At 53.3% G+C, this 230,686-nt stretch carries 184 protein-coding genes, 9 tRNA genes and 2 pseudogenes; 84 read left to right on the forward strand and 111 right to left on the reverse strand.

Going from position 1 to position 230,686, the window contains the following annotated elements; all coding sequences use genetic code 11:
* Positions 1-213, forward strand: a 213-nt coding sequence (locus ACRRUX_RS02210) for a hypothetical protein (RefSeq protein ID WP_432526755.1), incomplete at its 5' end; no start/stop codon positions are given.
* 95 nt (positions 214-308) lie between these two features.
* On the opposite strand, the gene ACRRUX_RS02215 is transcribed toward ACRRUX_RS02210, so the two are convergent.
* Both ACRRUX_RS02215 and ACRRUX_RS02220 read right to left on the reverse strand, forming a co-directional pair.
* Positions 309-2,444, reverse strand: coding sequence for an FAD-dependent oxidoreductase (locus tag ACRRUX_RS02215; protein WP_432526757.1), 2,136 nt, complete (start codon positions 2,442-2,444; stop codon positions 309-311).
* Positions 2,445-2,453: 9 nt separating this feature from the next.
* Positions 2,454-3,296 (reverse strand): alpha/beta fold hydrolase, encoded by an 843-nt coding sequence (locus ACRRUX_RS02220; RefSeq protein WP_432526759.1) that lies wholly within the window; start codon positions 3,294-3,296, stop codon positions 2,454-2,456.
* A gap of 368 nt (positions 3,297-3,664) precedes the next feature.
* Between ACRRUX_RS02220 and ACRRUX_RS02225 the strand changes: the two genes are divergently transcribed.
* The 5 genes from ACRRUX_RS02225 (at position 3,665) to ACRRUX_RS02245 (ending at position 9,213) form a co-directional block, all read left to right on the forward strand.
* On the forward strand, positions 3,665-4,393 hold the full coding sequence (locus tag ACRRUX_RS02225) for an SDR family NAD(P)-dependent oxidoreductase (protein ID WP_432526761.1): 729 nt from the start codon (positions 3,665-3,667) through the stop codon (positions 4,391-4,393).
* Positions 4,394-4,418: 25 nt separating this feature from the next.
* Positions 4,419-5,051: a nuclear transport factor 2 family protein gene (locus ACRRUX_RS02230; protein ID WP_432526763.1), complete on the forward strand. Its 633-nt coding sequence runs from the start codon at positions 4,419-4,421 to the stop codon at positions 5,049-5,051.
* A gap of 73 nt (positions 5,052-5,124) precedes the next feature.
* A complete protein-coding gene (locus ACRRUX_RS02235; protein ID WP_432526765.1) occupies positions 5,125-7,059 on the forward strand; it encodes a long-chain-acyl-CoA synthetase in 1,935 nt (644 codons plus the stop codon).
* Between the two features lie 6 nt (positions 7,060-7,065).
* Positions 7,066-8,277 carry a thiolase family protein gene (locus ACRRUX_RS02240; protein WP_432526767.1) on the forward strand — a complete coding sequence of 404 codons (1,212 nt, stop codon included), beginning with the start codon at positions 7,066-7,068 and terminating at the stop codon, positions 8,275-8,277.
* Between the two features lie 3 nt (positions 8,278-8,280).
* The gene (locus ACRRUX_RS02245) at positions 8,281-9,213 is read left to right on the forward strand and encodes a MaoC/PaaZ C-terminal domain-containing protein (RefSeq protein ID WP_432526769.1); all 933 of its coding nucleotides are present in this window, start codon (positions 8,281-8,283) and stop codon (positions 9,211-9,213) included.
* Positions 9,214-9,299: 86 nt separating this feature from the next.
* On the opposite strand, the gene ACRRUX_RS02250 is transcribed toward ACRRUX_RS02245, so the two are convergent.
* Both ACRRUX_RS02250 and ACRRUX_RS02255 read right to left on the reverse strand, forming a co-directional pair.
* Positions 9,300-10,727: an amino acid permease gene (locus ACRRUX_RS02250; protein ID WP_432526771.1), complete on the reverse strand. Its 1,428-nt coding sequence runs from the start codon at positions 10,725-10,727 to the stop codon at positions 9,300-9,302.
* A gap of 48 nt (positions 10,728-10,775) precedes the next feature.
* A complete protein-coding gene (locus ACRRUX_RS02255; RefSeq protein WP_432526773.1) occupies positions 10,776-12,143 on the reverse strand; it encodes a glutamate decarboxylase in 1,368 nt (455 codons plus the stop codon).
* A gap of 349 nt (positions 12,144-12,492) precedes the next feature.
* Here ACRRUX_RS02255 and ACRRUX_RS02260 point away from each other — a divergent pair, with 349 nt between their 5' ends.
* The 4 genes from ACRRUX_RS02260 (at position 12,493) to ACRRUX_RS02275 (ending at position 17,207) form a co-directional block, all read left to right on the forward strand.
* Positions 12,493-13,779, forward strand: a complete 1,287-nt coding sequence (locus ACRRUX_RS02260; protein ID WP_432526775.1) for an NAD(P)/FAD-dependent oxidoreductase — start codon at positions 12,493-12,495, stop codon at positions 13,777-13,779.
* A 281-nt stretch (positions 13,780-14,060) separates the two neighbouring features.
* Positions 14,061-14,801: a glycosyltransferase family 2 protein gene (locus ACRRUX_RS02265; protein ID WP_432526777.1), complete on the forward strand. Its 741-nt coding sequence runs from the start codon at positions 14,061-14,063 to the stop codon at positions 14,799-14,801.
* Positions 14,801-15,457: a TVP38/TMEM64 family protein gene (locus tag ACRRUX_RS02270; protein WP_432526779.1), complete on the forward strand. Its 657-nt coding sequence runs from the start codon at positions 14,801-14,803 to the stop codon at positions 15,455-15,457. The genes ACRRUX_RS02265 and ACRRUX_RS02270 overlap by 1 nt, the downstream gene beginning before the upstream one ends.
* Before the next feature lie 10 nt (positions 15,458-15,467).
* Positions 15,468-17,207 (forward strand): ArnT family glycosyltransferase, encoded by a 1,740-nt coding sequence (locus ACRRUX_RS02275; protein ID WP_432526781.1) that lies wholly within the window; start codon positions 15,468-15,470, stop codon positions 17,205-17,207.
* Positions 17,208-17,385: 178 nt separating this feature from the next.
* On the opposite strand, the gene ACRRUX_RS02280 is transcribed toward ACRRUX_RS02275, so the two are convergent.
* The 3 genes from ACRRUX_RS02280 to ACRRUX_RS02290 all read right to left on the reverse strand — a co-directional run bounded on the left by ACRRUX_RS02280 (position 17,386) and on the right by ACRRUX_RS02290 (position 21,332).
* Positions 17,386-18,354, reverse strand: coding sequence for an NAD-dependent epimerase (locus tag ACRRUX_RS02280; protein ID WP_432526783.1), 969 nt, complete (start codon positions 18,352-18,354; stop codon positions 17,386-17,388).
* Between the two features lie 281 nt (positions 18,355-18,635).
* Complete coding sequence (locus ACRRUX_RS02285) at positions 18,636-20,687, reverse strand: PhoX family protein (RefSeq protein WP_432526785.1); 2,052 nt, start codon at positions 20,685-20,687, stop codon at positions 18,636-18,638.
* Positions 20,688-20,810: 123 nt separating this feature from the next.
* Positions 20,811-21,332, reverse strand: a complete 522-nt coding sequence (locus ACRRUX_RS02290) for a hypothetical protein (protein WP_432526787.1) — start codon at positions 21,330-21,332, stop codon at positions 20,811-20,813.
* Between the two features lie 540 nt (positions 21,333-21,872).
* On the opposite strand from ACRRUX_RS02290, the gene ACRRUX_RS02295 reads away from it, so the two are divergent.
* The 13 genes from ACRRUX_RS02295 (at position 21,873) to ACRRUX_RS02355 (ending at position 35,878) form a co-directional block, all read left to right on the forward strand.
* Positions 21,873-22,778 (forward strand): Tim44 domain-containing protein, encoded by a 906-nt coding sequence (locus ACRRUX_RS02295; RefSeq protein ID WP_432526789.1) that lies wholly within the window; start codon positions 21,873-21,875, stop codon positions 22,776-22,778.
* A 227-nt stretch (positions 22,779-23,005) separates the two neighbouring features.
* Positions 23,006-23,803 carry an arginine N-succinyltransferase gene (locus tag ACRRUX_RS02300; protein WP_432526791.1) on the forward strand — a complete coding sequence of 266 codons (798 nt, stop codon included), beginning with the start codon at positions 23,006-23,008 and terminating at the stop codon, positions 23,801-23,803.
* Positions 23,804-24,285: 482 nt separating this feature from the next.
* Entirely contained in the window at positions 24,286-25,182 is an 897-nt protein-coding gene (locus ACRRUX_RS02305; RefSeq protein WP_432526793.1) for a VOC family protein, read from the forward strand.
* Positions 25,179-26,054 (forward strand): CoA transferase subunit A, encoded by an 876-nt coding sequence (locus tag ACRRUX_RS02310; protein ID WP_432526795.1) that lies wholly within the window; start codon positions 25,179-25,181, stop codon positions 26,052-26,054. Before ACRRUX_RS02305 ends, ACRRUX_RS02310 begins: the two co-directional genes overlap by 4 nt.
* Before the next feature lie 11 nt (positions 26,055-26,065).
* A complete protein-coding gene (locus ACRRUX_RS02315) occupies positions 26,066-26,902 on the forward strand; it encodes a CoA-transferase subunit beta (protein ID WP_432526797.1) in 837 nt (278 codons plus the stop codon).
* Entirely contained in the window at positions 26,899-27,873 is a 975-nt protein-coding gene (locus tag ACRRUX_RS02320) for an enoyl-CoA hydratase (protein WP_432526799.1), read from the forward strand. Before ACRRUX_RS02315 ends, ACRRUX_RS02320 begins: the two co-directional genes overlap by 4 nt.
* Positions 27,870-29,018: an NAD(P)H-dependent flavin oxidoreductase gene (locus ACRRUX_RS02325; RefSeq protein WP_432526801.1), complete on the forward strand. Its 1,149-nt coding sequence runs from the start codon at positions 27,870-27,872 to the stop codon at positions 29,016-29,018. The genes ACRRUX_RS02320 and ACRRUX_RS02325 overlap by 4 nt, the downstream gene beginning before the upstream one ends.
* 1 nt (position 29,019) lies before the next feature.
* Positions 29,020-29,790 carry an enoyl-CoA hydratase family protein gene (locus tag ACRRUX_RS02330; protein ID WP_432526803.1) on the forward strand — a complete coding sequence of 257 codons (771 nt, stop codon included), beginning with the start codon at positions 29,020-29,022 and terminating at the stop codon, positions 29,788-29,790.
* Between the two features lie 21 nt (positions 29,791-29,811).
* Entirely contained in the window at positions 29,812-30,963 is a 1,152-nt protein-coding gene (locus ACRRUX_RS02335) for an acyl-CoA dehydrogenase family protein (protein WP_432526805.1), read from the forward strand.
* An 8-nt stretch (positions 30,964-30,971) separates the two neighbouring features.
* Complete coding sequence (locus tag ACRRUX_RS02340; protein WP_432526807.1) at positions 30,972-32,165, forward strand: acyl-CoA dehydrogenase family protein; 1,194 nt, start codon at positions 30,972-30,974, stop codon at positions 32,163-32,165.
* Positions 32,162-33,319: an acetyl-CoA C-acetyltransferase gene (locus tag ACRRUX_RS02345; RefSeq protein ID WP_432526809.1), complete on the forward strand. Its 1,158-nt coding sequence runs from the start codon at positions 32,162-32,164 to the stop codon at positions 33,317-33,319. The genes ACRRUX_RS02340 and ACRRUX_RS02345 overlap by 4 nt, the downstream gene beginning before the upstream one ends.
* Positions 33,320-33,399: 80 nt before the next feature.
* Positions 33,400-34,278, forward strand: coding sequence for an SDR family oxidoreductase (locus ACRRUX_RS02350; protein ID WP_432526811.1), 879 nt, complete (start codon positions 33,400-33,402; stop codon positions 34,276-34,278).
* A gap of 1 nt (position 34,279) precedes the next feature.
* A complete protein-coding gene (locus tag ACRRUX_RS02355) occupies positions 34,280-35,878 on the forward strand; it encodes an amidase (protein ID WP_432526813.1) in 1,599 nt (532 codons plus the stop codon).
* 178 nt (positions 35,879-36,056) lie between these two features.
* Here ACRRUX_RS02355 and ACRRUX_RS02360 read toward each other — a convergent pair whose 3' ends face one another.
* The 3 genes from ACRRUX_RS02360 to ACRRUX_RS02370 all read right to left on the reverse strand — a co-directional run bounded on the left by ACRRUX_RS02360 (position 36,057) and on the right by ACRRUX_RS02370 (position 39,902).
* Complete coding sequence (locus tag ACRRUX_RS02360; RefSeq protein WP_432526814.1) at positions 36,057-36,611, reverse strand: cytochrome P460 family protein; 555 nt, start codon at positions 36,609-36,611, stop codon at positions 36,057-36,059.
* A 359-nt stretch (positions 36,612-36,970) separates the two neighbouring features.
* On the reverse strand, positions 36,971-38,503 hold the full coding sequence (locus tag ACRRUX_RS02365; RefSeq protein ID WP_432526816.1) for a DUF1302 domain-containing protein: 1,533 nt from the start codon (positions 38,501-38,503) through the stop codon (positions 36,971-36,973).
* A 13-nt stretch (positions 38,504-38,516) separates the two neighbouring features.
* Positions 38,517-39,902, reverse strand: coding sequence for a DUF1329 domain-containing protein (locus ACRRUX_RS02370; protein ID WP_432526818.1), 1,386 nt, complete (start codon positions 39,900-39,902; stop codon positions 38,517-38,519).
* A gap of 424 nt (positions 39,903-40,326) precedes the next feature.
* On the opposite strand from ACRRUX_RS02370, the gene ACRRUX_RS02375 reads away from it, so the two are divergent.
* The 7 genes and pseudogenes from ACRRUX_RS02375 (at position 40,327) to ACRRUX_RS02405 (ending at position 45,406) form a co-directional block, all read left to right on the forward strand.
* Positions 40,327-41,112: an SDR family oxidoreductase gene (locus ACRRUX_RS02375; protein WP_432526820.1), complete on the forward strand. Its 786-nt coding sequence runs from the start codon at positions 40,327-40,329 to the stop codon at positions 41,110-41,112.
* Between the two features lie 47 nt (positions 41,113-41,159).
* Positions 41,160-41,642: a MaoC family dehydratase gene (locus tag ACRRUX_RS02380; protein ID WP_432526822.1), complete on the forward strand. Its 483-nt coding sequence runs from the start codon at positions 41,160-41,162 to the stop codon at positions 41,640-41,642.
* Positions 41,639-42,841: an acetyl-CoA C-acyltransferase gene (locus ACRRUX_RS02385; RefSeq protein ID WP_432526824.1), complete on the forward strand. Its 1,203-nt coding sequence runs from the start codon at positions 41,639-41,641 to the stop codon at positions 42,839-42,841. Before ACRRUX_RS02380 ends, ACRRUX_RS02385 begins: the two co-directional genes overlap by 4 nt.
* Before the next feature lie 11 nt (positions 42,842-42,852).
* A complete protein-coding gene (locus tag ACRRUX_RS02390; RefSeq protein WP_432526826.1) occupies positions 42,853-43,662 on the forward strand; it encodes an enoyl-CoA hydratase/isomerase family protein in 810 nt (269 codons plus the stop codon).
* 131 nt (positions 43,663-43,793) lie between these two features.
* A complete protein-coding gene (locus tag ACRRUX_RS02395) occupies positions 43,794-43,931 on the forward strand; it encodes a hypothetical protein (RefSeq protein WP_432526828.1) in 138 nt (45 codons plus the stop codon).
* Positions 43,925-44,222, forward strand: a pseudogene (locus tag ACRRUX_RS02400) (4Fe-4S dicluster domain-containing protein); the annotation flags it as partial. The gene ACRRUX_RS02395 and the pseudogene ACRRUX_RS02400, both read left to right, overlap by 7 nt.
* A 170-nt stretch (positions 44,223-44,392) precedes the next feature.
* A complete protein-coding gene (locus tag ACRRUX_RS02405) occupies positions 44,393-45,406 on the forward strand; it encodes a chemotaxis protein CheV (RefSeq protein WP_432526830.1) in 1,014 nt (337 codons plus the stop codon).
* A 105-nt stretch (positions 45,407-45,511) separates the two neighbouring features.
* On the opposite strand, the gene ACRRUX_RS02410 is transcribed toward ACRRUX_RS02405, so the two are convergent.
* The 6 genes from ACRRUX_RS02410 to punR form a co-directional block, all read right to left on the reverse strand.
* Positions 45,512-45,850: a TusE/DsrC/DsvC family sulfur relay protein gene (locus ACRRUX_RS02410; protein ID WP_432527307.1), complete on the reverse strand. Its 339-nt coding sequence runs from the start codon at positions 45,848-45,850 to the stop codon at positions 45,512-45,514.
* An 11-nt stretch (positions 45,851-45,861) separates the two neighbouring features.
* The gene (gene tusB / locus ACRRUX_RS02415) at positions 45,862-46,143 is read right to left on the reverse strand and encodes a sulfurtransferase complex subunit TusB (RefSeq protein ID WP_432526832.1); all 282 of its coding nucleotides are present in this window, start codon (positions 46,141-46,143) and stop codon (positions 45,862-45,864) included.
* Positions 46,143-46,499, reverse strand: coding sequence for a sulfurtransferase complex subunit TusC (gene tusC / locus ACRRUX_RS02420; protein WP_432526834.1), 357 nt, complete (start codon positions 46,497-46,499; stop codon positions 46,143-46,145). The genes tusB and tusC overlap by 1 nt, the downstream gene beginning before the upstream one ends.
* Before the next feature lie 12 nt (positions 46,500-46,511).
* The gene (gene tusD / locus ACRRUX_RS02425) at positions 46,512-46,901 is read right to left on the reverse strand and encodes a sulfurtransferase complex subunit TusD (RefSeq protein ID WP_432526836.1); all 390 of its coding nucleotides are present in this window, start codon (positions 46,899-46,901) and stop codon (positions 46,512-46,514) included.
* A 54-nt stretch (positions 46,902-46,955) separates the two neighbouring features.
* Positions 46,956-47,615: a Bax inhibitor-1/YccA family protein gene (locus tag ACRRUX_RS02430; RefSeq protein ID WP_432526838.1), complete on the reverse strand. Its 660-nt coding sequence runs from the start codon at positions 47,613-47,615 to the stop codon at positions 46,956-46,958.
* Positions 47,616-47,750: 135 nt separating this feature from the next.
* Entirely contained in the window at positions 47,751-48,653 is a 903-nt protein-coding gene (gene punR, locus ACRRUX_RS02435) for a DNA-binding transcriptional activator PunR (protein WP_432526840.1), read from the reverse strand.
* 119 nt (positions 48,654-48,772) lie between these two features.
* Here punR and punC point away from each other — a divergent pair, with 119 nt between their 5' ends.
* The 3 genes from punC (at position 48,773) to ACRRUX_RS02450 (ending at position 50,791) form a co-directional block, all read left to right on the forward strand.
* Entirely contained in the window at positions 48,773-50,014 is a 1,242-nt protein-coding gene (punC, locus tag ACRRUX_RS02440; protein WP_432526842.1) for a purine nucleoside transporter PunC, read from the forward strand.
* Positions 50,015-50,093: 79 nt separating this feature from the next.
* Positions 50,094-50,184: transfer RNA gene (locus tag ACRRUX_RS02445), tRNA-Ser, on the forward strand.
* Between the two features lie 424 nt (positions 50,185-50,608).
* On the forward strand, positions 50,609-50,791 hold the full coding sequence (locus ACRRUX_RS02450) for a hypothetical protein (RefSeq protein WP_432526844.1): 183 nt from the start codon (positions 50,609-50,611) through the stop codon (positions 50,789-50,791).
* Here the strand turns inward: ACRRUX_RS02450 and ACRRUX_RS02455 are convergent.
* The 3 genes from ACRRUX_RS02455 to ACRRUX_RS02465 form a co-directional block, all read right to left on the reverse strand.
* Positions 50,788-51,729 carry a YeiH family protein gene (locus ACRRUX_RS02455; RefSeq protein WP_432526846.1) on the reverse strand — a complete coding sequence of 314 codons (942 nt, stop codon included), beginning with the start codon at positions 51,727-51,729 and terminating at the stop codon, positions 50,788-50,790. The genes ACRRUX_RS02450 and ACRRUX_RS02455 overlap by 4 nt on opposite strands.
* A gap of 2,124 nt (positions 51,730-53,853) precedes the next feature.
* Complete coding sequence (locus ACRRUX_RS02460) at positions 53,854-56,046, reverse strand: S8 family serine peptidase (RefSeq protein WP_432526848.1); 2,193 nt, start codon at positions 56,044-56,046, stop codon at positions 53,854-53,856.
* Between the two features lie 488 nt (positions 56,047-56,534).
* Complete coding sequence (locus ACRRUX_RS02465; protein ID WP_432526850.1) at positions 56,535-57,824, reverse strand: tyrosine-type recombinase/integrase; 1,290 nt, start codon at positions 57,822-57,824, stop codon at positions 56,535-56,537.
* Positions 57,825-58,011: 187 nt separating this feature from the next.
* Between ACRRUX_RS02465 and ACRRUX_RS02470 the strand changes: the two genes are divergently transcribed.
* The gene (locus tag ACRRUX_RS02470; RefSeq protein ID WP_432526852.1) at positions 58,012-59,574 is read left to right on the forward strand and encodes a DUF3369 domain-containing protein; all 1,563 of its coding nucleotides are present in this window, start codon (positions 58,012-58,014) and stop codon (positions 59,572-59,574) included.
* Here ACRRUX_RS02470 and ACRRUX_RS02475 read toward each other — a convergent pair.
* Positions 59,556-61,184 carry a phosphoethanolamine transferase gene (locus ACRRUX_RS02475; protein ID WP_432526854.1) on the reverse strand — a complete coding sequence of 543 codons (1,629 nt, stop codon included), beginning with the start codon at positions 61,182-61,184 and terminating at the stop codon, positions 59,556-59,558. The two genes, ACRRUX_RS02470 and ACRRUX_RS02475, sit on opposite strands and share 19 nt — an antisense overlap.
* 262 nt (positions 61,185-61,446) lie before the next feature.
* Between ACRRUX_RS02475 and ACRRUX_RS02480 the strand changes: the two genes are divergently transcribed.
* Positions 61,447-62,133: a tRNA/rRNA methyltransferase gene (locus tag ACRRUX_RS02480; protein WP_432526856.1), complete on the forward strand. Its 687-nt coding sequence runs from the start codon at positions 61,447-61,449 to the stop codon at positions 62,131-62,133.
* A 10-nt stretch (positions 62,134-62,143) separates the two neighbouring features.
* Here the strand turns inward: ACRRUX_RS02480 and ACRRUX_RS02485 are convergent, their stop codons facing one another.
* Positions 62,144-62,419, reverse strand: coding sequence for a hypothetical protein (locus tag ACRRUX_RS02485; RefSeq protein ID WP_432526858.1), 276 nt, complete (start codon positions 62,417-62,419; stop codon positions 62,144-62,146).
* Between the two features lie 146 nt (positions 62,420-62,565).
* Here ACRRUX_RS02485 and ACRRUX_RS02490 point away from each other — a divergent pair, with 146 nt between their 5' ends.
* Positions 62,566-63,600: a DUF3080 family protein gene (locus ACRRUX_RS02490; protein ID WP_432526860.1), complete on the forward strand. Its 1,035-nt coding sequence runs from the start codon at positions 62,566-62,568 to the stop codon at positions 63,598-63,600.
* Positions 63,601-63,655: 55 nt separating this feature from the next.
* Here the strand turns inward: ACRRUX_RS02490 and ACRRUX_RS02495 are convergent, their stop codons facing one another.
* The 3 genes from ACRRUX_RS02495 to ACRRUX_RS02505 all read right to left on the reverse strand — a co-directional run bounded on the left by ACRRUX_RS02495 (position 63,656) and on the right by ACRRUX_RS02505 (position 67,117).
* Complete coding sequence (locus tag ACRRUX_RS02495; RefSeq protein WP_432527309.1) at positions 63,656-65,518, reverse strand: S8 family serine peptidase; 1,863 nt, start codon at positions 65,516-65,518, stop codon at positions 63,656-63,658.
* A 325-nt stretch (positions 65,519-65,843) separates the two neighbouring features.
* Positions 65,844-66,137 carry a hypothetical protein gene (locus tag ACRRUX_RS02500; protein ID WP_432526862.1) on the reverse strand — a complete coding sequence of 98 codons (294 nt, stop codon included), beginning with the start codon at positions 66,135-66,137 and terminating at the stop codon, positions 65,844-65,846.
* A 494-nt stretch (positions 66,138-66,631) separates the two neighbouring features.
* Complete coding sequence (locus ACRRUX_RS02505; protein ID WP_432526864.1) at positions 66,632-67,117, reverse strand: hypothetical protein; 486 nt, start codon at positions 67,115-67,117, stop codon at positions 66,632-66,634.
* Between the two features lie 1,339 nt (positions 67,118-68,456).
* Here ACRRUX_RS02505 and ACRRUX_RS02510 point away from each other — a divergent pair.
* From ACRRUX_RS02510 to ACRRUX_RS02525, 4 genes are all read left to right on the forward strand, one after another.
* A complete protein-coding gene (locus tag ACRRUX_RS02510; RefSeq protein ID WP_432527311.1) occupies positions 68,457-69,500 on the forward strand; it encodes a tyrosine-type recombinase/integrase in 1,044 nt (347 codons plus the stop codon).
* Positions 69,501-69,513: 13 nt separating this feature from the next.
* The gene (locus ACRRUX_RS02515) at positions 69,514-70,536 is read left to right on the forward strand and encodes a phosphotransferase (protein ID WP_432526866.1); all 1,023 of its coding nucleotides are present in this window, start codon (positions 69,514-69,516) and stop codon (positions 70,534-70,536) included.
* Positions 70,537-70,661: 125 nt separating this feature from the next.
* Positions 70,662-71,213 carry a hypothetical protein gene (locus ACRRUX_RS02520; RefSeq protein ID WP_432526868.1) on the forward strand — a complete coding sequence of 184 codons (552 nt, stop codon included), beginning with the start codon at positions 70,662-70,664 and terminating at the stop codon, positions 71,211-71,213.
* 103 nt (positions 71,214-71,316) lie between these two features.
* A complete protein-coding gene (locus tag ACRRUX_RS02525; RefSeq protein WP_432526870.1) occupies positions 71,317-73,380 on the forward strand; it encodes a tetratricopeptide repeat protein in 2,064 nt (687 codons plus the stop codon).
* Between the two features lie 85 nt (positions 73,381-73,465).
* Here ACRRUX_RS02525 and ACRRUX_RS02530 read toward each other — a convergent pair whose 3' ends face one another.
* Positions 73,466-73,930: a hypothetical protein gene (locus ACRRUX_RS02530; RefSeq protein ID WP_432526872.1), complete on the reverse strand. Its 465-nt coding sequence runs from the start codon at positions 73,928-73,930 to the stop codon at positions 73,466-73,468.
* A 314-nt stretch (positions 73,931-74,244) separates the two neighbouring features.
* Here ACRRUX_RS02530 and ACRRUX_RS02535 point away from each other — a divergent pair, with 314 nt between their 5' ends.
* Positions 74,245-75,516, forward strand: coding sequence for a cation:proton antiporter (locus tag ACRRUX_RS02535; protein WP_432526874.1), 1,272 nt, complete (start codon positions 74,245-74,247; stop codon positions 75,514-75,516).
* A gap of 76 nt (positions 75,517-75,592) precedes the next feature.
* Here ACRRUX_RS02535 and ACRRUX_RS02540 read toward each other — a convergent pair whose 3' ends face one another.
* Positions 75,593-76,633: a porin gene (locus tag ACRRUX_RS02540; RefSeq protein WP_432526876.1), complete on the reverse strand. Its 1,041-nt coding sequence runs from the start codon at positions 76,631-76,633 to the stop codon at positions 75,593-75,595.
* A 20-nt stretch (positions 76,634-76,653) separates the two neighbouring features.
* Positions 76,654-77,940, reverse strand: coding sequence for an FMN-binding protein (locus ACRRUX_RS02545; RefSeq protein WP_432526878.1), 1,287 nt, complete (start codon positions 77,938-77,940; stop codon positions 76,654-76,656).
* A 275-nt stretch (positions 77,941-78,215) separates the two neighbouring features.
* Here ACRRUX_RS02545 and ACRRUX_RS02550 point away from each other — a divergent pair, with 275 nt between their 5' ends.
* The 3 genes from ACRRUX_RS02550 (at position 78,216) to ACRRUX_RS02560 (ending at position 81,871) form a co-directional block, all read left to right on the forward strand.
* Complete coding sequence (locus ACRRUX_RS02550; RefSeq protein WP_432526880.1) at positions 78,216-79,337, forward strand: FAD:protein FMN transferase; 1,122 nt, start codon at positions 78,216-78,218, stop codon at positions 79,335-79,337.
* A 66-nt stretch (positions 79,338-79,403) separates the two neighbouring features.
* Entirely contained in the window at positions 79,404-81,260 is a 1,857-nt protein-coding gene (locus tag ACRRUX_RS02555; RefSeq protein ID WP_432526882.1) for a sensor histidine kinase, read from the forward strand.
* The gene (locus tag ACRRUX_RS02560; RefSeq protein WP_432526884.1) at positions 81,257-81,871 is read left to right on the forward strand and encodes a response regulator transcription factor; all 615 of its coding nucleotides are present in this window, start codon (positions 81,257-81,259) and stop codon (positions 81,869-81,871) included. Before ACRRUX_RS02555 ends, ACRRUX_RS02560 begins: the two co-directional genes overlap by 4 nt.
* Positions 81,872-81,902: 31 nt before the next feature.
* Here ACRRUX_RS02560 and ACRRUX_RS02565 read toward each other — a convergent pair whose 3' ends face one another.
* From ACRRUX_RS02565 to ACRRUX_RS02580, 4 genes are all read right to left on the reverse strand, one after another.
* Positions 81,903-82,724: a CLCA_X family protein gene (locus ACRRUX_RS02565; RefSeq protein ID WP_432526886.1), complete on the reverse strand. Its 822-nt coding sequence runs from the start codon at positions 82,722-82,724 to the stop codon at positions 81,903-81,905.
* A gap of 135 nt (positions 82,725-82,859) precedes the next feature.
* Complete coding sequence (locus ACRRUX_RS02570) at positions 82,860-85,097, reverse strand: acyl-CoA dehydrogenase (protein WP_432526888.1); 2,238 nt, start codon at positions 85,095-85,097, stop codon at positions 82,860-82,862.
* Positions 85,098-86,125: 1,028 nt separating this feature from the next.
* The gene (locus tag ACRRUX_RS02575) at positions 86,126-86,521 is read right to left on the reverse strand and encodes a DUF4156 domain-containing protein (protein WP_432526890.1); all 396 of its coding nucleotides are present in this window, start codon (positions 86,519-86,521) and stop codon (positions 86,126-86,128) included.
* A gap of 283 nt (positions 86,522-86,804) precedes the next feature.
* Positions 86,805-87,053 (reverse strand): GlsB/YeaQ/YmgE family stress response membrane protein, encoded by a 249-nt coding sequence (locus tag ACRRUX_RS02580; protein WP_432526892.1) that lies wholly within the window; start codon positions 87,051-87,053, stop codon positions 86,805-86,807.
* A gap of 345 nt (positions 87,054-87,398) precedes the next feature.
* Between ACRRUX_RS02580 and ACRRUX_RS02585 the strand changes: the two genes are divergently transcribed.
* Complete coding sequence (locus tag ACRRUX_RS02585; RefSeq protein WP_432526894.1) at positions 87,399-88,505, forward strand: linear amide C-N hydrolase; 1,107 nt, start codon at positions 87,399-87,401, stop codon at positions 88,503-88,505.
* Between the two features lie 166 nt (positions 88,506-88,671).
* Here the strand turns inward: ACRRUX_RS02585 and ACRRUX_RS02590 are convergent, their stop codons facing one another.
* From ACRRUX_RS02590 to ACRRUX_RS02640, 11 genes are all read right to left on the reverse strand, one after another.
* Positions 88,672-92,424: a S8 family serine peptidase gene (locus tag ACRRUX_RS02590; protein ID WP_432526896.1), complete on the reverse strand. Its 3,753-nt coding sequence runs from the start codon at positions 92,422-92,424 to the stop codon at positions 88,672-88,674.
* A gap of 769 nt (positions 92,425-93,193) precedes the next feature.
* The gene (locus tag ACRRUX_RS02595) at positions 93,194-93,562 is read right to left on the reverse strand and encodes a hypothetical protein (protein ID WP_432526898.1); all 369 of its coding nucleotides are present in this window, start codon (positions 93,560-93,562) and stop codon (positions 93,194-93,196) included.
* Between the two features lie 222 nt (positions 93,563-93,784).
* On the reverse strand, positions 93,785-94,705 hold the full coding sequence (locus ACRRUX_RS02600; RefSeq protein ID WP_432526900.1) for a manganese-dependent inorganic pyrophosphatase: 921 nt from the start codon (positions 94,703-94,705) through the stop codon (positions 93,785-93,787).
* Between the two features lie 277 nt (positions 94,706-94,982).
* The gene (locus ACRRUX_RS02605; protein WP_432526902.1) at positions 94,983-96,110 is read right to left on the reverse strand and encodes an acyl-CoA dehydrogenase family protein; all 1,128 of its coding nucleotides are present in this window, start codon (positions 96,108-96,110) and stop codon (positions 94,983-94,985) included.
* Positions 96,107-97,432 carry an acyl-CoA dehydrogenase family protein gene (locus ACRRUX_RS02610; protein WP_432526904.1) on the reverse strand — a complete coding sequence of 442 codons (1,326 nt, stop codon included), beginning with the start codon at positions 97,430-97,432 and terminating at the stop codon, positions 96,107-96,109. The genes ACRRUX_RS02605 and ACRRUX_RS02610 overlap by 4 nt, the downstream gene beginning before the upstream one ends.
* A 20-nt stretch (positions 97,433-97,452) precedes the next feature.
* Positions 97,453-98,619 (reverse strand): acyl-CoA dehydrogenase family protein, encoded by a 1,167-nt coding sequence (locus ACRRUX_RS02615; RefSeq protein ID WP_432526906.1) that lies wholly within the window; start codon positions 98,617-98,619, stop codon positions 97,453-97,455.
* 13 nt (positions 98,620-98,632) lie between these two features.
* The gene (locus ACRRUX_RS02620) at positions 98,633-99,832 is read right to left on the reverse strand and encodes a lipid-transfer protein (protein ID WP_432526908.1); all 1,200 of its coding nucleotides are present in this window, start codon (positions 99,830-99,832) and stop codon (positions 98,633-98,635) included.
* A gap of 14 nt (positions 99,833-99,846) precedes the next feature.
* Positions 99,847-100,260, reverse strand: coding sequence for a MaoC family dehydratase (locus ACRRUX_RS02625; protein ID WP_432526910.1), 414 nt, complete (start codon positions 100,258-100,260; stop codon positions 99,847-99,849).
* Entirely contained in the window at positions 100,247-101,359 is a 1,113-nt protein-coding gene (locus tag ACRRUX_RS02630) for an acyl-CoA dehydrogenase family protein (protein ID WP_432526912.1), read from the reverse strand. The genes ACRRUX_RS02625 and ACRRUX_RS02630 overlap by 14 nt, the downstream gene beginning before the upstream one ends.
* 9 nt (positions 101,360-101,368) lie before the next feature.
* Positions 101,369-102,373 carry an OB-fold domain-containing protein gene (locus ACRRUX_RS02635; RefSeq protein ID WP_432526914.1) on the reverse strand — a complete coding sequence of 335 codons (1,005 nt, stop codon included), beginning with the start codon at positions 102,371-102,373 and terminating at the stop codon, positions 101,369-101,371.
* Between the two features lie 58 nt (positions 102,374-102,431).
* Entirely contained in the window at positions 102,432-103,202 is a 771-nt protein-coding gene (locus tag ACRRUX_RS02640; protein WP_432526916.1) for an SDR family oxidoreductase, read from the reverse strand.
* A gap of 145 nt (positions 103,203-103,347) precedes the next feature.
* Here ACRRUX_RS02640 and ACRRUX_RS02645 point away from each other — a divergent pair, with 145 nt between their 5' ends.
* The gene (locus tag ACRRUX_RS02645) at positions 103,348-104,202 is read left to right on the forward strand and encodes an enoyl-CoA hydratase (RefSeq protein ID WP_432526918.1); all 855 of its coding nucleotides are present in this window, start codon (positions 103,348-103,350) and stop codon (positions 104,200-104,202) included.
* A 262-nt stretch (positions 104,203-104,464) separates the two neighbouring features.
* Here the strand turns inward: ACRRUX_RS02645 and ACRRUX_RS02650 are convergent, their stop codons facing one another.
* The 7 genes from ACRRUX_RS02650 to ACRRUX_RS02680 all read right to left on the reverse strand — a co-directional run bounded on the left by ACRRUX_RS02650 (position 104,465) and on the right by ACRRUX_RS02680 (position 111,832).
* The gene (locus ACRRUX_RS02650) at positions 104,465-105,637 is read right to left on the reverse strand and encodes a helix-turn-helix transcriptional regulator (RefSeq protein WP_432526920.1); all 1,173 of its coding nucleotides are present in this window, start codon (positions 105,635-105,637) and stop codon (positions 104,465-104,467) included.
* A gap of 78 nt (positions 105,638-105,715) precedes the next feature.
* A complete protein-coding gene (locus ACRRUX_RS02655; protein ID WP_432526922.1) occupies positions 105,716-106,669 on the reverse strand; it encodes an electron transfer flavoprotein subunit alpha/FixB family protein in 954 nt (317 codons plus the stop codon).
* A 45-nt stretch (positions 106,670-106,714) separates the two neighbouring features.
* Positions 106,715-107,464: an electron transfer flavoprotein subunit beta/FixA family protein gene (locus tag ACRRUX_RS02660; RefSeq protein WP_432526924.1), complete on the reverse strand. Its 750-nt coding sequence runs from the start codon at positions 107,462-107,464 to the stop codon at positions 106,715-106,717.
* A gap of 21 nt (positions 107,465-107,485) precedes the next feature.
* The gene (locus ACRRUX_RS02665) at positions 107,486-108,595 is read right to left on the reverse strand and encodes an alkene reductase (RefSeq protein ID WP_432526926.1); all 1,110 of its coding nucleotides are present in this window, start codon (positions 108,593-108,595) and stop codon (positions 107,486-107,488) included.
* Between the two features lie 28 nt (positions 108,596-108,623).
* Positions 108,624-109,406, reverse strand: coding sequence for an SDR family NAD(P)-dependent oxidoreductase (locus ACRRUX_RS02670; protein WP_432526928.1), 783 nt, complete (start codon positions 109,404-109,406; stop codon positions 108,624-108,626).
* 97 nt (positions 109,407-109,503) lie between these two features.
* A complete protein-coding gene (locus ACRRUX_RS02675; protein WP_432526930.1) occupies positions 109,504-110,592 on the reverse strand; it encodes a 2Fe-2S iron-sulfur cluster-binding protein in 1,089 nt (362 codons plus the stop codon).
* 19 nt (positions 110,593-110,611) lie between these two features.
* The gene (locus tag ACRRUX_RS02680) at positions 110,612-111,832 is read right to left on the reverse strand and encodes an acyl-CoA dehydrogenase family protein (RefSeq protein WP_432526932.1); all 1,221 of its coding nucleotides are present in this window, start codon (positions 111,830-111,832) and stop codon (positions 110,612-110,614) included.
* Positions 111,833-112,221: 389 nt separating this feature from the next.
* Between ACRRUX_RS02680 and ACRRUX_RS02685 the strand changes: the two genes are divergently transcribed.
* Both ACRRUX_RS02685 and ACRRUX_RS02690 read left to right on the forward strand, forming a co-directional pair.
* Positions 112,222-113,256, forward strand: a complete 1,035-nt coding sequence (locus tag ACRRUX_RS02685; protein WP_432526934.1) for a WD40/YVTN/BNR-like repeat-containing protein — start codon at positions 112,222-112,224, stop codon at positions 113,254-113,256.
* A gap of 1 nt (position 113,257) precedes the next feature.
* A complete protein-coding gene (locus ACRRUX_RS02690) occupies positions 113,258-115,690 on the forward strand; it encodes an efflux RND transporter permease subunit (RefSeq protein ID WP_432526936.1) in 2,433 nt (810 codons plus the stop codon).
* A 798-nt stretch (positions 115,691-116,488) separates the two neighbouring features.
* Here the strand turns inward: ACRRUX_RS02690 and ACRRUX_RS02695 are convergent.
* The 6 genes from ACRRUX_RS02695 to ACRRUX_RS02720 form a co-directional block, all read right to left on the reverse strand.
* Entirely contained in the window at positions 116,489-116,899 is a 411-nt protein-coding gene (locus tag ACRRUX_RS02695) for a VOC family protein (protein WP_432526938.1), read from the reverse strand.
* Positions 116,900-116,997: 98 nt separating this feature from the next.
* The gene (locus ACRRUX_RS02700; protein ID WP_432526939.1) at positions 116,998-118,614 is read right to left on the reverse strand and encodes a FadD3 family acyl-CoA ligase; all 1,617 of its coding nucleotides are present in this window, start codon (positions 118,612-118,614) and stop codon (positions 116,998-117,000) included.
* Positions 118,611-120,278 carry an FAD-binding protein gene (locus ACRRUX_RS02705; protein ID WP_432526941.1) on the reverse strand — a complete coding sequence of 556 codons (1,668 nt, stop codon included), beginning with the start codon at positions 120,276-120,278 and terminating at the stop codon, positions 118,611-118,613. Before ACRRUX_RS02705 ends, ACRRUX_RS02700 begins: the two co-directional genes overlap by 4 nt.
* A gap of 4 nt (positions 120,279-120,282) precedes the next feature.
* Positions 120,283-122,040, reverse strand: a complete 1,758-nt coding sequence (locus ACRRUX_RS02710; protein ID WP_432526943.1) for an FAD-binding protein — start codon at positions 122,038-122,040, stop codon at positions 120,283-120,285.
* Between the two features lie 213 nt (positions 122,041-122,253).
* Positions 122,254-123,936, reverse strand: coding sequence for a class I adenylate-forming enzyme family protein (locus tag ACRRUX_RS02715; RefSeq protein ID WP_432526945.1), 1,683 nt, complete (start codon positions 123,934-123,936; stop codon positions 122,254-122,256).
* 29 nt (positions 123,937-123,965) lie between these two features.
* The gene (locus ACRRUX_RS02720; RefSeq protein ID WP_432526947.1) at positions 123,966-125,033 is read right to left on the reverse strand and encodes an MBL fold metallo-hydrolase; all 1,068 of its coding nucleotides are present in this window, start codon (positions 125,031-125,033) and stop codon (positions 123,966-123,968) included.
* Positions 125,034-125,200: 167 nt separating this feature from the next.
* Here ACRRUX_RS02720 and ACRRUX_RS02725 point away from each other — a divergent pair, with 167 nt between their 5' ends.
* Together ACRRUX_RS02725 and ACRRUX_RS02730 are read left to right on the forward strand one after the other, a co-directional pair.
* Positions 125,201-126,562 (forward strand): spinster family MFS transporter, encoded by a 1,362-nt coding sequence (locus ACRRUX_RS02725; RefSeq protein ID WP_432526949.1) that lies wholly within the window; start codon positions 125,201-125,203, stop codon positions 126,560-126,562.
* A gap of 27 nt (positions 126,563-126,589) precedes the next feature.
* The gene (locus ACRRUX_RS02730) at positions 126,590-127,684 is read left to right on the forward strand and encodes a Rieske 2Fe-2S domain-containing protein (protein ID WP_432526951.1); all 1,095 of its coding nucleotides are present in this window, start codon (positions 126,590-126,592) and stop codon (positions 127,682-127,684) included.
* Between the two features lie 23 nt (positions 127,685-127,707).
* Here ACRRUX_RS02730 and ACRRUX_RS02735 read toward each other — a convergent pair whose 3' ends face one another.
* The 7 genes from ACRRUX_RS02735 to ACRRUX_RS02765 form a co-directional block, all read right to left on the reverse strand.
* Positions 127,708-130,866 carry an ATP-binding protein gene (locus ACRRUX_RS02735; protein ID WP_432526953.1) on the reverse strand — a complete coding sequence of 1,053 codons (3,159 nt, stop codon included), beginning with the start codon at positions 130,864-130,866 and terminating at the stop codon, positions 127,708-127,710.
* Between the two features lie 22 nt (positions 130,867-130,888).
* Positions 130,889-131,845, reverse strand: a complete 957-nt coding sequence (locus tag ACRRUX_RS02740) for an ABC transporter substrate-binding protein (RefSeq protein WP_432526955.1) — start codon at positions 131,843-131,845, stop codon at positions 130,889-130,891.
* A gap of 3 nt (positions 131,846-131,848) precedes the next feature.
* A complete protein-coding gene (locus ACRRUX_RS02745) occupies positions 131,849-132,766 on the reverse strand; it encodes a GGDEF domain-containing response regulator (RefSeq protein WP_432526957.1) in 918 nt (305 codons plus the stop codon).
* Between the two features lie 184 nt (positions 132,767-132,950).
* Positions 132,951-133,232, reverse strand: a complete 282-nt coding sequence (locus ACRRUX_RS02750) for a YeaC family protein (protein WP_432526959.1) — start codon at positions 133,230-133,232, stop codon at positions 132,951-132,953.
* Positions 133,229-133,546, reverse strand: coding sequence for a zinc ribbon domain-containing protein (locus ACRRUX_RS02755; protein ID WP_432526961.1), 318 nt, complete (start codon positions 133,544-133,546; stop codon positions 133,229-133,231). Before ACRRUX_RS02755 ends, ACRRUX_RS02750 begins: the two co-directional genes overlap by 4 nt.
* Positions 133,547-133,555: 9 nt before the next feature.
* On the reverse strand, positions 133,556-134,683 hold the full coding sequence (locus ACRRUX_RS02760) for a M14 family metallopeptidase (protein WP_432526963.1): 1,128 nt from the start codon (positions 134,681-134,683) through the stop codon (positions 133,556-133,558).
* A 148-nt stretch (positions 134,684-134,831) separates the two neighbouring features.
* On the reverse strand, positions 134,832-136,613 hold the full coding sequence (locus tag ACRRUX_RS02765; RefSeq protein ID WP_432526965.1) for a DUF885 domain-containing protein: 1,782 nt from the start codon (positions 136,611-136,613) through the stop codon (positions 134,832-134,834).
* 141 nt (positions 136,614-136,754) lie between these two features.
* Here ACRRUX_RS02765 and dgt point away from each other — a divergent pair, with 141 nt between their 5' ends.
* Positions 136,755-138,212, forward strand: a complete 1,458-nt coding sequence (gene dgt, locus ACRRUX_RS02770) for a dGTPase (RefSeq protein WP_432527313.1) — start codon at positions 136,755-136,757, stop codon at positions 138,210-138,212.
* Between the two features lie 155 nt (positions 138,213-138,367).
* Here the strand turns inward: dgt and ACRRUX_RS02775 are convergent, their stop codons facing one another.
* The gene (locus ACRRUX_RS02775; RefSeq protein ID WP_432526967.1) at positions 138,368-139,201 is read right to left on the reverse strand and encodes an endonuclease/exonuclease/phosphatase family protein; all 834 of its coding nucleotides are present in this window, start codon (positions 139,199-139,201) and stop codon (positions 138,368-138,370) included.
* A gap of 113 nt (positions 139,202-139,314) precedes the next feature.
* Between ACRRUX_RS02775 and cls the strand changes: the two genes are divergently transcribed.
* The gene (gene cls / locus ACRRUX_RS02780; RefSeq protein ID WP_432526969.1) at positions 139,315-140,772 is read left to right on the forward strand and encodes a cardiolipin synthase; all 1,458 of its coding nucleotides are present in this window, start codon (positions 139,315-139,317) and stop codon (positions 140,770-140,772) included.
* Between the two features lie 67 nt (positions 140,773-140,839).
* Here the strand turns inward: cls and ACRRUX_RS02785 are convergent, their stop codons facing one another.
* From ACRRUX_RS02785 to astE, 10 genes are all read right to left on the reverse strand, one after another.
* Positions 140,840-141,409 (reverse strand): type II secretion system protein, encoded by a 570-nt coding sequence (locus tag ACRRUX_RS02785; RefSeq protein WP_432526971.1) that lies wholly within the window; start codon positions 141,407-141,409, stop codon positions 140,840-140,842.
* 173 nt (positions 141,410-141,582) lie between these two features.
* Positions 141,583-141,670, reverse strand: a tRNA-Ser gene (locus ACRRUX_RS02790).
* A 99-nt stretch (positions 141,671-141,769) separates the two neighbouring features.
* Positions 141,770-141,857: transfer RNA gene (locus ACRRUX_RS02795), tRNA-Ser, on the reverse strand.
* A 78-nt stretch (positions 141,858-141,935) separates the two neighbouring features.
* Positions 141,936-142,023 (reverse strand) — tRNA-Ser (locus tag ACRRUX_RS02800).
* A 69-nt stretch (positions 142,024-142,092) separates the two neighbouring features.
* Positions 142,093-142,180 (reverse strand) — tRNA-Ser (locus ACRRUX_RS02805).
* Between the two features lie 207 nt (positions 142,181-142,387).
* Positions 142,388-143,455 carry a quinolinate synthase NadA gene (nadA, locus tag ACRRUX_RS02810; protein ID WP_432526973.1) on the reverse strand — a complete coding sequence of 356 codons (1,068 nt, stop codon included), beginning with the start codon at positions 143,453-143,455 and terminating at the stop codon, positions 142,388-142,390.
* Positions 143,456-143,649: 194 nt separating this feature from the next.
* A complete protein-coding gene (locus ACRRUX_RS02815) occupies positions 143,650-145,215 on the reverse strand; it encodes a dihydrolipoyllysine-residue acetyltransferase (RefSeq protein ID WP_432526975.1) in 1,566 nt (521 codons plus the stop codon).
* A gap of 11 nt (positions 145,216-145,226) precedes the next feature.
* Positions 145,227-146,204, reverse strand: a complete 978-nt coding sequence (locus ACRRUX_RS02820; RefSeq protein WP_432526977.1) for an alpha-ketoacid dehydrogenase subunit beta — start codon at positions 146,202-146,204, stop codon at positions 145,227-145,229.
* Between the two features lie 3 nt (positions 146,205-146,207).
* On the reverse strand, positions 146,208-147,395 hold the full coding sequence (locus ACRRUX_RS02825) for a thiamine pyrophosphate-dependent dehydrogenase E1 component subunit alpha (protein WP_432526979.1): 1,188 nt from the start codon (positions 147,393-147,395) through the stop codon (positions 146,208-146,210).
* A gap of 165 nt (positions 147,396-147,560) precedes the next feature.
* A complete protein-coding gene (astE, locus tag ACRRUX_RS02830; protein ID WP_432526981.1) occupies positions 147,561-148,607 on the reverse strand; it encodes a succinylglutamate desuccinylase in 1,047 nt (348 codons plus the stop codon).
* 218 nt (positions 148,608-148,825) lie between these two features.
* On the opposite strand from astE, the gene msrA reads away from it, so the two are divergent.
* Positions 148,826-149,308 carry a peptide-methionine (S)-S-oxide reductase MsrA gene (gene msrA / locus ACRRUX_RS02835; RefSeq protein ID WP_432526983.1) on the forward strand — a complete coding sequence of 161 codons (483 nt, stop codon included), beginning with the start codon at positions 148,826-148,828 and terminating at the stop codon, positions 149,306-149,308.
* Positions 149,309-149,436: 128 nt separating this feature from the next.
* On the opposite strand, the gene pgm is transcribed toward msrA, so the two are convergent.
* Together pgm and seqA are read right to left on the reverse strand one after the other, a co-directional pair.
* On the reverse strand, positions 149,437-151,104 hold the full coding sequence (pgm, locus tag ACRRUX_RS02840) for a phosphoglucomutase (alpha-D-glucose-1,6-bisphosphate-dependent) (RefSeq protein ID WP_432526985.1): 1,668 nt from the start codon (positions 151,102-151,104) through the stop codon (positions 149,437-149,439).
* 17 nt (positions 151,105-151,121) lie between these two features.
* Positions 151,122-151,667: a replication initiation negative regulator SeqA gene (gene seqA / locus ACRRUX_RS02845; RefSeq protein ID WP_432526987.1), complete on the reverse strand. Its 546-nt coding sequence runs from the start codon at positions 151,665-151,667 to the stop codon at positions 151,122-151,124.
* Positions 151,668-151,997: 330 nt separating this feature from the next.
* On the opposite strand from seqA, the gene ACRRUX_RS02850 reads away from it, so the two are divergent.
* The 10 genes from ACRRUX_RS02850 (at position 151,998) to ACRRUX_RS02895 (ending at position 162,121) form a co-directional block, all read left to right on the forward strand.
* Positions 151,998-152,777, forward strand: coding sequence for an alpha/beta fold hydrolase (locus tag ACRRUX_RS02850; RefSeq protein ID WP_432526989.1), 780 nt, complete (start codon positions 151,998-152,000; stop codon positions 152,775-152,777).
* Between the two features lie 81 nt (positions 152,778-152,858).
* Positions 152,859-153,080 (forward strand): DUF2788 domain-containing protein, encoded by a 222-nt coding sequence (locus ACRRUX_RS02855; RefSeq protein ID WP_432526991.1) that lies wholly within the window; start codon positions 152,859-152,861, stop codon positions 153,078-153,080.
* A gap of 11 nt (positions 153,081-153,091) precedes the next feature.
* Positions 153,092-153,364, forward strand: coding sequence for a LexA regulated protein (gene ybfE, locus ACRRUX_RS02860; RefSeq protein WP_432526993.1), 273 nt, complete (start codon positions 153,092-153,094; stop codon positions 153,362-153,364).
* A gap of 58 nt (positions 153,365-153,422) precedes the next feature.
* Positions 153,423-153,950, forward strand: a complete 528-nt coding sequence (fldA, locus tag ACRRUX_RS02865; protein WP_432526995.1) for a flavodoxin FldA — start codon at positions 153,423-153,425, stop codon at positions 153,948-153,950.
* 114 nt (positions 153,951-154,064) lie between these two features.
* Positions 154,065-155,225 (forward strand): elongation factor P maturation arginine rhamnosyltransferase EarP, encoded by a 1,161-nt coding sequence (earP, locus tag ACRRUX_RS02870; RefSeq protein WP_432527315.1) that lies wholly within the window; start codon positions 154,065-154,067, stop codon positions 155,223-155,225.
* A gap of 49 nt (positions 155,226-155,274) precedes the next feature.
* Entirely contained in the window at positions 155,275-155,838 is a 564-nt protein-coding gene (gene efp / locus ACRRUX_RS02875; RefSeq protein ID WP_432526997.1) for an elongation factor P, read from the forward strand.
* A gap of 385 nt (positions 155,839-156,223) precedes the next feature.
* Positions 156,224-157,606, forward strand: a complete 1,383-nt coding sequence (locus ACRRUX_RS02880; protein ID WP_432526999.1) for a hypothetical protein — start codon at positions 156,224-156,226, stop codon at positions 157,604-157,606.
* A complete protein-coding gene (locus ACRRUX_RS02885; RefSeq protein WP_432527001.1) occupies positions 157,599-158,927 on the forward strand; it encodes a glycosyltransferase family 2 protein in 1,329 nt (442 codons plus the stop codon). The genes ACRRUX_RS02880 and ACRRUX_RS02885 overlap by 8 nt, the downstream gene beginning before the upstream one ends.
* Positions 158,927-160,015, forward strand: a complete 1,089-nt coding sequence (locus ACRRUX_RS02890) for an HlyD family secretion protein (protein ID WP_432527003.1) — start codon at positions 158,927-158,929, stop codon at positions 160,013-160,015. Before ACRRUX_RS02885 ends, ACRRUX_RS02890 begins: the two co-directional genes overlap by 1 nt.
* 855 nt (positions 160,016-160,870) lie before the next feature.
* Positions 160,871-162,121, forward strand: a complete 1,251-nt coding sequence (locus ACRRUX_RS02895; protein WP_432527005.1) for an L-lactate MFS transporter — start codon at positions 160,871-160,873, stop codon at positions 162,119-162,121.
* Between the two features lie 371 nt (positions 162,122-162,492).
* Here the strand turns inward: ACRRUX_RS02895 and ACRRUX_RS02900 are convergent, their stop codons facing one another.
* Complete coding sequence (locus tag ACRRUX_RS02900) at positions 162,493-163,875, reverse strand: Na+/H+ antiporter NhaC family protein (protein ID WP_432527007.1); 1,383 nt, start codon at positions 163,873-163,875, stop codon at positions 162,493-162,495.
* A 549-nt stretch (positions 163,876-164,424) separates the two neighbouring features.
* On the opposite strand from ACRRUX_RS02900, the gene ACRRUX_RS02905 reads away from it, so the two are divergent.
* The 3 genes from ACRRUX_RS02905 to ACRRUX_RS02915 all read left to right on the forward strand — a co-directional run bounded on the left by ACRRUX_RS02905 (position 164,425) and on the right by ACRRUX_RS02915 (position 167,682).
* Positions 164,425-165,639 (forward strand): pyridoxal phosphate-dependent aminotransferase, encoded by a 1,215-nt coding sequence (locus ACRRUX_RS02905; protein ID WP_432527010.1) that lies wholly within the window; start codon positions 164,425-164,427, stop codon positions 165,637-165,639.
* A gap of 100 nt (positions 165,640-165,739) precedes the next feature.
* Positions 165,740-166,342 carry a 5'-deoxynucleotidase gene (gene yfbR, locus ACRRUX_RS02910; protein ID WP_432527012.1) on the forward strand — a complete coding sequence of 201 codons (603 nt, stop codon included), beginning with the start codon at positions 165,740-165,742 and terminating at the stop codon, positions 166,340-166,342.
* Positions 166,343-166,368: 26 nt separating this feature from the next.
* On the forward strand, positions 166,369-167,682 hold the full coding sequence (locus ACRRUX_RS02915) for an anti-phage deoxyguanosine triphosphatase (protein WP_432527317.1): 1,314 nt from the start codon (positions 166,369-166,371) through the stop codon (positions 167,680-167,682).
* A 66-nt stretch (positions 167,683-167,748) separates the two neighbouring features.
* Here ACRRUX_RS02915 and ACRRUX_RS02920 read toward each other — a convergent pair whose 3' ends face one another.
* Positions 167,749-168,381, reverse strand: coding sequence for a YchE family NAAT transporter (locus tag ACRRUX_RS02920; RefSeq protein ID WP_432527319.1), 633 nt, complete (start codon positions 168,379-168,381; stop codon positions 167,749-167,751).
* Between the two features lie 392 nt (positions 168,382-168,773).
* Between ACRRUX_RS02920 and adhE the strand changes: the two genes are divergently transcribed.
* Positions 168,774-171,371 (forward strand): bifunctional acetaldehyde-CoA/alcohol dehydrogenase, encoded by a 2,598-nt coding sequence (gene adhE, locus ACRRUX_RS02925; RefSeq protein WP_432527014.1) that lies wholly within the window; start codon positions 168,774-168,776, stop codon positions 171,369-171,371.
* A gap of 52 nt (positions 171,372-171,423) precedes the next feature.
* Here adhE and ACRRUX_RS02930 read toward each other — a convergent pair whose 3' ends face one another.
* The 4 genes from ACRRUX_RS02930 to ACRRUX_RS02945 form a co-directional block, all read right to left on the reverse strand.
* A complete protein-coding gene (locus ACRRUX_RS02930) occupies positions 171,424-172,470 on the reverse strand; it encodes a serine hydrolase domain-containing protein (RefSeq protein WP_432527016.1) in 1,047 nt (348 codons plus the stop codon).
* A gap of 99 nt (positions 172,471-172,569) precedes the next feature.
* On the reverse strand, positions 172,570-173,109 hold the full coding sequence (locus tag ACRRUX_RS02935) for a GNAT family N-acetyltransferase (protein ID WP_432527018.1): 540 nt from the start codon (positions 173,107-173,109) through the stop codon (positions 172,570-172,572).
* 130 nt (positions 173,110-173,239) lie between these two features.
* Complete coding sequence (locus ACRRUX_RS02940) at positions 173,240-175,294, reverse strand: prolyl oligopeptidase family serine peptidase (RefSeq protein ID WP_432527020.1); 2,055 nt, start codon at positions 175,292-175,294, stop codon at positions 173,240-173,242.
* Between the two features lie 202 nt (positions 175,295-175,496).
* Positions 175,497-177,035, reverse strand: coding sequence for a fumarate hydratase (locus tag ACRRUX_RS02945; RefSeq protein WP_432527022.1), 1,539 nt, complete (start codon positions 177,033-177,035; stop codon positions 175,497-175,499).
* Between the two features lie 228 nt (positions 177,036-177,263).
* Here ACRRUX_RS02945 and pabB point away from each other — a divergent pair, with 228 nt between their 5' ends.
* From pabB to asnS, 3 genes are all read left to right on the forward strand, one after another.
* A complete protein-coding gene (pabB, locus tag ACRRUX_RS02950) occupies positions 177,264-178,715 on the forward strand; it encodes an aminodeoxychorismate synthase component I (RefSeq protein WP_432527024.1) in 1,452 nt (483 codons plus the stop codon).
* A gap of 21 nt (positions 178,716-178,736) precedes the next feature.
* Positions 178,737-179,453, forward strand: a complete 717-nt coding sequence (locus ACRRUX_RS02955) for a CoA pyrophosphatase (protein ID WP_432527026.1) — start codon at positions 178,737-178,739, stop codon at positions 179,451-179,453.
* A 182-nt stretch (positions 179,454-179,635) separates the two neighbouring features.
* Positions 179,636-181,036, forward strand: coding sequence for an asparagine--tRNA ligase (gene asnS, locus ACRRUX_RS02960; RefSeq protein ID WP_432527028.1), 1,401 nt, complete (start codon positions 179,636-179,638; stop codon positions 181,034-181,036).
* Positions 181,037-181,155: 119 nt separating this feature from the next.
* Here asnS and ACRRUX_RS02965 read toward each other — a convergent pair whose 3' ends face one another.
* The 4 genes and pseudogenes from ACRRUX_RS02965 to ACRRUX_RS02980 all read right to left on the reverse strand — a co-directional run bounded on the left by ACRRUX_RS02965 (position 181,156) and on the right by ACRRUX_RS02980 (position 184,429).
* Positions 181,156-181,701: a tRNA-uridine aminocarboxypropyltransferase gene (locus ACRRUX_RS02965; protein WP_432527030.1), complete on the reverse strand. Its 546-nt coding sequence runs from the start codon at positions 181,699-181,701 to the stop codon at positions 181,156-181,158.
* Positions 181,702-181,892: 191 nt separating this feature from the next.
* Positions 181,893-182,121: pseudogene (locus ACRRUX_RS02970) on the reverse strand (YkgJ family cysteine cluster protein).
* A gap of 571 nt (positions 182,122-182,692) precedes the next feature.
* Positions 182,693-183,655, reverse strand: coding sequence for a hypothetical protein (locus ACRRUX_RS02975; RefSeq protein WP_432527032.1), 963 nt, complete (start codon positions 183,653-183,655; stop codon positions 182,693-182,695).
* A 138-nt stretch (positions 183,656-183,793) separates the two neighbouring features.
* Complete coding sequence (locus tag ACRRUX_RS02980) at positions 183,794-184,429, reverse strand: HNH endonuclease (RefSeq protein ID WP_432527034.1); 636 nt, start codon at positions 184,427-184,429, stop codon at positions 183,794-183,796.
* Positions 184,430-184,771: 342 nt separating this feature from the next.
* Between ACRRUX_RS02980 and ACRRUX_RS02985 the strand changes: the two genes are divergently transcribed.
* Positions 184,772-185,725: an integron integrase gene (locus ACRRUX_RS02985; protein WP_432527036.1), complete on the forward strand. Its 954-nt coding sequence runs from the start codon at positions 184,772-184,774 to the stop codon at positions 185,723-185,725.
* A 267-nt stretch (positions 185,726-185,992) separates the two neighbouring features.
* On the opposite strand, the gene ACRRUX_RS02990 is transcribed toward ACRRUX_RS02985, so the two are convergent.
* The 5 genes from ACRRUX_RS02990 to def form a co-directional block, all read right to left on the reverse strand.
* On the reverse strand, positions 185,993-189,208 hold the full coding sequence (locus ACRRUX_RS02990) for an error-prone DNA polymerase (protein WP_432527038.1): 3,216 nt from the start codon (positions 189,206-189,208) through the stop codon (positions 185,993-185,995).
* Entirely contained in the window at positions 189,208-191,088 is a 1,881-nt protein-coding gene (locus ACRRUX_RS02995; RefSeq protein ID WP_432527040.1) for a Y-family DNA polymerase, read from the reverse strand. The genes ACRRUX_RS02990 and ACRRUX_RS02995 overlap by 1 nt, the downstream gene beginning before the upstream one ends.
* A gap of 5 nt (positions 191,089-191,093) precedes the next feature.
* Positions 191,094-191,993, reverse strand: a complete 900-nt coding sequence (gene imuA / locus ACRRUX_RS03000) for a translesion DNA synthesis-associated protein ImuA (protein ID WP_432527042.1) — start codon at positions 191,991-191,993, stop codon at positions 191,094-191,096.
* 175 nt (positions 191,994-192,168) lie between these two features.
* On the reverse strand, positions 192,169-192,402 hold the full coding sequence (locus ACRRUX_RS03005) for a hypothetical protein (RefSeq protein WP_432527044.1): 234 nt from the start codon (positions 192,400-192,402) through the stop codon (positions 192,169-192,171).
* A 71-nt stretch (positions 192,403-192,473) separates the two neighbouring features.
* A complete protein-coding gene (gene def, locus ACRRUX_RS03010) occupies positions 192,474-192,965 on the reverse strand; it encodes a peptide deformylase (protein ID WP_432527046.1) in 492 nt (163 codons plus the stop codon).
* A gap of 104 nt (positions 192,966-193,069) precedes the next feature.
* On the opposite strand from def, the gene ACRRUX_RS03015 reads away from it, so the two are divergent.
* Positions 193,070-193,423 carry an MGMT family protein gene (locus tag ACRRUX_RS03015; protein WP_432527048.1) on the forward strand — a complete coding sequence of 118 codons (354 nt, stop codon included), beginning with the start codon at positions 193,070-193,072 and terminating at the stop codon, positions 193,421-193,423.
* A 45-nt stretch (positions 193,424-193,468) separates the two neighbouring features.
* Positions 193,469-194,230, forward strand: coding sequence for a DUF3108 domain-containing protein (locus ACRRUX_RS03020; RefSeq protein WP_432527321.1), 762 nt, complete (start codon positions 193,469-193,471; stop codon positions 194,228-194,230).
* Here the strand turns inward: ACRRUX_RS03020 and ACRRUX_RS03025 are convergent.
* Positions 194,195-194,974, reverse strand: coding sequence for a class II glutamine amidotransferase (locus tag ACRRUX_RS03025; protein ID WP_432527050.1), 780 nt, complete (start codon positions 194,972-194,974; stop codon positions 194,195-194,197). The genes ACRRUX_RS03020 and ACRRUX_RS03025 overlap by 36 nt on opposite strands.
* 252 nt (positions 194,975-195,226) lie before the next feature.
* Between ACRRUX_RS03025 and fadE the strand changes: the two genes are divergently transcribed.
* Together fadE and ACRRUX_RS03035 are read left to right on the forward strand one after the other, a co-directional pair.
* Entirely contained in the window at positions 195,227-197,674 is a 2,448-nt protein-coding gene (gene fadE, locus ACRRUX_RS03030; protein WP_432527052.1) for an acyl-CoA dehydrogenase FadE, read from the forward strand.
* A gap of 286 nt (positions 197,675-197,960) precedes the next feature.
* Positions 197,961-198,698, forward strand: a complete 738-nt coding sequence (locus ACRRUX_RS03035; protein WP_432527054.1) for a hypothetical protein — start codon at positions 197,961-197,963, stop codon at positions 198,696-198,698.
* Between the two features lie 91 nt (positions 198,699-198,789).
* Here ACRRUX_RS03035 and ACRRUX_RS03040 read toward each other — a convergent pair whose 3' ends face one another.
* Positions 198,790-200,625, reverse strand: coding sequence for a cation:proton antiporter (locus ACRRUX_RS03040; RefSeq protein ID WP_432527056.1), 1,836 nt, complete (start codon positions 200,623-200,625; stop codon positions 198,790-198,792).
* Positions 200,626-201,130: 505 nt separating this feature from the next.
* Here ACRRUX_RS03040 and ACRRUX_RS03045 point away from each other — a divergent pair.
* From ACRRUX_RS03045 to ACRRUX_RS03060, 4 genes are all read left to right on the forward strand, one after another.
* Positions 201,131-202,783 carry an HAL/PAL/TAL family ammonia-lyase gene (locus ACRRUX_RS03045; RefSeq protein WP_432527058.1) on the forward strand — a complete coding sequence of 551 codons (1,653 nt, stop codon included), beginning with the start codon at positions 201,131-201,133 and terminating at the stop codon, positions 202,781-202,783.
* Between the two features lie 74 nt (positions 202,784-202,857).
* A complete protein-coding gene (locus tag ACRRUX_RS03050) occupies positions 202,858-203,520 on the forward strand; it encodes a response regulator transcription factor (protein WP_432527060.1) in 663 nt (220 codons plus the stop codon).
* A 1-nt stretch (position 203,521) separates the two neighbouring features.
* Positions 203,522-204,751 (forward strand): sensor histidine kinase, encoded by a 1,230-nt coding sequence (locus tag ACRRUX_RS03055; RefSeq protein WP_432527062.1) that lies wholly within the window; start codon positions 203,522-203,524, stop codon positions 204,749-204,751.
* Positions 204,752-205,060: 309 nt separating this feature from the next.
* Complete coding sequence (locus ACRRUX_RS03060) at positions 205,061-206,818, forward strand: flavocytochrome c (protein ID WP_432527064.1); 1,758 nt, start codon at positions 205,061-205,063, stop codon at positions 206,816-206,818.
* A 260-nt stretch (positions 206,819-207,078) separates the two neighbouring features.
* Here the strand turns inward: ACRRUX_RS03060 and ACRRUX_RS03065 are convergent, their stop codons facing one another.
* From ACRRUX_RS03065 to dnaQ, 4 genes are all read right to left on the reverse strand, one after another.
* Complete coding sequence (locus ACRRUX_RS03065) at positions 207,079-207,924, reverse strand: SDR family NAD(P)-dependent oxidoreductase (RefSeq protein ID WP_432527066.1); 846 nt, start codon at positions 207,922-207,924, stop codon at positions 207,079-207,081.
* 668 nt (positions 207,925-208,592) lie between these two features.
* A tRNA-Asp gene (locus ACRRUX_RS03070) sits at positions 208,593-208,669 on the reverse strand.
* Between the two features lie 91 nt (positions 208,670-208,760).
* A complete protein-coding gene (locus ACRRUX_RS03075) occupies positions 208,761-210,101 on the reverse strand; it encodes a TIGR03503 family protein (RefSeq protein ID WP_432527068.1) in 1,341 nt (446 codons plus the stop codon).
* A gap of 9 nt (positions 210,102-210,110) precedes the next feature.
* Entirely contained in the window at positions 210,111-210,842 is a 732-nt protein-coding gene (dnaQ, locus tag ACRRUX_RS03080) for a DNA polymerase III subunit epsilon (protein ID WP_432527070.1), read from the reverse strand.
* Positions 210,843-211,070: 228 nt separating this feature from the next.
* Between dnaQ and rnhA the strand changes: the two genes are divergently transcribed.
* Both rnhA and ACRRUX_RS03090 read left to right on the forward strand, forming a co-directional pair.
* On the forward strand, positions 211,071-211,541 hold the full coding sequence (rnhA, locus tag ACRRUX_RS03085) for a ribonuclease HI (RefSeq protein ID WP_432527072.1): 471 nt from the start codon (positions 211,071-211,073) through the stop codon (positions 211,539-211,541).
* A 205-nt stretch (positions 211,542-211,746) separates the two neighbouring features.
* On the forward strand, positions 211,747-212,145 hold the full coding sequence (locus ACRRUX_RS03090) for a hypothetical protein (protein ID WP_432527074.1): 399 nt from the start codon (positions 211,747-211,749) through the stop codon (positions 212,143-212,145).
* 67 nt (positions 212,146-212,212) lie between these two features.
* Here ACRRUX_RS03090 and ACRRUX_RS03095 read toward each other — a convergent pair whose 3' ends face one another.
* The 9 genes from ACRRUX_RS03095 to ACRRUX_RS03135 all read right to left on the reverse strand — a co-directional run bounded on the left by ACRRUX_RS03095 (position 212,213) and on the right by ACRRUX_RS03135 (position 218,936).
* The gene (locus tag ACRRUX_RS03095; RefSeq protein WP_432527076.1) at positions 212,213-212,824 is read right to left on the reverse strand and encodes an SLATT domain-containing protein; all 612 of its coding nucleotides are present in this window, start codon (positions 212,822-212,824) and stop codon (positions 212,213-212,215) included.
* Positions 212,825-213,111: 287 nt separating this feature from the next.
* Complete coding sequence (locus ACRRUX_RS03100) at positions 213,112-213,255, reverse strand: hypothetical protein (protein ID WP_432527078.1); 144 nt, start codon at positions 213,253-213,255, stop codon at positions 213,112-213,114.
* 99 nt (positions 213,256-213,354) lie between these two features.
* Positions 213,355-214,410 (reverse strand): hypothetical protein, encoded by a 1,056-nt coding sequence (locus tag ACRRUX_RS03105; RefSeq protein WP_432527080.1) that lies wholly within the window; start codon positions 214,408-214,410, stop codon positions 213,355-213,357.
* On the reverse strand, positions 214,400-215,464 hold the full coding sequence (locus ACRRUX_RS03110) for a hypothetical protein (RefSeq protein ID WP_432527082.1): 1,065 nt from the start codon (positions 215,462-215,464) through the stop codon (positions 214,400-214,402). Before ACRRUX_RS03110 ends, ACRRUX_RS03105 begins: the two co-directional genes overlap by 11 nt.
* An 813-nt stretch (positions 215,465-216,277) precedes the next feature.
* Complete coding sequence (locus ACRRUX_RS03115; RefSeq protein WP_432527084.1) at positions 216,278-216,496, reverse strand: hypothetical protein; 219 nt, start codon at positions 216,494-216,496, stop codon at positions 216,278-216,280.
* Between the two features lie 379 nt (positions 216,497-216,875).
* Positions 216,876-216,962, reverse strand: a tRNA-Leu gene (locus ACRRUX_RS03120).
* A gap of 45 nt (positions 216,963-217,007) precedes the next feature.
* Positions 217,008-217,081 (reverse strand) — tRNA-Cys (locus ACRRUX_RS03125).
* Positions 217,082-217,092: 11 nt separating this feature from the next.
* A tRNA-Gly gene (locus ACRRUX_RS03130) sits at positions 217,093-217,168 on the reverse strand.
* 334 nt (positions 217,169-217,502) lie between these two features.
* Positions 217,503-218,936, reverse strand: coding sequence for a glyceraldehyde-3-phosphate dehydrogenase (locus tag ACRRUX_RS03135; protein ID WP_432527086.1), 1,434 nt, complete (start codon positions 218,934-218,936; stop codon positions 217,503-217,505).
* Between the two features lie 199 nt (positions 218,937-219,135).
* Here ACRRUX_RS03135 and ACRRUX_RS03140 point away from each other — a divergent pair, with 199 nt between their 5' ends.
* A complete protein-coding gene (locus tag ACRRUX_RS03140; protein WP_432527088.1) occupies positions 219,136-219,978 on the forward strand; it encodes a DUF2989 domain-containing protein in 843 nt (280 codons plus the stop codon).
* Positions 219,979-220,186: 208 nt separating this feature from the next.
* Positions 220,187-221,200, forward strand: coding sequence for a type I glyceraldehyde-3-phosphate dehydrogenase (gene gap / locus ACRRUX_RS03145; protein WP_432527090.1), 1,014 nt, complete (start codon positions 220,187-220,189; stop codon positions 221,198-221,200).
* A 54-nt stretch (positions 221,201-221,254) separates the two neighbouring features.
* Here gap and ACRRUX_RS03150 read toward each other — a convergent pair whose 3' ends face one another.
* The 6 genes from ACRRUX_RS03150 to zwf all read right to left on the reverse strand — a co-directional run bounded on the left by ACRRUX_RS03150 (position 221,255) and on the right by zwf (position 229,199).
* Positions 221,255-221,749, reverse strand: coding sequence for a cupin domain-containing protein (locus ACRRUX_RS03150; RefSeq protein WP_432527092.1), 495 nt, complete (start codon positions 221,747-221,749; stop codon positions 221,255-221,257).
* A 244-nt stretch (positions 221,750-221,993) separates the two neighbouring features.
* Positions 221,994-223,949 (reverse strand): HAMP domain-containing methyl-accepting chemotaxis protein, encoded by a 1,956-nt coding sequence (locus ACRRUX_RS03155; RefSeq protein WP_432527094.1) that lies wholly within the window; start codon positions 223,947-223,949, stop codon positions 221,994-221,996.
* A gap of 560 nt (positions 223,950-224,509) precedes the next feature.
* Positions 224,510-225,157, reverse strand: coding sequence for a bifunctional 4-hydroxy-2-oxoglutarate aldolase/2-dehydro-3-deoxy-phosphogluconate aldolase (locus ACRRUX_RS03160; protein ID WP_432527096.1), 648 nt, complete (start codon positions 225,155-225,157; stop codon positions 224,510-224,512).
* A gap of 20 nt (positions 225,158-225,177) precedes the next feature.
* Positions 225,178-227,004, reverse strand: coding sequence for a phosphogluconate dehydratase (gene edd, locus ACRRUX_RS03165; protein WP_432527098.1), 1,827 nt, complete (start codon positions 227,002-227,004; stop codon positions 225,178-225,180).
* 9 nt (positions 227,005-227,013) lie between these two features.
* Entirely contained in the window at positions 227,014-227,718 is a 705-nt protein-coding gene (pgl, locus tag ACRRUX_RS03170; RefSeq protein ID WP_432527100.1) for a 6-phosphogluconolactonase, read from the reverse strand.
* Between the two features lie 11 nt (positions 227,719-227,729).
* On the reverse strand, positions 227,730-229,199 hold the full coding sequence (gene zwf, locus ACRRUX_RS03175) for a glucose-6-phosphate dehydrogenase (RefSeq protein WP_432527102.1): 1,470 nt from the start codon (positions 229,197-229,199) through the stop codon (positions 227,730-227,732).
* A gap of 313 nt (positions 229,200-229,512) precedes the next feature.
* Between zwf and ACRRUX_RS03180 the strand changes: the two genes are divergently transcribed.
* Positions 229,513-230,370, forward strand: a complete 858-nt coding sequence (locus ACRRUX_RS03180) for a MurR/RpiR family transcriptional regulator (protein ID WP_432527104.1) — start codon at positions 229,513-229,515, stop codon at positions 230,368-230,370.
* Positions 230,371-230,686 lie beyond the last annotated feature (316 nt).

Here is a 230,686-nt window from a genome sequence, read left to right on the forward strand (position 1 = left end):
GTGGAGTGGTTGAAAAAATTCGCAATTAAAGTGAACAGTTGGCAAAGGTTTTCCGGCAAACCGGCTACCGATTTCACGCCTGTGTGGGTGACGCTGATATTTATCGCGTACACAGGCTGTCGCCGTATGGTTGCTGACATCGGCATCAACCATACGGGAATGTGGACTGTCACTGCGCAATCTGAACTATGGTGCGTGCTGGCTCGGGCCTGAACAGGCAGTTGAAAGACCGCTCGCCAGAGGCAGGGTATCGGTGACAAAGCGTTTGGCGTAAGTCATCAACACGCCTTTCCGTGGCGGGCGTCTGCTCAGATTGTCCGTGCAATCTTTGTTGCTGCGGCGATGGCTCCTTCGATATAACCCAGTTGCTCACAATCGCCCAGGGTGTGCACCTTGATATCCATTTGTTGCAGCATTTCAGCCAAAGGGCTGCCTGTCTGTGCACCCATGGCCAGTACCACACTGTCGGCCACAACGCTCTGGTGAGTGATGTCACCGTTTTTGCTGCTGTGGCTGAAGTGCACCTGATGCTCATCGATGGCGTTAACACTCACGCCCTTGTGCAGGGCGACATCGAGCTCATTGAGCTCATGCAATACCCGCCAGCGACGTACTATGCTCAGCTCTTTGCCCAGTGAATGCTCCTGCTCAAGCACAGTGACTGAGCGGCCACGGGCTGCCAGAAACTCCGCCAGCTCCAGTCCCACCAGACCGCCGCCAATAATACAAACCCGGTTGCCAAGGGGCATCCAGAGTTTGGATAGATGACGGGTGGCATCAATTGAGTCGGTCACGCCTATCATCTGCCCGGAGGACAGCAGGGCGCGCTGCATGACAGACAGCTTGTGTTTCGCAATTTCTTTGCCTTCGCCGGTCATTATTTGTCTCAGCTCATCGCCGGACCAGACGTGGCGACTGTCAGCACCGGCAATGGCGGGGCGTCCGCGGGTTGCCCCTGTGGCTATCAGCACTTCATCAGGCTTAAGTGACTGCACCAGTTCAGGAGTGGCACGGGTGCTGAGGCGCACTTGAATATTGGGATGATCCAGCGCCCGGATCTGCTGGTTAAGCAATTTGCCATTTTCCGGATAGGCCATGGAGGCAAAAAACAGGGTACCTCCCAGGCGCGCGCTTTGCTCCACCAGCGTGACCTGATGGCCGCGGCGGGCGGCAATGGCCGCGGCTTCCATACCGGCCGGGCCTGCACCAATCACCAGCAGTTTTTTGGGGTTGTCAGCAAGCGTCACGGGATATTCAGACTCGTGGCCCGTCATGGGGTTGACCGCACACTTGACCCGCTGATTAATGAAGATCTGACTGACGCACACATAGCAGTAAATACAGGGACGGATATCGGCGGCGCATCCTGCTTGCAGTTTGTTGGGCAGCTCAGGATCTGCCAGCAGTTTGCGGCCCATGGCTACAAAGCTGAAGTCCCCGGCGGCAATGGCTTTGTCGGCAACCTCCGGCTCAATCCGGCCAACGGCGGTGACCGGGATGCTCACCGCTCCGGCAACGGCGTTGGCCCAGTCGATAAAACCGCCGGGCTGATTGACCAAAGGCGCCTGGGTAAAGGCAGCACCTGAACTGGGGTTGGCATAGGCTGATACACTGATGGCATTCATGCCATGTTGCTCGGCGAGTTTGGCGGTCTGAATGCATTCATCAAGAGTGATGCCGGATTCGACCCTCAGCTCCATGGCATCGAGGCGCAGCCATACCGGAAAATCCGCGCCAACGCGCTTTCGCACCGCGGACATCACTTCCCTGAGCAGGCGGGTACGGTTCTCATAACTGCGGCCATATTCATCATCGCGGCGGTTGTAATAGGGAGACAGGAAACCGGCGATGATATAGCTGTGGGCGGCATGCAGTTCAATACCGTCAAAGCCTGCGCGCCTGGCTCTGTCAGCGGCATCGGCGAACCAGCTGACCATCTGGGCGATATCCTGTTTGTCCATCACCCGGTAACTGACCTGTCCACCTTTGGGGCGGATAAACGCGCCCAGCTCAGCCGGGGTGAGTGAGGCGAACATATCGCTCTGGCTGGCCGGTGGCACAGAGGGCACCCACAGCTCGCGGCCTTCGGCCATATCGCGGGCAGCGGTTTTTCCCGCGTGCTGCAGCTGAATGGCAATTTTGGCGCCATGACGCTGCACCCTTTGGGTCAGTTGGGTCAGACCCGGCAGGTATTTGTCATCGGAAATCGCCAGTTGATAAGGCTCGGCGGTACCCAAAGGGTAGGCAATCGACCCTACGCCTATGGTGATAAGTCCAGCGCCGCCTTTGGCGCGGGCTTCGTAAAACGCCTGCATCCGCTCGGTGCAGTGACCGTCCGCTTCGGCAAAGTTGTCGCCCATGGGCGCCATCACAATGCGGTTTTTCAGTTCAAGGGAGCCGATTTTGCCTGGAGTAAACAGGTGAGCATAGTGTTGATTGACCATATCGCCCCCTTAACCCTGCAGCAGAAAGTCGATACAGCTGCGGTTAAACAGCGACTGATGTTCAACCTGTACCCAGTGACCGCAGCGGTTGAGCATGATAAATCGGGCATTTGGGGCGTTATCCAGAATGCGGAACATACCTGAGGGCGGGTTGAACAGGTCATTGGTGCCCCAAAAGCCGAGGATGGGCACGCGGATTTCCCCAAGCCTGGCTGTCATATTGGGCACCATCATGGTGGAGAACAGATTGGCTGGTTGGGTAACGGCCACCGCAGCGCGCTCAATCAGGATGTCGTCAGTCAATTGGGAGGCATCATACAGCTGCAGGCTCATCACCTGACGCATCTGCTCCACGCCCATGGGGCCTGAGTTGTACAGCTCAACCATGCGCACTATGCCCGGCATCTGAAAGTAGGTTTCCCGCTCTTCAACCCCGCCCGGCGCCATCAGAATAAGCGACGCCACCCGCTCCGGGCATGCCAGAGTTAGCCCCAAAGCAATGGCGCCGCCCAGGGAGTTGCCCAGCAGCACGCATTTATCCAGCCCGAGCTTATCGATAAAGCCTTTCAGACAATCGATGAAAAAGGCCAGATCGTAACGGCCGGTATCCGGCTTGTCAGAGCGGCCAAACCCGGGCAAATCAAGCACCAGATTGCGGATACCACTGGCGGCAAACTGCGGATAGTTGCCTTTGAAATTGGAAAAACCTGACGCGCCCGGACCGCTGCCATGGAGCCAGATAACCGGAGGCAGGGTGGAGTCTTCGGGGCCTTCAGTCAGATAGTGGAGCGTAATGCCACTATCCAGCGTGACATAGTGCTGGCTGGGCAGGGGCAATTCTGGATGAGTCATGACATCTCCTGTGGGGCTTTGCCCGCATACGTGGAAGTGCTTTTTAATCTGTTAGCCAAAGGGCGCGGATTCATCGTCCGTTCAGACCAGCGTGCGCCCGACTAAGGCGTTACTTGGCGTTACTTCCTGTGCGCCAATCTCCTGTGTGAACCTCTCTGATTTTGTTGCTCAGCCTGTCCCTGCCTTAAGGGCGCATTGACAGCCAGGTTGGCGATGATTAAAGCCCTTCCAACAGCGCTTTGGCAGCGCATTAAACGCGTTAGTCCCGTTGGACGATGTGAGCACTGCCGCCAGACGACAAGCTGTGACCATCATTCGAGGCATGTCCGTCAGATTCAGCGACAGGCAACAAGCAAAAGGGTCACAGCATGAAACATGAGAACAAAGTGGTACTGGTTACCGGCGCAGGTCAGGGAATGGGTAAAGCCATGGCGTGCCGTTTCGCCCGTGAAGGCGCCAAAGTGGTGGCGGTGGATGTGAATCCGGATGCAGCCAGTGCCACAGCAGCCCAGTGCGGCAATGGCGCAATAGGCATTGGCTGTGATGTGTCCGACAGTGCTGCGGTTAAAGACGCCATAGCCCTTGCGGTCAATACCCTGGGCAGACTTGACGTGCTGGTAAATAACGCCGGTGTCGGCTCAGTGGATCAGTTGCTTGATACCCCGGATGAGCATTGGACGCGGGTCATTGGGGTGAACCTGACCGGGACTTTCTACTTTTGCCGTGAAGCGGCGCGCGTCATGCAGGGTAATGGCGGCTGCATCATCAATGTGTCCAGCACTGCCGTGGCCACCGGCGAAGGCCCGAGTCACTATGTGGCGTCCAAGGCCGGGGTGATGGGGCTGACCCGCAGTATTGCCCGTGAACTGGCGCCTCTGGGGATCCGGGTTAACACCCTGGTGCCGGGCCCGACCAATACCCCCATGATGGCCGGCATTCCCGATGAATGGACCCAGGCGATGATCAATGCCATTCCCCTCGGACGTATGGGGGAGCCGGAGGATATCGCCGCGGTTGCCTCGTTCCTGGCTTCAGCGGATGCGGGGTTTGTGACCGGACAGAATATCGCCGTCAACGGCGGCATGGCGTTCCTGTAAACAGTCAGCTAAGGGAGACCTGCCCATGACGACAAACACACTGGAAGCGCGGCTGGATCGGCTGGAATCCATCGAAGAGATCAGGCAACTGGCCGGCAAGTACTCCCTGTCGCTGGATATGCGGGATCTGGACGCCCATGTGGGGCTGTTTGCACCGGATATCCGGGTAGGCCGCGATAAAGTGGGCCGCGCGCATCTCAAGGCCTGGGTGGATGACACCCTAAGGCACCAGTTCACCGGCACCTCTCATCACCTGGGCCAGCATATCATTGAGTTTATCGATGCCGACCATGCCATAGGCGTGGTGTATTCCAAAAACGAGCATGAGACCGGCCCTGAGTGGGTCATTATGCAGATGCTGTATTGGGATGATTACGAGCGGATTGATGGCCGCTGGTATTTCCGCCGCCGCTTGCCCTGTTACTGGTACGCCTCGGATCTTAACCGGGTGCCGGTTGGCGATATGAAGATGCGCTGGCCCGGCAGGGAGCCTTATCGCGGCACCTTTCATGATCTGTTTCCCACCTGGGGACGATTCTGGCAGACCAAAGATCAGGCCGCTGACGCATTACCTGAGGTCGCCGAGCCGGCGCCGCTGGAGCAATTTTTACTGCAGATGCGTCAGGGCGCGCCGGACCCAAGGATCCGGGTGCGCTGACGGTTGACCACCCTGGTGCCTTTTGCAGGTTCCTTTTCAATGCCAATGCAACGCCAATGAACAGGATATGACAGTGACAGAACACACAAACTCAGCATTGCGGTCTGCCGCGCCCGGCGAGCCTGTGCCCAAGGAGGTTACTCAGGCACGACTGGATTTACGCTCGCGGGCGGCAGCACGTATCCACCCAAGCGAACACTACACCCTGGCTGATCGGCTCGAGCAACAGGCCAGCGTACAGGGAGAGAGGCCATTTCTGTATTATCGCGATATTTGCCTGACTTACGCTCAGGTGAATGCCCATGCCGATCGGGTAGCCCATGGGGCCAGTGCATTGGGGCTGAAAGCCGGCGATGTCTGCGCTATGGCGCTGGAAAACCGTCCGGCATTTTTCACTACCTGGTTTGGCCTGGCCAAACTGGGGGTCACAGTGGCCTTTATCAACACCCAGATAAGCGGCAAACCGCTGCTGCATGCGGTGCAAACCACAGCGGCCAAAGCTGTGATTGTCGGGCAGGAGTGTGCGCAGCTGTTCGCCGATACCCTGGCAAACTGGCCTGAGCTTGCCCGGGTGCCACTGTATTGGCTGGCCGATGATGAATGTGAGCAGGCTGAGCCTTTGCCGGGATTGTCCAATGAGTTTTCACTGCTGCTCTCATCTGAAGCGGGTGCTGCTCCCTTTGGCAGCGCAGCCCGCGCCGCGTTAAGCGCTGAGTCGCCCTCGCTGCTGATTTTTACCTCTGGCACCACAGGGCTGCCCAAAGCGGCGATTTACAGTCATATGCGCTGGTTGATGTCCGGTGATGTGATGCAGGTGACCACTGAGGCCACGGCGGATGATGTGTTTTATTGCTGTCTGCCTCTATATCACGGCGCGGCGGCCACCTCAGTGACCTCTACGGCGTTGGCCGCGGGTGCCGCCATTGTGGTGCGGCGCAAATTCAGCGTGCGTGAGTTCTGGCGCGATGTGCGCCACTACCGCATCAGTGTGGTGCAGTACATAGGTGAGATCTGCCGCTATCTGCTTAATCATGACGACAGTGCCAATGCAGGCCGCGGTCAGCGCGATCACTCAGTGCGCTGTATGCTTGGGGCCGGTCTGAGCGCCGAGTCCTGGCGGCGCTGGCTGGACAAGTTTGGCCCCATGGATATTTACGAAGGCTGGGGCTCAACCGAGTCCAATACCAATCTGATTAATCTGGATAACCGCATTGGCGCCTGTGGTCGGGTACCTGACTGGAGCAAAACCAATTTCCGGCTGGTGAAGTTTGATATGGAAACCGAAAGCCACGAAAAAGATGCTGCTGGCCGGTATCTTCAGTGCCAGCCGGGCGACGTCGGTGAAGGACTGGGGATGATTATCCACCATCCTGACTTTGGCGGCGGCCGCTTTGAAGGCTACACCTGCCGCGATGCCACCGAGCAAAAGATCCTGCGTAATGTGTTTGAGCCGGGCGATGCTTACTGGCGCTCCGGGGATCTGCTCAGATTTGATGAACAGGGTTACTGCTACTTTGTCGATCGGGTGGGCGATACCTTCCGCTGGAAGAGTGAAAATGTCTCGACTCAGGAGGTGGCGGCAGCGCTGGACGATTTTGACGGCGCCGAAACCATCAATATTTATGGTGTTCAGGTACCGGAGCAGGAAGGGCGCGCCGGCATGGCGGCGGTGGTGATGCAGGCCGGGCGGCAATTTGACCCGCAGGCGTTTTACTCCCTTACCAGTCAGCGGCTGCCATCATACGCCTGTCCGCAGTTTGTGCGCGTCAGTGCCAGTGCTGATATGACATCCACCTTCAAGCTGCGCAAAGTGGATTTACAAAAGCAGGGCTATGATCCCCAGCTGGTGGGTGATCCTTTGTATGTGCGCAACGATAAGGCCGGTACTTACCAGCCCTGGTCGGAGGCGGTATTGACTGAAACCGGTTTTGCGCGCTTTGGTTCGGGAAATGGCTCGGAAATTGGTTCAGGCACCAGTTCGGGAAATAATTCAGGCAACAAGGAGTAACGCCCCATGGGATTAACAGGCAAGGCCGCCATTGTCGGGACGGCCCAATATAAACCGGAAAAATACCAGAGCGCGCCGCAGATGTTTCATCTGGAGCAGGTGGCCGATCTTGCCAGACTGGCGCTTAAGGATGCCGGTCTTGGGATCCGCGATCTGGATGGTCTGGTGATCCACGGCCCCCAGTTCCATGAAGCCTCGATATTCGTGCCCGCCATGGCGGCTGAGTATCTGGGCATTGAGCTGAACTTTGCCGAAGTGGTGGATTTGGGCGGTTGCAGTTCGGTAGGGGCAATATGGCGCGCCGCCATGGCGATAGAGATGGGACTGTGCGAATCCGTGTTATGCGTGCTGCCGGCGCGTATGGCGCCTTTTGGCCCCAATGAAGACCCTCTGTGGATGGCGCAGGCCATGCGTTACGGCGGCCATTCCACCGCCTTTGGTGCACCCGAGGCGGAGTTTGATCTGCCTTATGGTCATCTGGGGCAGAATACCGGTTATGCGATGATCGCCCAGCGATACCGGGCCCAATATGGCTACGATCCTGAGGCGATGGCCAAGATTGCCGTGGATCAGCGGTTTAATGCTCAGGGCCATCCGGATGCCATCTTTCGCGGCAGTGAACTGACCATTGCGCAGGTGCTGGCCTCCAAAATGGTCGCCGATCCCTTACATGTGCTGGAAATTGTCATGCCGGTCGCCGGCGGCGCGGCGGTGATTGTCACCTCCAAAGAGAAAGCCGCCAAAACCCGCCATCGTCCGGCCTTTATCACGGGATTTGGCGAGCGTCTGTCCTACAAATCCCCCTCATATGCCCGGGATATGTGCCGCACACCACTGGCTGATGCCGCATCGCGCGCCTTTGCCATGGCCGGATTGACGCCCGCAGATATGGACGCAGCTCAAATCTATGACTGTTACACCATTACTGTGCTGCTGTCGCTGGAGGATGCGGGTTTCTGCGCCAAGGGCGAGGGGCTCAAATTTATCCGCGAACACAACCTGACCTACAAGGGCGATTTCCCGCTCAATACCCATGGTGGACAGCTGAGTTTTGGTCAGTCCGCCTCGGCGGGCGGCATGTCTCAGGCGATTGAAGCTTTTGATCAGATTGCCCACAGAGCGGGGGCGCGGCAGTTGTCCCGGGCAGACAATATGTTTGTCAGCGGCACAGGTGGCGTGATGAGTGAGCAGGGCGCACTGATTTTACAGGGAGGCTAACCCATGAATATCAAACCTATGCCGGTGGCGACCGGAATATCCCAACCTTTCTGGCAGGCGCTTAATGACGGTGAACTGCGCATTCAGCAATGTGATGACTGCGAGGGGTGGGTGTTTTATCCCAGACACCATTGCACCCATTGCATGAGTGATCGCCTCAGCTGGCGTCCGGTGTCGGGCAAGGCCAGTCTGTACACCTACACTCTGACGCGTATCCCAACCCTGCCTGAGCTGGCCGATGAGTTGCCGCAGGCACTGGCGGTAGTGGAATTGGCTGAAGGAGTACGGATCAACACTACCCTGACAGGCCTTAAAGAAGATGAAATTAAGGTGGGCATGGCACTCAAGCCGGTGTTTGATCGGGTGGACGCTGAGGGGAATACCCTGCTGCGCTTTACCGGCGCAGATAAACCGTTGACGCAGCTTGCCTTTGACAATCCGCTGGCCTCTTTGCCCCGTAATGATAGGGGCCAATGGCAGGTGCCGGTGAGCAATGCTTTGGCACTGGCTGCGCTGGCTGATGGCCAGTTTACTGAGTGGAGCGATGCCATCACTGTGGATCAAACGCTGATCAACGCCTTTGCCGATCTGTCCGGTGATGATTACTGGATCCATACTGATCCGGCCAAAGCCGCGAGTGACAGCCCGTTTGGCACCACCATCGCCCACGGCGCACTGGTGCAGGTATTGCAGTCACGTATGGCATTCCCGCTGCCCTTTGAAATTGTTGGTTTTAAAACCATGGTGAATTACGGCTCCAATCGCCTGCGCTTTCCCGCGCCTGTGCCGGTGGATTCGCAAATTCATGCCAGGGCCAGAGTCAAGTCGGTGGAGAGTTCCGTCAAAGGGGTGCAGCTGACGCTGGAGGTCAACATACATGTGGTGGGACAGGAGCGGCCGTCTGTGATTAACGATTTGGTGATCCTCTATCGGTGATGAGTATCTGTCCGCAACCTGAAAAACGCCCGGTCTGTGCCGGGCGTTGTTATCTTGATTGGACAGAGAGGTGCTCACCGGTTTTTTTATGTTGAACCCTGATGTTGGCCCTTGCGCATCACATGATAAATCACAAAGGGCAGACACAGGGTAATGAGGAAGCTCAGCACCAGAATGGTCAGATACTCGCTGGCGGCGTTGCCGCTGGACAGCTGCGCCGGCGGGATAAAGGAGATCCCCAGTGCCAGCACTGAAATCACCAGCCCTGACAATGCCACCAGCAACTTGGCAATATGACCGCCGGGGATTTCAAAGGCGCGGGGCAGATCCTGATGGCAGGTCACCATCTTAAAATAAGCCACAAAAAAGATGATGTAGCCTACGACATAGATCACCACAGTCAGCGAGATAGCGGTGAAAAACGACACATTGGCGCCGCTGCCACCAAAGGTGAGCACGGCAGCCCAGACACTGACGATAAGCCCCTGAACGATGAGGAAGTTAACCGGGACATCCGCGCTGTTGGTTTGCGCCAGTCTGGCTGGCAGCAGGCCATCCTTACCGGCTTCCAGCATGCCCCATGAGGGACCGACCACCCAGGCGGAGACTTCTGCGCAAACCCCAAAGGCAATGAGAATGGCGATGATACGTACTATCCAGCCTGTGTCCTGCCAGAAATGACCAAACAGGCCTTCAAATCCCTGGATAACCCCGGTTGAAAGCCCCAGCGAGGCCTCCGGCACGACAGCGCCGATGGCGATGCCGCCTATGGTATTGAGCGCAATTGCCAGCAGCACCAGCAGTATGATGGCGATGGGATAATCCCGTTTCACATTGGTCATTTCGTTGGCGTGGGACGCCGATGCTTCAATGCCTGCGTAGGCCAGAATAAAGGACACAAACACCACCAGGGTATTGAGCTGGGTAAAGTCGGGGAGCATGGCATCCATCGACAACTTCATATCACTGATACCGCCGGTGGCGAAAAACCCCAGTGTCAGCCCAAACAGAACAAGCGCCGGAATGGCGATACCCACTACAAACCCGAATTTGGAGATCACCGCCGTCATCCGGGTGCCGCCAAACTGCGACAGGGTTAATCCCCAGAAGATCACCATGACGCCGATGAACTTGACCAGCGGATCATTGTTCAGCGCCGGCCAATCGAGCACATAGGAAAGGGCGCCGAGGATGAAATAGATCATAGTCACGAAGCCCACTGTGATTTGAAACCACTGGAAGAAAATATTGGCAAAGCCCCATTTTTCCCCCAGTGATTTACCCGCCCAGGTATACACACCGCCTTTGTCCCAGCCCTCGATGGTGGCCATTTCTGCTGCGCACAGGGCGACTGGCAGGAACCAGAAAATCCCGGCGACCACCAGATAAAACACCAGTGAAATCCCGGAAGAGGCAAAGGTTGGATATTCATATACCGTCATCACCATGGTGGCGGTTAACGCGAAAAAGCCGAACAGACTCAGATGTTTTCCTGATGTGGCATTGGTCTTCATTGCAATACTCCCGGGAAACTTGAGGTTAGGTCAGACGCTCCCCGGGTTTCAGCCGTGGCTGAAACTGGGGCGTGATGCCGGCGTATGGCTGAAAAACGCCAGCGCACTTTTGATATCCCGGATAAGCAGTGAAGCCAGATCCCGGCTCAGTCCGTGACGCACCATAATTCGCTGGATCACAATTTGCTGCCGGTTTTCCGGCAGGGGATATGAGGCGATTTGCCAGCCGCGCATGCGCAGTCTGTCTGACAGATCATAAAGGCTGAAGCCGTGTTCCCCGGCCTTGAGGGTATAGCTCAGGGCCGGTAGGCCACCGTGGCCGTCATAGAAGAGTTCAAACGGTCCCATGGCAGCAATTTCACCGGCCATCCACTGGGCAGTATCCATACAGGCCTGATGGATTTTGCGATAGCCCTCAAAGCCAAGGCGGATCAGCAGGAAGTACTGCGCCACTATCTGCCCCCCTGGACGGGAAAAGTTCAGCGCGAAAGTGGGCATGTTGCCGCCCAGATAATCCACGGTAAAAATTAGCTCCTGCGGCAGATCTTCTTTTGAACGCCACACCACCCAGCCTACGCCCAGTGGCGCCAGACCAAACTTGTGGCCTGAGGCATTGATGGATTTGACCCGCTCCAGGCGAAAATCCCAGTCCAGTTCGCTCTGCACGAAAGGCGCCACGAAGCCACCTGAAGCGCCATCAACGTGAACGGGAATATTCCAGCCCTGTGTCTGCTCGATATGATCCAGCGCCTCGCAGATGGCCTTCACTGGTTCATACACGCAGGTGTAGGTCACGCCCAGAGTGGCGACCACGCCTATGGTGTTTTCATCGACGTACTGTTGCAACTTGTCCGGGTTCATGCCCACTTCATCGCCATCAAGCGGCACTTCTCTGAGCTCTACATCGAAATAGCGGGCAAACTTATGCCAGCAAATCTGTACCGGCCCGCACACCAGATTGGGCTTTTGTGCATCCAGTCCGGCGGCTTCCCGGGCTTTACGCCAGCGCCATTTCATCGCCAGTCCCCCCAGCATGGCGGCCTCGGAAGAACCTGTCGTTGAGCAGCCCAGCGTCGTGCCGGCGGCAGGGCTGTGCCACAGTGCGGCCAGCATATGCACACATCTGGCTTCCAGCTCGGCGGTCTGCGGATATTCATCTTTGTCGATCATGTTTTTGTCGATACACAGATCCATCAGCTGGTGGATCTCCGGCTCAAGCCAGGTAGAACAGAAAGTGGCAAAATTTTGTCTGGCATTGCCATCGAGCAGCAGCTCATCCCTGAGCAGCTGAGCAATGACGTCTGCCGGGGTACTGTTGACCGGCATGGTGAACTTGGACAGGCGGGTGGCGCTGGTCGGATCGTCATAGATATCTTCAGTGAGATCCTGACCGGGTTTAACGGAATGCAAAGCCATATTGAGCCTCCTGACGGTGTTGGATACTGTTGTGCCCCTCCCACCATAGGCCAAAAACCGGGCACAAGGTTAACAAAATGTAGCCACCGACAGTAATCCGTGCAGGCAATACCACCGCGCATTTTCCGGCATGCGGGTTAACCTTCTGATTACCGGGAAACTCTGGTTAATCTCATGGAGTATGTCCTACCTGTTGGCCGGATAACGCCGGCAGAGGTGTTGGCGGATAACGGACATGGGAGTTCAGAACTGTCGGTTGGCGGGACACAGTCCGGATTAGTCATTGACCGGTTTTGTTCAAAATGCTTAACATGTGTTTAATATGATAACCACTTGTTAAAGGTGTTACATGCTGCCGCGCTGCGCTTCTTACTACAATGCGACTATTTCCCGGGAAACTGACTTCCCCTCTCTGACGGATGACATTCACACCGATATTCTGGTGATTGGCGGCGGTTTTACCGGTGTCAATATTGCCCTGGAACTGGCCGAGCAGGGGCGCAGCGTGGTCTTGCTGGAAGCCAATAAAATCGGTTGGGGGGCAACCGGCCGCAATGGCGGGCAGGTGACAGGCTCGCTCTCCGGTGATGCCGCCATGACTAAACAGCTGCGACGGCGTATCGGGGAGCACGCGGAGGACTTTGTCTGGAATTTACGCTGGCGCGGCCATGACATCATAAAGGCAAGAGTTGAACAATATGACATTGATTGCGATCTCCGCTATGGCCATCTACACACTGCCTACAAACCCGCTCATATGCAGGAGTTGCAGTCGCTGCTGGAAGAAGGCCAGCGCAGGGGCATGGGAGAGGCACTGAGCCTGCTGGATAAGGCCAGGTTGGATGAGTATCTGGAAACCCCGCTGTACCATGGCGGGTTGCTCAATACCCGTAATATGCACCTGCATTCGGTCAATCTGTGTATCGGTGAGGCGCTAGCGGCTGCGGCGCGTGGCGTCAGGATATTTGAAGACACCAAGGTACTGGATCTGCTGCAGGGGGACACCATTACCGCGTTAACACCGAGCGGGTCGGTTAAGGCCAATCGGGTGGTAATTGCCGGTAACGCCTATCACAGGCTGGGACGACCCAAATTGCGGGGTATGTTGTTTCCGGCGTCTTTGGGCAATTGCGCCACAGTGCCCTTGTCAGAAGAGGTGGCCCGGGCCATCAATCCCCATAATGTGGCGGTTTATGACTGTCGCTTTGTGCTGGATTATTATCGCCTGACGGCAGACAACCGGCTGATGTTTGGGGGCGGCACCAATTACAGTGGCCGTGACTCCAAAGATGTGGCGGCTGAGCTGCGTCCTGCCATCGAGCGCACATTCCCCCGACTCAAAGGGGTCGAGATTGAATTTGCCTGGACCGGGATGGCTGGCATTGTCATCAACCGTATTCCTCAGTTGGGTAAAATTTCACCCAATCTGTATTACTGCCAGGGCTATTCCGGCCATGGCATAGCAACCAGTCACATCATGGCAGAGATGACGGCCAATGCGCTGATTGGCGATGAGCGGGAGTTTGACCTGTTTGCCGGCATGGATCACTGGCGTATTCCGCTCAATGAATGGTTTGGCAATCAGGCGCTGGCACTGGGGATGCTGTATTACAACCTCAAAGAAAAACTCAGCTGACAGGAATGACCCCGGGATTAACGACCGGAGTATCAGTAGGTTGCCTTGTGTACTGACGTAAAATCGCTGGCGCCGGACAGTGATATTTAGCGGTTCGTGCGATATCAACAGATTGTTACTGAAAGGGAAATTTGTCCTCAGCTTTACTTTAATATGCAACATTTTGCGTGTATGTTGACTGCTTGTGGTGCATCAGATTAGTGCTGTCGTCTGCAGCCGAAGAAGCTGCAACAGAATGGATGTTTTTGTATGCACAGGGATAATGTTGAGGGCTTGGTGTTATGTTGTCAGTGGTACTTCCAGCAAAAGACGAAAAGGGAAATATAGGGCTGCTCATCAGGGAGATAGCCGGGGTATTGGCCCCCAGCCAGCGTTTCGAAATTGTGGTGGTGGATGATGCCAGCACAGATGGCACAGGGCAGGAAGTGCTGGACGCGGCCAGGGACGTGAATTGTGAATGTAAATTGATCCGTCACTGTCAGAGTACCGGTCAGAGTACCGCGGTCACCACAGGCGTGCTCAATGCCGAAGGCGAGTGGATAGTGACACTGGATGCCGATGGCCAGAATGATCCCGCCGATATCCCCGCCATGCTTAAAGCCGCAGCCCGCCAGCAAAATCCTCATTTCTGTATTGCCGGTTACCGTAAAAATCGTAAAGACACCGCCTGGAAACGATTCCAGTCGCAGGTGGCCAACCGGATCCGCAATGCACTGCTGCATGATGGTGTACCGGATACCGGCTGTGGCCTGAAACTCTTCCCCCGTGAAACCTTTCTCAGATTGCCCTATTTCGATCATATGCACAGATACCTGCCGGCCTTGATAAAACGGCTGGGCGGCGAGGTGGCGATTGTTGAAGTCAATCACAGGGATCGCGCGGCCGGTGTGTCCAAATACAATGCCTGGAACCGCGCCTGGGTTGGCATAGTTGATCTGATGGGGGTGATTTGGCTGCGCCGGCGCTCGCGCATTGCCACTATCGAAACCGTCGAGAGCCACAGCGTCAGGCAGGCGTCCTGATGAACCGCTGGCTCAAAGCATTGGTGCTGGCCGGGCTGCTGCTGTTGCTGATGTGGGTGGTTAACGCCGGTTGGCTTGAGAATCTGTCCGATTCCAATTGGGTCGCGCGTTTTCTTGCTCAGGGGGGCGTGCAGGCCTGGTTGTCGCTGTTTGCTGCAGGCGCTGTATTTACTGCGCTGGGCGGCCCCAGGCAGATGCTGGCGTTTGTCTCGGGGTTTTCCATGGGAGGCGCGATAGGGGCCACTTTTGCGACTCTTGCAACCCTGATTGGTGCGCTTATGTGTTTTGCGCTGGCGCGTACCTTATTGCGAGCCAGACTCAAGCGCCGTTTTGCCCATCGCCTCATTAAAGTCGAAAAACTCTTATCCCACGATGCCTGGCTGAAAGTCATGATGATCCGTCTGATGCCGGTGGGCAGTAATCTGTTGACCAATCTGTTGCTGGGGACCACTCATGTGGGCGCCCTGAGCTTCAGTATCGGCAGCGTGCTGGGCTACTTACCGCAAATGTTGATTTTTGCTTTTGCCGGTGCCGGGCTTGGGATGGCCGATGAGTGGCAATTGGCGATAAGCCTGTCGTTACTGGTTATCAGCGCGTGTCTGGCCTTTTATCTGTATCACAGCCGGGTACGTCGCGAAGTAGAAGAAATTGCTTAAGGAATAGCAAATGCAAGCAACTAAAGGTTCTTGGTGGGACAGTGATGATTATTTCACTGTGCTGTGGATGCTTATCCTGTTCACTCTGGTAGTGATGGCCATTGGTATCGGATTTCGCTCTCCCTGGCCAGCCGATGAACCCAGATTTGTCGAAGTGGCCCGGGAAATGGTGGATTCCGGCCGTTGGTTGTTTCCCACCCGGGGTGGTGAGTTTTACCCTGATAAACCGCCTGTGTTCATGTGGTCCATCGCGCTGTTTTACAGCCTGACCGACAATCTCAAACTGGCCTTTCTGCTGCCTAATGCCCTGTGTGGGCTGCTGACCGTCGTGCTGACCTATGATCTGGGCGCTCGATTGTGGAATGTGCGCACCGGTCGCAACGCCGCGCTGCTGCTGATGCTGGTGCCGCAGTTTCTGATGCAGGCCAAAAATGCTCAGATAGATGCCATGGTAGCCTGCTGGATCATGCTGGGGATTTACGGCTTGCTGCGGCATTTTGCCCTTGGTCCCAACTGGCGCTGGTTTTTTATTGGCTGGGCGTTTATGGGGCTTGGGGTGATCACCAAAGGAGTGGGATTTCTGCCTGCGCTGATGTTACTGCCGCTGGGGTGGCTGGGCTGGCAGGCGCATAAGGGCAAGATAACCATACCGGCCCATACCTGGGGCTGGAAAGTCTGGCTTGGCCCGGTGGCAATGCTCGCGGTGATTGCCTGCTGGCTTGTCCCTATGGTGCTGGCAGTCACTGCTGATGGTTCACCTCAGGCGCAGGCTTATATGAACAATATCCTGTTTAAACAAACCGGCGAGCGTTACGTCAATGCCTGGCATCACCACAAACCCTGGTATTTTTTCGTGGTGGAGGTAGTTCCCTGGTTATGGTTCCCGGCGTCTTTGCTGCTTCTGGCTTATTGGCGTGAAATCGGCCAAAAGCTGAGACAGGATCCCTGGGTGTTGACTTTGCTGGTGTGGGTGGTGCTGGTCATCGTGTTTTTCAGCATCAGTCCGGGTAAGCGTAATGTGTACATATTACCGGCGCTGCCAGCCCTGTGTCTGGCGATCGCCGCAAGTATCAGCGGACTGCCGGTTAAAGCCTGGGTCGATAAGCTGATAGGTGGTTTGCTCTGGGCGCTGGGCGCCCTGGTTCTGCTGGCAGGAGTGCTGACCTGGTTTGAGTTGCCTGCCATTGTGCGCAAACTGGCTGACTACACCGAAGAGACTGCCCCGGTGGCGCTGCTGTTTATTACCCTGGGGCTTGTCTGGCTTGTGCTGCTCTGGCTGCTGCGTCAACAGGGCGCTTTGCTCAGGGCTGGCATGGTCAGTTTGCTTGCCTGGCTGCTGGTAGGCACCTGGGGCTATCTGCTGCTGGATACCATGCGCACCCCCAAGGCGCTGATGGCTCAGGTGGCTGAGCGCATTGGCCCGGATGGGCAGTTGGGGCTGGTGGATTTCAAGGAGCAGTTTATTTTGTTCTCGCCCATCGATATCACCCATTTCAGTTATCTGGCTCCCGTGGATGAGCAGGCCCGCAATGCCTGGCAGTGGATGCATGCCCCCCATCAGGGCGTGCGTTATATTCTGCTGCCGGAGAATGATAATTTGCCCTGTTTTGACATGAGTCAGGCGCAGGTTGTGGGGCAGGCGCACCGCCGCCTGTGGTTGCTGCTGCCGCAGCAGGCAATGCTGGCTGAATGTGACGCTCCCAAAACAGAAGCCGTATTCCACACCCGGATCAATGCGGTGGTGATGTAAGCCGAATACAAGGGCTTAGATAAACGGTTTTTGCCAAGCGGGCCTGGCGGGCCCGCTTACTGTTTGAACCAAATCATCCGATCCCATTTACCCACTCTACACTTGGTGTCAGATTTTCATCCGTTCTGGACTTTGTGATGCAGTAGGGGCATTTGGCCTGAGTGCAGACTGCCTGCACTCAGGCCTGATAGAATTGCCGATACCAGGCAACAAACCGCGCTATACCTTCAGAAAGTTCTACATCAGGGCGGTAACCGACTTTTTCAAACAAGGCCGAGGTGTCTGCCCAGGTGGTCATCACATCCCCGGGTTGCATCGGCTGCATGTTGATTATCGCGTTAACTTCCAGCGCGGATTCCAGTGCCCTGACAAAGTCCATCAATCGCACCGGCTGGCCCCGGCCTATGTTGTAAATTGCAGCGGGGATAGGCTCTGCTGAAGGCGCGTTCAGTAACCGGACAATGCCTTCCACTATGTCATCTATGTAAGTAAAGTCGCGGCTGAGCTCGCCATGGTTATAAATATCAATGGGCTCAGCTGCCAGTATCGCCTTGCAGAACTTGTAAATCGCCATATCCGGTCGCCCCCAAGGGCCGTAGACGGTAAAAAACCTCAGCCCGGTGCAGGGAATGCCATATAGCTGCGCGTATGAGAAGGCCATCAGTTCGTTGGCTTTTTTGGTGGCGGCATACAGGGAAACCGGGGAGTCAGTGATATCGGTTTCCTTAAATGGCACCTTATCGCTGTTGCCATACACGGACGATGAAGAGGCATAGATAAGATGTTGAATGCCGTGGTGACGGCAGGCCTCGAGGATATTCAGGTGACCGACCAGATTACTGTCGGCGTAGGACATGGGTTGTTGCAGAGAATATCGTACGCCGGCCTGCGCCCCCAGGTGGATCACCTGGTCGAATTTTTCATTGGTAAACAGTGCCTGGATGGTCTGGCTGTCTGCCAAATCAGCTTTAACAAAGCGAAATGCCGGAAATTGAGCCAGTTGTTGCAGTCGGGCCTGCTTGAGGGAGACATCATAGTAAGGACTGAGATTGTCCAGACCCACGACCTCTGCTCCCTGAGCAATTAACCGCGTGGCGGTATGATAGCCGATAAAGCCTGCTGCACCTGTGATAAGGATTTTTGTCATTGTAGTTCTCAATGTCTGGTTGTCAGCGCTGGGTTGTCCGTGTCGGGAAGTGGGTTTCTTCTGGACTATTGCGAGGCTAATCAAAGTCTTTGTCACACTCAAGCACAAAACCGCTGTTTTTTTGATTCATTTGTCCGCGGTTTTTTGTATCAAATATCCTCAACCCACAAACCTTTACAGAAAGGTGCTTTTGTACGGTAATAGATGCAAGTTTAGATTATTAGTGAAAAATATTGAAGGCCCGCATGTGCGGGCCTGTTTGAGTTGCAGGGGAAAATTCGTTAGATCCCCACTTCACCGCCATCGTTTTTGGTAAACACTACGGTGGCCGCTCTTGGGCGAACTGTCTGCCCGCCGGGAGTGGCTTCGGCAGCGTTGGCGGAATATGGCCAGTTGCCCGGATGCTGGATGTTGGCAAACATATTTTTGTAATCCGGCGTCATGGCAAAACCTGTGACTTCACAGCCGTTGGGGCCCACGAAGAACCGGCGCAGCTCGGTTTGGTTACCGGAGCTTATTACCTGTTGCTTGCCGTTGGCATCCATCAGCGTTGAGGGTACGACCGCCAGCATCTGGTCATTGGTGTAAGAAGTCACCTCATCAGCACCATTGTCGGTCAGCACCCACATAATGCCCCTTGCATCAAACGCCAGGCCGTCCGGGCTTGCGAACTGATTCAAATCCGTCAGCCCAGAGCGGTTGGTATCGCTGTCAGCATTGTCAGATGAGCCAAATACAAAGATATCCCAGCTGAATTCTCCGGCGTTTTCACCTTCATCCCAGCGAATGATATGACCGAAGTTGTTTTTCAGCCGTGGATTGGCTGGATTGGCTTCGGTGCGCTTGCTGTTGTTGGTCAGTGTCAGATAGGCACTGCCGGTAAAGGGATCGACCGCGCACCATTCAGGGCGATCCATTTCAGTCGCACCCAGCGCATCGGCGGCGCCTGCCGTGTTGAGAATGATGGCGGCCAGTGACGGGAAGCTGTCAGCCAGGGTTTTGCCATCCTTGGTGACTGAATCCAGGGTCAGCGGCAGCCATTGACCTGTGCCGTCGGCATTGAATTTCGCCACATACAGGGTGCCTTCATTCATGTACTTGTCACCGGTTGCCAGACGATTGGCTGGATTGGCGTCAGTCGGATCCCAGTTTGCCGCGGAGACGAATTTATACAGATATTCAAAGCGCGAGTCGTGACCCGAATAGAAAGTGATGGGTTTACCTGCTTCGAGTTTACCAAAGGTACAGCCTTCATGGCGAAAACGTCCAAGGGCAGTACGCTTTACCGCACGGGTATTGGGGTTGTATGGATCGATTTCGACGATATAACCATGACCATTGGCTTCATTGCGGTAGTCCTGAGCGGCGCTGCCGGCAAAAGGCGTGACATTAAAGCGGGTGAATTCATCCAGCGACTCATCGGCATGGCCGGCCAGGGTGTCCCAGCGATAGTTGGTATTGCTGGTGGATAACCCGATACGCGCCTGATCGTCGGTCAAATCGCCACGATTGACAAAGTAACCTGGCCAGTTCTCTTCACAGGTCAGGTAGGTTCCCCAGGGCGTGTAGCCGTTACCACAGTTATTGAAGGTACCACGGGACTGGCTGCCGTCGGGTGAGAAGCGGGTCTCCAGATAGGCAGAATACGCCAGCGGACCGGCAATATCGATACTGGAGGCGCCTGTAATGCGGCGATTGTGGGGATCATTTTTTACCACCTGCCATTGATTGCCGCTTTTGCGGATGCGCACTACGGACACGCCGTGTGCATAGATTTCCTTGCGCACTTCATCGACAATTGTACGTTTGCCACTTACTACCGTGGCGCCATTTGGATGCAGGGCTTTGAGATCCAGATACTCATGATTGATCACCAGCAGGCCATCCTCGCTGCTGCCATCTAGCGGGAAGTAATGCATGCCATCGTGGTGCATGCCGACCGCATTGGCCTGATCTTCTGCGGTATTGCTGCCATCTGATTGCCACTCTGCCGCTTTGTCATTGAGTGGTGTGCCCCAGGGCGCAAGTACCTGAGCACTGTATCCTGGAGGAATGGCGACCGCATCGGTCAGCGAACCTTCGATGGAATTAAACCCCAGTTTGACACTGGCCTGAGTTGGAGGTGGCACGGGTAAAGTGGGGGCCGGGCTGATGACAGTTTCGGTGCCTGAGTTGCAAGCGGTTAATCCCATGCCGGCAAAGGCGGTCATGGCACCAAGTCCCAATCCGCCTTTGACAAAATTGCGGCGCGAAAGATGCTGCTCCAGCACCTGATCAAACGTTTGGTTGTTGCTCTGGTTATAACATTTTGGATCGTGGGTGGCCTTACTCATTGTATAACTTCCTTAGGGGTTGATGCGTTCAGTGAAATAGTTAATTCAAAAAGACGCAAAACATACTGGAAGCCATAAATGACAATAACATGGGAATTTGATGACAGAATTGTTGTGTTCTGCTCAGCAGTTATCCAGATACAGCTGCGGCGCCAGGTGCAGCGGCGCACCGGATGCCTGTTCCACTTTGGTGTAAATCAACATACAGCCCTGCCACCATTGCTGTGGCTGCATCTCTGAGGGGTACAGAATAATCTGGGAATCCAGCCCTTCACCACTGACGCTCAGGGAAAGGTGGCTGGCAAGTTTGGTCACACAAATGGCATCAGTGGTTTTTTCAATGCTGCAATCCGGCAGTCCCATCAGTGTCAACATAGAGCGCGGTGACGGATAGCCGTTCAGCAGATTGACTTTTATGCCATCCATTTCAATTGTTTGTTGGTCCTCGGTTTTACCCTGTAATTTGGCTTCACCAACGGCGGCCTGATAAGTGGCCACAAATAGCTCCTGATATTCGAGCAGTAACGTGGCTCTGGATTTCTCCCGGGTGTCAGCCAGCAACAACCAGGCAAGAATACCCATCACCAGCATAATCATTAAATATCTGGCGAACATCATAGGTTGTGGAAACTTTGGCTGCTTCATGGGGATTCCTCAGAATTGAACTCTGTTAAAGATACCGATAAAGCGAGATCCAACCAAGCGATGATGTCATCGGAATAACATTCAGATTAGCGGCATGCCCAATAAAATGTTTCCCACCTGGGTTTGGTATTGGACTACGAAGCCTGCTGATTACCCGTGTTAACAGGGTATCCCGCTCAGTTAAGTCAGTGTATTCAAGGCAAGTGCTCGAAGGTCTGTGGCCGATGGTAAATATGACCGGCAACCCCCGGGGGTTTTTCTTGTGCTGTCACTTCAGTGACATCCGCGTAAGCGTTGCTGACAAAGCCGATGAAACCCCAGTGATTGCCGCGATCCTGGATGATGACAGTGATTGTCTGCTGTTTTTGCCCTCGGCCAAACGGATGAACCGCGCTTTTTGTGATTCCTTTACATCCTGCGGGCAGGCGGCGCGGCAGCAACCTGCGCAATAAGAGGGGTAACACTTTTTAACGATCTCAGGCTTGCTACTGGCAGACAGCTTCAATACCATGCGTTTTCATCTTAAATACAGGAAGATATATGAAGAAGTTATTGACCCTGTTTGCCATTATTCTGTCCGTCAGCCTGACGGTGGTCCCCCATGCAGAGGCCAAGCGCATGGGTGGCGGCAAGTCCTTTGGTAAAACCCATAAAACCGCGCCGGCGCAACAGCAGCAGATGCAGCGCACCGACAGCATCCAAAAGCAGGGCGCAACCCCACAGAGCGGTGCCAAAAAAGGCCTGATGGGTGGCATGCTCGGCGGTTTGCTGGCCGGTGGTCTGTTGGCGGCATTGTTCGCCGGTGGCGCCTTTGAAGGTCTGCAGTTTATGGACATTCTGATTATCGGCGTGCTGGCCTTTATCATTTTCAAAATCATTAAAGCCATGATGGCCAAAAAGGCGGTCAATCATCGTCAGCCGCAGCCCGCCTACGCCGGCGGGGCGCCGGGGAATATGCGCCAGCAGGCAGATATTCATAACGGCAATTTCGGCGGTAACTTTGGTGTCAATACTGGCGGCAATGCGGCCAGTGACAGCTTCCAGTCACAGGCTCAGACCAGCGATGTGCCGTTTAATCTGCCATCGGGCTTTGATGCCAACGGCTTTGTGAATCGTGCCCGCGATCATTACATGCAGATCCAGCGCGCCTGGAACAGCAATGATCTGGCCAAAATCCGTGAATATGTCTCTGCCGATCTGTATCAGTCGCTGGTGGCCGAGCGTGCCAACACCCAGGGCGAGCTGCAGAATCAGATCCTGTTCGTTAATGCCCAACTGGTCCGCGCCGATTACACTAAGCAGCTGGCAGAGCTGAGTCTCAAGTTCAGCGGTCGTTATAAAGAAACGCCGCAAAGCACGGAAGAAGATATTCACGATATCTGGCATCTGGAGCGGGATTTGACCAAGCCCAATGCGCCATGGCTTATCGTCGGTATTGAAGCCTGACTCAATGCGTAATGCGTGACCCAAGGTCCGATCCAATGCGTCACTGAGCACCAGATGTCACACCTTAAGATGCCCCGGACTATCCGGGGCATTTTTTTGCGGCAGGAGTTTTTGCAAATTGGCGGATTTGCTGGCTAACATGGAGCAATTTTCGCATTCATATTTGTCATTGTGATCAGCACAGGGACAAATACCGGGCAGGTAAAGGGATAACTTGGGGGCGCGGCATGACAAAGGGTAAAACAGGATTCAGCGGATTACAGGTTCTGGCAATCATATTGCTGGTTATCCTGCTGACCATAGGCGCGACCTACTGGATAGTGCGCACCTATATTTTCCCCTCACCATTTACGCCTGTGGATCTGAGCGAGCAGGAAACCCTGGTGCTTGATACCAAGCTGGCGCAGCTGGGATGGCAGGGCGGGGCTTCAGCGGCTTCCGGTTCACATCATCCCGTTTCACAAAATCCCGGTTCACACAATCGCAGTGCGCAGGCTGGCAGCAAACATAGTCAGGACAAGGCACAAGCTGATGGCGATACCGCCAGCTCTGGTGCGGGATCCTCGGTCTTGCCTGCTGCAAACTCAACCCATGAGGTTGCCGTGCCTCAGCCCTACAGTGAATCCGGCCTGTCGCGCAATCTGGTGTTCAGTGAGCGGGAAGTGAATGCCATAATCGCCCGCAACCCGGATTTTGCCACCCGGGTTGCCATTGATTTCAGTGATAATCTGGCCAGCGCCAGTATCCTTATTCCTGTTCCCACTGATTTTCCCATCATGCCCGGGGAAACCCTGAGGGTGAATACCGGGCTGAATATCTCGCTGGATGCCAATAACCGCCCGGTGATTTCGCTGGCGGGGATCAGTTTGATGGGCGTGCCGCTGCCCAACGCCTGGCTTGGCAACATCAAGCAGGTCAATCTGGTGGGGGAAGTGGGTGATCTGGGTTTCTGGAATACCTTCGCCGATGGGGTTGAGAGTATTGCGGTGAATGAAGGCGAGCTGAAAATCACTCTGAAGCCCTGAAGCCCTGAAGCCCTGAAGCCCTGAAGCTCTGAAAGAATTGAAAAAATTGAAAGATTGAAAGATTGAAAGATTGAAAGATTGAAAGCGCCGGGTACACAGGAACAAGGGGTTATGGTGCCCTTGTCTGCGCGCTTTTCTCTATGCACCATTTTCTGCGCACCATTTTTTGAGCACTGTCCTTCCAGCATAGTCTCTAGTGAATAGTCTTTAGTGAATGGTCTTTGATAAAAGTCTTTGTTGAATAGTTTTGGTTAACTGGCGCCTTTGGTGTACTGGCTCTGGCAGAAGCTCAGTATTCCATGCCCGGCTTGCAGCTTTCATTAACCTTATCGCCTGCGTTTTCTCATCTTTTTTCCCGGCATACTCGCCTGTCTGCAGTGCAGCACTATTTCCCTCTCTACGACGTTAGTCTCAACGGACGATGAGTCTGTTGCGCGCGATTTCCATAATCACTCCAATCAAAGAAACCGGAGGACGGGATTATGGATATTCGTGCATTGGGCTATTTCGTCGCCCAGACTGACGACCTTACTCAGTGGCAAGCCTATGCCGAAGATGTGCTGGGGATGATGACATCACCGGCGCCCGGCGGCGGTTTGTATATCAAGATGGATGAGCGTCCTTTCCGTATGCTGGTGATCGAAGGAAACGACAAACGCTATCTGGCATCCGGTTGGGAGTTGCCTTCCAAGGCGGCCTTCAGTGCAGCGCTGCAGACACTGGCAGCCCATGATGTGCCGGTTGAGCTTGCTGGCAGGGAGTTGTGTGCCCAGCGCGGGGCTCAGCAACTGGCTGTTTTCAGCGATCCTGCCGGTAACCGCCACGAGATTTACTGGGGCTATTTGTCTGACTGTGAGCCTTTTGTTTCGCCACAGGGGGTAAAAGCGTTTCTGACCGGGGAGATGGGTTTGGGCCACACGGTATTGCCCGCGCCCAATTTCGACGCCACCTATGAGTTTCTTACCGAGGTGATGGGCTTTGGTCTGTCGGATATTTACCACTTCCGGCCCGGCCCGGACGCACCCGCCGTTCGCATTCACTTTATGCATTGCGCCAATCCCAGACACCACAGTCTGGCGATCTGTGAGTTCCCGGTTCCCAGCGGCTGCGTGCATGTGATGGTGGAAGTGCCGGATATGACCGAGGTCGGCCGTGCCCATGACAGGCGCATCGCCCATCAGGTGCCGCTGTCTGCCACTCTGGGGCAGCATCTGAACGACAAAATGACCTCGTTTTACATGAAAACCCCATCGGGGTTTGATCTCGAATATGGCTGCGGCGGCCTGCAAATGGACTGGCAACAGCACAGTGCCTTTGAGTTCACCAAAGTCAGCATCTGGGGCCACGATTTCAGTGTGGGTCAGGGAGGCGGTCAATGAACAAGCTGACGACCACGGCCCAGATGGTGGCCCAGCTGCGCGACGGCATGACCATAGGCATAGGCGGCTGGGGGCCCAGGCGCAAGCCGATGGCGCTTATCCGCGAAATTCTGCGCTCGGATCTGAAAGATCTCACCATAGTGGCCTATGGCGGCGCCGATGTCGGCATGCTGTGCGCCGCGGGCAAGGTGAAGAAACTGGTGTTCGCTTTCGTGTCTCTGGATTTCATTCCGTTGGAGCCGTTTTTCCGTCAGGCCAGACAGGCCGGTGAGTTCGAGGTGATGGAGATCGATGAAGGCATGATGCTGCTGGGGCTGCGCGCAGCCGCCTGGGGCTGTCCCTTTATTCCAACCCGTCTTGGACTGGGTACCGATGTGCTGACCCATAACCCGGAGATCCGGGTGATCGACAGTCCCTACGATGACAGGGAATGGGTGGCCATGCCGGCGCTCAAACTGGACGCCGCGCTGCTCCATGTGGATAAAGCCGACCGCCGTGGTGTGTGCCAGATAAACGGCCCGGATCATTATATGGATGACTGGTTTGCCCGTGCCGCCCAATCGACCTATGTCACCTGCGAGGAGCTGGTGGATCCTGCCGTGCCGCTGAGTGACGAGAGCGCCCGCCGGGTGTTCTGGGAGCGCAATCAGACCACGGCTGTGGCCTGGGTGCCGGGCGGGGCGCATCCGTCCTCCTGCGCGCCCCTGTACGGTTTCGATACTGCCCACTTTCATGAATACAACCAGTTTGCCAAAGAAGGCGGCTTTGCGGCCTATGCCGACAAGTACCTGAGCGCCGCCGATGAAGCCGCCTATCAGCAAAGAGTCGGCGGCTCGGATGCCATTCGCAAACTGGCGCTGGCCAGCTACTGAGGAGCCCTGTTATGTCCCACGCCCAATACAGTCTGGCAGAACTGATGATCTGTGCCTGCGCCGGGGCCTTTGCCGAGGATGGCGAAGTGCTGGCGACCGGCATCGGGGTGATCCCCCGTCTGGCCGCCAGTCTGGCGATGCTCAGCAATAATCCGGATCTGTTGATGACAGATTCAGAAGCTTTCCTGCTGTCCCGTCCCAATCCCATTGGCAAACGGGATAAGGAGTTTGTTCAGGCCAATGAAACCTGGATGGGTTTTTCCCGCATTTTTGACAATGTCTGGGGCGGAAAACGCCATGCCATGGTGGGCCCGACTCAGGTCGATCGGTTCGGTCAGGCCAATATTTCAGCGCTGGGCAGCGATTATCGTCGTCCCAAGGTGCAGATGCTGGGAGTGCGTGGTTTTCCCGGCAACTCCATCTGTCATGCCAACTCGTTTTTTATTCCCGATCACAACCAGCGGGTATTTGTCGAAGGTGAGTGCGATCTGGTGTCATCCATCGGCTATAACCCGGCGCGCCTGCCAAAAGGCTACCGGCTGGATGAAATTGATATCCGCCTGGTAGTCACCAACCTATGTGTAATGGACTGGCAGGGACCGCAGCATCAGTTGCGGCTGCTCAGCCTGCACCCTGGCGTCATGCTTGATGAGGTAGTGGCCAACACCGGCTTTGCCATTCATGTGCCGGACTGTCTTAAGGGTGACATCCCGGTGACCGCCGCACCAACGCCCGAGCAGCTGGAGCTTATCCGCAAGCTGGACCCACACAATATTCGCGCCGCTCAGTTAAAGGGGAATCCGCCGGGAGTGCGCGCCGCGGTGCAGACTATGGAGGCCCTGGCATGAGTCAAGCTGCAGCGTCACAGACGCCAATTCTGCTCGATGAGGTAGTCAGCTACAGCGTCAGCGACGGCATTGCCACTGTCACCATGGTTCGTCCTGAGTACCACAACGCCCAGAATTCACGCATGACCTATGCGCTGGATAAGGCGTTTCGGCTGGCCTGTGATGACGATGAGGTAAAAGTGATCATTCTGGCCGGCAGTGGCAAGCACTTTTCTGCCGGTCATGATATCGGCACCCCGGACAGGGATGTGGATAAGAGTTTTGAGCGTGCCAGCCTCTGGTATGACCATGTCAACAAGCCCGGCGGCGAGTTTCTGTATGCCCGGGAGCAGGAAGTGTATCTGGGCATGTGTCGCCGCTGGCGCGATATTCCCAAGCCGACCATCGCCATGGTGCAGGGCGCCTGTATAGCCGGTGGGCTGATGCTGGCCTGGGTGTGCGATCTGATTATCTGCTCCCATGACAGTTTCTTTCAGGACCCTGTGGTGCGTATGGGTATTCCGGGAGTGGAGTACTTCGCTCATGTGCATGAGCTGAATCCGCGGATCGCCAAGGAGTTTCTGTTTCTCGGTGAGCGCATGAGCGCCGAGCGCGCCTATCAGATGGGGATGGTCAATCAGGTGGTCGCCAGGGATGAACTGCTTGCCCATACCTTGAGTGTGGCAAAGCGCATTGCTGCCATGCCACGGCTTGGGCTGCAACTGACCAAGCAGGCAATTAATAATGCGGAAGATCTGATGGGCAAACGCAGCACCATGGATATGGTGTTTGGTTTGCATCACTTCGCCCATGCGCACAACCAAGCTGTCAGTGGTGATCGGCTGGCGGGCTTTGATGCCAGGGCCATGGCCAGTGCCAATCAGCAAAGCGCCAATCAGCAGAGTCTCAGTCAACAAGTTGCAGCTCCGCACAACACCAGTGGGCTTAATGGTTCATGGCAGGCAACCGGCGTGTCAAGGGAGGCCGAATGAACGAGCACAGTTTTGCCTGGCCGACAGAGGTCACCCGGCGTTTGGGCTGCCGTTATCCCATTATTCAGACCGCCATGGGCTGGGTGTCCGATGCCAATCTGGTGATCGCCACCACCCGCGCCGGCGGTTTTGGCTTTCTTGCCGGTGCCACCATCGCGCCTGAGGCGCTGGAATCAGAAATTGAGCGGGTCATTGCCGCTGTGGGCAGCAGCAACTTTGGCCTTAATTTTCACATGTTTCAGGAAAATGCCGCCCAGTGCGTTGAGCTTGCCATTAAGCACAGGCTCAAAGCCGTGAGCTATGGCCGTGGGCCAGATAAAGCAACCATAGCGCGCCTTAAAGCCGCCGGGGTGCTGTGCATTCCTACTGTGGGGGCGGTGAAACACGCCATCAGGGCGGTGGAGCTGGGCGCGGATATGATCACCATTCAGGGCGCAGAAGGTGGCGGGCATACCGGCACTGTGCCGTCATCCATTTTGCTGCCTCAGGTGCTGGACGCTGTGTCTGTGCCTGTGATTGCCGCCGGCGGTTTTTCCACCGGTCGCGGACTGGCCTCGGCGCTGGCGGCAGGCGCAGCCGGTATCGCCATGGGCACGGCATTTCTGATGACCCGCGAATCGCCAACGCCAGAGCAGACGCTGGCGCGCTATCTGGCGGTGACCGACACCGACAAGGTGCGGGTGACCCTGGCCGTCGATGGCATGCGCCATCGCATGATAGACAACGAATTTATTGGCCGCCTTGAGCGCTCATCCTCCCTGGGCCGTCTTGCCATGGCGCTTGGCAGTGCCTGGCGCTGGAAGCAGGACACAGGCATGACCCTGTCGCACATGGTCAAGGTGCTGGTGCAGGCGCTGAGAGACGATCCCGGCGCGCTGTCGCAGGTGGTGATGTCGGCCAATCAGCCGGTGCTGCTGCGCCACTCCATGGTGCAGGGCTTGCCGGATGCGGGCATTTTGCCCTCGGGGCAGGTGGCCGCAGCCATTAACCAACTCACCAGCGTGGATGAGCTTATCCGGGGTATTGCCGCCCAGGCTGACACCTGCTTAGGCGCGCTGCTGGCGTCCAGGCAAAACCCACCAATTAACGCGGATGGGCAGCAGGGCGCGGCATCGCACCCTCATGCTGCCCGGGAGGCAAGTTGAGATGACCCAACAAACACACAGCCACACGGCCTTTTCGACCTTGCTGGATAACGGCATTGCTGAACTGGTGATCAATAAACCACCGGTCAATGCGCTCAGCAGCCAGGAATGGCTGGCGCTGGCACAGCAAATTGACACCCTGGGCAATAACCCTGAAGTGCGGGTGCAGGTCATTCGCGCTGAGGGGCGCGGCTTTTGTGCCGGAGTGGATATCAAGGAGTTGGATGCCTTTCCTGAGCGGATCGTGGCGGTCAATGCCGGTAACTACAACACCTTCAAAGCGGTGCACCGCTGTCCTGTGCCTGTGATTGTGGCGGTGCACGGCTATGTGCTGGGCGGCGGGATAGGCATTACCGGCGCCGCCGACATAGTGGTGGCATCAGACTGCGCCAGCTTCGCCCTGCCGGAGGTGGATCGCGGCGCCATGGGCGGCGGCGCACATTTGCAGCGGCTGTTTCCAGTGCAGAAGGTACGCTATCTGTTTTTCACCGGCGAGGCCATCAGCGCGCCGGAGGCATTTAAGTACGGCTTTATTGAGCGCATCGTGCCCCGGGAGCAGCTGCGCGATGCGGCGCTGGAAATCGCCGCGCGCATTGCCGCCAAGAGTCCGGCGATGATCAAACTGGCCAAAGAAGCGCTCAATGGCATTGAGGATGGCAATCTGGAAGATAAGTATCGCTGGGAGCAGGGCTTTACCCTGCAGGCGTATCAATCGCCTGATTCCGCCGAAACCCGCCGTGCCTTTGTCGAAAAACGTGACGTTCAATTTTAATAACAGGGACAGAAAAGCGATATGGAACTGACCTTTACAGATAAGCAGCAGGCGTTTCGCGCCGAGGTGCGCCAGTGGCTTAAAGACAATCTGCCCACCACACCCCTGGCCAGCTATGACACTGCCGAAGGGTTTGAGCAGCACAGAGCCTGGGAGCGCAGGCTGTTTGACGCACGGCTGTCGATGGTGATGTGGCCCACTGAGCTTGGCGGCCGGGGTTGTGACCTGATTGAATGGCTGATTTTTGAAGAGGAATACTATGGCGCCGGCGCGCCGATGCGGGTGAATCAGAACGGTCAGCTGCTGCTGGGGCCGACTTTGATGGAGTTTGGCACCGGGGAGCAAAAGCAGCGTTTCTTACCCAGAATGGCCGCCAGTGATGATATGTGGGCTCAGGCCTGGTCTGAGCCCAATGCCGGCTCTGATATGGCGGCGATCAGTGCCCGCGCCATCCGTGATGGCGATGAGTATGTGATCAACGGGCAGAAAACCTGGTCTACCCGCGCCATTTATGCCGACTGGTGCTTTGGCCTGTTTCGTTCCGATCCTGCATCGAGCCGTCATCACGGCCTGAGTTTTTTGCTGGTGCCACTGGATGCGCCCGGAGTGACGGTGCGGCCAATCAAGGCACTGAATGGCAAACAGGCGTTTGCCGAGATATTTTTCGATGATGTGCGTGTCAGTGCCGCCAACCGCATTGGCGATGAGGGGCAGGGCTGGCATGTGGCCATGGCCACCGCCGGGTTTGAACGTGGCTTGCTGCTGCGCTCGCCGGCGCGCTTTCAGCACACGGCGCAAAAACTGGTGCAGCTGTACCAGGCTCATCAGCCCGGCGGCAGGCTGGATCCCTCCCTTGCCACCCGGGTCGCCAGCGCCTGGTCCGATGCTCAGGCTTATGCACTGTCGGCCTATTACACGGTCGGGCGTCTTTCCCGCGGCGAAAAAATTGGCGCCGAGTCCAGTATCAACAAGATTTTCTGGTCCGAGCTGGATCTTCGTATGCATCAGATCGCCATGGACATTCTCGGCAGTCGCGCCGAGCTGACCGATGAGCAGACCAGTGACTGGCTGGACGGTTTTCTGTTTGCTCAGGCCGGGCCGATTTATGCCGGTGCCAATGAAATTCAACGCAATATTATCGCCGAGCGGATGCTGGGCCTGCCCAAAGGCTGAGGTGCACTATGGATTTTACTTTCACAGATGATGAACTGGCATTTCGCGAAGCCATCAGCCGCTTTTTGATGACAGAAGCGGCGCCGGAAACCTTGAGGGATGTGTGGGAAACCGATACCGGACGCAGTCCTGAACTCAGAAGGCGGATCGCTGAGCAGGGGCTGACGGCACTGTCTGTGCCGGAACACTGCGGTGGTCTGGGGCTGAATGATGTGGCCTGGTCACTGATGACCCAGGAGCTTGGCTATTACGCCATACCCGACTCCATGGCCGATACCGCCTGTGTCGGCGCGGGGTTGCTCAGTGCCTTGCCGGCAAGCGGCCGGCGCGATGCCTGGCTGGCGGCTATTGCTGATGGCAATCTGCGCGTCGCGGTTGCCCATGGCATCAATCCTCTGGTGGCTGATGCCCATCTGGCGGATGTGCTGCTTGTCTGCCATCAAAATGAATCCGGCGAGGCAGAAATTCACGCGCTGGAGCGGGCACAGATCGATGTGCGGCAGGCCAGCAGCATCGACTCGTCGCGGCGCCTGTATCACATCAGCTGGCAGCCTTCATCCACATCACTGCTGCTGAATGGGGAGCTGGCTGAGGGGCTTATCGCCGATACCCTCAATCGCGGCGCGCTGGCCGTCTCAGGTCAGTTACTGGGACTGGCTCAGCGCATGCTGGATCTGTCGGTGGATTATGTCGCCCAGCGCAAGCAGTTCGGTAAGCCTATCGGCAGTTTCCAGGCGGTCAAGCACCATCTGGCTGATGTCGCCAGTGCCATTGAGTTTGCCCGCCCTGTGCTGTATCGCGCGGCTTATGCGCTGGCTAATCAGCAACTGCCAGCATCTACAGGCTCGAGCTCAGGCACAACAACTGCAACCACAACTCAGACGCTGATTGACCTGTATGTGTCTCAGGCACGTCTGGCCTGCGCCAGTGCGGCATCGCTTGCGGCGCGTCACAGCATTCAGGTGCACGGCGCCATGGGCTACACCTGGGAGGTGGATCTGCAGATGTTTATGAAACGCAGTTGGGCGCTGACCAGCAGCTGGGGCGATGGCAATTTCCATCAGGCGCGTGTCAGCGACATGCTGTTTAATCAGCTGGCAAGCCAGGATCTCATTGGGCCACCTTTTACATTCGGTGATCAGAGTACTTTTGGAGATCAGTCTGCCACAGTCAGCCACTCAGCAATTGGAGCGCAGTCATGAGCCAGGCCTATATTGTCGATGCGCTGCGCACCCCAACCGGACGGCGCAAGGGCAGTCTGGCGGACATGCATGCCATGGATCTGGGCGCTGCTGTGCTCAGCGCGTTGGTGAGCCGCAATGGGATCCCGGCTGAGGATTATGATGATGTGATTTTCGGCTGCGTGGATACCATAGGCTCGCAGGCGGGCAATATCGCCCGCACCAGCTGGCTGGCCGCCGGTTTGCCACTCAGTGTGCCGGGTACCACAGTCGATCGCCAGTGTGGCTCGTCCCAGCAGGCGCTGCATTTTGCCGCCCAGGCGGTGATGAGTGGCACCCAGGATGTGATTGCCGTAGGCGGCGTCCAGACCATGACGCAAATTCCAATTTCATCCGCCATGCTCGCCGGACAGGCGTTGGGATTCAGCACTCCCTTTGCCGGTTCAACAGGCTGGCAGCAGCGCTTTGGTGATGCGCCTGTGGATCAGTTTTACGCGGCCCAGCGGATTGCCGAACACTGGCAATTAAGCCGCGCCGACATGGAATTCTTCGCACTGGAGAGCCACACCCGGGCATTGCATGCCATGGCTGCCGGTTATTTTGAGCGGGAAATCGTGCCAGTGAATGGTCTGACTCAGGATGAAACCCCCAGAGACACTTCGCTGGAGAAAATGGCGAGTCTCGAACCGGTATCGGCTGAATATCCGGCCATCACAGCGGCGGTGGCGAGTCAGACTTGTGATGGTGCGGCGGCGCTGTTGGTGGTGTCCAAAGCGGCGCTGGAAAAATACCATCTGCAGCCAAGGGCGCGCATTCATCACATCAGCGTGCTGGGGGACGACCCCATCTGGCACCTGACCGCACCGATCGCTGCCACCCGCAAGGCACTGGAGAAAACTGGCATGACAGTGGCCGATATCGATCTGTTTGAGGTCAACGAAGCGTTTGCCTCGGTGGCGCAGGCCTGGATGAAAGAGCTGGGTGTGCCCCATGACAGGGTTAACGTCAACGGCGGCGCCATTGCTCTTGGGCATCCACTGGGGGCGACCGGCGCGCGGCTGATGACAGGTTTACTGCATGAGCTGGAGCGGCGCGGTGGCCGGTTTGGTCTGCAAACCATGTGTGAAGGTGGCGGGGTTGCCAATGTCACCATCATTGAGCGTCTAACAAATTGATTCAAATGTATTTCCCAATGTAAAAATGAGCGGCATTATGCTGCCTGAAAACATTGGATAGAGAACGCAGGGAAGAGAATATGGGGATTTGTAACGGACGTACCGTGATCATCACCGGGGCCGGCGGCGGCCTTGGGCGCGCCTATGCGCTGGCGTTTGCCGCTGAAGGTGCCAATGTGCTGGTCAATGATATTCGCGCCGACGCTGCGGCCGCTGTGGTGGATGAGATAGTCACTCAGGGCGGCCGGGCGATCGCCAACAGTGATGATATTACCCGGCTGGACAGTGCCGGGCGGATTGTTGACGCGGCGCTCAGCGCCTTTGGCGAAGTGCATGTACTGGTCAACAACGCCGGGGTCTTGGCCGATCGCATGTTTGTCAGCCTCACCGAGGAGGATTGGGATAAGGTGATGCAGGTGCACCTGCGTGGTCATTTCTGTCTTGCCAACATCCTTGCCCGGCGCTGGCGCGATGCGGCCAAGGCCGGTAAGCACGTGGATGCGCGCATTATCAATACCAGCTCGGGTGCAGGGCTGCAGGGCTCGGTGGGGCAGGCCAATTATGCTGCGGCCAAAGGCGGCATTGCCTCGCTGACGCTGGTGCAGGCTGCCGAGCTTGGCCGTTATGGTATTACCGCCAATGCGTTGGCTCCGGCGGCGCGCACGGCCATGACCCAGGCCGCGATGCCGGATGTGGTCAAAGCGCCGGAGGATGACAGCTTTGATCTCTGGTCTGCCGATAATGTCGCGCCTTTAGTGGTCTGGCTGGGCAGCAGTTTATCTGCCGAGGTGACCGGCCAGATTATTGAAAGTCAGGGCGGCCGGATTTCGCTGGGCGATGGCTGGCGAACCGGTGAGACGCTCGACAAGGGCGCTCGCTGGCAGGTGACTGAAATCGGTGAGGCGATGAGCCAGTTGCTTGGCCGGGCGCAGCCGGCGCAAAAAGTGTGGGGCAGCTGATATGAACAACTCATCGAAGCACAAAACTGCTCACGTTAACAGCAACGAAAACCTAGACAGCCGTCGCCGCAACCTGCTTAAAGCCGGTGGCGCCATGGGCGCAGCGGCCATCTCCGGGCTGTCTTTAAGTACCCGTGCCGCCACCCATTTGCCGCTGGCTGAGTATGACGATTGGGACATGACCACTCAGGCGGAGCTTATCCGCGCCGGTGAAGTCACGCCACTGGAGCTGTTTGATGCCGCAACGGCCCGCTTTGAGGCGCACAGAGATCTGAATCTGATTGCCGTCAGTCACCTGGATGTGGCGCGTGATCAAGCCCAAAACATGAGTCAGGGGGATGCAGCAGCAAGGGCTAAAGCCAGCGCGGCGGCCCCTTTGTACGGTGTGCCCTTTGCGCTTAAAGATCTTGGCATCAAGGTCAAAGGCACAGTCACCACCAATGGCTGTGAGTTTTTCAAAGATGATGTTGCCGAGCATGACTCAACCCTGACCCAGAGGTATCAGGCGGCAGGGCTCAATATTCTGGCTAAATTAACCAGCCCGGAATTTGGTCAGACGGCCACCACAGAGTCGGCGCTGCACGGCAACACATTAAATCCCTGGGATAAGCGCTGCTCCAGCGGCGGTTCCAGCGGCGGCTCTGCGGCAGCGGTGGCGGCGCGTATTTTACCGGCTGCTCATGCCAGTGATGGCGGCGGCTCTATCCGTATTCCCGCGTCACACTGCGGTATTTTCGGGTTAAAGCCCAGTCGCGGGCGTATTCCTGTTGGGCCGGATATCCTCGAAGGCTGGATGGGACTGTCGGTTCACAATGTGGTCAGCCGCTCGGTGCGGGACACGGCATTGCTGATGGAGCTGACTCAGGGGGCGGAGCATGGCAGTCGGATCACCCAGGTCGATGGTGAGTTTTTAAAGGTACTGGCAAGACCGCCCAAGGGGCTGCGCATCGCCATGATGCAGCATCACCCGTTCGGTTTACCTGTGCATAAGGATTGTCTCACTGCAGTCAGTGCGGCGTCGACTTTGCTGACCGATCTTGGTCACTCGGTTGAGCTCGCCTTTCCGCAGTTGCCTATCGAAGCCATGTATACCGGGATGGGCGTGACCACAGGCTCAGGCGTACTGCAAACCGTGCAGGCGCGCGAGGCGAAGCTCGGCAGACAGGCCAGACAGGATGAGTTTTCACCCATCGTCTGGGGCTTTATGGAAAAAGCCAAAGGTTACAGCGCCCAGCAGGTATTTGCTGCCCGCAGTGCCTTTGATCTTGCCGGCCGTCGCTTCGATGAGTTTTTCAGCCAGTATGATGTGATCCTGGCGCCTGTGACCGCCGCGCCGCCGCCTCAAATTGGTGAGCTCAGTCTGTATCAGGGATACGACAGCTTTGTCGCCAATGTCATCAAGGCATCCCCCATTACTGCGCTTTTTAATATGACAGGCCTGCCGGCCATGTCAGTGCCGCTGCACTGGAATGGGGCCAATCTGCCCATAGGCGTGCAGTTTGCTGCCGGTTATGGCAACGAAGCCCTGTTGCTGGCGCTCGCTTCCCAGCTGGAGCAGGCATCCCCCTGGGCGCAGCGAAAACCGCCGCTGATAAGCTGATTACTCAGGCGACCAGCAGAAACAAAAAATCTCCCATCGGGAGATTTTTTTATGGCAGTAACCGGGCTGACGCTTTGCCAGTGGATTCGTTCAGCTTTCAGAGAAAACACCATTAAGGCTCAGACAGACGGCAAATGCCCTTCGCTGCGCCCTTTATCTAATCCCTTTCCCCGAACCATCAATGGGATACGCCTGTGCTAGGGAACCGGGCCGGTTCGGTAAAGACCCAATCATTGTCTTTCACCGGTGTGTGGCAGGCGATACAGCTTTGATTGCCCTCATTAAAGGGCGTTTGCGCCATGCCGAGCCAGCGGCCGAATCCCCAGCCGTAACTGTCCTGAAATCGTTTGCTGTCTTTAAACATAAATTCAGTGTGTACCAGTTCACCCGGCGCCACGGCCGCAGGCCAACTGGGCAGTGCGGTGGCTTTCCACACCACTTTGCCGAGCACCGCGCCATCGGGCCAGGGTAAGGTGTGTCCCTGACGCGCGGCTTTGATGGCAATATCATTGCCCAGGATCACCCTGAGCGTATTATTGTCGGTGCGATGGGAACTGGCGATCACAGACCAGTTCTGCCAGCCGGCAGGATAGGCGATCTGATTCGAATCTGCGGGTATTACCAAGGCCTCATCACCTGCCGCATGGGCCACAGTGGATAAAGTCAGAGTGGATAACGCGATGCCCGCCCAAATCGAAGTTCTGGTTTTGTGTGATCCTGTGCTCTGCTTCATGGGTAATCCTTCCTGATGTTGATGCAAACTGATGATGTACGACGTGATGATGTAATGTGTTGATGCAATGCGTTTAAGTAATGTAATGCCTTATCGGGGCCTGATTGGTTCTTGGTAGGAAGCGGATTGTGTTGCCATGAGCAGCACAGCGGCACAGAACAGCAGCGCCCTTTAACTCATGACAAGGCGCGAAGCCTCAAATCCGTCCCGGATATGCGTGAATTGGCTTGTTTACCTGCTTGTTCAGTTAAGCCTAACCTGCGCAAAAAACAATCCCTCCAAAGTTGCAAAGCCAGCACTGATGGATTGATGGCAAAAAAAAGCGACTCAATCGAGTCGCTCAAGACACAGCACTGAAATCAGAATGCCCATTTGGCACTGAAGGCGATGTAATCACGATCGGCCAGGGTGCGCTGCTGGTAGGCTTCACTCACATCCGGGTTACCGAAGTAGCCGACGTACTGCAGTGCCAGCTGAATGCCACTTCTGTGGTGGGTAAATTCCGCGCCAATGCGGCCACGGTAATCGCCTTCACCGCCGACACCACCGGTAATGGTGCGACCGGAAAGCTGATGGGAGTAACCCATGGGAATGCCCAGATCCCAGGATTCTGTGATGCCGGGATATGACAGAATGAGTGAAGCACCGACGGCAAAACCATGGCCTGTGTAGTACAGGGTGTCGCTCGGCGGCACGACCATTTCCAGGCCGGTGGGCGAGCGGGCTTCGGCGTCCAGAATGTCGGTATAGGCGCCTTCAATGGTCAGGTTGACCGATTCCGCCAGCCAGCTGCGGCCAAAGTTCACAATCGCGTTGAGGTTGGTCTGTAAAATCTCCCCACGGGTAGCCAGCGGCCCAACCATGCTGGAGACCAGCACAGGTGCGCCGTCCTTGTAGGTAACTTCCGACGCAATCGAAGCCATACCAGCGTTGGTGGAGAAGGTGGCGCCATACAGATCGATATCATCGAAGTACACCACATTGTATTCCCCCAGTGCCATGTTATAGGCGGGCACATAGTTTTTGGTAGGATTGATATCCACCATGGGAATGCGGTCGGCATAGCTCAGGTAGTAGAAACCCAGCTCAGACACATCGGTCACCCGATAGCGCACCCCGGCGCCCCACTGACCGGATTCATCCGGCAGCACGTCTGGTCCGCGTGGCCCGAAGGCACAGGAGCCATCAGGCATGATCACCAGACAGTAGGCGCCATTGCCCACCGCTTCTGAGGTGCTGAGGAATGAACCAGGCTCAGGCACTATGGTTTCCTGCCAGTTAAACTGCCAGTGGGCCATCAGCGACAGCTCTGGCGTCATTTCGAGCTGCATCGAGACCTGATCTTCCGGCAGCAGGATGTCTTTGACTTCAGTGCCGGGCACTGCGGACTTGATGCCATCGGACGGGCCCTGGGCCAGTGAAATACTGGGGAAGAACAGACCTTCGCCCCAGGCCACGACATGGCGACCGACACGAATATCGGCAAAACCGGTTTCGCCGAAACCAAAGGTGGTATAGGCGTACAGATCCAGCAGACGGGTGTAGCCGCCATGGTATTTCTGCACCGCATCGCTGAATTTATCGTCCTGATAAACATCGTCGTAGAAGGTTGAACCGGAGAACACCAGGCCGTTTCCGCCCCAGCGCAGATGCCCTTCAAGCAGCAGATATAAGCCGTTTCCGGTCAGATCGCCTTTATCGAAGTTGCTGTTGCCACTGCTCTTGAGTGCTGGGTCCGCATCTTCCATGCGCACGCCAGCGGAATAGGTCAGGGTGCCTTTCCAGTCGAGGGTGACATCCTCACCCAGTTCGATGGTTTCTGCCGCCTGCAGATGAGGCGCAGCCAATGCAGAGAGCAACGCCAGCGACAACACACTTTTATTGAAATTCATGCCTGTGCTCCCATCAGTGGCTCATGCGGCGCAGGGCGGCCGGGGTGAAGTTATGGGCTTCCAGATCGCCCTTGTTCAGCACAGGAGCCAGTTCGCGCTCCTGAAACAGGTTGTAGCCCACGTAACTGCCGGTGGTCAGATCGTGGTAGAAGCTGCTGCCGGCCTCAAAACTTTCTGCATCGTAGGCGTAGTAGTAATTGATGAAGGCGTGCTGCACCAGTTCGTCACGGGTGTCGTAGAAATCGGAAATCACCGCGTGCCAGCTGTCCTCATCCAGATACATGGTGCGGCGGCCATACTTGTGGCGATACTCTTCCTTCAGCTTGCCTTCCAGCACCCATACCCGGCGCAGTTCATAGCGCATAAGTTCAGGCTTGGCGTGATTGTTGGTCAGCAGTTCGGCATATTTCACGTCAGGCTGATGCACCTTATAGGCATTGGCCGGAATATAGATTTCCTGGCGGCCTTTGGTGGTCCATTCATAACGCTCAGGGGAACCGTTCATCAGACGGTCAGAATCCAGGGTCAGTTTGCCGGAGGTGCCTGCCAGCGGGGTATCAAAACCATATTCGGGCAGTTGGCGCACGCGGCGGGTGCCCGGGTTATAGTTCCAGGCCAGTCGCTTGTCGCGGGCGAAGTTCATCGGCTCAGAGGAGACTGTGGCGGTCCCCTTATTGCGCACCGGCAATAATGTCGCGGTATAACTCAGGGCCATTACGCCGCCCACAGGATCACCGACATTGTCCGGATGATTGGGCAGATTCAGGCCCCAGCCATCGGCCCGTCCCCAGGAGATGTCACCGTTGGAGCTGACATCTGCAATATCGCGAATAGTTTGATAAGTGTATGCGCGATAAGGGAAGTTATGGTTGGCCAGGATTTCCATGGCACTGGCGGGGTCCGGGATAGGAAACGGCACCGCGCCCTTATAACCGGTAAAGCCGAAGCCATCGTCAATCAACTCGGCGGTGACGGCATTCTTTTTCATGGTGTCGCAGATGACATCGGGGTAACGAAAGTCCCGACGTCCCTCGTACACTGGCATTTTGAAACTGTCCGGGTAGCGCTCAAACATAGCCAGCTGACCAGCGGTCAGGTTGTCGGCGTATTGCTTGTAATTGCTGCCATCTATGGTGAATTTCGGCTTATCGTCGGGATAAGGGTCAACAGGGTGCTGGCCCACATGTAAATCGTATTTGACGTGTTCGGGTTTCCCCAGCCATTTGCCTGAATAGGCCGGGATAGTTCCGTTTGCATTGCCCGCGGCGATGGCGCCGGTACAGGTCAATTCATTCCCCAGTTTTGCTGCTTCTTCCGGTGATACTTTTGCCAGTGCATTGCCGCTTGTCACGGTCAGCGCGCCGACAAACAGGTGAGTCAACAGATGACTGTTCCTCATGCTTGCCTCCTTTGGACTTCAGCTTAACCCCGTAGTGTGTGCGAATTGGCCAGGAATGTGCCCCAGGATTTTTAAGGTCGCATCGAGATTGTCTGGCAGATAACCGGACGTTCAACCATGCGCGTAACCTTGTTTGCCTGCTGGCGGGAGCTCACTGTTTTTTGTTGTGCCCGCCAGTGCCATTGTGTCCTGTCCATATCGCCGCCCGGGACCCCCTAAGCACAGCGAAGATGGTTTAGTTATTGTTCAGGGACGATTCTTTGGTAAGCCAACCACAGCCGAATCGTCTGTTTTGACTAGGATAGATTTAGATTAAATGCTCTAGTTGCGGCTGGCCGCGAGGCTATCGTCCGCATTGACGATGAGGCTTTTTCTGCGCCATGACTCAATGTCACTCAGGAAAACTAACCGGATAGACAGAGCAATGATTCAGGTTCCCAACTATGTGGAAGGCCATGGTTTGCTTAACGGCAAATCGGTGCTGATTACCGCGGCAGCCGGTGCCGGTATTGGATTCGCCGCCGCCAAACGCGCTGCCGAGGAAGGCTGCCGAGCGCTGATGATTTCAGATATTCACGGCGGCAGGCTGGCGCAGGCCATTGAGCGCCTGAAGGCTGAAACCGGCCTTCAGGCGGTATTCGGCCAGTTATGTGACGTCAGTGATGAAGCTCAGGTGCAGGCGCTGGTTAATGCAGCACAAACTGCTCTGGAAGGGGTGGATGTGCTCATCAACAATGCCGGACTTGGCGGCCAGAAGTCAGTGGTTGAGATGACTGATGCTGAGTGGAGCCGGGTGCTGGATATCAGTTTGACCGGTACCTTTCGCATGACCCGCGCCATATTGCCTTTTATGCAACATCGTGGCCGGGGGGTCATTGTCAATAATGCCTCAGTGCTGGGCTGGCGCGCCCAGAAAGAGCAGGCCCACTATGCCGCCGCCAAGGCCGGAGTGATGGCACTGACCCGTTGCAGCGCGCTGGAGGCTGCACCTTTTGGTGTGCGCATTAATGCAGTGGCGCCTTCCATTGCTCTGCATGATTTTCTCAAAAAGGCCTCCAGCGAAGAATTGCTGGGGGAGCTGGCTGCCAGAGAAGCATTCGGCCGCGCCGCAGAAGTATGGGAAGTGGCCAATGTGATGATGTTTCTGGCCAGTGATTACGCCTCTTACATGACCGGCGAAGTGGTGCCGGTCAGTTCCCAACGAGCCTGATCTGAACCTGGTTCAGGTTCGGTGCACAGCCCTGTCACGGAGACCTTATGGCCAACGTATCAATCAATCATCCACAGCAGTTACTGGCGTCCGCGGGACTTAATCTGGGCGTGACTGACTGGCTGACAATTTCCCAGGAACGGATCAATCTGTTCGCCGAGGCAACCGGCGACCATCAGTGGATCCATGTGGATCCGGTCAAAGCAGCGCAGGGCCCCTTTGGCTGCTGCATCGCCCACGGTTATCTGACGCTGTCTCTGGTGAATCTGTTTTTGCCCCGGCTGCTGCAGGTGAATAACCTCGCCATGGGCGTGAATTACGGTTGCGACAGAGTGAGATTTCCTGCTGTGGTGCCGGCCGGGGCCAATGTTCGCGGCAGCGGTGAAATTCTGTCCGCACAGGTCAAAGGCACAGGAATTGAGGTTTGTACCCGCATATCTGTGGAAATTCAGGGTGCTGAGCGTCCCGCCTGCGTGGTGGATACCATCAGCCGTTATACATTTTTGACCCATTCAGGAGAGCCAGTATGACCGAGGTTGTCATCGTTTCTGCGGCGCGCACGGCGCTGACCAAATCCTTCCGTGGCAGCTTTAACGATACTGAAGCTCCTGTGCTGGGTGGTGCAGTGGTGCAAGCCGTGGTGGAGCGCGCCGGTATCGATGGCGCCGGTGTCGATGATGTGATCATGGGCGCGGCTGTGCAGCAGGGGACCCAGGGCTACAATATCGGTCGTTTGTGTGCCTACACCGCTGGCTTGCCCGATTCAGTCCCGGGTATGGCGCTCGACAGAATGTGCGCCTCCGGACTGATGTCCATTGCTGTTGGCGCCAACAATATCCTTGCCGGAGATATGGATACGGTTGTCGCCGGTGGGGTGGAGTCCCTGTCGCTGACTCAGACCAAACACAAAAACAGCTATCGTGCCCGCTCCGAGGCGGTGATCGCCGCTGCGCCAGATGCCTACATTCAGATGATTGAAACCGCGGAAATTGTGGCGCAGCGCTACGGTATTTCCCGCGAGGCTCAGGACAGATACGCACTGCAAAGTCAGCAGCGAACGGCCAGTGCCCAACGTGCCGGGCTGTTTGACGATGAAATCATTCCCCTGACCGTCAATCAATTGCTGTTTGATGAGCAAAAGCAGCCTGCTGGCCATAACACCGTGACGGCCAGACACGACGAATGTAATCGACCTGACACCAGCTATGAGTCGCTGGCCGCGCTCAAGCCGGTGTGGCGCGATGGCAAGCACATCGCCCAGGGGGAGCACATTACAGCCGGTAACGCCTCGCAGTTTTCAGACGGCGCCGCCGCGACCTTGCTGATGAGCGCCAGCCGCGCCGCTGCTCTGGGAGTGGCGCCACTGGGCAAATACAAAGGGGTGGCGGTGGCCGGATGCGCTCCTGAAGAGATGGGCATTGGCCCGATGTTTGCCATCCCCAAACTGCTGAAGCGCTTTGGGTTGACGGTTGATGATATCGGCCTGTGGGAGATCAACGAAGCCTTCGCCAGTCAGGTGATCTATTGCGCCGACAAGCTGGAGATCCCCTATGACCGGCTGAATGTTAACGGCGGCGCTATCTCCATTGGTCATCCGTTTGGGATGTCGGGCACCCGTATGGTGGCTCATGGGCTGCTGGAGGCAAAGCGGCGGGGCGTTCGCTATCTGGTGGTGGCTATGTGTATAGGCGGTGGCATGGGTGCTGCCGGATTGTTTGAAGTGCAGTGACAGGAGGCGCTATGAATATGATGACCCAATTCAATGAGAGTGAACAATTCGACACCATTCGCTTTCGTACTCAGGGCAAAGTGGCCTGTATTACCCTCAATCGACCTGGGTGTTTGAATGCGTTTAATCAGCAAATGCGGCGGGAGTTGCATCAGGCGATAGATATGGTCGATGCTGATGACACCATTCGCGTGGTGGTCATCAATGGCGAAGGCCCTTGTTTTTCCGCCGGTGCAGATTTGAAAGAACTGACTGCCGCCAGGCATGGCATAGAGGCGCAGATCCTCAATGAATACAAACCCTTTCTTTCGCGTATTACCCACTCTGACAAGATATTTCTGGCCGCGGTACAGGGCGCTGCAGCCGGCATCGGCGGCGCCCTGGCACTGACTTGTGATTTGATGGTGATGGCGCAGTCAGCCTGTTTGTTTCAGGCATTCGCTGCCATTGCCCTGGTGCCTGACGGCGGCGCCAGCTGGCACCTGGTGAATCAACTTGGCTATAAGCGCGCCTTTGAGGTGTGTCTGGAAGCCGATAAGTTGACGGCTACAGAGTGTATCAGCAGCGGACTTGGCAATCGTGTGGTGGCGGACGAAGAGTTGCAGGAGTACGCCATGGCATGGGCGGGGCGGCTTGCTGATGGCGCGCCCTTGTCACAGAAATATCTGAAAAAACTGCTCAAGCAGGCACAGGGTGACAGTTTGCACAATGTCATCAGGCAAGAGGCGCAATATCAGCAGTTCTGTTTCAACAGCCGCGATTTTCAGGAGGGCGTCAGCGCCTTTTTCGGTAAGCGTGCGGCGCAGTTTTCCGGCCAATAGCAGCAGGGTGCATGCGGGAATCCATGGAATTTGATGTGGTGGTTGTAGGGGCCGGACCAGCCGGATTGTCTTAGGCATGTAAGTTAAAGCAACTGGCAGCGCAGCAAGGGCGGAAAGTTTCTGTTTGCGCGGTGGAAAAAGGCGCTGAGGTCGGTGAGCACATTCTTTGCGGCGCTATCATTGAACCCAGAGCACTGGCAGAGCTATTCCCTGACTGGCAGGAGCGTGGTGCTCCGCTGACCTGCAAAGTCAGTCAGGTAAAGTGCTGAGCTTTGACCGCCTGTCAACCGTGTATCTGTCCAACACCTGGCACGATGATGATCAGCCCTGCCATCTGAAACTGAATGATGACAAACTCCCCGTTGCGCTGAATTTACCTGTGTACGACGAGCCCGCGCAGCGTTATTGTCATGAAATTGTTGAGCTAGGCGAGGGTAAGCGACTGCAGATCAATGTGCAGAATTGTTTGCACTCTAAAACCTGTGACATTAAAGACCCCAGCCAGAACATCCAGTGGCCCCCCGGAAGGTGGCGGCGGTCCTAACTATGCCAATATGTAGCAGGTTGATGAATGGCAGGGATTTTTCCGGCTTTTTTGATGTCTGGTTTTATGCCGGAAAAATTTTTTCATTATTTATAAGTTTTTCCGATAGTTCCCAAATCTCTTTCTATACTTGTCTAAAGCGTTAACCGGATTTCTCCATTTTACTGACATATTCGAGAGCTGATTATGAGTCCATCTAAAGAAAATGGCATCCTGCTGGAGAGTGGGACTAATGAACTTGAAATCATCGAATTCCACGTCCACAGACTGTTACCAAATGGACAGGTAAAGGTTTGTTATTATGGCATAAACGTAGCCAAGGTGAGGGAGGTTATCCGGGTTCCGGAAACGTCAGACTATCCAAAAGCCCATGACAATCTGGTGGGGGTCTTCTCGCTGCGGGATAAGCTGATCCCCATGGTGGATTTGGGCAGCTGGCTGGGTATTCCGACCAAGGATGATCTTGAGGAGAAGGTGGTCATTGTCACCGACTTCAACAAGATGATAAACGGGTTTTTAGTGGATCATGTACAGCGCATTCATCGGGTTTCCTGGGAGCAGGTTGAATCGCCCAGCCAGTTTCTCGAAGCGGGTTCCCAGGATTGTGTGGTCGCTGTAGTACGCAATGAAGGACATATCATCATGATCCTCGACTTTGAGAAGATCATTTCTGATATAAATCCGGAATTGAGTATGGATAAGTATGACCTTACCCATGATAAGCATGTCCCCATGACCCCTGAAATTATCGCCCAGCGCGATGCCAAAACCATTCTGGTAGTGGATGATTCAGCCTTTATCCGTAAGATGATTGAAAGTACCTTGATTGCCGGTGGTTATACCGTGATTACCGCCAAGGATGGTGCTGAAGCGCTGAATAAACTGGTTGGATTTGAGCGGCATGTGGAAGAGCATGGTGGAAAAATTACCGACCATGTCAATGGCATAGTGTCAGATGTTGAAATGCCGCAAATGGACGGTTTGCACCTGGTCAAGCGGCTGAGAGACTCCAGTGCCTACAAGACGTTGCCGATTGTCATGTTCTCGTCACTGATGAGTGACTCCAACCGTGCCAAGGCGCTGCAATTGGGAGCCAACGACACTATCACCAAGCCCGAAATTGAACGCATGATCCCGCTGATGGACAAATTGGTCCTGGGGATTGATCATGAGGCTGAGATGCTGGAAAACGCTTCCTGATAATCAGGGCTTCAAACCAATAAAAAAACGCCCCGCAAATCGCGGGGCGTTTTTATCTCAAGTCATTTCAGCAGGCACAACTGTGTCAATGCGATGATCACCGGCTTAAATGCACTTGGCCGGCTTGGGCAGGCCGGCAATCTTGGTGGCCTGTTTCGCCGGGCCAATCGGGAACAGGGTATACAGATATTTTGAATTACCTTTTTCAGCCCCCAGACTTTGACCTATTGCTTTGACCAATACCCGAATCGCAGGACTGGTATTGAACTCCAGATAAAACTGACGCACGAAGTTGACCACTTCCCAGTGTGCTTCAGTCAATTCAATTTCTTCAGCGGCAGCAATCACCGGTGCCAGCTCGGGCGTCCAGTCAGCAACATTCAGCAGATAACCCTGCACATCTGTGTCGATTTTACGGCCATTAAATTCAATAAAATTCACAATCAAATCCCATATTACCAGGTGATGATTTTGTCATGACTTAAGGTCAGTGCAACAAAATCCTGATAGTCGATAAGTGGATAGCCAGCGGTATGGGGCGCAAGCCCGCGCGCACTGACATCATCCGCCAGTAAATACACCTTGAAGGGGGACAATGCCATGGACCATTGCCGCTTAAGCACGGCAGTCACACCGTTACCGGACAAAACGAAGCTGTCGTCTTTTGCGGCGTACTTCAGGCTGGTTGCCAGGGCGTTGTCATTCCCCGGAGATGTTTGAATATGGTGAAGTATCATCAGAAAACCAAAACCTCATCCGCCTGACGCAGACGTCCGGTAATCACTTCGGGCTCTGCAATTTCAGCATCAATGTTCAGTACAGCGCGTTTAAGCCCGAATTCCTGCAGGGATTGGGCGCACACCAGTACATCTTCAATATCGTAAAAAGGCAGTGCCTTGAAAGTGGCGATATAGTTACGGGCGCCGATAAGTTCAGGAGATTGCTCTGCAACCAGGTTCAGAACCCCTTCATCAACGAAAATCAGCGTAACCTGCTGCTCAAACCCGGCGCTCAACATGGCTAAATCCAATGCCTCACGCCCATGCGGTGTGCCGTGGGGAGGACGCCTGAAAACAATACAAATACTCTTCACTTCAGCCTCTTATCAAAACACCACCAGGCGATCAGCCTGCTCGATACCTGTGACCAACTCACCTAATCCACCGTTGATAAAGGGCTTTTCGGTGTTCCAGAGTGTTAATTGCTGCTCGTTTGCTTCCTGTTGCGACAACATGCCACGTCTTAACGCTGCAGAGACGCAGTTAACCAGTTCGATGCTGTGCTTATCTGCCAGAGTGCACCACAGCTTATGAAGATTGACCTCATCGCTGGCGGGACTCAGCAGCAAATTAGCGTGACTAACACCTTCCTGATAGAAGAAAACCCGGACAATATCGTGACCGGCCGCCAGTGCCGCTTCGACAAATTTTAACGCATGGTAGCCGGCGTTATCGCCGTAGACACTGCCATTGACCTGAATAATAAATTTGCTCATAAAACAAAAAATGGCCCGAAAGGGCCATTTTACCTTAAATCCGGATAAATGGGATTAGTCGTCGTTGCTCAGACCCAACAGGTTCAGCAGTGATATGAACAGGTTGAGGAAGTCCAAATACAAAGACACAGTCGCGCGGATGTAATTGGTTTCGCCACCGTTCACAATGCGGCTGGTATCATACAGGATCAGCGCGGACATCAGCAGTGCAATACCGGCGTTCAGCGCCATGAAGAAAGGCGTGCTCTGGATGAAGAAGCTGGCAATACCACCGACGATCATGACAACCAGACCGGCCATCAAAAAACCACCCATGAAGGAAAAGTCTTTTTTGGTAGACAGGGCGTACATGGACAGAGTCACAAAGACCACTGCGGTCAACCCCAGTGCCTGCATGATCAGCTGAGGGCCGTTTTCCATACCCACATAGTGGTTGAGAATATACCCAAGAGATGCGCCTTCCATACCGGTAAACGCAAACACCCAGAACAGACCTGCTGAAGTATCAGCCTTGCGCAGAGTCACAAATAAAAGTACCAAACCACCCAGAGACAGCAGCAGCGAACCCATGCGACCAACGCCCAGTGCCATACCAATCCCGGCACAGACGGCAGAAAATGCCAGTGTCATTGCCAGCAGTATATAGGTGTTCTTAATCAGCTTGTTGACCTCAAGGGTCGACAGCTGACTGCCATACATCGATTCTTGATTCATAGAAGACTCCATTGTCTTAAACAGTAAGATCCAGCTTTAACTTAATAAACTGAATTCCTTAATGACATATTAATCCAACTCGGGTGGCAAAAGTCAACGACCATGGGCCTTGGCAACGAATTTGTTAACAATTTATCATGCCAGCCATTCCCGGTGGAGTTTGTCGCTGTCGCCCAGGTATTCCAGTACCCACCTTAATGCGGGTGACATTTTGGCGGGATCCCACGCCAGACAACAGCTGCTGGGCCGCAATCCATTCTCCAGCTGTTTTTGTCTGAGCATGCCGGTTTGGACGAAGGGCGCAGCCAGGTGTTTGGGCATGTAGCCAATCCCCAGTCCTTCACGAAAGCAGTTAATAGCTCTGATCCAGTCAGGCACTACCAGACGGCGTTGATTGTCCAGAAGCCAGGTCATGCGCTTGGGGATTTCCCTTGACGTGTCTTCCAGACAAATAGAGGGGAAAGGGCGTAACTCATCATCCGTCAGTGGCCTATCAATATTTGCCAGAGGATGATGTTTGCTGACCAAAAAGGCCCATTCAATTTCACCCATCTCCTTATATTGATAAAAACCGCCGACCGGCACGGCAGTGGTGGCGCCAACGGCAATATCACTGCGGCCGGTTGAGAGGGCCTCCCACACACCGTTGAATACCTCGATACGGACGATCAACTCCACATCATGGAACTGACGATAAAAGTCGGCGATGAGTACGCTGATACGATCAGCCCTGACGATATTGTCCAGTGCAATAGATAAGGTGGGCTGCCAACCGTTGGCAATGCGCTGGGTATCACGCTTCAATCCGTCCATTTGTCCCAGAATGGCTCTGGCCTGTTTGACAAAGTGTTCACCGGCGAGCGTCAGAGACACACTGCGGTGATGACGATGAAACAGTGCGACACCCAGTTCTTCTTCGATTTGTTTAACGGCGTAACTGACTGCAGAAGGCACTTTGTGCAGCCGATGAGCAGCCGCAGTAAAGCTGCCATCCCTGGCGACGATATCGATCAATTCCAACGCTTGTTCCGAAAGCATAGTGCGGCCTCTGATTGATGTGATTTATTTTGAAAGCATGATTCAAAAATAATTGCTTCAACCCGATAAATCAAGATCGTAGAATGCGTCGCCTTTTTTAAGATTATGCTGATTTTATTATGAACAATGCATCTACTGGCAGGTATTTCCTGTTTTTATTCTATCTGTCACTGCTCAGCATGCTGGGTTTTATCGCGACGGATATGTACCTTCCAGCCTTCAAAGCGATTGAAAGCACCTTTGGAAGCAGTCCCTCGGAAGTGGCAATGTCACTGACCACTTTCCTGGCTGGTCTGGCTTGTGGCCAATTGGTTTATGGTCCGCTGGTCAACCGTATCGGTCATCGTAACGCCCTGTTTTTTGGTATGGCACTGTTCTGCGTTGCCACACTGGTGATATCCAGCAGTGACAGTATGTTGATGCTGAATATCGCGCGTTTCTTTCAGGCGCTGGGGGCTTGCGCTGCCGGAGTGATCTGGCAGGCGCTGGTCGTAGAGCAATACGATGCTAAGCAGGCACAGGGCATTTTCAGTAACATCATGCCATTGGTTGCTCTGTCACCCGCACTGGCACCCATCATAGGTGCGTTTGTGCAGGAACATTATGGCTGGCGTGCAATCTTTATGGCGTTGACCGGCGTGGGGATTGTGTTGATGATGCTGACCGCTGCACTGGTTCCGGCTAAAGCGCATCACGCGAATGTTGATAACGCGGGACGTAAAGCCGGATTTCTGGAAATTGCCAAAAACACCCGTTTTCTGGGTAATGTCGTCATTTTTGGCGCCTGTAGCGGTGCATTTTTCTCTTACCTGACGGTTTGGCCAATTGTTATGGAACAACATGGCTATGCGGCTGCTGAAATTGGACTCAGTTTTATTCCGCAAACCATTATGTTTATCGTGGGCGGCTATGCCGGGAAGCTGGTGATCAACAAGTTGGGCAGTGATAAGGCTTTGCAGGTATTACTGGCGCTGTTTATTGCCTGCGTGGCAGCGATTGTAACCTTCACCCTGATCCTGGATGTGAGCAGCATTTTTCCGCTGCTGATTGCATTTTCCGTATTGGCTGCAGCCAACGGATCCATTTATCCAATTGTGGTGAACAACGCGCTGCAGCAATTTAGCAACGATGCGGCCAAGGCGGCTGGCGTGCAGAATTTCCTGCAGATAAGTATGTCATTTGGCGCCTCAAGCATCGTTGCCATGTTTGCAGCGAGCGGCGACAAAGCCATAGGCTGGGGTATTCTGGTATGCGCCATCGGTGTAATGCTGGGGTATCGTTTGCAGGCTAAAGGTATTGCGCTGGACGTTCCGGACAATGCCAGAGCGGCCCTGTTCTGTGATGATAATGCACAGAAGTGACCATTAGTTAAGCATTTGAATGACTACGTTAAAATAGTGCTTTACAGAGTATCTGTCGATACGTAATATGCGCCTCACCGGAGGGGTGGCAGAGTGGTTTAATGCACCGGTCTTGAAAACCGGCGTGGGTTAATAGCCCACCCAGGGTTCAAATCCCTGCTCCTCCGCCAAATTTTAAAAAGCCCGCTACGCAAGTAGCGGGCTTTTTACTTTTCCACACACCATCCTTAAGCGCTCATTTTCCCGGGCTCCTGATCCAAGCGCTATCGACTTAAGCAAGATTTGTCTCTCAACTAAAACGATTCCAAGTATTTTCAATCAGATACAAACACAGCGGTTAATTTAATAGATGCATGTCAGCAATGTCCTGTATCCGCTTTACATCGCCAGATCGACAGCACTGTTATCTTGATGGACTGCTGTCCTAATAGAATTTGAAGGTCAGGGGGGAACCAAAGGACTGCACCAAGTTACCGGTTATGAGTTAGATAAAACCGGTATTTCCGTTAGTTGGTCGATGTTGCCAATAATCTACCGACCACAGGTATCAGCAGAGCAGGGGACATGTCATCCATCAAAAGGAAAGTTACGATAATGGCAGTGACTATTGTTGCGCTGTTGAGTCCGGCATTATTTAACCCATTGATTACCGCGACCATTCAGCTGCTGAGTTTCACTATGTTGATACTGCTTTATCCGGGCAGCACTGGCGTTCAAAAACAAAAAAGCCGGCAAACAACGCCGGCAGTCGAGAAGCAATCCACCAAGCTGGGTTAACCCCACAAAATGTAGCTCAACGAGCTGGTTGCAATAGCAAGCCACAGCATCACGGCCAATGCCATTGGTTTCGGACCAGCGGCCCGCATTTTCTTAATGGTAATCCCTGCACCGATAAGAAACAGGCAGACGACCAGAGTTCGTTTTGACAGGTTGAACACCAGATCGTAAACCGGCTCGAATTGGGGTAACAGATAGGCAATGGCGATAGCGACACAATAGAACAGAATAAAGCCGGGCACTTTGATCGATTTATTGTCACCACCAAAGATAATCGCCGACACCAGCGCAACAGGTACGATCCACAATGCTCTGGCCAATTTGGTGGTAGTGGCAACCAACAGTGATTCGTCGCCGTAGGCGGATGCTGCTCCAACCACAGATGAGGTGTCGTGAATAGCAATGGCACTCCATAAACCAAAGTCATGTTGACTGAGACTCAAAGCGTGGCCCAACACAGGGAAAACAAACAGAGCTACTGAGTTCAGTACAAATACACAAGCCAGCGCGATGGCCATCTGATCATTTTTGGCGTTGATGGCCGGTGCAACAGCAGCGATGGCGCTGCCGCCGCAAATGGAGGTGCCTGCACCAATCAAATATCCCGTCTTGGTATCCAGCTTAAGCAGTTTGGTCAGTACCAACGCCAATATCAGGGTCAGTAGAATTGACCCAACGACCAAAGGCAAGCTCTGGGTGCTGATCGCAATGGCTTGATCTAACTGGATACCAAATCCCAGCCCGACAATCGACCAGGAAAGCAGCTTTTTAGTCAGCGCCGATAAATCCAAATTGTTGGGCAGCCATCCAAGAGATGCCAGCGAGAACCCCAGAATCAGCGCCATTGGTGAAGTGACTACCGGTAACAGACAAACCAGTGCCAATATGCAAAACAACCAGAACTTTGGATTTTTGCGATGAGAGGTGTTGAATAACATGACAAAAACTGAAAATCGGAAAATGGCGCCAAGTATAACTGCAATAGTCAGGTAATGGGTGGCGCGGCAGGAGAAATGTCGTCTTTGTCGGTTGTTACGTTAAACGAAAATTTTATTTGAAGAATACACAGTTAAACCAAAATGAGCGGGCAATATCAGGACGCAGTCCAAAATCCATGAGAGAGCTTGAATCCAGAAAGGTATTGGTCGCCAATTACAGCTTATGGACACGCGCACACATTAATGCGCACAATGTATATTATGTTAAATAGAGTGTTGTAAGTTGGATGTAGAAAGGAGCGATTCAAAGGGCTTGTATGCAGATATACCGCTCCTCTCAAATAGTACCTCGTGGAAAGAATCCTATGTCACCAACGCTGGTTTCTAATGGAACTTCACTGATTATCTGAAATACTCATTGATACTCTGAAATACTCATTCAGGCCCTTGGTAAGCGACGCGTGACATCGACCTGTTCTTGGCTGCGTTCGGTCAATAGTTCCACGTGCATTCTGTTACAGGAAATGCCCGGAATGGGAATCGCGTTTTGCCTGTGTTCAAAAACCTATCGAAGGTAATGCACTGAGTTCAGATTTTCCCTGGTGCTTGATAGACCCAATCCGAGCCGTGATCTGTGGACCAGATGACATGACCTATCAGAAATAGTATATCGAAGTCCTTCTTTACTGAGATCGTCCATCAGTTGATTTTCAGTATTTTTCTGTTGATGACTGGCTTCGCAGCCTAATGGTAAAAGCAGCTAACTGATCATTACGTCAGCTGCCATGGGCTTGGCAAGCCGTTGGTTCAAATAGTGTCGAGACTGATTTGACCATCACATTAGACGTCCAAGTATCCAAATTTTAATTGAGCAAATTGATTGTTCTGCTTGCTCTCAACCGACATCAGTTGGCGGTGGATTTCAGACCCCAAAGTGTCAGCTAAACATGATATGAGCGTATTTTCCAGCACCGTCCGGATTCGGCTGTCGGAATACTGTTCACCCAATGATGCTGGATACCTGTTTGGTGTGTAGTTTGAGATCAACAAATTGGCCATTATCATCGGTGTTAAGCGGTGTAACCTCGGTTATAGCGGGGATTTCTGTGGAAATCCCCGCATTTTGATACCTGTCTGGTGCGAGACCATCATTGTTGGTTATTGTGCAAGGCTGATTGGGCTCATGGCCTTGATGTTTAAGCTATTTTGGATTTACGGATTGGCTCCCGTAGAAAGCAGTGTGTTCCCTTCTTTCACAGTTAATGCCGATAAATAGCATTATCGGCATTAACTCATGCAGACGCTTTGGGCTAAATGCCAACATTCATCGTGGTTCCAGGAATCTGAAGTAAAAGCCATTACGCATGGTTCATGCTGGAAAACACTGACAAGACTGCCAGCGTTTGCGTCTATCCTGTGGCTTCATATTTTCTGTGCCAACGACGGCGTAAAATCGATGGCCTGTCAAAACGCCCGTCAGTATAGTCATTACGCCAGCGCCCTTTTCTGGTTCAAATATGCATCCGTTACTAACAGAGGACGTCTGACAATGCAGATGTTTGGGAGCTTCTCAATGGGTACAAAAGAATGATCTGCCCTCTTCTTATTCGTGACTTTGTTGGCAATGGTGCCATTCTGACTCAGGTCCAAACAAGCCGTAGCTCCCCTTCTGTCTGGCAATCGTCCTGAGCAACCGAAAGCCAATGTTTGTCGTTTTCAGTACCAGGCGGATTGGCTGATTTTTCAGCTCGTTGCGGGGCCAGCGCCCCTCTCCTCTCTTTTACTCAACGCTTCGTTATTTCGATATATCAGCAGAATCTGGGGTGGATTTTCAGAGGCTCTTAAACTGCTTGAATTGAGCTATCGGCCGGTCTCCAGCCGAAGCCCGCGTTACCTGTAGGCAATAACCTGCCGGGAGCCTTCCCTTCGGGTGGATAAGCTATGTGCGCCGCTGCGCTGTTCCTATTACCGCTATTGAATTGCTGTTACTCCGAGTTGTCACGACGTCTTCCCTGCTATCGAACTGCTACCGGTGGATCATTTGCCAAATTCAGTTTGTCGCTGCACTCAGGCACATCCCTGTGCCTGGACTGACGATATAAATTATCAGGTTCGTTTATTCCGTCAGAGCGTATTGCTGAACACTTCACCGTAAGACTGACTGGTTACTGTGTAATGGATCCCGCCTAAGCTTGCCAAAGGACTTTTATACACCAGCCATGTGGCTGATGTGCCCGCGCCCGCTGCCAGATCCGTCACTGCAACACTGGCTGCCGGTGAGATCAGGGAGATACCAGTTGGTAAGGTAATTTTCGCAGTAATATCATGAGCTTTAATAGTTCCCTGATTCGCCATCGTCACCTTGACATTGTAATATCCCAACAACCCTGCAGAAGTGTAACTTTTGGTCAGTGTGAACGATGGTACTTCTGCCCGCTCAAAGTTTTCTTCAGTGGCCAGTGCCACTGTCTCATTTTGACTGCTGTTCCACGCATACACCTTGATCACTTTACGTCCAGTTGATGTCGCAGCAACCTGATGGACATTGTCCTTTGAGGAAAAATCGCTGTCTTCCAGTGTTTCCGAGTCCTCGTCATACAGTCTGAGGTTAATATCGCTCAAATCGCGGTAGCTGGTCGGTGTGTTGGCACTGTCATATTCCACATCCCGTTCCCAGACTATGGTTGATTTATCTCCGATATAGTTCTGTCCAACGTAAAGGCGGTAGTCGTTGTTTGCGCCGGTTTTGCCTATGGTGTCGATGAAGAAGTCATCCTTATGAAACTCGGCGTGGGCCGCATCCAGATAGCCCCAACCATAGGTTCGATTCCACTCTTTACCTGTCACCTGGCCATCATCGGATGTTGTCTGGGTATCATTGTCCTCCCAGGAGTCGGCGGTATTGATCATGGTTGCTTTCATAGAGATGGGATAGTAGTGACCCGAATCTCTCAGCAACAAAGAGACAGCGCCTACTTTGGGGGCCGCTGAACTTGTCCCGCCAAGGTTGGCATAACTGTTTCCTGTCGTGCAGGTATAGGTACGGTTGCCTGGTGCAGAAATATCGGGCTTTTTGCGACCATCGTAGGTCGGCCCGCGGCTGCTGTCGCTGTTAATGACGTCATCGGCGCGGGATACGGTATCCATGTCGTTCATGTTGGCGACTGTAATGCCGTTGTAGTTTTCCCCCGGTTGCGTCATGGTGGTTGCCGTGCCATATCCCGCATTACCTGCTGACTTGGCCCAAATCAGGTTTTTGTTATGCACGATACCATCAACAAAGCGGGCCATATTTCCCCAGGTAGACGTTGCTGCGGAACCATTTCCCCAGGAATAATTGATCACTTCCGGATCGTCCGACGCACTGCTGACCATCCAGTTGGCACCGGCCATGGAGGTCGATTCAGAGCCGGCGTCGTCGACCAGAATCTTATCAAGCCCAAACGCCAGTCCTTTATAGGTACTGTTATTGCTGGCATACATACAGGCAACGCCTGTACCGTGATAACCGTTACCCGTGTAGTGTTCCTCAATGGTGTGACTGACTAGGGCGTCGTGGGTTTCTTCCACACCACTGTCCAAAATGCCGACATCCCACACACCACCATCTTCCCCATCATTCCAAAAAGCGGAGACACCAAGAGATTGTGCCTGATTATTGAGCTCGGGCTCGCCGGGATTATCCAGATTGATACTGATGACCAAAGGTTCCTGAGCCAGTGAATCCACTGCCTGGGCAGGAAGCTGGATAGCGGCGCTGTGGTTGATGTCGATAAATTCAGTGACCTTCCCCCCCAGCGACTCAATCATCTGAGAGAACGCCAATTGCGATGGCGCGAGTATTGATGTTGCCCGGGTTTTAAACTCCTCGCGCTGTTCGGTAATTATCTGCTCTCTTTGTTGATTCAGCAGCATCATTCGCGCTTTTAGCCCGGCGGGCTGACTGCCCTGCACCGCTGACCAGGCTTTTAACTCTTCATCTTTGGAAGCAAAGCTGCCTTTGGGGCCAAAATCTCTTGTCAGGGAGCGAATCTCTTTGGAAATTTGGGCGACGGCCCGGGCCTCCCTTTGCCGGGCCTGTTTTTGCAGGGTCCGGTAAGCGGGAGAGTTGAGCTCAACGATCAACGGCAACATGTTATTGTCTGTCGCAAAAGCATTAATGCCCGGACCGATTTTTTGAATTTGCAACGCTCTTGATACCGCGAAGGTCTGCTGTCCTTCCCGCACCTCCGGCCCCCGGCTTATCGCCTGTGCCGGTAACATACCCACGGCCAGAGTTACACTCACGGCCAACGATACTTTACTGATAACCATCATCTTGGATACTCCATGTGTTGTACTGAAAACAAGGGGGCTTGTCCTCGCCCGCCTGGGTCATGCTGTGGTGATCTAGCCGAACATGAGGCGATGCTTTAGAAAAATCCGTGCCATGAGGTATCTGATTGATTCAAGGTAATAAAGGTATATTGAGTTTCAGCAGTTGGCATGTCAGTGACATGTTATTGATGCTGGAGCCAAGATGCGAAGTTACGCCAGACAAATTGGGTTACACCAGAAATGGCTGCAAAAGTAGTGAGAGTTTAAAGACAAGCGTCAACTGGCGCCAAATAACGTACTTCCTATGCTGGCAGTATATCCAGTCAATAGCGGCCGGAAAGCCGCCAGAAGTGGTAATCCATCCCTAGTCGCGGCGCTTTGGCGTCCGACTTTAGGATACTGCTGAATCACCTTTTGTCGGTGAATATCGGCTTGTTTTATACAAAAAACAATTTTGGGAACAGGTAGTTACCTGTCCCCGGTTGTGGTTATTCCCCGGCGATACCCGCAAGATTATCCATTGCCTTGGAGAAGGCGCTTTGATGACGTTCCGTTTGACTGGTATGCAGGTATTTTGACGTCGTATCAATGCTTTCATGGCCGGCGTCAGCCTGAACATGCGACAGCGGTCTTAAGTTGATATTGATATCATGGGTGATTCCGGTATGACGAATATTGTGGGCAGTCATGGCCGACATTGCCAGTGCGTCGCCATCCAGTCCATCGGCACGGGCCTGCTGTGATGCCATATTGATCACCAGCTGCACTTCATCCCTGAGCTGACGGATCCCCAGGTTAGCATTCAGGACCCCGGTATCCCGCCCTCGCCCGGCGGCTTTGTGGCGGACAAATAACGGCGTATCTTCATCTGCAGCTGGCAAATCTGATAATCCCAGTGAACGGCGATACCTCATCAGCGCCTCGAGCATGGCCTTGGAGACAGCAACACTGCGTTTTTTACCTCCTTTGGATTGGGGAACGTAGAAGCTCCATACATTAGTCTGCGCATTGCGTCTGAATTGACTCATCACCGGACTGTAACCGACCCGCGCCGCCACTTCGGAGATCCGTAGATAACAGGCATACAGCAGGCTTATCAAAAACAGGCTGCGCTCGCCGGTTTTGGGGTCTGTATGGGCCAGTTTGTTGGCTGCAGACATCACATAAGACCACTGCAGTTCGCTGAATGCAGGCAGCTCATCATCTTCCTGCAGCGCAAATTTACGCTCCCTGTTATAGCGACTGTGATTCATCCAGATCTGCGCCGGATTGCGGTCGCAATACTCCTCACCGATCAGATAGGCGTAAAAAGACGACAGGATAGCGATTTTGGTTTTCAGTGCATTATCAGATAACTGGTACGGTAACTTCTTGCCAAGCTGGCGCTTTCCGGTAAAGGGTTTCCAGGCCGGATTGGGCAAACGTTCGCCACAGGCCTTATCCAGCTTGAATTGTGCCACATTGAAATAGCCTATCAATTCAGCGGGGGGGGCCTGGCAATAACTGACATAACGGCCGATATCCCGACGTGTCAGCATCGCCGGAGACAAACAGGCCTCATCGAAACACCAGTGCAGAAAGGTCGTCAATTCACTGCGATAGGCTTTGTAGTTATTTTCGTGGTGTTTTTGTTCCAATAACCAATCACAGGCATGCTCATAGACCAAACCTGCGTCGTCAACGCCACGCATACTAGTATGAGTAATATATTGATTGACGACGGCGTTCCCCTGCTCAAGTAAAGGGGCCGCGTCAAACAAGGGAATTATCTGGGACATAAAAGGTCAGGACTGATCAACATTGGGGGAATCATACCTTATTCTTTGCCTGCTGCGCCGATGCCGGGAACGTAACTGCCGCTTGTGTAAGCGTTTATCAAAGATGTTTGCTTTATAAGCAATTTGTTGTCGCTCTACTACACTCATTTAAACAAGCATTTTGGCGAGGTTACTGGTGATGCTGAATATGGGAAACAATAAGAAAGGTTCATTATTTTCCGCAAAGCCGAAACAGGTGGACAGTAATCCCCTTCCCCCTTGGAAAATTCTGGTCATTGATGATGAGCGGGATATTCATACCGTAACCAAACTGGCGTTGTCCCGATTCAAATTGGATGGACACGGGCTCGAATTTATTAATGCTTACAGCGCAGATCAGGCCCGGGAGTTGTTATTGGAGCATACGGATATCGCCATGGCGTTTGTCGATGTGGTGATGGAAACCGATCATGCCGGTCTTGAACTGGTACGCTGGATCCGCGAAGACCTGAAAAATCAGGCCATCCGCCTGGTGCTGAGAACCGGACAGCCCGGTCAGGCGCCGGAAGAGGATGTCATCGTCAACTATGACATCAATGACTACAAAGCCAAATCTGAGCTGGATGCCAGGCGACTGCTCACCTGTGTCTACACATCTATACGGGCCTATCGGGATATCATAGAAATCGAGCGCGCGAGAAAGGCGCAAATCCAGCACAGGGAAGGCCTTGAACGGGTATTGACTGCGTCGTCCGGCTTATTTGAAATGCGCACGTTGCACCGCTTTGCTGAAGGTTTGCTCAGTCAGGTCGCCAGTCTGCTTGATATTGATACCCAGACCTTATTCCTGCGTTGCAGCTCCTTTGACGCCATTGTGCTCTCGCCCAACGAAATTTCATTCGACGTGCTTGCTGGCACCGGCCGTTACTCCGATGTCGACAGCGCTGCTATTCCCGACGATGTTCACCATTTAATGGACCAGGCGATTACTGAACAATCCTGCATTTATCGGGAAGACTGCATGCTCGCATATTTTCCGACGCAACGGGGCTGGGTCAACCTACTCTATCTCGAAGGGGTTGGCCATATCTCTGACTTGAACAAGAAACTCATTGATATTCTTGCGGTAAATGTGGGTATTGCCTTTGAAAACCTGATGTTGAGTAAAGAAGTTGAAAGTACCCAATCTGAACTCATCATGAGGCTTGGCGATGTGGTCGAGAGTCGCAGTAAAGAAGCTGCCAATCATGTGAAACGTATGTCTGAGTATTGCTTTGAGCTGGGGCTGCTTGCCGGACTCACTGAATCTGAGGCGCAGTTTCTGCGGCGTGCCGCCCCCATGCACGATATCGGTAAGATCGCCATTCCTGATGCCATTTTGCTCAAAAAGGGCAAGCTGGATGAACAGGAGTGGGAGGTTATGAAAACCCATCCGGAGGTGGGCTTTCAGATCCTCGGCGATTCGGAGCGTCCCATCCTGCAGGTAGCGGCTCAGATCTCATTGGAGCACCACGAAAAATACGATGGTACAGGTTACCCCAAACAACTCAAGGGAGAAGAGATAAGCCTGTATGCCAGAATTGTCGCTATCGCCGATGTGTTTGATGCCCTCACCCATGCGCGCTGTTACAAGGATGCCTGGCCATTGGATGATGTGCTGGTAGAAATGAAAAAAGGAGCCGGAAAACATTTCGACCCCTTTTTGCTGGCGTTGTTTATGGAAAATATCAACACCTTTGTCGCCATCAAAGATCAGTGGCGGGACTTATAACAACCTGCAAGTATGTCCTGTTCGGGACGATATACCGAGGTGCTGACGTCCATCAGTCCCAACACGGTATCGAACAAATTGTCATGTGACCAGCCGCCCTGTGCGGCTTTTTGTTTGATACAACTCATGGCCAGTTCATCGCCCTTAATAAAGCCGGGAGAAAACCAGGCCAGCATGGGAACATGGATCTGTTCTTTTGGCGCCAGCGCATAGGGTGCGCCATGCAGATACAATCCGTTTTCTCCCAGTGACTCGCCATGATCGGACAAATACAACATGCTGGTGTCAAAGGTCGCTTCCTGGGTTTTCAGTACGTCGATTACCTGACTGAGGATGTAATCTGAGTAAGCAATAGTATTGTCGTAGGTGTTTATCAACTCTTCATGGCTGCAGTTCTGGATATCGCTGCGCTGGCAATCGGGCGTGAACAGGCGTTTGTCATCCGGGTAGCGTTTGTAATAGGTAGGTCCATGACTGCCCATCATATGCAGGACAATCACAGTATCCTTGGGATCGGTATCCATCGCTGTTACTGTCTGGCGCAGTTCGTCAACCAGAATCTGGTCAAAACAGGACTCTCCATCACAGAGTTTGGGGTCCGCCGTCAGTGAGATCAGCTTGTTGGGCACCCGATCGCAGACACCTTTGCAGCCTGAATCGTTATCGATCCAATCCAGCTCAATTCCCGCGTGTGCCAGCACATCAATCAATGAGTCCTGCGCTTTGGCACGTCTTGCGTTGTAATCCTCACGATTCATACGGGAAAACATACAGGGTAAAGACACGGCCGTTGCAGTGCCGCAGGATGTGACATCCTCGAATACCAGCAGGTCGTCTTTTTCAGTGAATTGGTTGGTTGGCTTGTTATATCCGTAGTAGCTGAAGTTTTGCGCCCGCGCGGTTTCGCCTACCATCAATACCAGTAGTCTGGGTTTATCGGCCTGCGCCCTTACCCGGGCATCAGTACCCAGCTGCTCATAGGGCAAAGGTTTCACAAAATACTGGTTATTGATGTATTTCGCCAGAGAGCCAATAAAGTAGGTTGGCACAATGGCGCGTTTGATTTCATCGTGATTCCGGCCGAAGGCAACAAAATTCTGGAAATATAATGCACCGATAATCACGACAATAATGGCATTTGCAAGGATAAAAATCGCTTTGCTTTTCAGCAGCTGCTTTATGCCTGGATATTCTATGGGGGCTTTGTAAATCCAATAGGCAGGCAAAATACCTGTAATCAGCATATTGATTGCAGACGCCAGATTCAGATAGGTCGAGGCTTCAGCCTGATTGGTCTGAAAGATGTTTTGCATCATATTGACGTCAAACACCACGCCATATTGCCACTGCGCCCAGAAAACCGATGAACTGAGCAGTGTCAGTACGATGAAGAATGGTTTGAGCAAGTATTTGATACTGAAAAAAGAAAACAGTATCGATAAGGCGCACAGCAGAAAAATGGGAATAGAAATAACAAATCCCCAGCTGATCTGATCCTGTTCGGCCAGACCTTTCGCCACAATATCAAAAAACGGGATATTGAAAATGCCGACGAAATACAACGCCAGCAGGAAGGTGAATTTGTTGATGGATTTTGGCCAGATAGTCAAAGTGCCCCCTATGCTGATTCAGGTCAAAAACTTAAGTTGTTCAACGTATTGAATTGCGACGAATGTTGCATGTGATGTCGTTGTTATGCAATCAATTCTATGATTAATCTCAGTTAATTAACAGATGTTGCTCGTAAGTGTATTTTTGGCCGCGGATATTGGCCGAGCTCAGCTAAAAAAGCAGCGCTTGACGTGGTTTTCTGACTTTTCACGTTATGAATGCTTATAATGGCCGCTTTTGTCAGCCACGGAATTACTGCCGATGTCTTTGTCATTTATTCTGGTTGAGCCCGCCAGGGCTGCTAATGTTGGTGCTGCGGCCCGCGCCTTGAAAACCATGGGGTTCAGCGAATTGATTCTGGTCAATTCCAGGGTACATCTTGAAGAAGAAGCCCGCTGGGTTGCTCACGGCGCGTCAGACGTACTTGATCATGTGCGTGAAGTCTCATCGCTGAGCGATTTAAGAGATGAGTTTGATTTGTTGGTAGGTTCAACGGCCAGAGAGCGGGGACGTCCAAAAACATATCTGACTCCGGATCAATTGAATCAACGTTTACAGGCGCATCACGGCGGCAAGATGGGGGTGGTATTTGGACGGGAAGCCAGCGGATTGTCCAACGAAGAACTTGAACTGTGCGATCTCTACACCTATGTGCCTCTAAAAAATGATTATCCTTCGATGAATCTGGCACAGGCTGTGATGGTCTATTGTTATGCGTTGAGTAACCTTGATACTGGAATTGGGGTTCATCAGACCTCCGCCCCCGAGGCCCAACTCCAGGCTCTTAAGGACAAGGCGCTCACACTGCTGGATCACCTGGCCGTCAAACCGGATGACAAACTGCGCAGCTGGCTGCTTGATGGCGTTTCTCAATTACAATCCCGTGATTGTAAAATGGCACATCAGTTTGCCAGTGACCTGCTCAAGCATCTGAAAACCAAAGGTTAAGTTTAAGTTGTCATGACCGGCGCAACCGCACGACTTTCATCACCTCGATATCAAATCCCGCTACCGTTTCGGTATCGGGATAGTAAGTCAGATTGACTTTTTGCCCTTCAAGAGTCCGGTATTTTTTAGTGCGCAGATATTTGAATGGCGTATCGCATTCGGCAATCATCAGGGTGTTCATGTACTGCTCACCGACCTCCCGCTGAATGTGTGATACAACTTCTTTATTATCGCTTTGTACCAGTTTGGGATGCCTGGACAGCAGTTTTTGCGGCTCTGAATTCATTAGGCTGTTCCTCCAAAGCGTTCAGTTTACCCCTTCGACAGAGAAATTGCCCCTCGCGTGGTCATTAATTCAGCGAAATTCGTATAAAATCGGGTGCAGAGCGAAATGCGGGGTGCGCTGTTGGAGAAATAGAAATGAAGCGCAGGATGAATAATCCATGGTGGCGCTGGGGGGCTGTTCTTTGGCTGTGTCTTTCTGTGAGTGGCTGCAACCGGAAAAATGCAGACGACCTTTGGCAGGATTACCTTTCCAGACTGGAAACCGTATTACAGCAGGATACCCAGCTCAATGACGTAAACACGATACAATTCCATCCGGCTAAGTTACCGGCTCCCCGGTTTACAGAAAATGTTGGCCTGTTGGATATCATTAAGCTGGATCGTTGCCACCTGGGCAGTGTGGTCAGTGCCCATAACAGCGGTCTTGGCCGAGTTGCCCCGCCAAGTCAACTATTCGCCTATCATGTGAGTTATATGCAACTGGCGCCGGAATGCATTACTCAGTTGGCTACAGCATATCCGAAACTTGCTGATGTGCTCACGCAATCACTGCAATCCAAACGAGCCACCGCGTTGCAGATGTTCCGCTTTATGCTGACAAACGATGAGTCGCTGCGGGCCAGTTTGTTTGCCGGCGAACAATCGCTGTCTTTACCGTCGGCAACCGCGGGACTGACTGAAACCGGTGCCGCGCTGGCGGTGTTAAGGGGTATCCAACAGGATTTGCTGACCGGAAGCTATAGCGACATAACGCTCAACGAGCTTGAACCGGCACTCGAAATGTTACATCACCAACATATTCTGCGTGGCTACCTGGCCGGAGCAAGAGACAGCCTGAATTACCTGCGCCGTGTAAATCACCTGTTGGCTCAGGCAGTTGGCAGTAACCACTGTATCAACGGACGCAACAATCAACAGCAGATGATATTGGCGACTGTTTTCAGGAAGTATTTCCTGCCCGGGCCTCAGGCGTATCTGAGCAAACTAAGACAAATACAGTTGTCGCTTGGGCCGAGTTTGCGAGCTTTGTATCAGGATACCCCCTACCAATCCCTGGTTGACTACTATTTTGACGATACGGCTTTGGATGGGCTCTATCTGGACATGCGCCAGGAAATTCAGCGCCATGTGGCGTGGTGGCAGGCGCTGCAGGACAGTTGTCAGGGCATACTGACGCCCTGAAAAAAGTCCGCACGACGGCGGACCTGACTGTAGTTCATTAAGCAATTTGAGGTCTTCAGTAACCTGCAACCAGTTGAACACCGGAATAGGCGCTGTATCCTCTGAGCATGACATGGTAAGTGGTCGCTGATGCCTGAGTCAGGCTACAGCTTTCGTTATTACCAGTCTTGTAAGGGCGACAATCCCAACTGCTGGTCGTCGGTGCGCTCCCCGCTTTAACGTACAGATCCGCATCACCACTGCCACCACTTGTTTGCACCGTTACCGTCATACCTGCCGGTACATCTATGGTATAGAAAGACTGTGACAGTCTGGCACCGTTGAGGTTAGTTAGCGCAATACCATTATCCAGACAGCCATCGGTCGTGCAGCCTCCGCCACCTGTTGTATATGTGCCGGTCAGGGTGGCTCCGGAATAGGCTGAATATCCTCTTACCATGACATACCAGCTGCCTGCCGCAGGATTGCTGAAATCACAACTCTCATTATTGCCACTCTTATAGGGACGGCAATCCCAGGTCGAGGTTGTTGGCGCGGCGCCATAACGGACATAGAGGTCACCATCACCAGAGCCGCCAGCCAGAGTAACATTCAGGTTTGACGCATCAGCCGGAACGTTGATCAGATATTGGGTTTCCGAACCACTTGCGCCACTGACGGTGACGCCCTGCCCGTTCTGCAATTCGTTGTCGTTTCCGGGGCAATCATTGCCACACCCACCACCGTCTCCGCCAAGGGTATACAACAACTTATTCGGAGAGCCGGTTTTAGCATCCGATACCTTGCCTGACGATGCTCGGGCCGTCAGTGCAGATACCACCTGCGCCGGCGTGAGTGCGGGGGTTTCACTCAGCAGCAGTGCCGCTGCACCTGCAACATGGGGAGATGCCATAGAAGTACCACTGATGGTATTAGTTGCTGAGTTGGAGGTATACCAGGTAGAAGTAATGCTGGAACCTGGTGCATAAATGTCCAGACAGCTGCCATAGTTGGAAAAACTGGAACGGGCGTCGCTGTTGGTCGTAGAGCCCACTGTAATCGCATTGGCGGCTCTGGCCGGCGAATAGTTACAGGCATTGGCGTTGTCATTCCCGGCAGCAACCACAAAGGTAACGCCGGAGGCAACGGCAGCATTTACGGCGTCATCCACCGCCTGAGACGCGCCACCACCCAGACTCATATTTGCCACTGAAGGTCCGGACGCATTATTTTTGACCCAGTTGATGCCATCTATTACCCCGGAATAGGAACCTGAGCCAGAGCAATCAAGCACTCTTACGCCAACGATGTTCACATTTTTGGCTACCCCCCAGGTACTGCCGCCAATCGTGCCGGCAACGTGGGTACCATGACCGTTACAGTCAGTGGCGTCGCTGTCGTTATCGACAAAATCATAACCGCTGGCAGCTCTGCCCCCAAAATCGTTGTGACTGTTGAGCACCCCCGTATCAACCACATAAGCCGTCACCCCTGTACCATCAAAATCATAGTGATAGTTATTGTCCAGAGGTAGGTCCTGTTGATCGATGCGATCAAGCCCCCAGGTCGCCCCCGATTGGTCACCGGCAGCTAAAGGCGCAATAGTGATTCGTTGATCTTGTTCAACATATTTTACATTCGGGTTTTTCCTCAGGGCCATTAGCTGGCCCTTACTGGCTTTGATCAGCACGCCATTTAATACATCACCGAAGTGCTTTTGCACCTGGATGTCATACTGATTTTCCAGCATTGCGCCCTGCCGGACGGCAAATTCCCTGACGGCATTGGGCGTGGCTGAATTCAACACACTGGGCGTATTGAACACAACAATATAGGTATCCGGTATCAGACTGGCCTGTACTTCCTGTTCAGCGATTGCCTGAACACAAGGCAGAAACATACTAGCCACGGCGGCTGCAATTATCTTCTTGTTGTACATGTCTTTCTCCAAACGATTGCCAAAATCGGCGATCATCAACCTTGCACATTTTGTGACACTTGTCAGAGCAATAAAGTAAACCGGGTTCGGGGAAAACAGGTAATCTGGAAGGATTGCTTGACAGGTTTACAGGTTTTTTAGGCCACAATTGTGAGGACTAGTGCTTTTGCATTAAGACGTGGGCAAGGCATCAATATTTTATAACCGTGCGTCATGTAACCAAATGTATCAATGATTCAAAAAATTTTGGGTCAGTGATTGATAACCGAAAGGAGATAGTTAATCAGCCGTTTGAATGATTTTGATAATCAATGAAAAATACCGATTACCAGAGAAGCTGATAACCTGAGTAATCTATAAAACAGCCTATCTGAAGCGGAGTAATGGTATCCAGTATACGTTTTATTCCCCCTATTGAGGTTTCAGTGTTAATTAACGCGTTGGCACCGTCCATATCTGTCATCACCCAATCAGGGGGAATTGCGATAACGCCGATATCATCTTCAGCCAAATCCAAAGATTGACTTTTAATGACCACATTCAGGACTGCTTTTGATGAAAGAAATAGATAGCCGCTGCCGGAATGATTATCACCCATATTGCCAACTTTGGAGGACATATTGGTTATGCATGCGCTGTTCGCAGAGATAAATAAGGATAAAAAGCTCCAGCAACTTTATGGGGGCGATGGCATTGATCGCAAAACCTTATCCGATTGGGCAATGTCGGTATTCCCGAAATGCACTCATTTCGGACCTTAGTGACCGGCATTATTTATTAATGGAGTAAGGGCCTTTCTCTTTAAGGCGTTCGCCAGTATTGCAATTTCCGGTGGTGAGGTCACATCCAGCGAAACTATCCGCAGCGGTAAATCCAACTCAGTTAATGCTTCGGGTCCCTATGCCCACTTCTGGTTTTGACAACGAGCGGAAACTTTCCAGCCTTCTTTGAGGTAGGCTTTCACCAACCCAAGTCCAATCCCGCGATGACTACCGGCGATCAATACATGCTGTTGTCTTTTCATGGAAACCCTAGTTTATATCGTTCAATATATTGAGCAAAAAATATAATGATTTGCTCAATAACGACGAACGGATGGGGGGACTCCCCTGGCTATATGGCAGAAAAATGAGGTTCCCCGGGCTGATATGACTCTTCGATTTCAAGATTTGAAGCCGCATATTCCGATAGCAGGTTGTCCAAAGCCTGATCAAAGCTGTCAAATTTTTCCTGATCCATATAGAGCTTAAGACGATTGATGATATCTTTGCTGACTTCGATATGGGCTTTTTTCTGACGCTTTTTGATTTGGGAAATCTCTTTGCGCACTTCTCTCCAACCCAAATCACTGAAAAATTGGTTCAGTCTTATGTTGCTGTTGTTGAGCAACTGATTGAGATTGGGAGATTTACTTCTGAGCCCATTTACCAGAGCTCGCAAGCTGTCAACAAGTGAACTGTACACTTCTGACTCAGAAAGTCGGTTAACCGATTGGATGTTTTCATGATACCAGCCCGGACGTCGGGTAATGCTGTCGTTGGTTAACAGTCGATAGATCATCGGTACCGCCAGGCTGATTTCATCCAGCTGTAACAACAAAAGCTTTCGGCCTGCCCTTGGAGCATCACCATGATACTGCCATTCCAATTTGTCACCTCATATTATTATGGTTTAACCATTTATATAGGAAGAATTATAACGGCAAAAAAAGCTATGAACAATAATATGTTACGATAAACTCACTGCAATATAATGGTTGTACCATTTATTGTTATCGCTGTTCTATATCATTCGTCCATCACGGTGAGCCAGGCGAAGTCTGGATGATTTCAGGCCGCATACCGAAGTGCAGTCCAGGCACCCGCCAGATCAGAGCAAGGACATTCTTCAGAAAATATCACTCCGATTCCATCAGTATTAAACTTAACCTAAAAACCAACGGCAACATAAAACCACTATCTCATTTCTTGAATATGCCGAGGACGACGCGCAGGACATTAAGTAATCACTGAATTAACCAATACTTTGACAGCTCCGTTCAGGTTGAAAATTTGACCGTCATATCTAACAGCGCAATTCATCGCTGCCGTTTTATGAAATGGGTTGCTATCGAATAACTCGCTGTAATCAATTGTATGTCACACCATACATCATGAAATCTAAAGGAACCTGAACTATTTAGCCTAATTATTAAAAACAACGCCCTTAATGTGAGCGAATGTTGACCGGTATTTAGACGTCACTACAATATAAAATGACCTGCGGTCCGAAGCATTGGCGAGTTTATCTACTCCTGTCGTAATGTTGCTTATTATTTCGACGCATTCAACGGTACTGCTTATATGCATGATCCTGAACCCGGCGATATTGCGGATTGACGAGACTTCTAAATAGACCCTTCATCGGAATTCGAATGGATATTTATGAATAGACACAATCTGCTAAGTCAGTGTTCGGAGCGAAGATAATCTGAACAGTGCGGAATGTTGCTTCCAGCCTGATAACTGAATCAGTCAAATAGCAGATCTCGCTGATATCTGGATGCTTAAGTTGGCACTTTGCAAATTTATCGCAGCGCTATATTTCTTTTCCAAGTCATTAAATGACTGAGCGTTAACAGCACAAGTGCCCTTTATAAAGAACATAATTTGCCGGGTTTGTTTGGCGACCACAAATTATGCAGAATAAATGTTTCACCATATATTTCATAATTTATTTCTTTCCCTGCAATGATACTCAGCATGCAGCTCTGCGCATTTAACTTCATGGCGATAATGTGCACAATAACTGACCGCTTAATTCCCTTCTCATTGTCAGGTGCTGCTATATTCATCAAATCAATTCTCTACCAGTGATAATGACGATTATCACTGGTAGAGAATGCCTGATTTAAGTACAATTTGACGCGATTTTTAATGCTTCAGTTTAGGAAAATATGATGCAGTATCCTGCACTTGGGCCTGACAATCATCCGCTTCAGGCTGCCAGAGCCGATGGTTTTTATCAGGAGTCCCAATTGCCCGCCAGTCTGTTGGGCGACTTTCAATCGGCTGCTGCAGAAACGGAATTTGAAATTTCGACCAATACCCGCCGAAATTACATGGCCAGTTTCGCCATTTTCCAGAGTTATTGTGAGCATCACGGGATCAGTGCGTTGCCGGCAGATCCCCGTGCTGTCATTTCTTTTATAGGTCAGCAAAAGGATGTAATGCAGGAATCGGGTTGCCAGTTGTCAAAGGCGACTTTGATTACCCGGCTGGCGGCAATACGTTTTTTCCATCTGCAGGCGGGATATCGCCCACCCACCGATCATCCTATGTTGCTGCGCATCATGCGCGGGATCAGTCGCAATCAATACCGTCAACAGGCCCTGTATGATCAGCAGCCGATTATGTACGCTGAGCTGGAGCAATTGCTGCGGGCCGTCGACAGTCAGTCTTCCAGTTTGTTGGCGTTACGGGATAAGGCGCTGTTAACTCTTGGTTTTCAGGGAGGATTCAGGCGTTCAGAGCTGGCGTCGTTACAATTCAATTATTTGAGTTTTCTGTCAGATAAACTCAGGATCAGACTGGCGTTTTCCAAAAGTAATCAGACCGGCGTGAAAGAATGGAAAGATCTTCCCTATGATGAACCCTTTGCCGCCGCGCCATTCATCAAGGCCTGGATTGATGCAGCGCAAATTGACCGTGGCCATCTGTTTCGTTCCGTCAGCCGTTGTGGTCAATACCTTCGTCATTATCAACAAAAATCCATTGGCTCGGGAGGCCGGAATTCTGGTTTCCTGAACGGCGATGATGTATACCGAACCGTAAGAAAATACTGCAAAATTGCTGGGTTGGGTGAAACCTGGTTCGGCGCCCACAGCTTGCGAAGTGGTTGTGTGACTCAGCTGCATGAAAATGACAAAGATACGTTATACATCATGGGTCGGACCGGACATACTGATCCCCGTTCACTGCGTCACTACCTCAAACCCAAATGACCCATTCATACAAATGATGCCCGGACATAAATACACAAAATTACTGCAACTGACACTCACCACTAATAAGATCGATTTTGTAGAGTCTATTCAATCATTATGGCGGGGTTACGGAGAGCTGTTCCGTATCCGGCTTGACGGCCTTCCCTTGTGTGTGAAATTCATACACACAAATCGGAGCCACGATTCAACATTTGATCAGCAGCGAAAAGCGCTTTCTTATCAGGTGGAGATTAACTGGTATCGACAAAGCTCGGCCAGGATATGGCTAAATCTGCCCCGGATACCTGAGTGTTATGATGTCATCAATACCGATGCTGGCGTATTCATACTGATGCAGGATTTGAAAAGTACCGGATATCGCTTTCAATCTGCCTACAATGACATTGAATTTGCTAAAAATACAATAGAATGGTTGGCCATTTTTCACGCCTGTTTTATGCTCGATACAAAAATGACGCCACTGCCGGGATTGTCGGCGCCATTGGCACTGGTTGAAGCTGAATTTTCTCATTGGCCTTGTGGAATTTGGCGCTGCGGAAGTTATTGGCATCTGGCTACCCGCCCGGAAGAATTTCACCGGACGCAGGGTATACTCAAGCACTACGCAGCCCTATGGGATAACCAACTTAATCAGGCAAGATTCCAAACCATAATCCACGGTGATGCCAAAGCTGAGAATTTTGGTATCAACCACGCTAATCAGGTAGCAGGCGTAGACTTTCAATATGTGGGGGCGGGTTGTGGTATAAGGGATGTCAGCTATTTTCTCGATAGTATCTTATCCGAACAAGGGCTTCAGCAGCATGCCAGTACACTGGTTGAACATTATCTTAAGGTATTAACAGCACAGTTACGCGACCATTTCAGCGATGAACAGTTGGCGGCGCTGGCTGGTGAATATCGACAATTATTTGCTGTGTCGTGGGCGGATTTTCAGCGTTTTCTGGCGGGCTGGCAAGATCCAGTTGCACGTATAAGTAACTATTCAAAATGCCAAATTCAGCAGTCTATCCTGCAGCAGAAACATCCTTAAGCCGGGTAAATTCAGGGCAACTATTTATCTGTGCCCTCTTTTGCCCTGCGCTTCTGTCGCGTTCATCCAATGTACTTTTCATACTGGGTTGGCTGAATATTCAGCCACAGTAGGGAGAGATGACAATGAACCGAATCAATCCAGCCCATAGAAAGATTACACTCAGTGCGACCTTGACAACGCTGCTGTTGGCATCGACAGTCATCAGCGGTCTTGCTCAGGCGGTTCCCTGGTGTTACCGGGGAACAATAGTGCAGATCGCAGATGTAACCTGGGGACAGTCACAGATTCTGGCTAACTTCAGCGGGACCATACCCGGCGGCGTAGCCGATCCCGAGTATTATATTACTTCGACGGCGACTTATAATTACTCGCAAAACTTTGTTGGTGGCGGTGGCGGGTTTGGTGGTTACAGTGTTCCAGGCTCTGGCCAGGTACGTGTAACCCATTATGCGCCATACACATTTACTAACATGGTGGGGCCGGGATACTACTTCACCAGCCAGGGAATTAAATTCCGGATGGACAAATGTTACACCATCCCCCCAATGACCGCACATCTGGAACTTGAAGTTGCTGAGCCTGACGGTGATATACCCATTAAGCCTTTATCCGGGCTAGAGGCAGTCATCGACTACTGGCGAAACCCCGTTGAACGGGAAGAGAAACAGAAGTAGCATTCTCCATATTTTAGAGCTGGCTAAGCATGTTGTGCTGATAAGCGCCATCCTGCGATGATACAGTAGTGAACAAAATATCATCGCATGGATAGCCTTTATTATGTTTCGCTTCCTGTTAGTCACAGTGTTAAGCAGTCACTTTTGTGTTATCGCCGCAGACTCTGATTGTTTCAGTCCCTCAGCACCACAAAGCGGACGATTGAATGCCTGTCAGCAAATCACCCGCAGCTCGGCACACGATATTCCCTCCAGATTTGAGGCTGGCGTGCTGCTGATTGCCCTCTATACCAAAGACGGAGATTTTACTCGGGCCAGTCAATGGGATGCAGAGCTGGCCAGACAGTTTGCCAATACCGATATCAGTCCATCACTCAGGTATAATTATTTACGCCGAAGTGGCATTCTGGCCTATCGCAAGGGGAATTATCCGCAGGCGCTCAAGCAGTTCAGCGCCGCAGCCACGCTGGCATCACTTCCACTTGAGCAGGCAAAATCGTCCAGCGACACTGGGACTGCTCACATGGCCATGGGCAATTTTGCGGAGGCCATCAGCTCATTTCAAGCCAGTCTGGCAATCAAACAAACCATGGCTGATGATGTCGCGACCGCGGTAACCCTTAACAATTTGGGCAATGTGTATTTGAAGATGTCTGAATGGCAGGCCGCTGAACAATACTTCAGACGCGCCGCCGGTCTGTATAAGCAAGCCAATAATTTATCCCTGCTTGCCCACACCCAAGAAAACCTTGCAAGAGTATTAATTAAACAAAATCAATATGATGATGCGCAGCAAATTCTCAATGCCAGCCTCAGTTACTTTGAGGCCTCGCAGGACAGGCTGGCGCAGCTCAGAGTGTTGATCATGCTGGCAGACGTCAATTTGACCATCTCAAAACCAGCTAATGCATCAGCGCTGCTGGCGAAAGCCAATCAACTGGACATCGAGCTGGGACATTCTGCTCAAAGCGTATTATTGCGCCTAGTGTCCGGTAAACTACTCAGTCAACAGGGGCTGTTTTTACAGGCCGATGCCCTGTTGAACGCTGGGCTGGAACAGGCGAAAACGGCCAATGACCCGCTGGTTGTGACCCGTTTTTATGAAGCGCTGATAGACAATGCCCAGCACTTTCATCGCTGGCAGGATGCCAATCGTTATATGTCAGCAAAGTCTGACTACGACATCAAAGAATTTCAACGTCAGTACAATGGTAAACTGGCTGAGATCCGCGCAGGGTTTGAGTTTGAACAGCAGCAGCAAGCCATCAAATTACTGGAAAAAGATAAACAAATCTCGGCGTTGCAGGTCAGTCGCCGTAATGTTCAGCTGGCGTGGCTTACCACCGCCTTTGGACTGCTGTCGCTGCTGGCGATTTGGTTTTTCAAACGCCAGCAACAGCGCTCCCGCCTGGAACGTTACAGGTTACAGCAGCAGATTGAGATGCACAGAGCCAAAGTCAACGAACTGGGGATTTCTCTCGAGTCACTGCGTTTGGCCTTTGGCAAAGTCAGCCAGCCGATGTTGATAGCCGATAACCAGAACAGGGTCATTTTCGCCAATGCTGCCTGCCTCGAGTTGCTGGGCTATCAGGTAAATGACCTGGAAAACCAGCCACTCAGTATGCTGTTCCCGGAAGACAATCAACATTTCTGGTCAATACTGACGGCAGATACCGATCTTGAAAACCACCACTTTCCCTTCGTGTTGCTGACAGCCAAAAACGGTGCCATGCCCTGTCAGCTGCAGGTCTCGGGTGTTGCCAGCGGTGAGCCGATAGCGGTTATTCAGTTGGCGCATGTCGGCGATGAGCTGCTGCCACAGGCTGGCGCTTTACTGAGTGAAGCGCAATTTCATCAGCAATTGGTGGAGTTGATGATCTTCACCCTTGAAACCTGGGAGCGGACAAGCCATCAAAGCCGGATTGAACTGGCTGAACAGAGTGGCATATGGCGGGTATCCGTGGACGAAGGACGGCTGCGGACCCGATCACTGGATAAATATCTGTCGGTGCGCACCCTTCCCCGCCGGCCCCGTTGGCGCGAGGTATTGCGAACTGCTCACTATGTGCTGGCAGAGTGCGAATTGCCCAAAGGCCGTATGGAAGAGTTAAGTGCAAAGCTGGATAGGGTCAACCAGCATCTGCATGCCAGTGCCCTGCTGTCATGATGCACTAAGTTGATTCAAGCCCCCCAAAAACGGAAAAGGCTCCGGACCTGCTGTGGCGGCAAGAAAGCTCCGGAGCAAAAATGACTTATTTTACCAGTTCAAGCTGCTTTTCATCCGCAGACCGGGGTAATTCACACAATCCGCAGGCGAATACGATTCCCTGCTCCAGACGGTACAATTCGTGATGATTTGGGTCCTGATCGCGAAAACTGGCAGGCTCATAGAAAATCGGCCGGACAGTACCATTATCCCCGGGACCAGAGCGATAAACCAATTGCTGGCACATACTTGCTGATGCGCTGCGCGCCATATCATATTCATCATCAAACTGACCGCAGCTGCGGGTGCTTATGTCTGTTGTCGCCGGGCACTCGCCGGTTTCGGTAGCCCAACTTGCATAACGGCTCAGCTGATTTCCATGCAGAGTAAAGGTGCCCAGTAAGGTCACCCGTCCACCTTCACACCAGCGCGACTCGATAGGCTCCTGGTGCGCAACGGCAATACTGCTGCATGTAAGCAACCCGGCAAACAGTAACCATGTGCTCTTCATTCTGTTTCTCCCTGTGAATTGATACCCGATTCAAGCTAGGTCAGCGACAGGGATTTGTGAACAGGAATAACGGGTAAAAAGCGGGCAAAATCGGAATTAACTCAATGTCACCAAGGGGACTCAGCCTTGTGCGTACCGTCCCTCAGAGGACTTATGCCGTCAATAAATCCGACCAATAGTCAGCGGCTTAGCGTATATTTTGGGGAAAATTTTTAACTTATCTTAACGTGCAAAACAGGGGAGGATTGCACTAGCATTAACATCATCTTCAAGTACCCGACTCCGGCGCGACAGCCGGACAGTCCGGAGGCCCTGTGTCCGTCTATCATTTACTTTGCTTTCTTGCTGCAGTCAGCATTTTTATTGCGTATTTCAATCAAAAATTCAACCGGGTTCAGAATACCATCGCCATCACGGCGGCGGCGCTGGTGATCTCGCTGGTTGTGGCATTTGTCGGTCAGGTGGAACATCTGCAACTGAAACAAATCGCCGATAAGCTCCATACCCAATTTAATTTCAGCGACTTTTTGCTCAATGGCATTCTGGGATTTTTGCTGTTCGCCGGCGGCCTTGGGATCAAACTTGCCAACATGAAAGATCAGAAGTGGGAGATCACTGTGCTGGCGCTGCTCGCGACGCTGCTGTCTACCTTTATCATAGGTTTCGGTCTGTATGGCGTATGTTTGCTGCTGGGGGTACCCCTGCAATTGATTTATTGTCTGCTGTTTGGCGCGCTGATCTCTCCGACCGATCCCATTGCGGTGCTGGCCATTGTCAAAAAACTCAATGCCCCGGCGCGTATCTCAACCCAAATTGAAGGCGAATCGCTGTTTAACGATGGCTTCGGTCTGGTGATCTTTGTCACCATATTTACCATCGCGTTCGGCACTGAAACCCCAACGGTGGGCAGCGTTGCTGAGTTATTTTTGGTGGAAGCCGTCGGCGGCATCTTGTTTGGTGTTGTGCTCGGCGGCCTGTTTCACTGGCTGATTAAAAGCACAGACGATCCCTATATGGAACTGCTGCTGACCATGCTGGTGCCTTCTGCCGGTTATGCGGTGGCGCAGATGATCGGCGTCTCAGGCCCCCTGGCGATGGTCATGGCCGGTATACTGATTGGCAATGTCACCCGCGAGCGGGGGCTGACTGAAGCGTCCAAAGTTAATCTGAATCACTTCTGGGAATTGGTGGATGAGTTCCTCAATGGCATTTTGTTTTTGATGATAGGTCTGGCCATGCTGACCTTCGTGTTCCACTGGCAGGACTGGATAATGATGGCCATCGCCGTGCCATTGGTGCTGCTGGGGCGCTATCTGAGCGTCAAATGCTGTTATCTGGGCATGACCCGTTTTCGTGCCTATAACCCCATGTCCATCAAAATTCTCACCTGGGGCGGACTGCGCGGCGGTCTGGCGCTGGCGATGGCAATGTCTGTACCGGCGGGCATCATGGTGATCCCAGAGAAGAATATCGATGTCAGGGAAATTCTGTTGGTGATGACTTATGCGGTGGTGATTTTCTCGATTCTGGTGCAGGGCTCCACCATTACTCCCATGGTGGAAAAGGCCAAGCGACTCGAGCAATAATTTGTCACGATGAACTGACCGAAAAAGGCGACCTGATGGTCGCCTTTGTGTTACCTGAATCTCAGAGGTTCCATCCTCAGAAGTCGAAACGTACGCCCATGGACACTATGGTGTCATCGTACAAATCGTATTGAGCCTGTTTAACATCAAACTGACCGATTTCGGTGTGCAGCATAAGCGCGCGGCTCAACCGGTACTCTGCGCCCACTGCCCATTGGGACACTTCCGGCACCACCACGGCAGCATCGCCCAGATCATCATAGATGCGATTGGCGATCAGGCCTGAGCCTGAATCATCCTGACCGTACTGAGCTTTGAGCATCAGCTTATCCAGTTGATAACGGGCGTTAACGATAAAACCGTCACCTTCCCGGCTCTGCCAGTGAGGCTTGGCCGGATTCACCAGTTCAGTGTGCTGGAACATGGCGCCCAGTTGCAGCGCATCCAGTTTCCAGCGGGCAACCGCACGGTACGCCTGAATGTCTTCAATGCCGTCTGAGTACGCGGCGGCCAGATAGACATTGTTACGCTTGAGTTTGTTGTCGCCGTAAGTCAAAGACACCTGATAGTTACCATTGTCGCGGCGCTTATCGGTATCGCTGTAGTGATTATCTTCCATCACATAGCTGACACCCAGCTGCATCTCGTTCCAGCGGGCAGACTTATATTCCAGTGAGTCACCCCAGCGCTTGTCACCGGCGAACAAACGGTCGTGCTTCATGGAATACATGTCCATGGCATCCACGCCACCTTTGGCCATCTTAAATACCGGGTCGATACGACCCACTGCCAGCGCCCCCAGGGTTTCGTGCTTCACCCCAAGATAAGTTGGACGGGCAGAGAAAGGGTTATTGCTCTTGTCCTGGCTGCCGGCATTCATGCCCACTTCCACGCGATAGAAGATGGCGGTGGAATTATTCAGACTGACATCACCACGCACGCCTATGTTGCTGAAGTTGTTTTCCAGCACCAGTCCCTGTTTACCATTGTGGGTCGCGCTGCCGGAGTCAGATGAGGTCAGGGAGTAATCAAAACGGCCGTAAAAATCCAGGGTATCGGCCTGAGCCGTGCCACCCAGCATTGCCAGTGCAACTGCAGAATACACAAATGTTTTCATCGTTATTATCCTTTCAGGGGTTATTGGGGGGCGTTGGCATGCTTGGCAATCACGCCATCGGCGCGCATTTCGCGGTACAGTTTGGTGGCCAGATCCAGATAGTTGTCCCAAGCGTCAGAGCGCTTGGTGAAGCCGGTCTGAGAGTAGCTGCCGGTGTCGCCGGTGGCAGGCAGATCGGTGATTTCAAACAAAGAGCCGCCGTGCTTCAGGTGCTCGCCCAGAGCGTCCATCATCACGTTGAAACCGATGCGGGAAGGCTCTGAGTAGAAAATTGACTGGTACTTGGACTGACGGTAGAAGCCCTTGAGTGATGGGTCACGGATCTGCTTCTTGTCGTCGGCAAAGATTTCATCATAGTGCGCATAGCTGATCTTGCCTGTGTTCTTGTTCACCACGATGCGCAGCATAGCGGTCACCCCTGTCCAGCGACCTTTGTCATCTTTGATTTTTTCCGCCAGTTGATAGAACAGTTCGTCACTGCCCTTACTCTGAATACGGTCATTGATTTTCGCCGTCAGCGGCACCATGGACTGCTCGATACTGTTGGAAGCACCGGCAACCACGTCCAGTCCCAGGTACTTGAGACGGTTTGGTTCTGTCAGCTTGTTTTTCAGTGCAGGGTCGAAATCCGGGTTCAGTTCAAACGTCAGTTTGTCCTGTTCCATCATCAGTTTTTCCATAGTCAGGGAGGACTGCACCCAGGCGGTGCCCTTCTTCTCACCCATGGAGAAGTTGTACTCAGACATACGCTTGGGGACATCCTGATACAGACGGGTGTAATAGTTCGGACGGCCGGATTCGTTGAACTCAGCCAGCAACACATCAGACTTATTGTTGCTGTCCACAACCACCAGCATGCTGCCCATGTGGCCCTGACGGAAACGGGCTTCTTCGTAGAAGTATTCGCCCTTTACCACGCCCAGCTGCGGTTGAATCGACCACTTGAGGTTGAACTCTTTTTCACCGGCCTTTTTGCCGGCACCCACAGGTTCAAAGGTCGGCTTGCTGCCATCGGCACGGGGCACATCGTTTACCGCTTTGAGAATGCCGTTGGAAGAGAAAGTCGCGCCGGATACCGCATCGATGCCTTCATGGCCGTTATTTTTCAGAATTTGCGGCAGCAGACGCTCGGCGTTGAGAAACAGTGACTCGGTTTCTTTGTGAGACAGGGTCTTGATGCTGACGATATTGCCGCCATCCACTTTGACTTCCAGCTTAATATCACTCTTTTTGCCTTTGCCCTGCACCAGGTGTGTGCCATCGACATATTTACCTTTGGGGGTATCGAAAGAAGCGCACCCAGACAAGGCGAATGTTGAGACTGCCAGTGCTGAGCACACCAGGCTCAATCTAAATGTTTTACCGTATTTCATGGAGTTAGCCCTGATAAGAAATGGGGGATTGCAGGCAGGATAGTCAGGGCAGAATTTTCAACAATTGCGGAAAACCGCAGGTTTTGAATTGGGATTCGGCTTTTGTTAACCACTACTCAAATTTGGATAGATTGGCTTGGATAAATCACATTCGCAGGGGATGCTTTGCTGATTATTCAGCAGTCGATAATGAAGTATTGGAGTCGATAATGAGAAAATCCCTGTTGTTGGCAGTCAATCTGGCGGTCAGCTGCGCATTGTCCTTGCCTGTCATGGCCGATACCTTTGAACCCAAACAATGCCAGGAAAATGCCACTCTCATTATTCAGCAGGATGAGGCCAGCCTGACCACACTGAAATATTTCGGCACCTCAGTCACTATTCAAATCTGGGGTGTTAAGCCGTCTCTTGCCCGCCAGGTGCTGTGCGATGCGCTTAATGTGGTGCAAGAATATCATTATCAGGCGTCGAACTTCAGTACTTATCCGGGCTATGTCAATATTCACAGCATCAATCTGGCACCCGAGCAAACCCATCATATCGATCCCAAACTCACAGAGCTTCTGGCCACCAGCCTGCAATGGCATGAGTTGTCCGGCGGCCGGTTCAATATCGCGCTCTCGCCTGTGGTGGATGTGTGGCGTCAGTACCGCAAGCGCTGCCAGCAAGGCGGCCGTTGTGAGCTGCCGCCTATGGAGCAACTTGAGCAGGCAGCCGAATTTACCCGGGTAAGCGACATTAAACTGGATACTGAGGCCAATACCATCAGTATGCGTAAGGGTATGTCGCTGGATCTGGGGGGGATCGCCAAAGGCTGGATGGTGGAAAAGGTGTATGATAGCCTCAAAGCCAATGGCGTCGGGCAATTTATCATCAATGCCGGTGGCAATATCCGCCACTATGGCAAACACCCCAGCGGCCGGGCCTTTATCACCGGCATTGAAGATCCTGTCTGTCGTAAGCTGGAATACGCCACAGCTGAATGTCAGCAGGTGGAAAATCAGTACCATGAACTGGTGGCCGGCGAAGATCTGACCCTGGTGTCCAGTGGTAACTATCTGAATTATTACGAGGTCGATGGCAAAGAGTATCACCATATCATCGACCCCTTAACCCTGATGCCCAAGCCGGAAGGGATTAGCGTGACTGTGGTGATGCAGGACAGTCACATCATTGCCGATGTACTGTCCACCAGCCTGTTTTTGATGTCCCCGGACCAGGCCAATGCGCTGCTTGCGCAATTCCCCAACGCTCAGGCGGTATGGTATGACGATGCCCAGGGAAACAAACGGGAGAGCGTGGATTTTAACCGCTTTCGCCTGACTCTGTAATCTGCTTAACGGTATTTCAGGGATGCCTGTTGGATAATAGGTTTCCCTGGAAATAACGATCCTGTGATGAAAAAACTTCTGCTTTTTGCCCTTTTTATCCTGCCTGCCGGCGCCACAACGACAACCGCTCATGCTGCACCCAAGGACGCTGTGCCCGGCAAAGAAACTGTCACACAGGTCGGGAAGGACGATATTCAGATTGGTGTTGCCGCCTTTGCCGATCCCCTGGCGGTCGAGGATCGCTGGCAGCCCACTGCTGATTATCTTGCCAAACAACTCAGGCAGCCGGTCTCCCTAAAGGTACTGCCGCCGGATGAGCTTGAAGATGCCGTGGCACGTGAGGAGGTCGATTTTCTGATCAGCAATGCCATTACCACAGTGGCTTTTAAAAAGGACTATGGGATCAGTCAGTTGCTTACATTGGTTGGTACCCAGACAGCCAGTCCAGAGCACAGTGTCGGGTCAGCGATTATCGCCCGCAGCAATGCGGTGCCGACAGATTGGCAGGAATTGCGTCACCGGAAAATCATCTCATCCTCGCCCGAAGCCTTTGGTGGCTATCAGATCTTTGTCGGCGAGCTGGCGCAGCATGGCATGGATGTAAAGCGGGATTTGCTGCAATTCAGTTTTGAAGGCTTTCCCCAGGAAGACCTGCTTAAGCAGGTGTATCAGGGGAGAGCCGATATCGCCGTGCTGCCCGCCTGCGTGCTGGAAACCGCTGAAGCCCGCGGCGATATCCCCAAAGGTGCCCTGCAGGTCGCCCTGACCAAACCCACAGAGCAGTTACAGAGTGATTTCCCCTGTGCGGTGTCAACCCTGCTGTATCCCGGGTATGCCCTGTCGAAACTTGGGCATACGGATCATCTGGTAGCGAGCTCAGTGGTTAAAGCCCTGCTCGCGCTGGATGAAGCCGATTCGGCATCCCAACTCGGGCGCTACCGTCACTGGACAGTGCCGGTGGATGACAGACAGGTGTTTGCGCTGCTCAAAACCCTGCAGCAATGGCCTTTTGTGACCAACTGGGACAAATTACTGCACACCGCCCTGCCCTGGCTGCTGGGCGGCGGCATTCTGTTGTTGCTTGGCGGCCTGCATCACCTTTGGGTTCAACGTCTGGTGGGGATCCGCACCCGTGCATTACAGGCCGAAATGCAGCTGCATAAACAAACCCAGCAGGCGCTGCTGGATCAGCAAAAACAATTCTATAAGGCCCAGCGGGTGCTGTTGACCGGTGAAATGGCATCGGGCATCTCCCACGAGCTGAAACAACCTCTGGCCGGGATCCGCTATCTGACCCAGGGGTGCCTGTATCGGCTGCAGGACAGCGAAACCCCGTTATCCGGTGCGTTGACCAAGGTGCTCAATCAGGTGGACCGGGCGCAGGAAACCATTAACCGGCTTAGAGAATTTTGCCACAGAGACAGTGAGCGATGCCGCTGTGATTTGCGCACGTTACTGGATGAAACCCTGAATCTGATGCAACCGGATTTCAAACGGCTGAAGTTAGTCCCAAGGGTCAATACTGTGCAAGCTCTGGTCGATGTCGATCCCGTGCTCATCCAGCAGGTTTTGGTGAATCTCATCCGCAACAGTCTGGATGCCATGGAGCAGGTTGCCGAACCTGCTTTGGTGCTGGAACTGTCAGTCAATAACAAGTGGGCTCAGCTGGCCATCACAGACAATGGCAAGGGGCTGACCCGCGAGCAGCACGAGCGGCTGTTTATGCCCTTTGAAACCAGCAAACCCAAAGGCACGGGTCTTGGTATGGTGATCTGCAAACGTATCGTCGAGGAGCACCAGGGCTTGCTGGAGGCCAGGCCGCTGACGCCGGGACTTTGCATTACCGTCAGTTTGCCAAGCTGCAATCAACACGAGTGCAACAAGCAAAATGAGCACAGCTATCAGCAGGAGAATGAAAGATGACACCCGCAGTTTATCTGGTCGATGACGATCCCGATGTACTGGAGTCCCTCAGTTGGATGCTCGAAGGACTGGGTATTGCTCCCATATGCTTTGCCTCGGCTCAGGCGTTTCTGGACCAAGTGAACCTTTCACATCCGGGCGTAGCCGTGCTGGATATCGATATGCCGGGGATGGATGGTATGGCGCTGCTGGAACATATCAACGCCGCGCACAGCCCAATCAGCGTGATTATGCTGACCGGTCAGGGCACCATTGCCCTCGCCGTAAAATGCATTCAAATCGGTGCGCTGGATTTTCTGGAAAAGCCGGTCGATGGAGACAAACTGCAGAGCTTATTGACGCTGGGGCAGCAACTGAGTGACCGGGATTGGCAGGCGCTGCAACAACAAGCGGACATCCGCGCCCGGCTGGACAGTCTGACCAAACGGGAAAACGAAGTATTGCAAGGCATCCTGGCGGGCAAGATGAACAAAGTGATCGCCGCTGAACTGGGCATTGCCCAGCGCACTATTGAGCTGCACCGGCAGAATGTGATGACCAAGATGATGGCCGGCAGTGTCGCCGAGTTGGCCGCGATGATGAATATGCTGGTATCAGGCCCAGTGAACTGACCATTTCTAAAAAATGGGCTGCTGTTGCAGTTCAGCTCGCCTGACTCAAGGCTTGCCCAAGTGGCCCAAAGTAACCTTTAAGCGCCACAGAAATCTGTTTCCGATGCGCCATATCCGGGTATAACGGCAGTACATCGGGTCTGGTGGTGCCCGATACCAGATAGGGATTGTCTATGTCGCTGCAGGACTCCACCACAGCTTCAAAAGCCCGCGCCATCATCTCAGTGGGAAGGGAGAAATACCGGGCCGACAGCGCCTTGTCAGCAATCACGCTGCGACTGACATACTCGTGTTTGTCTTCACCCTGATTACAGAGCAAAGTGGTGCTGAAGATGGCAAGCAGCCTGTCATTCAGAGGATGCACCAGTGGCAGCTCGTCACTGAGCCAGCAATCACTGGCAAATCGAATCCCCGTCATCTTATTAGCCTTGTTAGGTACCCGGCCGTGCAGCGTGTCACCAATATCAAACGCTTTATCAGCTATGTAATGATCAAAGGCGTGCCAGAACTCATGGGCCAGCGCCCCTGCCCCGGCATTTTTGGCCAGCGCCAGTTCCCGCTGATTGGGGGCATAGTGCGCCTGCACACCTTTTCGCCCACCGCTGCCAAAGGCAAGACTCAAACTGCCCCTGAGGCCAATCGCCTCCGGAGGTAACGCCAGTATGTATGCCAGATCCGCCAGCGAATCAAACACCAGATTGGCAGCCAGCATCCGCTCGTCTTTGGTCACCCAACTGCCAACACGCACATTGCCAAGGTCAAAGGTCTGTTTGATGTCAGCGAAAGAGACCTGCTCGCCGTGACGATAGTCCGGGCCTCTGCGGGTTTTGTATTTAAAGCTGGTTAACTTCAAGGCTGACCTTCAACTGACTGGATAAGGTGAATCTCCCGGGGATAGCCACTATAAAAAAGGCCTCCCGAAGGAAGCCCTGATGCTACTGAACTGCAGCGATTTTGTCTATTTCGCCAATGCTGGCAGGCTCATGTTTCAGCCTGCAGCTTTGAGCTCTGGCTGCGGCTGAATGAGGTTTAGGTCAAAGTCGAATTCATCGACCCGGATCGCCCGCTCGCGCTTGATATTATAACCTTGCAGTTGCTTGGCTTCGTCGTTGGTGATCACCCCGGCCGCCAGCGCATTGTCAATGGTCTGAGCGAAGCGAACTCCGGCGCGCACCTGCTTTTTACGCAGCGCCTGCTTGAGTTTCGCCAGCAGATCCAGACATTCCATCTTGGCCAGATACGCCTGCTCGTTGATGTCATTGCCATCACCGGCGATGGGGCGTATAAGCTGTGTCAGTTGCTTTTTGATGACGGTATTCATTTGTGCAGCTTCAGCCAGTTCGCGTACCAGATCATCACTGATTTTCGGCATACGGCGACCATAGGTGACGGTCAGCAGCTTCATCGCCTGACGGGTCGCGCCGGATGGGAAGTTATCCAAGAAGTCGTGAATCGCTTTCTCTGCCTGCAGCAGTGACCAGCGGGTAGCGTAATGGAAGTAAGGTTCTGCTTCCAGACGGGCAGATTCGGTGACTTTGGTTTCAAAGTAACGAATGGATGCCATAGCCGCATACAGGTAGCTCATTACATCCCCCAAACGGGCCGACAGCATTTCTGCCTGCTTGAGTTTGCCGCCCAGAACCAGCAGCGAGAAGTCCGCATACACAGCCAGTTTTGAGGCCAGCTGCTTTACTGCTTTCTCATAAGGCTGTACCTGCGGCAAACGGGACTCGGCACTAGCGGTGAATGGCAGCAACCCAAGGCGGAACGCCCGCAGACTGTTACCTACGCTGTAACCCACAGTTTTGGTAAGAATACCATTAAACTGCTTGTCAGCCTTGGGGTCTTCACTGTGGATAGATTCCACCATGGACTGCAGATAAGGATGACAACGCATCACCCCCTGACCGAATATCATTAGGTTGCGGGTCAGAATGTTGGCCCCTTCCACGGTAATGGCAATTGGCTGCGCCACATAACCGGAAGACAGGGTATTTTGCGGTCCACACTGAATGGCTTTACCCGCCTGAATATCCATGGCCGATTCCAGCACATTACGGCCGATTTCCGTCATATGATACTTGGCAATGGCGGTCACCACTGAGGGTTTCAGACCCAGTCCCAATCCTTCTGTGGTCAGCACCCGCATGGCTTCCTGCAGATAGGTCTTTCCGGCGATATCAGCCAGCTTCTGCTGAATACCTTCAAACTTGCCAATCGACAGGCCAAATTGCTCACGCACCGCTGCATACTCAGCAGAGGATTTGAACGAGGCCTGAGACACGCTGACGCCCAGCGCAGGCAGCGAAATACCGCGCCCAGCACCCAGACAGCTCACCAGCATCTGCCAGCCACGGCCAATGTTCTTCTGGCCACCAATGATGAAGTCCATGGGAATAAACACATTTTCGCCACGGGTAGTACCGTTGTAGAAACGCACGCCCATAGGGTCGTGACGGTTACCCAATTGCACACCTGAGTGGGATTTGGGGATCAGCGCACAGGTAATGCCCAGCTCAAAAGTATCGCCCAGCAAACCATCGGGATCCTGCACTTTAAAGGCCAGGCCCAATACTGTGGCAATCGGCGCCAGGGTAATGTAGCGCTTGTCCCAGGTTACACTCAGACCCAGCACTTCCTCGCCCTGATACATGCCTTTGGTGACCACACCTATGTCGGGGATCCCGCCGGCATCACTGCCCGCTTCTGGGCTGGTGAGCGCAAAACACGGAATTTCATCACCAATCGCCAGGCGTGGCAGCCAGTAATTTTGCTGATCACGGGTACCGTAATGCATCAAGAGTTCGCCGGGCCCCAGTGAGTTGGGCACCATCACAGTCACTGCCACGGCACTGCTCTTGGCGGCGATGGTGGCAACTATGGTGGAGTTGGCATAGGGACTGAACTGCAAGCCACCGAATGACTTGGGAATAATCAGTGAAAAGAATTTGTTTTTCTTGAGGAATTCAAGAATGTTCTCGGGAATATGGACACGACTCTGAATATCAAAGTCATCCACCATCGCCAGCAGCTCCTGCACCGGACCATCGAGGAATGCCTTCTCCTCTGCTGACAATTTGGCATCAGGTATGGCGCGCAGCGAATAGAAATCCGGCTTGCCCTGATAGATGGAACCTTCCAGCCATACATCACCGGCGTCCAGCGCTTCCTGCTCTGTGGTGGAAATGCTGGGCAATATCTTCCTTAGTTGGGTTCGTAAACTCATATCCATTACTCATCTGACCAGAACACACATGTCAACATTACGACACAAAACGCGACCAAGTTCAAACAATTTAAACATACGTTTGATTTATTTTTAATAAACGCGCAGGGACACGCATCCAGTAGCACAGTTAACTAACTGTTAAACCAGAATAACAACTAAAAATAAGTCGATTTTCAGGGCTGCTAAGAACCGGGATATTCGGGACGGTTGGGAACCGGATAAGACAATATTGGTGTTACTGATAAGGAAATACGGCTCACACCTGTTATCTGAAAAAAGCGCAAATATACCCAAGTGAGTGGGACTGCACCTGCATACGCCCCCTCGCCCGGGAATTCAATGAAAGTGATTGGATAACCCCAGCAAATTCACAGTCGTTAATTGAAATAGGTCGAAGGAAAAGCGCGTGACGTCAGGCTAAGTGCCAAAGTCGCTGACGCTGCAGGTTATTAACAAATAATGCAGCTCTCAGGTGACAGCACCAAGGGTTTGGTCAGCGTGGCGCTTGCGCAAAAAATAAGTCATCAAAAAACAAGTTGCATAAATAGTTCTGATCTATGCAAATTCTTTGGTATTACCCCCGTAAATTTTTTAACCGCCATTCAATTTTGTGCATATATTTTCAAATGTTGAGGGGGTGCTGATAAATTATCCAGCTCGTGCCTGGTGCCATAAGCGATCAACAGACAGCGGTTGCAGGCCTGCACTTTGTTTTTTGTACACCTGATTCATTCTGTAAATTCCGACCGTTTTCGTTTTGACCATTATTGTCACCATTATCATTTCGACCGTTTTTGGTGCTGCCCCCCTGCAGACATTTTGTCATTCCTGCAATGCAGGTTGGTGCAGAGCCAAATTGCAGACGGCCAGTTTCCTCCTTCAACAGGCAGCATGCACAAAAAAAACTGCCCAATGGTAGGTTTTCCAGGATAACGAGCAGAACAAGCTGAGTAACTTATAAACGTCAGCGTATTAAAAGTCGGCTTATCACAACCGGACAGCTCAGTTACTCAGCCCCGGTCATTTTAACTTTCTGGCGCCAGAGTAGCAGGTGCGACGACAACCTGGTCGGATGGAGCAGATTGATTGCCAGGCTGGCAATCATAAGCATTGCCCATCATGGTGACTGAACCCAAAAAACCAAATGGTTTGAACAGGTAAAGGGTATCGGCGCCTTTGTCCGCAGCCTTTATCCGCATTTCATTAAGGGTGCCCCACACCATGTCCCGGTCCGCATGCAGCCAGTAATCATAGAAGTGGCCCTGGGAACCTATTACTGTGCCCTTGTGTTCACATCCTTGAATGGCCTGAGTATCATCCCAAACGACTTTAACCTGCTCAGACTCCATAGTCGGGAAAGTAATACAGGCCGTCAGACTGACAGACATGGCCGCCATGAGGATTGCTTGTTTGAGTTTCATGATTCTCCGCGAAACATCTGGTGAAAAAACGGCGGCGAGTGTATGTGCAAAAGCCCGGGATTTAAACCCAGGCTTTACGGTTTTGCGATCCTGACCTCGTTGTCTTTACGTGCAATAAATCAACCAAAGCCGGCCAGGGCTTGCAAAGAATGTTCGCAGGTAAGCCGTTACCGGTATCGACTTAATCCAGGTGGCGCCAGAGCGCAACTCACAACGGCAAACGCATAAACCGAATCTCAAACAAGGTGTAATCAGGAACTGATCACTACCTGCGCCAGCCGGCTCAGCTTTTCAGTTTGGAGGCGATAAACAGTAACACCACGGCGCCGAGCGTTGCGCTTATGATCGAGCCGATAAAGCCCGACGCGGCAAATCCCAGCAGCCCCAGTAACCAGCCTCCGAGGAACGAGCCCAATATCCCAATCAGGATGTTCATGCCGATGCCAAATCCGCTGCCGCGCATCAACTGACCTGCAAGCCAGCCGGCAATGCCGCCTATCAGTAAAAAGATGATCAACGAACCAATACCCATATCCCCTCCGGAAAGTCACAATCCAATAATGCTGAATAATTCCTCAACTTACGCAGACTCCTGTGTCATCTCAATGACTTCAACCGGACAATCAGTGGCGTGTCAGTTTGCTTATCTCTATCAGATTGAAAATAAATGAGATTATCGAGTAGATTCAGGCAATTAAATTTAATTTAAGTCGCAGCTATCCGCCTATCCGCAAGCTCATAACGGGTATAAGGTCCAGTCTGAATGAACATATGTTTGTCACTCTAGGATAGGGATGCCATTTCACTTTTGAGATTCCCGACTTAGTATGTTTAAGCACCCATAACAGTTACTTGCTTCACTGACGAGGATTGATTGATGGCCACCAAACCTTTTACTGCGAGTCTGATTGCCTTTGCGCTGGGCGCGGCGCTGTCGGGCAACCTAGCCCAAGCCTGCACCGGCATCAGCTTAACCACCCAGCAACATGCCAATATTCACGCCCGCACTATTGAATGGGGAGAAAATGACCTCAACAGTAAACTCATCATCGCCCCCAGGCACTATCAGTACGCATCGACGTTACCTGATGGTCAGTCCGGGCTGGGATGGCAGAGCAAATTCGGTTTTGCCGGGATCTCTGTGTCTGATGACAGATTTATCGCTGAAGGGGTCAATGAAGCCGGACTGACTGCCGGCCTTTTCTACTTTAAAGGCTATGGTTCACTGGCAGAGTTTAACCCCAAACAGATTAGCGACAATATTACCGATATGGACTTTGTCCGCTGGATGCTCAGTCAGTTCAGCACGGTCGAAGAAGTCAAAGCAGCACTGGCCAGTATTAAAATCGTCCCGGTTTATATCGATGACAAAGGTAACCCCTCTCCCACGGCGCACTGGCGGGTAACCGATACCCGGGGCAACAATATCGTTATTGAGATAGTCGACAAGGGCAAAATCAATATTTACGAAAACCCGGTGGGCGTACTGACCAATTCACCGGATTTCCCCTGGCAGGTAACCAATCTGAATAACTATGTCAGCCTCAAGCCAGGTACTGCGGGAGCGGCTAAATTCGGCGAGTATGAAGCTAAATCCTTTGGCGTGGGGACGGCCTTTACCGGATTGCCCGGGGATATCAGCCCGCCGGCCCGATTTGTGCGCGCCGCGTTTTATGTCAGCACTGCGCCAGTGCTCAACACAAATGAGCAGGCCGTGTCTCAGGCGTTTCACATTCTGAATAATTTCGATATTCCCATAGGCACCGAATTCAGCCCGGAGCACAAATCCCATATCCCAGACTTGCCCAGTGCAACCCAGTGGACATCAGCCATCGATCAGCAAAACCGTCAGTTCTACTTTAAAACCATGCATGACAGCCGGATCAAACAGGTCGATCTCAACAGCATCAATTTCGATGCGTCTGATGAACTCAAACAGCCGCTGGATACTGGCGGTTTCAATGTCGACAAACTGTCATTTTGATCTGCCGAAAGGCTGAAGTGATGGCATTGCCGCAATACTGAACGGTGCCTGCATTAGCGGTTAACTGACGGGTAACGAGTGCCGCGAGATAACCAATAAAAAGCCCGCGAATTGATATCGCGGGCTTTTTCATGACGCTTATTGGCAGTCAGTTAAACGCTCTGGATCAGAACCTGATGGATGTTGAGTCAGTCAATCCAACATTATCAGTTACTTCCAGTGTCACTCCGGACGCCGAGCCGCGATAGATCACAATACGGCCTTCGCGCTGCTCACCATTGTCGAAGGTCCAGCGATGTCGGGTAACCGCGCCGTCCGCATCGGTACTGAGCGATCGGAGAATATGCATGCCACCAAAGAAGCTGCCATGCTGGATTATCGCCTCAGGCGGCGAACTGACGATCACCTGGGCATTATCCGCGTGACTGTCCAGACGACCATCGGAGGCAACCACGTTGAATCTCAGTCGGGCGGCCGAAGCCGGAGCAGTAAAGCTGATACTGTTGTCATTCTGAGTGAAACTGACCGCAGGTCCGCTGATTTGGGTAAAGGTGTAAGTCAGACTATCACCTTCAGCATCGCTGCCCTGAGCCGTCAGCGTGACCATGCTGTTGGTGGCGGTCACAATCCGGTCTTGCTCAAACTCAACCGTTGGCCGGGTATTATTCACTGTGACGGTGAAATCAGCAGGCTCAGACCTATTACCCAGGGTATCTATGGCGACCACGCTGCCGGTCATGGTGTCAGTGGTCTGATCGATCACCTTACCTGGAGCAACTTTCAATGCCCCCTGATAGTCCACTTCCAGCAGATCTGAATTGCTGCTTAACATCTCATAGTCGGAAATCGGACTGGAGATAGCATCATCATCGACGCCGTTGAACCGCGCCACCTCGGTGCCACCTGTGCTGCCTTTATCAACAGATGCGGTGAGATCATCCACCCTTGGGGCAGAGTTGGCATCCGGGCTCATATTAAAGGTTAATGCCACGCCGCCCTGATCTGACAGCAGCACATAACCTTGACCTGAGTAGTTATCGCTGAACAGTGCCGTTTCGCCGCGAGCCAGCGAATCAACCGGATTACCGGTATCATCAAACAGGTTTACCTGAGTACCGCTTGGCTGCAGGGTCACGGTCGCGGTCAGCTCATCACCTTCTCCGGACGCTCCCTGCAGGATCCAGGTGTCTTCCTCAACCCGGAAACGAACATCCACTTCCCGGCCCAAATCGCCTGCAGTCAGCCCCAAATCCCCGAAACAGGCGTAACTGCCCAGGAAATTGTTACCTGGGATATGCAGCACTTCCCGCACAAAACCTCGACTGGTTGCCGGATAAGGATGAACAAACATCCGCGCCCGGTTATCACCGCGAACAAACCAGGAATAGTTGATTGAGCCAATCTTGTAATCCCAGGTACCATCCCTGTCCAGGTCAAAATCGACGTTATGGCTGGCGACCAGTGGGTGCAGTATGGGATCACGCATGTTAAAGGTGTTGACAATCGCATAGCCGCCGCTGCATGAAGCCAATTCAATGACTTCCAGCGAGCCGCTGAGCAAATCGTGACGTCTGTCCGGGTCCAGCGGATCGACAGCCGTCAACGGTGCTGCGTAGACATTGGTCATGTCGGTCGCACCGGTATTGGTCACACTGCGTACCGATGCGCCTTCATAGCGGGCAATTCCGGTAGTGGCCTGCGCTTCAGCTTTGGGCAGAATGTGGTAAACCAGCTTGAGCGCTTCTTCATTGCCCTGCATAAAGCGCACTGTGCCATCGTACTCAGACAGTGTCAGCGCCTCGGTTTGACCGGCCACATCTGTGTTGCCGGCTATCAATCCCCAGGGCGGCAGCAGTGACATATCCAGCTCAACGGTGACCTCAAATTGTGCCGTCCCCCCGCCAGGCACAGTGACACTGTCTGGCATCGAGACTGTCAGCGCACCCGAATCTGCATCATTGGCAAATCGCTGTTGCCATTGCAGCTGATAGGTTTCATCCGCGCCGGAAAAGTTTTTCAGGGTCACGGTTTTGGTCAGGGATTGGTTGTGAGTGCCCTTCACCAAACCAAATGCCAGCGCGGCCTGCTGGGTATCACTGTCCCAGGCGATCACCTGAGCATTGACTGCACGCTCAAGGTCCACCAGACCGGAACCGATATAACTGACCGGCGCCAGTGCAACTCCCGGCTGTTGCGCCGGTGGCTTAACATACACGTCACTGTTGGCGGTATTCATCAGCGTCGCTTTGATTTCAAACGCGTTTCGCTGCGGGAAGGTCTCCCGCACTATACTGACTGCGCCCGCCGTGATCGGAGAGGAAAACGAAGTGCCTGAGATAGGCGTCAGTCCATCCCCAAGCCCGGGCTCGGCGGTAAGAATGCTGACACCCGGTGCAGTAATTTCAGGCTTAAGCAGGCCGCTGACCGACGGGCCGCGGGAGGTAAAGTCTGCAATGCCGCCTGCCAGTATCACGGTTTGAGAGACCACACTGTAATCTGCGGTATTGCTGTCGATGGCATCTTTCAGCAGATTGCCGTCAGCCAGCGACACCATCACAGAGGGGATGGCAACGTCGGGATCTGAGCCTCCCATCGCGAAAGGCGGTGTGGGCTGGTTGTTGGCGACCACCACAAATGGCGCGCCTTTAGCCTGGGCATTGAGCACCTTTTGCGTAAAATTACAGCCGCCCCGGTCAACAAGCACTGCGGTATTGCTGAAATCCACATCATCGCCGAAGGCATTACAGCCGCTGGCATTATCTGATGGAAACACCAGGGGCGTGGTGTCCGCATCGAAGGCGAAATCATAGCCCGGGTTAAATCCGGCACCGACCGCTTCAAAAGGCGTACCGCCAAGCTCGGCATCCACCCTGCCACCTTCGTTGGTCGGATGGGTCATGGCGCCAACTGACAAAGCATTCTTCGTGGTACTGGGGCCGCCGACCACAAAAGGACGGGGACCATCGTTACCGGCGGAGATCACTACGTTGATGCCCTGCTCCACCATTTCGTTGATCAGCAACTCGACGGCATCACCATCATTGTCACCAAAAGCGCCACCAAGGGACATATTGACCACATCCACGTGATCTGAGGTATCACCGTCACCATTGGGATCCATCGCTGCTTCAAGGGCGTTGAACTGCGCCAGACCCGGACAGCCACCGCGGCACACGCTGTACACATAAAACTGGGCATCCACGGCAATACCGGCGACCGAGTGCGTCACATGGGTTCCATGATTGGTGCCGACATCCAGCGGATTGGGATCATCGGCATAGAAATCATAGCCGCCAATCACTTTGCCCTGAGGCCAGGCTGGCTGCACATCCGGTGTCTGTGAGGCGGTGACATAATCAGCCGGATCACCTGAGCCACCGATGGCTGCGTGGGTAAAGTCGACCCCGGTATCGAGCACTGCCACTATCTGGCCCGCGCCGGTAGCGCCACCGGCCTCGCGCACCCCTGTGGCGCCGATATAGTCACTGCTGGCAGCGACATGCATTTGTCTGTCGTATACCGGCAGGATTTTTTTCACTTCGGGCAGCTTTTTCAACGCCATGATCTGACGATGATCACCGGACACAATCAAACCATTGACCAGTTTGCTGGTGGCGGACATTACCGTCACATCCGCGGCCTGACGGCTCATAATGCTGCGCATTTTTGCCTGAGATGCGAGCACATCCTGCATCGCGCTGGCGGCGTCTTTGGTGGTTTTGCTTCTGAGTTGTTTGCTGACCGACTCCTGCTCCAGTACAACCAGCCAGGCAACCACACCTTCTGCGTCTTTGAGCACCGATTCTTCAGCGGGGGATTGCTGTAAATACTGTTCGATTTGATACTTATCCACCACAGAAGCATTGACCAATCCGGTCATCAGAGCGGTGGATACAGCGATGGTAAGCTTGTTAAACATGCCAACTTCCTTTTTGAATTATCAGATTAAGGAAAATCAAGCACTCTAATACGGCTCATTGTTAGATATGTAATACAGGTTTTCCGGGTCTTATTTATGCTTGTCTGCAAATACCACTTTGCATCCGCAATAAATATTGACAAGGGACTGATGTTTATTCAATGGTTTTATTGTGAATCGTTTATGATTTGCTACAATCCAATTGTTATTCAGTCTGTTACAGACATTGTTTTGTTTGACTTGATAAATCCACCAGGGAGTTTACTACCCATTGATTTATATGGCCATTTTGAGTGCGACTTGTTGCCGGTGAAATAATTAGTATTTTATTACTATTACGATCATTAAAAACCGACACCAAAGTATAGATAATTAACAGTGCAGTTCTGTGGCATCTTTTTTATAAGCTAAGTATCAAGTGCCAGATATATAACGAAGCCGATAAATTCAACAATAACAGCAGTATTTATATTGCTGAATATCAATCAACTCAGGACAGCCGCTTCCCGCTATGATGGAGTGTAAACTTGACAGAATGGCGGTATTTGGCAGCCATTGTTGTCCAACTGAACATGCAGTGAGTGAGCAGAGTTGAGTATCGAGTGTCTGGTGAACCGTACTTGTCAGTGCTGATTACGACCGGCGTATTCACTTGGTTACGATAAGGTTTTGTATGGTGTGACTTACGCCCTATTAGTCAGGTTGTTTTGGGCATTGCCATCTCGGCAGAGTTTGTCCCGATTCTGGCGCGCTCAGGCAGTTATCGCGATCAGCTGGCGCCATAGAAAGCGACACTGATCATGCCGGCGGCAAACCAGGCAAATGTGGCTGCCAGCCGCCTGTATCTTATCTGACGTCGGAAGATAACTGTTGAATTTGCGGTGATTTGCCTGAGATCTCCGGCGACAAATCGCTCCAGCGTCAATATTTTCAGCTCCCTGGTTGGCATGTCCTTTGCCGATAACGTATTGGCAGATGGATAAAACTGCGCTGCCTGACGCTGTAATTCCTGCCAGTCATCTTGGCAATGTTGCGACACATGCCGGCACAGGGCATCGGCGAGGGATTGCATCCAGCGCACATAGAGTGACAGCACCAGCAGTGATAACAGGATAAAAAGCAAAATGGCGTTCATCATTCCCTGATAGCCTTAATGAGTGTGGGCGATTGAGTGTTTATAGGTCGACTTCGGTCGTTATAGCGCGCAATCAACAGCAGCCATCTGCTGCAACATGCAGTGAGTTTGCCTTTGGATAAACCCGGCTTGCATTGATTTTTGACAATAAAAACAAAGAAGCCGGCGTATGCCGGCTGCTTATCAGTCAGGCCAGACGAATGTATCTGGCCATCATATTGGGGTTCAGGCAAAAGCTTCCTGCAGTGGCGGAACAACCTGCTTCTTGCGGCTCAGTACGCCGTCCAGCCACACGCGGCCATTTTCAGTGGTGGCGCCATAGGCACGCTCGATGATGGCAACATCATCGGACACGACCAGCAGCTCAGAACCTTCCTTCATGATGTCGGTCAGCAGCAGCATCACAGAGTGACGATCGCCCTCCTGCTTCAGGGCGGCGATGTCGGCTTCCAGCTCATGCTTGATGGCGTCAAATACAGACAGATCGATCACTTCCAGCTGACCGATACCCACCAGTTTGCCGTTCATGTTGAAGTCTTTAAAATCGCGCATCACCAGATCGCGTACCGGCGTGCCTTCAACAGCAGATTTCACCTTGAACATTTCCATGCCCAGCGCGCGGAAATCTTCAACACCGGCGATATCAGCCAGCGCTTCCACGCAGCGGATGTCGGCAGTGGTGCAGGTTGGTGACTTGAATACCACGGTATCAGACAGGATGGCGCACATCATGATGCCGGCAATCGCCTTGGGGATCTCGACACCGTGGAAATCGTACATCATCTTGATCACAGTGTTGGAGCAGCCAACAGGACGGATCCAGCATTCCAGTGGCGTGGCCGTGGTCAGATCGCCCAGCTTGTGGTGGTCAACAATACCCACTATGGTCGCCTGCGCGATATCGTCCGGAGCCTGAGTCACTTCTGAGTGGTCAACAATGTAGACCTGCTCACCGGCGTAGCTGTCTTTGTACTCAGGCGCCTGCACGCCAAAAGTATCCAGAATGAACTGAGTCTCAGGAGAGATCTCACCCAGACGGGTAGCAACTGCACTCTCGCCAATCTGGTTTTTCAGGTAAGCCAGTGCGATGGCACCACAGATGGAATCAGAATCTGGGATCTTGTGTCCCACAACGTAAATAGGCATGGCTCAATCTCTCTATAAATATCGGCGCATCTTATCACAATCCCGGGCAAACATCCGTGGATGACGGTGCCTGCTTCAGGTTTTCAGACCGTGGATTCTACAAAATTTTTCAAATGAACAAAATCTTAAGTGAGCAGAGTCAGCAAAATTAGTGACAAGGCGGAGTGACAAAAACAGCTAAAATGCCAATAACGGACTTTCCAAAAAAAACAAACCGGAGCCAAAGCGCCGGTTTGTCGGTGTTCACCCAGTGAGCTGGGCAGACGCAAAGCCAGCGTCAGGCGGTGAGCTCATGGTATCGCGCGGCCAGCCAATCCCTGTCCCCCAGCGCCATCTGTGCCACCCGGATACGTTTAAGATACAGCCCGACATCCAGCTCATCGGTCACCCCGATGCCACCGTGCATCTGCACTGCCTCAGTGGTAATCCGATCTGCAGCCATGCCAGCTTTCCATTTCGCCAGTGCGATGGTTGCTGCGCGGTCCTGCGCACTGGCGCCGCTGTCAATTGCAGCCAGCGCCCCCATTAACGCACTTTGGGCCAGTTCAAGCTCCACAAAACACCAGGCAGCCCTGTGCTGCAGCGCCTGAAAAGTGCCAATCTGCACATCAAACTGTTTGCGGGTTTTCAGATAATCCGTGGTCATCTGCAGCAAGGCCTGACTGGCACCGAGCATTTCCGCCGCCAGACATACCCGGCCCAGATCCAGCGCCTGCTCCAGGGCGCAGCGGCAGGCATCCGGCTCAGCCGACAACCGTGCAGACTGAGGCAGCTGCACATGGCTCAGGGTCACAGTGGCGCAATTGCGGCTGTCGATCAGGGGTTGCGCCTGTATCGCGACACCGTTACTTTGCGCTGGTACCAGAAACAGTGCCTGCTCACAGTCCAGCAGCGCTGCAACCAACAGAGCATCGGCGCCAATACCATCAAACACCAGCTGCTTGGTGCCACTGAGCTGATAGCCAGCGGCAGTCTTTTGTGCCTGACAGGCCATTTTGCCGGGATTGAATCTGTGGTGCTCTTCCAGTGCCAGTGCCAATCGCCGCTCACCGTCCATCAACCCGGCGAGCCACTGCTGTTTGATGGTCTGACTGCCGAGCTGCTCAAGCAGGGAGCCACACAATACCACTGAGGATAACAGCGGCGTCGCCGTCAGATGCCGTCCCAAGGCCTGAAACAGTGCGCCCATGCCCTTGTAACCAAAAGCCAGACCGCCTTCACTCTCGGCAAACGGAATGGCGGCCCAGCCCAGCTCCACCATGGACTGCCATAGCCCGGCGTCAAACCCCAACGGCTCGCCCCGGTCGCGCAGCTCGCGCTGGGCGGACACAGGACTGTTGCCTGCCAGAAATTCGCCAGCGGTATCTGCCAGCATCTGCTCATCCTGAGAATAACCAAGGCTCATTGTCCACCTCCCGCCTGACCTGACTGTTTACTGCCGTTCGCATTGCCATTATTTGCATTGCCATTAACAGTGCTCTGGGCTGGAGCCTGATATTTGAGCTCCGGCAACTCCAGCACCCGTTTGGCAATGACATTGAGCTGCACTTCAGAAGATCCCCCGGCAATGGTCTGGGTAAAGCTGTTGAGCCAGGCTTTGGTCAGCTTCAACTCCTGCGCGCTGCTGCAGGCGGTACCCGGATCAGTGCGATTTTCCGGCATGGTTCCCAACGCGCGGTAACCCATGGCATCGAGCAGCAACTCGAATTTCACTTTTTCCTGCTCGGTATGGACCAGCTTCATAATGGACATGGTGCCGAACACATTTTTGCCGCTGCGAGCCTCCTCGCCCATGCGCTGCACCGTCAGGTTATAGCAATGCTCATCCATGGCCGACTCCACCGCGCGTTGGCGCAGGGCGATATCCGCCGCGTCACTGCTGTCATTACAGGGCAGATAATCGCGGATTAACGCCATCAGATTAAAATGGGTGGGCAAACAGAACTGACCGAATTTGGACATGGCGCTGCGCTCATGCTGCAGCAGTTTTTTTGCCAGCGTCCAGCCGCCATTGAGTGGGCCGATAAGATTGTCTTTGGGCACTTTGACGTTATCAAAAAACACCTCACAAAAGGTGGATTTGCCGCTGATCAAATCAATCGGTGCCACGGTGACGCCCTCGGCGTGCATATCCAGCACCAGCAGTGAGATCCCCTGGTGCTTGGGCGCCGAGGTGTCGGTACGCACCAGCGCATACATGGCATCGGATTTATCGCCATAGGAGGTCCAGATTTTGGCACCATTGACCAGGAAATGATCTCCCATATCCACGGCACTGGTGCGGATCCCCGCCAGATCAGAGCCGGCATTGGGCTCGCTGAATCCCTGACACCAGCGCTCCTCGCCCCGGCACATGGGTTTAAGCAAGCGCTGCTTTTGTGCTTCGCTGCCATATTCCAGCAGCACAGGACCAAGCATCCAGATCCCCAGATTGATTTGCGCCGGACGGCAGCCAAGGCGCAGCATCTCCTGCTCAAGGATGGCTTCTTCTGCCGCGCTCAGGCCGCCACCGCCATATTCCACCGGCCAGGCCGGGGCAAACCAGCCTTTGTCGCGCACCCGCTCAAACCACTGCTGCTGATCCTGTGTTTTGAAAGCGACCTGCTTGCCGCCCCACACCATGTCATCATCCGCCATTGGGGTACGCAGCGAAGCCGGACAGTTATCCTCCAGCCATTGGCGTACCTCAGCGCGAAACTCAGTATCAAAACTTGCTATTTGCGTCATCTGCATCTCCTTTGCCCCGCTTATCTGGCACGGGGCAAGCCCAGGCCAAACTGGGCGATAAGCTCGCGCTGAATTTCATTGGTGCCGCCGCCGAACGTCAGGGTCACCGAGGCGCGCACTTCATATTCCAGCTCGCCTCCCAGCAGTGACGCCGCGCTGCCTTCTCGGATCATGCCGTTGGCACCCACGACATCCTGCAATTTGCGCAGCACTTCAATCGCCGATTCACTGCCGTATACCTTGGTGATTGAAGCCAGTGCCACTTCCATTTGCCCGCCTTCCAGATCGGCGGCAATGCGAAAGTTAATCAGCCGCATGGCTTCCAGGCGGGCATAGCACTCAGCCATGGCCGCGCGCACCCAGGGTTTATCCATCGCCCGCCGCCCCTGCTCGTCTCTGGCTTTGGCCCACAGCAGCACCTTGCGATACAGTCCGGCTACTTTGTCAGACCAGGATCCCAGCCCCAGCCGCTCGTGATTGAGCTGCGCGGTGATCAGTTTCCAGCCGCCGTTAAGTTCGCCCACCAACATCTCTTTGGGCACTTTGACATTGTCATAGTAGGTCGCCGCCGTGGGATTGGAGCTGGTTGGGATCACCGTATGGGAGAAGCCCGGCTCGCGGGTGTCCAGGATCATGATGGACACCCCTTTGTGACGTGGCAGCTGTGGATCCGTGCGCGCGGCCAGCCAGATGTAATCGGCACTCTCGGCGCCTGAGGTCCACAGCTTGTTGCCGTTAACCACAAAGTGATCGCCATTGTCCCTGGCTGAGGTTTTCAGCGTGGCCAGATCAGAGCCGGCATCCGGCTCTGAGTACCCAATGGCGAAGTTGATTTCGCCCCGGGCGATCCCCGGCAGAAACTTCTCCTTTTGCAGCTCGCTGCCGTAGGTCATCAGCGACGGCCCCACGGTACTGATAGTCACAAAAGGCAAAGGTGCCCCGGCGATATTGGCTTCTTCAAAAAAGATCAGCTGCTCAGTGGCCCGGTAGCCCTGACCGCCAAACTCTTTGGGCCAGCCAACGGCCAGCCAGCCATCTTTACCCATCTGGCGGATCACGGCGCGAAACTCATCACCGCCCTCTTTACCGCGCAAACTGGATTTGAGCTCAGGCGTCATCAGATGGCTGAAGTAATCCCGCACCTTGAGACGCAGCTGGTGCTGCTCTTGTGTCAAATCAACAAACATAGCGCCTCCTTAATTACAGTCGGGTGTCTGCCGCGCCCAGAATAAGGCCACTGGTGGGCACCCCGGTGCCGGCCGTGACCAGCACGTTGCGTACATCCGCGACCTGATTGACCGCCGTGCCGCGCACCTGACGCACCGCCTCGGCTACGCCATTCATGCCATGAATGTAGGCCTCGCCAATCTGGCCGCCGTGGGGATTAATGGGCAGTTTGCCGCCGCGGGCATGGTGACCTGCGCGAATAAACTCCTTGGCCTGGCCCTTGTCGACAAAGCCGAACTCTTCCAGTTGTGGCAGCACGAAAGGCGTGAAATGGTCATAGATGATGGCGGTCTGGAAATCATCCGGCGTTAAGCCGGACTGGGCATACAGTTCGCGCGCCACCACGCCCATCTCGGGCAGGCCGGTGATATCATCGCGGTAATAAGCCGTCATCACCTGAGTGCCGTCGGCAATACCCTGGGCTCCGGCTTTGATCACCACAGGCTTGACGTTCAGGGTATTGGCCCGCTCGGTACTGGTGATCACCATGGCCACCGCGCCATCAGATTCCTGACAGCAATCGAGCAGATGCAAAGGCTCGCAAATCCAGCGAGAAGCCTGATGCTCCTCAAGAGTGATTGGTTTTTGATAGAAAAACGCATTAGGGTTGGTGGAGGCAAAATCCCGCGCCGCCACCGCCACCCGGCCAAAATCCTCTGAGGTCGCGCCATATTCATGCATATAACGCTGGGCAAACATGCCCACCCAGGCCGCCGGGGTATGGAACCCATGGGGCATGTACCAGCCGTAGTTGACGTTCTCAAAAATCGGGGTCGAGGCAAAACCATAGCTGCCAGCACCGAAGCGATACCAGGAGCGCTCATTCATGGCGCGGTACACCACCACGGTTTTGGCGACCCCGGAGGCCACCGCCATGGCAGCATGCATAATGGGGGCGCAGGCCGCGCCGCCACCGTGGGGAATTTGCGAGAAAAACTTCACCTCTTTGCAGCCCAGCAAACGGGCGATTTCATACTCTGGCACCTTATCCACCGAGTAACTGCAAAAGCCATCGACCTCAGCAGGATCTATGCCGGCATCCTTAAGCGCAGCCAGTGTCGCTTCCATCGCGAGTCTGAGCTCAGTGCGGCCGGAATTTTTGGAAAACTCAGTCGCGCCCAGTCCCACAATCGCCGCCTGACCGCTGATATTTCTGTCCATTACACTTGTCATTTGACTGTCCTCCCTCAGCGCGGCAATGTCAGGCTGACGCTGCCACTCACATGGGTGCCCATGGAGTTTTTGCCCGCCAGGCTCACGGTGATCCGGCCGCTGGCCGCATCTTTTTCTGTCACCTCGCCGGTCAGTTTCATGGTGTCGCCCGGATAATTGGGCACCCCAAGTTTGATCTTCAGATCGCGAAAACGCGCCTGCGGCCCGGCCCAACGCTCAACAAACTGCTGTACCAGCGCATTGGTGGTAAGAATGTTCATAAACACATGGGGCGAACCCAGCGCCTGCGCGGCATCCTTGTCATGGTGACCGGGGAAATAGTCGCGGGTGGCGATGGCGCCGCCGGTGATCAGCGCAACCGTCACCGGAATTTCCATCGCCGGCAGTGCATCGCCCGGATGGGTGTCATTGAAATTAATGGTTTTCATCGAGGTCATATTTCCATCCAAGCTTGTCGTTATCGTTGAGCCAGTCGCCCAGCTGTGCCAGCGTTTCGCCGCTGCCGCCCAAAGCCAGCCTGATGGCCCGGCTCCAGTACAGGTATCTGTGAATGGGATAGCTGATATCCACACCAAAACCACCGTGAACATGCTGCGCCTTGTGGCCGATATAGTGACCGGCTTCGGCGGCCTGATAGGCGCAGGCCAGCGCCTCAGACTCGCAGCCAAGCCCGGCATCCAGCCGGTAAACCAGTTGCCACAGGCAGGAGCGCAGCGCTTCCAGTGCCACCCGGCAATCGGCCATGGTCATCTGCACCGCCTGAAATGCACCAATGGCACGGTCAAACTGACGCCGTTCGCTGATGTACTCCACCGTGCGAACCAGCTGACGTTCGCTCACCCCCAGCTGCAGTGCGCACAGGGCGGCGATGGAACGGCCGTGCAGCCAGTCTGTGGCATCGCAGGCCAACAGGTTGACCGCAGGCACAGACACCTGGCTGCAGTGCAGAACTGCCAGCGCTTCGCCCTGGGTCATCACTCCATCAATGCGCTCAATACCCGAAGTTGCCAGCGGCAGTACCAGTAATCTTGACTCACCATCGAGCAGCACCTTAATGACAGCCGCCTCGGCGCCGCCCGCTTCTGCCACGGCTCTGATGGTGCCATTGAGGATCAGCGATTCGCCCTGCCAGCAGGCAGGCACAGCCTCAGTCGCCGGATCTGTGAGGGTCAGCAGATTGGCCCCTTCCGCAGCGGTCAGTACCAAAGGCAGCAGCGCCTCAGCGCCAAACTCAGTGATCACGGCTGCCGCCAGTTGATGACGCCACAAAGGCACCATCCCAAGTGAGCTGCCCTGGGCTTTGAGCACCAACATCAGCTCTGTCATGCCAAGGCCGCTGCCCCCCACGGACGGCGGGATAAACAAACCATGCAAGCCGGTTTCCACACAGCTCTGCCACAGCTCATGCATACGGGTAGCACCGCTGTCGGTAAATTCGCGCAGAGACTCATCGCTGCAGCAGTCGTCAAACAGGCTGCAGGCCAGCTGCTCAATGGCACGCTGATCTTCATTCAGTGAAAAATCCATCGTGCCTCCTTAGGCCTGCGCCGGGGCAATAGGGCTGGCAACAGGCTTAAATTGCGGCAGCGTCAGTTCTTCATCGAAAGTCTCGAAGCACACCTCGAGCGCCATGCCGATCTGCAGCTGATCTTTGGTTACCCCAATCAGGCCAACCGGCATACGAATGCCCTCTTCCAGCTCGACCAGCCCAATGGGATTGGGATACTCAAACGGCGGCACTTCCGGGTAATGCATCACCACAAAGGAATACAGTGAGCCTTTGCCGCTGGCGATGTGATAATCAAGCTCAAAGGAGTGGCAGTGCATGCACACAGGTGCCGGAGGGTGCTGCAGTTTGTCACAGGCCTGACAATGCTGAATGCGCAGCTCGCCCTGCTCACAGCCTTCCCAGAAAAAGCGGGTATCATCACTGATCCCGGGCTTTGGCCGTTTGATTTTGGCTATGCCGTCGTCGGCGGTGGTCTTGGGGGTGACCGGATTGGCCGGTTTGAACTTGAATACCCGAAACAGCAGCTCACCAACCTGTTCATCACAGCCGTCAGTTCCCGCGCCATTCATGGAAAAGTAGGTCATCACCAGGGTGACAAAAAAACCTGTGCCCAGCGCCGTGACTTTTTCCTCGCTGATAGCGTCAAAACGGGTGGTGTAATACAACTTCTCGCCCATCTTCACATACCGCTCGAAAGTCAGCTCAGAGTTAACCGCCACCACAGAGGGGTAGCCCTGGGCTTCAATCAGTTTCAGCACGGTATAGGGATTGTCCTCGGTGGAGCCGGGGGCGTAACTGTCGCGATAGAAACCGGCCTCACACCAGCTTTGCAGCATGGAAGGCGGCGCCACCAGTTCGCCGAATTCACTGCGTTTGGCATAGTCGGCATCGGTATACAGGGGGTTATCAACGCCCATGATTTCGCACCACTGGCGCACCATGGCGGGATTGACTTCGTCCCAGGCGATGATGCGGCCATACTGCCGGCCGACCATCTCGCGTATTGGTGTTAACCATTCATAATCTGCCAAGGTCTTTCTCCTGAGGTTATGGACGTCCGTCCCGGTGAACTGTTAATCGTTGAATGAGTCATGCGTTGGCATTGCTGGCCGCCAGAAAAGCCGGCATTTCACCGCCGCCATTGAGCAGCAAATTGCAGCCGCTGGCGTACAGGCAATGTTCGGATGACAGGTAAACGCAGGCTTTGCCGATATCCTGTGGTTCGGCCATGCGTCCAGCGGGTATGGTGGCGCTGACCGCCGCAATGCCGGCGTCATCACCGTAATGCAGATAGGATTGCTCGGTTTTGACCAGTCCCGGGCTGACCGCCGTCACCCGTACTTTGGGCGCCCACTCCACCGCCAGCGATTGCACCAGCGACAAAATGCCCGCCTTGGCCGCGCCATAGGCCGCAGTGCCGGGCGATGGCCGCAGTGCACTGATACTGCCGATGAAAATAATGCTGCCGCCGCTACTCTGGGATTGCATCAGGGCATTGGCCCGCTGGGCCATGTTTAACGGCGCGATAAGATTGAGGCGCAAAATGCTTTCGTGGAAACGCGCAGATGCTTTGTCTGCCAGCGCAAACGGGCTGCCTCCGGCGTTATTGATTAGCACATCGAGGCGGCCAAATTCCTGCTCAATGGCGTTGAAAAGTGTGTTAATGGCGTCAGGCTCACGCACATCACAGGCGATAAACAGCGCCTGCCTGCCATCACGCTCAATGGTCTGCTCCGGCGCCTTGCGGCCACAGATAACCACAGTGGCTCCGACGCTGAGAAACTCCCGGGCAATACCTGCGCCAATCCCTTTGGTACCGCCGGTCACCAGTACCACTTTGTCCTTGAAATCAAACTTCATTGCGCTGTCCCCTGAGGCTTTCTGACATGCCTTTGATGTCTGACATTCTGGCTGCAGGGCGGCAAGCACATCTTCGTCTGAATGGACGATGAGCCAAATTGCCGGGCAACGACAATGGAAGCAGAGTCAATCCAGAGACAGATTTATGAGTCCTAATCCTCCCACCCACAGCGCCACGAGCCTAAATGAGGTTCGCCCCAGCGCTAATGAAGGCGACACTGTTAAATCAAGTGACACAGTGCTGCTGAGTTTTCCCGACCCCGGAGTCGCCCTGCTGATCCTTAATCGCCCCCAGGCCACCAATGCCCTGAGTCTGGAGCTGCAGCAGTGTCTCGCCGCCCATTTCGACGCCCTGTCGCGGGATGATGCGGTGCGCTGCATTGTGCTGACCGGTGGCGATAAGGTGTTTGCCGCCGGAGGCGATATCACGGGTCTGGTGGATGCCGACCCGATAGAGATCTACAAACGTCATACCGAGCGGCTGTGGGCACCCATTGAAAAATGTCCCAAACCGGTGATCGCGGCGATTTGTGGCTACGCCTATGGCGGCGGCTGTGAACTGGCGATGCATGCCGATATTCTGATCGCCGGGCAGAACGCCAGCTTTTGTCAGCCGGAAATCGCCATTGGCATCATGCCCGGCATCGGTGGTACCCAGCGACTGCTCAGAGCCGTCGGCAAGACCAAGGCGATGAGCATGGCGCTGACCGGACGACCGGTCAGCGCGCACGAAGCTTGGGTGGCGGGGCTGGTGAGTGAAGTGTGTGATGATGACAAAGTGCTGGATACCGCCATCAGCACTGCCAGGCGCATCGCCCGTATGCCGCCGCTGGCGGTCGAGCAAATCAAAGAAGTGATCCTCGCCGGCATGGATGCGTCGCTGGATGCCGCCATGGCACTGGAGCGTAAGGCCAATGCCCTGCTGTTTGCCACCCGCGACAAGACCGAAGGCATGCAGGCGTTCTTGCAAAAGCGCTACCCGGAATTTAAAGGTGAATAAGTTTGTCGGTAGGTATCGCTGTCCGTTACTTTACGACTCTGTGCTGGGCCGAACTTTGCTATCAAATATTTTGTTCCATATTAATGCATTCTGAAAGGCAAACCACCCAGAACTCCAGTTAGCTATGAACAATTGAAGCTCAAAAATTTCACAGCAAACAATGACAAATCACTGATAACAAAAGACCGGCGACTGCCGGTCTTTGATTTTTGTATGCATTGGTGACGTGTCCGCTCTGCGCGTGGCGCTGAGGTGACACCATTCAGCCCGGTGGTTGGCTGTCGGTGTAACTCAGCGGTGCGACACTATTGAGAAAAATCCGCACCAGCTCGGTTTGCCGCCGCACGCCAGTTTTGGAGAAGATCGCCCGCAGATGCGCCCTGGCGGTATTGCGGCGGATATTGAGCGCCTCGGCGGCCTCCTCCAGCGACAGGCCGTTGGCCAGTTGCAGTGACAGCGCAGTTTCTGCCGGCGTCAGCCCAAACAGCTTCTTGGCCACATCACTGGATGCCTGGGACTTGGCCACCGAGTCGCGGATATACACCACTGCCTTGCTCTGGCCTTTATTTTCCGCCCACACCGGACTTGGGATCACCTCAATGACTATGCCCAGATTCACCTCGCCCGAGGGCCGGGTCACCGACATGGCTTCCGGCAGCGCCGGTTTACCTGCCTGCTTGGCATTCTCAAAGGCGTTCTTTATCAGCAGCTTCAGCTCGCGACTGTCACTCGGGTAGGTCGCCGTCAGCTTACCGGCTACCACCTGCAGGCCATCGCCACTTTCCAGAATCTCCCGGGCAAACACATTCTGATCCAGGATACGGCCGGTTTCATCAATCTGCACAGTGGCAATCGACAAACGCCCAATCGCCTGGGAATACATAGAGCCAATGGAATGACTTCTGTCCAGTTGCAGATGGATTGCCAGCGCCCGTTTCAGGTGCGGCACCAGAAACTGACACAGGGTCTTTTCTTCAACGCTGAAATTGGCTGCGGCTTCCGGTCGGGTAATGCGGAATCTCAGGCTGCCCACTTCCGGCGCCGAGATATCCACCGCCATCACGTGATATACATCGTTGGCTTCACACCAATGCTTGCGATAGGCGCTGTCGCGCCACTGACTATCTTCCATCAGATCGTCCACGGTAAACACCATGTCCGGCGGCTGATCAGCAAAAGGCGTCAGATTGTGGCGATAAGGCAGGTACTGCACCCGACCTTTGCCATTGAGGCTGCCCCCCACGGCAATCATCAGGCCCAGATCATTTTCATCATCTTCGGCGGGCAGCTTGAGGATCAGGGTCACAAAGTTGGCCTTGAACAGTTCCCTGAACTCTTCAAGTGGCTCAGCCCAGCTGATGTTGTCCCTGGCTGCGTCGTATATTTTTTCTATGAGGCCGTTATAGCGCTCGAGGTCCATGTTGATATTTGCCAATGCATCCCCCTGGTTATTATTGTGTGCAAGGATAGGCAAGTGCAGCAACGCCACTGGCGGCTGCACGTCTCATCATGTTTATGCAAGACACTCGGTCAGCTGAGGCACCAGCTCGTTGAGGTCACCTTCCAGACCATAATCGGCAATCTGAAAGATAGGCGCATCCGGGTCCTTGTTGATGGCCACAATCACCTTGGCATCACTCATCCCGGCCAGATGCTGAATGGCTCCGGAAATCCCCACCGCCAGATAGAGTTCCGGCGCGACTATCTTGCCGGTCTGGCCGACCTGGTAGTCATTGGGGACATAGCCTGCATCCACCGCAGCCCGGGAAGCTCCCAACGCCGCGCCCAATCTATCGGCCAGGGGTTCAAGCAAGCGTCGGTAATTGTCACCGCTGCCCATGCCACGTCCACCTGAGACTACAATCGGCGCACTGGCCAGCACAGGTCGATCGGACTGGCTGAGCTCGCGCCCAATCAGCGTGGATAACCCGCTGTCCGGCTGTCCGTCAATCCGGGTCACACTGGCCTGTCCGGTCAGCGCCACCTTATCAAAGGCGGTGGGCCGCACCGTCAGTACCTGAACTGGGTCCAGTGACTCGCATGTTAACATGATGTTGCCAGCATATATGGGTCTGACATAGCTGCCAACCCCATTAATTGCTGTAACATCAGAAACCTGCGCAACATCCAACAGGGCTGCAATTCGGGGACAAATGTTCTTGCCCAGACTGGTGCTGGCAGCGATAACTGCCTTAATCCGGCGGGATTCGACCAAATCCACTACCAGACCGGCGATATTTTCAGCAACAGCGCCAGCATAGTGAGGCGCATCCACCCACAGCACTTCATTCACGCCTTCTACACTGGCGCAAGCGCTGACGGCATGGCCCAGCTCATGACCGGCCAGCAGCAGCTCAATATCAGCCTGTCCGTGCGCTGCCGCCAGCTGTTTGGCCGCCGCCACCGCGCTTAAGGTAGCATCCGCCAATTGTCCGTTGTCCAGCTCAGCGATAACCAGAATGTTCATGTCAATTCTCCATCGTTCCACAAAACTCACCCTTGTGGTGTGAGCTCACAATACCCGCGCTTCATGACGCAACTTTTCGACCAGCTCCGCCACGTCTGCAACCTTGATACCACCACTGCGCGCCTTGGGCGCGGCATAGTTGATGGCGCGGATGCGGGGCGTGATATCCACGCCAAGTTCGGCAACACTCAGCACATCCAGCGGCTTGCGTTTGGCTTTCATTATGTTTGGCAGCGAGGCATATCTGGGCTCATTGAGGCGCAGATCGCAGGTCACCACGGCCGGCATGGCAAGTTTGAGGGTTTCCAGACCACCGTCGATTTCGCGGGTCACTGCGATTGAATCTGCCTGTGGCTCAATACGCGATGCAAAGGTGCCCTGGGGCCAACCCAGCAGCGCAGCCAGCATTTGCCCGGTTTGATTGCAGTCATCATCAATGGCCTGTTTGCCCATGATGATGAGCCCGGGCTGCTCACGATTGGCTAATTCTTTCAGGCACTTGGCCACCGCCAGTGGCTCAGCGCCATCGGCACATTCCAGATGAATGGCGCGATCGGCACCCACGGCCAGCGCGGTGCGCAGAATGTCCTGACAGCCTTTGCTGCCCATGCTGACCACCACCACCTCATCGGCCTTGCCCGCTTCCTTGAGACGCACCGCCTCCTCCACCGCAATTTCGTCGAAGGGATTGATGGACATTTTGACATTGTCCAGCTCAACGCCTGAGCCGTCGGATTTCACTCTTACCTTGACGTTGTGGTCCACCACACGTTTTACCGGCACCAAAATCTTCATGGGTTATTTCTCCTTAAATTCTCAGGCAAGTTCGGTTGCACCGATGCTGGCGCTATCGCAATTGGGATAGTCGTTGTAGCCCTTATCCCCCGGGGTATAGAGGGTGCGCCGGTCAAAATTGGCCAGCGCCCGGCTGGCGGCAATGCGCGCCACCAGATCCGGATTGGCAATAAAATGGCGGGCAAATGACACCGCATCGCCCTGACCGCCAGCAATCGCCTGCCCGGCGCTGTCGGGTTGGTAGTTGTCGTTAAGGATCACCGGCCCGTGCCACAGCTCACGTACCAGTGCGATGGCATCCAGTGTCGGCAGTGGCGAGCGCATTACATGCACATAAGCAAGTGGCAAAGCAGCGATCTGCTCGAGCAAGGCGCGATGGCTGGCCTCAGGGTCGGTATCCGCGGTGTCGTTATAGCAATTGCCCGGATTTAACCTGACACCAACCCGGCCAGGCCCCAGTTCGTCACACAGTGCTATCAAACACTGAGCGGCGAATCTGGCGCGATTTTGCGCTGTGCCACCGAACTCATCGGTGCGCTGGTTGGTGCCGTCACACAAAAACTGCATCGGCAGATAGCCGCTGGTGCAGTGCAGCTCGACCCCATCAAACCCGGCCTGGCGGGCATTTCGCGCCGCCTGACGAAACACCGCTATTTGCTGCCACACCTCATCAGTGCTCAGCGCCCTGGGCATGTCAAAGGGCTGCATACCGGCAGCATCGGTGAAGATCTCACCATTGGCGCAAATTGCACTGGGCGCCAGATGATCTGTGTCTGGCCCCTTAATCCAGTGACTGCCGATCCGCCCGGCATGCATCAGTTGCAGCACAATGCGACCACAGGCGTCATGCACCGCATCGGTTACCTGTCGCCAACCGGCTATCTGCTCCGGGGTTTCAATCCCGGGCTGACGGCAATACGCCTGACCGGCACGGCAGGGCCAGCTGCCTTCGGCGATAATCAGGCCCGCAGTGGCTCGATCCCGGTAATGCTGCACCATGGAGGGTGTTGGCACGCCCTGCTCATCGGCGCGATTGCGGGTCATGGGCGCCATCACCACCCGATTGGCCAGCTCAAGGGCGCCGAGCGTCACTCTGGTCAGCAACGCTTTGTTATCAATTGCAGCCTGCATCTTGGTTATCCTTATCAGTCCAGCGCGATCAGTCCAGCGCGGTAATCAGCGTGGCGCTGCGACCACCGTCCACCGGCAGGCTGATGCCGGTAATGTAGGAAGCGTCATCGCTGGCCAGAAAGGCAATGGCGGCGGCCAGTTCTTCCGGCCGACCGACCCTTTTCATAGGGATCAGCCGCTCGGTGCCGGCGCGGGTCGCCGCATCAGCCAACATGTCCCGGGTAGCCGGCGTCTCCACTACGGCCGGCACCACCACATTGACGCGGATATTGTCCATGGCGACTTCTGCTGCTGCGGCGCGGGAGAAGTTGTTGATGGCGGCTTTGGCAGCGCTGTAGCCTGACATCCAGGCGGTGCCCAGCTCGCCGCAGATGGAGGACACATTGATAATCGCGCCGCCTTTGCCCTTCATCAGACGAATGGCCGTGCGGGTCGCCCAGAAGGTGCCATCCACAGAGGTGGCGAAGTTGGCGTGCCAGTCTTCAGTACTCATCTCTTCGATGCTGCCCCAGGTGTAAGCCATGGCATTGTTGATTAGAATATCCAGCCCATTATAGGTTTTTGCGGCCTGCTCGATGGCGCCGGTCAGTGCTGCTTCGTCGCTGACATCCGCCACGATGGCGCTGGCGATACCGCCGCGAGCCTGAATACCGGCAACGGCTTCATCGAGCAACGCCTGACGGCGTCCGCAAATCACCACGCGGGCGCCTTCTGCGGCCAGCCGTTGGGCGGTTGCCAGACCTATGCCACTGCCACCACCGGTGACAAATGCGGTTTTTCCCGCCAGCCGTTGTTGAAATTCCTGTGTCATCACTGCTCTCCTGCATGCTGTTGTTTGGCAAAGGGAGCCGTCGGCGCCCCGCGGTAGTCTGTTGTGTTCACGCCCTGATGACGTCATCCCGGCGTCATCAGGTATAACGGATATCCACTGTGTCGCTGAGCGGCAGCGCCTGACAGCTGAGCGTCAACCCTCTGGCCAGATCGCGCTCATCCAGCACCTCATTGCTGCGCAGCGCCACTTTGCCTGAGGTCACTTCACACTGGCAGCTGGCGCACAGCCCGGCGCGGCAGGACCAGGGCAGTTCGACCCCCACCTTTTCCGCCGCCTCCAGCAAGGTATCTGCGCTGTCCCAGGCAAACTCATGCCGCTGCCCATCCAGCTCAACCCGCGCCAGCGCCGCTTTTGGGGACGACTCAGGCAGCTTTGGCTCATCGGACTTTCGCTGCCCGGCCGCTGATTGAGCGTCCGGCGGGGATACAAAGCGTTCGATAAAGATGTCAGTTGAGCCCATGCCCAAATGAGTCAGCACAGCTTCCATGGCATCCATAAATGGACCCGGACCACAGATAAAGGCCTGCGCATTGACCAGCCTGTCCTTTTTTGACGAGCTATTTTTCGATGTTTTTTCAACAAACTCCCGTGCCAGCGAGCTCAGCAGGGTTCGGGAAGGAATGCCGTTGAGGCTGTCCAGCAGGTGAATGATCTCCAGCCGATCGGGATAGTCCGCAGCCAGCGTCCGCAATTTATCTTTGAAAATCACCGAGGCTTCATCCCGGTTGGCGTAGATCAGCCGGATGCGGCCCTGGCCCTGCTCAAGGGCGGTTTGCAGCAGGGAAAACACCGGGGTGATGCCGCTGCCACCGGCGCACAGCAAGAGATCCTGGTTGAAGTCATCACAGACAAACCTGCCACCCGGCACCATCACCTCCAGCCAGTCGCCGGCTTTGACTGTGTCACACAGCCAGTTGGACACCCGGCCATCAGTGACCCGCTTGACCGTCACCCGTATGCCGGTATCTATCCCCGGACTGGATGACATGGAGTAGCAGCGCTGCAATGTCCCCTGCGGATGCGCCACCCTGAAGGTGAGAAACTGACCGCTGCGGTAGCTGAATGCATCAGCAAGGCTCGCCGGTACCGTCAACACCAGTGACCAGGCATCGGCGGTTTCGGCGATCACTGCAGTAACCTGCAGGCGATGAAATCTGGATGACATAACAACTCCTTTGGACGGCTTAAACAAAAGGATCCAGATTCGGCAGCCCCAGCATCACGCCGCCGTGGGCACGGGCATAGGCATCGGCATTGTTGGCAATATGACCGCGGGCCTGATTGATATCGCGGAAAATCCGCTCGATGGGATTGCCGCGATACAGCCCGGATGCGGCGCAGGCTCTGAGCAATTCATCCACCCGCTGAGCGCACACCTTGGGCACCCTTGATGCCTGGGCGCGCTGCAGCAGCCGCTCCTCAACTGACATGGGGTCATTGTCACGGGTGGATTCAACGATGCGGCCATAGTTTCGGATCAGCACCAGTTTCAGCTGATCGGCTTCTATCATCGCCTCGGTAACGGCCATCTGGGCGTTGGGATCCTCGGCGGTTTTTGAGCCATGTTTACCCACATGTGCACCGGCGCGCAGTTTGAACTCTTCGATGGCGCCATCCAGTGCCCCGATACAGGCCGATGACACGGCGCGCTGAAACACTTGAGTGAAGGGAATGCGGTACAGCCAACCGGGATTGGTTACGCGGCCGGGACAGCCTTTGTCTGAATGGTTATTGGTGCGCTGGGTACGATGCTCGGGCACAAAGGCGTTGGTGACCACTATGTCGTGACTGCCGGTGCCGCGCAGGCCGTGTACATCCCAGTTCTTTTCGATGACAAAATCGGTTTTGGGCAGCAGAAAAGTCACATGCTCCAGCTCATCCCCGCCTTCCTCTTTGGGCAGCATGCCCCCCAGGAAAATCCAGTCGCAATGCTCACAGCCACTGGAAAAGCCCCAGCGCCCTGAGAAACGGTAGCCGCCGTCGACTTTTTCGGCTTTGCCGGTGGGCATATAAGTTGAAGCGATCCGTGTCGCACTGTCGCTGGCCCATACATCCTGCTGCGCCTGCTCGGGAAACAGCGGCAATTGCCAGTTGTGCACCCCTATTACGCCATAAATCCAGGCGGTGGACATGCAGCCGCTGGCGAGGATCATCTGGATGCGATAAAACACTCTTGGGTCAAGTTCAAATCCGCCCCAGCGCTTAGGCTGCAATACCCTAAGCAGACCGGCTTCGCTGATGGCCTGCACACTGGCATCCGGCACTCTGCCATCCAGCTCGGTTTGCTGTGCCCGCTCACGCAGCACAGGCACCAGCGCCTGCGCTCTGGCAAGCAGCTCAAGTGCCTGTTCGTTGAGATATTCCTCTGTGGTCGATAAGGCCACGTTGTCCAGTTGTAATCCCATTTTCATCTCCTGTCCGCCGGCTGTTGCGAAGGGCGCAGCGTGCTTAAGTCTGTGACGAGAGTTCCACAGCCGGCGCGGCTTACTCATCGTCAAAATGGACTAACGGAGATGGCGTTGCGCCTGCGCCCGCTGCCCATACCGACAGCCCAGGCCGACTGCCAGTCGTCTGCAGCCAGCGCTAACCGTACCCTAGCCCGTTTGGACGATGTGACTCAGGGGGAAGGCGGAATAATGAGGCCATGCCCAGCTTGTGGGCGGCCCTGTCGGTGATGCACTCAGGCACTGACGCACTTACTCATTTGCGGTGCGGCGCCGACAGGAAATTCAACAGACTCACGGACCCGGCTGTAACCAATACGCTGAGGGACGAACTACTTGGAGGCGGTGTTATGCAAACAGCTCTGGCCCTGAGCATCTCGCTGGCGGTGGCCGCAGCAGGAGTATTCGCCTTCTCGCCCCGGCATTCTGCGCCGCTGGCGCCCACTAAAATCCCCCTGGACAACATGAACATCACTGCGCTGGCCCAGAGTCAGGCGGGGATTGTTGCTGTGGGGGAGCTGGGACATATTCTGCTGTCCGCGGATAACGGCAAACACTGGCGGCAGGCCAATGTCCAGCCCCAGCGCCATGCCCTGCTGACCTCTGTGCAGTTCAGCGATGCCCATACCGGCATCGCCATAGGCCACGAAGGCTGGGTGCTGAAAACCACAGATGGCGGCCAAAACTGGCGCGAGGTAGCCTTTAACGAGCAGGCCAGTCTGCCGCTCCTGAGCCTCTCCTCCCAGTCTGCCGGTCAATGGCTCGCAACCGGTGCATTTGGCACGCTGCGCGCGTCTGCCGATGGCGGTGATAACTGGCAAACCCTGGCACCACCAGGCGGGTTGGACTGGCATCTGAATGCTCTGATCCGCGCCAAAGACAGTGAGTTCAGACTGCTTGTGGGCGAGTCCGGCACTGTGCTGCGCGCGAGTGCTAACAGCCCGGAGTGGCAGGCGCTTGAGCCCTTCTACGATGGGTCACTCTATGGCGGGGTGCATTTGGGGAGGGCGCGCTGGCTGGTATATGGCATGCGCGGCAATCTGTTTCGCAGCGAGGATAACGGCGACAGTTGGCAGCGGCTGAATTTCAACATCCCTGTGTCGCTGTTTACCCATGAACTGCTACCCGATGGCAGTTTGCTGCTGGGCGGTCAGGGTGGCTTTTTGCTCCGCACCGCCGATCAGGGCGATAGTTTCGAGATTGTCAGACGCGGCGGTCGCCTGTCGATCACCGACATTATGCCGCTGTCCGAAGATACATTGCTGCTGGCCAGCGACAGCGGGCTGACCTCAACCGCACTGCCCGCTGCCCAGCCAACAGCGCTCTCATCAACCTCATTACCAACCACACAGCCAACCTCAGCGTCCAGCGCACCGGGAGTTTGATATGAATGAGTTTCATCCTACCAGAACCCAGATCCTGGTTGATCGTCTGGCCCACTGGCTGATCCGCTGGCGCAAGCCGCTCGGCCTGGTGTTTTTGCTGACGACGCTGATCCTCGGCTATACCGCCACCCTGACCCGTTTCGATCCAGGATTTACCAAACTTATCCCGGTCAAGCATGACTATATGCAGGCCTTTATGGCCCACAGCGCCAAATTTACCGGCACCAATCGGGTGATGGTGAACCTCAACTGGACCGGCGAAGGCGACATCTATAACCCTGAGTTTCTCAGCCGCCTACGCAAGGCCACCGATGAAGTGGTCTTTACCCCGGGTATCAACCGGGTGACGGTGCGCTCACTGTTTTCCCCGGAAATCCGCTATATGGAAGTCACCGAGTTTGGCTTTATGGGAGATGTGGTGATCCCCTCGCGCTTTACCGCCGACAAAGCCGGGCTTGAGCAGGTGCGCAGTAATGTCGCCAAATCCGGTCAGGTGGGCAATCTGGTGGCCAACGATCTGAAATCGGCCATGGTGCAGGCTGAGCTGCTGGACATCAATCCGGAAACCGGTGAGAAAACCGATTATGCCGAAGTCGCCCGCCATCTCGAGAACATTCGCGCCGAGCTGTCCGGCGCCGGAGTGGATATCCAGATCATTGGCTTTGCCAAAGTCATGGGCGATGTGATGGATGGGCTGCAAACCGTGCTGCTGTTCTTCCTGGTGGCCTTTGTCATTACCCTGCTGTTGCTGTGGCACTACAGCCTGTCGATAAAGCTGACCCTGCTGGCGATTACCGTCGCGCTGCTGCCGGTGATCTGGCTGCTGGGCATACTGCCGCTCATCGGCTATGGCATAGATCCCATGTCAGTACTGGTGCCCTTTTTGATTTTCTCCATCGGTGTCTCCCATGCGGTGCAGATGACCAACGCCTGGAAACTGGATGTGCTCAGCGGCAATCAGCCCGAGGTGGCAGCTGCCAATGCTTTTCGCCGACTGGCCATTCCCGGCACGGTGGCGCTGCTGGCCAATGCGCTGGGATTTATGGTGATCATGGTCATTGATATCCCCATAGTGCATGAGCTGGGGGTCACCGCCTGTTTAGGGGTGGCGTTGATGATTGTCACCAACAAGATGTTTATGCCGATTATTCTGTCTCACCTGAAGCTTGAGCAGATGGCGCTGCGCCGTGATGCCGCTGACAGCAATGATGACCGTAATCGCCTGTGGTGGAACCTGTCGGCGCTGGCAACCCCCAAACCGGCCGCCATCTCTGTGGCGGTTATGCTGGTGCTGCTGGTGCTGGGTGCCTGGCAATCGCGTTCCTTGCTGACCGGCGATATCGGTAAGGGTGTGCCTGAGCTGCGGGCCGATTCCCGCTACAATCAGGACAACCAAATCATAGTCAACAACTATTCCATTGGCATGGACGTGCTGTCTGTGTATCTGGAGAGCGAAAACCGTGATGAAGCCTGTCTTGACTGGGAAGTCATGAACGCGGTCGATCGCTTCGATTTCCACATGCGTGGCGTTGATGGGGTGCAATCGGTCACCACCACGGCGGGAATGGCCAAGCTGTATGTGTCCGGCAACAACGAAGGCAACCCGGCCTGGCGCACCTTGCAGCGATCATCCCAATCGCTGCAGGCAGGCTCCCACGCGGCCCATCCGCAATTGGGGATGAACGACAACGGCTGTAAAACCATCAACATGATGGTCTATTTGAAAGATCATCAGGACGCCACGCTCAAGCATGTGGAGTCGGAAATATTACGCTTTATTGACGGCGAACAACTGACCGATGCCAGATTCCGGCTGCTGGGCGGTAACGCCGGGGTTGCCACGGCCACCAATCAAGCGGTGGAAAAGGCCGAAGTGCAGATGCTGGTGTCCATCTTCGGAGCCATCAGTCTGCTGTGCTGGCTGACATTCCGCTCCGTCAAAGCGGTGCTGTGCGTGATTTTACCGCTGGTGCTGGTGTGTATTTTATGTAATGCGCTGATGGCGCTGCTGGGGATTGGCCTGAAAGTGGCCACGCTGCCGGTGATTGCCCTGGGGGTTGGGGTTGGCGTGGACTATGGCATCTACATCTACGAGCGTATGCAGCATGCGCTCAACCGCCATGCTTCCTTGCGCCAGGCCTTCTATGAAGCGATGGAAAGTCGTGGCACCGCCGCGGTGTTTACCGCCGTCACCATGTCGCTGGGCGTGGGCACCTGGGCGTTTTCAGCGCTCAAGTTTCAGGCGGATATGGGCATACTGCTGGCCTTTATGTTTCTGGTGAATGTGCTGGGCGCTATCTTCCTGCTGCCGGCACTGGCTTGCCTGTTTGGTGCCGGCGCCGTGAAGCTGCACAAGGATCCAGAAACAAAGGCCGTCCCGGAGGATCCTGCGATCCCCCCTGTCGATGCGACTGGCCTGGCGCGCAGCTCCTGAGCCCCATACGGTCCACAGCCGCTGACGCCACAGCGTTCTGATGTCAGGCCGAAGTCTGTAATCAGATCCCTGTAAACAAAAGATCCTTCTGAAACCAAAGGCCATCCAGGGGATGGCCTTTTTTTGCGGGTTTGAAGCAGCCTGGCGTCCCGAAAAAAATGGCATTGATGCAGCAACCACTTTTACAGCCGCGACAGCAACACCCAACTCTTCCACTAATTTCAAGTTCACTGTCCCGCGCTGCCTGGCAGACTTCAGCGAACTGATGTTCCGGCATGATGAGTCAAAGGGTTGATGAGTAAAAGTGTTGATGAGTCAAACTTCACTAATCGTTTACTCAATTCAGTGCGGGTTTCAATGCACTTGATACTGCGTTGAACTGTCTTGACATAGCACTATTTTGACTTCGCCAATTTGCCAGCAACATGGATGTGGCGAATGTCAGTCACGCACGCCTGCATGGATGCAGGAGCTAAAGCAACGCAGGAGCCGCGGGGGACGGTTAATAACCTTGTCTTAAGCGAATTGAACTCCCGCAAAAACAGATCAACGATGAAATGAAATGGGTATCAGGTGCATTTGAGTCCGGGAAGCAGGCAAAAAAAGAGGCTGGACTGGCCAGCCTCCAACTACCACAAGGTCAGGAAGGTATCACCAAGCAGGTTCCCGGCCTCAGACCCGGACATGCCCGCGCAGTTGCAGTGGATCTCAAATCCTGCTGCAGTGCTGGTGGTTCTGAGCCTACTTGCGCCCACGCAGCCAAGCGTTAACAGACTTGAGTTTGTTGTATGAAGGCTATTAATCCGCCCTGCTTAGCTGTAACAAATCCCATTGATTGCCATAAAGATCCTGGAACACGACCACAGTGCCATACTCTTCTACCCGAGGCTGTCCGTTAAACACCACACCATTGCGCTTCATCAACTCATAATCGCGCCAGAAGTCGTTCGTTTGCAGAAACAGGAAAACACGCCCGCCGGTCTGATTACCGACAAATTTCGCTTGTTCTTCGGTACTTGCCTGGGCAAGGAGCAGATTCGTTCCGTTGGAGTTTGGCGGGGACACTAAAACCCACCGTTTTCCACCGCCCAAATCAGTATCTTCAATCACCGAAAACTGAAGCTTTTTAGTATAAAATTCAATGGCATCATCGTAGTTTTCTACGACGAGTGCGACATTGGCGATTTGCTGCTGGACGACTTTGGACATGCTTGCTTCCCGGGACGGCAAAAGCCGGATTCTACATAACCTCGACGTCTTTTGGAAAAGTATCGCAACAGCGTTACTTTACGCACCAAGGGGTAACTTCAATGTTCCGGGAAGAAACCCGCCAGCAATTCGGATTTCAACACCTTGTTGGAGGCATTGACCGGCAACACCTCAATAAAGCGGACAAATCTCGGCACTTTATAGTTGGCCATCTGCTGCCGGCACCAGGCAATCAGCTCAGGCTCGCTGCAGTGCTTGCCGGGTTTTAGCACCACAAAGGCGCAGCCCACCTCCCCCATACGCTCGTCAGGCACCCCCACCACAGCGGTTTGGGCAATCGCCGGATGCTCTGCCAGCTGGCCTTCGATTTCCGCCGGATAGCAATTAAAGCCACCGACGATAAACATGTCTTTCAGTCTTCCGGTGATCTTCAGATTACCGGCACTGTCCAGTTCACCCAGATCGCCCGTGTGCAGCCAGCCATCCTCATCTATGGTTTCCGCAGTGGCCTGCGGATTGTCAAAGTAGCCCTGCATCACATGAAAGCCACGGATGCGAATTTCGCCGGTTTCGCCATGCTTGAGTCGTTGCCCCTGATTGTCCGCATTAATCCCAAAAATACCCACTTCGGTTCCGGCGATGGCTTTGCCACTGGTGCCGGCGATAATCTCCGCCGCATCAGTCGGATCGCAGATGGTCGCCAGTCCCCCGCACTCGGTCAGACCATAAGCCGTGGTAACGGTTTCAAATCCCAGTTCATTGCGCATTTTGCTGATTAACACAGGCGGGATAGTCGATGCCCCGGTCGAGGCGACCCGTAAACTGCTTAAATCCGTGAACGCCAGCTCCGGCGCTAACAGCAGCGATAAATACAAGGTCGGCGGTCCCGGCAACACAGTGACTTTATCCTGATGAATACGCCTAAGCACACGTTTGGCATCAAACACCTGCTCCGGCAAAATGGTGCAACCGGCAATCAAACAGGATAGCCAGCCCGCCTTGTAACCAAAGGCATGAAAAAATGGATTCACCACCAGATATCGATCGCCGGCTCTGAGCCCCAGCACCTGAGTAAATACGCGAAACGCCTGCAAGCAGGCACCGTGGGTACTCATCACGCCTTTGGGTTTGCCGGTCGTACCTGAAGTGAACATCAGATCAGACAGCGCCTCTGGCCCGACGGACAGCGCCCGGTCTCTGGCAACCGCCTCTTCAACGTCTGCCCCACGGTCGATGAAACTGTCCCAGCATTCGATGGGATGTGCAGCGTCACTGTAAGTTCCTGCACAAGGTCCCATCACAGCCACGAGTTGCAGGTTCGAGGGCCATACAGGCAGCAGGCTCGCCGGATAATCAGTATTGAGAAATTCCCCCACGGACAGCAGCACTTTGGCGCTGCTGCGATTGAGAATATCCGCAGCCTCATTGGCTTTCATGCGGGTATTGAGCGGTACCAGCACCGCACCGGCCATTTGCAGGCCGATGGCAGCCATCACCCACAGCGCGCAATTGGGCGCCCAGATAGCAACGCGATCGCCCTGCCCAACACCCAGCGCCATCAGCGCGCGGCAAACTTTCAGCGCCTCGTCCGGTAACTGTCGATAGCTCACTACCCTATCGCCATCTTCAATCGCGGCCAGATCCGGGTATCGTTCGGCAGCCTCAAATACCAGCGAAGGAATGGAAAGGGGGAAATCCTGTGGGAAATGTGTCATGCCATGCTCCTTGCACCGGCCACAGCGGCTCCGGCCCGGCGTCCTGAAAACACACAGTCCGCCAGCGATAACCCGCTGATATAAAGATTGGATGGAATGCCCACCGCTGTGCGCCCGGCGGCATATAAACCGGCGATGGCCAAGCCATGCTCATTCAACACCTGACCAGTGTCTTCATCGACCTCAAGGCCACCGAGTGTCAGAGAACCCAGCGGAAAAATCGGACTTTTAACCGAAATATCCAGGGCGTAATAAGGTCCCTGCGTCAGGGGCGTGCAGCTGGCAGCGGATTTACCCAGGGGGTCCCCGCCGCCACTGAACTGGGGAAGATCGTAACTGTCGATGGCATGCGCAAGAGCGCTGCTGTCCATCTTGAGTTTGGCCGCCAGTTCACCCGGAGTCCTGGCCGTGATCGCGCCAAACGTCATCAGCGCCAGCGCCGGCAGTGACTGAAACCACCAGTAGCCCCCAAACAGCGCCTGTCGCAGGGCTTTGCGCCGTAGCGGCTTATCGAGGATAAGCCAGGCCTTGCCGCCCTGATCTTCACAAATGGCATGCCCCAGGGTTGCACCATACACCTCTTCGTTGCAAAAACGCTCACCGCGGCTGTTCACCACTATGCCATTGGGCCAGCACAACGGTGGGTTGATAAAACGCCAGGCAGATACCGTATTAAGCTTTTGGCTGTTTGCGCCCACCGACTGCCCCAGGCGCAGACCACTGCCGTCACAGCCGGTGGCCCCAATTTTGAAATTTCGCCGGTAACTGCCGGCATGCTCATTGACCAGCGTCGGATTAAAGATAAATCCGCCGGTACAGAGCACCACACCGCGCTGTGCCCGCACGCGGATAGGCTGACTGTGACTTGCCTCGATCGCCGCCAGTCTATTGCGCAGTCGCTGACAATAAAGCGGCGCAAAATTCTGCAGCCGCTCGGCACGGGCGGCCAGTATTCGATGGCGTCTGGCTGCCTTTGACTGCGCCGGGAGCTGCCAAAGCTCCGCGCCAATCACCTGCCCCCAGCGATCGGTAATCAGCCTTGTAACCCGAGCCTGCGTCAGCGCCTGCACGCCTTGAGCCAGACAGGCTTGTTGCAGATGACGATACAGGGTTTTACCCGCCTGCCCTTTGCTGTAGGTTCTGTGTCCGCGCGGTGCCGAGTTTGGCGCACCATAGGCAGGCACCAGCTCATTCCCCGAGTAATACAGATAATAGGCATCGGTCGGATAGGAGGTTTTGCCCGATGGCGGCACGCTGGATGCAAATGGTACGCCGTGGTCCTCCAGCCAACGCAGATTGGTGGCGCTGTTGCGGCAAAAACGCATCAGGGTTTCATCCGCAATGACCCCATGAGTTTCCTGCTTCAGGTAGTCATACATTGACTGCACGCTGTCGCTGAAACCGGCCAGCTGTTGCTGGGCGGTACCGCCGCCGGCATACACTACGCCGCCACTTTTGGCGCTGGCACCGCCCCCCATAAAGCGGTCGGCCACTGTCACTCTCAGGCCATGGCTGATAGCCTCAAGTGCAGTGCAGGCGCCCGATGCGCCCCAGCCCAGCACCAGCACGTCCGTCTCATGTGTCCAGAATTCCTCTGCGTAGTCCGCAGCGGTATCGTCAAACACCAGAGGCGGTAATACCTGATTGATATAATCAGCGCGCATACTGTCAGGCCTCCTTCAGTTCAGGCCATTGCTGCGCAGGCTCGCTGGTCGTCGTGTTTTGGGCGGCAATATGCCGGGCGGCGATGTAGCCAAAGGTCATGGCAGGCCCCAGGGTGGCACCGGCGCCGGGATAACTGGTGCCCATCACGGATGCCGAGCAGTTGCCTATGGCGTACAGGCCGTCAATGGGTTGGCCGTTATCGCGAAGCACCCGGGCACATTCATCGGTCAGCAGACCGCCTTTGCTGCCGATATCGCCTGCATCCATGCGCATGGCATAAAACGGACCTTTATCAATCGGCGCCAGACAGGGGTTGGGTTTGACGTTGCGATCGCCATAATATCGGTCAAACACATTGCCGCCACGGTCAAAATCTTCATCCACACCGGCGGCAGCAAATTGATTGACCCGCGCCACCGTGGCCTTGAGTCCCTCTGCATCGACACCGATTTGCGCCGCCAGCGCCTGCAGCGAGTCACTGCGCCAGAACAGCTGCCCCAGCCAGTGTTTGGGCAGCCGGCTGTCGGGCATGATCTGTCCGGGCATCAGCGGCCCCATGGCGTAGTTGAAGCGGAATTTGGCATCAAAAATCACCCAGGCCGGAATGGATTTACCACCACTGGCCTGATGATTGCGGTACATGGCATCGCCGAACTCCAGGTAAGGCGCGGCTTCGTTGTAAAACCGCTGGCCATTGCCATCAACCACTATGGCGCCCGGAAACGCCCGCTCGGCAAATACGCCGCGGGCCTTGTCCTCACCCGGTACACTGATGGTTGGAGCCCACCAGCACCAGTCCAGCAAGGCGGTTGCGGCGCCCTGACGCATCCCGGCTTCCAGTGCAGCGCCGGTATTGGCGTGAGGCGGCGTGGCGCTCCATTCGCGGCGGCTGGGCTTGGCCAGATATTTATCCCTGAGCGCCTGATTCTGCTCAAATCCGCCTGAGGCGAGGATCACCCCTTTAGCGGCACGCACGGTCAGCGGCCCATCCTTTCCCATGGCCTGAATGCCCACCACCCGTCCCTGCTCCACCAGCAAGTCCTGAAACTCGGTATTGAGCCAAAGGGGAATATTTCTGTCGACCATGGATTGTCTGAGCGCAGCCACCAGCGAGCCGCCCAGTCCGGCACGCCGATCGCGTCTGGTCTGTTTACGCTGGCGCCAGTCCAGCTTATATCTGAGCATGAGTTTGATAATCAGCCAGCGCCAGCCGGGCTCTCTGGCCATGGCTTTATGGGCATCTCTGGCGGTCCAGGCAATTTTGCCCATCAGCAGGGTTGAGGGTGATGCCCGGCGCTGGTTGTCTATCTCCTCGCCAAGACAGGCGGTATCGAACAACTCAGGATCCAGCGTTCTGCCACCGGCCAGTGAGCCGGGCAGATGGGGATAATAATCCGGATACTTGTCTGCCACCGCGTAGCGAACCCGGCTGTGCTGTTGCAGGTAACTTATCATTTCGGGTGCCCTGTCCAGATAGGCATCCAGTCTGGCGGCGTCAACCTGACCGCCGGTCGCCGCCTCAAGATAGGTTTTTGCCAGCGCCCGGCTGTCGTTGCCGCCCAGTTGTTTGAAAAACGGATTATTGGGGATCCAGATGCCGCCACCGGACAGCGCCGAAGTACCGCCGTACTTATCGGTTTTTTCCACCACCAGAACCGACAGTCCCTGATCCGCTGCGGTAATTGCCGCCGTCATTGCGCCGGCACCTGAACCAACTATCACCAAATCCACTGATGTCGGGGAGTTGTTTGCTGAAGTCATAAGAGCTCACTTTGAAGATTGGCAGATCACCCGACGCTGCGGGCCCGTGATGCCATACTCGGTATTCATGCATGCTCACTCATCGTCAATGCAGACTAGCGGTGTGGGTTTTTATGGAATATTTGGTGTTGAAATATTTTGATGCATTACAGACAATAAAAAAGGCATCAGCTCAAAGATGCCTTTGTATCTGCTTTAAACCAGTGAATTTATTTAACTGGTAAACACCTTCTTCAGCTGACTTCGCAGCAACTTGCCCGCTGGGTTGCGGGGCAGATTCTGATCCAGAATATGGATTCTGGACGGCACTTTATAGGCGGCGAGCAGGGATGCCACATGCAGTCGCAGGTTCTGCTCACTGACTGACTCCCAGGGCGACACCGACACCACTGCCACCACGGCCTCACCCGTGTCTTCGTCCGGCACGCCAAATACCGCCGCCTCGCGCACGGCACTGTGGCGCATCAGACAGGATTCCACCTCGGCGGCGGCGATATTCTCACCTGAGCGGTTGATCACATCCTTGAGTCGGTCAACCACGTACAAAAAGCCATCCTGGTCCAGATAACCCAGATCGCCGGTGTGCAGCCAGCCATCACGAATGCATTCCTCCGTGGCCTGCTCATCACCGACATAGCCCTGCATCACTGTGGCGCCGCGCAGGCAAATTTCGCCGGTTTGTCCGGGCGGCAAGGCATCCCCCAATGGATCGCAAATCCGCACTTCCATCAGTGGCGAGATGAGCCCTGAGCTTCTTGGCCGCTGACGGAACAGATCGCCGGAAATCGCCGAGCCAACGCCATTGGTTTCTGTCATGCCAAACCCTATGCCGACCATTTTACCCGGGAGTTTTTCCAGCACAGTTTCCACCAGTGACTCAGGTAATCCGGCGCCGCCGAATCCCAGCCCGGAAAATCCGGACAGGAAGGCTGGCGTCAGAAATTCCGGCTCCCGCAGCAGCTGCATCACCATGGATGGCGCGCCGTTGAACTGAGTGACCGATTCCTGCTTCATACTCTCTATGGCCGCCGCGGTATCCCACTTGTGCAGGAACACCAGCTTGCGTCCGGTCCGCAGCGCGGTCAGCAGCTGAGCATGCAGCCCACTGACATGAAACAGCGGCACGGCGGTGAGGATCACCGGTGGTTTGGCCTGCGCCATAATCGCCTGCACTGTGTCCGGTGAGGTCATGGCCGACATGGCCGAGATAAAGTCGATATTGAACAGTGCCTGACACACTGCCAGCTGAGACGACAGGACAGCTTTGGCGCGGCTGGTCGCGCCTGAGGTGAACAGCACCAGCGCCGGGGACTGAGGCCCAAGCTCAGGCATGGGCAAGGGGCCACCCAGGCGGTAATCCTCAATGGCAGCCTGATAGTGCAGGTTTCCCGGCTCACATCTGTCATCATCCACAATCAGCGCCTGACAGGGGCAATCCCCTTCAAGGCGCTGATATCTGTCCAGATCGCACACCAGCAGTGCCGGGGCAATGGCATCAATGGCCGACAGCAACTCTTCTTTTTTGCCAAAGCTGTTAAGCGGAGCAGGCACAGCGCCGATACGGGCCGCAGCACAAAATGCAACCACCCACTCGGGGCGATTACGGCAGGCAATGGCCACCCGATCGCCGGCTTGCAGCCCCCGGGACAGCATAAAGCGACCGAGCGCATCCATTTCCGTGAAAAAGCGGCTGAAGCTCCATCTGTCCTGCTGGTACAGCATGAACTCCTGCGCATCATTCCGGCGCGATTGTTCGATAACGCTCGCCAGCGTGGCCGGGGCATTGCGGTAAACCGGCAGGGACTGGCCGTTTACCTCAGTGATTGCCAGTTCAAAGGGCGCGCCCGGAGCCGTAAGTCCGGCGCGTACCTCCAGTGCATGTGCCATTGTTGCCATGGCCGTTCTCCTGAGTCTTGTCGTTAATTTTATTGGTTATTTTTATAGTAATACTGGTCAACGCCATCACTGTCGGTGGCTTTTGTCACTCTGCCTGCATCAATCAGCCAGTTCAGATGCGCAGCGGTTTCCCCAATGGCCATCATGCGCTCTATCGGCCCCAATGACCGGGTAAAAAGCTGCATAGTGGCCTGATACAGCGTGACGCCCCCGGTGTCGGTAAGCATCTGCGCAAGCTTGTCCAGTTGCTGCCGGTGATGCAGTGCCAGGCTGTCGATACGTTGGTGCGCCCCGATAAATACCGGCCCGTGGGCGGGCAATATCAGAGTGTCTGCCGGCAGCGCTTTGAGCCGCTGCAACGATGCCAGCCAGCACTTCAGTGGATTGGCCTGAGGCTCAATGTCAGTGACCAGCACATTGGAACTGATCTCAGGCAGCAGCTGATCACCGGCGATCAGGATCTTATGTTCTTCGCACCACAGACAGGCATGCTCAGGTGAGTGGCCTGCTGTAGTCACAACCTGCCAGCTTCCTGCGCCAATTGCCAATCGCTGACCATCAATTAAGCGGTTGAATCTCATGGGGACTTGCCCCATAAAAGGATCTTTGTCCACCGCCATCAACATGGCTGAAATCTCTGATGGGGGAACGCCGCCAAGACGATAGAATTCCGTTAATTGTGCGATCATCGGCCCATCCCGGCGAACCCCGGCGCTGCGCATGTAAAAGTACTCGCCGAAGGTCATCAGCAGCGGGATGTTGTAAAACGCGGTCAGCCAGGGGGCCAGCCCGGCGTGATCATAGTGAAAGTGGGTGCAGATAAGCCCCTTGAGCGGTTTATTTCCCAGTGCGGTTTCGACCAGCTCCTGCCACAGTTGGCGGGTGGCAGCGTTGGGCAGACCGGTATCCACCAGATACCAGCCATCGGTATCTTCCAGCAGATACACATTGATATGATCCAGCTTCATGGGCATAGGCATTCTTGCCCATAACACACCGGGCACAATTTCCTGCACCCTGGCCCGGGCAGCGGGAATTGGCAGCGGGTATTCAAGCAGTGTGCCGCGTTGTGTGACCTGCGAATTGTCCGTATGCACGTTCGCCTCCCATCCTGTGTGACCGGCCTTCCCCATAAGAATTCATTCAGCCGCAGACCAATACGTCCAAAAGGACGATGCTCCCATGACCTGTGTTGTTACCTTCAGGGTCATATCAACAAGGCCCGGCGAGCACGCCGCAGCCTCCAAAAACTGAGGAGCGAACCATGGAGTCGTCCCCGCAACAGGTCAACTGGCGCACCCACACCACTCTGGTGCTGCTGGCATTGGTTTACGTGTTTTCCTTTATTGATCGCAATGTGATTGCCATTGTGCTGGAACCCATCAAACAGGAGTTTGGCGCGTCCGATACCCTGATGGGGCTGCTCACCGGCATGGCGTTTGCCATTCTCTACGCTGGTCTCAGTCTGCCCCTGGGCAAACTGGCAGACGGCGGCGCCAATCGCCGCAATATAGTGGCGGTTTGTTGTGGTCTGTGGAGTTTTGCCACCATGGCCTGCGGTATGGCGCAGCATTTCTGGCAGATGATGCTCGCGCGCATGACGGTGGCGGTAGGCGAAGCCGGCGGCATGGCGCCCTCGGTATCTATGGTTGCGGATCTGTATCCGCCCTCCCGCCGCTCGCTGGCCATGAGCGCATTTATGCTCGGCCCCCATATCGGCTTGCTGGCTGCCATGGTGCTGGGCGGCTGGATCGCCCAGGAGTATGGCTGGCGTATGGTGTTCTTCGTGTTCGGCGCACCGGGACTGATCCTTGCCTGTCTGCTGTACGTGCTGGGACGTGAGCCCGGACACGGCGTCTTTGACAAGACCAGAGGCGCTCAGGATGAGCGGCCCTTCTTCACCCAGCTTAACGCCATTATCAAGGTCGACGGATTTGGCTGGATCGCCATGGGCTGCGCGCTGGCGGGTATGGCCGGTTATGGCTATGGCATCTGGGCGCCGACCTTTATGGTGCGCCACTACGATATGTCGCTGGCCCATGCCGGCATCAGTTTTGGTCTGGCCGGAGGGATCAGCGCCGCAATGGGTTCCATTTTCGCCGGACTCTACTGCGACCGCCTGGCCCAGCGTGATGTCCGCTGGCAGGTATGGATGCCGATGCTGGGTATCCTTATTTCCCTGCCAATGGGGCTGGCGTTTCTGCTCTGGCCTGCCGATGCTTTCTGGATGCTGGGCAGCCTGAAGGTGCCCCACGCTATCGCGTTTGCAGCCCTGTTCAGCTTTTTTGCCTCATGGTGGGCGCCCCTGTCCTACGCCGCAGTCAGTCACGTGATGACCAGTCGTCAGCGTGCCACCGGGGCGGCCGCGCTCAATCTGTTCCTGACCCTGTTCGGCGCAGGCCTGGGTCCCATGTTGACCGGCACCCTGAGTGATCTGTTTGGCGCAACCGGCGGACTGCAATATGCACTGATCGTCACGCTCCTGTGTCTGCTGATCTCCGCCTGGTGCTATCTCAAAGCGTCATCCCCGTACGCGGCCCGTATTCAGGCTCTCGAACTACAACAAACCCAGGCATCCCAGAGCGATGACCCGGTTGATTTGTCTACTCAGGGCGCGGTCAGTTGACCGGCCTCATGCATAAGGAGAATTAAGATGGCTACTTCACAGGACTATCGTCTGGGTGATTTTACCTTCCCAAGGGGCTGGTTTATGATCGCCACCGCCGCGGATATCAACACCCACAAACCCCTGGCGGTGCGGTTTTTCGGCCGGGATTTCGCGCTTTACCGCGGACGCGCAACCGGGCGCGTGGTGCTGCTTGATGCCTACTGCCCGCATATGAAAACCCATCTGGCGGCGGAAAATGACACCTCATATGTGATCATTGATGGCGGCGGCACCAACATTGAAGGCGACAGTATCCGCTGCCCTTACCATGCCTGGCGTTTCGGTCCGGATGGCAAATGCGATGATATTCCTTATCACGATGGTCCAATCCCGCAGACAGCCTGTGTGAAATCCTGGCCTGTGACTGAAAGTCTGGGGGCTATCTGGGTATGGCATGATCCGGAAAACGGTGAGCCTGAGTGGGACCATCCGTCCCTGCCCCAATGGGACGATAAAGCCTGGGTACAGTGGCAGTTCGACGACTTGGGATTGCTTGAGCAGCACCCCCAGGAAGTGATCGACAATATCTGTGATTACGGGCACTTAAGCCCAATCCATGGCTCCACAGTGCAGCGCTACGAAAACGAGTTCAGTGGTCATTATGCGGTGCAGCGCCAGTGCGGTCCGCACCGGACACTGGTGGGTACAGATGGCGTCAGTCCTATCCTGCATACCGATACCCGCTATCATGGCCCGGGCGTGCTTATCTCCCATCTGACTGGCTTTTACGAGTCGATTCTGATGATTACCCACACGCCGGTGGAAGATGGCTCGGTGAAGGTGTGGCATGCGCTGCTGGTGAAATCCCCCAACGGCAATGCCGAGGCCACGGTGGAAGATACCATCGCCGCCCGCCAGTTCCAGCATGCCAGCCGTCTGGCGTTTGAACAGGACTTCCAGGTATGGGTCAACAAAGCGCCCTGCCTCAACGGCCTGTTTATTCCCAGCGATGGCCCCTTTATGAAAGCCAGGATCTGGTACAAACAGTTTTACAACCCCAGAGCCCGCAAAGCCGAGTATCTGGATAAATGTGAAGGCACCTATGTGCCCAGAGGGATCTCAGCCTATACCCTGGACTGACCTTTCGCTGACGTAACCGGCTGTCAGCAACCGCATTCACTTTGCGACTGACAGCCCTCGTTATAGTGAGGACAGTCAGTCCAGCGCCCCAGCGCCAGCAAATCCATCACCTGATTGCATGTCGCATCAAACACAGCGACCAGCGACTGCGCCTCAACAGTCAGCTGAGCTTTATCCTGTGTCCGGGCAGTGATTTCAGTGGCTTTGGCCTGATTGGCCAAAGGTTGCATCGCCAGATTTGCCGAAGCGCCTTTCAGCGTATGACAAATCTCTGCCACCTGAACCAGCTCCCCCGCGTCGGTCGCCTGTTGAAATTGCGCCAGCAATACACTCATTTCTTCGACGAAAACCTGCAGTGCCTGGCGCAGCAGTTCAGCATCCTCCATGAAGGTGGACAGGGCTTTATTCAGGTCAATCAGCTTAGACGGGGTATCTGTCAGAATGAGCTCCGCAGCCGTCGTCAGCGGGAGATCCGTTGCGCCGCCGAGATCGTCAGGCATCCTGTGCGTAACCCGCAAATAGCGACTCAGGACATCAGACAACACCTCCAGCACCAAAGGTTTGGCGATATAGTCCGTCATTCCAGCGGCAAGACACTTTTCCCTGTCGCCCTGCATCGCGTTGGCCGTCAGTGCCACTATGGGTAGACTGGCATTCACGCTGCCGACCTGTCCGGCACGAATGTGGCCGGTCGCCAGATAGCCATCCATGATTGGCATCTGACAGTCCATCAGTATCAGGTCAAAATCGGTGTGCTCAAGCAGGCTCAGTGCGTTCTGACCATTATCCGCCACCTGCAGCTGTGTCAGTCCCAATTGCCTGAGCATGCCACTGATCACCAGCTGGTTGACCTTACTGTCTTCTACCAGCAGGATCTGCTGAGCATCATCGAAGACCAACTGCTGTCCCGGCTGAGTAGACGTCACCATGGCTTGTCCGGTCAACCAGGCCACCAGCTCCTGGAGCCGCGGGGGACGCTGACTGAAAGCGATGGTGTCCTGCATGTCATTGTGGATGCTGAGCAGCTGTCTGTGGCTGGAGAGGATCAACGTGTGCTCAGGTCGCGGGTTCAGTGATGATAGCAAGGATACAGTGTCATTCAAATCATCCGCCGTCTCCGGCACGCTAAACAGCAGCAGATCGATATCCGCAAGCGGCTCACCGGCTGCCGGCACTGACATCAGCTGCACATCAGCGCCCCAGGCAAGCAAGGTTTGCCTCAGCACCTCATCAGCCAGCAAAGGCTGACTCACCATGCCGATTCGGCTGCCGAGCAGTTCCGGCGGCCAGCTCTCTTGCTCCGGCATATCGCCCGCATCCATCAATAAATGAAAACTGAATGTACTGCCCACGCCCTCACGGCTTTTGACCGCGATATCCCCGGACATCAGATGACACATTCGCCGGGCGATGGATAACCCAAGGCCGGTACCGCCAAAATGACGGGTGGTGGACGAATCCGCCTGAATAAAGGGTTGAAACAGATTGGCCTGATGCTCTTCATCTATACCTATGCCGGTATCTTCTACTTCGGCTGACAACCTGAGTCTGTTGTCATATTGATTCAGGGCAATACTGACTTTGACCCAGCCGGTTTGGGTGAATTTAATGGCATTGCCAATCAGGTTGGCGAGGATCTGCCGGATCCGGGTGGGATCTCCCCGTACCCAGCGATACTGGACGGCGCTGACATCCAGCAGCAACTGCAAGCCTTTTTCCTCACCTTTCATGCTCAGCGGCTGGATTAAATCATCAATCAGGGCAATCAGATCGAAGTGCGTGCGTTCGATAACCAATTTGCCGGATTCGACCTTGGAGAAATCCAGAATATCATTGAGCAGATTAAGCAAAGAGTCAGCACTTGACGCCGCAACCGATACGTACTGACGCTGCTGGTGGGTCAACTGGGTCTGCTCCAGCAAAGATAAAATGCCCAGCACGCCATTCATGGGAGTGCGGATTTCATGGCTCATACAGGCCAGAAAATCCGCCTTGCTGCGGGTTGCCAGTTCAGCTTTTTCCGTAGCTTCAGTTAACGCCCAGTTTTTGAACTCCATCTCCTGAGCGTAGGATTCGATACGCTGCTCATTGGCTTTGATCCGGGTAATGTCCTCGACACACAGAAAGAAGCCAACCACTTCCTGATGTGCATTGATGTCCGGCACATAAGTGGACTGCAGGTATACCGGGGCCTTACCAACGGTATGAATCTCCGCTTCAAAGGACTGGATCCGCCCACTGAGCACCCGTTTGACATGGGGCTGGATGATCATGCTCAGCTGATCTGGCATGACTTTGCGGATATCCTGCCCAAGAATGTCAGACTCCTTTTGATCCAGCCATTGCAACAGCCGCCGATTAACGAAGCGAAACTGGTAGTGACGATCGACGTACCCCAGTTGCACCGGGATCACGTTGGTGACTTTGTCGATATAGTGTCTTGACTGCAGCAGCTCCTTTTCCTTTTGCTGCCGTAAACGAATCGACTGGTTGTAACTGTCCACCATCAGACCGAACTCATCGGCGGAGCGCCAGTTAATGGGCAGCCTGGGATTGTTGATAATCTGCTGACGAATGGCTCTGATGGGTTTAAGTACCACCTCCCGCTGGATCAACGGGTTTATCGTCAGCATCAACAGGAAACCTATCGCCTGAATGACAATAAACTCCTTCAATTCTGTCATCGCCAGCGCTTCGATAGGCGTGGAATTGTAGGTAACGTACACAATATATGGCCGCAGTCGCTGCTTGTCGTTATCAATGAGAAACAGCTTTACTGCCTGATGCACCAGCCCGCCCTGCGCCGACAGGATTGCTTCTTTACCGCCATTTTTGACATCGGCCAGCATCAGATTGACCTGCTCATCGAAACTGGCCTGACGGGTGTTGCCGACAAATTGATTTTTACTGTCGGCCACGATGTTGTCATTGGACAGAATACTGATCCGCACTATGCTGGGCTTGGCGGCCAGCGCACCAACAACCCGTTGCATGTCAGTGGAATGCGCTCGAGCTTCAAGCGTCAGTGTGAGAGTATTGATCACATCCGCCATCTCTTCATTGGCCCAGGACGTAATGCGTTTTTCCAGTATGTTATAAAACGACAGGGTGACCATCAGGCACACCATCAAAATGAGTGCAGAGTTGGCCACATTGAGTTTGAACGATAACGAGCGCTTCATTCTGCGCCCGGACGTTGACGGCTCATTCATCCGAGTCAATCCACAATGGCAAAGCCTGTGCGAGTTGCTGACAATCCTCTGTCATGACTTCACTGTCCCTCAACACCCGGCACACATTCAGCACTGCGTCTTTCAACAACGGATTTTGCCGGGAAAACAGCAATTGTTGTTTGGTTAAATCGAGCATCTCTATGCCCGCCATCGCGTCGGTAAATTCCGCAGCGGTTACTCTTTCTCTTGCAGCCATCAGGGCAATCGCCTCGGCTGGATGCTGCCGATAGTCATCCAGCGCCATCTGCCAGCCCCGCCAGATCTTTTGCTGCAAACCGGGAATGGCCTGTGTCACCTCAGCGGACAGCGACAGCACATCAAGGATCTCGTACTGGATTTCGGCGCTGGTAAACACCGGCCGGTAGTTGTGATTTTCAAGGAATTCCAGCATGTAAGGCGGATAGGTGACCATCGCCTGGATCTGTCCTTTTTCCATGCTCTCAAAACCGCTGCCCTGCTCTACATTGACGATGATGACATCTCCCAGGGTCAGTTGATGGGCAGCCAGCGCGCGGGCGAGCACATATAAGCCCAGACTGCTGACTTCACAGCCTATGCGTTTGCCCTTGAGGGCGGCCAGTGAGTCATACTCGCGGGAAGCAATAATTACATCTGAACCATTGGAATAGTCTGCCGCCAGAATGACTTTTGCGGGTTTACCGCCCAGCGCCCCAACCTGAACCACTTCAATCAGTGTTGATGTGAAACCATCAACCCGATTCGACAGATAGGCACGCTGCGCATCGGCCAGCGTGGCCACTTCAATCAGGTCCAGATCGAGCCCCAGTTTATCAAAGTAACCTCGCTGTTCAGCAAGATACAATAGCTCATATCCAGGCCAGGGATTGATGGCCACCCGAACCGTTGGCGCTGACGAAGGGGAACAACCTGCCAGCATGAGCAGCAACAGAGCGAACATTCTCATCATTAATCAATGTCCTTCCATCCGGGCGCGCATTCGATGACTTTCCAGCTGATTGACCGAGATCACCTGATTCCGGCCGGTGGATTTGCTGTGATACACACATTCATCAGCCAGCTTCAGCAAGGCGTGCAATTCATCACATTGTGCAGTCGCTTCAACTACCCCAAAGCTGGCCGTCACCCGGATCCCCGCTGGCATCAACGCCTCAAGCCGGGCCCGCAAATTTTCAACCTTGTTCAGCGCCGACTCGAACGGGCATTCCATCAGGATCACCATCTCTTCGCCCCCCAGACGGGCGACAATATCCTCTCTGCGGGTATAGTCCTTTAACATCTGTGCGGTGGCGACCAGCACTTCGTCTCCCACGTCGTGGCCGTGCTTGTCATTAATGGCTTTGAATTCGTCAATATCCAGCAGCACCGCACAGAAAGGCGTTTTATGACGGCGAAAGTGAGCCAGTCTGACTTCAGCGTTTTCCACCAGGAAATAGCGGTTGAACAAGCCGGTAAGCTGATCATGCATGGCCATGAATTGCAACTTGTCCCGCTGCTGCTTCAACTGCATATGTACCGCGACTCTGGCCCGCACGATGGCAGGTCTGACCGGTTTGGTGATGTAATCGATTGCCCCCAGAGTCAGGCCAATCTCTTCCGCTTCGTCACTGTCGTTCCCGGTGACAAAGATGACGGTGATTGACTCGGTTTGGGGATCGCTCTTGAGTTGCCGACAGACACTGTAGCCGTCCATTCCCGGCATGCGGATATCCAGCAGGATCAAATCCGGCTGGGGATAGCTTTTAGCCAGCGCCAGACAATCCTGGCCATTGCCTGCAGTGATGACCTCGCAAACGTCCTGCAAACATTTTGACATCACCATGATGTTGCTTTTGACGTCATCGACAATGAGCACCCGAAAAGCGGTCATCGGTCAGGCAATCCCGGTTATTTTTGATAGTGTTAAGTGTAGTCAATTCTGCAGGTGCGCAAGCCCTGGCCGCCAAAGTCGATACTCAGGCACGGCGATCATGTGGCTGGCACCGCTGTCGATTACCCAACAAAAAAGGAGCCTAAGCTCCTTTTCCTCAAATCGACCCTGTCAGTCTGTAATATCAGAGTTCATCCTGATTGAACTGGGCGATAGTTTCACCTTTGAACTGCTTTTTCAGCTGTGCCTTGGACAGTTGATTCAATTCACCACCGGCGGCGATGGTAAAGTGATCATGCTGATCCAGCCGCCTGGCCTGATACAGCATCACTACCTGCAGGGTTGAGTCACGCTGCTCCTGGGTCAAAGGCGTGCCATCCTCCCACTTACCGGTTTCGACTGCCGCTACCAGCCTGTCATAGACTTCGGCGGGCATATCATCGATAACCTTGTTGATATCCGTCATACGCTCTTCCTTTTATGCAGTACCATCTGCACCCGACAGATTAAATAACCGACAAAACCAACCACAAAACAGATGCCGGCGATGATCGCCCGGGTGCCTTCGGCAGGCTCGCCGCCCCAGAACCAGATCACCATGCCGGCGATAAACAGTGTCATGGCCAGGAAACTCTGATTCATCAGATTCTGGGAGCGTTTGATATGACTGATACGCTGCATTGACTCCAGATTGCCATCGAGTTTGGCGTGGCAGTGCTGACACTCCTTGGCCACGCTGGAAATCCGTTTACTGCAAACGGGACATTCAATCAGTGCCATGCCCGCTCCTTATCTCAGCTTATCGACCACGGCCAACATGGCGATCAATGATGCTTCACCCAGATAGGCACTGCGCTCAGGCGACCAACCGGCAAAGGGATCCGGCAGATTGTCATTGTCTTTAAACGGCATCTCCAGGGTATTGGACAGGCACTGGAACGTCTGCGCCACCCAGTTGGAGGCAATAGTCAGATTGGCCTTGCCCGGTTCATCTTTATCGTAGCCATACTGGCTCTGGAAATCGGCGCTGGCGAGCGTCAGGGCGCTGACGAAATCGCTCTGCAGCGACGCCAGTCGCTCATCCCAGGCCGGCACGCCTTCACAGCCAGCCAGGAACACGTAAGGCAGACCTTCGTCACCGTGCACGTCGTAGAACAGATCCACGCCGGTTGCTTTCATCTTTTGGGTGACATACAACACTTCCGGGCTTTTCTCGGCGCTCGGGGTAAGCCACTCGCGGTTGAGGTTTACCCCAACGGCATTGGTACGCAAATGACCACGGGCGCTGCCGTCCGGGTTCATATTGGGCACGATATAAAAATTGGCTTTATCCAGCAGCGCCTTGGAGGTCGGATTTTCCGTATCCAGCAACTGATAGATCAGGCCTTCAATCAACCACTCCGCCATGGTTTCGCCCGGATGCTGACGGGCAGTGATCCAGATATTTTTCTTGCTCTCATCGCCATCGCCGACTTTCACCAGCGTCATGTCGCGGCCATCCAGAGTCAGACCCAGATGTTCCAGCGTCACTTCAGGATGCATCTGCACCGCAGCCAGCAGATCCTGATGACGCTCATAGCTGTAAGGCGCAAAGTAAGCAATTTGAATGCTGTCGCAATCCAGCACCAACTCAATGCTCAGTACGCCGTTTTCATAACGGGTTGGCAAACGGAACCAGGTCTGGCGATCGTAACTGGCCACCGCCTGATAGCCTTCCCAGCCTTTGGTGTAAGATGCCTGACCGGCATTGGTGATGTTGAGACAATACTGATTGCCTACCTGTCCCTGAAAGCGGAAGTTAAACCACTGGAAGAATTCGCCGCCTTCGTCAGGGCGAATTGCCAGTTGAATGTCATCTTTATTCTCCAGGCTCAATACCTGAATGTTGCCACCATCAAAATTGGCAGTAATACGCATACTCACATCCTTTGCGTGTCGGGATTTAATGGCGCTAAGCATAAACCATAATCCCAACCCCTTAAACCATATTGGGAATTAATTCCCTGTCATCAGCAAAGCATACAAACAAGGGGCCAAAGCCCCTGATATAGACTTAGCCAATGAGTTAGTCAACCAGCATCAGCTCACGCACATATTTCACCGGCGAGCTGCCGAAACTGAGGAAGGTCTCATGGAAGTTTCGCAAATCGAACTCCTCGCCTTTAACGCCTTTGTACTCTTCGCGGAAATCATAGATTTCGCGGTATCCGGCATAATAGCTGGTCAGCTGCACCTGGCTTAAGGTTGCCCGGCGCCACTTGCCTTCTGCTTCCGCCTGCTGCTGAAATGCTTCTTCAGTCAACAGTTGAATGGCCTGCTGCTCATCCATGCCCAGCACCTGAATCGAATAATCCAGGATGGTGTTGCAGATCACCCTGAGGTTCCACTTATAATACATAAGCCACAGCTCAGGCTCGAAGTTGCCATAGCCCTCCTCCAGCATCATCCGCTCGGTATACACAGCCCACCCCTCCACCATGGCACCATTACCAAACAGACTCTTGATCATGCTGGGGGACTCGTTGGAATACACCAGCTGGGTATAGTGGCCGGGGATCGCCTCGTGAATATTGAGGATTTGCAAAATCCAGTGGTTATATTCACGCAGATAGCTTTCGGCCTGCTCATCGCTCATGCCATCGAGCGGCGTCACATTGTAATAAGTATTGCCGCCCTTATCGTAGGGACCGGGCGCACTGATGGACGCACCGGCAAAACCGCGCATATATGCCGGGGTTTCCCGCACCACCAAAGGCTTGTTGGGATCCAGGGTGATCAGTTGCCTGTCGATAACAAAGGCTTCCAGCTCAGGGATTTGACGGCGCACCTCAGTAACGAAATCATCGCGCTTCACATGCCGCACCGACAGGTGATCGATAAGCTGCCTGATCGCCACTTTTTCATCCGCTGGCGTAGGCTCGGTAAAGTATTTGGACCATAGGGTACGGGTGATTTTCGCCATTTCCGCCTGAACAGCGACTTTGTCTGCCATGGCTTTGTTATACAGGGCTTTGGCGCTCATACCGGACTGAATGTCCATGGCAAACTTCTCTTCATACAGGGTTTCACCAATGCGGAAATCGCGGGCCCCCTGAGTTTCCAATTTAGCCTGCAAGGCTTCCAGCCAGGCGATATGGTCATTAATTGCGGCTATCGCCGCATCAAAGCGCTCGTTGAACAGCGCTTTTTCAGCGTCGCTCAACCCTGAGTCTTTGACCTTTTGAGCCAATGCCGGTGACAGCACGGAAAACGCGCCTTTGTTCTGCATCACCGCCAACTGAGTATGTTCAAGGGTGGGATTGTCGATATTGGCCCGCGCGGCTTGATAATAGGCGGGCACATTTTCAAGCCGGGCAATTATTGAACGCAATCGCTGATCCAGCGGCGCAAAGTCTTCATTGATGATCTGGGCAAAGCCACCGGCTACGTTATAACCGGACGGATCCCACTGCCACTCTTTGAAACGGTTTATCTGCCACGCCATATTGGTCAGCAAATTCTCAATCAGCCGGTAATCCGTCACCTCATTGGCGCTCAGCGCATTCAAATCAAACACCTTCAACAGTGCCAGCTGAGTCTCAACAAATGCCAGGGTGTTGGCGCGACTGGCGGCATCCGGCACTTCGAGAATGCCGTCATAGGCATGGTAGCCTGAATACAGTGCCCAGGTGGGTGACAATTGCCACAGCGCATCGATAAACGCCTGCTTGTACGCGCTGAATGCCTGCTGCTCAACCTGAGCTGATGGCAGAGCCTGGGCACTGACTGAGGAATGGGTCTGGCAGGCACTCAGTGAGACAACACCCAATGCCAGCATGACAGCTAGAGACAAAGGTTTGGTTAACATAGGAATTCCTTTCTTCTGTTGTTATTCTTGGTGCAGATTGTTGACCCAAGTTAATCACAACAAAGGCGTTTTTGCAGCCGGCTGCACATGCTTTGTTACACTTGGCCAGACGCAGGTGTAATGACTTCACAAGGTGATCAGATGATAGATTTCCGCACCAAAATGACGGCCAATCGGCCCTGGGGAGAAGCCAGGCAACTGGATGGCCGCGCATTGCAGCGCCAGTTTGAAAGTGATCGGGGGCGTATCATCAACAGTGCGGCCATTCGTCGCCTGCAGCAAAAGACGCAGGTATTCCCGCTGGAACGTAATGCCGCGGTGCGCAGCCGCCTGACTCACTCGCTGGAAGTGCAGCAAACCGGACGGTTTATTGTACAGACCATCTTCGAGTCACTATCTGATCAGCAGTTGCAGCAATGGGGCTTAACCGGATTGGAGCAGGCGATGCAATCTCTGGTGGAAATGGGCTGTCTGATGCACGACATGGGTAACCCGCCCTTCGGCCATTTCGGTGAGGCAGCCATCAATGACTGGTTCAGTAGCCACATTCCTGCGCGCTTTCCTGAACATCAGCAACCAAGCCTGCCCTCCCGCGCCGAACTGCTGCGGGATATCTGCCAGTTTGAAGGCAATGCTCAGGCCATACGCCTGCTGCAAAACCTGCTGGAGCTGAATCTCAGCTGGAGTCAGGCTGCTATCGTGATGAAGTACACCCGTCCGGCCACATCACTGAAACCACCTGCCGATGCGCCGCTGAGCTATTTGCAAAAGAAACCTGGCTGGTATTTCAGTGAGCAGGGGTATGTGGATCGCCTTTGCCGCGCACTGGATATTACCCCGGGGCACAGACATCCGCTGACTTACATTATGGAAGCGGCTGATGATATCTCTTATTGTCTGGCTGATATTGAAGATGCAGTGGAAAAGGACATTCTGACACTGGATGAGCTGGAAAGCCTGCTGCTGTCTCAGCATAGTCAATTGCTGCAGCAATGGGGGCTGGCGGATGACGGCAAACTGCCGGCTGCCATCGACTATGCCCGACAATCCGCACAGCGTCAGGGCATCAACCACGTCAGTCAGTTTTTTACCTTTCTGCGGGCCAGGCTTATTCATCCTTTGGTGAAACACGCCGCCAAACGCTTCATCGACAACATTGACGCTGTGTATCATGGCTGTTTCAATCAGGCGCTGCTGGAGGATAACAGCCGCGCCCATGCCATTACCCAAACCCTCAAACTGGTGGCGATTCGCCATGTGTTTAATCACAAAGAAGTGGAGCGCATGGAACTGAAAGGCTACAAGGTCATCACCGGGCTGCTGGATGCTTACCGCCCCTTGCTTAACTTAACCGCAGATGAGTTTTCCAAGCTCAGTGGCGATGGCAAGAAACCGCTGGTGGCCTCAAGGCTGTATCACAAGCTGCCACGCAAACACAGAGCAACCTATGAAAAGGCCTTGCAGGAAGCCAAAGACAATGGCTGCTTTTGCGACGCATTGGAGTTTTATCACAGATGTCGCCTGCTGCAAGATTATATCAGTGGCATGACAGACCAATATGCCTGGGATGAGTACCGCACCCTGATGGCGATTGACTGATATATCGGGCCGCACCGGCCCGGTTATCCAAAGCCGGCTTAAATCGACCGCACGATGCGCTACGTCGTGTTGTCAGCACACACAGCTCGTAGAAAGTGTTTGTTTAACAAAGTACGGGTTTGATTGCGCCCGGCTTTCGACAGAACATGCCTGCATCACTGCAGGCGAAAGCGGGCCTGAATGGGATTATGATCCGAGGCATCTGTCGGCCAGGCAGTGGCCTGCTCCAGCGTCAGTCCCCGGTAAAACAGATGATCCAGCGGCATGCCAAACACTTGACTGCGGCCATCCTGATGATATTTGACTTCCTTCATACCCAGGTCGTTCATCCAGTCTTTTACCAACCGGGTACGCTCGCCACGCCAGGTATTGAAATCGCCACCGACAATCACAGGTCCCTGATGCGCGTCAACGTCTTCAAACGCCAGACGCAATTGCTGCCGGTAAGTTTCCAGGCCCCAGCTGAAGTTGACGCCATGCAGATTGACCACAAGCAAACTGCTGCCATCAGACAAAGGATATGTAGCCACCAAAGCCGACTTGGGCAAACGAATGAGCGGCTCGGCAGTAAGCTGACCGCAGACTTCAAGCGGCGCGACACTGGCCACGTCCATCACACCGTTGGCGACATCAAAGCCGGTAAAGGCCCGCACCATCGCGACATGGGCTGAGTGGTCTGCAAAATAGGCTTTCAGGGGCTCAGTGAGGCTGGCCTCCTGCAACAATACCAGCTGACTGGAATCCACCAGCCCTTCAAGCTCGGTTTGCCAGCCTTTATTCTGCTGTTTATAGATGTTCCACACGGCCACCGACAGCGTTCCTTCTTTATCAAGAGGCACGCTTGATGGATTGAAGCGGCAACCGGAATGAAAATCCGGATCCACAATGCTGCTGGTCACGCCGGCCGGGTATCGTTCGAATATCCAGCTCAGGCCGATAATTCCTGTCAGTGTCAAAATAGCGAAGATGGCTGAGACCGTTTTTTTCATTTTAGTCGGGATTTCATGGGGCAAAGGGAAAACAACAGCGCACCAAGATAGCAGAACCGGGCAGATTTGTGATTATAATGGTTTTTCTTTCATGGTTTTGAAGACTCGTTTTCATGGAAAAAGTCGTTCACCTGCTGACATTGGCAGGTATTTCCCTTTACTGGACGACCACTGCCGCCATCACGTTACGTATCATCACCAAGCGCCGGGCCATAGGGGTATCTCTGGCCTGGATGATGGTGATCTTCGTGGTACCTGTGGGTGGCGTTGTGGCTTATCTGATGTTTGGTGAGCTGAATCTCGGCCGCCAGCGCGCTGCCCGGGCCAGAGCAATGTTCGAGCCCTATTCCCAGTGGTTTAAGCGTCTGCACCAATGGCGCCAATATCAACCCGCGTCCTTAAGCCGCTACAGCGCGGCGATTACGGCACTGTGCGAGCAGCGCATGGGTATTCCGGCACTGGCGGACAACCAGCTGGCGCTGCTCAGCACCACCGACAGTATCTTCTCCAGTCTGATCCGGGATATTGAAACTGCCACCGACAGTATTCATATGGAGTTTTATATCTGGCATCCGGGTGGCTGGGCAGACAAAGCCGCCAATGCGCTGATTGACGCTGCCCGGCGCGGCGTGACGATCCGCATTCTGCTGGACAGCGCAGGCAGCCGCACGTTTTTCAAAAGTCACTGGCCAAAGACACTGGAGGCAGAAGGGATCAGAGTTTCTGCTGCGTTGCCGGTATCGCCCTTCCGTATTTTGTTCCAGCGCATCGATTTGCGGCTGCACCGTAAAATTGTGGTGATCGACAATCAAATCGCCTACACCGGCTCGATGAACCTGGTGGACCCGGCCTTCTTCAAGCAAAACGCCGGGGTTGGTCAGTGGATTGATGTGATGGTGCGCCTCACTGGCGCCAACGTGCCTGTGCTTGGCAGCATTCAGGCGTGGGACTGGGAAGCAGAAACCTCGGAGCGGCAACTGCCGCCACCACCTGTGCTGGATGCCCACACCCAGCATTCCATTCGCGATCTGGTGCAGGTGATCCCCTCGGGGCCAGGCATGCCGGAAGCCATCATTCAGCAGGTGTTGCTGCAAAGCATTTATCAGGCGCGGGAAAAAATCACCATCACCACGCCCTATTTTGTGCCCAGTGAAAATCTGATGTTTGCCTTGATTTCCGCGGCCCAGCGTGGCGTTGATGTGAATATTATTATTCCCGATCGTAACGATTCGCTGATGGTGGAATGGGCCAGCCGCTCTTTCTTTGGCGAACTGCTGCGCGCCGGCGTGAAACTGCACCGCTTCCGCGGCGGCCTGTTGCACACCAAGTCTGTGGTCATCGACAACCGTCACAGCCTGATAGGCACAGTCAATCTGGATATGCGCAGTTTGTGGCTGAATTTCGAAGTGACGCTTGCCGTGGAAAATGAAGCCTTTACGCAATCGCTTATCGCCCTGCAGCAAAGCTATCTGCAGGATTCAGTCGTCATTGACGCCGACAGCTGGAACAAACGTAAATTTCACAAGCGCTTTGCCGAGCAGTTCTTCTATTGGTTCTCACCTTTGCTCTAAGCCGACAGGCTGTTACCTGGCAAGGTGACACGCTGAAAAGCAAAACGCCCGCTTTCGCGGGCGTTTTTTAATTCCTGGGAGTTCCGGAAGTCCCGTCCTTGTTATAGAAGGCATCCACGACTTCGACGTCACCGGTATCCATATTGTAATTCATTACCTTGGTGGTCTTTTCCTGTTGAATATGATGAACCATACGGTAGATACATATTCTTGGCGGGCCGCTAGTATAGGTATATGCCACGTCGATATCCGTCGTCGCCAGGTCCTCATCAACAACAGCATCGTTGGTAATGTCAGTGTCAGTCAGCGCGTGCCACAGTTCACCACAGGCGTTAAATAGCGGAGTGTCTGCACCGGAAACCGCGTAGGGCCAACCAGTCACAGTTGAGTCCAGATTGCCATCTCCAAATCCTTTCAGATCTTCAACCGCACCAGTATGCCCCCCCGCCAGCCAACCACTGTGATAAAGCTTCACCGCAGATTCGAAAGCCGCAAATTGACTTAAAATCCTCGCCTCATGCGCATCATCCTGCATGTTGATAAATTTGGGGACCGCAACCACAGCCAGGATCCCGAGAATAATGATGACGACAACAAGCTCAATGAGGGTGAATCCCCTGCTCCTGGATACCAACATACCACCTCCAATTAACCAGCAGCGCGATTATTCACCGGGCAGAAAATATCGTCAAATTGATTGATTGTTAAAAAGAAACAGAGTATTCACATCATCAGTGGCAAACGGAGAACCGCATTGCAACAGCGGATAAACGCAAAAAGCCCGGTCATCAGACCGGGCTTTTGCGAATGTGGCGGTGAGGGAGGGAGTCGAACCCTCGATACGTTTCCGTATACACACTTTCCAGGCGTGCTCCTTCGGCCACTCGGACACCTCACCAAATTGTGGTTTTACGACGGTTTGATGGTCGCTGCCAACATGCTGCCGGCAGATTTCAGCTTTGCGAATAAGTTGAACTTACTTTGCAAACCAGAGAATTGGCGGTGAAGGAGGGAGTCGAACCCTCGATACGTTTCCGTATACACACTTTCCAGGCGTGCTCCTTCGGCCACTCGGACACTTCACCCAATCTGTTTGTTGCCACCGAATCACTATCCGGCTGACCTAAGGTCATTGGCTGGGCAGTCAGCGTGACTGCAATATTTGGCGGTGAGGGAGGGAGTCGAACCCTCGATACGTTTCCGTATACACACTTTCCAGGCGTGCTCCTTCGGCCACTCGGACACCTCACCAATTGTCTGTTTTACGACTGTCGTCGCCTTCTTGCGAAGGACGTTACCCACATTGCAGATAACAAAATCTGGCGGTGAAGGAGAGATTCGAACTCTCGATACGTTGCCGTATACACACTTTCCAGGCGTGCTCCTTCAGCCACTCGGACACTTCACCGTTTTGTCGTTATTCCGCCAGCCTCTGGCCGCCGGTTAACGGAGCGCTACTTTACGCAAAAGCGCCTGTCTAATCAAGGGAAAAAACAATAACCTGGCGCGTCTGCGCGCGGTTTGAACAAATCCCCGGCCAACTGCTGTAAATCTTTGCAATATGGGGAAAAAAGAACCCGCATTCAGCGGGTTCCATAGTCACAAGACGAGTTGTTCAGGCGTTGCCTTTGACCTGCATATTCAGGGTTGCTGCGAAACTGAGCATGCGATCCAGCGGGATCAGGGCTTGCTTACGCAGCTCTTCGTCCACAAAAATCTCGTGTAGGCCGCTGTCACAGTCAGACAGCGCAGACTCAATCGCCTTTAACCCATTCATTGCCATCCAGGGGCAATGAGCGCAGCTGCGACAGGTAGCACCATTACCGCCGGTTGGCGCTTCAATCAGGGTTTTACCCGGCGCAGCCTGCTGCATCTTATAGAAGATGCCTCTGTCAGTGGCGACGATAAAGGTATCGTTATCCATGGTCTGTGCGGCTTTGATCAGCTGTGAAGTAGAGCCGACCGCATCCGCCATCTCCACCACACTGGCCGGAGATTCAGGATGTACCAGCACCGCGGCATTGGGATACTGCGCCTTAAGCTCCCGCAGCGCCTTGGCCTTGAACTCATCGTGAACGATACACTCGCCCTGCCACAACAGCATCTCGGCGCCGGTTTGCTTGGCAATATAGCTGCCCAGGTGCCTGTCCGGTCCCCAGATAATCTTTTTGCCTTCGCTGTCCAGATGCTCGACGATCTCCAGCGCAATACTGGAGGTCACCACCCAGTCGGCACGGGCTTTAACAGCCGCAGAGGTATTGGCATACACCACCACTGTGTGATCAGGGTGCGCGTCACAGAACTTGCTGAACTCGTCGATAGGACAACCCACATCCAGTGAGCAGGTCGCTTCCAGGGTCGGCATCAGCACAGTTTTCTCGGGACTTAAGATCTTGGCGGTCTCGCCCATAAACTTAACGCCGGCGACAATCAACGTTTTGGCGGGATGGTCACGGCCAAATCGGGCCATTTCCAGCGAGTCCGACACGCAGCCACCGGTTTCTTCGGCCAGCGCCTGAATTTCAGGATCGGTATAGTAGTGGGCCACCAATACGGCATCTTTCTGCTCAAGCAGGGTTTTGATGCGGGCTTTGTATTGCGCCTTTTGCTCGTCACTCAAGACAGCTGGCTTGGGCGGGAATGGATATTCAACTGGGGTATAAACGGGAACCTGGCTTTCCATAGTAAAAACGCAAAAGGATCAAATCGTTCGCGCATTATACGCAATTCCCCGGCGGCTCACAATTCTGTGATCTTTAACCTGTTCCCGCTAATGTGCAAACTACCGTCATCAAGTTTCAGTGCAAACAGCAAGTTAGCAGGCGAAGACGCAATAAAAAAGAGCACCTGAGTGCTCTTTTATTGGCCGTCTGTCTGTCAACGCATTGCCATCAACATATCGGCCGGCGACTCCAGATATTGTTTCCACAGGTTGCAGAAGCGGGCGATGGTGCCACCGTCTATCACTCTGTGATCCCCGGACCAGCTCACCTGCATAATCTGCCTGCCCTGCACTTCGCCGCTGGCGTCAAATCGCGGCAGTAACTGCACCTTACCCAGGGCCACTATCGCCACCTCGGGCTTATTGATGATAGGCGTTGCCACTGTGCCACCCAACGCGCCTATGTTGGAGATAGAAATAGTGCCACCTTTCAAATCTGCCGGTTGAACCCGACCGCTGCGGGCGTCTTTGGTCAGGCGGGTGATCTCAGCAGCAATATCCAGAATCGACTTGGCCTGTACGGCTTTGACATTGGGCACCAGCAAACCCACCTTGGAGTCGACCGCCATACCTATGTTATGGCTGGCTTTGTAGGTCAGCTCGGTGCAATCGCCATTCACCTGGCTGTTGAGTACAGGAAACTCGGTCAGTGCCAGCGACATGGCTTTCATAAAGAAAGGCATCAGAGTGATTTTCAACTCCTCCGTGCCATATTTAGCCTTCATCTGCTCCCGCAGTGCCATCAGCTCGGTGATATCCAGCTCTTCACAGTAAGTAAAGTGCGGAATAGTAGATACCGACTCCTGCATGGCTCGGGCCATTACCGCCTGCACGCCGCGAATGGGCTCAACTCTGTCCCCGGCAACGGCCGCCATGGCAACCTGAGCGACTGGCGCAGTATGCTGAACTTTCTGAGCCTGCACCACTGCCGGTTTTTCACCACTGAGGTAACGCTGCACATCTTCCTTGTAAACCCGGCCATTTTTGCCGGAACCAGCCACCAGACTTAAATCCAGATCGTGGCTGCGTGCCAAGCGACGTACCGCCGGACTGGCCAGCGCCTTACCGGGCCGTCGCGACGGTGCGATATCACAGTTGGCCGTAACCGATGGCTCCTTTGCATCCAGCTCACCTGATATCGGTTGGGCACTGGTGTCTACCGCCACCTCAATGGCAAACAGCGGCGCATGTACCTGGGCAAGCTGGCCTTTACGATAATGCAGTTTAACAATTTTGCCGGCCTTGATGGCCGGGATCTGCACCAGCGCCTTGTCTGTCATGACATCGGCTATGGGCTGATCTTCCACGACAAAATCACCTTCACTGACCAGCCACTCAACCAGCTCACACTCAACAATGCCTTCACCGATATCCGGCAGCAGGAAGTCTTCCACCACAAAAGCTGCGGTACTGGCTGGCGCCTTAACAGGCTGTGACGGCATAGCGTCAACAACTGGCGCCTGAGCAATCTCAGCGTCGCCGGTCGCAACATCTATGCTGTAAAGCGGCGCATGCACCTTGGCTATCTCGCCTTTGGCATAATAGAGTTTGGTAATGCGGCCACTGAATGGTGCCGGGATCTGCACCAGCGCCTTGTCGGTCATCACATCGGCAATGGGCTGATCTTCTGCCACCACATCGCCTTCTTTAACCAGCCAATCGACCAGTTCACACTCCACCACACCTTCGCCGATGTCCGGCAAAATAAAATCTTTAATCATCGCCGGCACTCCTAGTAAGTCATGGTCGCTTTGATGGCTTCATAGGTTTTCAGCGCATCAGGCATGTATTCTTTTTCGTGACACAGTGGATAGGGCGTATCCAGGCCGCACACCCGAGCGATTGGCGCCTCCAGATACAGGAAACACTCCTGCTGAATGGTGGCCGCAATTTCACCGGCAAAGCCACCTGTCAGAGGCGCTTCATGGTTTACCAGCAAGCGACCGGTTTTACGCACCGACTCGGCCACGGTATCCACATCCCAGGGGGCCAGAGTACGCAGGTCAATCACTTCGCAGGAGATATTGTCCTTGGCCGCCATGTCAGCAGCCTGCTCCAGGATCTCCATCTGCGCGCCCCAGCCAAGCAAAGTGATGTCGCTGCCTTCGCGAACCACGTCAGCCTTGCCCAGCTCCAGCTGATAGTCGCCTTCCGGCACTTCGCCGACACTGGCCCGATATAAACGCTTGGGCTCAAAGAACACCACAGGGTTTGGATCGCGAATCGCGGCCAGCAACAGGCCTTTGGCCTGCTGGGGATTGCGCGGCACCACCACTTTCAGGCCGGGCGTGCCGGTGAAATAAGCTTCCGGCGACTGCGAGTGATAGTGACCGCCGGCTATGCCACCACCGTACGGCGTGCGGAAGGTCAAGCCACCGACATTGAACTCGTTACCGCTGCGATAGCGGAACTTGGCTGACTCATTCACTATCTGATCAAACGCCGGGAAAATGTAATCGGCGAACTGGATCTCGGCCACGGCCGTCATACCGTTGGAGGCCAGCCCATTGGCAAAACCGGCAATCCCCTGCTCAGTCAATGGCGTGTTGAAACATCTGGCCTTACCAAATTTATCCTGCAGTCCTGAGGTGGCGCGAAACACCCCACCAAAATGGCCCACATCTTCACCGAATACCAGCATGCGCTCGTCGGCTTCCATGGCAATCGTCAGGGCCTCATTGATGGCCTGCAACATATTCATTTTTGCCATAAATCAATCTCTCCCTGACGTCTTTGGGTAAGCCTTTGGATACTTGCGAATGTGAGCCTTGAGATCGGCCAGTTGTTGTTTAAGCGCTGGTGTTGGCTCATCGAGCACATCTTCAATCAGATGGTCTATGGAAGGCACCGGCAGCTTTTCAGCCACCTTCACTGCCGCCAGCACTTCTTCGCGATAGCGTTCATACAGAGCTTTGTCATCACTGTCGTTGAGCCAACCTTTGTTGATGAGCCAGAGCTTGAAGCGCTGCACAGGATCGTGCTCGCGCCACTTGGCCTCTTCATCCTTGGAGCGATAACCGGACGGATCGTCCGAGGAGGAATGAGCGCCCAAACGATAGGTCATGGCTTCTATCAGCACAGGCGCCTGATGCTCAATGGCATAGGCCCGCGCCTGCTGAGTGGCTGCCAATACAGCCAGCATATCGTTGCCATCCACCCTCAGGGTATGAATGCCGTAGCCTATGCCGCGACTGGCAATCCCGTCACCGGCAAACTGCTCTTCGGTGGGCGTAGAAATGGCGTATCCATTGTTACGACAGAAGAAAATAGTCGGCACCTTGTGTACTGCCGCCATATTCAAGCCGGCATGGAAGTCTCCTTCCGATGCTGCGCCTTCACCGAAATAGCAGATGGCAACATTGCGCTTGCCTTGCATTTTCAGGCTGTAACCGACGCCGGTTGCCTGAGGGATTTGGGTTGCCAGTGGTGAGGATATCGTCTGGTAGTGCAGTTCAGCACTGCCGTAATGGATGGGCATCTGTCTGCCCTTACCCAAATCCAGCTCATTGCTGAACATCTGATTCATGAACTGAGTGGTGGAAAATCCCCGGTAGCGCAGCGCGGCATGCTCGCGATACTGCGCCAGTATGATGTCCTGTGGATCCAGCGCAGCGGCGCTGCCGACCACAGCAGCTTCTTCACCGGTACAGGTCATATAAAAACTGATCCGTCCCTGACGCTGTGCGCCAAGCATACGTTCATCCAATACCCGAGTAAAAACACAGGTATCATAAATTTTCAAAGCAAGTTGCTTGTCGATAATCGGCTCAATAGCGCCGTCGTAGGTCGTTCCGTCAGCCTGAAGTATCTTAAGGGTAGGTATAGACAGCGATTTACCTTCAATAAAATTGACACGATGTACCACGGCCAGGTGACTGTCTTTGGGTTGTGCGTTGCTCATAATTTGCTCTTTATTATCCTGAGTAAGCGGGAAATTCTCCCCTTCCCGACTTACTCTGTGAGTATTTCAATACGCAGCGAGAACATTACGTTAACGTAAACTAGCTAGCAACTTTTACACTTTGGCAAACCACAAGCTACCCTGACCTGCCATGTATAAAATGCTTTACAGCACAAGGGGCTCTGGCTCAGGAACCAGACACAGCAAAGTGCGTTGACCCACAGGGACTTTGGCATTGGGGAATACCACTGTCTCCCGCTCTTCCTGCACCACAACATCCTGGCCGCCATCTTTGGCCAACACCACACCTTTGCCAAAACTGGTGAAATTTTCCATATCGTTGGCAAAGGTGAACTTGAAGTCTTCATGCTGTTTCACTATTGACCGGCTGACCCGATACAGATGCAGGCGTTTGGGATCATACTCCGGCAGATCCAGCGGTTTGTCGGCGATCAGCGCGGTCAGCATCTGATCCATCGCAATAAAGCGGGTCATATCATTCTGGCCCATAGGGAACACTTTACCCAGTTCAATGGTAAAAGCATCGGCGCCATAGCCGTTGGCTGAGAAGTAGGAGAAAGTCGTGGTCGGCTCGTGATGGAACAGCACGCAATTCACCCCCGCCGCATCCAGAAACTGCAGCTGGGCTTTGCTGTACGGACGACCGTGGCGATAGGGGTAAATGGCAAACTTTTCGTGTTTGGCGCCACGAATAGCGGTATGCAGATCATAATGAATGCGTTGTCTCGCCTCGGGCTCTCCCGAGGGCTCAGCACTGAAAAATGCATCCACCACGGTTTCCAGTTGTTTGGCGCGGATACGCTCCGGATTACACAAGCCCGGCCCACGGGAATGCTCACCACTGAACAGCCGGTTAAGATTCTCATCCACTATCCGGGTACCATTGAACATGGCTGGCGGGTTGCCAAACAGAAACAGGACTCTGTGTCTGGCGCGGATTTCCTGATTAAGCAGCCGGCGGATAAGGCCATTACACAATTCGATTGGCGCGGTTTCGTTACCGTGGACGCCGGATGACAGGACTATGTCCTTATTGCCGGGCGAGAGCGGCTCAAACAACAGAATACCGGTATCGAGGATCTCTACCCGGGTGTGATCCCCCAGCACCATGGCTTCGGGGCCCGCAAATCCTTCGGGATGCGACAGGGTCAGGGCTAAAAAATCCTTGGAATTCATTAACGTCTTCAGCATCCACAGCTCCTTCTATTGTTGTTGGATCCCATCGCAGCACATCTGCTGCGCTCCCATAGTAACACAGATTTTTCAACTGAAAGTCAGCAGCTTAGCATTTGTTTAATCGACCAATACGATCGAAATTAACAATTCACTTGCAAAAATCGGTACGCTCATTGATATTAAGCCATCTGGATGGCCAAACAACAATAATCAATCAGATCAGGACAAATGAGATGGCACAGGCAACGTTCGGCGCAGGCTGTTTTTGGGGTGTGGAATACTTCTTCCGTCAGGTTCCCGGAGTCACAGATGCAGTATGTGGATATATGGGCGGCAATGACAAATATACCGATTATCAAAGCGTAAAAACCGGCGTCACGGGTCACGCCGAAGTGGTTCAGGTGACCTTCGATGAGTCAGTGGTCAGTTTTGATGAGTTGCTGACGGTATTCTGGCAAAACCACAACCCCACTTCACTCAATCAACAGGGTGGAGACATGGGGACTCAATATCGTTCCGTGGTGTTTTTTCATGACGCACAGCAAAAACAACAGGCACAGGCATCCAAACTGGCGCTGATGCGCTCAGGCCGTTGGGGACAAAGGCATATAGTGACGGAAATTGTACCGCTGCAAACCTTCCATCCGGCCGAGGAATATCATCAGAATTATCTGGACAAGAACAATCTGCCCACCTGCCATCTGTTTTATGGCTGATTTGCGGCCGATTTGTGACTGAGAGTGCGGATATATCAGATTTGAGCAACAAAAATGCCCTCATTATGAGGGCATTTTCATTCTGACTGGCGAAATCGCCTTGTCTCAAACCGTCACAATTCCAAGGTTCAGGCCTTGAGCGCCTCATCGATCATCACTCTGGCATCTGCCAGCAGTTGTTTCAGATGAGTTTCGCCGACAAAACTCTCGGCATAGAGCTTAAACAAGGGCTCGGTGCCGGACGGACGCGCCGCAAACCAGCCATTTTCTGTGGTGACTTTGATCCCGCCGATAGCTGCGCCATTACCCGGAGCATGGGTCAATTTGGCAGTGACAGGGTCGCCGGCCAACAACTCCGCCTGCAGGGATTCTGCGGTTAACTTACTGAAACGGGCTTTTTTCGCAGCACTGATGGGACTGTCGATACGCGCGTAAAAGGCATTGCCAAACTGCGCCGTCAGACGCTGATAATGCCAGGCCGGAGATTTGCCGGTCACCGCCAGAATTTCCGCCGCCAGCAAACACAAAATGAAACCGTCTTTATCGGTACACCAGGTCTGACCGTCACGCTGCAAAAACGCCGCGCCCGCACTTTCCTCACCACCAAAGGCAATACTCTGATTGGCAAGACCATCCACAAACCACTTAAAGCCCACCGGCACTTCCATCAAAGTGCGCTGATGGAAAGCACAGATACGGTCAATCATGGCACTGGAAACCAGCGTCTTGCCGATAGCCAGATCACTTGACCACTGTGGCCTGTGGGTGATCAGATAGTCAATCGCCACGGCCAGGAAATGATTGGGGTTCATCAGACCGCCTGCCACCTCGTCGGTCGTTGGGCAGACGATACCGTGACGGTCGAAATCAGGGTCATTGCCCAGACACAGATCAAACTGCTGCTGGTGTTCAAGCAAACCTGCCATGGCATAAGGCGATGAACAGTCCATACGGATCTTGCCGTCCTTATCCAGCGGCATAAAACCAAATGCCGGGTCGACTCTGTCGTTAACCACTGTGATGTTCAGCCCGTAATGCGCGGCAATTTTATCCCAGTAGTAAATGCCGGAGCCGCCCAGAGGGTCTACGCCAATGCGGATATTGGCATCGGCAATGGCCTGCATGTCGATCACCTGCGCCAGCGATTCAATATAAGGCTGGTACAGCTCTCTGTGCTCAATAAGACCAGTGGTCAGTGCAACGGCAATATTAACCCTTTTTACCCCTTCAAGCTGCGCGCTGAGGTAATCATTGGCACGCTGCTCAATCCAGGCAGTAATCTCGCCTTCAGCCGGGCCACCATGGGGCGGGTTATATTTAATACCGCCATCCTTGGGAGGATTGTGGGAAGGGGTGATGATCAGACCATCGATACGGGATGGATCGTCCTGCACCTTTCCTCTGTTGGCTGCCACCAGATACTGGCTGACCACAGGCGTTGGCACAAAGGCATCATCAAGCTGGGCGATCACCTTGATTTGATTGGCAACCAGCACTTCCATCGCAGTGATATAAGCCGCCTGCGACAGTGCATGGGTGTCCATGCCCAGCAGCAGCGGGCCATTGATGCCTTGCTGACGGCGAAAATCCACCACCGCCTGGGTAATGGCGATGATATGCGACTCATTGAAACTGGCATCAAATGCACAGCCTCTGTGGCCTGAGGTGCCAAAACTCACTCGCTGCGCGGCCTGTGTCATATCAGGCACCAGTCGGAAATAGTGACTGATGAGTTTTGGAATGTTGGTCAAATCAGATTGTTGGGCAGGTTTGCCTGCTCGCTTGTGAATGGCCAAAGCTCGCTCCGTTGCACTTATACACGCTGAGCCAACTGAGCAGCCTCAGTGGCAGTTGCACCAAACTGTTCCAGCACTTCGGTCAGGATAGTGCGCTTCTTGGCAGTGTTATTGTTGGTAGTCACCCAGAATCCGCTGTTGCCAATTTCTTTTGGATTGGCTGATTGACTGGCCTGCAGCAAAGCATCTTTGGAGGTCGCAAAATACAGACGATCCCGCCCCTGAACCTGCAATACCCTGTCAAATTGACGACCGGTCGCCAGATAAAGGCTTTCAAGAATAAACAGGAATCGGCCTACAGCGCCTTTTTGCGCTTCCATCTGGGCCTCATTCACCAGTTCATTGAATACTACAGTTTGAGTGGATTGAGGGATGGCCTCAGCACTGACACTGACGTTGACTTCCTTGCCGGGATGGCTGATATCTGCCGGCACTTCGATATTGGCCTGAGCAACTGTCATCCCCAATAAACGACGCAGAATATCCGAGGCACTTTCGCCAATGCGTTCGGTTTTACTGGCAATGTAGCGATACAGCTCCTCATCAACCTCGATATATTTCATGAGCAGTTTTCCTATAGATCCCACTTGTCACCTGCCCCGACTATCATTGACGGGACGATAAAGGCCATCAGTGTATGTCAGAAAGTCACGCTTGATAAGCGCCACCATGATGAAAATTCATTGGATTCAGTGCTGTCGGTGAGAATTCCCGCACTGTGTCAAACACAATGTGAGCTGACGTACATTTTCTGCACTTAACCGGCACTCAGTGAAGTGCTATCAAACTCAGTGCCGAAGGCTCCTGGCAGGCAAAACTGTTATTCAACTCAAAAAAAAGGCAAAATCCCGACGGATTTCAATCTCGAGAGTGACAACGTGGTGGCGCAACTGATGCATTTTGAACAAGCCGGACAAGGGCCGGACATTATTCTGATCCACGGTCTGTTCGGTAATCTGGATAACCTCAGGGGGCTTGCACGCCAGCTTGAGCAGCATTACCGGGTATGGCGGGTCGATTTGCCCAATCATGGCCTGAGTTTTCACACGGCAGATATGCACTATGATGCCCTGGCATGCGCATTGACGGACTTTATGGACGCACAGCAATTGTCCTGCGCCCACCTGGTAGGTCATTCCATGGGCGGTAAAGTGGCCATGGCCATGGCACTGACTCAGGGCCACCGGGTCCACAGTCTGGTTGCCGCCGACATTGCACCTGTCGCCTACCATGCCCGCCACACCAAAGTTTTTGCCGCACTGACCAGTCTGCCCATCAGTCAGATCAGTGACCGGCGACAGGCACTGGAGCACTTGCTCAGCGCAGGTATTGACGAGGGAACCGCGCAATTTCTGCTTAAGAATCTGCAGCGCACAGCTAGCGGATTTGAATGGAAATTAAATCTCAGCCAACTTGAGCAATGCTATGCACAGCTTATCGATTGGCCCTATTCAGAACTAACCTATACAGGGCCAACGCTGTTCATTCGCGGCGATCAATCCGACTATGTGATGAGTGACCACAGACAAGCGATTCTGGCACAGTTTCCCCATGTTCAGGCAAAAACCATTGTGGGTGCAGGACATTGGCTGCATGCACAAAAGCCGGCACAGTTCAATCGCATTGTTGAACACTTTATCGACAAAGCCACAAATGGCACGCCGGAAGCCTGAGCTTCCATATGGCTCTGACGCTGTTGATATGGTATATTCCCGCCTCTTTTGACCAGGGCAGCACGGAAAGGACATAAAGCTATGCTGAATCAGTACATGGAACAGATTGAAACCCTAGGCCTGAATCTGTTTTTTGCAGCGATATTTTTCTTTATCGGGATGGCCATCCGGGATGTACTGAAACAGGGAGATGTCCCCAAATTTGGTCAATTCATTGTTTGGTTAGTGCTCTTTCTCGGCTGTGCCGGGTTTGTGGCAAAAGGTATTATCCAGTTTACCTGGGAAACCTCGGGTATTGGTTAAACGACAATAACATGGCTAAAGAAGCAACAGACAGAACGACCATAGACCTGTTTGCCAATGAAAGGCGACGCGGGCGACCCAGAACCAACCCGCTGCCACGCGAACAGCAGCTCAAGGTCAACAAACGCAATCAGATCCAGCGGGATAAAGCCAAGGGCTTGAAGCGGATAGAGTTAAAAGTGTCACAAGAATTATATGACGCCTTGAACCGCGAAGCGCTGGAAAGTAACATCAGCCGCAGCCAGTTAATCGAATTACTTCTGTTAAAGCAAATCGACTGCTGACCGTTTTTGTACCACGATAAACATGATATCGCGCATTTAGACACATTAAGGAAAGACAATGGCAACTGTAGGTCTTTTTTTCGGTAGTGACACAGGCAATACCGAAGCTGTAGCCAAAATGATCCAGAAAAAACTGGGTAAGCAGATGGTAGATGTGAAAGACATCGCCAAGAGCACCAAAGAAGAGATCGCCCAGTTCGATCTGCTGATCTTCGGTATCCCGACCTGGTACTACGGCGAAGCTCAGTGTGACTGGGATGACTTCTTCCCTGAACTGGAACAAATTGACTTCAACGACAAGCTGGTTGCCATTTTCGGTTGTGGTGATCAGGAAGACTATGCAGAGTACTTCCTCGATGCCATGGGTATGGTCGGCGATATCGTACAGGCTCGTGGCGGCATCATCATTGGCCACTGGCCAACTGCCGGTTATGAGTTTGAAGCCTCCAAGGCCCAAATCGACGACAACCACTTTATCGGTCTGGGTATCGACGAAGACCGCCAGCCAGAGCTGACCGAAGAGCGTGTTGATGCCTGGGTTAAGCAGATCTACGAAGAGATGTGTCTGGCTGAGCTGGAAGACTGATCTCCCCGACTCAGCACAATGACTCATGCGATGCATTGAGCAAAATAAAGGCGGCCATGCAGTCGCCTTTTTTATTGGCTGCAATGGCAGCGTTAACCAATTTGATTTGAGATGATGCAACAGCAATCGAGCCCTGCACATTGGGATATTTTCTGTGTCGTGGTGGATAACTATGGCGACATAGGAGTCACCTGGCGACTGGCCAAACAACTGGCGCATGAATATCAACTCACCATCAATCTGTGGGTGGATGATCTGCGCAGCTTCGGTCACATTCTGCCGCAGTTAACCCCTGAACTTGCCGAGCAAACCCATGAAGGCGTGCGTATTCTCAAGTGGAATGATCCGCTGGACATCGACTATATTCCCGGCAGCGTCCTGATTGAAGCCTTTGCCTGTGAGTTGCCTGCGCAGGTCAAGCAGGCCCTTACTGCAGCAGCCAGGCCGCCGGTATGGCTGAATCTGGAGTATTTAAGTGCCGAAGATTGGGTTGAAGGCTGCCATGGTCTGCCCTCTTTCCAGCCCGGCGGCATCAATAAATACTTCTACCTGCCAGGATTTACCGAAAAGACCGGTGGTCTTATCTGCGAGCAAGATCTGCTCGCAACGCGCGATGCCTGGCAGGCCAATCCACAAAACCGTGCCCGGCTGTTTGCTGATCTTGGCTTAACCGGCATTGAACCCGACCACAGAATCATCAGCGCATTCAGCTATGAAACCACTGCGTTAAGCGCCCTGTGTGAACTGTGGTCAAAGGCCGCGCAGCCTATGCATCTGCTGCTGCCCAAAGGCCGCAGCCTCAACAGCTTGACCCAATGGCTGCCGGAAAGTCCGGATAAACTCACGCCCGGCAGCCACATTCAGCTTGGCGCCCTGACGCTGCATATTCTGCCAATGACAGATCAACAGGGTTATGACCGGTTGCTGTGGAGCTGTGATTTCAATATTGTCCGGGGCGAAGATTCATTTGTTCGCGCCCAATGGGCAGCCAGACCCTTCATTTGGCATATTTATCAGCAGGAAGATGATTATCATCTGGTAAAATTAGAAGCTTTTATGCGACTTTACTGCGATAATCTGGCCCCTGAGGTCGCACTATGCTGGCAGCAATTGAATCTGGCATTCAATTGTCAGCAACAAATCGACGTGCAGCGACTGTGGCTACAAATTGACACAATGCGGTCAGAACTTGAGGCCCATGCCAAACATTGGCCAGTCGATGCACTCAAGACGGCAGATCTGGCCACAAGGCTAGTGCAATTCGTCAAAAAATAGTTAAGATACCGCCTTAAAGTAAAACGTCCAATATATAGGAAATTTGTGAATGAAAACTGCTCATGAAATCCGTCCAGGTAACGTGATCATGTTTAACGGCAGCCCATGGGTTGTTCAAAAGACTGAAACCACCCGTTCCGGCCGTAACGCAGCTATCGTAAAACTGAAGCTGAAGAACCTGCTGATTGAGTCCTCTACTGAAACCACCTTCAAAGGTGAAGACAAGATGGACGTCATCGTTCTGGAGCGTCTGGACTGCACTTACTCTTACTACGCAGATCCTATGTACGTGTTCATGGACGCTGAGTACAACCAGTACGACGTAGAAGCTGACAACATGGGCGACGCTGCCAAGTACATCGTTGACGGCATGGAAGAGCAGTGCCAGGTAACCTTCTACGAAGGTAAAGCAATCTCTGTTGAACTGCCTACCACTATCGTGCGTGAAGTTGGCTACACTGAGCCAGCTGCCCGTGGCGATACCTCTGGTAAAGTCATGAAGCCTGCCAAGATTGTTGGCAGCGATCTGGAAGTGATGGTTGCTGACTTCGTTAAAGAAGGCGACAAGATCGAGATCGACACCCGTACCGGTGAATTCAAGAAGCGCGTTTAATCGTCCGTTTCATGAATGAAAAAACCAGCGCTATGGCGCTGGTTTTTTATTTCTACGAATCAACAACAATGAAACCGGAAAAGCCCAACCAACACACATAGCAACACATAAAAATACACAACCATCAGCCAGTTCACACATTTGCACCGGCAATTAGATCTCAGGCAGTCAGTTGCTCTAAAATTCAGCGCAGATTGATGCCCGATGCTCATTTTGCATCATTATTCTGACCACTCCTGCTTTCCAACTTACTGATCTTACGCACGTATCACCGCGCATCCGCAAATAATGGACGCCTCGAAAAACGTTGCCGATCCCTGGACAAAGCACCGTCGGATATCAGCCACCAGCCACAGTATGTGTTTAAACATCGAGAATTCATCCCATGTCGGTACCACTCCAAGACGCTTCCCCGATGACCTTTAATCATCAGAATTTACAGATTGGCTGGTTCGGCGAGCCGGACATAAGCATTCAACATGGCGGCGACATTCAGATGCTCTGTACCGATGAGTATCAGGACATCCGCCATGACATTCTGGTGATCGGTGCGCACCCCCATGCTGATGAACTTCTCATGGCATTAAGACGCGAGCCTGCAACCGCGCTCAGCCTTATCTTTGTGACCTCCGCCAGTGCTATGTCTGCACATCTGGCCAATGGGTTGTGGCAGCAAGGCTGGTACCAAACGGCAGAGATGTTCCTGCAACGACAACAGCTGTGGCAGCTTGAACCCGGCGACAATCTCGAGTTGCGCCTGCTCTCCTATCTGTGGCTGCATCCGGGCAGCACGCTGGAGCCGTTGAAAACACCTGCAACGGCACAGCTATACGATTATCCGCTGCTGACGGCATGGGGCATCGAACAATCCGGACAAATCGGCTGGCTTAATGCCCTGACCCAAAAGGGATGGCTGGAAAGTCAGCAGCTGGTTAACCGGGTGCGTTATTCCCCCTGTTGCCATTCCAGTCGATTGAACTATCTCGACAGCTGCCCTGCCTGCCAGGACATTAACATTCAGCTGCAAACCAGCCTGCACTGTTTTAATTGTGGCCATATCGCGTCAGAGCAGAGTTTCCGGAAACAAACCGGCCTGAGCTGCCCCAATTGCTATCAGACGCTCAGACACATAGGTGTCGACTACGACAGACCCATCGAAAATCAGCAGTGTCTGCATTGCAAAACGCTGTTTGTCGACGCTGCCGTCTCCGCTCAGTGCCTGGAGTGCAATACATCCCATGAACTGCAGGACCTGATTGTCAGCAATGTCTGCCGCTACGGTTTGACACTGGCAGGCCAGTTGCTGGCCCGTCAGGGGGTGGTCGCCAATCTGTTTACTGATTACGGTGGCAATCAAATGAGCCTGTCGCAATTTTGCTGGCTGGCCAACTGGCAGAATCAGCTGGCCAAACGGCATCAACATTGCCACAGCATACTGGCGGTCAAACTGGCCAATGATGAGCAGCTCTGCGGCGGCGCAATGCAGCTTAAAGAGCTGGAAATCCTGCAGCAGCGCATCTGCGCCATCGTCCGGACCACCGATGCCTGCACGCAATACACTGAGGCAGGCATGCTGTTTCTGTTGCCCTTTACCCAAGCGCACAGTGTCCGGACGCTGGTAAACAAGTTTATCGAGCTTAAGCAATCTTTCAGCGTGCCGCTGTATTTTGATTTCCGCAGCGTGTCACTGCCCGCTGATACAGGTTTGAATTTCCAATCCTGGCTGCTCGATTCACTCGCCAGTGCGAAGCCACTTGGCCATGAGTGAACTGACAACTCTGACCTATATCCTGCTGGATATATGGCATCTGCTGCGAAGTGAACTGACTGCACTGGTGTGGGTGTTTCCACTGGTACTGGCGTATGAGTTACCACTGATGCTGTTGGTCATCACCGGCATATTGAAGTTCTATCATGCCAGCTTTATCGCCCGGCCAGCGAGCAGCCTGTACCTTCCCAAAGTATCAGTGGTCATTACCTGCTATGCCGAAGGCGAAGCGGTACGTGAGACGATTGCTTCTTTTGTGGAGCAGGTGTACGACGGTCAGGTAGAGATCATCGCCGTGGTCGATGGCGCGGTACAGAATCATCATACTTATGACGTGGCTCGCAAGGCCGCAGCAGCGCTTGCCCGGCCGGGAAGGGTCATTACCGTACTGCCCAAATGGCAACGGGGTGGACGGGTATCAACTCTCAATGCAGGGCTGCACGCGGCGACCGGAGAAATCCTGATCAACGCCGATGCCGACACCTCGTTTGACTGCGATACCCTCGTCAACATAGTGCCCTTCTTTGAAGATCCGAATGTCCCCGCAGTCGGCGGCTGTCTGCGGGTACGTAATGTCAGCCAGACTCTGCTGACCCGAATGCAGGCCATTGAGTATCTGGTGTCAATTCAGGGCGGTAAAACCGGTCTGGGGCAATGGAACCTGCTGAACAATGTCTCTGGTGCCTTTGGCGCATTTCGACGCGAAGTGTTGCTGCAAATCGGCGGCTGGGACACTCATACTGCCGAAGATCTGGATTTAACTGTGCGGCTGAAACAATACTTCGCCCGTTATCCCAGCTGGCGAATTCCTTTTGCCTCGCTGGCAATTGGCCATACCGATGCACCGGCATCCATCAGGAACCTGGCGATGCAGCGCCTTCGATGGGACGGTGATTTGCTGTTTCTGTATATCCGCAAGCACTGGCCTGCTTTCAGTCCCGGGATCCTGGGCACGAAAACCTTTGTATTCACTCTGCTCTACGGTGTTCTGCAAAATGTGCTGATGCCGGCTGTCATAGTGATCTATATGGTCTGGCTGTGTATTGCTTACCCCTGGCAATTTACCCTACCGCTGTTTCTTACCATGTACCTACTGTATATGGTACTGCTGCTGTTTATGTATGTCCTGGTATTGCTGGCCGTATCTGAGCGCCCGGCGACAGATCTGAAACTAATGGTATGGCTGCCGCTGTATCCCATTTACGCATTTTTTATGCGATCAGTGACCCTGTTTGCGCTGATCAATGAAACTGTCCGACGCTCCCATGAAGAAAGCTCAATGGCGCCCTGGTGGGTGTTGAAACGAGGAAGAAAATACTGATGAAAGTTGTCTATCAGTCTACCCCTAAATCTACCCGCCCCACAGTTGATGAGGGCCAGACCTTGCCCTATGCCAAGGCCAAACGCAGTGGCTACAGACTGCGATGGTACTTGTTACTGACGTTGGTCACAGCCCCGCTGCTGCTGGTTTTCTGGGTGCTATCCAAGCCGCTGTGGTTTATTTCCGCCCCCGGGATCATTACCACTGAACCATTACCGGTGCGCGCTCCCAAAGCCGGTCAGCTGTCGGCAATCAGGGTAAAAGAAGGCGACAGAGTCGCCGAGGGGCAATTGCTGGCGGTTATCGGACAACCGGAAACTCAGGCGATGATCGATGATATAGCGAAGCGCCGGGAAGCCCTCGACAAGGTTTCTAACCAGGAAGAGCAGGCCATACTCAGGCAATTGCAAAACAAGGTCAAAGTTGCTCAGGCAGGCCTTGATAAGCAGCAAAAGCTGCTCAGGGATATGAATCAATTCATGGAACAACGCCTTATACCTGTGTCTGATACGCTGGCGACAGTCAGATACTATTCAGAAGCAGAGCTGGACCTTCAACAGGCCAAAGTCGAACTGCTCAATGAACTGCAACAGCAAAAAATTGCCCAGCAGACAGGTCCGGTTGCCCGGCTGAAGGCGGACTATGAGATGCAGTTGACCAGACTGTATGCTCAGCAGTCACAGCTGAGTCTGAAATCCCCGCTTGCCAGCCAGGTAACTCAGGTGGAGGTGCAGCAGGGAGAGTACATCCCCGCCGACACCACCCTCATGTGGCTCAAGGGCCGGCAAACGGCCGTGATCATTGCCTATCTGGCCCCAAAGTACATGGACTATGTTCAGATAGGCCAGCAGGCCAGCGTAATTATGCCCAATGGTCAACGGATAAAAGCCCACATTGAAGAGCCTTCCGAGCTGGTCAGTAAACTGCCCAAACAGCTGTCCGGTCCATTTGATGGCGAGCAGGCGGTGATGAAAGTCGTGCTCACGCCAAGTGAAGCTTTACCCAATAATATCGAAGGGTTGCCAGTGAATGTCAGTTTCGAATATCTCTGGCTTGCTGACCTTAAGCGCACGTTGGCGCAGATCTGACTATCGGCAACTTCTGCATTGCCGGTCACGGGCAATGGCCTTAAACACATCAGTCAAACCCTGAACATCAATAAGTTAACTGGCAGCCGCCAAAGGCGACCTATCCGATAAGCCCGGCCGGCAATTCAGGGGGCAGTCACCGGCCACTTGTCGTCCGGCAATTGGTTTATTCATCAAGCCATCCATTCATCACACCGCAGGCAACGACTATCCGATGCCTGCCACACAAAGATTCGTTGCCAAGCTGGCCTGCTTTCGAATCCAATGTTCTGAATTCCGATGCGCCCTTTAAGCATCGCTGTGCAGCTATGCAGCACAGCGAAGCGCCTAACCGTCGCTGTTTACATCACTGCCTGACGGCATACACCAGGAAATGTGAAGCCTGTCGGGTATCAGCATTCACCACAGCGTGAGCGGTAACAAAGAAAATATTCATCACCGGTTTATTCCGGCCCACTATCGAGTCGCCTCCACTGACGGCGACAATATACCTGTATGTGGTTTGGACCTATTGCGACAGATGTATCAATACGATGATTATCCACACCCCATATTAATTTACACAAATCACGACAGCAGCACACACAAGGCGATCAACACCCCACGCCAACAAACATTACAAACACTGAATTAGCATTAAATTTTTAAATAAAATCCCTTCCAATACAGTGTGATATAAATCAATCTTAGTCATTTGGCCAAAGTTGAAACAATCACACTTCTGTCATCCACGATCTTGCTGTTAGAATCCCCCGCCTTCATAAGCAAAGCCTTAATAAAAAACTATGTAACCAAGTTGTTCCGGCTGTTTGTATGGTGCTGCCGGAGTTGAGGCAATTATATTAAAGAGGCGAAATGAAAACGCTCAATCGTGCCAAACAGATCCTGATTGCGGGTTTCTGTATTAATTTGTGTATCGGTATTCTGTTTACCTGGAGTGTATTTAAAAAAGCACTGGTCATGGATTTGGGATGGAGTAATGCCGAGGCTTCCATGCCCTACACCATTGCTATCGTCACCTTTTCGGTTTCGCTGTTGCTGGCCGGGATCATTCAGGACAGATTCGGCCCCCGCAACGTGTTGATCGCCGGCACCCTATTGTCCGGTATTGGCTTGATCGCTTCTGGCTTTGGCACCACACCGGACATGCTCACTGTCAGCTTTGGTCTGATCGCCGGTGGCGGTATTGGCTTCGCTTATGCCTGTCTGGCGCCGGCCGCCATGAAGTGGTTCGCCCCTTCACGCCGTGGGCTGGTCAACGGGCTGATTGCCGCAGGTTTCGGTCTGGCGGGTGTCTACCTTGCCCCGCTAATCACCACTTTGATCGAAGGCTGGGGAATTGATAAAGCCTTTATTTTTCTGGGCGCCGCCCTGTTGCTGATCGCTGTGCCACTGGCCTGTACCATCACCAATCCACCAGCGGATTATCGCCCTGCCGACAGCGCCGCCCCATCAGACCAAAAGGCGCCGGTGCGCGAGGAAATCAACTGGCGTGGCATGATGAAAACACCACAGTTTTATGGCCTGTGGTTTATGTATCTGTGCGCCTCATCCACCGGCTTAATGATCATCGGCAATATCACCTCCATTGCCGCCGTTCAGACCGACATGGAAGGTGCCGCTCATCTGGTGGTCATTCTGGCGCTGTTCAATACCTTCGGCCGGGTGGCTGCAGGCTGGTTGAACGACAGAATTGGTGGCCTGCCTACACTGGGGATCTCCTTTGTACTGCAGATAGTCAACATGCTGATGTTCCCTTACTACGGGGGTGAAATGGGAATGATGTTGGGTGCAGCCCTTGCGGGCGTCAGCTACGGCACGCTACCAGCGGTATTCCCGTCGTTGACCGCTAATTTCTATGGTCTGAAAAACTATGGCACCAACTATGGTGTGGTTTATACCTCCTGGGGCGTGAGCGGCTTTATCGGCCCAATTATTGCGGCATTTGCGGTGGATTCAACCGGAACCTATGAACTGGCCTATGTAGCATCAGTGGGGATTATGGCTGTTGCGCTGGCAGTGTGTTTAATGATGGCCAAAGCAGCCTTCAAGAAGCCAACCAGTGACAATAGCGACATCAATATCGACGCGGTTCAGGCGAAATAGCCAAGGCAAAAGCCGTGAGCCCCGCCTCTAATGAGGTTGCTTACTGAGCCGGATATTAATACCAATTTCATCTAATAGTTGAGCTGTTTCGGCGGGAGTTCAAAACATCTTGAATCAGAATGCCTGCCACGCTCTGAATTGTTCACATCGCTCCGCAATGGAGCTAAAAATAGACTCATGCGCGCCATGGATGGCATCTATATCATCTCTTTTCATCGCTTCCGAACACTTGCCATTGACCGCTGTATAAGCAGACGTTTCAGGCCGGCGCATCTGATCGCCGCACCGCTGCAAATCCGGAAGAGTCGTGACAGGTTTTATACAGGCATAAAAAAACCGCCCGAAGGCGGCTTTTCAGTGCAAGGCTTAACTCAGGCCAGTGCGATGAAGCCAAAGAACGCGACCACCGCAGCAATCAGCGCATAAGGCAGCTGAGTGACACCATGACTCACCAGATTACAACCCGAGCCCTGGGCCGCCAGAACAGTTGAATCTGAGTAGAAACACGCCTGCGAACCGAATGATGATGCTGACAGCAAAGCTCCGATAACCAGTGGAATATCCGCTTCCACCGCATTCGCCAGTGGCATCACAATAGGAATCGACACAGCGAAGATCCCCCAGCTTGAGCCGGTCGCGAATGCCAGTGCCGCCATGGCAACGAAAATCACAGCGGGCAGCATCTGTGGCGTCATATACGGACTTAAGCTGTTAATCACATACTGAGGCAACTGCAGCATGTCGCACACATCTTTGAAGATAAACGCGGCAGTCACGGTACCAATGGCTGGCAGCATGCTTTTGAAACCATCAATCATCTGATCCATCATTTCGGACAATGGCATCAGACGCTGCACCGCGTAATAAGGCAGAGTGATCCCCAGAGTCGCCAGCAGACCAAGCCAGACATCGATATCAAAGTAGATGGTAAAACCGACCAGCAGCAGAATCGGCACAAAGAAGTTATGCAGCTTGCCATGGGTATCGGCGTTGGCAAACTCCTCTTCGATAGCCTTCAGGGCATACTCATCAGAAGTATGAACCTGCTCCATATCAACCTGTTCCAATGCCGGTGCACCGCTGGAAGCATTCATCTGGGCTTTTTTCATCGGCCCGATAGCAGGGACGACACCCAGGATCACCAGCACCACCATCGCCACGGCGAGCCAGGCATACAGCATATAAGGAATGGCCTGCATATACACGGCTATCCCCTGACCTTCCGCAGCAACACCGTTGTCCACAAGCAGACCGCCGAAGAATACCGCCCAGGTAGACAAAGGCACCAGCACACAGATAGGCGCGGCGGTCGAGTCCACCACATAAGCCAGCATCTCTCTGGAGACTTTGAATTTATCGGTGACCCGCTTCATGGTTGACCCCACGGTCAGAGCGTTAAGGTAATCATCGATAAAGATAATCACCCCCAGAATGAAGGTCATGAACAGGGATGAACGGGGGCCTTTGGCAAATTTCAGGGCAAACCGGCCAAATGCCATGGCACCACCGGTTCGCACCAGCAACGCAATCAGGGCACCGAAACTGCCACAAACAAGGATCAACCAACCAATGGTTTCATCGCCCATGACTTTCAGGGAGATTTCACCAAAGTTACTCAGTACAGCTTTGGGATCGACCAGAAGCAGGCCGACAAGGGTACCTACGACAAGGGCAAGGATGGGACGACGCAGCCAAATGGCCAGGGCTAACACCACAGCGGGTGGAATAAGACTTAACGCTGTCGGCTCTGACATGCACTTAGGTCCTCTGAGTAATATCGCCTTTACAGGCTATTTTTGAAGAAAGTGCCAGCGAATAAACAGGAGGTTCTGAAGGCACCTTTACTGCTTTATGGGGCATGCCTCCAGACGGACAAAAGCCGCTTTTGTTTTTGCCTTGGTCAAAACATCGCGCAGAAAATAAATCGCAATGCATAATGAGTCAACTTTAATTTGTTAAAATGCAAAGGTTTTTTCGATAACCGCACGCTAATACAAATGTATGATGTTGAAATTTAATCAATTTGACAAAATCCAACTGGCCAGACAAGTAACTCATTCGCAAGCCAATTGTTAATATCTACCCACAAAAAGCTGATATACAACGGCCCCCGAACCGGATAAATCAAAGCAAAACAGCAGATTCATCTAATCAATGGTGTGGTTAACCTCTCATACAGAAGATTTCTCCACAAAACCTGGCTGTGTTTTTGGAATATTTTATCTTTTTGCTCTTTTAGAACCCCTGATTTTCCGATATCTTGCGAATAGTTTACTCTGCATTTGCGTATTTCTGAGGTAATAATGCGCCCGGTCATAAAATCAAATAAATTGGACACAGTTTGCTACGACATTCGCGGTCCAGTGCATAAAGAAGCACGTCGTCTGGAAGACGAAGGCCACAGGATCCTCAAACTGAACATCGGCAACCCTGCCCCATTCGGTTTCGAAGCCCCAGAGGAAATCGTCCGGGATGTGATTTTGAACCTGCCAAGTGCCCAGGGATACTGCGAATCAAAAGGCCTGTTTTCGGCGCGCAAAGCCATTGTGCAACATTACCAGTCCCAGGGCATTCTGGGGGTGGATATCGATGATATTTACATCGGCAACGGTGTGTCGGAACTGATTGTGATGGCGCTGCAGGGGCTGCTCAACAGCGATGATGAAGTGCTTATCCCGTCACCGGACTACCCGCTGTGGACCGCGGCAGCTCATCTGGCCGGCGGTAAGGCAGTGCATTATCGCTGTGACGAGGAATCTGACTGGTTCCCGGATCTGGACGATATCCGCAGTAAAATCACTCCCCGCACCCGCGCGCTGGTGATGATCAACCCCAATAACCCGACCGGTGCCGTGTACAGCCGTGAGCTGATCCTGGAGCTGATTGAGATCTGCCGTCAGCACCACCTCATCCTGTTTGCCGATGAGATCTATGACAAGATCCTGTACGACGATGCCAAACACATTCCGGCCGCCAGTCTGTCAGACGACATTCTCACCGTCACCTTCAACGGCTTATCCAAAGCCTATCGCGCCGCCGGTTTCCGGGTCGGCTGGATGATGCTGACCGGTAATCTGAAAGGCGCCCGCAGCTACATTGAAGGTCTGGATATGCTGGCGTCCATGCGTCTGTGTGCCAACGTACCCAACCAGCACGCCATTCAGACGGCGCTGGGCGGCTACCAGAGTATTAATGAGCTGATCCTGCCGACCGGTCGTCTGGCTCAGCAACGGGATACCTGTTATGAACTGCTCAACAGCATTCCCGGTGTCAGCTGTAAAAAGCCCAAGGGCGCGCTGTACGCGTTCCCCAAACTGGATGCCAAGAAATTCAACCTCAGGGATGACGAGCGCCTGGTGCTGGATTTGCTGAACCAGAAAAAAATCCTGCTGGTGCAGGGCACGGCATTTAACTGGCCGGAGCCGGATCACCTGCGGGTCGTGTTCCTGCCCTGGAAGGAAGATCTGCAAAAAGCACTGACTGAGTTCGGCCACTTCCTGGAAACTTACAGCCAGTAATTTCAGCAGCTTAATTTGTGAAAGCCACCTCAGGGTGGCTTTTTTGTTGGTCATTTTACGGTTACTCTTTAAACATCGACCGCAGTAACGGGAAGTTCCCATGAAAAGCAGTTTTCTCGCCTGGATCCTTCGTATGCCCCTCATCAAGCGCTGGGCATTAATGCATTGTGTGAAAAAAGAAAATATCGCTGAACATTCGCATCAGGTGGCCGTGATCGCCCATATGCTGGCGGTGATCCGCAACACCTATTTCAACGGCCAGCTCATTCCCGAGCGGGCCGCTACCATCGCCCTGTATCACGAATGTTCGGAAACCAAGCTGCAGGACATCAATCATGTGACCAAATACCATAATCCTGAGCTGACCCGTGAGTTTAAAAAACTGGAAGAGCTGGCGGAGATTGACTGTGTCAACACCCTGCCGGTAGAGCTCAGAGACAGTTTCAGATCCCTGATAGTGCAAAGTGAAGTGGACAGGGAATATAAGCAACTGGTCAAAGCCGCCGATTTGATCTCGGCGTATCTCAAGGCTCAGGATGAACTCAGGTTCAACAATGACGAGTTCACCCACGTCAAAATCCGCCTCGGTCAGATGTTGGAAGCTTATCGCCAGCAGATGCCGGAAGTCCGCTATTTTCTGGAGACTTTCAATGACCTGTGTTTTGTCTCCGTAGACAGACTATCGGCCGAAGACAACCATTGACCTGTGCAGGGAGCGACTTGGTGAAAATCGACATACAGTGGCAGGACAGACGCCTGACAGAGGATAAGCACAGGCGCCATGATCAGCGCAGCCCTTACCAGCGGGATCGCGCCAGAATTCTGCACAGCGCGGCATTCCGGCGACTGCAGGCAAAAACTCAGGTGTTGGGTGTTGGCATGAATGATTTCTATCGTACCCGCCTCACCCATTCGCTGGAAGTCGCGCAAATCGGTACCGGCATCTGTGCCCAGCTCAAGCGCAAACATCCCCATCACAGCCCATTGCTCAACTCCTCCAGCCTGATCGAATCCCTGTGTCTTGCCCACGATATCGGCCATCCCCCTTTCGGGCATGGCGGTGAAGTTGCGCTGAATTACATGATGCGCGACCACGGCGGCTTTGAAGGTAATGGGCAGACCTTCAGGATTCTGACGCGGCTTGAGCCCTACACCCAAGAGTACGGCATGAATCTCAGTCGCCGTACTTTGCTTGGTATTCTGAAATATCCTGTACTGGCGCCGGTGCTGCAACCGGCGCGGCCACACACCGGGCCGGTGGCCAACCATCAGGTTCGCCCTCAGGATTGGCCGCCGGTAAAAGCTATCTATCCGGACGACAGTGAGATCCTTGATTGGGTGCTGGCCCCCTTATCCAGTGAAGATCGACAGCGCTTTTGCGCCGTGCTCCCCGCCGACGGGCGTCGGCCGGGCAAAGCGCTGCATAAATCGCTGGATGCGACCATCATGGAGCTTGCCGATGATATCGCCTACGCGGTGCATGATCTGGAAGATGCCATAGTGATGGGTATTGTCACCCGCGAGCTCTGGCATCAGGACATCTCCCCGACCTTAAAAAGCAGTCAGGATGAGTGGATCCGCCGGGAGCTTGCCGATATTGACGTGCGCCTGTTTAACCCCAAACACCATATCCGCAAGGATGCTATCGGCACACTGGTCAATGCCTTTGTGACCGCCATTGAAATTCGTTACTCTGCCGGGTTTGATGAACCGTTATTGGCGCATCAGGCGGGACTTGATGCAGAGTTTGCCGCAGTGCTGGATGTGCTCAAACAATTTGTCCTGCAGCATGTGGTACGCAAGCCAGACGTGCAGATGCTGGAGTACCGGGGTCAGCAAATGTTGATGACATTGTTCGAAGCATTCACCTCAGATCCGCTGCGCCTGCTACCACTCAATACCCAGCAAAGGTATCTCAACGCCCGTGAAGAAGGCGGTAATTGTCACAGGGTGATTGCTGATTATCTGGCTGGGATGACAGATGATTTTGCCAGCCGTACTTATCGACTGCTGTTCAGCGCCGGCGGCAATGAGTGGAATTGAACTTCTGCATCAAAAAACGCGCCTTAATGGCGCGTTTTGCAATGCTCAGGCAACGGCTGAAGCTATTTAGCCAAGCAGGCTTGGGAACATGCCCTTGAAACCTGCAGCAATGACCTCAATGCCTATGGACAACATGATAAGCCCCATCAGACGGGTAATCACGTTAATACCTGTTTTGCCGAGAATTTTATAGATCACCCCGGCCATTCTGAACAGCAAAAAGCTGAGCATACCAAACACCAGCACTGCCGCTGACATGCCCAGCAGATTAATCCAGGTATTGTTTTCCGCTGCAAACACAATCACCGAGGAGATGGCGCCCGGACCTGCCATCAATGGCAAGGCCAGCGGCACGACCGCCACCGACTCCATGGCAGAAGACTCGCGGTCTTCTTCTTTGTTGCGCTTCACTTCACCCAGCTTACCCTGCAGCATCGACATGGCGATAATAGCAATAAGACTGCCACCGGCAATCCGGAACGCTGACAAACTGATGCTGAACATGTTGAGGATAAATTGGCCGGCAAAAATGGTCACCAGCAAAATAATCACTACCGCAACATTGGCAACCTTGGCGGTATGATTACGATCCAGCTCTGTTTGGTGACTGGTCAGACTGACAAACACAGGCAACAGGCCGACCGGGTTGATAATGGCAACCAGGCCCAGAAAAAACTTAACGTACAGGGTAAAGTCCAACACTGATTTCCTTGAAAAAGCGGCAAGCGGGGTAACGACGCTACTCTAACCTATATCAGGGCGCCTTCTGTAGCGAGATTTTTTAATCTCAATCACAAGTTTAATCAATAGTTCGAAGCACATGCCTTTTCGTCAAAGGTAATAACTGCATACTGGAACTCTATTCTGCAGGGATTGCAAACCGACAGCAATGAAGTGGAGCCCCGTCCCTTTCAGTTTCAATGGGCGTTTTTTATGCCATTGGCCGACGATCCGACTACGGACCACGAATCAGGTAGCACTTCCGTGTGCCACTTCACAGATCCCGGCCGCGAGCCTGTGTAGTGTCAAAACACAGGGCATGAGAGGATTGAGCAAACAGGCCGTTTGCTGAATCTTTTCAGGAGAGTGTTATGCAAGTCACTTCAACTCAAGAACTGGATCTGCTGCTGGATAAAGTGGCCCGGGCACAAGCCGAGTTTGCCAACTTTACTCAGGAACAAACCGACCGCATTTTCCGCGCCGCCGCGTTTGCCGCGGCCAGCGCCAGAATCGAACTGGCCAAAATGGCCTGTGAAGAAACCGGTATGGGGCTGGTGGAAGACAAGGTCATCAAGAATCACTTCGCGTCTGAATATATCTACAACAAATACAAAGATGAGCTGACCTGCGGCATCATAGACGAAGACAATACCTTCGGCACCATGACCATCGCCGAGCCGGTTGGCATCATCTGTGGCATAGTGCCCACCACCAATCCCACCTCCACCGCCATCTTCAAGGCGCTGATCAGCCTCAAAACCCGCAACGGTATTGTATTTTCGCCTCATCCCAGAGCCAAACACGCCACCGCCTATGCCGCCAGACTGGTACTGGACGCCGCAGTCAAAGCCGGCGCCCCCAAAGATATCATCGGCTGGATTGATGCCCCCTCAGTTGAGCTGTCCAACCACCTGATGACCCACGATAAAATCAATCTTATCCTGGCCACCGGCGGTCCCGGCATGGTCAAAGCCGCCTACTCTTCAGGAAAACCGGCCATCGGTGTCGGCGCCGGTAATACCCCGGTGATTATCGATGATACCGCCGATATCAAACGGGCGGTGGCCTCTATCCTGATGTCCAAAACCTTTGACAATGGTGTGGTATGCGCCTCCGAGCAGGCGGTGATTGTTCTGGATAGCATCTATGAGCCGGTGCGTCAGCGCTTTGCCAGCCACGGCGGCTATCTGCTGGATGACGCCCAGACCCAGGCAGTGCGTCAGGTGATCCTCAAAAACGGCCATCTGAATGCCGATATCGTCGGTCAGAGCGCGGTGAGCATCGCCAAAATGGCGGGGATCAGCGTACCGGATAGCACCAAGGTGCTGATTGGCGAAGTCACTGATATCAGCCTGGATGAAGCCTTTGCCCAGGAAAAACTCTCGCCGCTGCTGGGTATGTATCGTGCCAGAGACTTTGATGATGCGCTGGATAAAGCCGAAGCGCTGGTCGCCCTTGGCGGGATTGGTCACACCTCAGGTCTGTACACGGATCAGGACTCACAACTGGAGCGGATCAGGTGCTTTGGCCAGCGTATGAAAACCGCCCGCATCCTTATCAATACCCCGGCCTCACAGGGCGGTATCGGCGATCTGTATAACTTTAAACTGGCACCGTCACTGACACTGGGCTGTGGCTCCTGGGGCGGCAACTCGATTTCGGAAAACGTCGGACCAAGTCATCTGATCAACAAGAAAACCGTCGCCAAGAGGGCCGAAAATATGCTGTGGCACAAGCTTCCCAAGTCCATCTATTTCCGTCGCGGCAGCTTGCCGGTTGCGCTGGAGGAGCTGAAGGGAAAACGCCGCGCGCTGATCATCACCGATGCCTGGCTGTATAACTCAGGCTATTGCAGCGAGACCCTGGCCATTCTCAAGTCGCTGGGTATAGACACAGATGTGTTTTATGGCGTCAAGGCAGACCCGACGCTGGGTGTGGTACGTGAAGGTGTGCAAATGGCCGACCGCTTCCAGCCTGATCTGATTATCGCACTGGGTGGTGGCAGTCCGATGGATGCCGCCAAGATCATCTGGCTGATGTACGAACACAAAGATGTGGATTTTGCCGATCTGTCGCTGCGTTTTATGGATATTCGCAAGCGTATCTACACCTTCCCGAAACTCGGGGTGAAGGCCGAACTGGTGGCCATCCCCACCACCTCAGGCACAGGCTCGGAAGTCACGCCCTTTGCCGTGGTCACCGATGAGACCACAGGTCAGAAATACCCGATTGCTGATTATGAGCTCACCCCCAATATGGCGATTATTGATGCCAATCTGGTGATGGATTTGCCGCCTTCACTCACCGCCTTTGGCGGCATAGACGCCATTACCCACGCGCTGGAAGCTTATGTCAGCGTAATGGCCAATGAATACAGTGACGGGCAGGCACTGCAGGCGCTCAAATTGCTGTTTACCTATCTGCCGGATGCCTATGAGCTGGGTGCCAAAGCGCCACCGGCCCGGGAGAAAGTTCATAACGGTGCCACCATTGCCGGGATCGCCTTTGCCAATGCGTTTTTGGGGGTGTGTCACTCCATGGCACACAAACTGGGCGCCGAGTTCCACCTGCCCCATGGCTTGGCCAACGCGCTGCTTATCAGCAATGTCATCCGCTTCAACGCCACTGACAGCCCAACCAAACAGGCGGCATTCAGTCAGTACGACAGGCCCAAGGCCAAATGCCGTTACGCTGAGATCGCTGACTATCTGCGTCTGCCTGGTGACACAGATGATGACAAGATCGACGCGCTGATCCTGGCCATCGATGCACTCAAGGCCCGTTTGAATATCCCCGCGTCTATTCAGGCTGCCGGTGTGGATGAAGCCAGATTCCTGGAAAAACTGGATGAACTGGCAGAAGAAGCCTTTGATGATCAGTGTACCGGCGCCAACCCAAGGTACCCCTTGATTAGCGAGCTCAAAGCCATACTGCTGGCCAGCTTCTACGGCGAGGCTTATCGCGATTAGCGTTACATTGATTTTTACGTAAAAAGACAAGGGCCGATTGGCCCTTTTCTTTTTAATTCAATGAATAATGTGCGGAAATAGGCCATTGTAACTGCTCCAGTAATTGCCCACGCAGCGCGTCGTGAAACCTGAATGCTCTGGAAATATTGCTCCAGTGCCAGGAAGTACTCTCAAGTACGACCATGCTGATATCCTTAACGGGGAAATAGTTCAGGGTACTGATAAATCCCGGCACATAACCTGAGTGGCTGTACTCCAATGGCAAAGTCTTGCTGATCTGAATACCCGCACCATAACCCAACGCGCCCCATCTGTGATTGCGGGATTGTGTCGCTGAGGTCATGTAACTCAGTGACTCCTCACTCAAGAGTGCAGCGCCATACAGACAAGTGTTCCAGCGTGCCAGATCCCGAGCACGGGAGACCAGACCGCCGCTGGCCAATGGTGGGCGCTCAGCGGTCGCGGGCAATGACGTGATATGACCTTCCGCATCCTCTACCCGACCTTGCACCAAAGCAAAACTTTCAGCGCCGGTTTGGCTTAAGCCGCATTGCTTACTGATGCTATACAGCACCTCTGCCAACGGCTTTTTCTGGATTGACTCAAGCACCCGCCCCAGCAACTCATAGCCATAGTTGCTGTATGTAAAGTCTGTCCCCGGCTCAAAAGCCAAGGCCTTACCCGGCGAACTGAGGCCAGAGCTGTGATCCAATAGATGACGGACAAGCACCGCGTCAGACATATTTTCGTCGGTTAACAGATGGTTGACCCGGGTATCCAGCGTCAGCTTACCCGAATCGACCAAGCGCAGTATGGCTGCCGCCACAAACTGCTTGCTGATGGAGCCCACAAGATAACCCTTATTCTCGTTTTCACCCTGTATCGGATTCAATGTGTGCTCAAAGTAATAGATTGATTTACCACCTTGAGTAATCAGGACTTGGCCAACAAAATGCTCATCACTCAACAGGGTGTCAAACGAGCGGGTATTCAGTTCGACTGCGGTAAGGTGAAATGAGAAAAGTGGCACACTCAACAATGCCCGCCATGGAATATTGATTCTTTGGGTCAGGTTAAGCAGCTTGTATTTGGTGGGCACAGAACGGTCCATTGTAAGCAAAAAGCCAAGCTAACGAATGGCTTCTTTATTATCAACTAATTACCACCTGCATCTGGCGTCGACCAACAGTAAAAACACTCAGTCCCGCTTACTCGCCCATTCACTGGCCAGCATGGCGTACTGATACTCACTGCCCCACTCGCCCTTGAAGAAGATATTCTCGACAAAATGCGCTTCACGCCTGAAGTTGAGCCGCTCCAGCAATTTCACCGCGCCTTCGTTGCGACAGTCAGTCACAGAAATCACCCTGTGCTGTTTCATGGTATCGAACAAAAAGCTGAGCATCAGCTCCAGCGCTTCAGCGGCTATGCCCTGTCCCTGCCAATCGCTGGCCAGGGTAAAACCAACTTCGGTTTGTCTGCCGTCGATAAAATGCAGCGCCAGATCCCCGGTCAACTGACCGGTTTGATTGTCAATAATCGCTATCTGGAACCAGTGCCCGGGAGCGCCGAAGGCTCTGCGGCCCATATTGCGAAACAGCGCGTTGGCATCTTCCAGGGTATATTCGCTCCAGCTCTGATAGCGGGCTATCTCAGGCAAAGAACGGTAATGGGCAAACGCGCTCAGATCTTCCTGTGCCAGCAAACGTAAATTCACCCGTTCTCCAATCAGTTGCATACTCGTCCCTTAACATTCTGATTATCTGCGATTAATTTAACCAATTTCAGACAAATCCGATACTGACATCAAGCCGAAAATTCAGCGCATTCGATAAAAAAAACCGGTGCTCAGGCACCGGCTGTTAGGCTTATTGCTTGTTGGTCCAGGTATCCATCCAACCCAGCACGTTGGCATACCACTGCTCAAGATTGTCACCGCTCAAAATCCAGTGATTCTCTGTGGGGAACATCAACAGCTTGCTGGGGATGTTATTGCGCTGCATATAGGTAAAGGCTGCCAGCCCCTGACCATAGGGCACCCGGAAATCCTTCTCGCCATGGATCACCAGCATAGGCGTTTGCCAGTTTTCGACATAGTTCACCGGATTGAATTTCTCGTACAGCGCCTTGTTGTCCTTGTACTGACCGCCGAATTCAAACTCAGGGAACCAGAGCTCTTCAGTGACATAGTACATGGAGCGCATATCAAACAGACCGGCGTGGTTGACCAGACACTTGAAGCCGTCATTCCAGTTACCCTGGATCCAGTTCATCATGTAGCCGCCGTAAGAGCCGCCCAGGGCGCAGGCATTGCTCACATCCAGCCATTTCTGCTGCTCGCCCACAGCGGCCAGACCTTTTTGCAGATCTTCCAGTGGCTTGCCGCCCCAATCCTGGGTGATGGAGTCAGTGAACGCCTGACCGTAGCCGGTCGAGCCATGGAAATCCACCATCACCACGCCATATCCGGCACCGGCCCATAACTGCGGATTCCAGCGGTGGCTGAAGTTATTGCCAAACGAGCCCTGCGGACCGCCATGCACCAGATAGGCCACCGGATATTTTTTACCCGGTTGATAGTTGGCAGGTTTGAGCCAGTAGCCGTATACCGTTTCGTTGTTCCAGCCCTTGAAGCTGAACTGTTCAAACTCACCAAATTTGACCTTGGCCAGCTTGTCTTTGTTGGTATCGGTCAGGCGCTTGAGGTTATTGCCCTCTTTGTCCACCGAATAGATATCACCGGGTTCAACCAGAGATTTGTGGCTGAAAATAATCCGCTCATCTGTGATGGCCACCACTGAGTTGCTGCCATCGTTGTAGACGGTTTTCACATCGCCAAACTGAGGATTGATTTCAAAAATGCTCACCTGCCCCAGATCCTGGGCGGTCACATACAGGGTTTTGCCATCGGCGCCAAACTGCAGAGACGATGGACTGCGGTCCCACAAGGGCGCCACTTCACGCTCCTGACCGGTGACATTGTCACGCAGCATGATACCGAAGCGATCTGCTTCAAACCCGGGACGCTTCATCGCCAGATAGGCCAGATAACGGCCATCGGCGGAAAATACCGGCTGCGCATCCCAGGCCCTGTTGTCTGGTGTGAGGTTTTTCGCTTCGCCGCCGGTGACAGGCACCTGCCACAGATCATAGTTGGTGGTCCAGGCCTGATCTTTTGACGGCGCCTTGGCGGCATACACCACATACTTGCCATCCGGGGTGAAGGTCACTTCCTCATTACCGGAGAAAGGCTTGGGCGGTACTTCGGTATCCAGACCGGCGGTCACATCCACCGGCTTACCCAGTTTGTTGCCGTCAATGGGCGCCACAAAAATGTGGTTACGGGCATGGTCATGCCAGGTATCCCAGTGACGCACCATCAGCTGCTCATATTCGCGGCCGGCATTGGGTTTGTCAGCCTGTGCCTTGAATTTTTCAGCAGAGCACTCCAGGGTGTCACACTCGGGGAAGACTCTCAGCTGCAGCGCCACCTGCTTGCCATCGGCAGACAGTTTGAAGCCATCAACGCCCACTGGCAGCGCAGAGAGCTGAATTGCCTCACCACCCTGCATGGGCATTTTATACAGCTGGCTGGTGCCGTCACGGGCAGCAATGAAATAGATAGCAGCGTCATCAGGCGCAAACGCCACGGAATGCTCGGTGCCTTTTACACCGGTCAGCTGCACAGGTTTGGCATCGGCGCGGGTTAAATCCAGTGAGTAGAGTTCAGATTCAGACTTGCCGTCTTCATCTTTTACCGTGAGGCCATACACCAGGGTATTGCCATTGTGGGATACCACGGCAGAATGCTGTTTATTCAGCTTCACCAGATCCTGCACGGTAAAGCCGGGGTTGCTGTCAGCCAGAGCAAAGCTGCTGGCGCCAGCCAGCCCCATGGCCAGAATGAGGGTCGTTTTTTTCATTGTTATTGTCGCTTTTGGTTATAAGTCGCTTTTTGGTTATGAGTCACTTTTGACCATTCACTATGTTATGGCGTTGAGTGACGTTTTGTTGATGCAAGCCGATAGCCGCGATTTCCCCATGTGAAAGGGGCAGCCCTGATGCTGCCCCCGTAACGGATTTAAACCGCGGCCAGGTTCAACTAAGCCTTAGCAGTATTTTCAATTAAGCCTTGGCGGCATTTTCAATATTGATTTTCCAGATTGCCGGACCGGTTTCATGGGCATTGACGCCCTGGCTGTCCACCGCCACGGTCACAGGCATATCCTGCACATCAAATTCATAGATGGCTTCCATGCCCAGATCTTCAAAGGCCACCACGCGGGCCTTTTTGATCGCCTTGGACACCAGATAAGCCGCGCCGCCGACCGCCATCAGATAACAGGCTTTATGCTGTTTGATGGACTCAACCGTAGCCTGACCACGCTCTGCCTTACCTATCATGCCCAGCAGACCGGTCTTATCCAACATCAGATCGGTAAACTTGTCCATACGGGTCGCAGTTGTCGGACCAGCAGGGCCAACCACTTCATCGCGCACCGGGTCAACCGGGCCGACGTAATAGATAAACTTGCCGGTAAAATCGACGCCCTCAGGCAGGCCTTCACCGCTTTCGATCAGGCTTTGAATACGCTTGTGGGCAGCGTCACGACCGGTCAGCATCTTACCCGACAGCAGCAGGGTATCGCCGCTGTTCCAGCTTTCCACTTCCGCCTGAGTCACAGTATCCAGATTCACCCGCTTGACGTTGTCACCCAGTTCCCAGGTGACTTCCGGCCAGTCTTCGAGCGACGGCGGCGTCAGCTCTGCCGGGCCACTGCCATCCAGATGGAAGTGCACATGGCGGGTGGCGGCGCAGTTGGGGATCATCACCACCGGCTTGGAGGCGGCATGGGTCGGGGCGGATTTGATTTTAATGTCCAGCACTGTGGTCAGGCCGCCCAGACCCTGAGCACCAATACCCAGCTTGTTGCAGCGCTCATAAATGTCCAGACGCAGCTTCTCTTCAGTCGTCTCGGCGCCCCGCTCCATCAGCTCATGGATATCGACCGGGTCCATCAGGGATTCTTTCGCCATCACCGCGGCTTTCTCGGCGGTGCCGCCAATACCTATACCCAGCATGCCCGGCGGACACCAGCCCGCGCCCATGGTCGGCAGAGTCTTTTCGACCCAGGCGGCGATGTCGTCAGACGGATTGAGCATCACCATCTTGGACTTGTTCTCACTGCCGCCGCCCTTGGCCGCAATGGCCACATCTACACTGCTGCCGGGCACCATATCGATATGCACCACGGCTGGTGCATTGTCTTTGGTGTTTTTACGGCTGCCCGCCGGATCTGCCACAATCGAGGCACGCAGCGGGTTATCCGGATTGGTGTAGGCGCGGCGTACCCCTTCGTCCACCATCTGCTGCACTGTCATGTCTGTCTTGTCCCACTGCACTGCCATGCCGACTTTGACAAAGCAGGTCACAATGCCGGTGTCCTGACACAGAGGGCGTTTGCCTTCAGCGGACATGCGGGAATTGATCAGGATCTGGGCGATCGCATCTTTGGCCGCCGGACTCTGCTCTTTCTCATACGCTTCGGTCATGGCGTCGACAAAGTCTTTCGGGTGATAGTAGGAAATGTACTGCAGCGCGTCGGCGATACTTTCAATAAAATCCGCTTGCTTAATCACTGCATGGGCTGAGGTATGGGACATGTGAAGGGCGCTCCATTGGCCATAATTGGCTTTATCGTTATTTATCCATATAGTTTTGCTCCACACGATGGTGATTGCCACCGTGTCAGGGCCGATTCACAAGCAGTCTGTACAGCAAGATTGCCGCAAACCTGCTCAGACTGCTTGTAAATCATTGAAACCCTGAGGTCTGTCGCCGCGGGATATGATACTATTTTGCTCGTTTCAGAACCACAATCACGAAAAACAATGAATCCTGTCGTATCTTCCATCCCCGCCTGGCATCAGCTGGACTGGTCAATTGACACCGAGTCCCTGTTTGCCCATTTTGCCCACGAACCCTGGGCCGTGCTGCTTGACAGTGCCGATGCACCGCATGCCGATGCCCGTTATGACATCATCTGTGCGTCGCCAATAGCCACGCTTACCCACAGTCATGGCATTAATAAACTGGAAATCGTCAAAGGGCAAGTTGTTGAATCACAAGTTATTGAATCCAATGACGAAGATCCATTCAAATTAATCAATTCTCTGTTGCAGCGCTGGTTTCCGGACACCCGCCCTTGTCCGCTGCCTTTTTCCGGCGGTGCACTGGGCGCGTTTGGCTATGACCTGGGGCGCAGTATCGAAAACCTGCCTGCAATAGCCTGCGCGGATATTGAGCTGCCGGATTTAAATATCGGTTTTTACGAGTGGGCGCTGATCCGTACCTATGTTCAGAATGATGCTGATGACGCAAGCAACGGTGCCAGCAAAGGCGCCATCCAGAGCCACTGGACGCTGGTACATGCCCGCGGCGCTGAGGCGCTGGAGCAAACCCTGCAACGCTTGCAGACCAGATTGCAATCCCAGCCACCCAAGGCGACATACTTTGAGCTCAGTGGCCAGTGGCAGCAGCAAATGAGTAAAGCCGACTACCTCAGCCGGTTTGAACAAATTCAGCAATATCTGCACAGCGGCGATTGCTACCAGATCAACCTGACCCAGCGCTTCGAGTGCCAATACCAGGGCGATGAATGGCAGGCCTATTGCCGCTTGCGCCACGCCAACCGGGCGCCTTTCTCCGCCTTTATGCGGTTGCCGCAACAGGCGATTTTATCGATTTCACCGGAGCGCTTTATCAAGCTCGACGAAGGGCAAATCGAAACCAAACCCATCAAAGGCACTTTGCCCAGAGCAAAAGATCCTGAACTTGATGCCAAGGCGGCGCAAACATTGGCCAACTCCCCCAAGGACAGAGCAGAAAACCTGATGATTGTGGATCTGCTGCGTAACGACATAGGCAAAGTCGCCGCGCCGGGTTCCGTGCGGGTGCCCAAGCTGTTTGAGGTGGAAAGTTTTCCGGCGGTGCATCATCTGGTTAGCACAATAACTGCCAGTTTGGCTGACGGCGCCAGCGCCACCGATCTGCTCAAAGCCGCATTTCCCGGCGGTTCTATTACAGGCGCCCCGAAAATTCGCGCCATGCAGATCATCGAAGAGCTGGAGCCCTCAAGGCGTAATCTGTACTGCGGCTCGATGGGCTATATCAGTCGCGACGGCAAGATGGACACCAGTATTACCATCCGCACCCTGGTTGCCGAACGTGGCAAACTCTACTGCTGGGCCGGTGGCGGCATAGTCGCCGACTCTCAGGCAGATGCCGAATATCAGGAATCTTTTGACAAAGTCAGTCGGATCCTGCCCATACTGAAACAATAGTCCTCAATCAGGTGAGATCAGGTGAACGCACAGGAATTCAGAACCCGTTTTATGGTGCAGCGTCAGGCCAAACATCATGGTCTGGCGGGCGCAGGCCATGAAAGACAGGCCGCGGTGCTGATCTCCTTGTGGCAGCCACCTGTGGGCAATAACCTGCCCCCAGCTTCATCACGCAATCTGCCTCAGAGCAATCAGTCTCAGCTCAATATGCCTCAGCTTAATACTGCTCAGCGTGGCAATACGCTGGGCAATTCCGTGCATAGCAATTTTGCGTATAGCAACAGTAGCGAATTGCAGCTTATTCTGACCCGCCGAGCCAGTCACCTTAATGCTCATCCGGGGCAGATCAGTTTCCCCGGTGGCAAGCGTGATCAGCAGGATATATCCCTCACCGCCACCGCCCTGCGGGAAGCCACCGAAGAGATTGCCCTGCCCGCCAGTCAGGTTGAAGTGCTGGGCAAGTTACCTGTGCACCACACCATCACAGGTTTTGCCATCACCCCAGTCATCGGGTTGGTGAGTGGGCCATTCGAGCCTGTGGTCGATCCGGGTGAAGTGGCCGAGTGTTTTACCGTGCCCTGGCGATTTTTGCTCAATCCGGCCAATCGGCATCTGAAAACCTTCAAGCGTAAAGGCCATGCCATGGAGCTGTGTTTCATTCCCTGGCAGGATAAATTTATCTGGGGGGCCACCGCCGCCATGATCGACCAGCTCTGCCGTCAAATGGCATCCCACTGAACCTGAGTTTTTTGCCAAATATCAATTCATTCGGTTTTTTCACGGCAATTTTTGCATTTTCTTTGGATATCGCCGCAATAAGCACGCAGCAGCGGCTTTTTGCGCTTGAGAAAAGCCACCGGAAAGGTAATATAAACCTCCAAATTTTTTGCTAAGACATTTTGTTGGAGAGCTGAGCAACAATGAGCATTGCATCTGTCGCTTCTGTATTCAAAGGTGAGTTTGCGGTTGGTTCGCAAGTCACTGTGCGCGGTTGGGTTCGTACCCGTCGCGATTCCAAGGCGGGTATTTCCTTCCTGGCCGTTTATGACGGTTCCTGTTTTGATGCCATTCAAGGTGTTGTACCCAATAATCTGGAAAATTATCAGAACGAAGTGCTCAAGCTGACTGCCGGTTGCTCTGTTGAAATGACAGGCAATGTGGTGGAGTCTCCAGGTGCCGGTCAGGCATTCGAGCTGCAGGTTACCGACGTTAAGGTAGCCGGCTGGGTTGATGATCCAGACACCTACCCAATGGCGGCCAAGCGCCACTCTATTGAGCACCTGCGCGAGCTGGCTCACCTGCGTCCACGTACCAACATCATTGGTGCCGTGGCCCGTGTGCGTAACTGTCTGTCTCAGGCCATTCACCGCTTCTATCACGAGCAGGGCTTCATCTGGGTATCTACCCCGCTGATCACTGCCTCTGACTGTGAAGGCGCCGGTGAAATGTTCCGTGTATCCACCCTGGACATGGAAAACCTGCCACGTACCGACAAAGGCACAGTGGACTATGACAAGGACTTCTTCGGTAAAGAAGCCTTCCTGACCGTTTCCGGTCAGCTGAACGCTGAAACCTATGCCTGTGCCCTGTCCAAGGTGTACACCTTTGGCCCGACCTTCCGTGCCGAAAACTCCAACACCAGCCGTCACCTGGCTGAGTTCTGGATGGTTGAACCTGAAGTCGCTTTTGCCACGCTTAACGATGTCGCCAAACTGGCAGAAGAGATGCTGAAGTACGCCTTTAATGCCGTACTGGCAGAGCGCCGTGACGATCTGGAATTCTTCGCCCAGCGCGTCGACAAGACGGTCATTGAGCGTCTGGAAAGCTTCGTCAGCAGCGACTTTGCTCAGGTGGATTACACTGACGCTGTTGAAATCCTCAAGACCTGTGGCAAAACCTTCGAATTCCCGGTTGAGTGGGGTATCGATCTGCAGTCAGAGCACGAGCGCTACCTGGCCGAAGAGCACTTCAAAGCCCCAGTGGTGGTGAAGAACTATCCAAAAGATATCAAAGCCTTCTACATGCGCCTCAACGACGATGGCAAGACAGTAGCGGCCATGGACGTTCTGGCACCTGGCATTGGTGAAATCATCGGTGGCTCCCAGCGTGAAGAGCGTCTGGATGTACTGGATGCCCGTCTGGAAGAGATGGACCTGTCCAAAGAAGACTACTGGTGGTACCGCGATCTGCGTCGTTACGGCACAGTGCCTCACTCAGGTTTCGGTCTGGGCTTCGAGCGTCTGGTATCTTACGTGACCGGCGTGTCTAACATCCGTGATGTTATCGCCTTCCCACGTGCACCACGCAGCGCCAACTTCTAATTGTTGCGTCAGCGACGATTAAGCGATTAAACAAATCGTGAATCATAAAAAAACGCGCCCATCGGCGCGTTTTTTATTGGTTGTGATTCAGGTGACTAATGAGGGTTCAGACTGGGGTATTAGACATATGTATCAAACTGTCTTTGATTGTGAGCTTCTAAGTCCTCAAGCAAGCACTGCGCCTTATCCAGTTCCCCGGCACAGGTAAGCAGTGCTGCAGCACACTCCAGAGTACAGAGTCCACCCGCTTTCTGATTGCGGCGTCTGACGTAGGCCGATTGCATCTCATGCTCAAGTACGAAGGCAGGCAGTGCTTGCAGATAGGCGCTTTGGCGATACATCTTGGCCGCTTCCTGCCAGGTGGCATCCAGCAGAATCATCACCTCGGGTAGTGCAGACTCCTGGCCACCAGAAACTACTGAGGCCAACGCAAGTCCGTCGTTATCTCCCTCAGCAAAGGCGGGTACCTGAATCACATTGGCATCCGACGAGGGATACAGCAGCCCTACCCGTCCAGCGTCTATCAGTTCAATCAAGTGCGCATTGGGTTGCTTGCGTTGCCACAACACCCGAGAGGATAACTCAGGGTATCGCCGACTCACCAATACCCCGGTGTTGGTGACTCTTTCATACTCACGTTCATGGGTCAGCAGGATTAACTTCATTGAAATTGATTCTTAGATTAAGGTCGGACTGACATGAAACAGATGATTGTATCTGGCAAAGTGACATAATCCACGACAGTCCCGAAACATGACAGTCACACGACAAGAATGGCCGCCATAGTGACACTGGGTTACATATTGCTTCTTTCGGCACGGCACTCAGCAGAGCCCATTTCAAACTCACGGCAGATCTAGGGACGGTTCTCATAAATGATGCACATGGCGGTGTCTCTGTCGAGTGCAGAGCACCAGCCATCATCTAACCGCCGCATGGTCTCACTTCCCCACTTATCCAAGGCGATATGCTGCCGGGGGGAAACCCGTGTCCGTAATAATCATGACTTCTAAACGACAACAACAGGCTTCACAGTTTGAGCAGGAAATCTCCGCATCGGTGATATTTTTAATTGGGATATTCATGAAAATGTTTAGTTTATTCAGTGCGACCATTGTACCGCTATTTGTCTGAATAAACCGAACTGGATGCCGTGCAAACGCTCTAAAGTTGGCAACGCAGCGAGTGAATCATCAGCGTGGCGGCATAAACCACTGCCAAACTGAACTCAGCAAATCTCCAAGTGACCAAAGTGATGTTGACCTCCTCGGGTTTACGCCATCATTTAATACAGGAAATCATAAATAAAGAAAATAGTTGAATAAAATGATTAGGTTATGATGGGTGTGTCCATACCGAGCAAGACGCCCTGCGACAAAATCAGGCTTTATCATACACGGCATAACGCGGCATTAAGGTGTGAGCGACGCTTGGCTATACTTGAGCGAAGCGAAACTACCAAGCGTTGCGAATCACTCTTAAATGCTTTGTTAGCACTATAAACTGCCAGCACTGCAGACTATAAAGTATATAATTTTGAACCAAACATCAGCACAATTTCTTTGAAATTTCCGCGACTAATAGAGTCTCTAACCTCTTTGAGCACTTCATCAACCACAAGAGCCTCATTTTGATATGTATATTCAGATTGCACTACTACCAGCAACAAACGTTCATCATCGTAATTTTTGTTATGCTTTTTTTAATTGAAAGGATTATACGATCAGCTAATGAGTCAATCTCTTTCTTTAAGTGTGCTAACACTTTTAAAGGTAAAACGCTAACTCCATCACTTTGGGTTGCGGTTTGGTATAAGTAGTCATGTTTGGGAGCACCCAATGTGATTTCTATGATTAACTCTTTCTGTTTATCAATAATCTTGGCGTCATAATTTTCCTCTTGAACACCTAATTTTATATAAGCCTCTCCTGATATTTTTCTAGCCCTAATAAATTCCAGCAATGGAACAAACTCTTCTCTCAAGTACTTGTTACTACGAAATTTATTAGAAAAGTAACCATCCGGTGCAAAACGATAAATCAGATCTTCTGTTGAATTTAAAACCATATAGTCATTAATAATATTCACAAATTCAATTACTTTAACTGGCTCATCAAATGCCGACATATCAAAATCACTCTTGTTATATGTCTTAGTCTTTGGAGGGTTATATGTTAAGTTAACCTCTCTTTCAAATGATACAACCAAATCAATGTAGACCTTCATCAGATCCGGATCTAAAATATTATTAAACCCCTCCCTATGATTATTAAAAAAGCATTCATCCTTAAAATAAAAGTACTTCCTGAATATAACGATCAATTTATCTATCAAAATATCACTCAGTTTATCCCTTCTATCAGGGTTCTCTTGAATAAAACTGAATCCCCATAGGAAGAAATCTTCAACGTGAATAACTTCGTATTCGTAAACATAAACTTTTACGTCAAACTCTTTATTGAATTCACTTAAAAATTTGTTGATTTCGCCGTTAAACAGGCGGTATTTTTCCCAACCTAAAATACAATATGGCGAGCCTTGTAAAAAGGGAAAAAAGGAATGAGACTGCTTTCCTTCTTTTTGTTTAACTTCATTAATAAGTTCCATAACATCAAACATTTATTTACTCCATGATTCCGAGTTTTATTTTAGTGTGCTTATGCCTCAAGATAGTGCTAACGCCCCGCTAAACGGCGAGCGTTAGCGAGTCCGGTGAAGGCCACGCCTTTTGTGGTCGGAACGAATTTGAGCGGCTTGTTATACGGAAGCTTCATAGGACTTGATTATTTTCTTTAAATCAGAGATGCCCATCGTTTCTTTTTGTCTATGCAGCATTCTATGACAATTCGAGCAAACTAAAGCCAAATCAGATATTTTTGTTTTCGTATTTCCATCAAGCCTGGAAACTGGAACCTTGTGGTGCACCTCAATAAATCCCAAACCCAGCTTTCCGTATTTTTTATAAAAATCAAATTCACAAATATCACAGGATAATTCTCCAGTTTCTTTGAGTATTGCTGCCTTAGCCTTTCTTGTAATACTAGAGTCTCGCTCCCTTGAACGATGAAGGAGATATTTTTCTTTTCCTTCTGCGAATGAAGATTCATCCTCATCACTGACTATTACATCTAGCGTGCCTTCACGGCGATCTATAACCGTATGGCCTCTACGTCTTAGGTAGTCTCTTGCCCTTACGGCATTAAAATCATTAGAGGAAAGCTCATTCCCAAAAGCATATTTAGCAGCCAATGAAATGACATACTTTGGAGGATAGCGTTTATTGCCATGCAGGTAGTCATAATGGACAGACTTTCTAGAAACCGGAATTCCATCCCTAATAATTTCTTGAACCGCTAGATCCAAATGTTTCTTTTCTATTCCATCAGGTATCAACTAAATTCTCCTGCTGTGTAACATTTTAATAACGAGACGTCTCGTTTATCAGTTTTACCTGTGCAAATCGAGACGTGTTAAAATTGAAAAAATTCAAACAGATATGATTACATTGTCGCGATAACTTTACAGAAAAACGACCAATTCCTGTTATTAACTGCCGTGATTCACGTTTATTCAATAACGATACTCATCATTTCCATTTGAATCATGTGGTTAACCACAGCTTTGTTCATTAACCGTGAAGCTGTAGCAACCTAAACAGGATAAACGCTTCCATCACTTGAGATAATGCTGTATAAAAAAACAGTGCCACCCTATGAATGAGGTGTCCTATGGCTAGTGCATTTTTTACAAGATGTCCGCGATAGCATGCGTTTACGCGGGTATAGCCTTCGTACAGAGAAAGCATATCTTCATTGGATGCGGCGTTTTATCTTATTCCACAACAAACGACACCCCACTGAAATGGGAGAAGCTGAAATTATTGCCTTTCTCACCCATCTCGCGGTCGAACGACACGTAGCAGTCAACACGCAAAAAGTTGCGCTCAATGCCATTGCCTACCTTTACCAAACTTATCTGCAGATGAACTTGGGAGATATGAGCTTTTCATTGGCAACCAAGCAACGACAACTTCCCACGGTATTAACCCGCAATGAAGTTAATCAAGTCATCAGTAAGTTAACTGGAGATGCCTATAAAATTGTCCAACTCCTGTATGGTTCTGGCCTGCGAATTTCTGAGTGCTTAAGAATCCGTCTACAAGACATAGATTTAGAACGATTGTCGATTACTGTTCGAGATGGCAAAGCAAATAAGGATCGGCAAACACTTCTGCCAAAGTCCTGTGAACCTTGGCTAACTGAGCAAATAGACCAAGCCCTTGATATTCAAACTCAGGATAATGCCATTGCAGTCGGTCCGTCCTTGCCACCTGCGCTTTCCCGCAAGTATCCAAACGCGTTTCGTCAACCTTGTTGGATGTTCCTGTTTCCTAGCCACGTACTATGCAGACATCCCATAACCAATGTACTTTGTCGCCATCATTTGCACGAAAGCCTTGTCCGCAAAGCTCTCAAACCTGCAGTCGCAGAAGCCGGAATTGCTAAACGTGTTACCTGTCATACTTTCAGACATTCCTTCGCAACCCATTTACTTCAAGCCGGTTACGACATTCGTACTGTCCAGGAGTTACTTGGTCACAACGATCTGGCTACAACGCAGATATATACCCATGTTATGGGCGAGCATTACGCCGGTACCGTGAGTCCATTGGACAGGTTGGTTAGGTAGACAAATAGGCGACAACATCGTGGATAAGCCGCCATTTTTTGCCATGGCTACCGCACGGCCGAAATACAATTTCGTCCCGATAGCATCAGCGCATCCTTGCTAAGCAAGGACAATAGTTACAGCAAGCCGCAACCATTGCAAATAAATCGCTAATACAAAGTGTTGCGGTGGGAGCTGCGGCTGAATTAGCCGATATGAACTATATGTGCGATGTACAATGCCGTTGTTTGACTCCCTTCATCGCCCCTTCTTTCATAAAAAGCACCTTCAACGAAAATTCCGTGATTTAACATCCAATTTTTTCACAGTATCCGACATATCCTCCAGTTTTCCGGCCACCAGATGCACCACACCCGATTCAATTTCAACGGTTCCACTCACCTTCAAAATATTTGACAGCAAATATGCCTGCCTCTGAGATCTGGCCGTCGCCAGCCACACCACCACATTGGTATTGCCGGTTTCATCTTCCAGAGTAATAAAGGTCACGCCGGAGGCGGTGCCCGGCCGCTGTCGTCCGGTAACCACTCCCACCACAGTGGCAATCTGTCCATGACGACACTCATGTAGCTCAGCGGCGCTGCGACAGCCCTGAAGCAAGCCCTGCTCTCTGAGTATGGCAATAGGATGACGTCCTAAAGACAGGCCCAGTCGGCCAAAGTCAGCCACCATGGATTGCACTTCACCGGGCACAGGCATGGCAATATTCGCTTCATTTTCGGCGTCATCCAGCCCCTTATCTTCAAACAAAGGTAACGACTGTTGCAGTCCAAGCCAGCCAGAAGACAGCGCCCAGCGAACCTGGTGGCGATTGCCTCCAAGACAGGCGAAGGCATCTGCATCCGCCAGCGCTTCCAGCTCATTGGCAGGCAGCAGCGCCCGGACCGCACTTAATCCGGAAAAACCGGATTTGGGCCGGGTATCGATCAGGGCTGCAATCCCTCTGCCGCTGACGCCTTTCACCTGCCGAAATCCCAGCCGTATCGCCCAGCAGCCCTGATAAGCTTCCAGTGAATGATCCCACTGACTGTGGTTAATACACACGGGCAAGACCTTCACGCCATGACGGCGCACATCCTGCACCAGTTGGGAGGGCGAATAGAACCCCATAGGGTGACTGTTGAGCAGCGCGCAGCAAAAGGCCGCCGGATAATGGTATTTAAGCCAGGCCGACACATAGGCCAGCAGTGCAAAGCTGGCCGAATGGGATTCAGGAAAACCGTATTCACCAAAGCCTTTGATCTGATTAAACACCTGCTGGGCAAACTGAGGATTATAGCCACGCTCAGCCATGCCATTAAGCAACTTGGATTCAAATCGCAACAGCTGTCCAGTACGTTTCCAGGCGGCCATGGCGCGCCTGAGCTGATCTGCCTCGCCGCCGGTAAAACCTGCTGCTACCATAGCCAGCTGAATGACCTGCTCCTGAAAGATAGGCACACCCAGAGTGCGTTCCAGTACATGCCTGACCTCTTCGCTGGGGTAGCTCACTTTTTCTTTGCCATCCCGGCGAAGCAGAAAGGGATGCACCATATCGCCCTGAATGGGCCCGGGGCGGACAATGGCAATCTGGATCACCAGATCGTAATAGCTCCTAGGTCTGAGCCTTGGCAGCATGGACATCTGCGCCCGCGATTCCACCTGAAATACCCCAATGCTGTCGGCGCGACTGAGCATTTCATAGACCTCTGGCAGTTCCCACACCACATCGGACAGGCTCATTTTTTCTATCAGCCGCTCTCCTATGGTTAAGGCTTGTCCCGGCGCCGGACCATGCTTATCCAGCAGGTGAAAACATTTGCGAATGGCGGTCAACATGCCCAATGCCAGCACATCGACCTTGAGCAGCCCAAGGCTTTCCAGATCGTCCTTGTCCCACTGAATAACAGTGCGGTCCACCATGGCGGCATTTTCCACCGGTACCAGCTCAGACAAAGGCCCGGAGGAGATAATAAAACCGCCCACATGCTGGGACAGATGACGGGGAAAGCCGATAAGCTCGCTGACCAGCTGCAACAGAAAACGTCCCAGCCCCTCGGTGGGCAGCATGGACTGGCGGGAAAGCTGGGTCACATAGGAATATTCAGGATCCCGCCGGTCGATAGCGTTAATCAACTGGGTGATCCGCCCCTGACTCAACCCCAGCACCTTGCCCACATCACCCATGGCGCTTTTGAATCGATAGCTGATCACGGTCGCTGCCAGCGCCGCCCGCTCCCGACCGTATTTGCCATAGATATACTGGATGACTTCTTCCCGCCGCTCATGCTCAAAGTCGACATCAATATCCGGCGGCTCATCCCGCTCTTTGGAGATAAAGCGCTCAAACAACATGTTGACCCTGGTGGGATCGACCTCAGTGATCCCCAGACAGAAGCAGACCACTGAGTTAGCGGCGCTGCCCCGCCCCTGATGCAGTATTCCCTGGGATTTGGCGAACTGGACTATGTCGTAAATAGTCAGAAAGAAATACTCGTAGGCAAGCTCGCAGATGATCTCCAGCTCACGCTCATACTGAAGCCGCACCTTTTCCGGCACATCATCACCAAACCGCCTTCTGGCACCGGCTTCAACCTCACGGCGCAGATATTCAGAGGCGCTCAAACCTGCAGGGATAATTTCTGCCGGGTATTCATACTTAAGCTCTTCCAGACTGAAATCGCACCGCTCACTGATGACCAGTGTATTGGCCAGCCACTGGGCCGGATAACGCTTTTCCAGCGACTCAAGCGGCTTGAGTGCCCGCTCGCTGTTGGTCATCACCCGGCTGCCCGCCTGTTGCAAGCTGCAGCCGTGACGGATACAGGCCAGCACATCGGCCAGCATCTGCCGCTGTTTGCTGTGCATCAAAATATCGCCCACGGCCACACATGGCAGCCGGTAACTGTCGGCTAACTGCTGCCACAAGCTAAGTACTGCAGATTCGCCCGGGATCAGATTGCGGCTCATCAGCCAGTAGCTGCGGCCCTGCCAATAATCCGCAATACGCTCAAGGGTTGCCTCAATCCCCGCCTGATATCGGGCCTGAGCCTGCTGCCAGTGTTCAAGGGGCGGCTGCCCGTCAGCAAGGGCCTGTTGCCGGTTATCAAAAGCAAATTGCCCGGGCTCCGGCCAGGGTGGTTTAAACAGCAGCAGAGGTTGAGTTAAACCTTCAAGCAAATCATCCAGGGTCAGTTGATAACTGCCCTTCTCCGCTCTGCGCCTGCTTTTGGTGATAAGCGCGCTGATCTCACCATAGGCTTTACGGTTGGTCGCCAGCAGCACAAAGCAGCCTTCCGGCAGAATGAACTCGGCGCCGACAATCAATTTGATGCCACCGGCTTTGGCCGCCATATGGGCCTTAACCACGCCGGCAAAAGAGCACTCATCAGTCAGGGCGATCGCCTGATATCCCAGCTTGTGAGCCTGCTCCACCAACTCATGGGGATGAGATGCCCCTTTAAGAAAGCTGTAGTTGGAGCGGGCATATAACTCGGCATACATCAAAACCACCCCTGCAGAAACAATCCTTCAGCCGAGCGATAGACCCAGCAGTAGCCACCGTTTTGATGCCGGGCCAGATAGTAATCCCGGCTGACGGCCTGCTCTTCCCACCAGGGCGCATCGATACGTTCAGGCCCTTTCAGCAAGGTCACATCATCTGCGGCAAGCTCACGGGGCTCAGGCAGTAGCCAACAGGGACGGCAGGCGTGTAAAGACAGGGGGTTGGATTGCGACATTGCCGCCTGAGTGGCAGGCAACGCACGATTGGCGCGTTCAGGCAAATGCGCATCGGCCACGGTCAGTTTCAGCACGCAGGCATCCCCCAAACGCGCCTGCAAAGTAGCCTGCAGACGACGGATTTCCCCCTGTTTGCCATCCCGCCCCAACGCTCTGGACTGACCCGCACTCATGCTGGCGGGCGCCACAAAATGCAGTGCCTCCAGCACCATATCCGTTACCGGCTGAAACAGGGTCTGACGCTCAAGCTGCAACCGGCACAGCGCCATCAGACCATCGGCCCTGTGCTCGGCAAAGGGATAATTCAGGGTTAACACCAAAGGTGGCGTATCCCGATTGCGGTATTTCAGGTACAGGGTCAGATTGAGCACAGCCAGCTGTCTTTGCCTTAAATAGGTTTCCAGCTCAGCAAACAGCCGTCCCAGAGGAAAGAGCAAGCCCTGAAACTGCTCAACCTCATGCAGCAGATTCAGCTCACGCCGATACTGCTGAGGCAACTGATAGTAGTCACAGGGCTCTGGCATGCTGGCATCCAGCCGCTTGAGACTGAACAATAAGGCGGTGCCGAATCGTTTTCCCAGCTCGGCTGTCGGCAATGCCCTGAGCTGCCCCAAAGTGGTGATCCCCATGCCGGCAAGGCGCGAGAGCGCATCCGCATCAAGGGGGTAATGGCTAAGCGCCAGCTTTGCCAGACGGGCAAGCTCATCATTCAGGCTCTGCTTTGGTGAGCTTTGCCGCACCTGCCCATCCTGCATCTGCTCATTCAGCATGGGTTTATCCCGTCCATCGGCTCCCGTCTGGCAACCTGAGCCAGATGAGCAATTCACAGCGGGAGAATCCAACAATGAAGAGTCCACCGCTGAACGATTCAAAGACGAACAATCCCCAGACGAACAATCCCCAGATGAACAATCACCAGATGAGCATTCCAGGCGGGTTTGCAGCGCGGCGCTCAATCGCGTATGCCCCAGCGCCAGCACACACTCCAGTCCGTACTCAGCGGCACGCTGTTTATAGGCCGCCATCAAACCATCAAGCCCCCCAAACAGATTGCCCATGGAGCCGACTTCCAGCAGCAAAGTATCCGCCACTGTATCTATCCCAAGCGGCCCGGATATCGCCTGAGTGCTGGCCTTGATTAAGGATTTGGCTGATGCACCGGTCAACCGAGTACTGGCAGGCTGAGCTCGCGTATGTTGAGTATGGGTAAGTTGAGTATGGGTAAGTTGAGCATAGGTACCTTGAGCATAGGTACCTTGAGCATGGGTACGCTGAGCATAGCTACGCTGAGAGCCGGTCGCAGCCGCTTCCAGCCAGGGACTGCACACCAGAGGTACAACCCGGGCGCTGAAATCGTAACTCCACTGACACAGCCACTCCACCGCCTGCGCCGAAGAGCCTGTCTCCGGGGCATTGGCAGAGGTTTCATTGAAAGGCAGCAGCTGCAGCTCGCCGCACAGGGAACAGGCTGTTGCCACACTCTGCCCCAGCTCAACACCGACAATTGCCGCGCGGGCATCGCACAGCAGGATCTCTCCTTTGTCGTTATGCAGGGCGTAAGGACGAGGATCATCTGTGAGATCCAAACGGGATTTCAGGTATTGCAGCAGATACCCGGGAAAGTAAACAGCCAACCACAACATATCAATCAGCTCTGGTGCAGTCCGAAAATATTCTGCTCAACCGCAGCTGGAACCGTATTTACAGCACACCAGGGCCCCTGAAGCAGCTGGCCTGAAACCTGCGCTGATGTATGTTGCTCAGCTATCGTAACCTGAGGCGCTATATCGGCCTGCCCGGCTAGCGCAAGCTGAGCGATACGAGGCACACTATCAGCAGAAGCACCATCCAACCCAAGACTTTGCAGTGCCAGCTGCAGTTGGGGGGAGAACAGCTTCAGCCACAGAGGGGTCGCCGGCCAGCCACCCCGACGCTTAAGCACCTTAAGCTGCTGCGCGGATGAGCCATGCTCTGCCGGCGTCATCTGATCGACTTGCGTCAGGGATAGTTTGAGGGTCACAGGATGAGGCTCCTGCTGCTGAGCCAATGGCATCAACAGGATGGTCAGTACGCCATGTTTCTCACAGGCCAGCTGCAAGCGACGGGCCTGACTGATCGACAGGCTCTCAGCCCAGCCGATCACCAGATGGCAGGCATCGCTGCAGATCCCCTGCTCCAGCGCCCACAGTTGCTGAGCCTTGTCCTGAGTGTTGACCCACAGCAGACGCTCAATGTCGACGCCCTGTTGTATCAGGTACTGGCTGCTGGGTTGAAATTCACCGCCCACCAGCAAGATATGTTTGTTATCTCCCATCTCTGCAGCACTCAGTTGTCTGAGCAATGGCATCAACAGACCCATTTCACCCTGTCCGGGATGCGCCACAAACAGCTGACATACCCCCTGCTCAGGCCAGCCGCCATCAGCCAGCATGGCATCAAGCTCAGTAAAACCGGTGGAATATCCGGATGCCTTATCAAGCTGTTGCCATTGCTGGCCCAGCCACAGATCCTGTCGTTCCAGCAATTGATTGAGAGAGTATGCAGACATAGGATGACCATAAACACATATACTGTATATAAACACAGTATATGTGATTTATCGTCACTGACAATCTTTTCCGGGCAGGAATGTACAAAGAGCAGGCAATTGTTTGAATAGCAAGCACAAAAAACCGGGACTGAACCCGGTCTGCGACACACAGCTATCAATATCGGTCAAACAATTACAGGCGCCGCCCCACTTCCAGCAGGCAAATCATGCCAGTGGCAAACACACAGATAAGTGCGAGAAGTGAGCCAAGCAGCATAGCTATTTGGCCTGGGATCTCAGGGCGGGGAAGCAGAAATGTCGCTACCACAAGGCTGATAATCAGCGCCAATACCAGGACACCGATGCAGTCAGCAGCCAGCTGTCTGTCATACTCGGTCGCAAAGGTGTTTTTCAGCCATGATTTCACCTGGATTCTCCAAACAACAAACGGCATGTCACTTGCGCGACATGCCGTTCAGGAACGCAAATTTAATTCAATTATTTGAATTTACGCACTTTCTTCAGCGCCATCTGCTGCTTCAGTGAAGACAGATGCTCAATAAAGATTTTGCCCTGCAGATGGTCGATCTCATGCTGCAGCACAATGGCAAGAAATTCGTCGGTATCAAAGATTTGCTCTTTACCTTCGCGATCCACTGACACCACTTTCACCCGCTGGAAACGTTTGACCTTGGCATAGTAACCCGGTACAGACAGACAACCCTCTTCGCCTTCGTACTCGCCTTCCTGCTCAACGATCTCAGGATTGATGATGACCGTAGGCTGATCACGGTTTTCGGACAGATCGATCACGATCACCGAATGCAAACTGCCTACCTGAGTGGCCGCCAGACCGATACCATCGCTGGTGCTGTACATGGTTTCCAGCATATCATCGATAAATCCCTGAATAGCACCAATGTCCTCCACCGGCTGGGCTTTGCGTTTAAGACGTTCATCAGGAATCCGTAAAATATCCAATACAGCCATGCACTCATATACTCTGGTTAACAAAAAACGCGGGCATTATTACTTAAAACCCGCTGACATCCAAGAGACTTGGAACGATCACCCTAATCGGTAAAAATAACCCAATGGAAAATCAGCAAAACTTGTCACCCAAGGCGAGGATCTGGCAGATTGTAGCCATGATACCTGAAGGTCATGTATCCACTTACGGTAAAGTCGCCGATCTGGCGGGATTACCCGGTCGGGCACGCTATGTCTCCCGGGCGCTCAAAGAAGCACCTGAACCATTGGCACTGCCCTGGCACAGGGTCATCAACAGTCAGGGAAAAATATCCTTTCCGCGGGATACGTTGCCGTGGCGGGAACAGATGAGTTTACTGCGCCAGGAAGGCGTCACAGTGAACCAAGGCAAGATTGATCTGTCAAAGTATGGCTGGCAGCCGGATTTGATGACACTGCTGATGGCATTGCCTTATTAGGCAAATACTTAACGAATATGGAAGGAGTCGTCTGTGACTGCACGAATTTCAAGTCTGGCATTGTGGGCACTGTCTCTCACCGCGCCGCAAGTTTGGGCGCAAACCCCACTGACTCCGCATACCGCTGAATACAAAGTATTTTACGGCGATATTGAGTTGGGTAAGGGGCGCTATCGTCTGGATGCACCGACCGATACCGGCGTCTACAACTACTACTTCGACAGCGCTTTAAGTCTGCTGGTATTGTCAGATGAGCGTCACCTGCACAGTGAATTTACCCGGGACAAGCAGCAACCCGACAAACTCCTGCCCATCCGCTATATGCAGGAACGAGAAGGCACGGGTCCCAATTTCCGGGAGCAGACCGCCTTTGCCCGCGAGCAGGGTAATGTCTACACCCGCTATAAAGATGAAAAAGGTAAATACGACTACAGCGATACCCTGTTCGACCCTTTGATGGTGCAACTGCAATTCCGGCTGGATATCGCCAATGGCAAAGAGCCACTGGATTACAGCATGATTAAAAGCAATGAAATCGACGACTATCAGTTCAGAATTCTGGGTAAAGAGCGGGTCAAACTCGACAGCGGCGTGTATGACACAGTGAAAATAGAAGTGATCCGGGATCCGAAAAAGAAGCGACAAACCTTCTTCTGGATGGCACCGGATTTAAGTTATCTGCCGGTGCGTCTGACCCACTTTGAGAAAGGTGACAAGCAGCTGGATATCCAACTGCTGAACTATCACTACGCTGAAGAGCCTGCCAAAGACTCAACTGCCGGCGCAGATCTCCCCTCGCCGGAATAATCGCCAGTCACCCGGTTGCAACACGCTCCACTGTTCATTGTTGGTCAGCGGTCGTGTAGCAATCACGGTCACCACATCATCCGGGGTGGTTTCTTCATCGAAATCGATCACCACATCGGTATCGATCAGTCTGGCTTTACCAAAGGGCGCCCTGCGGGTAATGAAACACAGGTTATTACTGCAGTAACTCATCAGGTATTCGCCGTCAGTCAGCAGCATGTTGAATACCCCCAGTTTCCTTATTTCATCCGCCAGACTCGCCACATACGCAAACACCTCATTCATCTGTGCAGGCGGGGTATCACCGAATTTGTCAGCCAGCCGCTGCAACAGCCAGCAAAATGCCATTTCACTGTCGGTATTGCCCACCGGCTGAAACCGCCGGGCGACAAACTTATCTTCGTAATCAGAAAGTTGTCCATTATGGGCATAGGTCCAGTAACGCCCCCATAGCTCACGACTAAAAGGATGAGTATTGACCAGATTAACTTCACCCCGGTTGGCCTGACGAATATGGCTTACCACCACTTCACTCTTGATGGGGTAAGACTTTATCAACGAGGCAATGGCCGACTCGCAGCTGGGATTGGCATCTTTGAATGTCCGGCTGCCTTTACCTTCATAAAAGGTAATACCCCAGCCATCCACATGGGGCCCGGTTCTGCCGCCGCGCTCAGCCAAACCGGTAAAACTGAACACTATATCCGTGGGCACATTGGCACTCATCGCCAATAACTCACACATAGGCTGCACCTACAATAATTCATGCTGATTTTTGTGGGATTGTAATCATTTGACCAGGAATTAGAAAGCAAGCCTGCAGCGGGAGAAATTAAAACAATTGTTTGAAAACCACTTGTGATCACAAGAGTGAAAGTTTAACTTACTCGATACACAGGTCTGACCAGAAACTATACTTGTTATCAGGCTGGCAACAACGCCGCCTGTGCAGGGTGTCCAGTTGACACCTTATCACTGAGATTAAGGAGAATTACCGTGACAAGCCTAATTTGGATCCTGGCGATGCTGGTGGTATTGGGAGCCAGTGCATACCTGCGGGTATCACTGCTCACCGCAACCATTGCAGCCGCCATTGTAATGGTGGTGGGGTCAACGCTGGATGTAACAGGCTTCTTCGCCTGGTTAATCTTCGCTGCGCTCGCCCTGCCGCTGAATCTGACTCAATTCCGTCAGACCGTTATCACCCGCCCGCTGCTGAAGCTGTATCGTGGCATCATGCCCGAAATGTCTTCCACCGAAAAAGAAGCCATTGAAGCCGGCACCACTTGGTGGGATGCCGATCTGTTCTCGGGCAATCCCAACTGGAAAAAATTGCACAACTACTCAGCTCCCCGTCTGAGCGCTGAAGAGCAGGCCTTCATCGACGGCCCGGTGGAAGAAGTGTGCAAGATGGTCAATCAGCATCAGGTCTCCCATGAACTGGCCGATCTGCCGGCCGAAGTGTGGCAATACCTGAAAGAGCATGGTTTCTTTGCCATGATCATCAAGAAGAAATTCGGTGGTCTGGAATTTTCTGCCTATGCCCAGTCACGGGTGCTGCAAAAACTGGCAGGCGTGTCCAGCGAACTGGCATCCACGGTTGGCGTTCCCAACTCTCTGGGCCCAGGCGAACTGCTGCAGCACTATGGAACCCCCGAGCAGCAAAATTACTACCTGCCCCGCCTGGCCAAAGGTCTGGAGATCCCCTGTTTTGCGCTGACCAGTCCGGAAGCTGGCTCAGACGCCGGTGCTATCCCTGATTTTGGCGTAGTTTGCAAAGGCCAGTGGCAGGGTGAAGAAGTGCTGGGGATGAAACTGACCTGGAACAAGCGTTATATCACCCTGGCGCCGGTGGCAACCGTGCTTGGACTGGCATTCAAGCTCAAAGATCCTGAGCGTTTGCTGGGTGACAAGGAAGAGCTTGGCATCACCTGCGCGCTCATTCCCACCGATGTCGAAGGCGTGGAAACCGGTCGCCGTCACTTCCCGCTCAACTGTATGTTCCAGAACGGGCCAACACGCGGCAACGAAGTGTTTGTACCTTTGAGCTTCATCATCGGTGGCCCGGAAATGGCCGGTCAAGGCTGGCGTATGCTGGTAGAGTGCTTGTCTGTTGGCCGTGGCATCACCCTGCCCTCCAACTCTGCCGGTGGTATCAAAACTGCTGCGCTGGCGACCGGCGCCTATGCCCGTATCCGTCGCCAGTTCAAACTGCCCATCGGTAAGCTGGAAGGTATCGAAGAGCCCATGGCACGCATCGGCGGTAACGCCTATCTGATGGATGCCGTCACCTCGCTCACCACCACAGGTATTGACCTGGGCGAGAAGCCTTCTGTGATCTCGGCCATCGTAAAATATCATCTGACCGATCGCATGCAGAAATGTGTGATTGATGCCATGGATATTCACGGCGGCAAAGGCGTGTGTCTGGGCCCCAACAACTATCTGGGCCGCGGCTACCAGGCTGCCCCGATTGCCATTACTGTGGAGGGTGCCAACATTCTCACCCGCTCCATGATCATCTATGGTCAGGGTGCCATCCGCTGCCATCCTTACGTGCTGGCCGAGATGGAAGCAGCGTTTGATACCAATCCCCACACAGGCCTGATGAATTTCGACAAAGCCCTGTTTGGCCACATTGGTTTTACCACCTCCAATTTGGTGCGCAGTTTCTGGCTGGGTCTGACCGGTGCCCGGTTCTCCAACGCGCCGTACCATGACAAAACCCGCCGTTACTATCAGCAGATGAATCGCTTCAGTGCCAATCTGGCGTTGCTGAGCGATCTGGCGATGGCCACTCTGGGCGGCAACCTCAAGCGTAAAGAGCGCATCTCTGCCCGTCTGGGCGACATGTTGTCACAGCTGTATCTGGCGTCTGCGACCCTCAAGCGGTTTAACGATGAAGGCCGTCAGCAGCAGGATCTGCCGCTGCTGCAATGGGCAGTGGAAGATTCACTGCATAAACTGCAATCTTCGCTGGATGAGCTCTTGGACAACTTCCCCATGGGACTGGGTACGGTGCTGCGTCTGGTGATCCTGCCGCTGGGGCGTCCACTCAAGCGCCCCAGCGATATGCTGGATCACAAGGTCGCCAAGATTATGCAAACCCCTTGTGAGGCCAGAGACCGCTTGGGCAAAGGTCAGTTCTTCACCGCCTGTGACAATAATGCTGTGGGCATTCAAGAACAAACCCTGCTGGATATTCTGGCCAGTGAGCCTTTGTACGACAAAGTCTGTAAGGCCAGTGGCAAGAGGTTGCCCTTCATGTGGCTCGACAAAGTCGCTGCCGAAGGCCGTGCCCTGGGAGTCCTCAGTGAGCATGAAATCGCTCTGCTGGAGCGGGCTGAAATTGGCCGCATGAAATCCATCAATGTGGATGATTTCGAACCGGCAGCACTGAGAGCCGCGACCGGACAGGACACTCCGGCCCATCGCGCCGCATAACTGGAATTGTTTTCGAGCAAAGCCCCCATCAGGGGGCTTTCTTTTTGAGGTTGTGCCCCTCGTGGATAACAGCGTGCAGGCGCGATACCGGTAAAAATCATCAGCCTGCGTGAGTCCCCTCCTCAAAAACAGCGCTATCTTTGCTCACCCGCCTCAGACAGCCTGCATTTTTCATCCATCACAGCACAGATAACCCACAGAGATCAGAGCCTGATGATCGACAGGAAAACCACCACAGCTGGGGCTATAGTTGAATTTATGGCATTGAGCGGGTTGAGGAATTCCAATGACCAACGCACAGGAAACCAGAAAATCCAGAATTTTCGAGCAGTTACAACTTCTGGATGACTTTAGTATGGCCCACCAGTTTGCTGATGATGGCTTCATTCAGAGTATTACCAATGAAAATTTCAGAGTATTGGGCAGGCATCACCGACATTGGCTAGCCTGTGACTGCATGCCCAACATTGTATTGTACGAAGCCGACAGTCACCCCAAAAACAACACAGCCTTGATGAGCCTGCTGGATTCAGAGCCTGATCCGGTGCACCGGGAAGCCATAGAAAGCTGCGCCAACATGCATTTCGGACTGGAGCCCAATGGACGACGTTGCTCCTACTTGTTTATTGCATCAGAAGAAGCGCATCCCGCTTCTCCTATCGGCTATATCTGTTTTACCTTTTCGATTCTAAATCAATGGGAAACTATAGAGGGAAGCTCTGGCAGCGATGAAATCGCCCTGTGCCTGCACATGATCCATTTGTATGTCAAAACCCAGTGGCGGCATATGGGCATTGCCCATTGTCTGTCGGATATTGCACTGCACCGGTTTGCCACTCAGCTGCAGTGTGTCTCCATTCAGCTCAAAAGCCATAACATTACCCTGGTTCCTCTGGTATACGAAGGTATCCGCTGTGCCGGCGCCGAGCACATCATTCAGGACTGCGAATACGATCTGACCCGTTATATCAAATTTATGATGGAGCGAATGCATCTGAATAAGCCCCTGAGTAACGTCAGTTAATCACAGGGGCCCATAGCCATTAATTACAGCCGGTGAACAAGCGCATTGATGACCCACGACGATGGGATAACAACGGTCTGCCAAGTACCGTTTAAGCCAGCTCGGCACCGGTATCTGCCGTCTCAGAGCTGGTTTCAGCTTTGCCCGCCTCCTCCGCCAGGATCAGATACACCAGTTCATAGCCACTTTGTGCAAGCTCTGTAGCCGATGTTGCTATATACAGTTTCCCTTCTTTACACCAGGCCAGCGGTACAAAGCCAGAAGGATATCGGGACTGCAGATCCGTCAGCGTAAAATTTTCGGTCAGCACGGTGGATTTCACTTTACCGCCACGGGACATTTGGCTGGCAATTTTCGCGTAAGAAATACCATCGGCAAACAGTGACAGCCGTTGTCGATAGGATTCAGACATCTGCATTCTGGCGCTGCCGGACTCAAAATTATTCAGTCCCAGTACCTTGCTTTCACCGAATACATCCTGATAGTAAAAATTCACCAGTGGATTAAGTTTGCGGTATGGGGAAATCACCAACGCCCGGCCGATCCCGGTCAGATCCAGCGTGTTTTCCGCATGTTCAGACGCCGGATTACCGAAGTACACCGGCAGATTATCCATACGGGCGAGCCGGATATTGTCCCAGTTGGTATCCGACAGCAGCACCTTGAATCCAAGATTCTGCAAAGCCCTGGCAAACTCCCTGCTGAATGCCGATGCACCAAAGATCAGCACCCCCTGAGGCGCATCCATTTGTACCCCAAGCCAGCGCGCCCAACTTGATGCGGTCAGACTTTGCAGCACCACGGTGCCGATAATCACCACAAACACCAAAGGCACAATCAGCTCGGCACCGGCAAATCCCTTTTCCTGTAATTTGATGGCAAACAGCGACGATACCGCAGCCGCCACAATCCCCCGCGGTGCCATCCAACTGAGAAACCACTTTTCATTGCGACTGAGGGATGTGCCAAGTCCACATATCCAGATGCTCAGTGGTCTGGCGATAAACAAAACCACCAGCAACACCCCAACACTGCCCCAGCCCAATGCCATCACAGCGGCGGAGTTCAGTCTGGCGGCCAACAGGATAAACAGCGCGGAAATCATCAGAACAGTGAGAGTTTCTTTAAACTCAATAATATCGCTGATATCGAGATCTTTGACGTTGGCAAGCCAGATGCCCATCACAGTGACTGTCAGTAATCCTGATTCCTCTTCCATGGCGTTGGACAGCACAAACACACCGAGCATCAATGTCAGCACCGCAGTATTGCGCAAATAGTGCGGCAACCAACGGCGTTTGAGAATGAGTCCAAGCAGCCAGCCACTGACAGCGCCCAGTCCCAGCCCCACCAGCAACGTCAGTCCCAGCGCCTGCAGCACATGAGCGGCGGGATCATTGGTGGCAATCACATATTCGTACACCAATACCGCCAGCAGCGCCCCAATGGGATCGATCACTATCCCTTCCCAGCGCAATATACTGCCCAGTTTGGCACTGGGTTTAACGCTGCGCAGCATAGGTACTATCACGGTTGGCCCGGTGACCACCACCAAAGCACCAAACAGAATGGCCAGTTCCCAGGCGAACCCCATCAGATAACGGCAAGCCAGCGCGATAACGGCCCAGGTCACCAACGCCCCCACAGACACCAGATGGATAACCATTCGACCGTGTTCGCGGATTTCCTTGAAATTAAGGGTCAGTGCTCCTTCAAACAGAATAATGGCCACCCCCAGCGAGATAAGGGGAAACAGTAAATCCCCCAGCAACTGCTCCGGGTGGATCACGCCAAGTCCCGGGCCCAGCAGTAAGCCACACAGCAATAATGGCAGGATTGCCGGTAGCCGCATACGCCAGCCAAGCCACTGACACAAGAGCGACAGGACGCCCACCAATCCCAACATTCCGGCTACCTGCTCCGCCATCACGCTTACTCCCTGCATCTGGTTTATTAATTTGGTTTACCGCAACTTTGCCATGGCAGCTCAAACACGGCTATTCAGGCACAGCGACTCAAATAGGGTCACGCCAACAAACTCTCACAAGCGGCGGACGGATAACAACATCTCTCTTTTCATGGCCGCTGACAATGGCGGAATCTCTGCCGCGGTATTATCCCTTTGGTCTCAGTGAACGATGGAAACAAAAAAGCAATGAAAACCGCGAAAGGCACCATCACCGAAGGCGATGCGTTAACCCGGTAAACCTTACGGGCGAAATTGACTCACAGTGGATGCCCTTCCCCCAAGGCAACAGTTAAGGCAACAGTTCATGTTTCCGTATTTTCTCAAGATGTGACGAACTTATTGTATAGCCTCAACCACTTGTGACATTACTCGCTGTTTTACATCGACAAATCCAGTCTAATCCGCTGTGACAGTACTGCGCAAAGATGTAATGACTACAGATACCTAAGGATGAATGATGAAAATGTCTGTATTGAAAAAAGCGCTTCTCGTTGCAGGTTGTTTTGCGCCAGCCTGCGGAGCGTTCGCTACCGAAGTAATTACCTTGAATGGTAACTCCCTGACCATTGACCAGTTGCTGCAACTGCAAAACGGTGAAGCTCAGGTGGAGATTTCCGATCAGGGTAACCGCAATATCAAAGCCAGCTTCGACTTGCTGCTGGATTCAGCCAGACAAAGCACCCCGGTATACGGTCTGACCGTTGGCGTGGGTAAAAACAAAGATACGCCGGTATTTGGCAAAGACGGCAAACTGACCGACGAAGCAATCAAGCTGTCGGAAGAGTTTAACCGTGACATGCTGTATACCCACTCTGCGGCCTCAGGTAACCCTATCAAGCCGGAAATCGTGCGTATGGCCATGGCTATCCGTCTCAATCAGATCGCCTCCGGCCATGTTGGGGTGCAACCGGATGTTGCCCGTATCTATGCTGAATTCATCAACAAAGACATTATTCCTGTGGTGCCTGAAGATGGTTCTGTGGGATTGAGCGATATTCTGCTGGCGTCTCACATTGGCGCCGCCATGATGGGTGACTGGGAAGTGTTCTATCAGGGCAAACGCATGCCTGCAGGTGAAGCCCTGAAAGCCGCTGGCGTCAAACCATTGGTGCCTTTTGGCAAAGACTCTCTGTCTATTCTGTCCAACAACGCGCTGGCAACCGCGCAACTGATTTCCGCCATGGGTAAAGCCGAGCAGCTGATCCAGTTCTCGCCTCAGCTGATCGCTGCCGCGCTGGAAGGTATCAACGGTAACATCAGCCCGATCCTGCCTCACACAGTTGCGGCACGTCCAATGCCACATGTGCAGGAAGTTGCTGCAGAAATTCTGCGTAACCTGGAAGGCGGTTATCTGTTCCAGCGTGACGAGCAACGCCCGTTGCAGGATGCGCTGTCCTATCGTGGCGCGCACTGGCCGGTAGCTCACGCCATCAGTCAGTACAAGCAGCTGGAAGAGCTGGTAAACATCCAGATCAACTCCTCGGATGACAACCCAACGGTATACATCGATGCCAAAGCCAGCGATTACAACAAGTATCCGCAGGTCGCTCAGTATTTCACCGAAGGCGAAGTTTCCGGTGCCATCAACTCGTCTGCCAACTTTGACACGATCCAGCTGGCATCCCAGACCGAAGCCTTTATCAACGCCATGGCGCAGCTGGGCAAATACTCCAGCAACCGTCAGATCAAACTGATTGATCCTTACTTCACCGGTTTGCCACGGGCATTGGTCGACCCTGATGATGTTAACGGTCAGGCTTTCTATACCCTGCAAAACGGTTTTACTGCCCTGTTTGCTGAAATCGCCCATGCAGCCAACCCGGTTTCTTTCTACGGTATTGCCAACCAGGGTGGTATTGAAGACAACTTCAGCAACTATTTCCAGACAGGCAAAAACCTGACCAAGGTGGTGGATAATGTCGCGACCATTTACGGTTTCGAGCTGATGCAGCTGGCACAGGCACTGGATCTGCAGAAAAAAGTCAACCAGCGTCAACTGTCCGAAAACAACGAGCTGATGCTCCAATCCCTGCGTAAACAGCTGCCTTACTATGACAAGGATCGCCTGTTTACCCCTGACGTGGAAGTGGCAACCCGATTCCTGATGCAATACTGATCAGGCTTGCACACCGGGCACCCACCTAAAGGGTGCCCTTCTTTTATCCCTGCATAATCTCAAACGGAATGACCATGCTTGTGTTACTGGTTGAAGACAACCGCCTGCTGGCCAATAACCTCATTCAATATCTGGCCCTCAAAAATATCGAATGCGAATACGCAGAGAATCTGTCTCAGGCGCAGGCGCGCCTGCAGGAACAAAAGTTCGATGTGATTGTACTGGATCTCAACCTGCCGGACGGTGACGGCATAGTGGCCTGCGCACGCTGGAAAGCCCAGTGTATCTGCACACCTGTCATCATGCTCACTGCCCGCAGCCATCTTGATGACAGGCTTAACGGCTTTGAAGCCGGCGCCGACGATTACCTGGTCAAACCCTTTGCCATGGAAGAGCTGGTCGCCAGACTCAAAGTGCTGGCCCAGCGGCGGGTCCCTGCAGGTCATCTGAACATTGGCGATCTGTCCATTGATTTCAGCAGTCATCAGGCATTTCGTCAGGGACAGTTGTTGCCGCTGAGCCCCACCGGCTGGCAAATTCTGTCACTATTGGCCAGACGCAGCCCGGACACAGTAGCCAAAGTTGAAATTGAGCGTTTCCTCTGGCCCGATGCACCGCCGGACAGCGATTGTTTGCGAGCCCATATCCACCTGCTGCGTAAAATTGTCGACAAGCCGTTTGACTCCGAACTGCTGCACACAGTGCGCGGTGTAGGCCTGTGTCTGAGGGCTGGCTGAGATGATGCCGCAGTTCAGTCTCAAACGCAGCTATCAGTTCTACGGGCTGGTGTTTCTGGCAGTCACCCTGCTTATCAATATGATTATTCCCCTGTGCATGATGTGTACCGGCATGTTTTCCATGCATCAGGTAACGCTGCGCAACGCCGGGCAAACCGCTGAGCTGATGTTCCGCAACGGCCTCACCGAGCTGACCACAGACAATATCCACATCTATGCCAACTGGCATCAGGTGCCGGATCGGATCAAGGCGCTCAATAACTATCAGGTGCCGGATGAATCCACCGGCATCATCTATGAACATGAAGATGGTCCCTACGTCGATGCGCTCACGGTACATATCAGTGAAGATGGCCGGCCGCTGTATATGTGGCTGCACTATGATGTGACCCATGATCTGAAATTTGCCCCTAAAAACATGACGGCAATTCTGCTGCTGGTGGTGATGACCTTTGGCGTGGTTGCCAGTCTGGCGTTCCATATGCAGAAGAAAGTGATCAATCCGGTGCACAAGATCAGTCAGGCCATCAAACAGCACGACTGGCAGAGCAACAAAGACTTCAGCTTTCCCAAACAGGGATATGCAGAGCTGCAATCCATTGTGGATGCGCTGAAAAACTCCCTGCAGCAACTGCAGCAAACTCAGCAGCGGGAGCTGGATTTTCTGCGTTTTGCCAGTCACGAGCTGCGCACCCCGGTAGCCATTTGTCAGTCATCTTTTGAGCTGCTCAGCCTGCAACAGGGCAAACTCGAAGGGCCGTTGAAATCGGCCAATCAGGCCACATCGCAAATGAAATCCCTGATTGAAACCCTGCTGTGGCTGACCAATAAGACCAGCACCCATCTGCAACCCAAACAGGTCAATCCGGCGCAATTGCTGGCGTTGCTGGCGGCCGAGCAGGAATATGCCCAGGACAAGCCCGGGCAGGTCGTCATCGACAGCAGTGAAACCCCGTTGACGCTGCTGGTTGAGCCTTTGACCATTATGCTCAACAACCTGATCCGCAATGCCCTTGAGCATGGTGACAGCGAAGTGCTGATCACCCAGCGGGAGGGCCTGTTCACCGTATCAAACCCTATCCGAGCCCACGACACCATGGGATTTGGCCTGGGTCTGACGCTGGTTTCCCGGCTGGCAGATCAGCTCAATTGGGTATTCAGTTCACATATTCAGGACAACCGCTTTATTGCCACCCTGAAAGTCGATGCACCTCGCAAATCTGAGCACTGACTTTTACGCAATTTTGACGTTCTCTGAGACATCATTGACTGCATAAAGACAGGGGTCGAACACTCCCGGCGCCTGCGCTTTAATACTGAAGAACCGTCGTGCTTCGGCCCTTATCCGGGTCTTATCAGCCCTGAGTCAGGGTCTTAGCGCCCACAGCCGGGCCGGGGCACGACAGTCGTTAAATTCTGTCACCATTTATAGACGCAGTACTGTCAAACTCTCTATAAATCAGGCAGGTACGAAAAACATCGCTACATATCAAAATGAATGATGCAGCCTTGCCTCCCGTACCTTAGCAGGAAATGAATTATGCAATTGAAGAACTCCGCGCTGGTTATCAGCATGGTGGCCACAGCCGTCATTGCAGGCTGCGCCGCTACCAACGAAATCATTAAAGCCAAAGGCAAAGCTCAGGGTAAACACGGCGAAGTGGTGGTGGAAACCACCTTCCAGAACGGTCAGATTACTCAAATCGATGTACTCGAACAAAAAGAGAATAAAGTCCTGGCCAAAGCGGTTTATAAGGACGTGCGTCAGGCCATTATCGACAACAACTCAGTAGATGTGGACGGTATCTCCGGCGCGACTGTGACTTCAAATGCCCTGAAACAAGCGGTTGCCGACAGTGTCAAAGCCGCAGGCGTTACCCTGGTTGCCGCGTCTGCCGCCGGTGGTAAGAAGCAGGCAGCGCAGCCAACGGATTACACCTATGATGTCGTGGTGATTGGTGCCGGTGGCGCAGGTTTCAGTGCCGGTCTTGAAGCCGTTGAGCATGGTGCTTCAGCGGTTATCATCGAAAAGATGCCTATCATCGGTGGTAACTCACTGATTTCCGGTGCAGAAATGAACGTAGCCGGTAGCTGGGTACAGAAAAACATGGGGATCACCGACTCCAAAGCGCTGTTTATGGAAGACACCCTAAAAGGTGGCGACTATAAGGGCGATCCGGAAATGGTGAAGACCATGGTCGACAACGCCGTGGAGGCAGCAGAATGGCTGCGCGACTATGTGGAAGTGGACTTCTACCCTAACCAGTTGTTCCAGTTCGGCGGTCACAGCGTGAAACGCGCACTGATCCCAAAAGGTCACACCGGCGCAGAAGTGATTGGCAAGTTTGCCGCCAAGGCTGAAAAAGTGGGCCTGCCGGTACACACCAACACGACTGCTCAACGACTGTTGATGGACAACAGTGGTCGGATTGTTGGCGTGGAAGCAACCAAAAATGGCCAGAAGATCACTTATCACGCGACCAAAGGCGTGGTCGTGGCAACCGGCGGTTTCTCTGCCAACATCGCCATGCGTAAACAGTACAATCCAGAGCTGGACGAACGCTATGGCACCACAGGCCACGCTGGTGGCACAGGTGATGGCATTGTGATGGCTCAAAAGATTAAAGCCGCGACCCGCAACCTGGGGTACATTCAGACTTACCCAATCTGTAACCCTGAAACCGGTGCCATTGCACTGATCGCCGATGCCCGTTTCTTCGGTGCCATTCTGGTCAACCAGGAAGGTAAACGCTTTGTGGAAGAGCTGGAGCGCCGTGACGTGATCAGCAACGCAATTCTGGAGCAGACCGGTGGTTACACCTATGTATTGTGGAACAAAGCTATCGACAATGTTGCCGGTACCATCGACATGCATCCGGGTGAGTTTGCCGATTTGAACAGCCGCGGACTGATGTTCAAGGTTGATTCTCTGGAAGAGGCCGCTGCCAAATTCAACATCCCACTGGCCAGCCTGCAGGCGACCATCAAGGATGTGAACCACTACGCAGCCACAGGCAAAGATGAGGCATTCAATCATCGCGCCGGTCTGGTTAACCTGAGTGAAGGTCCATACTGGATCCTCAAAGCCAAGCCTTCTGTACACCACACCATGGGCGGACTGGTGACCGATACCAAAACCCATGTGCTGGATACCAACGGCAAGGTCATCCCAGGTCTGTACGCAGCAGGTGAAGTGACCGGTCTGACCCACGGCACCAACCGTCTGGGCGGCAACGCGTATACTGACATTATTGTCTACGGTCGCATTGCCGGTCAGCAGGCCGCAGCAGCCAAGTAATCATCGCTTCCCCTGAAAAACCCTCTGACAAATGGATTGTCAGGGGGTTTTTGTTTATTCCGGCAATGATTCGCCGGTTGCTGGACGGTCGCGCCATATCGGCAAAGCCGTGGCCGCACGCGGTAATCTACGACGTTAGCCCTTCGCCGGTATAGTCGCCGATGTTGCGGCACAGCAGGTGGTTGCAACAGGCTGGAGTGAGTGTGAGCCTGCAACAACAGGGACAAGGGACAAGGAATGAGATGGTCGCCCCAGCGGCACTAACGCGACGCCGTTTTTTCACCTGCCATAAACTCAGCGAAGAACTTTTGTGCAAACAACGTTTTGCCATGATACTCAGAGGCGTCTTCACTGCTGGCAAGCCAGCCGATGACCTGAGCCGGTACGGTGGGCGGCACGCCACCAAAACGCTCAAACTGCGCCGCCATGCCTTTGGCCTGCACCAGCTCAGTGATCACAAAGCCTGGCTCAAGATTGTGAAACCGAATCCCACTGTGCTGATGCTCCACTTTTAGCACTCCAATCATGCGGGTCAGTGCGGCTTTCGCCGAAGAGTAAGCAAATCCCCAACCGCCCTCGCCGACCGGAGTCCTGGGGTCAATCATGCCCGATTCAGAGACCACATTGATAATGCAGCCATGGCCGCGCTTCAGCATGGATTGTAGACACAACTGGGTCAGCAATACCGGAGAAAACACGTTGCCCTGATAGATGTTGTGCAGTTGCTGTGCTGTCAGCTCCATAAAGCGACTCATGGTACCCGGCCCCTGGTAAATACCGTTGTTCAACAGCAGATCTATACGTCCCCAGCGTTCCAGTGCTACCGTTACGGCATGCTCAACCGAGCAGGGGTCGAGTAAATCCAGCCTGATAGGCAAAGCCTGTCGCCCCAATGCACGGATCCCGGCGGCGGTAGTTTCAAGACTGCCGGCAACCGGCGTGACATCAGACAGGTGGCCACCGCGCTCATGCTGCTCGCCTTCCACTGCCGTGCGGGCAGTGATCACCACATCAAATCCCTTTGCAGCCAATGCCAGCGCAGCTTGTTTGCCTATCCCCCGGCTGGCTCCGGTCACAAAAGCGACCTTAGATGAATGCTCCACCATGCCCGACACCTCGTTTTCAGTTCGCCCCCACAGAAGTCCAATTACGCCCGCAGGTGAGTGACTGCAGCATCGTCAGTTCAGACTAATGGAAGTGGCAGCCGCACCGACGCTGCCATTTATACCAATCCGCATAGCAGATTGAGCTCATCAGAACCATGTCAGCCATTCGAGTACAGGCGAAATTGGTGCCAACATAGTGGCTCTCTGGCTAAACAATTTGGTGCAGTAATCGTGTGGCTGACTTACCTCCAGAAGGGTGAGTTTTAAAGGCTCGCATACTGCCTGGAGCCCTCTTGATTTATCCCGATAGACCTTCGATTGCTCTACACCTTTAAATTCTCGCTGAGTGACTAAATTCCTGTGCGGATTGGTATGAAAGGACGATTCAGCGTTTCAACCGTTGATGGATAACACAGAGCAAATAGCGCAGAAGACAGTATGCAAGGCAGGAGATCACATGTTTGGTGCAATCCGCCTGAACCCCGGGGTATTTTTTATCAATATTGGGGATGAATTTTTAAGCCGTGACAGCATGCAGGTGGAGGATATTTCTTACAGCGATCTGCGCAGGGCCGTTACTCAGGCCACCGCAACGCCGGTTGTCGTCTACGTTATCAACGACAGATACAAAAAAACCAGCACAAAAGGCTGGTTTTCAAGGTTCTCAGTGGCGGAGCGGACGGGACTCGAACCCGCGACCCCCGGCGTGACAGGCCGGTATTCTAACCAACTGAACTACCGCTCCGCTGAGATGTGCGCATAATAATTGGCTGTTAATTTTGCGTCAAGCATAAATTCATCAACCCGCGCCAAGCGAACAAACTTTGTTCATTCAATTAGTTGGCGTCAGTATCAGGCAAAGCCAAATCCAAATCATCCAGATCCAGATTGTCCGCATCATCACGCTGGTTTTCCGGCACCATGGTTTTCTCAACGGCTACCCGTTGTTGCGCAGCAGCCATTGCCGTCTTGAGGGTCTGACGTTTACGCCAGATGATAATGGCAATCCCCCCCATCAGCAGTAATACCAGATTGGCTATGATAACCCAGGTCATCAGTTGCTTTTGTCTGGCCGCTTCAGCAAGTGCAGCTTCTTTGGCCGCCTGCTCTGCAAGTAATCTCGGATCAGGTGGCGGAGGCGGCGGTGCCGGATTGTTGAAAAACACATCATCCATGGATAACAGGATTTCCCGTCCACCCACTGTGGTGCTGGCGATACTGCCGGAGATGCGATAACCACCATATTCACTGACGCTCAGGTCAATATCATTTTCCCCGCCTATCAACTGATCCAGCAACATAGGAGCAGGCGCGGAGCCTGGCCCCATTTGCTCCAGACTGACCACAGTCTGCGACGGCACGACCTGAGTGTCATCCACTGTGACTTTGAGCTTCCAGGGTGTCACGCTGGCATCCTGAGGCTTCACTACCTCGAGTTTTACCGGCGCTTCAGACAGATAAACCGGCATGTTAATCTGACGCTCAAACACTTTGTTTTCTGCCGTGACACTGAATGTGTAGCTGCCCCAGTCTTGCTTGAGGTTCAAATCTGCAGTGAAAATACCATCGTCCGGAACCTCATCGAGGATCTCCCCATTGTCGGCATAGCTGCCGATGGGAAAGGTGCCGGCAACATAGTTCTGTTCGTCGGCATTTCGCAGGCTGGTAAATCTGGCACGCCACTCGATCATATACTCCAGACCTGGCATCCGGATAAGTTTGTCATCCCCCAGAAACCTGGCGGTCACTTTAACCCGCTCACCCTGATAAAGTGGCTGGGGTAATGGGTCAAGTTCGACCGACAAGGCTGAGACTCGCTCTATGGTAGAGCCGGGAGACAATGTGCCCAGTAATTGATAAGGACCGGGCAGGGGTTTTTCCACGGTGATGATGTCACCTGTCATGCCATCAACCCAGCGCACGTTTTCAGGATGACGGCTGGCATACCATTTACTGCCATCGGGAGTCACCACTATCACAGAAGCGCTGCCATAGGGTCTGGCGATTAACAGCGTGACTTTGTCCACCATGTGATCAATGCGAAACAGGTTCTTCAGTTCCTGCGCATTGAAGGGAGTGTAGGCATTGTCGCTGTCCACTTCAGCAGCGACGGGGGCGATGCTTCCTGTCAATAACGCCAGCCATCCGGCCAGCGCAAGACGTTGCAATAACTTCATTGGGGGTATTTATCCTCTCCACAGGCACTTCCCTGATTTGGCAACCAGAGCAAGTCGCTGCTCATGCATACCCAGTTCATCGGCAGATGCGGCTACAACTTTAAGCCGGTTTCGTCCTTCCGGCAGGCGGATAATACCGCCGGCCTCACCACTGCCCTGTTCACCCAGACTCAGATTAAATTTAGTCTGGCCACCGGTCATGGCCAGATACACATCCGCCAGGATCTCGGCATCGAGCAATGCGCCGTGCAATTCACGGCGGGCGTTATCTATATGATAGCGTTTGCACAGGGCATCCAGGTTGTTCTTCTGCCCCGGATGCAGATGTTTGGCCAGCGCCAGCGTATCGAGGATACCGCAAATGTCATGCAGCTTAGGGCCTTTGGGCGCCAACATGGACAGTTCATAATCCAGGAAGCTGACGTCGAACGAGGCGTTGTGAGCGACGATTTCGGCACCGTCAACAAACTCGATAAAGCGCTGGGCAATATCGCGAAAACGCGGGCAATTCGCTACCTGCTCATCGGTAATACCGTGAACGGCGATGGCTTCTTCATCAATTTTCTGATCAGGGTTGATGTATTCATGGAAATGACGGCCGGTCAGTTTACGGTTAATCACCTCCACACAACCAATCTCGATGATCCTGTGACCCACATAAACCGGGCCGGCGCCCTGATTCATACCCGTGGTTTCAGTATCGAGAATGATCTGCCGGCTGGCACTGGAAACTAAATTCATGATGGGCAACCCCTATGGAACCAAATTAAGTCGTTGTTTGCCGCCGGTTCCACCCCCGGCAAGCCGCAACATAGTCGGCCATTATACCGATAGCCGGGTGAAGTGCGAATCTGTGACATCCCGATCTGGCGGGTTATCCACCAGATGTAGCCATTCAACGGCAAAGGTGCGCCGCGGCGGCGGATTCGTTATACTCGCCGTCTGAGAAAAACCAATATTTGCAATCGGATGCCTCAACTGAAACATATTTCTATTTTTACCGACGGATCCTGTCTGGGCAATCCTGGCCCCGGGGGCTACGGCGTGGTAATGAAATACAAAGATCACGTCAAGGAGCTGTCTGGCGGCTTTAAGCTGACAACCAATAACCGCATGGAATTGCTGGCGCCCATTCTGGCGCTCGAAGCCCTAAAAGAACCCTGCAAAGTCACGCTGACATCCGACAGTCAGTACATGCGTCAGGGTATTACCCAATGGATCCACGGTTGGAAAGCCAAAGGCTGGGTGACCTCCAATAAAACGCCGGTCAAGAACGTCGATCTGTGGAAGCGCCTGGATGCCGCCCGGAAAATCCACGACATGGACTGGCAATGGGTTAAAGGTCATGCCGGCCACCCTGAAAACGAACGGTGTGATCAACTGGCCCGGGAAGCAGCCGAAGCCAGCCCCGACACTGAAGATACCGGTTATCAACCCTGATCCCGGCACCGATGGGACTTGAGCCACTCAGGCGACAAGTCCCTTCTGTCCGGACAATCGCCTGTGCGCCACCTCATAGATTTGCCCCGTCACTCAAAAGTTAATTTCAAATTCATTGACGCCTGATGTAATGTCCGCTCCCAGAATGCTGTAGCGTCCTTGCACTAATGCGCAGCAAATCAGTAAATTGATACCAGAGGTTGATATGAAAAAAATTGCAGGCTTGTTGATAATCCTGGCATCGCTCGGCGGATGTGAGGATGCCAGCAAAGCGATTGAAAAAGCTCAGCAGGCAGCCAACACTGCTGTGGATGGATTGCAGGAGCACATAGAAGCGGTGGATCTGAGCAACATCAATCTTGATCAGTTCGGAGATGCAGCAGCATCCGCCAAAGCGCTGATGGAATCCATTGAAAAGGCGTCTGATATTGATTTTACTGACACCAAAGCACTGAATGACGCACTGGAGCAAGTAGAAGCCGCCTATGACAAGTTGGTGGATTTAACCTCAGAGTCCAAAGCCGAAGCACTGATGGACAAACTGCTGGACGCGGTTCCCAACGAAGATACCCGCAAAGCGATCGAAAACAGCCTGAATCACTGAGTGAGTAATGCCACACTGAATTTGGGTACCAAGCGATATCACAGGACGCCCTGAGTATCCCGTTATATCAGCGCTCGGATGTTGGCACCCAAACCGCCGCCGTGGGTTCCTGCTCACGGCGGGCCTCAAATCCTCTGACTTTATGTCTGGCATGCTGCCTGTCTCGGTCATTAGTCGGATAATCCTGCGATGAACTGCCCACCGCCTCGTACTCTGCATTAAGCTCGATAAGAGTGGCAGACAGCTGCTGCAAATCAACCAGCCGATCCCGGTAAGCAGCGATGGCAATCTCAGCTTTTTTATTGATGGCCAGATAGTTATTGGCGATTTCCCGGTGTCTGGATTTACCCACCTTGGGGTTAAAAATGGTCTGCAAAGTAGACAGCAGCGCCGCCACCAGCGACAACACTCCCGCCCCCCATTTAATCGCCGCCGGGATGGTTTCCTTTAAATCCGCAACCAGCACCGAGCCCAGACCAACAGAAATCAGTGCTGTAGGGATCCCCAACCATAAATGCAGATGCGACATTCGCTCTGCCGCCCTGAAATGGGCATATGCCGCTAGCTGACTGTTTCGTTTAATTCTTGCCAGTACTTTAATGGTTTCCATCGTGTCCATATACTCGTGAGCAGATGATTGCAGCAGCGCCTCGGCTTGCTCCCCTAAGGCGAAGATCACAACCCCCTTCTGCTTGATACCGGGATTAACGGGACCACAGACATCGGTCTATTTTGGTGTTCAGCCTGTAAGGCCTGTCGAACTGTCTCATGCGATCAGCAATGTATTACTGTCCTATGCCCGGCTGATATCCGGATATTCCCCGTCCTGCATGCCACACGATTGACTCAACGACTGACAAAACCCGCACTCACCGCCCCGCTACTGTTCAATTCAGCGCGACTATGCCTTTGCCGGCAATGGGCCTGCAAAGGCCGTAAAACCGTGCCCGCTCGTTCGCAAGTGGGTCACCACAATGAGTTGCCCTTGAGGCGACGTTTATCTTCAGATACCCAAGCGTTAGAGCCCACTGTGTCACAAACCACGGTGTCATAAACCACAGTGTCAAAACCCAAAGCGCTGCGATAACCCCGGGCCCCCTTCAGCCTCATCACCACGTCCCGCAAGCCTGCTTCGCAATAAGCGGGCATGGCATTGATTAAACGGCGTTTACAGCTTCAGGCCATTACTGGTGCGCTGGCCAACCGATGCTATTTGAGGTAACTCTCCAGCGTCGATTGCTTGCTTTGCAGCAGTTTGAGCAAATCAACAGTAATGAATACCCCAACATCACCACCATGATTGGACGCCCCCAGCGTGAACTTGCTGTCAAAATGTAACGCCAAGCCATATCCCCAGTCATCAACGCCGGACCGATCTGAGTAGGTCGCCACCAAGGAGGCGCCGGAAGGCAGGTACCAATCATCCTGCTGCCACCAATCGGCGCCAATCACCTCGACCATCAGCGCTTCCTTAAGTTGATCGCCATCCAGCGCGCCGCGCACATCTTCAATCACAACGGTGGGATGCAGCAGTACCAGTTGCCAGTCAGGTGGCGGGGCAAACTCATTGGCTTTGACCTCATCCTGAAACAGCGCACCGTTTACCGCCAGCTCCCAGATAGTCTGGGATTTTGATTCTTCAAAAAATTGGTTCCAATTCTGCTCCAGCGTTTTGAGGCGATCGGCCACCAGAAAGGCATCGCTTTGAGCCGCTGTTGCCTGCGCAAAGTTATACAACCGCTTAAAGTCCGCCAGGGCATCTGCGCAATCACCACGGGCAGCGTTGGCCGCCATTTGATTACAGGCGCTCAGCGTCCCCCCCTGTATCGGTAATTTGCCAGAGTCTCCAGCTTCAACAGATAACTGCGGCGTGGTTTTGGTTTTAAACAGCGACGCCATTCTGCCTTCCTGAACCCAGGCCAGCTGCTCTGCATACAGGGTGGCAGGTATCGTCGATTGTGGCAGATAGCGCTCAAGTGCTCCCAACAAGCCAACGATATCCTGATTCAGGGTTAACGGCTGATCAATGTTGCCGTTGCAAAATGCTTGTCTCAGCGCCATGGCCTGAGTTCTGACATCAGGGAAATAGACCGATTGGCCGACATTCTTTCCCTGTTGGCACCAGTTTTTAAACGCCTCGTCTTTTTGTTGCCACTCCGCCGGAGAAAACCCGGTGCGATCATCGGCCAATGCGTTCCCCCATGACAGGGAAATGGTTAACGACAAGACCAGGGTCAAGCCACAAGCAGCAGATTTACAGATCATATTGGCCTCCCAATCCCTCGACAAACACTTTGGCCTGTCTGGCCGCTTCGATCAGTCCCTCGAGGCTGTCAATATCCAGATTGTTAAGATCGTTGAAGGCGAGTTTAAGGTTTTCGGCAACCTCAGCCAGCGTATGAGTCTGATATTTTTGCCGTCCCTCGGTACGCTGCTCAACGGTCAGTTTGATTCCCAGCACCCGCTCAAACAGCTGCTGATGTACATCCGGATTAGCCAGATAATGCCTGATATCATGGGTGTTTCCCTGAGCATTGGTGACATCGTGTAACTTGATCAGCTGATATTCATCTGCATCATAAGCATCGGCAGCAATCCAGCCGTCTCCTTTATGTGGATTGAATGGTAACGGCCAGGTAATAGGATCAAGCTGATGACGATATTCTCTGAAATATTCACAGCAACCATGAACACCCGGTCGGGTCAGAGACTTATCCACGGCAATGAATGATGCCAGCACCCTGCTGGTATTGGCCACCAGATGCAGACTGCCCATTTGCTGTGAATCAACGTTCAGATTGTCCGGGCCAGATCCATACAGTTTGGCCAAAGTATCATGCACCACAGAGGTTCCCAGTGAATGTGCCAGCACATGCCCATTGAGCGTACCGCCGTGAACACTCGCCAGTGTCTGAGTAATGGCTGCGCCGATATGAATGCGCACCAGCTCACCGATTGTGGTAAAGCGATATAAAAACACGTCCAGCCAATGGGTATTGAAGAATCCGTCATCGCCCAGGCGAGCCTGAAATCCAACCAAGGCAGACAAGGCTTGCTGAACTGCAGCGGCGTCCATTCCTTCAATCCCGCCAAGACGCTCCTTGACAGGCAACGCCTGTTTTTTCATCCGCTCCCGGGCGGCATCAAATATCGAGTTATATTCAACCGAAACAAGCTCCACATAATCCTGAGGTGACTTTCCGGCAAGGTGTTCATACAAATTGAAGGCGAAGGATAATCCCTCCAGGACTTCGCCCTGAAATGAAGCAGCGGTGTGCTGCCCCATACCATGGACAATAACCAGTTTTGGTTTTGGCATAGTTCCATGCTCCCTGCTAAACAGATGAAAACTGACTGGCAACGCTGAGCAGGAAGTCTATTGGAATCACCATGACAGCCGTCGATTGATGACAGTGTGATATGGTCTCGTTGGAAAATTCACTCCAGCTTCCCTGACTTAGCGAGTGGCATTGTTAACGCAATGCTATGCAGCGACATTAACAATAAGAGTCATAAGCTAACCTGCAACACCTCAAGAAACATCAGACTAAAGTGTAATTTCACAGGGATTTCATTGACATCTGCAGCGACTGGCCGTCTTTACCCTCTTTGTATACACAGATTCAAGATCAGGCTTTGATGAAAAGTGATGATCAAAATAATCGGGCTGAAAGACTGGCAGACAGATTTGTGTAGCAGCCTGAAGATTGCCCTCAACCAATAAGACATTGGCTGCAATATGGGATTTTTAACACCCGTTAATATCAGAGGACATTACACGCCTCCACGATGGGTTTGCACACAACAAACCTGCCCTGAACAAGCAAAACGGTCGAAGCCGTCGACTCGGTAGAAGTAACACATTCCTTCCCTTTCACACCTGTCAGTTCAAGCAAATGCGTACTTGTTCATGAACAGCAGTGAAACATAGGTGTCTGTGGCTAAAATGTTTAACGGCTCTATATACAAACATCGCAGCGTACACGGCATCGTTGGTTGGCTCATCACTTAAGGTGGGATATTCAGGTCAAATCTTTATTCAAACAGTAAACTTAGAATGTGCTGAACCCGGTTTCCCCGGGGAATGTGCAAATGACAGAATGTTATTTGGCAGGCGTTGATTGGCACATGTTCAAACGAACTTACCTTCATTGATTTCCTTTTCCCGAACACACCAGGCCTGATTAATGGCATCCAATGCAGCCCGATCCCCTTTACAGTCCCGCTCCGCCCGTTCAGTCATCAAATCCAACGTACTGATGCTCTTACTGCGTCTGAACTTAATCAACCATTCGAGCGCCTGTTCACTTAAACTGCTCAGCTCAAATGCATTAACTTTAATTGCCGCCATTGAATATCCTGTATTGATAAAAGGTATTAAGCCTGATCTGTTCACACTTCAGCAGAATTCAGGCATTTAATCTGAGGAAGGGATTTTAAACAAATACGCGCCACTCTTCCATTGTAGGTGCAAATGCAAATTTATACCGACTCATTCAATGTTAATGCCGGATATATTGGGTAACATCTGCACACATGAACAACATAGCGCTGTCAACAATGATTGTCAGAGGCGTATTTCAAATAAATTCAAGAAGTTGAACAGACATTTCGTCACAGCCATCAGATCAGCACTAACAATCGCGTTGTGCTCAATAATGGACAAGTAAATTCCAGATACAAAAAAACCAGCGTTAAGCTGGTTAATTTGTTCCCCCTTTGAAAGGAGATGGTAGCCGTGGCCAGACTTGAACTGGCACGAAGTAACCTTCGACGGATTTTAAATCCGTTGTGTCTACCGATTCCACCACACGGCCATTTCAGATTTCCGCCGCTTAATATAAGCCACAGAATTGAACGAGTGGAGGCGCGACCCGGAGTCGAACCGAGATCGACGGATTTGCAATCCGCAGCATAGCCATTCTGCCATCGCGCCACACTAATACTTGGAGCGACATATCGGGTTCGAACCGATGACCTATACCTTGGCAAGGTATCGCTCTACCAACTGAGCTAATGTCGCATCGAATATTTTTAAGGAGTTAACCCAGAAATTAGGTATTACCTAGCGCAAGTATCATTTACGCCAGCAGGTTTTTGAAGCTACCTTCTCCCTGACTGCGAAACGAATTCTACTGATTTGACCTGCCCTGTCAACGATGAAAACTGATTTATCAAAGAATTCAGCATCGTTTGCATGAATATCCAGCAAAGCGCGTATTTAGACAGCAAAATAGTTGAATTATAAAGCTTGTTTGGCGGAAACCTTGTCACCTGCAAGGTTCATACATCAACAAGCATTAAGCAAAAACGCCTCCGTCAGGGAGGCGTTTATCCATTACGACAGCCAGCTTATCTTATACAGGCAGAGACAAGGGCTCCAGACCGAGCATCTTCTGCATGACACCCACGACCTGGCAGGAATAGCCGAATTCATTGTCGTACCAAACATACAGAATGGCGCGCTTGCCTTCGGCAATCGTCGCCTGAGAGTCAACTACGCCCGCATAACGTGAACCAACCAGATCACTGGAAACGATTTCAGTCGACTCAGTAAAATCGATCTGATTTTGCAGCTCAGAGTGCAGTGACACGCTGCGCAGATATTCATTCATATCTTCTTTGCTGGTTTCAGCGTTCAGGTTCAGGCTAATAATCGCCATAGACACGTTTGGCGTTGGCACCCGAATCGCGTTCCCGGTCAGCTTACCTTTGAGTACAGGCAAAGCTTTGGCGACGGCCTTGGCAGCACCGGTTTCGGTAATCACCATGTTCAGTGGTGCACTGCGACCACGGCGATCCGCTTTGTGATAGTTATCGATCAGGTTCTGGTCATTGGTATAAGAGTGGATGGTTTCCACATGACCATTTTCGATGCCGTATTTGTCATTTACCGCTTTCAGCACAGGAGTGATCGCGTTGGTAGTACAGGAGGCTGCCGATACAATAATGTCGCTGTCCAGAATATCGTTCTGGTTTACACCGTAGACAATGTTCTTGATTTCACCTTTGGCCGGCGCAGTGAGCAGCACTTTGGCCGCGCCCTGGCTCTTAAGGTGCAGTCCCAGACCGGCTTCATCTTTCCAGATACCTGTGTTGTCAACCACCAGCGCATCCTTGATGCCGTACTTGGTGTAATCCACTTCATCCGGTGAATTGGCGTAAATCACCTGAATATAAGTGCCATTGGCGATGATAGCGTTGTTCTCTTCATCCACCTCTACGGAGCCATTGAACGGACCATGTACTGAATCACGACGCAGCAGGCTGGCACGTTTTTCAAGATCGCCAGGACGGCCACCACGCAGCACGATAGCGCGCAAACGCAGCTTATTACTGCGACCGGTGCGCTCAATCAGGAGTCTTGCCAGCAGTCGGCCAATACGACCAAATCCATACAGCACCACATCTTTTGGCTCGGCGTCAGCGCTGTGGTCCATAGCTGCAGCCAGCTCTTTAGCCATATAGGATTCGATTTCCGAGGCATCGGAATGATTGCGCCAATAGTTGATGGCCAGCTTACCGATGTCCACTTTACATTGCTTAACCGGTAACTTGCTCAGGGCTTCCACAAAGGGGAAACTTTCACGTAAACGCAGTTTGTCACCTACATGACGGCGCACCAGACGGTGAGCCTTGATAATTTCAATGGTAGAGGCAGCCAGCAGCGGTTTGCCATAAACCAGAACTTCTACACCCTGATTACGGTACAGCTTGCCCAACAGGGGTTGCATGGCTTCGGCCATCTCGAAACGTTCTTGCCAGCTTTGCAGGTGTTTATCAGCGCTCATTTACAGATCCTTTATCTCACTTCTTTACTTCTCTACGTGGGTACAGAGTAGAAAGGTTTGAGTAACAATAACTTTTGACCAATAATCTTTGTTAGTAGGCGGGACGGCCCTGTTTGGTCGGCAGGTATTGTAATGAAATCAGTATCTCTACGCCAGCAGGATATTTCTCATAAGTGTGTAATTTAATTAGAGAAAAACCATGAAAGGACGCGCTTTTCCGCCGAAAATTGTAATATTTACACCATTTCTGCTTATCTGCTCTCTCTCAGCCTGTGATTGGGGGCAAAATGGCACGAAATTATGTAAAAATAATCCTGAACTTTGTGCAGATCTCCATGAAGACGCCTGGTGTTGGCAGGAAAAAAGCCAGCTGATCGATGCCAGATACGCCTCTACCCAAACGCCATTACCGGAAGGTAAAACTCTTTATCTGGAGTTGCTGGCACTGGAGTCCTACAATCGCTGTATTGAAGTGGCTTCAGGAGTACAGCACGTTATTAATACCGAAAGGACCCACGAGCGTGCCAAAGCCTTTTCGGATTCAGCTAATACTCTGAGTCAGTTACAGCAAAAAACCAGGAATAGTGATGCACTGTTTATCGCCTACTACCACTGGGCAAGATTCGGTGATGCAGTGGCCAGAGATAAAGTGCTGACAGCCGCCAGCGATGGGCGATTGAATGATGCGCTGTTACTTGGTGCTGTCGGCGCATACTATGAGAAATTTGACCCAGAACGCTCCCGTGATTTTTACTTTCGTGCAATGAGCCGGGCATCGGACGCAGATCTGGATCCCAACTGGCTGCTGGGAATCGCCCGAACCGCCAGTGCTCAACGTCAATACCGTAAAGCGTATCTGTTTACCCGGGCCAATGTGATACTGGCAGACCACAAAGTCAAAGAAGATCAAATGCTGCTTATTCTTCATGGCGATACGGACGACATAGAACAGCTGGATACCTTGGCTCAGGCGCTTGCAGATACCCTGGCTGACGGCGAATATGCCACCAGTTTATTGCGCGCACAGGTGGAGAAATTCTGACATTCGGTTATTCTGTGAGCTGGGCATCGGGCATACCCGGTTTGATGCGGTATATTTCCCCCTGTCACACCGCTTTTCATTGTGGTGTAAAAAAATCACCTAATTAAGTAACGAATTTACGATGTAACGCTGTGTTTTGCTTGACGAACACGCCCAATTTGGTAAGTTTACTACCAGATATCGTTTATAATTACCTGAGGGATATGAAATGACTATCCGCGTTGCTATCAATGGTTATGGCCGTATCGGCCGAAATGTCCTGCGTGCGCTGTACGAAAGCGAAAAAGAATACCCAATTCAGATCGTTGCCATTAACGATCTGGGTGATGCTTCTATCAATGCTCATCTGACCAAGTACGACTCTGTTCACGGTCGCTTCAATGCCAAAGTAGAACACGATGCTGAAGCTATCTATGTCAATGGTGATAAAATCATGACCTTCCAGGAGCGTGATCCCGCCAAGCTGCCATGGGCTGAACTGAACGTAGACGTAGTCTATGAATGTACCGGTATCTTCACGTCTAAAGAAGCGGTGCAGCCACATCTGAACGCCGGTGCCAAGAAAGTAATTATTTCTGCTCCGGGCAAGAATGTGGATGCCACTGTAGTTTATGGTGTAAACACTGATGTGCTGACCAAAGACATGACAGTTATCTCCAATGCCTCCTGCACCACTAACTGTTTGGCACCTTTTGCCAAGCCGCTGAATGATGCCATCGGTATTGAATCCGGTCTGATGACTACAATCCACGCTTATACCAACGACCAACGTCTGTCTGATGTGTATCACAGCGACCTGCGCCGTGCCCGTGCCGCCGCGATGTCCATGATCCCAACCAAAACCGGTGCTGCGGCAGCGGTAGGTCTGGTGGTTCCTGAACTGCAGGGTAAATTTGATGGTATGGCGGTGCGTGTACCTACCGTCAACGTGTCACTGGTTGATCTGTCATTCATCGCTTCACGTGACACCAACGTGGAAGAGGTGAATCAGGTGATCGATGATGCTATCGCAGCCAACCCACAGCTGGCTGAAGTCCTGGCCGTTAACAAAGAGCCGCTGGTATCCATCGACTTCAACCACAACGCCTTCTCTTCCAACTTTGATGCGACCCAAACCAAAGTGTCTGGCCGTCTGGTGAAAGTGATGGCCTGGTATGACAATGAGTGGGGATTCAGCAACCGTATGCTGGACAACACTGTTGCCCTGATGAACGCCAAATAATAGGCATTCACCATTGATAAAAGCCTGCTGATGCAGGCTTTTTCATTTCTGCAGCTACTCTTCACCTTCGTAGTAATCGACCTCATCCCGTATGCGACTCATATGACGAAACGTCCGGTTTCCCTGCTCGCCTGTCATGGCAAGCACTTTACCCGAGTCAGGATAGCCGCAGATATCGATAGGCTCGTTGGTACTCAGACATAGATAGATAAGATCTTCACTGCCTGAATTAATGATCTGGTGCGCGACCTCTGCGCCTCCCGGCGGGCAGGCAATAATATCAAGCGGTCGCAGAGGATATGTCTGATCCCCAAACCTCAATGTGCCTTCCCCCTCCAGCATTAAAAACATCTCTTCATTATGCCGGTGGTGGTGAAAGGGGCACACTCTTTTCCCGGGTGGTACAACAGACAAACTGTATCCTAGTTTACGGGCCCCAATGAGCTCACTCACCGGATAACTGGTTTCACCATACTTTCCCCTTTCCGAACTCTGCGATTCACTGAGTTCATTTAAATTTATCAGCGGTTTCATCGGCAACTCTCCCATGCATTCAATTCCGTTACACTAACCTGATAGAAAACCTGTTCAATTGCCAATTTTCCTGAATATCAACACGTCTTTCTCGTCACTTGATATGCATTGCTGGATCTTTGCTTGGCCAATGATGACAGCAAGGGCCCGAATATTCCCTCCAGCGACTTAAGGCGACTGAGTGGGTCGCAACGGCTGGATTGGCGTCGGCTCAAATAGAAAGGGCCCCGACCGGGGCCCTTCTCCATTGATTAACGAGTTAAGCAACTTTGAACTTATCGACGATGGACTTCAGATCTGCCGAAATGTTTGCCAGCTCTCCTGCCTGAGCAGACACCGAACCGGCTCCCTCGGAAGTGTTTCTGGCAAGGTTGTTAATTTCATCAACACTGACATTAATAGTACTGACCACTGTGTTCTGCTCTTCGGCGGCGACAGCAATCTGATGATTCATATCCCGGATATTGCTCACTGACTGAGTAATGGACTTCAGCGCCTCATAGGTTTTGTTGGCTTTATCTGCGGTCGATGTCGCTTCATTGACATTCACCTTCATGGAGTCAACGGAGCGCTTGGCTTCCGATTGCAACCGACTTATCAGCGACTGGATTTCCTCTGTACTCTGTTGAGTACGGCTGGCCAGAGAGCGCACTTCGTCAGCAACCACAGCAAATCCCCTGCCCTGATCACCGGCCCGGGCGGCTTCAATTGCAGCGTTAAGCGCCAGCAGGTTGGTTTGCTCGGCAATACCCCGGATAGTATCCAGAATGCTGCCCACGTTCTCGGTTTCCTTTTCGAGGTTGGCAATAATGCTGCTGACATCGGTGATATTGGTAACCAGATTGCCGATGCTCTTACGGGTTTCCTCCAGCACACTTTGCCCTTCAATGGCATAGCCATCAGCCTCACCGGCAGCATCCGAGGCATGCTGCGCACTTTGGGCGATATCATGCACGGTAATTGTCATTTGTTGCATAGCGGTTGCTGTATGTGACAATTGCTCAGCCTGGGATCTGGAGTTATTGACGGTATCGCCGGTAACAGAAACCAGCCCTTTGGATGCATCACTCAAGGTGCCGGATGACTGGGCCAGTTGCCCGACAATCTGTTTGAGGCTGAGATTCATCTCAACCATGGCACCATAAATACCGGCTTTGTTACCATTGGCCGGAAACTGTTGAGTAAGATCTCCGGCAGCAATCCGTCGGGCAATCGCTTCAATCTCTTTGGGCTCTCCGCCGATTGGTGCACGTATTGCTTTGGTGACAAACATACTCATCAGCACGCCAACCAGAATCGCGATGACTGAGACCACTATTACAGTGGTAACGGCATTTTCACTGTCTTTCTGGGCTTCGGGACCCAGGGTATCCTGAGAATTTTTAATCAGATCATTGTATTCCGACAAGTTGACCGTCACTTTGGGACCAATAACGTCCAAGCCATCGGCAATAGCCTGATTTCTGTGAGTAATAATGGCAGTGGTTTGTGCCAGTGCAGCTTGATAGTTTTCATAAGCGGTCAGAAAACTTTGGCCCAACTGCTTTTCCTGACCAGCGGATAGTGTTGGCTTGAGCTGCTCAAAGGGAGCCTCGATTGCCTGCAGCTCGCTGTTGGCTCTATCCAGATCCTGCTGAGAATTGCTGATGAGGTATTTGGCGGCAAACAGACGCCCCAGCAACAACTTTTCCTGAACCCGGGATGCATAGTACAGGGAATCAATGTCATTGGCCGCCTTGGACAACTCAATAATTTCCGTCATATCCTGGCGCATTTGCAGGCCATTGGGGTCGAGTTGCCCTTCAACTACAGCGTTACGCTTGTCAAAGTCGTCAACCACATCCCGAAACGTAGCGAGATACTCTCGAAGCAGCCCTTCAGAATCTTTCAGCTCATTCAGCCGCCCCGGATCCTGTTCAACAGCCATCAAACCTTTGAGGTGCTCGCCAATATTCTCAATATTGCGCTCAACCACAGCTACCTGTGCCTTGTCTTTGGTTTTCATAAAGCTCATCACTCCCAGCCGGGCCTGCAGCAGGCTTGACTGAGCCTGACTGGCCGTCGTTGAACTGCGGGCCAACGCGCGATAGTCAGTGAAATTACGAAACCCTTCTGATAACCCAAAGTACCCCACAACAGAGACAATCAACAACAGTGTCAGTACGGACACAAAAGACACGGACAATTGCTGCGCCAATTTAAGTCTGGAAAACATCTTACTTGCTCCCTTCTTGCCGTCATCTGCTGTTTAGACGCAGATTTACTGCTCAATTGACTTTCCGCTGAGCTATTTCAGCGATGTAAACAGGGACATCCCTTGAATTCAGTTTGGCACAAAATCATGAATCTGGAGGAGAAAGCAAAAATGTGTGGCAGCAGATGAATGCACCATTGACAGGGAAAAAGCATTAATACCAATTTCATTTAATAGTTAATCTGTTTCAGCGGGAGTTCAATGCGCTTGAGACAAGGCGAGTCGGCGAAGTCATAGTGGTGCTATGTCAAGACGGCTCAACACAGTATCAAGTGCATTGCAACCCGCACTGCGTGAGCGTGTCAAGCATCCTGCTTCTGTGTTGCATTGCTCTCAAAGGGAACCACCCTTAGTCAATCAATGCGCCTTGAATCAGAATCCCTGACACGCTCTGAATTGATCAAACTATTAATGAAGTTGGTATAAGCCAAAGGGAGTGGGGCAAACGGCAGTTTGGACGCAACGAATTCAACCAACAAAAAAGCCAGCATATTCGCTGGCTTTGCACCGAAGCAGAGAGTTTAGCGGCCGATACCGGCCAGTGCCTCCCGACAAAGTTCGGTAATACGATTCCAATCACCGGCTTCCATCGCATCGACAGGTGCAATCCAGCTGCCGCCAATGCAATCAACATTACCCAGCGCCAGATATTCCCGATAATTGTCCAGACTGATCCCGCCGGTTGGGCAGAAACGGATACCGGACAGCGGACCGCCAAAGGCTTTAAGGGCATTCACTCCACCTGACGCCTCAGCCGGGAAAAACTTGAAGTGGGTGTATCCCTGAGACATACCTTCCATCACCTCAGAAATACTGGCAACGCCGGGGATCAGCGGAACAGAACCCTGCTTGGCAGCAGCCAACAGTGCCGGCGTCGCCCCAGGGGTAATCACAAACTGCGCTCCTGCATCTACGGCCTGTTGCAATTGGTCCACATTCAACACAGTACCGGCGCCAACAATGGCTTCAGGCACTTCCTGAGCGATACAGGTAATGGCATCCAGTGCACAGGGAGTGCGCAGTGTCACTTCCAGTACCTTAATACCACCGGCGACCAAGGCTTTTGCCAGTGGTACCGCATGTTCAATTTCCTTGATGACCATAACAGGAACAATAGGACTGCGACTGAACACCTCTTGAGGCTGTAAAGACCAGTTGTTAATTTGCATCTCGATATTTTCCTTAATCATCAATAGTATTCATCAACTGCGCTGGTGCTGCGTGCACCGGTTTCCGGGCTGGACAGATTGGCGCGCAGCGCACCGAACAGTTCACGACCCATGCCATAGCGTACCGGCCGCAGGTCAATTTCAGCGGCTTCACGGGTAAGCAGCTCTGCCTCATCCACAAGCAAACTGATTTCACCGGCATTGGCGTCTACACGCACTAAATCGCCGTTGTGGATCTTGCCAATCAAGCCATTATCCAGTGCTTCCGGCGTCAGATGGATCGCAGCCGGTACTTTGCCAGATGCACCGGACATGCGCCCGTCAGTTAACAAAGCCACCTTGAATCCTTTATCCTGCAAGGTTCCAAGCATAGGCGTCAGTTTATGCAGCTCCGGCATACCATTGGCCTTCGGTCCCTGACCTTTCACCACAACCACACAATCTTTATCGAGTTCACCGGCTTTAAACAGCGCGTCCAGCTTGTTTTGATCATCAATAACCACTGCCGGAGCTTCTACGACCCGGTGCTGCGGTGACACAGCCGACACTTTGATAACCGCCCGACCCAAATTGCCTTTGAGCAGGCGCAAACCACCATTGGGCTGGAATGCTTCATTGACGGAAGTCAATACTTCTTTATCCAGACTGGTCAGCGGTCCGTCTACCCACACCAACTCTCCGTCAATCAGCCTTGGCTCCTGGGTGTAACGCTCAAGCCCAAAGCCGGCGACAGTGTTGACATCCTGATGGAGTAAGCCCGCAGAGAGCAGTTCGCGGATAAGCAGCGCCATACCGCCTGCGGCATGGAAGAGGTTAATATCCGCATGGCCGTTCGGATATACCCGCGCCAACAAAGGCACAGCATCAGACAGCTCAGAGAAATCATCCCAGTTAACGATAATGCCTGCCGCGCGGGCCGCCGCCACTATGTGCATGGTCAGGTTGGTCGAGCCACCGGTAGCCAGCAGCGCCACAATGCCGTTGACGACCGACTTCTCGTTAACCAATTCACCAATTGGTGAATACTGGCCACTGGTTTCGGTCAGGCGGCATACCTGTCTTGCGGCCATTTTATTGAGTGCTTCACGCAGCGGATCATCCGGATTAACAAAGGAAGAGCCGGGCAGCTGCAACCCCATCACTTCCAGCATCAGCTGGTTGGAGTTGGCAGTACCATAGAAGGTACAGGTACCGGCGCTGTGATAGCTCTTGGATTCAGCTTCCAGCAGTGCTTCACGGCCAACTTTACCCTGAGCAAACTGCTGGCGGATACGGGCTTTTTCTTTGTTGGGGATGCCTGATTTCATCGGGCCAGCCGGTACAAACAGCATTGGCAGATGGCCAAAGCTCAGTGCGCCAATGAGCAGACCGGGAACGATTTTATCGCAGATCCCAAGCAGCAGCGCGCCATCAAACATATTGTGTGACAGGCCAACTGCAGTAGCCATCGCAATCACTTCGCGGCTCAGCAAACTCAGCTCCATGCCGGGCTGCCCCTGAGTCACACCGTCACACATAGCGGGCACACCACCGGCGACCTGGGCAACACTGCCGATCTCTGCGCAGGCGGCTTTCAATATGGCCGGATAATCGCCATAAGGCTGGTGCGCGGACAACATATCGTTGTAGGCGGTAATAATGCCAATATTGGCCTTGGTCAGTTGTCGCAATGCGGATTTATCGGTTGCATTACAGGCAGCGTAGCCATGAGCCAGATTGCCACAACTCAGGCTGGCACGGTGTACACCATGTGCCCGGGCTTCTTTGAGGGCTGCCAGGTATTTTTCGCGGCTGGCTTTACTGCGGGCGATAATCCTGTCTGTGACAGCTTGAACAACTGAGTGCATCTTGCCTCCTTAAGCACTCCAGTAGACATCTACCGGAGTCTTGTGTTGGGCCAGAACCGCGCGGATCGGCATGGCCTTGATATCGTCGCTCTCAAGAGCCTGACGATAGACTGCTAATTTCTGCTCTCCCACCAAATGCAGATAGATCTGGCGACTGCCAAGAATCGCCTGGCGGGTAAAGGTAATACGGGGATGAGGTGCGCTGCCAGGGTTCACCGCAGCCAGCAGCGCATCAGTATTGAGGGCATTGTCCAGCTCATCAGCGGGTGCGCAGGGGAACCAGGAGCAAGTGTGACCGTCATTGCCCATACCGAGCACCACCACATCAAAAGGACGCGGGAAATTTGATAACGACTCAGTCGCCATGGCCAAGCCCGCCTCAGGTGTAGCGAACATGTTCTTCAGACCACGGAATTTGGCATTGGCAGCCTGACCATGCATCAGATTGGCGCGCACCAGCGATTCGTTGGAATCTCTGTCATAGCTTTCAACCCAGCGCTCATCAGCCAGCGTGACGTACACATCGCTCCAGTCAATCGCCTTGTCGCTCAAGGCCTGAAACAGTTTAATTGGCGTTGATCCACCTGAGACCAGCAGCGAGGCACGGCCTCTTGCATCAACGGCGTCCTGCAACTGACGGGCGATGCGCTCCGCCAGCTGGGCTTCCAGCGCATCGGTGCTGTCAAACGATTTGAATACGGCTTCCTTGATCATCCCCTGTCTCCTTACTCGTCCCAGGAACGGCCATCTTTAGTGATCAATGCCACCGAAGCCACCGGCCCCCAGGTCCCGGCAGGATAAGGCTTGGGACGTTCATTGGACATTTCCCACGCATTAATAATGCCGTCCACCCAGGTCCAGGCCTGCTCGACTTCATCGCGGCGCACAAACAGCGCCTGATTACCCATCATGGCTTCCAGCAGCAAACGCTCATAAGCATCTGCAATGCGCTCATTCTTGAAGGTATCGGAGAAGCTGAGGTCAAGCTTGGTGGTTTGCAGACGGGTTTTCTGCTCAAGCCCTGGCACTTTGTTCATCATCTGAATTTCAACCCCTTCGTGAGGCTGCAGACGAATGGTCAGCTTGTTGGGTGGCAGATTGCGGTAGCTGGAGCGATACAGGTTGTGCGGTGGATTTTTGAAATACACCACAATTTCAGAGCTCTTGAACGGCATACGTTTACCGCTGCGCAGATAAAATGGCACACCGGCCCAGCGCCAGTTGTCGATATCTACCCGCAGAGCAACAAAACTTTCGGTGGAAGAATCCGTGTTGGCACCCTCTTCCTCCAAATAGCCAGGTACGGGACTGCCACGCAGAAAACCGGCGGTGTACTGTCCGCGCACGGTGTTTTCAAACACATTGTCCATATTGATTGGACGCAGCGACTTGAGCACTTTCACTTTTTCATCGCGAATGCTGTCGGCATCCAGATTCACCGGTGGATCCATGGCCACCAGCGTTAACACCTGCAACAAGTGGTTCTGGATCATGTCGCGCATCTGACCGGCTTTATCAAAGTATCCCCAACGGCCTTCGATACCGACCTCTTCAGCCACAGTGATCTGTACATGGTCTATGGTACGGTTATCCCACTTGGAGGCGAACAGCGAGTTGGCAAAACGCAGGGCAATCAGATTCTGTACCGTTTCTTTGCCCAGGTAATGGTCAATACGGTAAACCTGATTTTCCTCAAAGTAGGCCGATACCTGATCGTTAATCACCCTGGATGAGGCCAAATCCGAACCGATCGGCTTTTCCAGCACCACCCGGGTATCGGGCTTAATCAGATTCTGTTCGTGGAGGCAGCGGCAGATATCGCCGAAAATGGCAGGGGGAGTGGCGAAGTAGTTCACCATTACATGGGAAGGGTCAAGTAATTCGTGGAAAGCGGCATAGCCTTCCGGCTCGGTGAAATTGGTTCCTATATAATGACATCGGTCAAGGAAGCGGGACACTGTGTCCTCGCACAGCGGCTCTTTCACGAATGTATTCAGAGCGGTCCTGACCAAATCGAGAAACTCTTCCCGGCTGAAATCGTCTTTTGCCACCCCGACAATACGGGTTTTGTCCTGCAGTAACTGCGCCTTGTCCAATTGATACAGAGAAGGCAGCAACTTCCTGCGCGCCAGATCGCCTTTCGTGCCAAACAGGACAAAGTCACAGGCTTTGGCGGCTGATGAAGAAATACCCATCGCTACAAGCTCTCCTTATAGGGTCACCGGGGTTGCGTTTGCTAATAAACCCACTGTTTTGTTGTAATATAACAACAGTATATTGTAATTGCACTCAGAAATTTCAAATTGTCCTGGCTTTCACCTATAGGCAGTTTCGCCGTGATTCTGTTATGCTTTTCGAGGCTTAGAGACTGTTGTCAGTAAATTCTTGCAAGGCTGGACAGCATTGGATGTCCCTTACGGTGCTTGATAGAAATGTTGTTTTTCTGTAGATCTGGCACCGTTGTCTATAAATAAAACTACACTATCGGAATTTAGCGGACGTACGCGTATGAATACCCTAGAAAAGGTTCAGAAAAGCCTCGCTCATTTCAGTAAATCTGAACGAAAAGTGGCTGAAGTCATTCTGGCTTCACCCCAAACTGCCATCCATTCCAGCATTGCCACTCTGGCAAAAATGGCGGATGTCAGTGAGCCGACGGTTAATCGTTTTTGCCGCAGACTCGATACCAAAGGCTTCCCCGATTTTAAACTGCATCTGGCGCAAAGTCTCGCGAATGGTACGCCTTATGTGAGCCGCCATGTTGAAGAAGATGACTCTCCTGATTCTTACACCACAAAAATCTTCGAATCATCAATGGCCTCACTGGATACCGCCCGTCAGAGTCTGGACATCAGTGCCATCAACAAGGCCGTGGATGTGTTGACTCAGGCGAAGAAGATCTCGTTCTTCGGTCTTGGCGCATCTTCAGCTGTCGCCCATGATGCACAGAATAAATTCTTCCGTTTCAACGTACCCGTTATCTGTTTTGATGACGTGTTAATGCAGCGCATGAGCTGCATTAACAGTGCAGAGGGCGATGTGGTTGTCCTTATTTCCCACACAGGCCGCACCAAGTCGCTGATTGATATCGCTCGCCTTGCCCGTGAAAACGGCGCTGCGGTTATTGGTATCACCGCCCGCAATTCGCCACTGTCAGCCGAGTGTACACTGCCGGTCACCATTGAAGTGCCGGAAGATACTGACATGTATCTGCCGATGGCATCGCGCCTGGCGCAATTGGTGATTATTGATGTGCTGGCGACCGGCTTTACCCTGCGCCGCGGCCCAAGATTCCGTGACAGTCTGAAACGGGTCAAGGAAGTACTGAAAGAATCACGCATTACCGTCGATCACAGCCACGTGTGATACGCCAAGCGCTGACAGCAAAAGCACCTTCGGGTGCTTTTTTGTTATCAGTTTATCAATACCTTCCGGTTAAACCTCCCCGCTCACGGCCTTCAACGATAACCAAATCTGCCAACTTTAGCGGGCCGCCGAAAGCTGATGAAGCCGTGCCCCCCCCAACACTGAGGGCTTTGGCGAACTGACGTTGTTCCGTACAATAAATTCCGCCACACCTCACAAAATTCAATTTTGAATTTTGTGGGTTTTGATTGTAATTTTCCTACAATTTCAGGTGGAAGCTGATAATATATCGCACAGACAATATGAAATTAACGGA

It is taken from the genome of Shewanella sp. GXUN23E, assembly GCF_050865035.1.
GTDB lineage: Bacteria > Pseudomonadota > Gammaproteobacteria > Enterobacterales > Shewanellaceae > Shewanella.

What these genes read in the sequence shown, in the direction of transcription:
- ACRRUX_RS02455 (WP_432526846.1), bottom strand. Translation starts at nt 51,729, where the DNA reads ATGTTATTCAACACCTCTCATCGCAAAAATCCAAAGTTCTGGTTGTTT.
- ACRRUX_RS02355 (WP_432526813.1), top strand. Translation starts at nt 34,280, where the DNA reads ATGAACAACTCATCGAAGCACAAAACTGCTCACGTTAACAGCAACGAA.
- ACRRUX_RS02570 (WP_432526888.1), bottom strand. Translation starts at nt 85,097, where the DNA reads ATGAGTTTACGAACCCAACTAAGGAAGATATTGCCCAGCATTTCCACC.
- dnaQ (WP_432527070.1), bottom strand. Translation starts at nt 210,842, where the DNA reads ATGAATTTAGTTTCCAGTGCCAGCCGGCAGATCATTCTCGATACTGAA.
- ACRRUX_RS03150 (WP_432527092.1), bottom strand. Translation starts at nt 221,749, where the DNA reads ATGGGAGAGTTGCCGATGAAACCGCTGATAAATTTAAATGAACTCAGT.
- ACRRUX_RS02890 (WP_432527003.1), top strand. Translation starts at nt 158,927, where the DNA reads ATGAAAGTTGTCTATCAGTCTACCCCTAAATCTACCCGCCCCACAGTT.
- ACRRUX_RS02500 (WP_432526862.1), bottom strand. Translation starts at nt 66,137, where the DNA reads ATGTCCTCCAAAGTTGGCAATATGGGTGATAATCATTCCGGCAGCGGC.
- astE (WP_432526981.1), bottom strand. Translation starts at nt 148,607, where the DNA reads ATGCTGAAGACGTTAATGAATTCCAAGGATTTTTTAGCCCTGACCCTG.
- ACRRUX_RS02690 (WP_432526936.1), top strand. Translation starts at nt 113,258, where the DNA reads ATGAATGAGTTTCATCCTACCAGAACCCAGATCCTGGTTGATCGTCTG.
- fldA (WP_432526995.1), top strand. Translation starts at nt 153,423, where the DNA reads ATGGCAACTGTAGGTCTTTTTTTCGGTAGTGACACAGGCAATACCGAA.
- ACRRUX_RS03065 (WP_432527066.1), bottom strand. Translation starts at nt 207,924, where the DNA reads ATGGTGGAGCATTCATCTAAGGTCGCTTTTGTGACCGGAGCCAGCCGG.
- ACRRUX_RS02645 (WP_432526918.1), top strand. Translation starts at nt 103,348, where the DNA reads ATGAGTCCTAATCCTCCCACCCACAGCGCCACGAGCCTAAATGAGGTT.
- ACRRUX_RS03035 (WP_432527054.1), top strand. Translation starts at nt 197,961, where the DNA reads ATGACCAACGCACAGGAAACCAGAAAATCCAGAATTTTCGAGCAGTTA.
- ACRRUX_RS02340 (WP_432526807.1), top strand. Translation starts at nt 30,972, where the DNA reads ATGGATTTTACTTTCACAGATGATGAACTGGCATTTCGCGAAGCCATC.
- ACRRUX_RS02360 (WP_432526814.1), bottom strand. Translation starts at nt 36,611, where the DNA reads ATGAAGCAGAGCACAGGATCACACAAAACCAGAACTTCGATTTGGGCG.
- ACRRUX_RS02285 (WP_432526785.1), bottom strand. Translation starts at nt 20,687, where the DNA reads ATGAGTAAGGCCACCCACGATCCAAAATGTTATAACCAGAGCAACAAC.
- ACRRUX_RS02555 (WP_432526882.1), top strand. Translation starts at nt 79,404, where the DNA reads ATGAAAAAACTTCTGCTTTTTGCCCTTTTTATCCTGCCTGCCGGCGCC.
- ACRRUX_RS02225 (WP_432526761.1), top strand. Translation starts at nt 3,665, where the DNA reads ATGAAACATGAGAACAAAGTGGTACTGGTTACCGGCGCAGGTCAGGGA.
- ACRRUX_RS03110 (WP_432527082.1), bottom strand. Translation starts at nt 215,464, where the DNA reads ATGCCAAAACCAAAACTGGTTATTGTCCATGGTATGGGGCAGCACACC.
- ACRRUX_RS02705 (WP_432526941.1), bottom strand. Translation starts at nt 120,278, where the DNA reads ATGCGCGCTGATTATATCAATCAGGTATTACCGCCTCTGGTGTTTGAC.
- ACRRUX_RS03040 (WP_432527056.1), bottom strand. Translation starts at nt 200,625, where the DNA reads ATGGCGGAGCAGGTAGCCGGAATGTTGGGATTGGTGGGCGTCCTGTCG.
- ACRRUX_RS02610 (WP_432526904.1), bottom strand. Translation starts at nt 97,432, where the DNA reads ATGACGCAAATAGCAAGTTTTGATACTGAGTTTCGCGCTGAGGTACGC.
- ACRRUX_RS02745 (WP_432526957.1), bottom strand. Translation starts at nt 132,766, where the DNA reads ATGACCGCTTTTCGGGTGCTCATTGTCGATGACGTCAAAAGCAACATC.
- ACRRUX_RS02530 (WP_432526872.1), bottom strand. Translation starts at nt 73,930, where the DNA reads ATGAAGAGCACATGGTTACTGTTTGCCGGGTTGCTTACATGCAGCAGT.
- ACRRUX_RS02975 (WP_432527032.1), bottom strand. Translation starts at nt 183,655, where the DNA reads ATGTTTGATGTTATGGAACTTATTAATGAAGTTAAACAAAAAGAAGGA.
- ACRRUX_RS02895 (WP_432527005.1), top strand. Translation starts at nt 160,871, where the DNA reads ATGAAAACGCTCAATCGTGCCAAACAGATCCTGATTGCGGGTTTCTGT.
- ACRRUX_RS02580 (WP_432526892.1), bottom strand. Translation starts at nt 87,053, where the DNA reads ATGGGTATTGGTTCGTTGATCATCTTTTTACTGATAGGCGGCATTGCC.
- ACRRUX_RS02320 (WP_432526799.1), top strand. Translation starts at nt 26,899, where the DNA reads ATGAGTCAAGCTGCAGCGTCACAGACGCCAATTCTGCTCGATGAGGTA.
- def (WP_432527046.1), bottom strand. Translation starts at nt 192,965, where the DNA reads ATGGCTGTATTGGATATTTTACGGATTCCTGATGAACGTCTTAAACGC.
- yfbR (WP_432527012.1), top strand. Translation starts at nt 165,740, where the DNA reads ATGAAAAGCAGTTTTCTCGCCTGGATCCTTCGTATGCCCCTCATCAAG.
- pgl (WP_432527100.1), bottom strand. Translation starts at nt 227,718, where the DNA reads ATGATCAAGGAAGCCGTATTCAAATCGTTTGACAGCACCGATGCGCTG.
- ACRRUX_RS02850 (WP_432526989.1), top strand. Translation starts at nt 151,998, where the DNA reads ATGCATTTTGAACAAGCCGGACAAGGGCCGGACATTATTCTGATCCAC.
- ACRRUX_RS02620 (WP_432526908.1), bottom strand. Translation starts at nt 99,832, where the DNA reads ATGACAAGTGTAATGGACAGAAATATCAGCGGTCAGGCGGCGATTGTG.
- ACRRUX_RS02665 (WP_432526926.1), bottom strand. Translation starts at nt 108,595, where the DNA reads ATGCAGGCTGCAATTGATAACAAAGCGTTGCTGACCAGAGTGACGCTC.
- ACRRUX_RS02880 (WP_432526999.1), top strand. Translation starts at nt 156,224, where the DNA reads ATGTCGGTACCACTCCAAGACGCTTCCCCGATGACCTTTAATCATCAG.
- ACRRUX_RS02290 (WP_432526787.1), bottom strand. Translation starts at nt 21,332, where the DNA reads ATGAAGCAGCCAAAGTTTCCACAACCTATGATGTTCGCCAGATATTTA.
- ACRRUX_RS02740 (WP_432526955.1), bottom strand. Translation starts at nt 131,845, where the DNA reads ATGATGAGAATGTTCGCTCTGTTGCTGCTCATGCTGGCAGGTTGTTCC.
- ACRRUX_RS02215 (WP_432526757.1), bottom strand. Translation starts at nt 2,444, where the DNA reads ATGGTCAATCAACACTATGCTCACCTGTTTACTCCAGGCAAAATCGGC.
- ACRRUX_RS02935 (WP_432527018.1), bottom strand. Translation starts at nt 173,109, where the DNA reads ATGCAACTGATTGGAGAACGGGTGAATTTACGTTTGCTGGCACAGGAA.
- ACRRUX_RS02990 (WP_432527038.1), bottom strand. Translation starts at nt 189,208, where the DNA reads ATGTATGCCGAGTTATATGCCCGCTCCAACTACAGCTTTCTTAAAGGG.
- ACRRUX_RS03160 (WP_432527096.1), bottom strand. Translation starts at nt 225,157, where the DNA reads ATGCAAATTAACAACTGGTCTTTACAGCCTCAAGAGGTGTTCAGTCGC.
- ACRRUX_RS03015 (WP_432527048.1), top strand. Translation starts at nt 193,070, where the DNA reads ATGGAAAATCAGCAAAACTTGTCACCCAAGGCGAGGATCTGGCAGATT.
- ACRRUX_RS02305 (WP_432526793.1), top strand. Translation starts at nt 24,286, where the DNA reads ATGGATATTCGTGCATTGGGCTATTTCGTCGCCCAGACTGACGACCTT.
- ACRRUX_RS02965 (WP_432527030.1), bottom strand. Translation starts at nt 181,701, where the DNA reads ATGAAGTTAATCCTGCTGACCCATGAACGTGAGTATGAAAGAGTCACC.
- ACRRUX_RS03105 (WP_432527080.1), bottom strand. Translation starts at nt 214,410, where the DNA reads ATGATCTGTAAATCTGCTGCTTGTGGCTTGACCCTGGTCTTGTCGTTA.
- ACRRUX_RS02905 (WP_432527010.1), top strand. Translation starts at nt 164,425, where the DNA reads ATGCGCCCGGTCATAAAATCAAATAAATTGGACACAGTTTGCTACGAC.
- ACRRUX_RS02315 (WP_432526797.1), top strand. Translation starts at nt 26,066, where the DNA reads ATGTCCCACGCCCAATACAGTCTGGCAGAACTGATGATCTGTGCCTGC.
- ACRRUX_RS02595 (WP_432526898.1), bottom strand. Translation starts at nt 93,562, where the DNA reads ATGATGAACGCCATTTTGCTTTTTATCCTGTTATCACTGCTGGTGCTG.
- ACRRUX_RS02940 (WP_432527020.1), bottom strand. Translation starts at nt 175,294, where the DNA reads ATGAAAAAAACGACCCTCATTCTGGCCATGGGGCTGGCTGGCGCCAGC.
- ACRRUX_RS02275 (WP_432526781.1), top strand. Translation starts at nt 15,468, where the DNA reads ATGCAAGCAACTAAAGGTTCTTGGTGGGACAGTGATGATTATTTCACT.
- cls (WP_432526969.1), top strand. Translation starts at nt 139,315, where the DNA reads ATGGAAAAAGTCGTTCACCTGCTGACATTGGCAGGTATTTCCCTTTAC.
- ACRRUX_RS03135 (WP_432527086.1), bottom strand. Translation starts at nt 218,936, where the DNA reads ATGAGCGCTGATAAACACCTGCAAAGCTGGCAAGAACGTTTCGAGATG.
- ACRRUX_RS02255 (WP_432526773.1), bottom strand. Translation starts at nt 12,143, where the DNA reads ATGGCTTTGCATTCCGTTAAACCCGGTCAGGATCTCACTGAAGATATC.
- ACRRUX_RS02470 (WP_432526852.1), top strand. Translation starts at nt 58,012, where the DNA reads ATGGGAAACAATAAGAAAGGTTCATTATTTTCCGCAAAGCCGAAACAG.
- ACRRUX_RS02760 (WP_432526963.1), bottom strand. Translation starts at nt 134,683, where the DNA reads ATGCGTATTACTGCCAATTTTGATGGTGGCAACATTCAGGTATTGAGC.
- ACRRUX_RS02655 (WP_432526922.1), bottom strand. Translation starts at nt 106,669, where the DNA reads ATGAACATTCTGGTTATCGCTGAGCTGGACAACGGACAATTGGCGGAT.
- ACRRUX_RS02510 (WP_432527311.1), top strand. Translation starts at nt 68,457, where the DNA reads ATGCAGTATCCTGCACTTGGGCCTGACAATCATCCGCTTCAGGCTGCC.
- ACRRUX_RS02995 (WP_432527040.1), bottom strand. Translation starts at nt 191,088, where the DNA reads ATGTTGTGGTTGGCTGTTTACTTTCCCGGGTATCTGCTGCAATACCTG.
- ACRRUX_RS02390 (WP_432526826.1), top strand. Translation starts at nt 42,853, where the DNA reads ATGAATATGATGACCCAATTCAATGAGAGTGAACAATTCGACACCATT.
- ACRRUX_RS02325 (WP_432526801.1), top strand. Translation starts at nt 27,870, where the DNA reads ATGAACGAGCACAGTTTTGCCTGGCCGACAGAGGTCACCCGGCGTTTG.
- ACRRUX_RS02775 (WP_432526967.1), bottom strand. Translation starts at nt 139,201, where the DNA reads ATGAAAAAAACGGTCTCAGCCATCTTCGCTATTTTGACACTGACAGGA.
- ACRRUX_RS02540 (WP_432526876.1), bottom strand. Translation starts at nt 76,633, where the DNA reads ATGAAAACATTTGTGTATTCTGCAGTTGCACTGGCAATGCTGGGTGGC.
- ACRRUX_RS02460 (WP_432526848.1), bottom strand. Translation starts at nt 56,046, where the DNA reads ATGATGGTTATCAGTAAAGTATCGTTGGCCGTGAGTGTAACTCTGGCC.
- ACRRUX_RS02250 (WP_432526771.1), bottom strand. Translation starts at nt 10,727, where the DNA reads ATGAAGACCAATGCCACATCAGGAAAACATCTGAGTCTGTTCGGCTTT.
- ACRRUX_RS02295 (WP_432526789.1), top strand. Translation starts at nt 21,873, where the DNA reads ATGAAGAAGTTATTGACCCTGTTTGCCATTATTCTGTCCGTCAGCCTG.
- ACRRUX_RS03045 (WP_432527058.1), top strand. Translation starts at nt 201,131, where the DNA reads ATGTCTGTATTGAAAAAAGCGCTTCTCGTTGCAGGTTGTTTTGCGCCA.
- ACRRUX_RS02525 (WP_432526870.1), top strand. Translation starts at nt 71,317, where the DNA reads ATGTTTCGCTTCCTGTTAGTCACAGTGTTAAGCAGTCACTTTTGTGTT.
- earP (WP_432527315.1), top strand. Translation starts at nt 154,065, where the DNA reads ATGCAACAGCAATCGAGCCCTGCACATTGGGATATTTTCTGTGTCGTG.
- ACRRUX_RS02560 (WP_432526884.1), top strand. Translation starts at nt 81,257, where the DNA reads ATGACACCCGCAGTTTATCTGGTCGATGACGATCCCGATGTACTGGAG.
- ACRRUX_RS02385 (WP_432526824.1), top strand. Translation starts at nt 41,639, where the DNA reads ATGACCGAGGTTGTCATCGTTTCTGCGGCGCGCACGGCGCTGACCAAA.
- ACRRUX_RS02485 (WP_432526858.1), bottom strand. Translation starts at nt 62,419, where the DNA reads ATGAATTCAGAGCCGCAAAAACTGCTGTCCAGGCATCCCAAACTGGTA.
- edd (WP_432527098.1), bottom strand. Translation starts at nt 227,004, where the DNA reads ATGCACTCAGTTGTTCAAGCTGTCACAGACAGGATTATCGCCCGCAGT.
- ACRRUX_RS02365 (WP_432526816.1), bottom strand. Translation starts at nt 38,503, where the DNA reads ATGAATTTCAATAAAAGTGTGTTGTCGCTGGCGTTGCTCTCTGCATTG.
- ACRRUX_RS03140 (WP_432527088.1), top strand. Translation starts at nt 219,136, where the DNA reads ATGAAAGGACGCGCTTTTCCGCCGAAAATTGTAATATTTACACCATTT.
- ACRRUX_RS02670 (WP_432526928.1), bottom strand. Translation starts at nt 109,406, where the DNA reads ATGACACAGGAATTTCAACAACGGCTGGCGGGAAAAACCGCATTTGTC.
- seqA (WP_432526987.1), bottom strand. Translation starts at nt 151,667, where the DNA reads ATGAAATATATCGAGGTTGATGAGGAGCTGTATCGCTACATTGCCAGT.
- ACRRUX_RS02675 (WP_432526930.1), bottom strand. Translation starts at nt 110,592, where the DNA reads ATGTCATCCAGATTTCATCGCCTGCAGGTTACTGCAGTGATCGCCGAA.
- ACRRUX_RS02370 (WP_432526818.1), bottom strand. Translation starts at nt 39,902, where the DNA reads ATGAGGAACAGTCATCTGTTGACTCACCTGTTTGTCGGCGCGCTGACC.
- tusD (WP_432526836.1), bottom strand. Translation starts at nt 46,901, where the DNA reads ATGAGCAAATTTATTATTCAGGTCAATGGCAGTGTCTACGGCGATAAC.
- ACRRUX_RS03180 (WP_432527104.1), top strand. Translation starts at nt 229,513, where the DNA reads ATGAATACCCTAGAAAAGGTTCAGAAAAGCCTCGCTCATTTCAGTAAA.
- ACRRUX_RS02330 (WP_432526803.1), top strand. Translation starts at nt 29,020, where the DNA reads ATGACCCAACAAACACACAGCCACACGGCCTTTTCGACCTTGCTGGAT.
- ACRRUX_RS02600 (WP_432526900.1), bottom strand. Translation starts at nt 94,705, where the DNA reads ATGCCTATTTACGTTGTGGGACACAAGATCCCAGATTCTGATTCCATC.
- ACRRUX_RS03090 (WP_432527074.1), top strand. Translation starts at nt 211,747, where the DNA reads ATGAAAAAAATTGCAGGCTTGTTGATAATCCTGGCATCGCTCGGCGGA.
- ACRRUX_RS02245 (WP_432526769.1), top strand. Translation starts at nt 8,281, where the DNA reads ATGAATATCAAACCTATGCCGGTGGCGACCGGAATATCCCAACCTTTC.
- ACRRUX_RS02270 (WP_432526779.1), top strand. Translation starts at nt 14,801, where the DNA reads ATGAACCGCTGGCTCAAAGCATTGGTGCTGGCCGGGCTGCTGCTGTTG.
- ACRRUX_RS02680 (WP_432526932.1), bottom strand. Translation starts at nt 111,832, where the DNA reads ATGGGATTACAACTGGACAACGTGGCCTTATCGACCACAGAGGAATAT.
- ACRRUX_RS02480 (WP_432526856.1), top strand. Translation starts at nt 61,447, where the DNA reads ATGTCTTTGTCATTTATTCTGGTTGAGCCCGCCAGGGCTGCTAATGTT.
- ACRRUX_RS03075 (WP_432527068.1), bottom strand. Translation starts at nt 210,101, where the DNA reads ATGAAGTTATTGCAACGTCTTGCGCTGGCCGGATGGCTGGCGTTATTG.
- ACRRUX_RS02785 (WP_432526971.1), bottom strand. Translation starts at nt 141,409, where the DNA reads ATGTTGGTATCCAGGAGCAGGGGATTCACCCTCATTGAGCTTGTTGTC.
- ACRRUX_RS02465 (WP_432526850.1), bottom strand. Translation starts at nt 57,824, where the DNA reads ATGTCCCAGATAATTCCCTTGTTTGACGCGGCCCCTTTACTTGAGCAG.
- msrA (WP_432526983.1), top strand. Translation starts at nt 148,826, where the DNA reads ATGGCACAGGCAACGTTCGGCGCAGGCTGTTTTTGGGGTGTGGAATAC.
- zwf (WP_432527102.1), bottom strand. Translation starts at nt 229,199, where the DNA reads ATGGGTATTTCTTCATCAGCCGCCAAAGCCTGTGACTTTGTCCTGTTT.
- dgt (WP_432527313.1), top strand. Translation starts at nt 136,755, where the DNA reads ATGATAGATTTCCGCACCAAAATGACGGCCAATCGGCCCTGGGGAGAA.
- ACRRUX_RS03115 (WP_432527084.1), bottom strand. Translation starts at nt 216,496, where the DNA reads ATGGCGGCAATTAAAGTTAATGCATTTGAGCTGAGCAGTTTAAGTGAA.
- ACRRUX_RS02230 (WP_432526763.1), top strand. Translation starts at nt 4,419, where the DNA reads ATGACGACAAACACACTGGAAGCGCGGCTGGATCGGCTGGAATCCATC.
- ybfE (WP_432526993.1), top strand. Translation starts at nt 153,092, where the DNA reads ATGGCTAAAGAAGCAACAGACAGAACGACCATAGACCTGTTTGCCAAT.
- ACRRUX_RS02625 (WP_432526910.1), bottom strand. Translation starts at nt 100,260, where the DNA reads ATGAAAACCATTAATTTCAATGACACCCATCCGGGCGATGCACTGCCG.
- ACRRUX_RS02710 (WP_432526943.1), bottom strand. Translation starts at nt 122,040, where the DNA reads ATGACTTCAGCAAACAACTCCCCGACATCAGTGGATTTGGTGATAGTT.
- adhE (WP_432527014.1), top strand. Translation starts at nt 168,774, where the DNA reads ATGCAAGTCACTTCAACTCAAGAACTGGATCTGCTGCTGGATAAAGTG.
- ACRRUX_RS02750 (WP_432526959.1), bottom strand. Translation starts at nt 133,232, where the DNA reads ATGACGGATATCAACAAGGTTATCGATGATATGCCCGCCGAAGTCTAT.
- ACRRUX_RS03055 (WP_432527062.1), top strand. Translation starts at nt 203,522, where the DNA reads ATGATGCCGCAGTTCAGTCTCAAACGCAGCTATCAGTTCTACGGGCTG.
- ACRRUX_RS03155 (WP_432527094.1), bottom strand. Translation starts at nt 223,949, where the DNA reads ATGTTTTCCAGACTTAAATTGGCGCAGCAATTGTCCGTGTCTTTTGTG.
- gap (WP_432527090.1), top strand. Translation starts at nt 220,187, where the DNA reads ATGACTATCCGCGTTGCTATCAATGGTTATGGCCGTATCGGCCGAAAT.
- ACRRUX_RS02375 (WP_432526820.1), top strand. Translation starts at nt 40,327, where the DNA reads ATGATTCAGGTTCCCAACTATGTGGAAGGCCATGGTTTGCTTAACGGC.
- tusB (WP_432526832.1), bottom strand. Translation starts at nt 46,143, where the DNA reads ATGATACTTCACCATATTCAAACATCTCCGGGGAATGACAACGCCCTG.
- imuA (WP_432527042.1), bottom strand. Translation starts at nt 191,993, where the DNA reads ATGTCTGCATACTCTCTCAATCAATTGCTGGAACGACAGGATCTGTGG.
- ACRRUX_RS02380 (WP_432526822.1), top strand. Translation starts at nt 41,160, where the DNA reads ATGGCCAACGTATCAATCAATCATCCACAGCAGTTACTGGCGTCCGCG.
- ACRRUX_RS02520 (WP_432526868.1), top strand. Translation starts at nt 70,662, where the DNA reads ATGAACCGAATCAATCCAGCCCATAGAAAGATTACACTCAGTGCGACC.
- ACRRUX_RS02685 (WP_432526934.1), top strand. Translation starts at nt 112,222, where the DNA reads ATGCAAACAGCTCTGGCCCTGAGCATCTCGCTGGCGGTGGCCGCAGCA.
- ACRRUX_RS02265 (WP_432526777.1), top strand. Translation starts at nt 14,061, where the DNA reads ATGTTGTCAGTGGTACTTCCAGCAAAAGACGAAAAGGGAAATATAGGG.
- ACRRUX_RS03050 (WP_432527060.1), top strand. Translation starts at nt 202,858, where the DNA reads ATGCTTGTGTTACTGGTTGAAGACAACCGCCTGCTGGCCAATAACCTC.
- ACRRUX_RS02260 (WP_432526775.1), top strand. Translation starts at nt 12,493, where the DNA reads ATGCTGCCGCGCTGCGCTTCTTACTACAATGCGACTATTTCCCGGGAA.
- ACRRUX_RS02700 (WP_432526939.1), bottom strand. Translation starts at nt 118,614, where the DNA reads ATGACACATTTCCCACAGGATTTCCCCCTTTCCATTCCTTCGCTGGTA.
- ACRRUX_RS02310 (WP_432526795.1), top strand. Translation starts at nt 25,179, where the DNA reads ATGAACAAGCTGACGACCACGGCCCAGATGGTGGCCCAGCTGCGCGAC.
- punC (WP_432526842.1), top strand. Translation starts at nt 48,773, where the DNA reads ATGAACAATGCATCTACTGGCAGGTATTTCCTGTTTTTATTCTATCTG.
- punR (WP_432526840.1), bottom strand. Translation starts at nt 48,653, where the DNA reads ATGCTTTCGGAACAAGCGTTGGAATTGATCGATATCGTCGCCAGGGAT.
- ACRRUX_RS02605 (WP_432526902.1), bottom strand. Translation starts at nt 96,110, where the DNA reads ATGAGCCTTGGTTATTCTCAGGATGAGCAGATGCTGGCAGATACCGCT.
- ACRRUX_RS02725 (WP_432526949.1), top strand. Translation starts at nt 125,201, where the DNA reads ATGGAGTCGTCCCCGCAACAGGTCAACTGGCGCACCCACACCACTCTG.
- ACRRUX_RS02630 (WP_432526912.1), bottom strand. Translation starts at nt 101,359, where the DNA reads ATGGATTTTTCACTGAATGAAGATCAGCGTGCCATTGAGCAGCTGGCC.
- ACRRUX_RS02730 (WP_432526951.1), top strand. Translation starts at nt 126,590, where the DNA reads ATGGCTACTTCACAGGACTATCGTCTGGGTGATTTTACCTTCCCAAGG.
- ACRRUX_RS02405 (WP_432526830.1), top strand. Translation starts at nt 44,393, where the DNA reads ATGAGTCCATCTAAAGAAAATGGCATCCTGCTGGAGAGTGGGACTAAT.
- ACRRUX_RS02660 (WP_432526924.1), bottom strand. Translation starts at nt 107,464, where the DNA reads ATGAAGATTTTGGTGCCGGTAAAACGTGTGGTGGACCACAACGTCAAG.
- ACRRUX_RS02335 (WP_432526805.1), top strand. Translation starts at nt 29,812, where the DNA reads ATGGAACTGACCTTTACAGATAAGCAGCAGGCGTTTCGCGCCGAGGTG.
- ACRRUX_RS02430 (WP_432526838.1), bottom strand. Translation starts at nt 47,615, where the DNA reads ATGAATCAAGAATCGATGTATGGCAGTCAGCTGTCGACCCTTGAGGTC.
- ACRRUX_RS02715 (WP_432526945.1), bottom strand. Translation starts at nt 123,936, where the DNA reads ATGGCAACAATGGCACATGCACTGGAGGTACGCGCCGGACTTACGGCT.
- ACRRUX_RS02280 (WP_432526783.1), bottom strand. Translation starts at nt 18,354, where the DNA reads ATGACAAAAATCCTTATCACAGGTGCAGCAGGCTTTATCGGCTATCAT.
- ACRRUX_RS02300 (WP_432526791.1), top strand. Translation starts at nt 23,006, where the DNA reads ATGACAAAGGGTAAAACAGGATTCAGCGGATTACAGGTTCTGGCAATC.
- ACRRUX_RS02450 (WP_432526844.1), top strand. Translation starts at nt 50,609, where the DNA reads ATGGCAGTGACTATTGTTGCGCTGTTGAGTCCGGCATTATTTAACCCA.
- ACRRUX_RS02755 (WP_432526961.1), bottom strand. Translation starts at nt 133,546, where the DNA reads ATGGCACTGATTGAATGTCCCGTTTGCAGTAAACGGATTTCCAGCGTG.
- ACRRUX_RS03060 (WP_432527064.1), top strand. Translation starts at nt 205,061, where the DNA reads ATGCAATTGAAGAACTCCGCGCTGGTTATCAGCATGGTGGCCACAGCC.
- ACRRUX_RS02945 (WP_432527022.1), bottom strand. Translation starts at nt 177,035, where the DNA reads ATGTCCCATACCTCAGCCCATGCAGTGATTAAGCAAGCGGATTTTATT.
- efp (WP_432526997.1), top strand. Translation starts at nt 155,275, where the DNA reads ATGAAAACTGCTCATGAAATCCGTCCAGGTAACGTGATCATGTTTAAC.
- ACRRUX_RS02590 (WP_432526896.1), bottom strand. Translation starts at nt 92,424, where the DNA reads ATGTTTAACAAGCTTACCATCGCTGTATCCACCGCTCTGATGACCGGA.
- ACRRUX_RS02900 (WP_432527007.1), bottom strand. Translation starts at nt 163,875, where the DNA reads ATGTCAGAGCCGACAGCGTTAAGTCTTATTCCACCCGCTGTGGTGTTA.
- ACRRUX_RS02575 (WP_432526890.1), bottom strand. Translation starts at nt 86,521, where the DNA reads ATGAAACTCAAACAAGCAATCCTCATGGCGGCCATGTCTGTCAGTCTG.
- ACRRUX_RS02495 (WP_432527309.1), bottom strand. Translation starts at nt 65,518, where the DNA reads ATGTACAACAAGAAGATAATTGCAGCCGCCGTGGCTAGTATGTTTCTG.
- ACRRUX_RS02220 (WP_432526759.1), bottom strand. Translation starts at nt 3,296, where the DNA reads ATGACTCATCCAGAATTGCCCCTGCCCAGCCAGCACTATGTCACGCTG.
- ACRRUX_RS02345 (WP_432526809.1), top strand. Translation starts at nt 32,162, where the DNA reads ATGAGCCAGGCCTATATTGTCGATGCGCTGCGCACCCCAACCGGACGG.
- pabB (WP_432527024.1), top strand. Translation starts at nt 177,264, where the DNA reads ATGAATCCTGTCGTATCTTCCATCCCCGCCTGGCATCAGCTGGACTGG.
- ACRRUX_RS03100 (WP_432527078.1), bottom strand. Translation starts at nt 213,255, where the DNA reads ATGAGGCTGAAGGGGGCCCGGGGTTATCGCAGCGCTTTGGGTTTTGAC.
- ACRRUX_RS02515 (WP_432526866.1), top strand. Translation starts at nt 69,514, where the DNA reads ATGATGCCCGGACATAAATACACAAAATTACTGCAACTGACACTCACC.
- ACRRUX_RS02585 (WP_432526894.1), top strand. Translation starts at nt 87,399, where the DNA reads ATGGCCACCAAACCTTTTACTGCGAGTCTGATTGCCTTTGCGCTGGGC.
- asnS (WP_432527028.1), top strand. Translation starts at nt 179,636, where the DNA reads ATGAGCATTGCATCTGTCGCTTCTGTATTCAAAGGTGAGTTTGCGGTT.
- ACRRUX_RS02885 (WP_432527001.1), top strand. Translation starts at nt 157,599, where the DNA reads ATGAGTGAACTGACAACTCTGACCTATATCCTGCTGGATATATGGCAT.
- ACRRUX_RS02855 (WP_432526991.1), top strand. Translation starts at nt 152,859, where the DNA reads ATGCTGAATCAGTACATGGAACAGATTGAAACCCTAGGCCTGAATCTG.
- ACRRUX_RS03025 (WP_432527050.1), bottom strand. Translation starts at nt 194,974, where the DNA reads ATGTGTGAGTTATTGGCGATGAGTGCCAATGTGCCCACGGATATAGTG.
- ACRRUX_RS02490 (WP_432526860.1), top strand. Translation starts at nt 62,566, where the DNA reads ATGAATAATCCATGGTGGCGCTGGGGGGCTGTTCTTTGGCTGTGTCTT.
- ACRRUX_RS02350 (WP_432526811.1), top strand. Translation starts at nt 33,400, where the DNA reads ATGGGGATTTGTAACGGACGTACCGTGATCATCACCGGGGCCGGCGGC.
- ACRRUX_RS02695 (WP_432526938.1), bottom strand. Translation starts at nt 116,899, where the DNA reads ATGTCCAAAGTCGTCCAGCAGCAAATCGCCAATGTCGCACTCGTCGTA.
- nadA (WP_432526973.1), bottom strand. Translation starts at nt 143,455, where the DNA reads ATGGAAAGCCAGGTTCCCGTTTATACCCCAGTTGAATATCCATTCCCG.
- ACRRUX_RS02735 (WP_432526953.1), bottom strand. Translation starts at nt 130,866, where the DNA reads ATGAAGCGCTCGTTATCGTTCAAACTCAATGTGGCCAACTCTGCACTC.
- ACRRUX_RS02640 (WP_432526916.1), bottom strand. Translation starts at nt 103,202, where the DNA reads ATGAAGTTTGATTTCAAGGACAAAGTGGTACTGGTGACCGGCGGTACC.
- ACRRUX_RS02820 (WP_432526977.1), bottom strand. Translation starts at nt 146,204, where the DNA reads ATGGCAAAAATGAATATGTTGCAGGCCATCAATGAGGCCCTGACGATT.
- ACRRUX_RS02615 (WP_432526906.1), bottom strand. Translation starts at nt 98,619, where the DNA reads ATGTTTGTTGATTTGACACAAGAGCAGCACCAGCTGCGTCTCAAGGTG.
- ACRRUX_RS02550 (WP_432526880.1), top strand. Translation starts at nt 78,216, where the DNA reads ATGAGAAAATCCCTGTTGTTGGCAGTCAATCTGGCGGTCAGCTGCGCA.
- ACRRUX_RS02765 (WP_432526965.1), bottom strand. Translation starts at nt 136,613, where the DNA reads ATGTTAACCAAACCTTTGTCTCTAGCTGTCATGCTGGCATTGGGTGTT.
- ACRRUX_RS02825 (WP_432526979.1), bottom strand. Translation starts at nt 147,395, where the DNA reads ATGAGCAACGCACAACCCAAAGACAGTCACCTGGCCGTGGTACATCGT.
- ACRRUX_RS02240 (WP_432526767.1), top strand. Translation starts at nt 7,066, where the DNA reads ATGGGATTAACAGGCAAGGCCGCCATTGTCGGGACGGCCCAATATAAA.
- ACRRUX_RS02815 (WP_432526975.1), bottom strand. Translation starts at nt 145,215, where the DNA reads ATGATTAAAGATTTTATTTTGCCGGACATCGGCGAAGGTGTGGTGGAG.
- rnhA (WP_432527072.1), top strand. Translation starts at nt 211,071, where the DNA reads ATGCCTCAACTGAAACATATTTCTATTTTTACCGACGGATCCTGTCTG.